Here is a 176,199-nt window from a genome sequence, read left to right as displayed (position 1 = left end):
GGTCGATTATCGTTTTCTAGTCTACATTAGAAGTCGACTCAAAGCTGCCTTCCGCCTTCTTGGCTGCCGAAAGAATTGCCGTCAATGCTGCGATATTTAGCTTTGTGCTAGCATCGCGACAGTCTGCTTTTGGCCGATAGCAGACCTTGATATGCAGTTTACTTCATCAAGGAAAAATAACGATCGAGGTCTTCGTTAGCGCTTGGTGCCGCACCGCCTGATGTCGTGTGGGTAACATTGAGTCTTCTACCTCGACCAGAGTGCTACTCGTGATAGCTCACACTCCCGCTACCCACCCGACTCGTGCTCCGCTCCCCCGGATTCCCATACACCTCGACATCTCCACTGCCACTGAGCGACACCTTCACCTTGCCGCGCGCCTGCACCGCGCTGTCGCCCGAGCCGCTTTGGCTCACTGTGACTTCCTCGGCGCGCAAGTGCTCGGCATCGAGGTGCCCCGAGCCGGTAGTGGTGGCGTCGAGCTCGCGCGCCGTGCCAACCACCGTGATGCGTCCCGATCCCATCAGGCGCGTCTCCACCCGGTCCATCGCGGCGCCGCCGTTCACGTCCAGGTCGCCGCTGCCGGTCAGGCTCGCCTTGGCGGTGCGGAAACGCCCGTTGAAGCGCACGCTGCCCGAGCCGTTGAGCTGGACGGCGATCTCGTCGCCCGAGAAGCCGTTGATGCTGCTGTCGCCGCTGCCGTCGATCCGCACCGAGCTCAGGGCCGGCAAGGTCAGGTCGACCACCAGCGGTTCGCGGTGGCGCAGAACCATGCCGCGGATGCCGATGCGCAGCACATTACCGTCGCCCTGGACTTCGACATTACCCAGCATGCGCTGTTCGCCGCTGACCTGCAGCGACGGTGTGGCGCCATAGCGCAGGTTCAGGTCGATCGGGCCGTCGAGCTCGACGACGTCGACGCCGGCCGGCACGGTGCGCCGGTCCTGCGCTACTTCGCGCCGCTCGGCGGCGGTGCTCACGCCCGTGGCGCGCAGCATGCTGTAGCTCAGCGCCACCAGCACCGCGGCCAGCAGCAGCAGGGCGAATCCGATTCTCATCAAGGCGCGCATGGTGTCCTCATCCCTTCAGCAGCGACAGGTTCATGTTCACGTAGCGGCGGATGCCCATCAGCGTGTATTTGGTGAGCACGATCGACAGCAAGAACAGTGCGATGCCGCCCAGGATCAGCGCGCAGCCGAAGGCCACCTGCGTGGTGCGCGAGCCGGGATCCAGCTCGGTCGTGATCTGGATCTTGCGTTCGGCAACTGCCTCGGCCCCGCGCATGAAGCGCGAGTTGCGGTCGTCGCGCTCGGTGCGGGCGTCGGGGTTATCTTCGTTGGCGCTCGGCGCCGGTTCGTCGAACACGTGAATGCCGTTGGCGCCGATCGTGACCCGGGTCTGCGACTCGACCGTTTCGCCGTCGTCGCTGATCACCATGCGGGTCAGCGGGGCGCTCAGGATCAACTCGTTCGAGCCGGCCAGCCCGCTCGCGGTCACGGCGATGCCCGAGACATAGACGCCGAAGGCGGACAGGTACAGCGACATCAGCAGCGATGCGAACACCGCGGCCGGGATCAGCATGAACAGATTGAAAATCAACAGGCCGATGCCCGAGACGATCGTACGCGCGATATTGCCTGACGGCTTCTTGTCCTTGTTGGTGTCCTTGAGGTCGGCCAGGTGGGCGCTGGTGCGCAGGGTCACCGCGACCTGGCGCGGATCGCCGAGCTCGGCGGCCACCTCGTGTTCCGGCCGGCCGGCGGTGCTGCCGTCGACGAAGCGCTGCTCGTACCAGGCCAGGGTCCTGGCCTGGGTTTCCGGCGGCAGGCCCATCAGGGCCCGCTTGAGCGCGTCGAGGTATTCCAGCTTGCCCATGTGCTTGCGGCTCTCCGTCTAGTGATGGCCGAGGGCCGGGATGGAGCCGATCGCCATGACGGTCGCATGCGCCGAGCCGCCGATCAGTTCGGGCTTGACCAGCACCAGGGTGCTCAGCGCCACGATGGCAAGAATGGCAACGGCGTGCAGGCCGAGACGGGGTTTCATAGTCAGTTCCATAAGACGGGTTTTGATGCTGCTACCTTACGGAATCGCCGGAAGCGGCGCCATCGGCGTGCGACAGGCTGCGCTTTTCGCGGGGCAGGGCGCCGTAGGCGCGGATGGCCGTCGCCGCCGCCTGGCCGCTGCGCACCGCCGTTTCCAGGGTGGCCGGGTAGTCGCTGGCCGTGTAGTCGCCGGCCAGCGCCAGACCGGGCAGGGTGGTGATGTTGCCGGGGCGCACTAATCCTGGTGTGCAGCTGAAGGTCGCGCGTTTCTCTGTGATCAGCTGGGTCCAGGCCGGCGTGGCCAGTTCGGGTCGTCTGAAATCCTCGGCCAGCTGGGACGCGATGGCGGCCGCCAGCTGTTCGCGTGGCAGGCTCGCGGCCTCGGCGGCGGCGCTCACCACCACCGCCAGCAGGCCCTCCTGGGCCGAGTCCAGCTGGGCGCGGTCGAACACGAACTGGCCCCAGCGGTTCGTCGCGGGGTCGTCCAGCAGGGCGTAGAACGGCAGCGCCAGGCGGGTGCCGGGCGCGTACTGCAGATAGCAGGTGGCGATCGGCTCGTGGGTGAAGGCGTCCAGCTGGCCGGCCACCTCCGCAGCTTCCGGTAAGCCCGCTAGCAGCGCGGCGCTCACCGGCGCCGGGGTGGCCAGCACCACCGCGTCGAAGCGTTCGGCCGGAGCATCGCCGCCGGAGTCCACCAGCCAGCCGTCGCCATCGCGCTTGATGCCCGCGACCTTGACGCCCAGGCGCACAGAATGACCTCGACCCTGGCGCTCGAGCCAGGCGCCGGCCGGTTCCGGGAACAGCGCCCCCATCGGCAGGCGTGGCAGCAGCATGTCGGAGGCGGCGCGCCGGCGGGCGCCCAGGCTGTCGCGCAGCACGGCCAGGAACACATTGGCCGAGGCCCGTTCAGGCGGCGTGTTCAGGGCCGCGATGCATAGCGGGCGCCACATCAGCCGTGCCAGGCGCTCGGTCTGGTCGAAGCGCTCCAGCAGCTCGAGCACCGTGCAGTCATTGTCCAGCTGCCAGCCCATCCAGCGCCCGGCGCTGTTGAAGCGGGCCAGCGCCAGCTTGTCGGCGCGGTCCAGGCCGTTCGCGCGCAGCAGGGCGAACGCCAGGTGCAGCGGCGCCGGCAGGCGCGGCGCGGCGAAGTCCATGCCGTCGCCGCCCTCGGGATAGCGCATCTGCACCGGCAGGCGCAGGAAGGCGGTTTTTTCGTCGACGCCCACCCGTTTCATGAGTCGCAGCGATTCGCGGTAGGCGCCCAGCAGGATGTGCTGGCCGTTGTCCAGGGCCAATCCGCGCACCTCGACGCCGCGCGCGCGGCCGCCCAGGCTGCGGGCGGCCTCGAACAGGGTCACCTGGCAGCCCTGGCGCGCCAGCTCCACCGCCGCCGCGCAGCCGGCCCAGCCGCCGCCGGCGACCGCGACCCGCAATTCAGGTGCGGACATAGGTCTTCCACGCCAGCCAGAGTTTGCGCAGCGGCGTGAGCGAGATACGCTGGTTGAGGACGTGGAAGCCGTCGCGCTGGATCTCGTCCAGCAGCGTGCGGTAGATGGCGGCCATCATCAGGCCGGGGCGCTGGGCGCGCCGGTCTTCCTTCGGCAGCAGGGCCAGGGCTTCGTCGTAGATGGCTTGCGCGCGCTCGGCCTGGAAGCGCATCAGCGCCTCGAACTTGTCGGTGTGCTGCAGCTTGAGCAGGTCGTTGGCGGTGACGCCGAACTGCTGCAGCTCGTTGACCGGCAGGTAGATGCGGCCCTTGCGCGCATCGTCGCCGACGTCGCGGATGATGTTCGTCAGCTGGAAGGCCAGGCCGAGCTTCTCGGCATAGGCCAGGGTCTGCGGATTGGTGTAGCCGAAGATGCTGGCCGACAGGATGCCGACCACGCCCGCCACGTGCCAGCAATAGCGCTGCAGGCCGGGGTAGTCGAGGTAGCGGCTCTGGTCGAGGTCCATCTCCATGCCGTCGACGATGGCCAGCAGGTGCTTTTCTTCCAGTTTATAGGTGGCGATGTGCGGCTGCAGCGCCACCATCACCGGGTGGGTCGGGGTGCCCGAGTACATCTTCGAGACCTCGGTGCGCCACCAGGCCAGTTTGATGCGCGCCACCGAACCGTCGGTGGCTTCGTCGACGGTGTCGTCGACTTCGCGGCAAAAGGCGTACAGCGCCGTGATCGCACGCCGGCGCTCGGGCGGAAGGAACAGGAAGCTGTAGTAGAAACTGGAGCCGCTTTGGACGGTCTTTTGCTGGCAGTATTCGTCTGGAGACATGAAATCGTCGTGAAATGCTGGTCGGGGCGCGACGGAGCCGCGCTGTCAATCCGCTATCTTAGCCGATGAGCGTGAAAACATGGTCAATCGAAGGGGTATTACATGCGCAAGGCGCCCCAGCCGACCATGATCCAGTCCGGCGCCGACAGTACCGGGCGGCGGCGGAACACGTCGTAGCCGGCGTGTTCGATGCGGTCGAGGATGCGCAGGCCGCCCTGCACGATCATGCGCAGCTCCCAGCCGATGCGGCCCGGCAGGCGCTTGGCCAGCGGGGCGCCCGACAGCATCAGCGCGCGGGTGCGCTCGACCTCGAAGCGCATCAGGGCCTGGAACGGGGCGTCGACCGTGCCGGCGCGCAGCGCCGCCTCGCTCACCTTGAAGCGGGCCAGGTCTTCCAAAGGAATATAAATGCGCCCCTTCTCCAGGTCGATCGCCACGTCCTGCAAGAAGTTCGTCAGCTGCAGCGCGCTGCAGATGGCGTCGGACTCGCGCACATTATCGGCGTCGTCGGCGCCGTACAGCGCCAGCATCAGGCGCCCGACCGGATCGGCCGAGCGGCGGCAGTAATCGAGCAGGCTGGCATAGTCGGCGTAGCGCTGGGTGACGACGTCCTGCTTGAAGGCCGACAGCAAGTCGCGCATCGGGTCCAGCCGCAGGCGATACTGGGCGACGACGCCGGCCAGGCGCGTAAACATCGGATCCGACGACGTTGCGCCGACATCGATCTGGTCCAATTCACGTTCGTAGGCTGCGAGGGCGGCCAGCCGCTCATCGGGCGTGGCATTGCCTTCGTCGGCCAGGTCGTCTGCGCTGCGTGCGAAGGCATAGATCGCCTCGACCGCGGGCACGAGGCGGCGCGGCAGCAGGATCGAGGCGACAGGAAAGTTTTCGTAGTGGTCTACGGCCATTTTGGACGGATGACTCTAAAGTCATCTGATTTATCTATTTGCATGATTATAATTGCTGGAATACAAACTGGCGCTAATGTGACGCTCACACGCAGCCAGCTCCGGCCCGAGACGCCGCCAGATCAGCCAAAGGATCGCCACTGTGTTTTCCCGAATTTCTTCTTCCGCCCTGCGCGCGGCCGTGCTGGCGCCGCTTGCCACCGCCGCCCTGGTCGCCTGTTCCAAGCCCGCCCCACCTGCCGAGGACGTGCGTCCGGTGCGCGTGATCACCCTCGCCGCCGACACGGCGGGCGAGCGCCTGGAGTTCTCGGGCGACGTGCGCCCGCGCTACGAATCGCAGCTGGGCTTCCGGGTCGGCGGCAAGATCGTCGAACGCAAGGTGGACGTCGGCGCCACGGTCAAGCGCGGCGACGTGCTGATGCGGCTCGACCCGCAAGACCTGCGCCTGGCCGAAAGCCAGGCCCGCGCCACCCTGCGCGCCGCCGAGACCGAGCGTGATTTGGCGAGGGCCGATCACAAGCGCCACGTCGACCTGCGCGCCCAGAATTTCGTCAGCCAGGCCGTGCTCGACGCCAAGCAAAGCGCCCTGAAGGCGGCCCAGGCCAATGTGGATGCCGCCCGCGCCGGCCTGCGCGGCCAGTCCAACCAGTCCAACTATACGAACCTGGCGGCCGACGCCGACGGCGTGGTGACCGCCATCGAGGCCGAGGTGGGGCAGGTGGTGCAGCCGGGCAGCCCGGTGGTGCGCGTGGCGAGAACCGTCGAGAAGGAAGTCGTGATCGGCATCCCCGAAGACAAGGTTGGGCAACTGCGCGCGGCGGGCGACGTCACCGTGCGCCTGTGGGCCAACGAGGCCGTGGCGATTCCCGGCAAGATCCGCGAAGTCTCGCCGATGGCCGATCCGGCCACCCGCACCTATACCGTGAAAGTGGCGATTCCCGAGAATGCCGAAGTCCGGCTGGGCATGACCGCGACCGTCGAACTGGCAGCAGGCGGCAATGGCGCGGCCGGCCTGCGCCTGCCGCTGACAGCGCTGGTGCAGCACAAGGGCGCGAGCTCGGTCTGGATCGTCGAGAACGGCGCCGTCAAGCTGGTGCCGGTGCAGGTGGTTGGCCAGGTGCGCAATGACGTGCTGGTCACGGGCCAGATCGCCGCCGGCCAGAACGTCGTCACCGCCGGCGTCAACCTGCTGAGGAATGGCCAGAAGGTGCGCATCCTCACCGCCGACGTCTCGCGTCGCGCCGACACTGAAACGATCGTGTCGGGCGAGGTCGGCAAATGAAGGGTTTTAATCTTTCGCGCTGGGCGCTGGAGCACATCCCGCTCACGCGCTTCCTGATCGCCGCCTGCATGCTGTTCGGGATCCTCAGTTACTTCGAGTTGGGCCAGGACGAGGATCCACCGTTCACCTTCCGCGCGATGGTGGTGCGCGCCGTGTGGCCCGGCGCCACCGCGCTGCAGATGGCCGAGCAGGTGACCGATCCGCTCGAGCGCAAGCTGCAAGAGACGCCCTACATCCACACCATCCGCAGCTTTTCCAAGCCCGGCGAGACCACCATCATCCTCGAGCTGCGCGAGTCGACGCCGCCATCCGAGACGCCCCAGGCCTGGTACCAGGTGCGCAAGAAGATCGGCGACATTGCGGGCACCCTGCCGCAGGGCGTGATCGGGCCTTTCTTCAACGACGAATTCGGCGACACCTACGGTTCCATCTTCGCGCTGTCGGGTGACGGCTTCACCTATGCCGAGATGCGCGACTACGCCGACTTCGTGCGCCAGCAACTGCTGCGCGTGCCGTTGGTGGCCAAGGTCGAGCAGTTCGGGGTGCAGAGCGAGAAAGTCTATATCGAGTTTTCGAGCAAGAAGTTCGCCCAGCTGGGCGTGCCATTCGAGCAGATCGTCAACCAGATCGCGACCCAGAACCAGGTGGAAGCGAGTGGGGTGCTGGTAACGGCGAGCGACAACCTGCAGGTGCGGGTCACGGGCGCCCTGCGCACGCTGGGCCAGATCGAAGACCTGCAACTGCGCGCCGGCGGCACCACTTTCCGGCTCGGCGACTTCGCCACCGTCAAGCGGGGCTACCAGGATCCGCCGGCCGAGAAGATGCGCTTCAATGGCAAGGAAGTCATCGGCCTGGGTGTGTCGATGCAAAAAGGCGGCAACATCATCACCATGGGTGAAGGCTTGAGCGAGACGGTGGACCGCATCCGTTCCCAGCTCCCGGTCGGCATCGAACTCGAACGGGTGGCCGACCAGCCGCAGGCGGTGACGGCCTCGGTGGGCGAATTCGTCAAGGTGCTGATCGAGGCGGTGGTGATCGTGCTGATCGTGTCCTTCCTGGCGCTGGGCCTGCACACCAAGCCGAAGTGGCGGGTGGATGTGTATCCGGGCCTGGTGGTGGCGCTGTCGATCCCGTTGGTGCTGGCGATTACCTTCCTGTTCATGCGCATGCTGGACATCTCGCTGCACAAGATTTCGCTCGGCGCCCTGATCATCGCCCTTGGCCTGCTGGTGGACGACGCCATCATCGCGGTCGAGATGATGGTGCGCAAGATGGAAGAGGGTTTATCTCGCTTCGAGGCGGCCACCTTCGCCTATACCTCGACCGCGATGCCGATGCTGACCGGGACCCTGATCACGGCGGCGGGCTTCCTGCCGATCGGCCTGGCCGAATCGGCGGCTGGCGAATACACGTTTACGATGTTTTCGGTGAACGGGCTGGCGCTGCTGATCTCGTGGGTGGTGGCGGTGACCTTTACGCCGTACATTGGTTTCCTGCTGTTGAAAGTAAAACCGCATGCCGCCGGGGAGGGCGGTCATCACGACGTCTTCGATTCGCCTGGTTACCAGCGCTTCCGCCGCCTGGTGACCCGCTGCGTCGAGTGGAGAAAGACCACGATCGCACTGAGTCTGGGCGTGTTTGCGCTGGGCGTGTTCGGCTTTAATTTCATCGAAAAGCAGTTCTTCCCGGATTCTAGCCGCCCCGAGCTGATGGTGGAGTTGTGGTCGCCCGAAGGCACCAGCTTCGCCGCCAACGAAGCCGTCGTGAAGCGCTTCGAGGCCTTCCTGGCCAAGCAGGAGGGCGTGCAGAGTGTGACCAGCTACGTCGGCACCGGCAGTCCGCGCTTCTACCTGCCGCTGGACCAGATCTTCCCGCAGTCGAACGTCTCGCAGCTGGTGGTGCTGCCGGTCGACACGGCCGCGCGCGAGCGCCTGCGCATGAAGATCATCGAGGTGTTCAAGACCGACTTCCCCGAGGTGCGTGGCCGCGTGAAACTGCTGCCGAACGGGCCGCCGGTGCCGTATCCGGTGCAGTTCCAGGTGCTGGGCCCGGACATCGGCGTGGTGCGCACCATCGCCGACCAGGTCAAGGAAGTCATGGCCGCCAACCCGAACACGCTGGGCGTGAACGACAACTGGAACGAATCGGTCAAGGTGCTGCGCCTGGACCTCGATCAGGACAAGCTGCGCGCGCTGGGCGTAACGTCGCAAGCCGTGCGGCGGGTGGTGCAGACCACCCTGACCGGCACCCCGATCGGCCAGTTCCGCGAATCGAACCGCCTGATCGACATGGTGGTGCGCCAGCCGCTCGAGGAGCGTTCGACCATCACGCGCTTGCAGGAGGCCCTGGTGCCAACCACCGGCGGACGCGCCGTCACCATCGGCCAGGTCGCGCGGGTGCAGTTCGTGTGGGAGCCAGGCGTGGTCTGGCGCGAAGGCCGCGAGTGGGCGATCATGGTGCAGTCCGACGTTGTGGAGGGGATCCAGGGGCCAACCGTGACCGACCAGGTCGATGCCAAGCTGGCCGACATCCGCGCCAAGCTGCCGGCCGGCTACCGCGTGACGGTGGAGGGCGCCGCCGCTGACAGTTCCGAGGCCGAGGCCTCGATCATGGCCAATGTGCCGCTGGTGCTGTTCATCACCTTTACCTTGCTGATGCTGCAGCTGCACAGCTTCTCGCGTTCGCTGCTGGTGTTCCTTACTGGTCCGCTGGGCGTGGCGGGAGCGGCGATGGCGCTGTTGATCCTGGATCGTCCGTTCGGCTTCGTTGCCAACCTGGGTGTGATCGCGCTGTTCGGGATGATCATCCGGAACTCGGTGATCCTGGTGGACCAGATCGAACATGACATCGCGAATGGCAGCCATCCGTGGGACGCGATCGTGGAATCGGCGGTGCGGCGTTGCCGCCCGATCCTGCTGACGGCGGCCGCGGCGGCGCTGGCCATGATCCCGCTTTCCCGGTCGACGTTCTGGGGGCCGATGGCGGTAGCGATCATGGGTGGCCTGATCGTGGCGACGGCGTTGACCTTGTTGTTCTTGCCGGCCTTGTATGCGCTGTGGTTCAAGGTCAAGAAGCCGGAGCAGAGTGATGTATCCGTGAATCGCTAGCCTCGACACGTCGTTCCCGCGCAGGCGGGAACCCAAGTTTTTGTGCACAGTGGTGCAATAAGTGTAGGCGGCAGCGCTGGCAAACTTGGGTTCCCACCTCCGCGGGAACGACGTGCTGGGTGCAACTAAGGAAGCTCAGCCTTGCGCCATACCCCGCACCGCTAAAAATGATGCCCAATAGTGTCAGAAATTCCAGTAAAATAATCGTTTGAAGTTGTAGCCCCTAAACATTGGAGTGCAGGGCGGCCGGTTTCACTGTCGGTCGTCCTTTGTTTTTGTGGCAATTATGCAATCCTGAGCGAGGATGGCGAAATTGGTAGACGCACCAGGTTTAGGTCCTGACGCCAGCAATGGTGTGGGGGTTCGAGTCCCCCTCCTCGCACCACGAATAATTATTTTTTTGGACGATTTTTACAATGGCAACTGCAGTCGAAACCCTGGGTAAACTCGAGCGTCGCTTGACGATCTCTTTTCCGGTCGCTGACGTCCGTACCGAAGTCGAAAAGCGCCTGAAACAGCAGGCCAAGACGGCCCGCGCGCCGGGCTTCCGTCCAGGCAAAGTGCCTCTGAAGATGGTCGCTGCCCAGTACGGCTACCAGATCGAAACCGACGTCCTGAACGACAAAGTCGGCCGCGCTTTCAACGAAGCCGCCGTCGAGAACGAACTGCGCGTTGCCGGTTTCCCGAAAATCGAGCCTAAGCAAGACTCCGAAGAAGGCACCCTGTCCTTCGACGCGACCTTCGAAGTGTATCCAGAAGTCGTGATCGGCGACCTGGCTGCCGTCGAAGTCGAAACCGTCAACACCGACGTCAGCGATGTCGAGATCGACAAGACCATCGACATCCTGCGCAAGCAGCGCGTGCACTACCACACCAAGGGTGAAGCAGGCGAGCACGGCACCGGCGGCGAAGCCGTGGCTGCCAATGGCGACCGCGTGACCGTCGACTTCGTCGGCACCCTGGACGGCGTCGAATTCGCTGGCGGCAAGGCGGAAGACTACGCCTTCGTGCTGGGCGAAGGTCGCATGCTGCCGGAATTCGAAGCCGCGACCATCGGCCTGAAAGTCGGCGAAGCCAAGACCTTCCCACTGGCTTTCCCAGAGGATTACCATGGCAAGGACGTGGCCGGTAAAACCGCCGAGTTCACCATCACCCTGAAGGCCCTGGAATGGGCGCACCTGCCGGAAGTCGACGCCGAATTCGCCCAATCGCTGGGCATCGAAGACGGTTCGATCGAGAAGATGCGCGAAGACATCAAGGTCAACCTGGAACGCGAAGTGCGTGCCCGTGTCAAAGCACGTAACAAGGAAGCCGTGATGGACGCCCTGGTCAAGTCGACCGAACTGGACGTGCCGCAAGTCATGATTGAGCAAGACTCGGAACGCCTGGCCGAAATGACCCGCCAGGACATGTCGCAGCGCGGCATGGACGTCTCCAAGCTGCCATTCCCGGCCGAGATGTTCAAGGACAAGGCAGAGCGTCGCGTGCGCCTGGGCCTGATCCTGTCGCAACTGGTCGCAGACAACAATCTGCAAGCTACCCAAGACCAGGTGAAAGCCCAGATCGAAGACTTCTCGCAAAGCTACGAAGATCCAAAAGAAGTGCTCAAGTACTACTTCAGCGACCGTCGTCGCCTGGGTGAAGTCGAAGCTCTTGTATTGGAAGAAAACGTCGTCAACTATGTACTCGGCAAGGCGAAAGTGTCGACCACGACCATCGCTTTCGATGAACTGATGGGCAGCGTCCCACAGGCCTAAGGAATCGAAATGCCGGCCTGCGTGGCCGGCATTTTTTTCCATGGCCTCTTTATAAGGAACGAGACAGGTATGATTCGTAATCCGGCATTGGATACACAAGCACTCGGCATGGTGCCGATGGTGATCGAACAGAGTGGCCGCGGCGAGCGCGCCTATGACATCTATTCGCGCCTCTTGAAAGAGCGCGTGATCTTCCTGGTCGGCCCTGTCAACGACCAGATGGCGAACCTGATCGTCGCCCAGATGCTGTTCCTGGAAAGTGAAAATCCTGACAAGGATATTTCGCTTTACATTAATTCCCCGGGCGGTTCCGTCTCGGCGGGCCTGGCGATCTTCGACACGATGAACTTCATCAAGCCGGACGTCTCGACGCTGTGCACGGGTCTGGCCGCCTCGATGGGCGCCTTCCTGCTGGCCGCTGGCGCCAAGGGCAAGCGCTTCTCGCTGCCAAATTCGCGCGTCATGATTCACCAGCCATCGGGCGGATCGCAGGGTATGGCTTCGGATATCGAAATCCAGGCCAAGGAAATCCTGTACCTGCGCGAGCGCCTGGCGCGCATCATGGCCGACAACACCGGCCAGAGCATCGAGCAGATCCACAAGGATACCGACCGCGACCGCTTCATGTCGGCGGACGAGTCCGTCGAATATGGCTTGATCGACAAGGTCCTGACCAGTCGCGGGTAGGTTTCAACCCCGTACCTCGAAAGAGGTGTTGGAAAAAAACGCCCGGACGCGATCACGTTCGGGCGTTTGTTTTTTATTTCGGGTAGCATGTTCGTAGGTGCACAGGTTGCGCTGCCTTCATGGCATGTCACATTGGCACTTGTTGCACACTCGTATAAGCGTTATATTCACAGCAATTCAATAGAGTCCTGCCCCCATGTCAGACAAAAAATCCTCCAGCGGCGAAAAACTTCTGTACTGCTCGTTCTGCGGAAAGAGCCAGCACGAAGTCAAGAAGCTGATCGCGGGACCGTCGGTGTTCATCTGCGATGAATGCATCGATCTGTGCAACGACATCATCCGCGATGAAACGTCGAACGTCGAAACGGTGGCGGGCGCCAAGTCCGACCTGCCGACGCCCCTCGAAATCACCGAACTGCTCGACCAGTACGTGATTGGCCAGCAAACGGCCAAGCGCATCCTGTCGGTCGCGGTGTACAACCACTACAAGCGCCTCAAGCACCTGGGCAAGAAAGACGAAGTCGAACTGGCCAAAAGTAATATCCTGCTGGTTGGACCAACCGGTTCGGGTAAAACCCTGCTGGCCCAGACCCTGGCGCGCATGCTCAACGTGCCGTTCGTGATCGCCGACGCGACCACCTTGACCGAAGCCGGCTATGTCGGTGAAGACGTCGAGAACATCATCCAGAAGCTGCTGCAGAGCTGCAACTATGAGGTGGAGAAGGCGCAGCGCGGCATCGTCTACATCGACGAGATCGACAAGATTTCGCGCAAGTCCGACAATCCATCGATCACCCGCGACGTATCGGGCGAAGGCGTGCAGCAGGCGCTGTTGAAACTGATCGAAGGCACGATGGCTTCGGTGCCGCCACAAGGTGGCCGCAAGCATCCGAACCAGGACTTCGTGCAGATCGACACGACCAACATCATGTTCATCTGCGGCGGCGCCTTCGACGGCCTGGCCAAGGTGATCCAGAACCGTTCGGTCAAGAGCGGCATCGGCTTCGGCGCCACGGTCAAGAGCCTGGACGACAGTTACAACGCCGAGATCCTGCTCGAAGCCGAGCCAGAAGACCTGATCAAGTTCGGTCTCATCCCCGAGCTGGTGGGCCGTCTGCCGGTCGTAGCCGCTCTCTCCGAGCTGACCGAGGAAGCGCTGATCCAGATCCTGGTCGAGCCGAAGAACGCCCTGATCAAGCAGTATTCGAAGCTGCTCGAGATGGAAGGCGCCGAGCTGGAGATTCGTCCTGCAGCCCTGCACGCGATCGCCAAGAAAGCGCTGGCGCGCAAGACCGGCGCGCGCGGCCTGCGTTCGATTCTCGAACACGCGCTGCTGGACGTGATGTATGAATTGCCAAGCCAGCAAAACGTCGTGAAAGTCGTCATCGATGAAAACACGATCACGAATGGTGCGAAACCTTTGCTGATTTATAGCGAAACCGCGAAGGCGTCTGGAGAGAACTGAAAAAAGCCCGCACGCACGCCACAAAAAGGCTTGCCGTGCGGACTCAACTAGGTACAATCAATCTCAATAAAAGACTCCCGGCTTCAATCGAAAAGCCACTCGCGGCGCGCCGCGCGGTGGCTTTTTCAATTTTGAAACGGCTTTTATTGGAACAGTTATATTCTTCGGCAAGTTGAAATTTTTTTACTTGTAGAAAATATTTTCGCTGGGTGGCCCTTGTGTTTTCACTGCCCAGCGCCCAAGTTCAGCAACACGCTTTCTATAAGGTATGCCATGACAACTTCGAAATTAACCGAGCAAACGACGCTGCCGCTTCTGCCGTTGCGCGATGTGGTTGTGTTCCCGCATATGGTGATACCTCTGTTCGTCGGCCGTCCAAAATCCATCAAGGCGCTCGAAGCCGCAATGGAGCAGGGCAAGAGCATCATGCTGGCTGCCCAAAAGGCCGCCGCCAAGGACGAACCTTCCGCCGCAGACATCTATGAGATCGGCTGCGTGGCAAATATTCTGCAAATGCTGAAACTCCCGGACGGCACCGTCAAGGTGCTGGTGGAAGGTTCCCAGCGCGCGCGCATCGACAATATTACCGATGGCGCCACCCATTTCGTGGCCGACCTCACGCCGCTCAATTCGGAAATCGGTGACGATTCCGAAGTCGAAGCCATGCGCCGTGCGATCGTGCAGCAGTTCGACCAGTACGTCAAACTCAATAAAAAGATTCCGCCCGAGATCCTGGCTTCGCTGGCCGGTATCGACGACGCCGGACGCCTGGCCGATACCGTTGCCGCCCACCTGCCGCTCAAGCTCGAGCAAAAGCAGGTGATCCTGGAGATCTTCAACGTCGCCAAGCGCCTCGAGCACCTGCTCGGCCAGCTGGAAGGCGAACTGGACATCCTGCAGGTCGAGAAACGCATCCGTGGTCGCGTTAAGCGCCAGATGGAAAAATCGCAGCGCGAGTACTACCTGAACGAACAGGTCAAGGCGATCCAGAAGGAACTGGGCGAAGGCGAAGAGGGCGCCGACATCGAGGAGCTCGAGAAGAAAGTCATCGCCGCCAAGATGCCGAAGGAAGCCATGGACAAAGCCCAGGCAGAGATTCGCAAGCTCAAGCTGATGTCTCCGATGTCGGCCGAAGCCACCGTGGTGCGCAACTACATCGACACCCTGGTGTCGCTGCCTTGGAAGAAAAAGTCGAAAGTGACCATTGACCTGCAGAACGCGGAAGCCGTGCTCGAGCAGGATCACTACGGCCTCGACAAGATCAAGGAACGCATCCTGGAATACCTCGCGGTGCAACAGCGCGTCGACAAGTTGAAGGCGCCGATCCTGTGCTTCGTCGGTCCTCCCGGTGTCGGTAAGACCTCGCTGGGCCAGTCGATCGCCCGCGCCACGAACCGCAAGTTCGTGCGCATGGCGCTGGGCGGCGTGCGCGACGAAGCCGAGATCCGCGGCCACCGCCGTACCTATATCGGCTCGATGCCGGGCAAGGTGCTGCAATCGCTGGCCAAGGTCGGCGTGCGCAATCCGCTGTTCCTGCTCGACGAGATCGACAAGATGGGCGCGGACTTCCGCGGCGACCCATCGTCGGCCCTGCTCGAGGTGCTGGATCCGGAACAGAACCACACTTTCTCGGACCACTACCTGGAGGTCGACTTCGACCTGTCGGACGTGATGTTCGTGGCGACCTCGAACTCGTTCAACATCCCGCCGGCGCTGCTGGACCGGATGGAAGTCATCCGCCTGTCGGGTTACACCGAAGACGAGAAGACCAGCATCGCGCAGCGCTACCTGCTGCCGAAGCAGTTGAAGAACAACGGGCTGAAGGAAGAGGAAATCAAGGTCGAAGAGACCGCGATCCGCGACATCATCCGTTACTACACCCGTGAAGCCGGTGTGCGTTCGCTCGAGCGCGAAGTGTCGAAGATCTGCCGCAAGGTGGTCAAGATGCTGCTGCTGAAAAAAGGTTCGACCGCGACCGAGAAGCGCGTGATCGTCAATGCCAAGAACCTGGATAAATTCCTGGGCGTGCGCCGCTACGACTTCGGCGTGGCCGAGAAGGACAACCAGATCGGCCAGGTGGTCGGCCTGGCCTGGACCGAGGTGGGCGGCGACCTGCTGACGATCGAGGCGGTCAACGTTCCGGGCAAGGGCGGCATCATCCGCACCGGTACGCTGGGCGACGTGATGAAGGAATCGATCGAGGCAGCTCGCACCGTGGTGCGTAGCCGCGCGCAGCGCTTCGGCATCAAGAACGAAGTGTTCGAGAAGACCGATATCCACATCCACGTGCCGGAAGGAGCGACGCCGAAGGACGGTCCGTCCGCCGGCATCGGCATGACGACCGCACTGGTCTCGGCCTTCACCGGCATCCCGGTGCGCGCCGACGTGGCGATGACGGGCGAGATCACGCTGCGCGGCGAAGTGCTGCCGATCGGCGGCCTGAAAGAGAAGCTGCTGGCGGCGCATCGCGGCGGCATCAAGACGGTGCTGATCCCCGAGCAGAACGTGAAGGACCTGGCCGAGATCCCGGACAACGTCAAGAACAAGCTCGAGATCGTGCCGGTGCGCTGGATCGAGAAGGTCCTTGAAATCGCGCTGGAGCGCCAGCCGGAAGCGCTGTCCGATGTGCCTGCAGTCGCCGTGGCGCCAGCCCCGAGCGAAGGGCAGAGCGAAGTGGTTAAACACTAATCGCTAAGCACTTCACGTAGTTCATGAATCAGGCGCCCATGCGGCGCCTGTTTTTTTGCCCGCTACTTTAGAACGTCGTACCCGCGAAGGCGGGTACCCAAGTGCGCACGCAAACCATCATCATCGAACGCAGCCGGCACGCAAACAACCTGGGTACCCGCCTGCGCGGGTACGACGTGTTAGCGCGCGGGCGTCGTGTTCGCGCGCGCGTCGTGCGATTCGGCGCCAGAGTGTCAATACTGACAGGCTGTCTGACCCGCCAACCGAAGTCTTCCTCGACCATGCTCGCTTGACATCCCTATGTTGCCCTTGTTTAATATACGCTTGCACTTTTGCAGCAATGGCGCGGTATGCGTCACGAACGGAAAACGAGGAAACGAGTGAACAAGACAGAACTGATCGAAGAAATCGCGAAGTCCGCGGACATTACGAAGGCCTCGGCGACGCGTGCACTCGATGCCATGATCGAAGCAGTCACCGAAAGCCTGAAGAAGAACGACAGCGTCACGCTGGTGGGCTTCGGCACCTTCACCGTGGGCGAGCGCGCAGCGCGTACCGGCCGCGATCCACGCACCAAGGAACCCATCAAGATCAAGGCTGCGAAGGTTCCGAAATTTAAGGCTGGTAAAGCGCTGAAAGATGCAGTAAACTAATGCCTTCTTCGCGGTGACAAGCGAAGAAAGCAGCAGGATAACGTTGTATCCATCCTGATGCTGAGTTGATTGTTTTTTGCTGGAGCGGTAGTTCAGTTGGTTAGAATACCGGCCTGTCACGCCGGGGGTCGCGGGTTCGAGCCCCGTCCGCTCCGCCAACAAAAAACATGAAACACAAGTCTGGAGCGGTAGTTCAGTTGGTTAGAATACCGGCCTGTCACGCCGGGGGTCGCGGGTTCGAGCCCCGTCCGCTCCGCCAGAATTCGAGTAGTATGGAGTGCCCGAAAGGGTAGCTCCGCAAGAAGGGGCGAACGCAAGTTCGCTTTTTTTTTTAACTGTGCTGTTAATGCATTCTCAACCTTGAATGGCTGACCATGTTTGAATTTATTCGGACCCACAAGCGCTGGATGTACGGGATCCTGCTGCTCTTGATCATTCCCTCGTTCGTGTTCGTCGGGATGGAGAGTTACCAGAGCAATGACGGCGGCGCCGGTGTCGCTACCGTCGATGGCCAGAAGATCACCCAGCAGGAATGGGAAGACGCGCAGCGCCGCCAGATCGACCAGGCGCGCCAGATGATGGGCGAGCAGTTCGACCAGAAGCTGTTCGAGACTTCGGAAGCCAAGCAGGCGATCCTGAATAACCTGGTTGCCGAGCGTGCCATCAATGCCGAGATCAACCGCGCGCACATGAGCGTGAGCGATGCGACCCTGCAGAAGACCATCATGGACATCCAGCAGTTCCGCCTGCCGGACGGTGGCTTCGACATGGAAGGCTACAAGGCCGCGCTGGCCGCGCAAGGCATGACGCCCGAGATGTTCGACCAGCGCCTGCGCCGCGACCTGGCCGTGCAGCAGCTGTCGGGTGCGATCCAGGCGACCGCATTCGCGCCGCGCAGCGTCGCTAACCGCCTGTCGGACATCAACGACCAGGAACGTGAAGTGCAGGAAGTCCTGTTCCCGCTGTCGACCTATCTGCCGCAGGTGAAAGTCACCGACGAGATGGTCAAGGCCTATTACGACAAGAACGCGCAGCTGTTCCAGATTCCGGAGCAGGTGAAGGCCGAATACGTCGTGTTCGACGCGTCGACCGTCGAAGGCCAGGTGCAGGTCACCGACGCCGAAGTCACCGACTACTACAATAAAAACCTCAAGAACTACACCACGCCCGAGCAGCGCAGCGCGAGCCACATCCTGATCACCGTGTCGCGCGACGCCAGCGCCGCCGACCAGGCTGCCGCCAAGAAGAAGGCCGAGGCCGTGCTGGCCGAGGTGCGCGCCAATCCGGACAACTTCGCGGCGATCGCCAAGGCCAACTCGCAAGACCCGGGCTCGGCCCAGTCGGGCGGCGACCTGGGCGTGGTCGAAAAAGGCCTGTTCGTGAAGTCGGTCGAGGACTCGATCTACGCGATGAAAGAGGGCGAGACGAGCGGCCTGGTGCAGTCGGAATTCGGCTGGCACATCATCAAGGTCACCGGCATCAAGCCGTCGACCCAGCGTTCGCTGGACGATGCGAAGGGCGATATCGCCGCGGACCTCAAGAAGCAGAAGATGTCGGCCAAGTACACCGAGCTGGCTGGCGTGTTCAGCGAGACCGCGTATGACCAGTCCGAAAGCCTGAAGCCGGTCGCCGACAAGCTCAAGCTGCAGATCCAGACCGCCGACAACCTGACCCGCACGCCGAACCCGGCGCTGGGCGACTCGCCGATCAATAACGCCAAGTTCCTGACCGCCCTGTTCGGCAACGACGCGATCAAGAACAAGCGCAATACCGAAGCCGTCGAAGTGGCGCCGAGCGTGCTGGTGTCGGGCCGCATGGTCGAGTTCCGTCCGGCCACCAAGCGTCCGCTGGCCGAAGTCGATGCCCAGATCCGTCAACGCGTGACCCTGGAAGAAGCGGGCCGCCTGGCGCGCGCCGCCGGCGAAGCCAAGCTGAAAGCTGCCAAGGCTTCGGGCGACGCCACCGGTTTCGGCGCGCCTGTCAGCGTGTCGCGTACCAAGGAGCCAGCGATCAACCCGACCGCCGCGATCGCCGTGCTGAAGGCCGACGTGACCAAGCTGCCAGCCTATGTCGGCGTCGAAGTGCCGGGCCAGGGTTACGGCGTCTACCGCGTCGGCAAGGTGTCGCAGCCGGCTCAGCCCGATACGGCGCGCCGCAAGCAGGAATCCGACCAGATCGGCAACCTGGTGGGCCAGCAGCAGATGTATGACTACGTCGAAGCGCTGAAGGCCAAGGCCAAGGTGAAGATCAATGTTCGCCCGAATGAACTTGGCGCGAACACCGACGAGCAATAAGCAAATCGGTAGATGATAAAAAGCCCGGCTGTGTGAGCAGCCGGGCTTTTTTGCATTGTGGCGCCATGCCACTTAAGTTGAGCTGCGCAGGAACTCTGTAAATACCGGAAGGTCGATAACAGGAGCGATTGCGCGAAGATCGCGAAACGGCAGGCCGAGGGGCTATCTGACGCTGAAAGGGGGTGCTTGAAAATGAGCGAATCGATCAAGCTGGCCAACGGGCAATGCAGCTCTATGGACGACGAGGACGAGGACCAGGTCGACCCGGGCTGGCAGCGCCTGTATGACGCCCTGGTCATCACCTGCAAGTGGTATGGCGACGAGAATGCTTTTGGCCGGGCCGACTTCTGGGTGGTCGACGACGACTATGGATGCCACAACCAGAAACTGTGTGTCAGCTCCTTGACGTTCCTCACCCCTGAGGTCGTCCAGGCGATCCAGCAGTGCATCCGGGATGCCGGAGCGCCCGGCGCGCAGGTGATGATCCAGCTCGAGCTCCAGGGCCATGTCGGCGAGCAGGTGCCCCCCGAGGGATTGATCGTGAAGGCGCACGACATCGCCGAGTACTGGAATCTCGAGCAGGTGAGGGCGATCGCTGGGGACGACTTCTACCGCAGCCGCGCACCCCGCTAGCTAGGCGGCGTGCAGCCTGCGCGCTGCCTGGAGAAAATCGTCCGGTGCGATATCGTCCAGCGCCAGCACGTCGGCCTGCGGGTAACGCACGAAGTTGCGATCAATCGAGCGCAGGTAGGCCGGATCGTAGTGCTGCTCCAGCAGCTGGTCGACGAGTTCCGCCATCTCGCCGCCATTGGCCATCGCGTGCCAGGCCTCGATCTGCGCGCGGCCGTGCAGCTGCACCAGGTGGTCCAGCTGCGTGTTCAATGCCGATGGATCGGCGCAGAAGTGCTCGTAGTCTTCCATCAGCAGCCGCACGCGGTTCGGGCGCGACAGGTTCACGGCGATGCAGGGCGAGGCGCGCATGCGTTCCATGACCACGCCTGGCACGCGCAGGTTGCCGACCTTCTTGCTCTCGGATTCGACGAACACGGGTTTGCTCGGGTCGAAGCGGCGCAGCTTGTTCCACACCAGGCTTTCGAACATCTTCTGGGTCGGTTGCGGTTCATTCGGCAGGTGGCCCAGCACCGAACCGCGGTGGGCCGCAAGTTTCTCGAGATCGAGTACCTGGGCGCCAATGCCGTCGAGCGTTTCCAGCAGGCGGCTCTTGCCGCTGCCGGTGGTGCCGCACACGACGCGGAAATCCAGCTCGGGAGGATTCTCCAGCGCCGCGCTCACGTGCGCGCGATAGGTCTTGTAGCCGCCTTCGAGCTGCACCACCGGCCAGCCGATGCGCGCCAGGATGTGCGCCATCGCGCCGCTGCGGTTGCCGCCGCGCCAGCAGTACACCAGCGGTCGCCATTCGCGCGGCTTGTCCGCCCACAGGGTCTCGATATGGCGCGCGATATTGCGCGCGATGATCGGCGCGCCGACCTTCTTGGCCTCGAAGGCGCCGGTCTGCTTGTACAGCGTGCCGACCAGGACGCGTTCCTCGTCGTTCAGGACGGGGCAGTTGATCGCGCCAGGAATGTGGTCGAGGGCGTACTCGGCCTCGCTGCGCGCATCGATGATCGCATCGAACGTCTCGAGCTGCGGCAGCAGGGCGTCGAACCCCAGGACTTCCGGATACTTCATGCTCATTGAAGCTTACTTTTTGATGAGGGCCGCGAACTGCGGCCAGATGTTATTGAGGATGATCGGATGCGCCTGGGCAGTCGGGTGCAAACGGTCTTGCTGGAACAGCGCCGGCTTGTCGGCCACGCCTTCGAGCATGAACGGCACCAGCGGCGACTTGGTGGATTTCGATACGGTCTCGAACATATTGAAGAAGCGTTCGGTGTATGCACGCCCATAATTCGGCGGCATGCGCATGCCGACCAGCAGCACGCGCGCCTTGGTGTCTTGCGCCATCGCGATCATGGCGCGCAGGTTTGCTTCGGCCGACGGCACCGGCAGGCCGCGCAGGCCGTCGTTGGCGCCCAGTTCGATGACGACGACGTCCGGACGATGCTGCTTGATCAGGGCCGGCATGCGGGCGCGGCCGCCGCTGGTGGTCTCGCCGCTGATGCTGGCGTTGACTACCTTCGCTGCGATTTTCTCGCGTTGCAGTTTCTGTTCCAGCAGTGCCACCCAGCCCGCGCCGCGCGCGATGCCGTATTCGGCCGACAGGCTGTCGCCCACCACGAGCACGGTTTTTGGTGCAGAATAGGCGCTCGCCGTCGCGGCCAAGGTGAAGAATGCGACGACAGTTAAATTTTTAAGAAAAGCTAGCATGCGTGATCATCCCGAGGCATTCAAAAACGGCGTCAGCGACGCCGGCGTACAAGCAGGCCGTCCGCCCGCGATCCAGGTAAGCGGTTTGTCGAAGAAGGTGGCCGACGCCAGTGGCGAGCTCACCATCCTGCAAAGCATCGATTTTACCGTGCAACCGGCCGAGACGCTCGCGCTGGTGGGCGCATCCGGCTCGGGCAAGTCGACCCTGCTTGGCCTGCTGGCGGGCCTCGACACGCCGTCCTCCGGCACCGTGCTGCTCGATGGCACCGACATCTTCGCCCTCGATGAAGACGGGCGCGCGGCCTTCCGCAAGGCCAAGCTGGGCTTCGTGTTCCAGTCGTTCCAGCTGCTGGCCCACCTGACCGCGCTCGAGAACGTGATGCTGCCGCTCGAACTGCGCGGCGACGCCGGGGCGCGCGAGAAGGCCACCGAGATGCTGGGCCGCGTTGGGCTGTCGAGCCGCTTGAAGCACTATCCGAAATTCCTGTCCGGCGGCGAGCAGCAGCGCGTCGCGCTGGCGCGCGCCTTCGTCACCGAGCCGCCGCTGCTGTTCGCCGACGAACCGACCGGCAGCCTGGATGCCGCCACCGGCGAATCCGTCATCCAGCTGATGTTCGAGCTCAATCGCGAACGCGGCTCGACCCTGGTGCTGGTGACCCACGACCCGGGCATGGCGGCGCGCTGCGGCCGCACGATCACGATCGCGGCCGGCCGCCTGGTCGAATAAATACATCAACGGCTGGCGGCATCCTTCACCAGCCGGTTCAATACCTTGCGCACGGCCGCCGGCAACTCGCCGGCGGTCATGCCGATCGGACCGACGCCTTCGTCCACCAGCGTATCGGCCGCCGCGCCATGGATCCAGGTGGCGGCAGCTGCCGCCTCCCATCCGGTCCATCCCTGCGCCAGCAGGGCGCCGCAAATCCCCGCCAGCACGTCGCCGCTGCCCGCTGTGGCCAGGCCGGCGTTGCCCGTGGGGTTGATCAGCACTTCACCATCGGGACGCGCGATGACCGTGCCCGAGCCCTTCAGGATCACCGTTGCATTGGTGCGCAGCGCCATTTCGCGCGCGGCTTCCAGGCGGTCGGACTGCACGACCGCCGCCGTCATCCCGAGCAGGCGCGCGCCTTCGAGCGGATGCGGCGTCAATACCGCCGGCGCGGTACGCTGCGCCAGTCGCGATTGCAGGTCGGGGCTGGCGCCGATCAGGTTCAATGCGTCGGCGTCGATCACCAGCGGGCTGTCGCTGTCGAGCGCCCTGGCCAGCAGGCGGATCGCACTGGCCGAGTCGCCCATGCCGGGGCCGATCACCAGCGTGCGGCCGAAGAAATCGAAGTCCTCGGCCGCGCGGAACATGATCTCGGGCTGGCTGCTGTCGTAGCCGGGCGGCGTGTTCAGCGCAGCGACGTAAACGCGGCCGGCGCCCGCGTACAGCGCACCGCGCGCGGACAGCACCGGCGCGCCGGCCATGCCATGGGCGCCGCCGATGATCGCGACGTCGCCGAAGCTGCCTTTATGTGTGTTGTGGCGCCGCGCCGTGAAGCGGCCGGCGAACAGCGGCAGGCCGCTCAGTTGCGCCGTCGCGCGCGGCAGCGCCTCGCTGCCGACGCCGAGCATGTCGACCCGCACCTGTCCGGCATGGTCGCGACCGTCGGCGGTGTGCAGGCCGGGTTTATCGCCAAGGAACGTGATCGTGTGCGTGGCGCGCACCGCGATGCCGTCCGGGCCGATCACAGCGCCGGTGTCGGCATCCAGGCCGCTCGGCACGTCGAGCGCCAGGATCGGGCAGCGGATCGTCTCCAGGCCAACCACGACTTCGCGATAGTCGCCGTCCACCGGCCGTTCCAGGCCGATGCCGAACAGGCCGTCGATCACCAGGCCCCATTCGGCGCCAGGCGGCAGCATGTCGATCCAGCCGACCGAGCCGGCGCGGGCGCGTTCATAGGCGGCGGCCGTTTCGGTGGAGGCGTCACGCCGGCCTGGCAGGTGCAGGACGGTGGCGTCCACGCCGGCGTCGGCCAGGTTGGCCGCGGCTTCGAGCGCGTCGCCGCCATTGTTGCCGGGACCGGCCAGCACCAGCACCGGCCGGTCGCGCCGGTCGCCCAGCAGTTCAAGGGCAAAGTCGCTGGCAGCCTTGCCGGCGCGCTGCATCAGGGTGCCCGGCGCCAGGCCGGCGTAGGCTGCTTGTTCGATGGCGCGCAGTTGCGCGACCGTGTAAAGATGTCGTTCCATGCTCGTTCATATCGTTGGGGGTATGGATTCATTGTCGTGCATTTCAGCCAACGTTGTCGCGCCGTCCGATCTACAATAGGCGCTTCACCCGTTACAGCAGGAGCAAGGCATGGATTGGCAGTTCTGGATCGACCGAGGCGGCACCTTCACCGACATCGTGGCGCGACGCCCGGATGGACAACTCGTCACGCACAAGCTGCTGTCGGAGAATCCCGAACAATACCGCGACGCGGCCGTGGCAGGCATCCGCCACCTGCTGGGCGTGGCTGCGGGCGAGCCGCTGCCTGCGGCAAGCGTCGAAGCTGTCAAGATGGGCACCACGGTGGCCACCAATGCGTTGCTAGAGCGCAAGGGCGAGCCGACGGCGCTGGCTATCACGCGGGGCTTCCGCGACGCGCTGCGCATCGCCTACCAGAACCGGCCGCGCCTGTTCGACCGCCACATCGTGCTCCCCGAACTGCTGTATGCACAGGTGATCGAGATCGACGAGCGCATGGGCGCTCACGGCGACGTCGTGCAGCCGCTGGACGAAGCGTCTGCACGCGCCGGCCTGCAGCAGGCGTATGACGGCGGCCTGCGCTCGCTGGCGATCGTGTTCATGCACGGCTACCGCCACACGGGCCACGAAGCCGCGGTGGCGCGCATCGCGCGCGAGATCGGTTTTACGCAGGTCTCGGTTTCGCACGAGGTGAGCCCGATGATGAAGCTGGTCGCGCGCGGTGACACCACCGTGGTCGACGCCTACCTGTCGCCGATCCTGCGCCGTTACGTCGACCAGGTGGCGGGCGAGCTGCCGGGCGTGAACCTGCAGTTCATGCAGTCCAACGGAGGGCTCACCGATGCGCGCGCTTTCCAGGGCAAGGACAGCATTCTCTCTGGACCGGCCGGCGGCATCGTCGGCATGGTGCGCGCCAGCCGGCTGGCCGGCTTTGAGCGCGTGATCGGCTTCGACATGGGCGGTACCTCGACCGACGTGTCTCACTTCTCGGGCGAGTTCGAGCGGGTGTTCGAGACCCAGGTTGCCGGCGTGCGCATGCGCGCGCCGATGATGAGCATCCATACGGTGGCCGCCGGCGGCGGCTCGATCCTGCACTTCGATGGCAGCCGCTATCGCGTGGGGCCGGACAGCGCCGGCGCCAATCCCGGCCCGGCCAGCTACCGCCGCGGCGGACCGCTTGCGGTCACCGACTGCAACGTTATGCTGGGTAAGGTGCAACCGAATTACTTCCCGCGCCTGTTCGGGCCTGGTGGCGACGAAGCGCTTGACGCGAGCGCGGTGCGGGCACGCTTCGAGGAGATGGCGGACCAGATCGGCGCTGCCACCGGCGAACGCCCGGCGCCGGAGGTCGTGGCCGAAGGCTTCATCCAGATCGCGGTGGGCAATATGGCCAATGCGATCAAGCAGATCTCGGTGCAGCGCGGCCACGACGTCACCGACTACGCGCTGACCAGCTTCGGCGGCGCGGGTGGCCAGCACGCCTGCCTGGTGGCCGACGCGCTGGGCATGAAGACGGTGTTCATCCATTCGCTGGCCGGCGTGTTGTCGGCCTATGGCATGGGCCTGGCCGACCAGACCGCGATGCGCGAGCAGGCGGTGGAAGAGAAGCTGTCGGATGCGGCGCTCGATTCGCTGGCCACGCGGCTGACGACCTTGGGCGAGGCGGCGCGTGGCCAACTGCTCAAGCAAGACGTGGAAGCCGAGCGCATCGCACTGGTCGAGCGCGTGCACCTGCGTTACGAAGGCACCGATTCGGCGCTGGTCGTGCAGTTCGACGATGTGGCGTCGATGCAGGCCCAGTTCGAGCAGGCGTATAAACGCCGTTACTCCTTCCTGATGCCGTCGCGGGCGCTGATCGTCGAAGCCGTGTCGGTGGAAGCGATCGGGCAGTCAGACGCGCCGCCCGAGCAGCCAGCGCACGAGACCACGCAGGAAGCTGCGCCAGCCCCGCAGGAAAGCGTGCGCATGTACAGCGGCGCGCAGTGGCATCAGACCGGCATTTACGCGCGCCGCACGCTGCAGCCAGGGCACGTGGTGCGTGGCCCTGCCATCATCGCCGAAGACAATGCGACCACGATCGTGGAGCCGGGCTGGCAGGCACAGGTCACAAGCTACAATCACCTGGTGCTGCAGCGCGTGGAAGCGCTGCCCGAACGGCGCGCGATCGGCACCACGGCCGATCCGGTGATGCTCGAAATCTTCAACAACCTGTTCATGTCGATCGCCGAGCAGATGGGCCTGCGGCTGCAGAACACGGCCTATTCCGTCAACATCAAGGAACGCCTGGACTTCAGCTGCGCCATCTTCGACCACGACGGCAACCTGGTCGCGAACGCGCCGCACATGCCGGTGCACCTGGGCTCGATGGGCGAGAGTATCAAGACCGTGATGCGCGAGAACGCCGGCCGCATGCGCTCGGGCGACGTCTATGTGCTCAACGACCCGTACAACGGCGGCACCCACTTGCCTGACGTGACGGTCATTTCGCCTGTGTTCGACGAAGCCGGCAACGAGATCCTGTTCTACGTGGGTTCACGCGGTCACCACGCCGATATCGGCGGCACCACGCCGGGCTCGATGCCGCCCGACTCGGATCACATCGAGCAGGAAGGCGTGTTGATCAATAATTTCAAGCTCGTCGACGGCGCGGACGGCATCCTGCGCGAGGCGGAAGCACGCGCCATGCTGCAAGGCGCGCGCTACCCGGCCCGCAATCCCGACCAGAACATGGCCGACCTGCGCGCGCAGGTGGCCGCGAACCAGAAGGGCGTCGAGGAGCTGCGCAAGATGGTGGCGCACTTCGGCCTGGACGTCGTGCGCGCATACATGGGCCATGTGCAGGACAACGCGGAAGAAGCCGTGCGGCGCGTGATTTCGGCGCTCAAGGACGGCAGCTTCCACTACGAGCTCGATAACGGCGCCCACATCGACGTCGCGATCCGGGTCGACCAGCAGACGCGCAGCGCGGAGGTCGATTTCACCGGCACGTCGGGCCAGCTGCCGAACAACTTCAACGCGCCGTCGAGCGTGTGCATGGCGGCGGTGCTGTACGTGTTCCGCACCCTCGTGGACGACGAGATTCCGCTGAACGCAGGCTGCCTGAAACCCTTGAAGGTCATCATCCCGCCCGGCTCGATGCTCAACCCGCATTATCCGGCCTCGGTGGTGTCGGGGAACGTCGAGACCTCGACCTGCATCACCAACGCCCTGTACGGCGCGCTGGGCGTGATGGCGGCGGCGCAGGGCACGATGAACAACTTCACCTTCGGCAATGCGCACTATCAGTATTACGAGACCATCTCGGGCGGCTCGGGCGCAGGCGAAGGCTTCGACGGTACCGACGTCGTGCAGACGAATATGACCAACTCGCGGCTGACCGATCCAGAGATCCTGGAATTCCGCTTCCCGGTGCGGCTGGAGAGTTACGAGATCCGGCAGGGATCGGGCGGGGCGGGGCGCTGGCATGGCGGCAATGGCGGCGTGCGCAAGGTACGCTTTCTGGAGCCGATGACGGCGGCGATCCTGTCCAACAACCGGATTCACGCGCCGTTCGGGATGGCCGGCGGACAAGAGGCTGAACGCGGTCGCAACCGTGTGGAGCGCGCCGACGGCCAGGTCGAGGAGCTGGGCCATATCGGCAAGACCGATATGGCGCCGGGCGACGTGTTCGTGATCGAGACGCCAGGCGGAGGCGGATACGGGGAGCCTGCCTGATCCGGTTTACTCGATGCGCTCAGCGGCGTGGATGACCCCGACCGTGTCCGTGGCCTCCGTGGTGGCGACCGCCATGTCCGCCATGGTGGCCACGCCATCCGTGGCTGCCATGATAGTGGCCGCTGCCGTGGTGATGGCCGTGTCCGTAGTGGCGCGGGCCGCGGTCGTAGTACGAGAATTCCAGGCCGAGCGTCACGGGTGGATAGGCGTAGGCAGGGCTGCCGTAGGGATAGGCGCCGTAATAGGGGTAGGCCGGATAGTTGGAGTAACCGTAAGCGGGCGCATATGCGCCATCATAGGCCGCATAAGGCGGTCCGTAGGCAACGCAGCCTCCGAGACCGCATGCCACTAGTAGCGAAAGGATCAGGCGTTTCGCCGCGCCTATGATCTGCGGGTTCATGGCAGACCCTCACCGGGGGGGACGATGACCAATTCTAGTACCGTGCCGGAACCGCGGTGACGGCGGATTTGTAAGGAATTGCTACGATGATAGGGGAGGAGGGCGCGAAAAGCGATGATTCGAACTCAGCCGCCGATCGATCCATCGCGCAATGCGGGGAGCGTCCAGGCGGGCGCGTGATTCCATCTTCAAGGAAAATGCATGTCGCATCGATCGGTTTCACGGCTCCCCGTCTTAGTGCTATGCGGCGCATTGGGTGCCTGCAGCAGCACGACAACCGAAACACGATCCACGGCGAGTGCCGCAGTCCTTGCGCCAGGCGCCGCAGCGCCTCTGGCCGTGGTCGGCACGGCCTGGGACAATTTCAAGCACCGCAGTACCGTCATGTGGGCTTGCCGCGACCTTGCCAGTGGCGAGATGGTCTCGTCAAGCATGTGCTACGCCCTGCCCAAGAACGACCGACAGTGGCCGGGAATGGCGGTGCCGCCCGGCTACCGCGGCATGCCTGATCCTTGACCTTGGCTAGGCGGCAGCGATACCGTACTTGCGCCGCGCCGCCTGATACTCATCGGTCAACGCCACCAGCCGCGGATGCTGCGCATCCTGCGCCCGAATCCCTTCCAGCAGCTGGGCCGCGGTGTCGCCCAGCGGATGATCCCATCCCAGCTCGTTCACCTGGCGCAGGATGCCGCCGGCAGTAGCCACCATCACCTGCAGATTGTTCGGCGCGATGTGCAGCGCCTCGAGCAGGGTCTGCACCGCGCCGCGCACGTCGCCCATATTGCGCTTCTCGTCGGCCACGCCGAGCAGAATCTGCGCTTGCGCCCGCAGTTGCTGGCCCATGCCCTCGACCATGTCGGTGCGGCCGGCGTTGACGAACACGTGCATCGCCTGGTCGACCGAGATACCGTTGTTGGCCTCGTTCATCACCGTCAGCATGACGTTCGAAGCCTGTTCGTCGAGCTGGTGATCCAGGCAAGCCTTGGCCAGGTCCATGCGCAGGCCGGGCGAGGTCGCGCCGCCTGCGCGCACCGCCGTCACCGCCGCCTGCAACTCGGCCACCGCCGCGCCGGCGTTGCCGCTCTTGTCGAGCACCAGCGAGTTGGCATAGGCGCGGCAGGCGTCGGCCGCCGGGTTGCCGCGCATCGAGCGCTCCAGGTCGCGCACCACGCCGGTGGCGCCGAGCAGGTCGTCGCGCGTCACCAGCGCCTTGACCAGGTTGACGTGGTCCTCGGGATTGCGAAATTCGGAATAGCGGGCCTTGGTCACCACCTGGCGGAACGATTTTTCGGCGCCCTCGACGTCGCCTGCCGCGAGCGCCACTTCGCCCAGCTTGCGCAGGCGCCGCACCACGTGCGGCGAGATCGCCACCGCGTCTTCCAGCACCTTCTTGGCCAGGTCCGGCTCGTTGCTCGCCTCCAGGCAGCGCGCCAGCAGGTCGTAGCCGGCCATCAGGCGCGGATTGGCGACCAGTAGTTCGTCGAGGATGGCGCGGGCGTCGTCGACCTGGTCGAGTGCAAAAAAGGCGCGCGCCATGCCCAGCGCGGCCCAGCCGAGGGGACGCTCGGTCAGCACTTCGCGATAGACCTCGGCGGCCTCCTGGTGCTCGTTCAAGGTCGTGTGCAGTTCGGCGCGGATGCGGGCGAAGTCGGCGGCGTAGCGCGCTTGCGCGGCGGCGCCGTCGCGGCAGGCGGCGATCGCCTCGCGCAGCTTGCCCTGGGCTGCCAGCTGCCAGGCCGGGAGCAGGGCGGCGCGGCGCTCCAGCGCGCGCTTGATGCGGCCGCTGAGCATCTCCACCGTGAACGGTTTGAGGACGTAGTCGGTCGGCGTCAGCTCGGCCGCGCTGACTACCTTGTCGTAGACGCCTTCGGAGGTGAGCATGATGAAGATCGTCGAGGCCGAGATCAGGCGGTGATGGCGCAGGTCTTCCAGCAGCTGCTGGCCATCTTGCCCTTCGCCGCTGCCGCTGGCCAGGTCGTACTCGCACAGGATGACGTCGTAGGCGCGCCGCTGCAGCTGGCGGATGGCCGTGTTGGCGTTGATCGCGTACTCGACCTTGCCGATGCCGGCCAGGTTCAGCATGTTCTGCAGGCTGGTGCGCATTCCCGGGTTCGGGTCGACCACCAGCACCGCCAGGTTTCCATTCTCTTGCATCGTCGCTCTCGTCCAGGTCATCCGGCGCCTCGGTGAGGGCGCGGTTCAAATATTGTCTACCGTAAAGATACCGGCAAGTTTCAATTCGATCAAGGAAACTGCAGTGTCATATTGTCAGTCGGCCGACGGCCCGACCATAGTGCAACACTGTATAATAGCGGGCTATCTTCCACCCTAGCAGCCACGCTGCATCAACGACTGTCCAAGCCATGTTGATTCTGCCGGGTTCCAATGCCCTGTCCGCCTTCCGTAGCCAACGCCTCCTGAGCCAACTGCAAGCTGTCGCCCCGTCGATCGCCGCCGTCCAGGGACGCTTCTACCACTTCATCGACACCAGCACGCCGCTCTCCACCGACGACACGCAACGTCTATCGGCCATGCTCACCTATGGCGAGCCGGCGGCTGAAACGCTGTACGAGGGCGTGACCGAGGAGTTCTTCGTCATTCCGCGCCTGGGCACGATTTCGCCCTGGGCCTCGAAGGCGACCGACATCGCCCACAACTGCGGCATGGCCCACGTGCACCGCATCGAGCGCGGCGTCGGCTACACCGTGGTGCTCAAGAGCGGCATCCTGGGCAGCAGCTTCGGCGCCGCCAAGAAGCTCAGCGGCGAGGAACTGGAAGCCGTCAGCGCACTGCTGCACGACCGCATGACCGAATCGGTGCTGCGCAGCGCCGACGACGCCCAGCACCTGTTCAACGAACTCGAAGGCAAGCAGCTGGAAAGCATCGATGTGCTGGGCGCCGGTCGCGACGCGCTGGTGCGCGCCAACACGGAACTCGGCCTGGCGATGTCGGAAGACGAAGTCGACTACCTGCACGAAGCCTTCACCAAGGCCCAGCGCAACCCGACCGACGTCGAGCTCATGATGTTCGCGCAGGCGAACAGCGAGCACTGCCGCCACAAGATCTTCAACGCCGACTGGATCATCGACGGCGTCAAGCAGGATAAGTCGCTGTTCGGCATGATCAAGAACACGCACCAGCTGAACCCGCGCGGCACCGTGGTCGCGTATAGCGACAACTCGTCGATCATCGAAGGCGCCACCGTCACCCGCTTCTTCCCGCGCGACGGCCAGGAATACGGTGCGTCGACCGAGTTGGTGCACACCCTGATGAAGGTCGAAACCCACAACCACCCGACCGCCATTTCCCCATTCCCGGGCGCCTCGACCGGCGCCGGCGGCGAGATCCGCGACGAGGGCGCGACCGGCCGCGGCGCCAAGCCGAAGGCCGGCCTGACCGGCTTCACGGTGTCGAACCTGCTGCTGCCGGACGCCCAGCGTCCTTGGGAAAACGCGTCGGACGTGACCAGGGCCGAGCGCAGCGACGCAGTCTATGGCAAGCCGGAGCGCATCGCCTCGCCGCTGCAGATCATGATCGACGGCCCGATCGGCGGCGCCGCCTTCAGCAATGAATTCGGCCGTCCGGTCCTGGGCGGTTACTTCCGCGCCTACGAGCAGAACGTCGGCGCCGCGAATGCGGTCTACGGCTACCACAAGCCGATCATGATCGCCGGCGGTATCGGCAGCATCTCGGCCCAGCACACCCACAAGGATGAGATCCCGGTCGGCAGCCTGCTGATCCAATTGGGTGGTCCGGGCATGCGCATCGGCATGGGCGGCAGCGCCGCTTCGTCGATGGCCACCGGCACCAATACCGCCGACCTGGACTTCGACTCGGTCCAGCGCGGCAATCCGGAGATGGAACGCCGCGCGCAGGAAGTCATCAACGGCTGCTGGCAGCTGGGCGAGAACAACCCGATCATCTCGATCCACGACGTCGGCGCCGGCGGCCTGTCGAACGCCTTCCCGGAAATCGTCAACGACGCCAAGCGCGGCGCGATTTTCGACCTGCGCAAGGTGCCGCTGGAAGAGAGCGGTCTGGCGCCAAAGGAAATTTGGTCGAATGAATCGCAAGAGCGATATGTGTTGGCGATTTCGCCAGAAAGCCTTGCAAAATTTGCATCGCTGTGCGAGCGCGAGCGCTGCCCGTTCGCCGTGGTCGGCACCGCCACCGAAGAGCGCCAGCTGAAACTGATCGACGATCAAGAAGGCAACGCGCCGGTCGACATGCCGATGGACGTTTTGCTCGGCAAACCGCCGAAGATGCTGCGCGACGTCGAACACGTCCAGCACGCTTTCCCGCCGGTGGACCTGACCGGCATCGAACTGCCGGAAGCGGCGCGCCGCGTGCTGCTCAACCCGGCTGTGGCCGATAAATCGTTCCTGATCACCATCGGCGACCGTAGCGTCGGCGCCACCAGCGTGCGCGACCAGATGGTCGGCCCGTGGCAGGTTCCGGTTGCCGACTGCGCCGTGACCGCAATGTCCTTCGAGGGCTTCCTGGGCGAGGCGATGGCGATGGGCGAGCGCACCCCGCTGGCCGTGATCGACGCCGCCGCATCGGGCCGCATGGCCGTGGGCGAGGCGATCACCAATATCGCGGCCGCCGCGATCGACGACATCTCGGACATCAAGCTGTCGGCCAACTGGATGGCGGCCTGCGGCCAGCCAGGCCAGGACGCTGCACTGTTCGACACCGTCAAGGCCGTCGGTATGGAACTGTGCCCGGCGCTGGGCGTGTCGATCCCGGTGGGTAAAGATTCGCTGTCGATGCGCACCACCTGGAACGACGAAGGCCAGAACAAGGCCGTCATTTCTCCGGTGTCGCTGATCGTGTCCTCGTTCGCGCCGGTCGTGGACGTGCGCCGTTCGCTGACTCCGCAACTGCGCACGGATAGTGGCGACAGTGCCCTGATCCTGGTCGACCTTGGTCGCGGCAAGAACCGCCTGGGCGCCTCGATCCTGGCGCAAGTGACGCAGCAGCTGGGCGACTCGGTGCCGGACGTCGATTCGCCGCAAGACCTGAAAGCCTTCTTCGTCGCGATCCAGCAGCTGAACAAGGACGGCAAGCTGCTGGCCTACCACGACCGCTCGGACGGCGGCCTGTTCGCAACGCTCACCGAGATGGCCTTCGCCGGCCGCACCGGTGTGTCGGTCAACCTCGACATCCTGACCATGGAAGGCGAGCACGCTTCTGACTGGGGCGACGCCAAGAACTGGGCCGGCCAGGTTGCCGAGCGCCGCAACGAGATGACCTTGCGCGCGCTGTTCAGCGAAGAGCTGGGCGCCGTGATCCAGGTGCGCGCAGACGACAAGAGCGCCGTGATGAATGTGCTGCGCGACCAGGGCCTGGGCGCCTGCAGCCACATCATCGGCAAACTGAACGACCGCGGCGCGATCGAGTTTACGCGCGATGCCAAGGTGATCTACAACGAGTCGCGCAGCAATCTGCACCGCCTGTGGAGCGAGACCAGCTGGCGCATCGCGCGCCTGCGCGACAACCCGGCCTGCGCCGACTCGGAATACGACCGCCTGCTGGACGAAACCGATCCGGGCATGCAGCCGAAGATCACCTTCGACCTGGCGGACAACGTCGCCGCGCCGTTCATCGCGACCGGCGTGCGTCCGCGCGTGGCGATCCTGCGCGAGCAGGGCGTCAACTCGCATATCGAGACCGCGTGGGTGATGCACCAAGCGGGCTTTGCCGCGATCGACGTCCACATGAGCGACCTGATCGCCGGCCGCGCCAAGCTGGATGATTTCCACGGCATCATCGCCGTCGGCGGCTTCTCGTACGGCGACGTGCTGGGCGCGGGCGAGGGCTGGGCCAAGACCATCCTGTTCAACCCGCTGCTGTCGGAACAGTTCGCGAAGTTCTTCCAGCGCCAGGACACCTTCGGCCTGGGCGTCTGCAACGGCTGCCAGATGATGAGCAACCTGAAGTCGATCATCCCGGGCGCGCAGGCGTGGCCGAAGTTCACCCGCAACAAATCGGAACAGTTCGAAGCGCGCTTCGGCATGGTCGAGGTGCTGGATTCGGCGTCGATCTTCTTCGCGGGCATGGCCGGCACGCAGGCGCCGATCGCGATCGCCCACGGCGAAGGCTTCGCCGATTTCTCGCTGACCGGCGACTTGAACGCGGTCAACCAGGCGATGCGTTTCGTCGACAACCGCGGCCAGGCGACCGAAGTGTATCCGTTCAATCCGAACGGCTCGCCGGGAGGCTTGACATCGGTGACCACCGATGACGGCCGCTTCACCGTGCTGATGCCGCATGCGGAGCGTGTGTTCCGCGCGGCGACGCATTCGTGGGCGCCGGAATCGTGGGGCGATGAGTCGCCGTGGATGCGCATGTTCCGCAATGCGCGCAAGTGGGTTGGCTGATCGGAGAAGAGCGGATCGACGCGGCACTGTCGAGGCAAGCTGTCACGGCTTGCCTCGGCGGCGCGAGTGACGCCAGCGTGTAGTTGATGGGCCCGGTCGATATTTCGCCCGGGCCTTTTTCTATCGCCGCGCGCTTTTGGTCAGATAGGGTTGCAAGGCTTGCGCCAGCTCGGGCGGTAGAGTATCCCGATCGATGCGTTGATTCGCGAACTCTGTCTCAAGACGGTCAGCACCTCCGAATGCGCGGACGAGCCGCGCCGTCACGTCGTGTGCCAGGAGTTTCAGAATTGGCTGGGGTAGCTCATCATCAAAAAGTCGGTCGTCAAAAACTTGCCTTGCCGAATCGATGATGGTGCACATCGAGCCTTCGATCGAAAAGACGATACCCAAGCCGTCGGTCTGGTATCGCTGGTGTGGAAAGGGCGCCGCTGTACGTATTTCGTATCCCCCAATGACGTAATAGGTTCTGTTCGACGAGTCACTGGCCTTGCCGAACACGTACCACACGGCCCTGCCGTTCTCGTCGTCCGATAAGGTCGGGCAACTGGCAATCGCACTTGGAGGAAGTCGTTCGAACCCGATCTTGGCCGATTCGTAGCGCAAGCCAAACACGGGCTCACGCAGTATGCGGGGTGGGGTATCCGTCGATGCCCATGACTCCACCATACTGCAGAGCAGTAAGGCGCACAGGGCGATTGTTCTAGTGGCGATAGAAGACATGGCTTGGCTTGTTGCGACGGTAACCCGCACCCGACCAGAAATCTCGCTGTTTGAAGTCGGAGATCCAGATCTGGCTTTCCATTTTACTCTCGAGAATTTCAGGCAGATATTTTCTGTCATGCCGATGCCTGGCCTGATTCCCAGCTTGACCATGCCGATCAAGACGTTTTCCAGTTCCATTTCAAAATATTTGACCGGGATACCGTCGCCATCCGCACGCATGAACTCGAATACCGCTTTTGGAATGGTCTTCCCCATTGCGCAGTACTGGAGCAGGATCGGCGTCGACATGTCCGTCAATTTAGATAAGAGCACGTCGTCGAGCTCGGCGCGTTCGGCGGTATGGCCACCTGCGGTCGATGCGGTCGCACTGCGCGGCTGATCTACGCCAAAGTTCACGGAGTAGCATTCGATCCATCCTCGGTGCTGCTCGTCCTGGGATTCGCCTTTGATGCCATCTATTCGCAAGTAAGCGTCGATTGCCATGTCGAGGATCGTTAGTGGTTGAATTGTCGTGAGGCGATACACAACGCATTGTCCATCGATGGCGGACAGAGCGGGTGTATGAAGATCAAGCCGCCTGTCATACCTCTCGAATTTGGAATTGGAGGGCCTTGCTGCCACCTGCAACGGGACGCGTGACGGTGCGTTGAAAGTCCCCGCAAGTGGGGTGGCTGAGCAATCATGCATCGATCATGAATGCATCTTCGTAGGCGTTTTTTTGTGCCGCCGCGATGTACACTGCGTCGAGCCCAACAACGATTGAAGACTATGAACCCGATCCTCGTCCGTCCGCTGTGCGCATTGATCATGACGCTTTCCACCGCCGCGAGCGTTGCGGCCGACGGCATGAAGGTCGACGCCGCGACCCGCTCCAGCATCGTCAGCGGGCTGGCACAGGCGATCGACGAGCAGTACGTTTTCCCCGACAAGGCGAAACTGGTCGTCAAGCGCCTGGAGGCGAAGGAGAAGAGCGGTGCGTATGCTGACATCTCGACGATGGAGGAGCTGGCCACCGCCCTGACCGCCGACCTGCACGAGCCAACCAGGGACTTGCATCTGAGGGTCAGGGTCAGCGCGCAGCCGCTTCCGGAGATTGCCCCCGAGCCAACGCCCGAGATGGAAAAAATGATGCTCGCGTACTATAAGGCCTCGAACTTCGGCGTCCGCAAGATCGAGACGCTGCCGGGAAATATCGGCTATATCGACCTGAGGATGTTCGCCTCGGTCGACGCCGCCAAGGACACCATCGGCGCCGCAATGCAGGTGGTCGCCGACACCGACGCCCTGATCGTCGACCTGCGCGCCAACGGCGGGGGCGATCCGCAGACGGTCGCCTTCATGTCGAGCTACCTGTTCGACAAGCGCACCCACCTCAACGACATGCTCTGGCGCCAGGACGGACGCCGCGAGTCGTTCTGGACCCAGGACGAGGTGCCGGGCAAGCGCTTCGGCGGCCAGAAGAAGATCTATGTCCTCACCAGCAAGAAGACCTTCTCGGGCGCGGAAGAATTCAGCTACAACATGCAACAGCTGAAGCGCGGAACGCTTGTCGGTGAGACGACCGGCGGCGGCGCCCACCCGGGCGGCATGCATCGCCTGCATCCTCATGTTTCCGTCTTCATCCCGACGGGCCGCGCAATCAATCCGATCAGCAAATCGAACTGGGAGGGCACGGGCGTGATTCCCGACGTGCCGGTGGCGGCGGACGACGCCCTGCGCACGGCGGAGCGCCTGGCATTGACGGCGCTTCTGCAGCAGCCGCGCGACGCCATGCATGCCGACCTGCTGCGCAAGCGCCTGGCCGAAGTCGGCAAGCAGGGCAAGGCCGGCTAGTCAGGGCACTGGGCGCGCCAGCGTGTAGCGCACGTCGGCGGCGCCGGCGTTGCCCCCGGTCCAGCCCTGACGCGCATAGAACAGGTCGGCCCGCGTGCCGGCGCCAGTATCGAGCGTTATCTCGGCGTAGCCCGATTCGAACAGCCATGCCGTCGCCAGTGCGAGCAAGGCTTTCGCCAGCCCCTTGCCCTCATGTGCGGGGTCGACGAACAGCGCCCAGATCGAGCCATCCAGGCTGTTGGCGTAGCTGAACGCCACAGTGGCCCCATCGACCTGGGCGATCCAGCCGCGTCCGTCGCGTTCCAGGAAATCCTCGTACATCTGCCGCGTGACTCGGCCCGGGTCGCGCAGGCGATTCTCATTGACGGCCAGTCGTATGCGCGACATCGCCGGTATGTCGTCGACAGTGGCCCGCCTGAAGATCGCGCCTGTCATGGCCATATCCTGTGCAGCTTGCCTCGTGCGGCGTGCTCGAGCAAGTCGTGCGCGCGCGGGTCGATGCGTGCCGCAGGAACATGCCGGAGCACATGAGCGGCAAATTCCGGAAGACCCATCTGCATCCCGGTGACCCGCACCATGACGCCAGATTCAAGCTCGAGCCGGTACCAGTTCATGCGCTTGTTGAAGGCGACACGCCGGACGTCGCTCCAGCGGAAGTATCCTCGTTTGCCCAGCGTGCGGCCGTATGCCATTCCGTCGTCATCGATCACATGACGCGCCAGGTAATAGTCGCTGATGAGATACAGGGAGAGCACCGTCATCGCGCAGCCGACCACGAACGGAATCGGACCGCCGGTTTCGGTGTACGAACCGTAGAGCATCCCGATGGACATCGCGAGGCAGACGATGCCGACGATGAGAAGTGGCGTCGGCTGCCTGAGCGTGCGTGCCTCGCTTGCAGGCCGGTCGCGCAGGCGACTGCGGGCGAACCAGCGCATCATGAACGTCATGGCGACAATCCAGAAGACGACCTGGAACAGAATGCCGAAGTAATCAAAATCCATTGAGGTATGCCAAGGAAAAACCGCAACGATAGCAGATAGGTCCACGCACGAAATGCACGGATATTCACATCGGGTAGGGCAGTGGCGATACGACGTGAGCGCAAGGTACACGACCATAAAAAAGCGCCCCCTCAGGAGCGCTCTTCGATGCCGCCAACCGGCGATTACTGCACCTTGGCCTTCTTGACCAGGCTCTCGCGGTAGGCAGCCAGCTGACGCTGCTGCAGGCCTTCCGCGACTTGCTGCTTGACTTCTTCCAGCGGCGGGACCTTGGTCGCGCGCACGTCTTCCAGCTTGATGACGTGGAAGCCGAACTGCGACTTCACCGGGGTCTCGGTGATGGCGCCTTTTTGCAGGGCGACCATGGCTTTCGAGAACTCAGGCACGTAGGTAGCCGGGCTTGCCCAGCCGAGGTCGCCGCCGTTCTGGGCGCTGCCATCTTTCGACTGCTTGGCCAGCTCTTCGAACTTGGCGCCGCCTTTCAGCTTGCCGATGATGTCCTTGGCGGTGGCTTCGGAATCGACCAGGATGTGGCGGGCGTGGTATTCCTTGTCGCCGATCATGGCCTTCTGCTTGTCGTACTCGGCCTTGATCTCGGCATCCTTGACCGGGTTCTTCTTGACGTAGTCGGCCAGCATCGCATTGATGATGATGCTCTGGCGGGCGTTGTCGATGGCCGACTTGACGTCGGCGCGGTTGCCGATGTTCTGCTTGTCGGCTTCCTGGATCAATACTTCACGGCTAATCAGGTCGTTCTTGATCGCGGTGCGCAGGTCAGGGGAATCGGTGGCGCGGCCCTGGGCGACGACTTGCTTGACCAGCTGGTCGACCCTCGCTTGCGGGATCGCCTTGCCATTGACGGTTGCAGCGTTTTGCGCGAGTGCAGGCAGGGCAGCCAATGCGGTCATGGCTAACAACAGGCGGGCTGGCTTCAAAATCATTGTTGAGATCCTATATAAACACGATAAGTATCGCCGCAGGCGACGAGAGCCGGCGCAAACTCAGCACCGGCGACAGCACATATTACTGCACCTTTGCCTTTTTGACCATTTGCTCCTGGTAGTCACGCAGCTTCTGCTGGGACAGATTCTCGGTCAGCTGTGGCTTGACTTCGTCCAGGCTCGGGAACTTGACCGGACGGGTGTCGTCCAGCTTGATCACGTGGAAGCCGGCGTTGGTCTTGACCGGCACGTCGGTGATCGCGCCTTTCTGCAGCTTGGTGAAGCCGGCCGAGAATTCCGGCGGCAGCGCGCCCGGGGTGACCCAGTCCAGGTCGCCGCCGTTGCCGGCGGTACCGGTGTCCTTCGAGGTCTTGGCCATTTCTTCGAACTTGGCGCCGCCTTTCAGCTTGCCGATGGCGGCCTTGGCTTCGTCTTCGGTCGTGAACAGGATGTGGCGCACATGGTATTCCTTGTCGCCGGTTTCGGCCTTGACCTTGTCGTACTCGGCCTTGATCTGGGCGTCGCTCACCGGATTCTTGGTGATGTATTCGCGGGCCAGGGCGTTGACGACGATCGACTGGCGGGCGTTATCCAGCGCTTCGCGCACTTCGGGCTTCTTGTCGTAGCCTTGCTTGACGGCTTCCTGCATCAGCACTTCGCGGGCGATCAGGTCGTTCTTGACGGCTTCGCGCAGTTCTGGCGAATCCTGGTTCTGGCCCTGGGCCACGACCTGCTTGATGACGGCTTCGGCGCGCGACGAAGGGATCGCCTTGCCATTCACCACTGCGAGGTTCTGGGCGAAAGCGGGAGCCGATGCAACGGCGACAAGGGCTAACAGCAGGCGAGCTGGCTTAAAGGTCATGTGTGTTCCTGTAGCGGGGATAGTTGCTGGACGAGATTAGATGTGTTCTTGTGACTAGCAGTGTAAATTGTCGGGCAAATTACTTAAAGCTGCCTGAAGCCGAGGCTCAGGACAGCTCGGAAGGCGCGACCGCATGGATGGCGAGCGCGTGGATTTCCGCCTTGTTGATCATATCGTGAACGGCATCATACACAAGACGATGGCGCATGACTAGCTTGAGGCCTTCAAAGCGGGAGGACACGATTTTGACCGTGTAATGGCTGCCGCCGGTGTTGCCGGCATGGCCGGCATGCAGGTGCGAGTCGTCGATGATCTCGAGCGACGCCGGGGCCAGTTCGGCCTCGAGGATGGTGCGCAGGCGTGCTTCGCGGTCTATGGTGGTCATGCTTCTTCCTCCTTGATGTATTTCGAAAGCATCATCATCTGGATCACGATGAATCCGAACATGATGCCGGTAAAGCCGAACAGCTTGAAGCTGACCCAGGCGCTGGTGTCGTTACGGAAGACCACGAAAGCCATCAACAAGTTCAGCAGGCCCATACCGGCGAAGAACAGGATCCAGCTGTAGCCGAGCCGGTTCCACACCAGGTCGGGCAGCTTGATATTGGCCTCCATCACGGAGCGCATCAGGTTCTTCTTGTAGAACACCTGCGCCACCAGCAGGGCAACGGCGAAGGCCCAGTACAGAATAGTCGGCTTCCATTTGATAAACAGGTCGTCATGGAAGTAGATCGTGGCGCCGCCGGCGACCAGGATCACGGCCATCGACAGCCACAGCATATTGTCGACCTTGCGGCCTCGCACCAGCAGGTAGCCGACCTGCAGCGCGGTGGCGACGATCGCCACTGCCGTGGCCAGCAGGATCGCCGACTGTGCGGGGGGCACGGCGCCGCCTGCGATCAGGCCACCCAGGTAGTCGACGGCCAGGCGGTGCGCCCACTCCTGGTTGCTGTCGCCGTACTTATAGACGCCAAAGAACAGAAGGACCGGGAACAGGTCGAACAGAAATTTCTTCACCGCGTCACCTTCAGATCGGTTCGAACCGCATCGAAGCGGAATTGATGCAATAGCGCAGGCGGGTCGGCGGCGGGCCGTCCGGGAACACGTGGCCCAGGTGGGCGTCGCACACGCCGCAGATGACTTCGGTGCGTACCATGCCGTGCGTGCGGTCGACCTTCTCGATCACATTCGCCGGGTCCAGGGCCTTGAAGTAGCTGGGCCAACCGCAGCCCGAGTCGAACTTGGTGTCCGATTCGAACAAAGGGGTATCGCAGCACACGCAGTGATAAATGCCGTGTTCGTGGTGGTCCCAGTACTTGCCGGTGAAGGCGCGCTCGGTGGCGGCGTGGCGGGTCACCTGGTATTCCATCGGGTCGAGCTGGTCGCGCCACTCGGCGTCGGTCTTGGTCACTTTGTCGGTCATGATTCTCTTTCGTGGTATCAGAGGCTGGGCCCGGATGCGGCCCAAGCGAGGCTCAGGACGAGCAGCTCACCTCGAGGTGGGCCGCCCAGTCCGGCGGCAGGGCCGCATAGGATTCATTCTCGGGCTGTTCGTCGAACGGGCGTTCCAGCACGGCCAGCAGCTTGTGCACGCCACTGAAATCGCCGTTCTGCGCCTGTTCGATGGCGATCTGCGCCAGGTAGTTGCGCAGGATGTATTTTGGATTGGCCGCGTGCATGGCCTCGCGCCTGGCCGGGTCGCTGCTGCCTTCCTGGCGCAGGCGGGCGCGGTATTCACCGGTCCAGGCGTCGAAGGCCGCGCGGTCGATGAAGAGGTCGCGCAGGGGTTCGTCAGCTGCCGGTTCGTCGACCTTCAGTTCGCCCAGGCGGCGGAAGAACAGCGTGAAATCGGCGTGGTTGTCCTGCAGCAGCGTGAACATATTGTCGAACAGCGCCGCATCGCCATCGCGCGTTTCCTTCAGTCCGAGCTTGGCGTGCAGCAGGGTGTCGAGCTGGCGGCCAAATTCTGGACGATAGACGTCGAGCGCCTCCTCGGCCGCCTCGGGCTCGCCGATCAGCGGCAGCAGGGCATTGGCCAGCGCATAGCAGTTCCAGTGGCCCACCGGCACCTGGTTGGCATAGGAATAGCGCCCGCCCTGGTCGGTGTGGTTGCAGATGTGCTTGGCGTCGAAGGCTTCCATGAAGCCGAACGGGCCGTAGTCCAGGGTCAGGCCCAGGATCGACATATTGTCGGTGTTCATCACGCCATGCATGAAGCCGACCGCCTGCCAGTGCGCGATCATGCGCGCGGTGCGGCGGGTGACTTCGGCCAGCAGTTCCTTGTACGGGTTGGCGGCGTCCTGGAATTGCGGGTAGAACTGGCGGATGACGTAGTCGGCGAGCGTCTTGAGCTCGGTCTCTTTCCCGCGCGACGCCCAGTGCTCGAAGGAGCCGAAGCGCACGAAGGTGGGCGCCATGCGCGTGACGACCGCGGTGCTTTCCATGGTTTCGCGCGCCACCTGCTGCGACGAACCGGTGACCATCAGCGCGCGCGTGGTCGGGATGCCGAGCGCGGCCATGGCTTCGGAGCACAGGAATTCGCGGATCGACGAGCGCAGCACGGCGCGGCCGTCGCCCATGCGCGAATACGGCGTGCGGCCGGCGCCTTTCAGTTGCAGCTCCATCGGACCGTTCGGCGTGGCGAGCTCGCCCAGCGTGATCGCGCGGCCGTCGCCCAGCTGGCCGGCCCAGACGCCGAACTGGTGGCCGGAATACACGGCGGACAGGGGCTGCGAACGCGCCGCGACCTTGTTGCCGGTAAACACGTCGACAAAGTCTGGGCGAGCGAGATCGGCCGCATCCAGCCCGATCAGGGCGGCGGCAGGGCCGCTCGCCGCCACGAAATGAGGTGAGGGCAGCGGCGTCGGCATGAGGCGCGTGTAGAACGCCGGTGGCAATTCGGCGAACGAATTGTTCAGTGGAAGTTCGTCGGCAGTGATGGCAGTGTCCGTGGCAAAGTGGTCAAGATTGGCGGATTTTACCGCACCAGGCCGATTCTATTCGCGCACCCGTGCGATATGGGCCGGCGTTACATCCGGTAACCGCTCATTGCCGATCTGGCTCAATGAGTTGATGCGGTGCATCATCGAATCCGATTGACGGGGGCACGCTTCGCGAACGACACTTTTCGTGTTGCCATTCTATTCACGGAGAGCCGATGCACTCGTACCCGATGAGTCCCCTGCAAGGCCAGATGATGGATGAACCGCTGCTCATCTCGGGCATCCTGGAGTTCGCGGCGCGCCATTACGGCGATACCGAGATCGTCTCGCGCCGGGTCGAGGGCGACCTGCACCGCTACACCTACCGCGATTGCGCGCGCCGCGCGCGCCAGTTGGCCAGTGCCCTTGGCGCGCTCGGCATCGGGATGGGCGAGCGCGTCGCGACCCTGGCCTGGAACGGCTACCGCCACCTGGAACTGTACTATGGCGTGTCCGGCTCGGGCGCGGTGCTGCATACGATTAATCCGCGCCTGCATCCTGACCAGGTGGCCTATATCGTCAACCACGCCGATGACCGCGTACTGTTCTTCGACCTGACCTTCCTGCCGGCCATCGAAGCCATGGCGCGCCAATGCAAGACGGTCAAGGCCTACGTCGCGCTGTGCGGGCGCAAGCACATGCCGCCGGCCGGCGCGATCCCCGGCCTGCTGTGCTATGAAGACCTGATCGAACGAGAGTCCAGCGACTACGACTGGCCGCAGTTCGACGAGCGGTCGGCGGCAGCCCTGTGCTACACCTCCGGCACGACCGGCAATCCGAAAGGCGCCCTGTACTCGCACCGTTCGACGGTGCTGCACGCCTATGCCTCTGCGATGCCGAACGCCCTGAGTGTCTCAAGTGCCGACGTGGTGCGGCCGGTGGTGCCGATGTTCCATGTGAATGCCTGGGGGCTGCCGTACTCCGCGCCGCTGGCCGGCGCCAAGCTGGTGTTCCCGGGGCCTGCGCTGGACGGCAAGTCGCTGTACGAGCTGTTCGAGGCCGAGGGCGTGACTTTTTCGGCCGGCGTGCCGACGGTCTGGCTCGGCCTGATCAACCACGTTCTTGCCAACGACTTGCGATTCTCGACCTTCCGCCGCACCGTGATCGGTGGTTCGGCCTGTCCGCCGGCCATGATGGATGCCCTGATCGACCGCCTGGGTGTGCAGGTGGTGCACGCCTGGGGCATGACCGAGATGTCGCCGCTCGGTACCGCCTGCAAGCTGCTGGCCAAACACAGGGAGTTGCCGCAGGAGGCGCAGCGCGCCGTGCTGCGCAAGCAAGTCCACGCGATCTACGGCGTCGACATGAAGATCGTCGACGACGACGGCACCGAACTGCCGTGGGACGGTGCGACCTATGGCCACCTGCTGGTCAAGGGGCCGTGGGTGGTGTCCGGGTACTTTCGGGGTGAGGGCGGCGACGTGCTGCAGGACGGTTGGTTCCCGACCGGCGACGTCGCCACGATCGATGCCGACGGCTACCTGGCGATCACCGACCGCAGCAAAGATGTAATCAAGTCGGGCGGCGAGTGGATCGGTACGATCGACCTCGAAAATGTCGCGATGTCGCACCCGGCAGTGCTGCAGGCGGCCTGCATCGGCGTGCAGCATCCGAAGTGGGCCGAACGGCCCTTGCTGGTGGTGGTGCGCCGGCCCGGCATGGAGGTCTCGCGCGAGGAGTTGATCGACTGGTTCGGCGGCAAGGTGGCCAAGTGGTGGACGCCGGACGACGTGGTGTTCGCCGAAAGCCTGCCGGTGGGCGGTACCGGCAAGATCCAGAAGAACAAGCTGCGTGAAACGTATGCGGGGCACAGGCTGCCGACGGCCTGATGCCATTCCAGGTCGGGGCGAGAAGCGGTGCGCCAGACACCAACGGGGCGCGGCGAAGAAGCACGGACAGGTAGACTGTTATCACTTTTGATAACTTTAGCTTACTGGATCTTCAATGCGCCTGCTCATCGCCCTCATCCTCCCCTGGCTCACCTTCTTCACCATCGGCCGCCCGATCGCCGGCATCATCTGCCTGATCCTGCAAATCACGCTGGTCGGCTGGCTGCCTGCAGCGATCTGGGCTGTCTACGCCCTGAGCCAGTACAAGACCGACCAGAAGATCGAGCGCGCACGCCAGCAACGGGAGTTTTGACCGGTGCCAGCTGTTGCCTGAATAGTACGTTCGTGCATTTTCTCCGGTATAGTGGGCGGTTCATCCAGCACCACCCACGAGGAGAAGCAGAGACATGAGCGCCGACTACCAGGTCCACGGCAGCGTTGCCGTCATCACCCTGAACAACCCGCCGGTCAATGGCCTCGGGCTCGCGACCCGCAGCGCCGCCGTGCAGGGCGTGCAGGCCGCCGAAAGCGATCCGGCGGTCAAGGCGATCGTGCTCACCGGCGCCGGCAAGGCCTACTCGGGCGGCGCCGACATCCGCGAATTCAATTCTCCGAAGGCGCTCACCGAACCGACCCTGCACTCGCTGATCCGGGTAGTCGAAAATTCCTCCAAGCCGGTCGTGGCGGCGATCCACAGCGTGGCCATGGGCGGCGGCCTGGAGCTGGCGCTGGGTTGCCACTACCGCGTGGCGCTGCCGGGCGCGCAGATCGCGCTGCCAGAAGTCAAATTGGGCCTGATCCCGGGCGCCGGCGGCACCCAGCGCCTGCCGCGCCTGCTCGGCCTGGAAAAAGCGCTCGGCATGATCGTTGGCGGCAGCCCGATCCTGTCCGAGAAGCTGGCCGGTTCGCTGCTGTTCGATGAAGTTTTCAGCGCCGGCACCGAGCTGCTGCCGGCCGCCATCGCCTTCGCCGAAAAAGTCGCCGATGCGCGTCCGCTGCCGAAGGTGCGCGATCGCGCCGTGAAACACCCCGATGCGGCCGGCTTCCTGGCGTCCGCGCGGGCGCAGGTGGATGGCGCCGCTGGCCCGTTCCCGGCGCCGCGCGCCTGCGTCGAAGCGGTGGCGGCCTCGGTGACGGCCGACTCGTTCGAGGATGGCCTGCGCTTCGAGCGCGAGCGCTTCATTCAACTCACCACCACGAGCGAGTCGAAGGCGCTGCGCCATGCCTTCTTCGCCGAACGTTCGGCCGGCAAGGTGCCCGACGTACCGGCCGACACTCCGCTGCGCATCATCGCGACGGCGGCCGTCGTCGGCGGCGGCACCATGGGTGCGGGAATCGCCATGAACTTCGCCAATGCCGGCATCCCGGTGACGATCCTCGAGATGAAGCAGGACGCCCTCGACAACGGGCTAGCCGCGATCCGCATGGTGTATGAGAGCGGCGTACGCAAGGGCAAGCTGGCGGCTGAGCAGCTCGAACAGCGCATGGCCATGATCAAGGGCACGCTGTCCTACGATGCCATCGCCCAGGCCGACATCGTGGTCGAAGCGGTGTTCGAGGACATGGGCGTCAAGGAGCTCGTGTTCCGCGAGCTGGACAAGGTCATGAAGCCGGATGCGATCCTGGCCACCAATACCTCGACGCTCGACGTCAACCGGATCGCCGCTTTCACGCGGCGCCCGCAGGACGTGATCGGGCTGCATTTCTTCAGCCCGGCTCACGTGATGAAGCTGCTCGAGATCGTGCGTGGCGCGCAGACCGGCAAGGACGTGCTGGCCACCGCGCTGGTGCTGTCGAAAAAACTGAAGAAGACGGGCGTGGTGTCGGGCGTATGTGATGGTTTCATCGGCAATCGCATGCTGGAGCAGTACCTGCGCCAGGCGGTGTTCCTGCTGGAAGAAGGTGCGCTGCCGGAGCAGGTCGACCGCGCCATCGAGGCCTTCGGCTTCGCGATGGGACCGTTCCGCATGAGCGATTTGGCCGGCAACGACATCGGCTGGCAGATCCGCAAGCGCCGCGCCATCGAGTCGCCGGGCTTCACTTATTCGAAGCTGCCGGACCTGCTGTGCGAACAGGGCCGTTTCGGGCAAAAGACCAAGGCTGGCTGGTACGACTACCGCGTGGGCGAGCGCAAGGCAGTGCCGTCGGATACGGTGAACGATATGGTGGTGCGCCATTCGGCTGACATCGGCGTGACGCGGCGCGCGGTTGCCGACGAGGAGATCGTCGAGCGTCTGGTGTATGCACTGGTGAACGAAGGCGCGAAGATCATCGAGGAAGGGATCGCGCTGCGCGCTTCCGACGTCGACATGGTCTACCTGAGCGGATATGGCTTCCCGCTGCATCGGGGCGGGCCGATGTTCTATGCAGACAGCGTCGGCTTGCCGCAGGTGCTGGCGGCGGTCGAGCGCTTTGCGCAGGGACGTCAGGGCGAGGCATGGCAGCCGGCGCCGTTGCTGGCGCGATTGGCGCCACTCGGCCAGGGTTTCAACGGTTAAGGATCGACGCCGGCTTGCGCCGGTTCGAAAAAAATGCCGCTGGCTAGCCAGCGGCATTTTTCGTTGGACACCCGCTATCTCAGTCGTTCGCGTAGATATTGTTGTCCTTGGTCTCCCGCACGAACAAGGCGCCGATCACGAATGTGATCAGTGCGATGACGATCGGATACCACAGCCCGTAATAGATGTCGCCCTTGAACGCCACCAGCGCAAAGGCGGTTGTCGGAAGCAGCCCGCCGAACCAGCCGTTACCGATGTGATACGGCAGCGACATCGAGGTGTAGCGGATCCGGGTCGGGAACATTTCGACCAGCATCGCCGCGATCGGGCCATACACCATGGTCACGTACAGCACCAGTATGAACAGCAGCAAGACCAGCATCGGCTTGTTGATCTGCGCCGGATCGGCCTTGTCCGGGTAACCGGCAGCCTTGAGGGCGCCGTTCACCTCTGCCTTGAGTGCTGCTTCGCTGGCCAGCGAGGGCTTGTCGAAGTTCAGGTTATCCGGCGTCATGACCGCGTTGAAGGAGCGGTATTCGGTTTCGCCAATCTTGATCGTCGCGACGGTGCCAGGCGGCGCATCGACGCGGTTGTAGCTCACCGAGGCCGCGGTCAGCATGCGGGTGGCGATGTCGCACGAGTTCGGGAATTTCTTGGTGCCGGTGGCGTCGATCTGGAAGCTGCAGGTATTCGGATCGGCCACGACGACGACCGGCGCGGTCTGCAGTGCGGTTTCAAGCGCGGGATTGCCGTAGTGGGTGATGGCCTTGAAGATCGGGAAGTAGGTGGCGGCGGCGATCACGCAACCGCCGAGGATGATCCACTTGCGGCCGATCTTGTCCGACAGCGCGCCGAACACGATGAAGAACGGGGTGGCCAGCAGCAGCGCGATGGCGATCAGGATGTTCGCGGTCGGGTCGGCGATCTTGAGCGTCTTGGTCAGGAAGAACAGGGCGTAGAACTGGCCGGTGTACCACACCACGGCCTGGCCCATCGTCAGGCCGAGCAGGGCCAGCAGCGCGACCTTGGCGTTCTTCGGCTTGAGGAAGGCTTCGGACAACGGCGCTTTCGAGGTCTTGCCCTCGGCCTTCATCTTGGCGAAGGCCGGCGACTCGTTCATCGACAGGCGGATCCAGACCGAGATGCCGAGCAGCACGACCGAGATCAGGAAGGGAATGCGCCAGCCCCAGGCCTGGAATTCCTCTTCGCCGGTCAGGGTGCGGGTGCCCAGGATGACCAGCAGCGACAGGAACAGGCCGATCGTGGCCGTGGTCTGGATGAAGGCCGTGAACAGGCCGCGCTTGCCGTGCGGCGCGTGCTCGGCCACATAGGTGGCGGCGCCGCCGTACTCTCCGCCCAGCGCCAGGCCTTGCAGGATGCGCAGGGTGACGAGGATGATCGGCGCCGCGATGCCGATCTGCTCGTAGCTCGGCAGGATGCCGACCAGGAAGGTCGAGGCGCCCATCAGCAGGATGGTCACCAGGAAGGTGTACTTACGGCCGATCATGTCGCCCAGGCGGCCGAACACCAGCGCGCCGAACGGGCGCACGATGAAGCCGGCGGCGAAGGCGAGCAGGGCGAAGATGAAGGTGGTATTCGGGTCGCCGATGAAGAACTGCTTGGCGATGATGGAAGCGAGCGAACCGTAGAGATAGAAGTCGTACCATTCGAAAACGGTGCCGAGGGAAGACGCGGCGATGACCTTGCGTTCTTCCTTGGTGAGTCCGGCGGAGGTGGGTGCAGCTTGTCCTCCGACAGTGTTGCCGGGTGTGATAGCCATGGGTGTCTCCGTAATTAATTTTGTGTAACCGGAAATGCTGATTGTTGGTCAGCTAACTTCACTGTGCGCCCGAAACCTTACGCGAATCTTGCATATGGCTTACAGCTAGCTTACAGGCGAGTTCCCTGATCTCGCGTATCCTTGTCGGACTACTCCCCGTTCATAGGAGAGATTCATCCTAGTTAGTCCCGGATATAAATTTGATATTTCTTCGCGAACGGTCGTGCTGTCGCTATGCTATGCTCGATCGGCTTCCCTCTCCGGCAACGGCAGTGAAGGCAATCACCCACCATGAATAGGACAGGAAACAGAATGATCAAGCACATCGTGATGTGGAAGCTGAAGGAACAGGCCGAAGGCGCGGACCGCGCCACCAATGCGCGTGAGATGAAGCGCCGGCTGGACGAGTGCGCGACCATCGTGCCGGGCATCCTGACTTTTGAAGTCACGCTGGCCCAGCCCGATCTCGAAGCGACCTATGACGTGGTGCTGTATTCGGAATTCGCCGACCGCGCCGCGCTCGAGGCTTACATCAAGCATCCGACCCACCAGGCGGTCGTGCCCTTCATCGGCGCCATCCGCGAAGGGCGCCAGTGCATGGACTACGAGGTCTGAGCCTTCCATCACAAAAATCAGGAGACCGCATGCGCACCACGCAGGAGCTGTTTTCACTGAAGGGCAAGACCGCCATCGTGACCGGTGGCTCGCGCGGGCTCGGCCTGCAGATGGCGCAGGCGCTCGGCGAGCAGGGCGCGCGCCTGGTGATCTCGTCGCGCAAGCAGGAGGAACTCGATGCCACCGTGGCCCAGCTGCACGCCCTCGGCATCGAGGCCAGCTGCTTCGCGGGCGACCTGTCCGACCCTGGCCAGGCGCAGGCGCTGGTGGAACAGGCGATCGCGCGCCTCGGGCACGTCGACATCCTGATCAACAATGCGGGCGCCACCTGGGGCGCGCCGGCCGAGGACTATCCGCTCGAGGCCTGGGACAAGGTGATGAACCTGAACGTGCGCTCGATCTTCCTGGTGTCGCAGGCGGTCGGCAAGCTGTCGATGATCCCGCGCCGCTATGGCCGCATCATCAATATCTCGTCGATCGCCGGCCTGGCCGGCAACCCGCCCGACGCGATGCAGACGCTGGCGTACAACACGTCCAAGGGCGCAGTGGTAAATTTCACCCGTACGCTGGCTGGCGAGTGGGGGCGCTACGGCATCACGGTCAACTCGATCGCGCCGGGCTTTTTCCCGTCGAAGATGACGAAGGGCGTGCTCGCCACCTATGGCGCCGATGGGCTGGCGGCCGCGGCCCCGCTCAAGCGCCTGGGCGACGACGAAGACCTGAAGGGCGCCGTGGTGCTGTTCGCTTCGGATGCGGGCAAGCACATCACCGGCCAGGTGCTGGCGGTGGATGGCGGGGTGACGGCGGTCTAGTTTAGGGAGGGGCAGGGATGGACGAGTTTCACGATAAGGTTGCGGTCATCACGGGCGCCGCCAGCGGCATGGGGCGCGAGTTCGCCAACCTGGCCGCCAGCCTGGGCATGAAGCTGGTGCTGGCCGACGTCCAGCCCAAGGCCCTCGAAAAGGCGGCCGATGAGCTGGCGAAGCAGACCGAGGTGCTGGCCATGGTGTGCGACGTGCGCAAGGGCGAGCACGTGCAGGAACTGGCCGATTCGGCGATGGCGCGTTTCGGCGCGGTGCACCTGGTGTTCAACAATGCCGGCGTGGGCGCCGGCGGCCTGGTGTGGGAGAACTCCGAGGAAGACTGGGAGTGGGTGCTGGGCGTGAACCTGTGGGGCGTGATCCATGGCGTGCGCGTGTTCACGCGCACGATGCTCGAATGCGCGGCGCAGGACCCGGGCTATCGCGGCTGGATCGTCAATACCGCCTCGATGGCCGGGCTGCTCAACTCGCCGGCGCTGGGCATCTATAACGTGTCCAAGCATGCGGTGGTGGCGCTCACCGAGACCTTGTACCACGACCTCAAGCTGGTCGATGCGCCGATCGGCACCTCGGTGCTGTGCCCGTACTTTATCCCGACCGCGATCGCGCAGTCGCACCGCCACCGGCCGGACGAATTGCGTACCGACGAAATCATGACCGCGAGCCAGATGGCCGCGCAGGCGCTCACCGAAAAGGCGGTCGGTTCCGGCAAGGTGTCAGCGGCGGACGTGGCTCGCCTTACCTTTGACGCGATCCGCGAAGAGCGCTTTTATGTGTTCTCGCACCCGCAGGCGCTGGGCGCGGTGGCCGAGCGCATGGATGCCTTGGTCCATGCGCGGCAGCCGGCGGATCCGTATGCGGCGACGCCGCATTTGAAGGAGATCCTCAAGGCCGGCATGAAAGGGCGACGGTAAATACTTGGGTTCCCGCCAAGGCGCCCGGCGAGGGCGGGAACGACGGTCTTCGGGCTAATGGCACCGTTGAGCATTATTGGTAACGCTAGCACGTCGTTCCCGCGAAGGCGGGAACCTAAGCTCGCTCGCATCACCGCAACGCCGAATCAAGCCGCAGCCACAACCCCCGGCTGCACCACCCGCTCATGTAGCTCCGGCGCCGCATCCCGATACAGCTTGACCACGGTCGAGGTGCGGGTGCCATATTCCGGCGACTCGATGCACACCGGCGACAGCATGCGTTCCATCTCGATCGGCACGCCGGTCTCCGGCAGCCGCACGTCCGGCGCGCGCGTGGTATCGGCCAGCATCTCGAAGTAGGCGTCCTCGGGCGCGCCCTGGCACAGCAGGCTCGCGAACTGGGCCTTGGTGCGCAGCACCTTGGGCCACGGCGTGTCGAGCAGGCCGTTGGAGATGCCGAAGATGCGGCCGCGTTCCAGTGGCTGCCCGTTGCGCGGATCGTCCTTGCCGCGGTTGGAGAACCAGTACAAGGTATCGCGGTCGCCCAACACCAGGTTATAGCCGTTGTACAGGTCGGGACGTGCCGCCAGTTCAGCCACATACGCCGCCGCATCGAGCTCGCCGCGCAAATAGTCGGCCACCAGCGCGCCGCGCGACGGCGCGTCGGTGCGGCGCTCTTGCGGGGCGCGGATATTGGTCAGCGCCGCGAAGCGCGGGCCGGTGGGGCCGGTGAGCGACACGCCCATCCAGCTGCCGCCGCCCTGCAGGTCGCGGCCCGCGATCACGTGCGGCGCCTGTGGCCAGGGGCCGGCGGGCGTCGCGGGGCGGTCATAGAATTCATCGCGGTTGGCGGCCGCGATGACGGGCACGCCGGGTACGACGTGCCAGGCGAAGACGATCAGGCACATGGCAACAAGTCCGTGAAAATTTCAAGGCGACGCGGCCCGGCGAGCAGGGCGTCGATGCCGGCGTCGGCCACCGCCTGCGCCAACACCGCATCGAAACCATCGGTCACGCCCGGATACACTTCCATCCAGGTCTGCAGCCCGTCCTTGTCTTCGGGACGGCGCTTGAGCTGCACCTGCACGCCCGCGTCCTGCTCCAGACTGCGAACCATGGCGTGCACCAATGGCGCCAGCCGGGCGGCGTCCGCGCTGCGTACCTTGTAGTAGACGTATAGGTCGACCATCGCTAGTCGTCGATCGCGTCGAGGCAATAGGGCATGGGCAGGAAGCGCAGCGGCGCGCCGGAGGCTGAGCCCAGGTGAACATCTTCACCGAGCGCAGCCAGCTTGATCTCGACCAGCGCATCGGCGCCACCACGGCCGTTCGGCGCAGCGTTGACCACCATGCCGCAGGGTTGATCCGGGTCCGCAGCCGAGAAGACTTCGTCGCCGGCGCGCGCGGCGGCATTCTCGATGCTGGCCAGCGCGGCGCGGCGCTTGATCTTGCCCAGGTACTTGGTGCGCGCGACGATTTCCTGGCCCGGGTAGCAGCCCTTCTTGAAATTGACGCCGCCCAGCAGCTCGAGGTTAATCATCTGCGGCACGAACTGCTCTTGCGTCGCGGCGCTCACTTGCGGCTCGCCGGCGTGGATGGTCGCCAGGCGCCAGGCCTGGTTGCCGCCCAGGGCCAGTTCTTGCTTCAACACCGGCAGGGCGGCGCTGGCTGCTTCGCATGACGCGATCCACAGATAGCGCGGCGCGCCGAAAGCGTCATGCAGGCGCAGCACGGTGCCGAACTCGCCGCTGGTCTTGCCCATCGGCGCGGCTGGCAGCGTATTGACGAAACGGCCAAGCGCTGCGTGCGCCTTTGCTCCGCCCAGGCCGAGCACGGCCATGAATGGTGCTTCGTCGGTGGCATCACGCAGCTTGGCTTTGCTGCGCAGCACAAACATCGACAGGCGTTTTTGCAGCGGCGGCTGGATCGCGCGCGGCAGTTGCAAATACACGGTATCGAGCCCGGCATCGAGGCCGCGCCACATCAGGAAGCTCGCTTGCAGGCGGCCTTTCGGCGTGCAGAAGCCGGCGAAGCGGGCTTCGGTTTGCTGCAGGTGCTCGACGTCGTTGGTGAGCTGCGCGTGCAGGAATTTCGCGGCTTCTTCGCCGGCCACGGCGATCAGGCCCTGGTCGGTCACGGTGGCGACAAAACCGGCCGCGAGCGCGTCGCCATCCAGGGGCGCGCCGAAGTCCTCGACCTGGGTGGCTTCGTCGAGATGAAAGCGTGCGCCATGCGTGGCAAGGTGATCAGTCCAGTTACTCATGAAATTCCGAAATATTTTGGCAATTAGGCTTTATCATTACGGCCTCATTATAGAGTTGTCGGGGAAATCGCGCCGGGAGCGCCGCAATCCGCATTGGCATCCGTGTTTGAACCCGCTCACACCACATGGCATTCATAAAAAAATTACTCGTTACCGGCGTCGTGGTCACGCTGGCAGCCGCAGGCGGATTCTCCTGGTGGACCAAGCACTCGCTGACCACGGGCGGTGAGCCGATCGAATTCACGATCAATCCCGGCAGCGGCGTCGCATCGAGCGCGCAGCAGATGGTGGCGGCCGGTGTGCCGATCAATCCGACCATGTTCGTGCTGCTGGCGCGCCTGACGGGCGACGCCGCCCGCATCAAGGCCGGCAGTTATGAACTCAAACGCGATACCAGCCCGCGCCGCCTGCTGACCCAGCTTGTGCGCGGCGAGTTCGCGCAAGAAGCGATCGTTATCATCGAGGGCTGGACCTTCCGCCAGATGCGCCAGGCCATCAGCTCGCACAATCGTCTCAAGCACGATACCGTCAAGCTCTCCGACCAGGAGTTGATGGCCAAGATATCGACCGAGTTCAAAGACCCAGAGGGCATGTTCTTCCCGGATACCTACCTGTTCGCCAAGGGCTCGTCGGAAATCGAGATCTACCGGCGCGCACACCAGGCGATGATCGACCACCTGAATGCGGCCTGGGAAAAGCGCAACAAGGAGCTGCCGTACAAGACGCCGTATGAGGCCCTGATCATGGCGTCGATCGTCGAAAAGGAAACGGGCCAGAAGAGCGAGCGCAATATGATCGCCGGCGTGTTCGTCAATCGACTGCGAACCGGCATGCTGCTGCAGACCGACCCGACCGTGATCTACGGCATGGGCCAAGCCTATGCGGGCCAGATCCGCAAGAAGGACCTGCTGACGGATACCCCTTACAATACCTATACGCGCGGCGGGCTGCCGCCGACGCCGATCGCGCTGCCGGGGTTGCAGTCGCTGAATGCGGCGCTTGCGCCGGCTGAGACGCCGGCGCTGTATTTCGTGGCGCGCGGCGACGGCACCAGCCACTTTTCGGACAACCTGCTGGACCACAACCGGGCGGTCAACCGATTCCAGCGCGGCATCACCAACGGTCCACTGACCGAATCCCACTAACACGAAGCAAGGCAGCACATGCAGGGCAAGTTCATTACATTCGAAGGCATCGACGGGGCCGGGAAATCGACACATATCGGGTTCGTCACCGATTTCCTCGAGTCGCACGGCAAGACCGTTGTCTCTTCACGCGAACCCGGCGGCACGCCGCTGGGCGAGAAGCTGCGTGACTTGCTACTGCACGAAAAGATGGACCTGGAAACCGAGGCGCTGCTGATGTTCGCAAGCCGACGTGAGCACATCGCGCAAGTGATTGCGCCCAACCTGGGTGAGGGCAAGTGGGTACTGTCGGACCGCTTCACCGACGCGAGCTTTGCTTATCAGAGCGGCGGCCGCGGCTTGGCACGTGCCAAGATGGAGGCGCTGGAATCTTGGGTTCATGCCGATCTGCAGCCCGACCTTACCCTCCTGTTTGACGTGCCGCTCGAGGTGGCGCGTCAGCGCCTGAATGCCACGCGCACGCTCGACAAATTCGAGCGCGAACAAGCCGATTTCTTCGCTCGCTGCCGGGCCGAATACCTGCGCCGCGCGGAACAATTCCCCGAGCGTTTCGTCGTGGTCGACTCGACCAGGAGCATTGCCGATATCCAGGCCAGTCTGGCCCAAGTTCTGGAGAAATTGTTGTGACGATGTACCCGTGGCAAGGGGCCGCCTGGTCCCAGCTGCAGCAGATGCGCGCGCGCTTGCCGCACGCGATCCTGTTCCATGGCCCGGCCGGCACCGGCAAGGCCGATTTTATCGAAGCCTTTGCCCAGGCCTTGCTGTGCGAGAGCCCGCAGCCTGGCGGGCATGCCTGCGGGACCTGCGCGTCCTGCGGCTGGTTTGTGCAGCACAACCATCCGGATTACCGCCGCGTGCGGCCGGAGGTGTTCGAAGACGATCTGCCGGCCGACGGCGAGGACGGCGAGGCGGGCACCAAGTCGAAGTCGACCAAGGCGCCGTCGAAAGAGATCAAGATCGAGCAGATCCGCAACCTGTCGGATTTCATGAATATCTCGACCCACCGCCAGGGCTTGCGGGTGGTGGTGCTGTACCCGGCCGAGGCGCTGAACATGCCGGCCTCGAATGCGCTGCTCAAGACGCTGGAAGAGCCGCCGCCTGGCACCGTGTTCCTGCTGTCTTCCAACAGTCTCGACCGCCTGCTGCCGACGATCCTGTCGCGTTGCCGCAAGTTCGCGCTGCCGACGCCGTCGCACGGCGAGGCCCTGGCCTGGCTCAAGGAGCAGGGCGTGCCGGACGCCGACAGCTGGCTGCGCGAGCAGGGCGGCGCGCCGCTGGCGGCCCTGGCCGAGTCGACCAACGGTAGCCGTGAGGACATGGAAGCGTTGCTGCATTTCCTGGCCCGGCCGGCGCCGGACGCTGCGTTGCGCACCGCCGAGAAGCTGGCCAAGGCCGAGCTGCCGGCCCTGGTGTCCTGGACCCAGCGCTGGTTGTACGATGTGTTTTCGTACAAGTTGTCAGGCAATATTCGCTATTACCCGCGCTACCAGAAGGAGTTGGCGGCGCTGGCCGGCCGCGTCCAGGCGCCGGGCCTGCTGCGCGTGATCAAGGCCGTGAACGAGCGGCGCGCTGTGGCGGATCATCCTTTGTCGGCAAAATTGTTTGTCGAAGATATGCTGCTTGAGTACACTGCTTGCTGCACATGAAAGGACCACGATGAGCGTCAGCCAGCCAGAGACAAATGCAGCCCAGGCCCCGCGGCCTTCGGTGCTGTCGCTGGCGATCAAGGAAAAGGCGGCGCTGTACGCGGCCTATATGCCGTTCCTGAAAAATGGCGGCATGTTCGTGCCGACCAACAAGCCTTATAAGATCGGCGACGAGATCTACCTGATCCTGGCGCTGATGGACGACCCGAACAAATATCCGATCGCCGGCACTGTCGCCTGGATTACCCCGAGCGGCGCCAATAACAACAAGGCGCAAGGCATCGGCGTGCATTTCCCGGCCGACGAGGCCGGACAGCGCGCCAAGGCCCGTATCGAAGAGATCCTCGGCGCGGCGCTGCGGTCTTCGCGCGCAACCCATACCCTGTAACTACCACCTTTCGTTTCATGCCATCCTACGTCCATCGCCTGGCTCGATTCGACGACCTGCCGGTCATCGTCGATATCTACAATTCCACCATCGCTTCGCGTGAAGTCACCGCCGACACCGCACCTATTACGGTCGAGTCGCGCGTGGGTTGGTTCAATGAACATACGCCTGATCGGCGTCCGTTGTGGGTGATCCACGATGCCGAGGACAAGAGCGAGCAGCCGGAAGTGCTGGGCTGGCTGTCGTACTCTAATTTCTATGGCCGTCCGGCGTATTCGGGCACGGCCGAGGTGTCGATCTATATCGCCGAAAGCGCGCGTGGAAAGGGACTGGGGCGCTATTGCCTGGAGCTGGCGATGGCGTTTGCGCCCGAGGTCAAGGTGCATACCTTGCTGGGCTTTATCTTCGGTCATAACCAACCGAGCCTGGCGTTGTTCCGCAAATACGGGTTCGAGACCTGGGCGAATTTCCCGCGCGTTGCTAATCTCGACGGGATCGAGCGCGACCTGATTATTCTGGGCAAGCGCGTCGCAGACTGATGTAGAAAGAGCGGGATAGATACCGCTCTTTTTTCTTTGGGCCGTTACAACGCTGTGTCAGCGCAGCCTGGCGCTGTTTCAGCAATCATTTCGGCTTGTAGGAAACGCGACCCGATAACGCAATCGTGCCGGCGCCGGTAGACAGGTCCTCGGTGCCGCTCAAATAGCCGCCGCCGGTTGCGCGAGCATAGGTGCCGGAGCCGCCGGTGATGGTGAAGGTGCCGCCGTTCATGACGTAGGCAGTGCCTGCGCCGGTGGGAAGGAACTGGCCACCGTAGTTGGCGAAGATCTGGTCGCCGTTCGGGAACAGCAGGACGAACTTGCCGTTGCTGAAGGTGAATGTCGTGCCAGATTGGGCGAAGCAATCTCCGCCGACGAACGCGACTGGCGTTCCGTCCGCCGTCTCACCATGGCCGGCAAGCTTGCCACCGAGGGTGGACGCACATTGCGGCGCGGGACCGACTTTTTCATTGAATACGCCTTTGACTTCAAGCGCCCGGGTCACGCTCGGGCCGGCCGATGCCGAGAACGAAGCGGCCATCAGGACGAGGCAGGGCAGGAGGCGGAGTGAGACAGTTTTCATCGCGATATTTCTTCGGTTGTTAAAAAATTGATATGACACATACTAAGATAAGTGAAGAATTTTGTTGCGCGCACGATTCGATCTTTTTACGTTGTTGCAAGTTATCCACGTTTGCCGCATTGACCACGGTTTCCCCGCATGGATTCTCGGCCCCGGACGGGCAGTAAGGCGACTGCCCGGTAGTAGCCCGCATGGCGCTCCCTGCCACCTGGCTTTACAATGCCAGGATGTACATCGATTCCCATTGCCACATCAATTTCCCGGAACTGGCAGCCCGCATGCCCGAAATCCTGGCCAAGATGGCCGAGAACAAGGTGACGCACGCCCTGTGCGTGTCGGTCGACCTGCCGGACTTCCCGCAAGTACTCGCCCTGGCCGAGCAGCATCCCCATATCTTCGCTTCGGTCGGCGTCCATCCCGACTATGAAGACACGCCTGAGCCGACCGTGCAGCAGCTGGTCGAGCTGGCCAACCATCCCAAGATCGTCGCCATCGGCGAAACCGGCCTGGACTACTACCGTCTCGAAGGCGACCTGGAATGGCAGCGCGAGCGATTCCGCGTGCACATCCGTGCTTCGCGCGAAACCCGCAAGCCCCTGATCATCCATACCCGCGCCGCCAGCGAAGACACGATCCGCCTGATGAAGGAAGAGGGCGCCGGCACGGATGCGGGAGGCGTGGCCGGCGTCATGCACTGCTTCACCGAATCGCTGGCCGTGGCCGAAGCCGCCATGGCCCAGGGTTTCTACATTTCGTTCTCGGGCATCGTCACCTTTAAAAGCGCCAAGGAATTGCAGGCGGTGGCGCAAGCTGTGCCGCTCGATCGCATGCTGATCGAGACCGATTCGCCGTATCTCGCGCCGGTGCCGTTCCGCGGCAGGATGAACGAGCCGGGCTATGTGGCCCACGTGGCCGAGTACATCGCCACGCTCAAGGGCGTCTCGCTGCGCGAGGTTGCCGACCGCACCAGCGAGAATTTCTTCAACTTGTTCCAGACCGCCAGGAGCTGACACGTGCCGATCCGCCGCTTGCTTGCCACCAGTTTGCTGTTTGCCGTAATCGCCGGCGCCCACGCCGTCGAGCCGCCAACACCCCAGCAGGTGAGTTCCTTCTTCCGCGCCGTGCAGATGGATGACGCCAGCACGGTGCGCAAGATGGTCGGTGCGGTCGTCAATGCCAATGAGCTCAATCCCCTGGGCGGCGAGCCGGCCCTGGTGCTGGCCATCCGCGAAGGCTCGCGCGAGGTGATCCTTGAACTGCTGCGCCATCCGGGCACCGACCTCGAGCGCAAGGCGGTCAACGGCAATACGGCGCTGATGATGGCCGCCTTCAAGCGCGACGAAGAGGTCGTCCGTGCCTTGCTGAAAAAAGGGGCCAAGGTCAACCAGCCGGGCTGGACCGCGCTGCACTACGCCGCCGCCAGCGGCGACGACAAGATCGCGCAATTGCTGATCGAACAAGGCGCCAAGCTCGACGCCGTGTCGCCACGTGCCAGCGGCGCCTTTACGCCATTGATGATGGCGGCGCGCGAGGGGAAGGATACGACGTCGAGGCTCCTCGTCGCCCGCGGCGCCAACACCGCGCTGAAGAATACGGAAGGCCATACCGCGGCCCAGATCGCCAAGCAGGCGGGACGCGACGAACTGGCCAGGGAACTGGGCGGCGCTACCCGCTGAACCTTCCCGCGTGACAATTCGATCCTGAATTGGACGGTAAAACGCGCTTAGCTCGACCAATTGCGCAAGGGCAATGGTATCCATAATGCTTCTACGGTCAAACGACCACCGATTACCAAGGATACCCATGCTCAACGAACGCGAAATCGAAAGCTGCTACCTGGGGCAGTTCATTCCAGTCCACTACCATCACAATATGCTGATGGACCAGAACCGGATGCACAGCTTCAAGAATGCCATCCACTATTCCGTGTTCCCCGGCGCGAAAGTGCTGGAACTGGGTGGTGGCACTGGTGTGCTTTCTTTCTTCGCGGCCCAGAGTGCCTCGAAAGTGTATTGCGTCGAGTTCAACCCGGACATGGTGCAGGAAGCGCGCCGCTTCCTGGCGATGAACCCCAACGGCCACAAGGTCGAGGTGGTGCACGCCGACGCCTTCGACTACCTGCCGCCGGAACCGGTCGACGTCGTGATCTGCGAGATGATCCATGTCGGCATGCTGCGCGAAAAACAGGTCGAGGTGATCGAATCGTTCAAGCGCCGCTACCTGGCCAAGTTCGGCGGTCCGCTGCCGCTGTTCATGCCGGAAGCCGTGATCATGGCGGTCCAGCCGGTCCAGCAAGCGTATGACTTCGACGGCTTCTACGCCCCGATCGTCCAGTTCCAGGAAACCGGCGTGGTCCAGCCAGGCACGGCCGAGCTGGCCCAGCCTGCCGTGTACAGCATCCTCGATTTCAGCCAGCCGGTCGACAGCCTGATCGCCTGGGAAGGCTCGATGGTGGTGGAGCAGGGCGGCACCCTGAACGCGATGCGTTTCGTGACCAAGAACGTGCTGGCCATCGTGCAGGAACAGGCGACCACGATCGACTGGCTCAACCACTACATGACCCTGCCGCTGTACCGTCCGGTCGAGGTCAAGGCTGGCGACCTGCTGCGCATGTCGTTCGCCTACCGCGCTGGCGGCTCGATCCCGTCGCTGCAGGCGTCGATCAAGGTCGAGGTCGTGACCGAGCAGGCGGCCACCGAGGCGCATGCGCCGGCGGTCGAGGAAGCGGCCACCTACGCCTGATCCTCGGCGCCGGCCGGTATAGTCGGCGCAGGCGTCTAGTTTCACGAAATTGTTGAGTTAGCGCTACCCGTCGCCCCCGCGAAGGCGGGGGCCTAAGTTCTGCACGCGTCATCGCTATGCTTGCAAACTTAGGCCCCCGCCTCCGCGGGGGCGACGTGCATGCGGCGGCTTGATCGGTCGTTGCTACCGTTCAGCCCACATTTCCTCCCGTTTATCGCACCCCGCTGGCCCCAGCACCTTTTTCGGCCTACATTCACCATGATGCTTCTTCATGGAGAAAGACGATGCTGAGTTTCCTGGTATGGTTGGTGCTGCTGTTCCTTTGCTGGCCAATCGCGCTGCTTGCCCTGCTGCTGTATCCTGTGGTGTGGCTGCTGTTGCTGCCGTTCCGCCTGCTTGGGATCGGCGTCGATGCCGTGTTCAACCTGCTACGCGCGATCGTCATGCTGCCTGCGCGCGTGCTCGGTCACAATCCGGCGCGCTGACGAGCCTGCTTAAGTCTTCGGCAGAATGTTCGGCAGATAACAGACTATGGCCACTTGATCTTCTACTGTGGAGCTGCGCGCTTTCATCCGGAAAGCGCGCATTGATTAGAGGAAAATGACTATGCGCCTGGATATTTACCGCAGAGCCGAACACGACGGCAAGTTCTCGTACCTGGCCGTACCCGAAGCCAAGAACATCCCCGAAGAAGCCACCAATACCGATTGGGAGATCGAAGCCCGTGCCTTCGAGGTCGACGACAACGCCGACCAGATCGAGGATTTCGACATCGATAACCTGAGCGGCCAGATCGCCGAAAAAGGGTATGCGATGACGTCGGTGCTGCACTGACATTTTCCTGGCGGTGTTGCCACCGCCAGCGCCGGCAGGCGGGCCTTTCAGCCCGTGCGCCGGCGCCATCCTCCCTCTCCAGGAAGTCGGCGGGGCTGCTACGGCCCAGTAGCCGTTGTGGTATCCTGCGTCCTTGATCAAGGGAGTCAGCCGCTTGGGTGGCTGCGATGGAGGATGTGATGAAGTGGGTCGTGGTAGGTTTCTATATTCTGTCTATCCTGCACATCCATTTCCGCGGGCGCGTGCGCCTGCCGTTCCGTCGCCAGATCTTCGATCACTCGTCGTTCATGGCGCCGATCAATATTTTCATGCACAAGTTCTCGAAGGTGCCGAACACGCCCTTCATCCCGGTGAGCGAGTTCCCCGAACTGGCGCGCCTGCAAGAGAACTGGCCGATCATCCGTGCCGAAGCCGAGAACCTGCTCGCGCTCAAGAAGATCAAGGCCGCCGAGCAGAACGACGATGCCGGCTTCAATTCCTTCTTCAAGAACGGTTGGAAGCGCTTCTACCTCAAATGGTATGACGCCAGCCATCCGTCGGCCGAGCGCCTGTGCCCGCAGACCTATGCATTGCTGCAATCGATCCCGTCCGTCAAGGCGGCGATGTTCGCCGAGCTGCCGCCGGGCGGCAAGCTCAATCCGCACCGCGATCCGTTCGCCGGCTCGATGCGCTACCACCTGGGCCTGGCCACGCCGAACGACGACCGCTGCTTCATCGACGTCGACGGCGAGCGCCACAGCTGGCGCGACGGCGAGGGCGTCGTGTTCGACGAAACTTTTATCCACTGGGCGATCAACGGCAGCGAGAGCGACCGCGTGATCCTGTTCTGCGACGTCGAGCGCCCGATGCGCTACCGCTGGATGCAGGCCTTCAACCGCTGGTTCGGCCGCACCGTGATGACCGCCGCCGCTTCGCCCAACGAGTCCGGCGACCAGGTCGGCCTGGTGAGCAAGCTGTTCCGCATTTCCTTCTATGCCGGCCAGTACCGCCGCCGCTTCAAGGCCTGGAACAAGACCGCCTACAACATCACCCGCGTGGCGCTGGTCATCGCGCTGGCTGCCTTCATCTACTGGATCTGATCCGACTTAAGGCCTAGTGCGCGCAGGCGGCCTCGCCTGCACAATCCCTGTGTTCCCGAAAACGGACATTCGGCCATTGTCGCTACAATGGCCGTCCTGAATCCCACACATGGAGGAAGTCGATGGCAAAAGTACTGGTTCTGTATTACTCGTCGTATGGCCACATCGAGACGATGGCAAATGCCGTCGCCGAAGGCGCGCGCAGTGCGGGCGCTACGGTCGACGTCAAGCGGGTTCCCGAAACCGTTCCTGAAGACGTCGCCAAGGGCGCCCACTTCAAGCTCGAGCAGGCCGCGCCAGTCGCCACCGTCGCCGAGCTGGAGCATTACGATGCCATCATCGTCGGTGCGCCGACCCGCTATGGCCGCATGCCGGGCCAGATGGCGGCCTTCCTCGATCAGACCGGCAGCCTGTGGGCGCGCGGCGCGCTGAACGGCAAGGTGGGTGGCGCCTTCACCTCCACCGCCACCCAGCACGGCGGCCAGGAAGCCACGCTGTTCTCGATCATCACCAACCTGCTGCACTTCGGCATGACCATCGTCGGCCTGCCGTACAGCTACCAGGAACAGATGACGCTGGATGAGATCGTCGGCGGCAGCCCCTACGGCGCCACCACCATCGCCGGCGGCCAGGGCCAGCGCCAGCCGAGCGAGAAAGACTTGGGCGGCGCCCGCCACCAGGGCGAACTGATCGCCAAGACCGCCAACAAGCTGTTCGGCTGATCCACGCGATCCGGCCCGCTGCCGCTTGGCGAGCAGCGGGCATATTGAATCTTTGGTATCTTGGCACTCTGCCGCCGCGGCGGTTTCTGAAGAGGCGCCAACGACATGACCACGCTTTCCGATTTTCCCATCACCAAGAAATGGCCGGCGGCGCATCCCGAGCGGCTGCAGCTGTACTCGATGCCGACCCCGAACGGCGTCAAGATTCCGATCATGCTGGAAGAAATCGGCCTGCCGTACGAGGTGCACAAGGTCGACTTCGCCAAGGATGAGCAGAACTCGCCGGCCTTCCTGTCGCTGAACCCGAACAACAAGATTCCCGCCATCCTCGATCCGGACGGTCCGGACGGACAGCCGCTGGCGCTGTTCGAATCGGGCGCGATCCTGCTCTACCTGGCCGAGAAAAGCGGCAAGCTCATTCCAAGCGACGTGGCGGGACGCTACCGCGTCATCCAGTGGGTGATGTTCCAGATCGGCGGGGTGGGGCCGATGTTCGGCCAGCTCGGCTTCTTCGTCAAGTTCGCCGGCAAGGACTACGAGGACAAGCGCCCGCGCGACCGTTATGTGGCCGAATCGCGCCGGCTGCTCGGCGTGATCGATGCGCAGCTGGCCCAGCATACCTGGATCGCGGGCAACGACTTCACCATTGCCGACATCGCGGTATTCCCCTGGATTAATGGTTTGCTGAACTTCTACGAGGCGGAGGATTTGATCGGCGCCGAAGATTTCGGCAATGTGAGGGACGCGCTGGACCGTTTCCTGGCGCGCCCCTCGGTCAAGAAGGGACTCAAGATCCCGTCCTGATGTCGCCGTGGATCAGTATGGGCTGGACGTCGGGCGCACGATCATCTCGCTGACGTCGACATCCGCCGGCTGCTCGATGGCGAAGGCGATGGCCCGCGCGATCGCTTCCGGCTTGATGGCGCCCTTGCGGAACTCGCGCATCGTGTCGCGCGCCAGCGGGTCCGAGATCGAATCGGCCAGTTCCGACTCCACCACGCCGGGCGAGACCAGGGTCACGCGGATGTCGCCGCCCACTTCCTGGCGCAGGCCCTCGGTGATGGCCGCCACCGCGAACTTGGTGGCGCAGTAGACGGCCGCCGTCGGGCTGACCGTATAGGCGCCGATCGAGGCGATGTTGATGAACTGGCCGCTGCGGCGCGCCTGCATCCCCGGCAGCACGGTGGCGATCCCGTGCAGCACGCCGCGGATATTCACGTCGATCATGCGGTTCCATTCGTCGATCTTGAGCGCATCGAGCTTCGACAGCGGCATCACGCCCGCATTGTTGATCAAGACGTCGACCTGGCCATGGCGCTCGATGGCGAAGTCGACAAACTCGCGCATGCTTTCCAGGCTCGTCACGTCGAGTTGGGCGACGTCGGCCTTGCCGCCGGCTTCGCGGATATCGGCCGCCAGCGCCACCAGGCGTTCGGTACGGCGCGCGCCCAGCACCACGCGGTGGCCGAGCGCGGCGAGATGGCGGGCGGTGGCTTCGCCGATGCCGCTGCTGGCGCCGGTGATCAGGACGACTTTGGACAGTTGGTCTTTCATGGTGGGCTCCGTGGTGTGGTTGGACAGTGGAGCCAGTATGGACGCGGACGACCGCGCCGCCCATGCCGAAAAATCGCGGCGGATTGCACAATAGTCCGGAAGTGAAAACGGTGCCCACCAGGCGAATGCAGTGAAGCTATGAACGGTCGCTACGTTGCAACCGAGCCGCCACCACGTCGTTCCCGCGCAGGCGGGAACCTAAGTCCTCGACGTAGTCGAAACGCTTGCAAAACTTAGGTTCCCGCCTGCGCGGGAACGACGTTTTTACGCTAACTTGGCGGCGCACATCGCCACATCCAGCATCGCCGCTTACGCCTTCGATCCCGCCGGGTCGCGCGGACGCTGGCGGTGGAAGGTCAACGGCGTATAGGCCACATTCGACGGCGGCGGCGATTTGAGGATGTTCGTCTTCATGGCGCCCACCACGTGCATCTCGCACGGCTTGCAATCGAAGCGCAGCGTGTACTTCTCGTCGCCGCTGACCAGCGTCATCGGCTCGGCCTTCACCTGGCCCTGCACGCCTTGCACGCCCTTGGCCTGTTTGGGGCACAGGTTGAACGAGAAGCGCAGGCAGTGCTTGGTAATCATCAGCGACACTTCGCCGGCTTCCTCGTGCGCTTCATACGCGGCGTCGATCAGCTGCACGCCGTGCTTGTGATAAAAGGCGCGTGCTTTCTCGTTGTAGACGTTGGCCAGGTAGCTGAGCTGGGTGTCCGGGTAGACGGGCGGCGGTTGCACCGACGCCTTGCGCTGCGGGCGCTCCCAGGCCGCCAGGCGCGCCGTTTCGTGCGCGGCGATGGCGTCGCGGCGCAGGGCGTTGATGGCGGCGCTCGGCACGAACCACGGCTGGCTCAGATGCAGGGCGACGTGGCCGGCTTCGAACATCGTGTTACCCAGCTTGGCCAGGCTGGCGCGCAGCCCGGCGTCGGCCTGGGCCGCCTGCTGGGCCGGCTGCAGTTCGAGCATGGCTTCGGCGCTCGATGCGATGCCGTCTTCGTCGACGATGTCCAGGCGCAGGCCGCCCGGCACTTCGCTCAGGATCAGGTCGACCGCCACCTTGCGCTCGGACGATTTTTTATTGAGCGTGGCTTCCCACTGGTGGTCGCGGTTGCGGTGGATCACGGTGCCCACCTTCAAGCCGGTCAGGGACTGCATCGGCTCGTTGGGGAACACGCGCCAGCGCTGGCCCTCGGCTTCCTCGCCCAGCTTCTCGGCGCGGTTAGCCTGGATGCCGCAGGTGTCGCGCTTGTTCATGTAGTTCAGGCCGTCGCCGTTGGCCATCGGCGCCGTGGTGACGATGTCGAAGCTGTCGCCGTTCAGGCGCGCCACGATGCCCAGTTCCACGCCGACGTACTTCGGCGAGTCGAAGGCGCCGATGTCCGTCAGGCGGCCCTGGGCGAAGTATTCGGTGTGGCCGCGATGGAAGTTCTTGTCGACGTCGGGCGTGAACATCACGCGGGTGCGGCCGCTGGCGGCGCGCGCGAACTCCGGACGGCGCTCGAGCAGCTCGTCTAGCAGCAGACGGTAGTTGGCCGTGATGTTCTTGACATAGCCCATGTCCTTGTAGCGGCCCTCGATCTTGAACGAGCGGATGCCGGCATCGACCAGCGCTTCCAGGTTGCGGCTCTGGTCGTTGTCCTTCATCGACAGCAGGTGCTTGTCGAAAGCGACCACGCGGCCCTGGCCGTCGGAAAGGGTGTAGGGCAGGCGGCAGGCTTGCGAGCAGTCGCCCCGGTTGGCCGAGCGGCCGGTGTCGGCGTGCGAGATATAGCACTGGCCCGAATAGGCCACGCACAGCGCGCCGTGCACGAAGTATTCGAGCGGCGTGTCGGTGGCGGCGTGGATCTTGCGGATCTGGTCGACCGTCAGCTCGCGCGCCAGCACCAGCTGGGAAAAGCCGACGTCGCCCAGGAATTTCGCCTTCTCGGCGCCGCGGATGTCGCACTGGGTGCTGGCGTGCAGCTGGATCGGCGGCAGGTCGAGTTCGAGCAGGCCCAGGTCCTGGATGATCAGCGCATCGACGCCAGCCTCGTACAGCTGCCAGATCTGCTTGCGCGCCAGCTCGAGTTCGCTGTCGTGCATGATCGTGTTCATGGTCACGAAGATGCGCGCACGGTAGCCGTGGGCGAACTTGACCAGCGCCGCGATGTCCTCCAGCGGATTGCTGGCGTTGTGGCGCGCCCCGAAGGCCGGTCCACCGATGTACACGGCGTCGGCGCCGTGGAGGATCGCTTCGCGGCCGATTTCGGCGGTCTTGGCGGGCGAAAGCAATTCAAGCTCGTGGGCAAGCAGGGACATGGTATTTCCTTTGGGGCGAAGGACGAGATTATAGCGAGATGAGGCCCGCGCGTCATGCCCGGTGTGGCGTCTTGTCACTATGAAACCATCTTGAGCGAACGCCGCCGGCTAGACGCGGTCCAACCCGCATCGACGCCGCTTGCGAAAGGATGGCCGATGGTGGATCAGCCACATCCCGGGGAGCCGGCCGGGCAGGACCACACGCGGCATGCGAGCTTCCTGCTGCTCGGCGGCGGCCTGGCCGCGGCCACGGCCGCCGAGACGCTGCGCCTGGAGGGTGCACAGGGCGCCATCGTGATGGTGGCGGACGAGCGCGACCCGCCTTATCACCGGCCGCAACTCTCGACGCGCTTCCTCGAGGGGGATGTCGCGCCGCCCCTGGCGACGGTGCTGCCGCCCGAGTATTTTCATGACAATGGCGTGACCCTGCTGTCCGGCGTACGCGCCACCGGCCTTGATGCCGAGGCCCAGCTGGTGCGCACCGATCACGCCGGCACGATCCGCTATGACCGGCTGCTGGTCGCTACCGGGGTGCGTCCCGTTCACCTCGACGTCCCGGGCGCCGGGCTGCCCGGCATTCACTACCTGCGCACGGCCGTCGATGCGCGCACGTTGCGTGGCGCGATGGAGGGCGCGGCGCGGGCCCTGGTGGTCGGCTCCGGTTTCATCGCCCTCGAGATGGCCGCGGCCTTCGCGCGCAAGGGTGCAAAGGTGACCGTGCTGGCGCGCCACGGCATCCTGTTCGACAAGCTGCACGACCACGGTATCAGCGACTACCTGCGCGCGCTGTACATTGGCCAGGGCGTGGAGGTGCTGGCCGACAGCGCCGCCGCCTTTCATGGCGATCACCGAGTGGAAATGGTCGTGACCGAAGGCGGGCGCCGGCTGCCGTGCGAGCTGGTCGGGGTGGGCATCGGCGTCGCGCCCGATCTCGGCTGGCTGCACGACAGCGGCCTGGCGCTGGACGACGGCGTGTGCGTCGACCAGTATTTGCAAGCCTCGCATCCGCTGGTGTGGGCAGCGGGCGACGTCGCCAATTTCATGGACCCCGTGTTCCGTCTGCGCCACCGCATCGAGCATTGGGACAACGCCGTCAAGCAGGGACGGCTGGCGGCGCGCAATATGCTTGGCATGCGGCTACGCTACGACGAGGTGCCGTATTTCTCCTGCGATCTGTTCGGGCAGGGCTTCCAGTTCCTGGGCCAGCCCGACGCCGGCCACCAGCATGCCCGGCTGGGCCGCCCCGAAACCCGCTCCTGGGCCTGCCTCTACCTCGACCACGAGGTGCCGCGCGCCCTGTTTTCCACGGGGCGGCCGGCGATCGAGACGCGCGCGATCGAATCCCTGATCCGCTACCGCACCAATATCGGCTGGGCCTGCAGGCGCCTGCACGAGCCGGATTTTTCCATCACCCGCATCCCCAGCCAGACCGCGCTGATCCTGCAGGGCGGCGGGGCGCTGGGCGCCTTCGAATGCGGCGTCGCCCGCGCGCTGGAGGACGCCGGGATCCAGCCCGATGTCATCGCTGGGGTGTCGATCGGGGCCTTCAACGGCGTCATCATGGCCGGCAATCCGGGTCATGCGGCCGAGGCGCTGGAGGATTTTTGGCGCAGGCTGTCGATCGACATGCCGGGGGCGGCGCACGCGCTGCTCGACGACCGTGCGCGGCGCCTGCTCGGTTCGTGGCAAACGCTCGCCTTCGGCGTACCGGCCTTCTTTCGGCCGCGCTGGAGCGGAATTTTCACTGGCATGGAGCCGCTCTCATGGACCAGCCTGTACGACCCGACGCCGGTCAAGGAGTTATTGAAACGCTACGTCGATTTCGGGTCGCTCAAATCCAGCCCGGTGCGGCTACTGGTCAGCGCGGTCAATGTCGAGACGGCGCGCCTGGAAATCTTCGATAGTTACGTCGACGACCTGAGCGCCGACCACATCCTGGCCAGCGGCAGCCTGCCGCCTGGATTTCCCTGGACCACGATCGACGGCAAGCACTACTGGGATGGCGGCATCATCAGCAATTCGCCACTTGAGCTGCTGCTGGAGCATTCGGGTACGGCGCGCAAGCGCATCTTCATCGTCGACCTGTATCCAGAAACCGGCTCGCTGCCCACCAGCCTGATGGAAGTGCTGGGCCGGCGCGACGAGATCGTGTTCGCCGAACGCATTCGGCGCGATAGTGCCGAGCAATCGCTGGTGCGCGACTTTCGCAAGTTGGTCGAGGGCATCCTGGCCTATGCAACTTCACCGGCCCATGCCGACCAGGTGCGCCAGTGGCCCACCTATATCCAGCTGATGGGCGACAAGGATGCCGGGCCCAGCATCACCCGGATCGTGCGCAAGGGCACGGAATGCGAGACGGCGGCGCGCGACTACGATTTTTCGGCGCTGTCGATCGCGCGCCATATGGAAGAGGGCCAGGCGGCCGGCCGCGAGGCACTCGCCGCGCAGCGCGGCTAGGGATATGATGACTGTGTGTCGCCTATGTTAGCGCAAACGCGCCAGGCGTTTTCTCGTTTCGCCCGGGAATCAAACCTTACCCGTAAAATCGGAAGCGGTCCCGATGGCAAAACCGTAATCATGCTAACATCGACCAACATTACTAACTTCTAAAGAAATTCACGCACATGAACAAAACCAGCATCGAGGCCGTCCGCGAATCGATGGAGCAGGGCAAACCCACCATGGTGGACGTTGCCAAGCTCGCCGGCGTGTCCGCGATGACCGTGTCGCGGGTCATGAACGGCAAGAGCCTGGTGCGTGAAAGCACGCGGCGCAAGGTGGCCGAAGCGGTCGCGGCGCTGAACTACACGCCCAACCAGGAAGCGCGCAACCTGGCCGGCTCCAAGCCGATCCGCGTCGGTTTCCTGTACAGCAATCCGAGCGCCGCCTACCTGAGCGAATTCCTCGTTGGCCTGCTCAACCAGTCGGGCCTGAACAACGTCCAGCTGTTCGTCGAGAAGTGCGAGGCCGGCAACCACGAGATCGAGCATACCCAGCGCCTGATCAATAACGGCCTGGATGGCGTGATCCTGCCGCCGCCGCTGTGCGATAGCGTGGCCGTGCTCGACTGCGTGGCCAAGGCAGGGATTCCGGCGGTGGTCGTGGCCTGCGGCTCGCCGGCGCCGAGCGTCGGGGCGGTCAGTATCGACGACTACGAAGCGGCCCGCTACATGGCCCGGCACCTGATCGCGCTGGGCCACCAGCGCATCGGCTTCATCGTCGGCCATCCGAACCAAACCGCCAGCGCGCGCCGCCTGGATGGCTACCGCAAGGCGATCGCCGAGAAGGGCGCCGACGCCTCGGACGAGCTGGTGGTGCAGGGCATGTTCACCTACCGTTCCGGCCTGGACGCGGCCGAGCAGCTGCTGGCGCTGCAGGACCGGCCGACGGCGATCTTTGCCAGCAACGACGACATGGCGGCCGCCACCGTGGCGGTCGCGCATCGCCTGGGCCTGGATGTGCCGGGCGACCTGACCGTCACCGGTTTCGACGATACGGCGCTCGCCACCACGATCTGGCCCGAACTGACCACCGTGCGCCAGCCGATCGCCGGCATGGCGCGCGAGGCGGTGCAGGCGCTGGTGCGCCGCGTGCGCGCACTGCGCGAAGACGAACCGGCCGAGCCGGAACAGACCCATATGGACTTCGAACTGGTGCGGCGCCAGTCCGATGCCGCTCCGCGCATCCGCCCGCCGGCACGCCTGCCGTCGGTGGCGAAAGCACGCTGACATCCGGCAAATCCAATCTCCGTGAAACCCTTTTCAGTAATTCGTTGACAACCGTCGGAAGCCCCGATTAGACTGAGATGATTGCGCTAACACTCCTGTTAAGGGAGTGTCCGGCGCATCCATAATACTCAGAATAATCTGGAGACGACCATGACGGCAGCTGCTGCCCCGACGCTGGGCTACGCGACCTATCCCGACCTGCGCGACAAGCGGGTCGTGATCACCGGGGGCGGCTCCGGGATCGGCAGTGAACTGGTGCGGGCGTTTGCGGGCCAGGGGGCGCGCGTCTGGTTCCTCGATATCGCGGATGCCGCCGGTCATGCGCTGGCCGCCGAGCTCCACGGCGCGCCACATGGACCACGTTTCCTGCACTGCGACCTGACCGACCTCGAAGCGCTCGCCGCGAGTTTCGCCGCCGTCGAGCAGGAGGCCTGCGGCATCGACATCCTTCTCAATAACGCCGCCAACGACGATCGTCACCAGATCGAGGCCGTGACGCCGGCCTATTGGGAAAACCGGATGGCGGTCAACCTGCGCCACCAGTTCTTCTGCGCCCAGGCTGCCGTAGGTTCGATGCGGCGCCAGCAGGGCGGCGTGATCCTCAACTTCGGCTCGATTTCCTGGCACCTGCCGCACACCGAGCTGGCGTTGTACATGACAGCGAAGGCCGCGATCGAGGGCCTGAGCCGCGCGCTGGCGCGCGACCTGGGGCCGGATCATATCCGCGTCAACACCGTGGTGCCGGGCGCCGTGCGCACCCCGCGCCAGCAAGCGTTGTGGCATACGCCAGAAGAAGAAAACCGCATCCTGGCTGGCCAGTGCTTGCCGGCGCGGGTCGAGATGCAGGACGTGGCCGCGCTGTCGCTGTTCCTCGCTTCGAACAATGCACGCCGCTGCAGCGGCCGCGAGTACTTCGTCGACGCCGGCTGGTACGGCGCGTGACTCGAATAGAATGTCAATACGGCGCGTCGCTTAAGCGCGCGCCGACAATAAAGGAGACAACGATGAAACAAGGCTTCACGAAGATGGGCGCCGCGATCGGACTCGGTTGCGCGCTGCTGTTCGCATCCGGCCCGAGCATGGCCGATGCCAAGAATCCGAAGATCGGCTTCTCGATCGACGACCTGCGGCTGGAGCGCTGGACGCGCGACCGCGACTACTTTATCGGCGCCGCCGAAAAGCTCGGCGCCAAGGTCTATGTGCAATCGGCCGACGCCAGCGAGCAGCGCCAGATCGCCCAGATCGAGAACCTGATCTCGCGCGGCGTCGACGTGCTGGTGATCGTGCCCTATAACGCCACGGTCCTGAACAATGCGATCCGCGAAGCCAAGAAGGCGAAAATCAAGGTGCTGTCGTACGACCGCCTGATCCTCAATGCCGACGTCGACGCCTACATCTCGTTCGACAACAAGGCGGTGGGCGAGCTGCAGGCGCAGTCCATCGTAGGCCTGAAACCAAAGGGTAACTACTATCTGCTGGGCGGGGCGCCGACCGACAACAACGCCAAGATCCTGCGCGAGGGGCAGATGAAAGTGCTGCAGCCGCTGATCGACAAGGGCGACATCAAGGTGGTTGGCCGCCAGTGGGTCAAGGACTGGAGCGCCTCCGAAGCGATGTCCATCGTCGAGAATGCGCTCACCGCCAACGGCAACAAGATCGACGCCGTGGTCGCGTCCAACGACGCCACCGCCGGCGGCGCGATCCAGGCGCTGGCCTCGCAGAAGCTGGCCGGCAAGGTGCCGGTATCCGGCCAGGACGCAGACCTGGCAGCGGTGCGGCGCGTGATCGCCGGTACCCAAGCCATGACCGTCTACAAGCCGCTCAAGACCATCGCCACCAGCGCCGCCACCCTGGCCGTGCAACTGGTGCGCAATGAAAAGCCGGCCTATAACTCACAGATCAACAATGGCTATAAGCAGGTGAGCACCGTGTTGCTCAAGCCGATCCTGCTGACCAAGTCGAACGTCGACATGCTGGTGAAGGACGGGTTCTATACCCAGGGCCAGCTGGCCGGCAAATAAGCCTTCTTCTCTCCTTTCCCCGTATCCGCCTTTGCGGTCCGGGGATTTTTTCACGCCTTGGAAGTCTTGCGATGTCGGGCTATCTGCTTGAAATGAAGGGAATCGCCAAGCGATTCGACGGGGTGCCCGCGCTGGATGGCATCGACCTGGCGATCCGGCCAGGCGAGTGCATCGGCCTGTGCGGCGAGAACGGGGCCGGCAAGTCGACCCTGATGAAAGTGCTGTCGGCGGTCTACCCGCACGGCAGCTGGGATGGCGAGATCGTGTGGGACGGCCAGCCGCTGCGCGCGCGCTCGGTGCGCGAGACCGAAGAAGCGGGGATCATTATCATCCACCAGGAGCTGATGCTGGTGCCAGAGCTGTCGGTGGCCGAGAACATCTTCCTGGGGAACGAGATCACCTTGCCCGGCGGTCGCCTCGACTATCCGGCGATGAACCGGCGCGCCGAGGAGATCCTGCGCGGCCTGCGCCTGCCGGACGTGAACGTGGTGCTGCCGGTGAAGCATTACGGTGGCGGCCACCAGCAGCTGATCGAGATCGGCAAGGCGCTGAACAAGAATGCTCGTCTGCTGATTCTCGACGAGCCATCGGCCTCGCTCAGCGCCTCCGAGATCGACGTGCTGCTCGGGACGGTGCGCGACCTGAAGGCGCGCGGCGTGGCCTGCGTCTACATCTCGCACAAGCTCGAAGAGGTGGCCGCCATCTGCGACACCATCGTCGTCATCCGCGACGGCAAGCACATTGCCACGACACCGATGCCGCAGATGAGCGTGGACCGGATCATCGCCCAGATGTGCGGACGCGAGATGAACCAGATGTATCCGACGCTGCCCCACGCGATCGGCGAGGTCGTGATGGAAGCGCGCCACATCACCTGCTACGACCCCGAGAACCCGCGCCGCAAGAAGGTGGACGACGTCTCGTTCCAGGTGCGGCGCGGCGAGATCCTCGGCATCGCCGGCATCGTCGGCGCCGGCCGCACCGAGCTGGTGACGGCGATCTTCGGCGCCTATCCGGGCCGCCACGAGGGCGAGGTCTGGCTCGAAGGACAACGGGTCGACACCTCCGATCCGCTCAAGGCGATCCGCGCCGGTTTTGCCCTGGTGCCCGAAGACCGCAAGCACCACGGCATCGTGCGTGACCTGTCGGTGGGCGAAAACATCACGCTGTCGGTGCTGCAGCGCTACGCGCACCTGACCCGCATCGACGACGGCGAGGAAACCAGTGCGGTCAAGGAGCAGATCGCGCGCCTGGCGCTCAAGACTGCCAGCCCGGCGCTGCCGATTACGGCGCTCTCGGGCGGCAACCAGCAGAAGGCGGTGCTGGCCCGGATGCTGCTGACCGGCCCGAAGGTGCTGATCCTCGACGAGCCCACGCGCGGTGTCGACGTCGGCGCCAAGTTCGAAATCTATCGCCTGATGCTGGAACTGGCGGCCCAGGGCATCGCCATCGTCATGGTCTCGTCCGAGCTGGCCGAGGTGCTGGGCGTGTCCGACCGCGTGCTGGTGCTGCAAGAGGGCCGGCTGCGCGGCGATTTTCTCAACGATGACCTGAGCCAGGAGACGGTGCTTGCCGCCGCCCTGGGCCAGTCCTGACAAGCTAACGACACCATGGATACATCGACTCTCAAGCGGCTGTTCACTCAATATAAAATCCTGGCGCTGCTGGTGGCGGTCGCCCTGATCTGGACCTTCTTCCACTGGATGACCGAGGGCGGCTTCACCTCGGCGCGCAACGTCTCGAACCTGATGCGCCAGATGTCGATCACCGGCATCCTGGCCTGCGGCATGGTGTTCGTCATCATCGCCGGCGAGATCGACCTGTCGATCGGTTCGCTCCTGGGCCTGCTGGGCGGGATGGCGGCGGTGCTCGACGTCACCCACGGCATGCCGTTGCCGCTGTCGATCGCGGTGGTGCTGGGCGCTGGCCTCTTGTGCGGCTTCCTCAACGGCTATCTGACGGCCTATGCGGGCATACCGTCCTTTATCGTCGGGCTCGGGGGCATGCTGGCCTACCGCGGCGTGGTGCTGGGCCTGACCGACGGCGCCACCGTGGCGCCGGTCTCGCCGGGCTTCGAGCAGATCGGGCAGGCCTATCTGCCGCCGGCGTGGGGGATCGGGCTGGGAGTGCTGCTGTTCGTGCTGGCCGGCGTGCTGGCCTGGCGCCAGCGGGTCAACCAGGCGCGTCATGGTCTGCCGGTGATCGCGCTGTGGCGTTCGGTGGCTCGCGTGGCGCTGGTCGGCGTGGCGCTGGCCGGCCTGATCTCCACGTTCAACAGCTATGAAGGCATTCCGCTGCCGGTGCTGATCCTCCTGACCCTGCTAGGGGTATTCAGTTATATCGCGCGCCAGACCGTGTTCGGCCGCCGCATCTATGCGGTGGGCAGCAATATGGAGGCGACGCGCCTGTCCGGCATCGACGTGCGCAAGGTGAAACTGTGGATCTTCGGCTTGATGGGCTTGATGTGTGCGCTGGCGGGCCTGATCAACACCGCGCGTCTGGCGGCCGGCTCGCCGTCGGCCGGCGTGTCGGCGGAGCTGGACGTGATCGCCGCCTGCTTCATCGGCGGCACTTCGATGCGCGGCGGCGCCGGCACCGTGCATGGCGCCCTGGTCGGCGCGCTGGTGATGGCCAGCCTGGACAACGGCATGTCGATGCTCGACGTCGACGCCTACTGGCAAATGATCGTCAAGGGCCTGATCCTGACCCTCGCTGTCTGGCTGGATGTGGCCACGCGCAGCAATACCCGCTGACGCGCGGCCGCGTGGTGGTGCTTACGCGAGCTTCACTTCACCATCCACCAGACGCACGATCCCGAGCGGGTTGCCGTCCTTGAGCGCTTCCGGCAGCAGGCCGGCCGGCACGTCCTGGTAGCACACCGGCCGCAGGAAGCGCTCGATCGCGGTCGCGCCGACCGAGGTGCTGCGCGCATCCGAGGTCGCCGGGAAGGGGCCACCGTGCACCATGGCGTACGACACCTCGACGCCGGTCGGGAAGCCGTTGAACAGGATGCGACCCACCTTGCGCTCCAGCAGCGGCAGCAGGGCGCCGGCCAGCGCATGGTCGGTCTCCACGGCGTGCACCGTGGCCGTCAGCTGGCCTTCCAGGTGGCGGGTAACTGCCAGAATCTCGTCCTCGTTGCGGCAAGCGATCAGCAGGGACACCGGTCCAAAGATCTCTTCTTCCAGCGCCGGGTTGGCGAGGAAGGTCGCCGCGTCGCACTGGTACAGGGCGGCACGTGCGGCGCAGCCGGGGCCTTCCTGGCTGCCGTTGGCCACCAGCTGCACGCCGCTTACGCCGGTGCGCTTTCCGATGGCGTTGTCATAGGCTTGATGGATGCCAGCCGTGAGCATGGTGCCGGCCGGCTTGAGTTGCAGCGCGGCGGCGGCAGCGTCGCGGAAGGCATCGAGCTGCGGGCCGGCCAGGCCGATCACCAGGCCTGGGTTGGTGCAGAACTGGCCGACGCCCATGGTCAGCGAATCGACGAAGGCGCCGGCCAGCTTGGCGCCGCCCGCTTCGAGCGCGCCCGGCAGCAGGTAGACCGGATTGATGCTGCTCATCTCGGCATACACGGGAATCGGTTCCTTGCGCTTGGCCGCGATCTGGGCCAGCGCCAGGCCACCGCCGCGCGAGCCGGTGAAGCCGACGGCGCGGATCGCCGGATGGCTCACCAGATCACCACCGATCTGGTTGCCTTCGCCGATCAGTAGCGAGAACACGCCTTCCGGCATGCCGCATTCGAGCGCCGCCTGCAGCACGGCCTTGCCGACCAGCTCCGAGGTGCCGAGGTGGGCGTTGTGGGCCTTGACCACAACCGGGCAACCGGCGGCCAGCGCCGAGGCGGTATCGCCGCCCGCCACCGAGAACGCGAGCGGGAAGTTACTGGCGCCGAAGACGGCGACCGCGCCGAGCGGAATCTTGCGCATGCGCAGGTCGGAGCGTGGCGGCGTGCGCTCGGGCAGCGCCGAATCCAGCGTCGCTCCCAGGAAGTGGCCGTCGCGGACCACCTTGGCGAACAGGCGCAGCTGGTTCACGGTGCGGCCACGTTCGCCCTCGAGGCGGGCCGCCGGCAAGCCGCTTTCCTGACCGGCGCGTTCGATCAGCAGCGGACCCAGGTCGAGAATGCGCTGGGCGATCGTCTCCAGGAAGCGTGCGCGGAATTCCAGGGGCAGGGCGCGATACGGCTCGACGGCGGCATCGGCCAGTTCGCAGGCGCGGGCCAGGTCGGCTGGCGTCGCCAGGCCGAAATCGGGCTCGAGGTCCTGCTTGCTGGCGGGATTGTAGGCGCGTGCGACGCCGGCGCTGCCGCGCAGGATCTGGTGGCCGATGATCATTTCGCCGCTGATATTCATGTTGGATCTCCTAGTTGGACTTGATGGGGAATGGCTTTGGGCCGTCGATGTAATACGCAATCAGGCGCTGTTGCAGGATCGTCGATAAAACATTCAGCCTGAATGATAACGTTTTCTGTTAGCGCGAACATTTTAGTTGCAAGCCCCTCCTGTATTGATTAGCATGGTTGCAAGCAAGCCAATAATAAATACAGGCAGGAGACAAGATGCGTACCACGATCGCCCGTCTACCCGGCATGGGTTGGCGCAGGGTCCTGGGCGTGGTTGCGGCCGTGTGCGTCGCCGCCGCGGCCACGGCCGCCCCCGTCGTTCCGAACGGCGCCAGCTATGTCTGGGACAGCGTCGCCATCGGCGGCGGTGGCTTCGTGACGGCGATCGTGTCCAGCCGCAGCGAACCGGGCGTGGCCTACGCCCGCACCGACGTTGGCGGCGCCTACCTGTGGCGTGCGAAAGAAGGCCGCTGGACGCCGCTGCTCGACTGGGTGGGCGAGGACCAGACTGGCTTCCTGGGCATTGACGCATTGGCGATCGACCCCGATAACGCCGGCAGGGTGTGGCTGCTGGCGGGCATCGCCTACCTGAACGGCGGCCGCACCGCCGTCCTGCGCTCGAACGATTACGGCAAGACTTTCGACGTGATCGACGTCAGCGGCCAGTTCAAGACCCACGGCAACGGCTTCGGACGCCAGGGCGGCGAACGGCTGGCCGTCGATCCGGGTTCTGGTAAGCGCCTCTACCTGGGCTCTCGCCGCGACGGCCTGTTCGAGAGCGCCGATGGCGGCAGTACCTGGCAGCGCAACACGGCGCTGGCGGTAACGACAACGCCGAACGACGTCGGCCTGAATATCGTGCTGCCTGATCCCGCCAGCGTCAGGCAGGGCCGCGCGCAGAGGCTGTTCATCGGGGTGTCGCGCTTCGGCAGCGTCGGTCCTAACCTGTACCGCAGCGACGACGCCAGCGCGAGCTTCGTGCCGGTGGCGGGAAGCCCGGCCGGGCTCATGCCGCAGCGCGCTGCCTTCGACGGCGCCGGTAAGCTTTATATCACCTATGCCAACGGCGCCGGCCCGCACCCGGACAAGAGCGGCAGCGAGCCGATCGACCGTGGGCAGGTGTGGCAATACGAGATCGCCAGCGGCGCCTGGCGCAACGTGACGCCGGTGGGATCGAACCGGCCGTTCGCCGGGATCAGTGTCGACCCGGGCAATCCCAGGCGGCTGGTGGTCTCCACCATCAATACCTTCATCGCCCAGGGCGATGCACGCGGCGACCGCATTTTCGTGTCGCACGATGCCGGCGCCAACTGGGTCGACGTGATCGCGCGCGGCTTCCAGCGCGATGCGGCGGGCGTGCCCTGGCTCGAAGGCCATGCGATCCACTGGGCCGGCTCGGTCGAATTCGATCCGCTGGACCCACGAGCGGTATGGGTCACGTCCGGCAACGGGGTGTTCCGCACGCCCGATATCGAGGCCACGCCGGCCACCTGGACGTTTACCGTGAAAGGCCTGGAAGAGACCGTGCCGCTCGGCCTGGTCAGTATGCAGGGCGCGCCGCTGGTCTCGGCCATCGGCGACTACGACGGCTTCGTGCACGACGATCCGGCGCGCCCGGGGCGCATCCATCGACCAGAAATCGGCACCACCACCGGGCTCGATGCCGCCGCCCGCCGCCCGGGCAGCATGGTGCGGGTGGGCGATGCGATGCTCATCACGCGCGACGGCGGCGTCACCTGGACGCAGACGGCGACGATGCAGGGCAAACGCGGGAGGATCGCGATGTCGAGCGATGGCGCGACCCTTGTCCATACGCCGCAGGGCTCGTCGACCCTGTACCGGTCGCATGACGAAGGCGCCAGCTGGGCGCAAGTGGCGGGCCTGGCGGGCCGCGACTTGCGCGCCGTCGCCGATCCAGTCAACCCGAAGGTGTTCTATGCCTATGACGGCAAGGCGCTGATGGCGAGCAGTGACGGAGGCGCCAGCTTCGCCCCGCGCGCCAGCCTGCCGCCGGGTGGCTCGACACTGATACGGGCGCTGCCGGGCCGCGAGGGAGATTTGTGGGTGGCGCTCAAGGACGGCGGCCTGGTGCGCTCGCTCGACGGCGGCGCCAGCTTCGCGCCGCTGGCCGGCGTCGCTTACTGCGGCGCGGTCGGTTTCGGCAAGGCCGCCCCGGGCAAGCTTGAACCGACCCTGTACATCTGGGGCAGCATCGAGGGCGTGCGCGGCATCCACCGCTCGCTCGACCTGGGGCGCAGCTGGCAGCGCATCAACGACGACGCCCACCAGTACGGCGGTCCTGGCGACGGCCACTTCATCGTCGGCGACATGAACCGGTTCGGGGTGGTCTATATGAGCACCGCCGGCCGCGGCATCGTCTATGGAAGGCCTGGCCCGATATGACGATCTTCTCCAGCCTGCGCCTGCTGCTCGGCGCCTGCGCCCTCGTGCTGGCGGCGAGCAGCAGCGCTGCGCCCGAGATGGTGCTGCGCTACGACCGGCCGGCCCAGGATAACGAGCAGGGCTGGGAAAAGGAGGCGCTCCCGATCGGCAATGGCCGCATCGGCGCCATGGTGTTCGGCCAGCCTGATCGCGAGCACCTGCAGTTCAACGACATCACGCTGTGGACCGGCGACGACCGGACCATGGGCGCCTTCCAACCCTTCGGCGACCTGCTGGTCGAACTGCCCGGCCACGAGAGCGACGTGACCGACTACCGCCGCACGCTCGACCTCGAGCGCGGCGTGCACACGGTGACTTACACGCATGGCGGCGTGCGCTACCGGCGCGAGGCCTGGGCGAGCTATCCGGCGCAGGTGATCGTGCTGCGCCTGACTGCCGACCGGCCCGGCCGCTATACCGGCGCCGTGGCCCTGACCGATCGCCATGGCGCTCACCTCGCGGTGGCGAACGGACGCCTGTATGCGTCGGGCACACTGGCCGGCTTCGCGCTGCCCGACCAGGCGCCGAGCGGTAATGTGATGTCTTACGCAAGCCAGGTGCAGGTGGTCAGCGATGGCGGCAAGCTGGTTGCCGACGGCGAGCGCATCGCTTTCGCGGGCGCCGATGGACTGACCCTGATCCTTGGCGCCGGCACCAGTTATGTGCTCGACGCCGCGCGCAACTTCGATGGCGGGCATCCGCTGGCGCGCGTGACCGCACAGGTCGATAAGGCCGCGGAGCGAGTGCCAGCGGCGCTCCTCAAGGAACACGTTGAGGATGTCGGGCGCCTGTTGAAACGTGTGGCGATCGACCTGGGCGAGACACCGGCCGCGCGCCGCGCGCTGCCAACCGATGCGCGCCTGCTGGCCTATACGAAGGACGGAGGCGATCCGGAGTTGGAGGCCCAGTACTTCCAGTACGGCCGCTACTTGCTGGCTTCCAGTTCGCGCGGCTCGCTGCCGGCTAATCTGCAGGGGCTGTGGAATAACAGCCTCACGCCGCCGTGGAATTCGGATTACCACACCAACATCAATATCCAGATGAATTACTGGCCGGCCGAGGTGACCAACCTGGGCGAGCTGGCGGTGCCGTTCTTCGATTTCGTGAACGGCGTGGCCCCGGTGTGGCGCCGCGCTACGGCCGAGGAGTTCCGCCGCGCCGACGGCCAGCCGGTGCGCGGCTGGACCCTGCGCACCGAGTCCAATCCCTTCGGCGCCATGGGCTACCTGTGGAACAAGACCGGCAACGCCTGGTATGCCCAGCACTTCTGGGAACACTATGCGTTCAGCCGCGATGAGCGCTTCCTGCGCGAGGTGGCCTATCCGATGATGAAGGAGGCCAGCGCCTTCTGGCAGGATTATCTGAAAGCGCTGCCGGACGGACGCCTGGTCGCACCGCAGGGCTGGTCGCCGGAACACGGCCCGGTCGAGGATGGCATCGCCTACGACCAGCAGATCGTGTGGGACCTGTTTAACAATACGGTGGAGGCGGCCGGCATCCTGCGGGTCGATCCGGAGCTGCGCGCGACGCTGACGGCCATGCGCGACCGCCTGGCCGGGCCGCGCATCGGCAGCTGGGGCCAACTGCTCGAATGGCTGGAAGAGAAGAAGGACCCCGTGCTCGACACGCCGCAGGACACCCACCGCCACGTGTCGCACCTGTTCGCGCTATTCCCCGGACGCCAGATCGATGCCGTGCGCACGCCGGAACTAGCGCGCGCTGCGCGGCGCACCCTCGAAGCACGCGGCGACGCCGGCACCGGCTGGTCGATGGCCTGGAAGATGGCGTTCTGGGCCAGGTTGCACGACGGCGACCGCGCCCACCGCATGCTGCGCGGCCTGCTGGCGGCGCCCGGTGCGCGTGCGGCCGAACAGGGCGGCATCTTCTCTGAGCATAACAATGCGGGCGGCACCTACCCGAACCTGCTCGACGCCCACCCGCCGTTCCAGATCGACGGCAATTTCGGCGCCACCGCGGCGATCGCCGAGATGCTGCTGCAATCGCAGGGCGGTGAACTGCACCTGTTGCCGGCGCTGCCGTCTACCTGGGCGCGTGGGTCAGTAAAGGGATTGCGTGCGCGTGGTGGATACGAAGTGGATCTGCATTGGGCTGGTGGCCGCCTGCTTGGCGCCACCGTGCGCGCAGTCGCGGGAACGGGCGGTCCCGTCAAGGTCCGCTACGGCACGAAACTCATCGAGGTCGAACTGGCGAAAGGCCAGAGCCGTAGCCTGGATGTAGCGCAGTTCCGATAACGACAAGAACGACAACCAAGGAGACAACCAGCATGACCATGACTCAGATCGCGCGCCGCTTGGCACCGACGCTCGCGCCGCTATGCCTGCTGCTGGCCAGCGCCGGCGCGGCCGCCGCCGACCCAGAGCTGCCGCGCCTCGTCGAAAAGGAAGGCCGGCACGCGCTGATGGTGGACGGCGCGCCGTTCCTGATGCTCGCGGGCCAGGCCCACAACTCTAGCAACTACCCTGGCGCCTTGCCCAAGGTCTGGGCGGCGCTGAAGGATGCTCGCGCCAATACCCTCGAGATGCCGATCGCCTGGGAACAGGTGGAGCCGAAAGAAGGAGAATTCGACTTCAGCTTTCTCGACGCCCTCGTTTCGCAAGCGCGTGAAAACGATATCAGGCTCGTCATCGTCTGGTTCGGCACCTGGAAGAACACCGGGCCGGGCTATCTGCCGGAGTGGGTCAAGTTCGACAATCAGCGTTTCCCGCGCATGAAGGACAAGGATGGCAAGACGGTCTACAGCCATTCGCCGTTCGGCGAGCAGACCCTGGCGCTCGATCGCCGCGCCTTCGTCAAAATGATGGAGCACATCAAGAAGATCGACAGCGGCCACCGCACCGTGATCATGGTGCAGGTCGAGAACGAAGTGGGCACCTATGGCGTCCCGCGTGACCATGGCGAACGCGCCGAGGCGGCCTTCCGCCAGCCAGTGCCGGCCGCGGTGCTGGCGCGCCAGAAGCCGAAGGTGGCTGGCGTGAGCCAGGGCAGCTGGCGCCAGGTGTATGGCGACTACGCCGACCAGTATTTCCATTCCTGGGCTATCGCCAGCTATATCGAGTCGATCGCCAAGGCTGGCCGTGCGGTGTACGACCTGCCGATGTTCGTCAACGCCGCCCTGCGCGAGCCTTCGCTCGACGGCAAGCCGGCGGCGCCGTGGAAATCCAATTTCGCCAGCGGCGGGCCGACCTGGGACGTGATCGACATCTACAAGGCCGCCGCGCCGCACATCGACCTGGCGGCGCCCGACATCTATATGCCGGAATCGAACAAGGTGACGGCGGTGCTGAAATCCTACCAGCGGCCCGACAACGCGCTGATGGTGCCAGAGATGGGCAATGCGGCGGGCTATGCGCGCTATGTGTACCAGATCCTCGGCATGGGGGCCCTGGGCGTGGCGCCGTTCGGACTTGACTACTTCGAGTACAGCAATTACCCGCTGGGCTCCAAGTACACCGACCGCCGCATGATCGAGCCCTTTGCAACCGTGTACGGCGTGTTCGCGCCGATGCAGCGCCAGTGGGCGCGCTGGGCCTTCGAGGGCCGCACCCACGGCGTGGCCGAGGGCGACGACCGCGCGCCGCAGACGGTGGAGCTGAAAGGCTGGAAGGCAACCGTGTCGTTCCGCGAATTCCAGTTCGGCGAGCGCCAGTACCTGAAGGACAAGAGCGAATACAAGGAAGGCACCGAGAAGCCGGGCGGCGGCGTGTCCATCGCCCAGGTCGGCGAGAGCGAGTTCGTGCTCGTCGGCCAGCAGGCGCGGGTGAAGTTCGCGGGCGATGGCCCGAATGCAGGCAAGCCCTCGCTGCTGGCGCGGGTGGAGGAGGGCCGTTTCGATGCCAATGGCCGCTGGGTCATGGAGCGCAACTGGAACGGCGACCAGACCGACTATGGCATCAACCTGCCGGCGACGCCGGTGGTGCTGAAGGTCAGGCTCGGTACGTACCAGGAATAACAACGATTATTACAGGAGATCGACAATGCGTATGCGTATGAGACAGACCCAGCTGGCAGCCGCGGTGCTGTTCCTCACCTCCGGGCTCCAGGCCCATGCGGGCACTTTCCAGCAGACCGCCACCGGCATCGAGGTCAGGCCAGACACCGGCGCCAAGGTGGTGCGCCTGAACCTCATGAGCGACAACATCATCCAGGTGGTGAAGCTCGCCCAGGACAACAAGACGCTCACGCCCTCGCTCATGACGGTAGCCACCCCGTGCGCCGACAAATGCGCGTTCACGGTTACGCCTACGACAGACAATGTCCAGCTCAAGGCGGGCAAGATCGCGGCCACCGTCTCCCTGAAAGACGGCCAGGTCCAATTCTTCGACGCCGCCGGCAAGCGCTTCCTGGCCCAGGCGTCCGAGTCGATGAAGCCGGTCGACGTCGGCGGCAAGCCCTTCCTGGCGATCAAGCAGGGCTTCAACCACGGTACGAAAGACGCCTATTACGGCCTGGGCCAGCACCAGAACAACCAGATGAACTACAACGGCGAAGACGTGCTGCTGGCGCAGCACAATATGATCGCCGCCGTGCCCTTCGTCGTATCGGACAAGGGCTATGGCCTCCTGTGGGACAACAACTCGATCTCGCGCTTCGGCGACGCCACGCCCTACGACCACATGTCGCGCGACCTGGTCTTGCGCAGCCCGGACGGCAAGCAGGCCGGCCTGACTGCGCGCTACTACGTCGACGGCAAGCTGGCGCTGACGCGCCAGGAAAAAGACATCGACTACCAGTACCTGAAGGACGTGGACGAGAACTGGCCGAAAGAACTCAAGCCGGCCAAGGACCTCAAGAACGTGCGCGTGGTGTGGGAAGGCACCATGAGCAGCGACAAGCCGGGCGTGCACAAGATGCAGCTGTACTCGTCGGACTACGCCAAGCTGACGGTGGACGGCAAGGAAGTGATGGACGTGTGGCGCATGGGCTGGAACCCGTGGTATCACAACTTCGAAGTCAAATTCGACAAGAACAAACCGGTCAAGCTGCATCTGGAGTGGAAGCCGTCGGGCGGCATGGTCGCCATCACCCACAACAACCCGCTGCCAAGCGCGGAGCGCCATTCGCTGACCATGTCGTCCGAGATCGCCGAGGCAATCAACTACCACGTGATCAGCGCCGACAGCATGGACGGCGCCATTGCCGGCTACCGCCACCTGACCGGCCAGGCGCCGATGATGCCGAAGTGGGCCTATGGCTTCTGGCAGTCGCGCCAACGCTACGAGACCCAGCAGCAGCTGCTCGACGCACTGGGCGAATACCGCAAGCGTGGCTGGCCGCTCGATAATATCGTGCAGGACTGGTTCTACTGGCCCGAGGATGGCTGGGGCTCGCACGACTTCGACAAGACCCGCTTCCCGGATCCGAAAGGCCTGGTCGACGCCGTCCACAAGCAGAACGCGCGCATCATGCTGTCGGTGTGGGGCAAGTTCTACGCCAATACCGACAACTACAAGGAGTTCGCAGCTAAGGGCCATATGTGGACCAAGAACGTCGAGAACGGCTCGCGCGACTGGGTCGGCAAGGGTTACCTCAACAGCCACTACGATCCGTACACCAAGGAAGCGCGCGACATCTATTACCGCCAGCTCAAGACCAAGCTGGTCGATCTGGGCTTCGACGCCTGGTGGATGGACAATACCGAGCCGGACGTGCTGTCCAACAGCCGCCTGGAAGACTTCAAGGAGCTGATCGGACCGACCGTCTACGGCGCCGGCGAAATCACCTTCAATCCCTACAGCCTGGTGAGCACGGGCGCCATGATCGATGGCCTCAAGCGCGACCAGCCCGACAAGCGCCAGTTCATCCTGTCGCGTTCGGGCTTCGCGGGCATCCAGAGGAATGCCGTGGCGGTGTGGAGCGGCGACACGGTCGGGCGCTGGAACAATCTGTATGACCAGATCGCGTCGGGCACCAATATGTCGATGTCGGGCGTTCCGAACTGGACCCACGACATCGGCGGCTATGCCCAGGAAGTGCGGTTCCAGACCGGCGACGTCGGCTCGGCCCAGGAAAACCGCGTCACCAGCCGCGCCAAGGCCAATCCGGAAGACATGGAAGAGTGGCGCGAGCTGAATCACCGCTGGTTCCAGTTCGGCGCCTTCACGCCGCTGTTCCGTTCGCACGGCGAAGTGGTCAAGCGCGAGATCTATAACATCGCCGCCGGCGACGACGCGATGCGCGACAATATGGTGTGGTGGCTGAAGCTGCGCTATCGCCTGATGCCGTATATTTACACCGTCGCCTCGGACACCCACTACCGCTCGGGCACCATGATGCGCGGCCTGGCGATGGACTTCCCCAACGACGACAAGGCCAAGAACGTCAAGGACCAGTATATGTTCGGCCCGTCGTTCCTGGTGGCGCCGGTGTACGAGTACAAGGCGCGCCAGCGCCAGGTCTACCTGCCGGCCGGCGCCGACTGGTACGACTTCCACACCGGCGAGCGCCACCAGGGCGGCGCGACCCGTACCATCCAGGCGCCGCGCGAGCGCATGCCGCTGTTCGTCAAGGCCGGCTCGGTGATCACGGCCGGCCCGGTCACCCAGTACGTCGACGAGAAGCCGGATGCGCCGGTGACGGTGTTCGTGTACGCTGGGGCGAATGGCGTGGCGACGCTGTACGAGGACGACGGCGTCTCGAACGGCTACCAGCGTGGTGAAGCCAGCCGCATCCCGATCAGCTACGATGACAAGGCCGGCGTGGTGCAGATCGGCGAGCGCGCCGGGCGCTATCAGGGCATGGTCGAGAAGCGCGAGTTCAAGGTGCGCCTGATCAAGCCGGGCGTGTCGACCGCGGCCGATATGGATGCGTCGGACAAGTCGGTGGTGTATGACGGCAAGCCGGTAAGCATCAAGCTGTAATTACCCGCCGGGCACGTGCGCGTGCCCGGCACTTTCGATTGAAACCCATGAACATCTTTCCCTTCGCCGCAGGCCTGGCCTTGGCCGGGTTGCTGGCGCTGACGCCTGCCCACGCGGTCGACACGGTGGCGCCGGACCACCAGCACCTGCAGTACACGGGCCGTATCGACTTCAGCGATCGGCGTGCCCCGGTGTTGAGTTGGCCCGGCACGTCGGTGGAGGCCATTTTCACCGGCACCTCGCTGGCCATCGTCCTCGACGACCAGCACGGCAAGAACTACTACAACGTCTTCCTCGACGGCGACACCGAACGGCCGATCATCCTGCAGCTCGACAAGGGCAAGAAGACCTACCTGGTGGCCAACGGTTTGAAGCCCGGCGCGCATCGTGTTTTGCTGACCAAGCGCACCGAAGGCGAGGAGGGCGCCACCGTCTTCCTCGGCCTGGAGCTGGACGATAAAGCGTCATTGCAGGCACCGACGGCCAGGCCGGGACGGCGCATCGAATTCTTCGGCGATTCCATCACCAGCGGCATGGGCAACGAAGCGCCTGACGATGGCGAAGACCACCACGGCAAGGACAAGAACAACTACCGCTCCTATGCCGCGATCGCCGCCCGCCAGCTCGGCGCCGAAGCGCATTTCACCTCGCAGGGCGGCATCGGCATCATGATCAGCTGGTTCCCGTTCACGATGCCTGACTTCTACGACCAGCTGAGCGCAGTCGGCGACAACGACAGCCGCTGGGATTTTTCGCGCTGGACGCCGGACGTGGTGGTGGTGAACCTGATGCAGAACGACAGCTGGCTGATCGGGCGCGACCACAAGCTGCAGCCCGAACCCGATGAGGCGCAGCGAATCGCGGCCTATCAGGACTTCGTCGCGCGCGTCCGGTCGCTGTATCCGAAGGCCTATATCGTGTGCGCGCTCGGCAGCATGGATGCGACCAAGGCCGGTTCGCCCTGGCCAGGGTATGTCAAGACTGCCGTCAAGAATCTGCGGACGGCGGGTGACACGCGCATCGACACGCTGTTCTTCCCGTTCACCGGCTACGGCAAGCACCCGCGGGTGGCGCAGCACCAGGCGAACGCGGACTTGCTGACCACATTCGTACGGCAAAAAATGGGGTGGTAGGCGAGTGCGGTATCATGCCGCCCTTAGTCAAGAAAGCCGCACATGCTCATCATCACCATCAAGCAGGGCAAGGAAAAGTCGATCCTTGCCGGCGATCCCTGGATCTACCAGTCCGCCATCGAAAGAGTCGAGGGCAAGCCGCACGAACGCAACAAGATCGGTGTCACCGCCGTCGTGCAGTCGTCGTCGCGCCAGTTCCTGGCGCGCGCCGCCTACAACGGCAAGTCGCAGATCGCGGCCCGCGTCTGGACCTTGCGCGAGGATGAAGCGATCGACCATGCGCTCATCAAGCGCCGCGTGCAAGCAGCCATCGAGCGTCGCGCCGATACCTGGCGTGCGATTGGCCCGGATGCGCTGATCCAGCTGATCGATGGGGAAAAGGATGGCTTGCCCGGCCTGGTGGTGCAGGGCTATGGCGGCCCGGACGGCTACCTGATCTGCCAGTTCAATGCCGGCGGCGTCGACCTGTGGAAGGTGCCGGTGGTGCAGGCGCTGCTGGCGGCCACCGGCTGCCCGAACGTCTACGAGCGTTGCGATGCGCTGGTGCGCAAGGCGGAAGGACTGCCGTTCACACCGGGCGCCCTGGCCGGCGACGAGCCGCCGCAGCGCCTGACGGTGCGCACGCGCGAGAAGCTGGCGCCGATGGATATCCGCACCGGCTTCACCTACCCGCGCTGAGCGGTTTTCAGGCCAGTGCTTCCTTCGCTGCCTCTTCAGGCGTGAGCGAATCGTAGAACTGGTCGGTGAACCACTCGATCTCTTCCTCGATGTGATCCTGGGCCTCCTTGACGGTGGCGCCGCCGGCGACCAGGAAACCTTCCACTTCGATGCACCACTGGATGAACGCCAATGTTTCTTCGTCCAGTTCTTCTTCCTTCTTTGCCATATCGTTTCCCGTATTGTTGCGTGACCAGTGAGCGCTGGATCGATGCGATCAGCGTTGCACGATTCTAACGTAGTCGGATGTCGAGGCCAATGCTTCACCACCACGATGTGCCAACCGGCGCTTGGCTTGTTATAGATATAAGGTGCCGCCCGCGCTGCGCGTCATGATGCTCCCTCTATCGACGCATATTCAGGGAGGTCGCGATGAAATTGCTCTTGGCGCGTATCGTGCTCGCCAGCTCGGTCCTTGGGCTGACAGGTTGCGCAGCATTCGATTGGTGGCCGCAGTCGACGGCCAAAGCGGACGTAAAGACGCCGCAGTCCGCGGATGAACCTGCCGCCAGTCCGGCGACATATCCGCGTACTCCCGATGCCGGGTCGACCGTGACTGCCAGCTCGACCGAAACCTCCGCCGCCGCCGTGGCGACGGCCTCGGCGCCGGACGTCGCCGCGCCAGTCGCCGCGGCCGGGCTCGATAGCGCGGCCATGGTCGACATGCTCGGCATGGCCTGGCAAGGCCTCCAGCGGCCGCAGCCTGTCGACCCGGCCATCTCAAAATACCTCGGCGGCTTCGGCGTCGTGATCGACATGCTGCAAAGAGGCTTCGATGCCCGGGCGGCGCGTGAGGCGTACGCGGGCGTCACGCGACTGCGCGACGCCATGGGGCCGGGAGAGACGAAGATCATCCATATCCGGCAGGGAGCGGACGGCCGGGTCCAGGTTATCGAAGTCCCAGGCCGCTTCGCGCCCATTGCGAAGAACCCGGGCGAGAAGGTTATCGAGTCAGAGATCGTCACGCCCGAGGTCGTCGTCCAGCGCGATGGCAGTCTGCTGCACATATTCACCTCGCGAGGTGTGCTCACGCAAAAGGCGAGGGCGAGCTATGACCAGGAATGGCCGGCGTTCTATAAACGTTCGGATGCGGCGATCGCCGCCATCCTGGCGCGAGGCTGACCCATCATTTTGCCGGGGCGAACTGGAGTAGATAGACGTCGTTCTCGCGCAGCGGCAGGCTGGTGGCCAGCCTTCCGTCAGCGCCGACGGTGACCGTCTTTTGTTGCGACGGCTTGCCGGTGGCCTGTGCCTTGAGCGTCGCGACCTGCTGCCGCGTCAGCTGTTTCGGCGAACCCATGCCGATATAGGCGGTGAAGGCGTCGTTCTGCTTGTAGCCGACCTGCGACACGGTCATCGCGTAGGCGCCCGGCTTCAGGCCCCGCAGCGCCACCGCGACCTGGCCCTTGGGCTTCGGCGGCAAGTCCTTGATGTAGAACTGCTGGTTGTTGACCTTGTCGGGCAGCGTGTGGGTCACGTCCCATAACAGGACCTGGGCATTGCCCTTGTCGTCGAGCGTCGCCCAGGAATCCTTGTCGGCGTTCTTCAACTCCGTGTGGCCGAGCTGGTTCAGGAACTGGTAGGCGAAATAGGCTGGTTTCTTGATGCCTTGCGTGTTCATCAGGCCGAAGCCGCCGTGGAAGGCCTCGAAGCGCGGACCGGGCTCTTCGAAGATATCGGTAAACACCCAGTACGACATCGACTGCACCGCGCCGCTGCTCTGCTTGAGCTTCTTGAGGATGTAGGCGGCCTGGTGGTAGCTGTCGTGGGTCGGATCGGCTGGGGTGTACGACGAACTCCACTCGGTATAGTGCAGCTCGAGTTTCGGCATGGTGGAAGCGGCGATTTCCTTGCGGTTCTTGAGCACGTCGCTGGCCACCGCCATGTCGTCGCGGCTCAGGATCGTCCCGGTGGTGCCGAATTCGTCCAGAAAGCCCTGGCTCACGCCGTAGGAGTGGGTGCTGACGAAGTCCAGCGGCACCTTGTTCTTGTCAGCATAAGTGATCATCTCGGGAATCCAGGCCGCGCCGGCGGTGGCCGGCCCGCCGACCCGGTAGGACGGATCGACGCGCTTGACCGCGCGGGCCGCATGCGCGTACAGCTTGAAGTACTCGTCCTGGGTGCCGGCCCAGAAGCCGTCCAGGTTCGGTTCGTTCCACACCTCGAAGTACCAGCTTGCCACCTCGTCGCGGCCGTAGCGTTCGGTCCAGTGCCGCGTGAGGGCCTCGATCAGGCGCTCCCACTGGCCATAATCGCGCGGCGGCGTGACGTTGCCGCGCCACCAGAAGATGGTCTTGGTGCCGCTGGCCATGGCATTGGGCATGAAACCCAGCTCCACGAGGGGCTTGATGCCGATCGAGAGTAGGTAGTCGAACAGCGAATCGATGTACTGGAAGTTGTACTGTTCCTTGCCCTGGGCGTCGATCTTGTACACGGCCATGTCGTCGGTCAGGAGGCCATGGAAGCGGATATAGCGAAAGCCCGCATCGCGCCGGATCTCGGCCAGTTGCTGTTGCCAGTCGGCGCGCAAGCCCTCGTTGGCGCGGCCCGCGCCGACCGACAGGTTGAACATGCGATCGAGCTTGCCCTGCACCTGGGTGACGTCGACGTCGATAGTGCGCTGCTGCGCCTGCGCGGCCAGGGGTAGGGCGAAGGGAAGGGCGCACAGCGCCGCGACGACGGCGTGCAGGAGGCGCTTCTGCTTCATGGGTCAACTCTCTGATGGTGAACAGGACGAAGTGCCAGCATACGTCGGGCTGGCTCTTGCGGCGTGGTCCATGCGGATAGTTGAAGCAATCGTGCCGGACGTTTCAGCTTGCTGGGCAGCATCGGGCGCGCCCGCAAGCGAAGCACGGAACGCCTTCGGCGTGCAGCCATACTCCTGCCGGAACAACTTGTTGAAGTAAGAGGCGTTGTTGTAGCCGACCGTGTACGCAATCTCGGAGACCGTGGCCGATCCCTTCTCGGCCAGCAGGCGCGCCGCCTCGGTAAGGCGCAGCTTGTTCAGGTAGCCGGTGAAGGTAAAACCCAATTCGGCCTTGAGGATCTCGTTGACCTTGTTGCGGTTGACGGCGGCGGCCTGCACCACGGCTTCCAGGTCCAGATCGGCCTCGGCATAGCGGCTCGCCATCGCCTGCAGGATGGCCGCCTTTTCGCGGTCACGGCGCGGCTCGAGCGGCAGTTCGAGCGAGAGCTGCTGGTAGGCCACGATTGGCAAGTCCTTCTGCAGCTTGTCCTGCAGTTCGCGGCGCAGAGCGCGCGCGTGGGCGCGGAACAGCCACAGGCCGAAGCCGGCCCAGGCCAGCAGCACAAGCGCCCCGGGGGCGAAGATCCAGCGCAGGTCGCGGCCGTGCAAGGTGAGGCTGCTGACATCGACCACCAGCGGCACGTCGCGCGGCGTCTGGAAGGTGCTGCCGATGGCGAGTTTGGGCACCTGGTCCAGGCGATAGGATTGGCGCGACAGCGGCAGCCCCGCATGGGCGAACCACCATTGCGGCGTCTCCATCCGCGTCAGGTCCAGTTCGACCCGGCTGCCTTGCTCACTGCAGGAAAAGAAGCTTGAGGGAGCGCGGTAGCTGGCCGGATCCCCGCGCCGGGACAGACCCTCCTCGAAGGTCGGCGCCACCAGCGACAGGGTATTCTGCGGCGCGCAGGTGGCGACGAAGGACACCGAGGCATACCGCGTCAGGTCGGCATGCACCGGTTCTCCATCCGGTCCCAGGAAGAACAGGTTGGCTTCGGCGTACGGATAGGCCGTGCCGCTGGCGACGTTCAGCGCCATGCGCAGGCGCCGGCCGTCGTCGAGCACCCGCACGCTGGAGGCGCCGCCGACCGAGGCATCGACACCCGGACGGACACGCCAGGCCGCCTGGCTGTCTCCCGGACTGCTCAAGAGAGCAACGTCGAGGAAGCTGCGCCGATAGCCGGCGAGGCCCATGAGGACGCTCGCGATGAGCAGCGCCACGAAGGCCAGCAGCGCCCGGCGTTGGAAGGCGTGCATGGCGTACCCTTAGCGTGCTCCGGCCGCGAACTCGCGCGCCGGAAGGCGCACGGTCACCGTCTGCACCGGCGCATCGGCAGCTGTCGCGAGCATCACGCGGTATTCGCCGGCCGCTGTCTTCCAGCGGTTCGACGCGGCATCGAACACCGCCAGCGTGCGCGGGTCGACGGCGACCTTGCTGGCGCGGCGCTCGCCGGCATTCAGGGCCAGCTTGTCCCAGCCGCCCAGGCGCTTGGGCGCTTCCCAGCCGGCGCCGTCCTTCGACACATACACTTGCGGTACCGCCTTGCCGGCGCGGGCGCCGCTGTTGACGGTGTCGAAGCTGACCTGGATACCGCCGTCCGCCGCCTCGGCCTTGAGATTGGTGTAGGTGAAGCTGGTGTACGACAGGCCGTGGCCGAAGGCGAACAGCGGTTTGATGCCCTTCAGGTCGAACCATTTGTAGCCCACCGCCGCGCCTTCGATGTCGTAGTCCACGTCGAAGCGGCTGTCCTTGGGCAAATCCAGGCCATCGAGTTTCGGGCGCGGCAGCTGGCTCTCGGACAGCGGGAAGGTCTGAGGCAGGCGTCCAGAGGCATCCACTTCGCCGCTCAGCACGCGTGCGATCGCTTCGCCGCCATTCGTACCCGGATACCAGGCCTGGACCACCCCGGCCACGGCGTCCACCCACGGCATCGTCACCGGAGTGCCGGTCTGCAGCACCACCACCGTGCTCGGATTGGCTTTCGCAACAGCGGCGATCAGCGCATCTTGTGCGTTCGGCAGCGAGAGATTCGGCACGTCGTTCGCCTCCGAGGTCCACTGGGTCGCGAACACCAGCACCACGTCGGCGCCGGCGGCGACCTTCGCGGCGCCTGCCGCATCCTTGCCGTCATGCCAGTCGAGCTTGGCCTTGCTGCGGCGGGCCAGGGCCTGCATCGGCGATCCTGGCAGATAGACCATCGGCCCCGGCCAGGCCGCCGGTCCCTCGTTCGGCACCGCCATGCCGCCGCGCGGATAGACCTGGGCCGAGCCGCCGCCGGACAGCACGCCCTTGTTGGCGTGGCCGCCGATGATGGCGATCCGTTTCAATCCCGGGGCCAAGGGCAGTACATTGCCCGTATTCTTGAGCAGGACGATGCCTTCCTCGGCGTCTTCCTGCGAGATGCGGCCGTGGGCGGCGTAATCGATGTCCTTGTCGCGGACCTTCACTGGATTATCCAGCACGCCGTGCGCGCCCATCGCCCACAGGATGCGCGCCACCATATCGTCCAGGCGCTGTTCCGGCACGTGGCCGTTCTGCACCGCCTCTTTCAGCGCGCCATCGAAGTAAGGCGATTTGTCGAATGGGTAGCCGGACTGCTGGTCCAGGCCTGCCAGCGCCGCCGGGATGGTCGAATGGACGGCGCCCCAGTCGGACATCACGTAGCCTTTATAGCCCCAGTCGCGCTTGAGCACCTTGTTCAGCAGGTGGTCGTTCTCGCAGCCGTACACGCCGCCGATGCGATTGTACGAGCACATGACCGAGCCCGGATTGCCGCGTTCGATGGCGATCTGGAAGGCCAGCAGGTCGGACATGCGGCCGGCCGCGTCGTCGATCTTGACGTTCAGGTGGTTGCGGCCCGTCTCCTGGTCGTTGTAGGCGTAGTGCTTGATGGTCGAGATCACGTGGTTCGACTGCACGCCGCGAATCTGTTCGCCGGCCATGATCCCGGCCAGCAACGGGTCTTCGCCGGTGTACTCGAAGTTGCGGCCGTTGCGCGGCTCGCGCGCCAGGTTGACGCTCCCGCCCAGCATCACGTTAAAGCCCGACAGGCGCGCTTCCTTTCCGATCATGGCCGCGCCCTTGAAGGCCAGCGCGGGGTTCCAGGTGGCGGCGGTGGCGATCCCCGCCGGCAGCGAGGTGCGCAGGCGCGTCTGCTTGCCCGGTTGCGAGGCGACGCCGATGCCGGCGTCGGTCAGCCACTGCGGGGTGATGCCCAGGCGTTCGATACCCTTGATATAGCCGGCCGACTGCACCAGCGCCTCGGCGGGCGGCTGCTTGCCCTGGAATTCGGTGCCGAACTGGCCGAACACCATGCCGATCTTTTCGTCGATGGTCATCTGGCTCACCAGTTTTGCCGCGCGTTGCTGGGCGTCGTCGGGGGCTGCTTGCGCGCACTGGACGGCGCAGGCGGCGGCGAGGGCAATGGCCCAGCGGGCGTTCGGCAAAGCTTGCTGCATATTGTTGTCTCCTTATCTTCTTGTTTGATGGCCGCGCCGCCCATGAAGGACGTGCGTGGCCGGCTCGCTCAACTTAGAACGACACGCCGAGACGCACGCTGTAGCGCGGACCCGTCACGAACCACGCGCGGCCCTTGTCGCCGATGTGGTGGGTCATGATCTGCTTGTACTTCGCATCGGTCAGGTTCTGCGCCTGGAAGTCGATGCGGTAGTTGTCGTTGAACTTGTAGCTGACGCCACCGTCGAGCTGGCCATAGTCGTCGGCCCAGATCGGCAAGCCCCAGGCGACCACGCTCTGTCCGAAGGTCGGGCTGTCCGGGTTGCTGTCGACACCGTTCGTGCCATTGGTGCCGTTGTTATTGTTGCCCAGCAGGCTCTTCGAACGCCAGCTCCAGGCCAGGCGCGCCGACCACGGACCGCGGTCGTACAGCAGCGCCAGGTTGTAGGAGTTGCGCGACATGTATTCCAGCGGCAGGTCGCCGAAGGTGCGGCCGTCGGTGTCGCAACCGTTGAGGTTCAGGTTCAGGTTGGCCGCGTTGTTGCCAGCCGTGCACCAGGGCGAGAACACCGGGTTGTACAGGTCGCGCTTGGTCTTGACGTGGGTGTAGTTGGCCTGCACCCCGAAGCCCGCCAGCCAGCCCGGCAGGCGGTCGAAGTACTGCTGGTAGGCGACTTCGACGCCGCGCGCGCTGCCGCGTGCGCCGTTCACCGGCGTGGAGACATTGAAATCGATTGCACGTCCGGCCGAGTCGGTCAGCTGGTAGAAGGAGCTCTGCTTGATGATGATGTCGCGCAGGCGCTTGTCGAACAGGCCGACCGTGAGCGAACCGGCCTTGGCGAAGTACCATTCCGCGGTCAGGTCGATGTTGCGCGAGGTGATAGGACGCAGCAGTGCATTGCCCTTTGCCTCGCCGACATGGCCGATCGAGGTCACGTTGGTGACTTGCCCGGCCCCGTTGCCGGTGGTGGTGCTGGTCACGTTCTGGCTTAGGGTGGTATAGGCCTGCAGCTGGTCGAAGTTCGGGCGCGACATGCCCTTGCCGATGGCGAAGCGGAACTGCAGCTCGTCGCTGGCCTTGAGCCGCAGGTTCAGGCTCGGCAGCCAGTTGTGGTAGCTGTTCCTGTAGTCGTCGCGGCCGGCGAACGGGGCGATCACTGGCACTGGCAGACCCGTGGTGCCGCCCGGCGGAACGACGAAGGTCGAGTTGTAGACGGTGTAGCCATACGAATCCGAATCGGTCTTCACGTAGCGCAGGCCGACGTTGCCGTCCACCGGGAAGCGCAGGTCGTCGAAGGCGAAGCGCAACTGGGCGTAGGCCGCCTTGGTCTTCTCGGACTGCTCGTTGTCGCCCGACGGGTTGGCTTCGCCGAAGGCGGCCGGCGTCCATGGCGTGCAGCTGTTGCCGGCTTCGGCGCACAGGATGTCGTGGAAGCTGTGCAGCTGGGAGTAGCTGGCGGGGAAGCCGGCGGTCACCGACGACGCAGGGAAGATGATCGCCGGAACGCTGGCGTCACCGTTGAAGAAGTTGTTGAACTGATTGACGGTGGTCGGGGCCTGGAAGCGCGGGTCGCTCAGATAAGCCAGATTATTGATCTGCCACGGCATCATCCAGCGCTGCGAGATGCCGACCCAGTGGTAGTCGGGATTCGAGACGATGGTCTTGGCGTCGCGGTCGGTGAGGCGCACGCCGATCCGCAGGTCGCGCAGCACCGGGTGGTCGAAGTCGTATTTGACGTCGCCTTTCCACGCCTTCTGCTCGGCCACGCTGCGGTCCAGGTGTTCCTGCGAGAACGCCCAGAAGAAGTTGTTGGGATCGCTCATCGCCGCCGCCTGCGCCGGGCTGAAGGTGATGCGCGGCAGCGAGCCCGTCACGTCCAGGTTCAGCTCCGGCATCAGCGTGCCGAGGGCCACTGTCGAATCGAAGCCTTCCGAACGCGCCTTCACGTGCTGGAAGTCCGAGGTGAAGGTCCAGTTGGTGGCCGGCTTCCATTCGACGTTCCAGGCGATGTCGGTGGTGACCGAGTCGCGGGTCGCGGTGCGGGCGTTATTGGCGTACTCGATGCTGCCGGCGGTCGGGTTGGTGATGGTGCCGCTCAGGAAGGCGCCATTGGCGTCGTACACGCCATTGCTCACGCGCAGATTAGTCGGCGTGCCTTCGGCCGAGAACAGCGCATTCTCGTCCCAGCGCATATCGTATTTGGAGCGGAACCAGGTCAGGTGGCTCTTGAGGGTATTGTCCTTCTTCCACTGCAGCGCGCCGTAGGTGCCCTGGCGCTTGCGGTCGAAGTCCAGCGTGCGCCACTGCGCGCCTTTCGGGATCCACACGGTGCGGCCAGGCTCGGCGCCGGCGACCGGATAATACGGTTCGACCTGGAAGGCGTCGGTGCGGGTCACGCTGCGCGAGCTGGCGAAGTTGACCAGGGCGCCGAACTCGCCGATGCCGGTCTGCCAGCGGTTCGAATACAGGAGCGAGCCGGCGGGGCGGGCCTTGCCTTTCTTGAGCTCGGAATACGTGCCTTCGATGCTGCCCGAGATGCGCTGGCCCTTGATGTCGAACGGCAGGGCGGTGCGCAGGTTGACCAGGCCCGAGATCCCGCCTTCGATTTGCTCGGCCGACGGGTTCTTGTAGACGTCGATGCCGGCCATCAGCTCGGGCGGCACGTCCTCGAAGTTCAGGGCCCGGCCGCCGGTGGACGAGAAGGAATCGCGGCCGTTCAGTTCCGAGCGTACCCAGGAGAGGCCGCGGATCGACACGCCCGAGCCTTCGACCGAGAAGTGCTCGGGATCGGCGCGCGACATGGTGCGGTCGATGGTCACGCCCGGTATGCGCTGCAGCACTTCGGTAATGGATTTGTCGGGCAGTTTGCCGATGTCCTCGGCGACGATCGAATCGACGACTTCGTCCGAGTTCTTCTTGAGTTGCTGGGCACTGTCGAGGGCGGCGCGCTGGCCGGTGACCGTGACTACCTGGGGAGCCGCTGGCGCGGGTTCCTGGGCGAAGGCTGCCGACAACCAGCACAGATGTGCGACGCCCACGGCAATGGCCGACTTGTTCAACTGTCTCATGTTGTGTCTCCGTCTTTGTTGTGAAGAACCCGTCTATGGGATTCTTTTCAGGTGCTACCGGGGTTGTCGGCAGTCCGCGGCCGCATAACCTGTCAGTAAATATAACACCTAATGTTTGGCGCAATCATTGGGTTTTTTGGGCTTCTTGTAAATATTTATTGATAACGTTGCGATTCTGATGAAATCGTTATCATTGCGACCGTTTTTCGATGTCTGCGCCGGACCGAGCGTGGAACTGTGCGGCGTACTAACTGCCTGAAAGCGACAGGCCGGCGTTTCCGGTGCCTGCGCTTCTCCCATGGGCGAATGCCTGCCTCGATTGTCGATTCGGACGAGGGAGGACATCATGCCTATCAAAAACATCGCCATCGCCTGCCAGGGCGGCGGCAGTAACGCGGCCTATGCCGCCGGCGCCTTGCCGGTGCTGTTGCCGCAGTTTCGCAACGCCGAGCTGGCGACCAGCCAGGGGCGGGCAACGCTGGCCGAGGAGCTGGGAGACGTGCTGCGCCTGACCGGCATCAGCGGCACCTCGGGCGGCGCCATCAGCGCCTTGCTGGCGTGGTACGGATTTTTGCTTGGCGGCCCGCAGGCAGCGAAGGCCGGGCTGGAGCGCTTCTGGGACGCAAACTGCGCCATCGCGCCTGGCGAACGCCTGCTGAACGACATTGGCCAGTGGGCCGGCAGCCTGGCCCAGGTCGATCTCAAGCTCAGTCCCTATCTATCGCCGCTGCGCGAGATCGAAACCTTCGCCACCGCGACCTGGCCGATGCTGACCGCCATGTGGCCGCCGCTAGGCGGATGGATCCGCGGGCCATACTTCCAGCTACGCGAGTCGATCGCGCCGCACGTCGACTTCGACCTGGTCGGCGCCATCGGCGACTTTTGCAGCATCTCGCAAGAGATCAAGCGCTGGCAGGCGATCGCCCTCGAGGCGCGCATGGCCGATACGCCGCCCGAGCGCGAACGGTTGCAGGCGCGCCAGGCCGCGATCGAGCACGACCTGCGGGCCCGGCTGGCCTCTGGCGGCTGGATCGCGGCCTGGTCGAAAGCGCATGAGCTGGCCCCGGGTTCGCTGTTGCGGACCACCTTCGACGCCCTGCAGCTGCCCGAGCTGCGCTTCGAGCCGGACGCCCTGGGGAGGCTGGCGCATGCGGTGCGCGATGCCGCCCGCGCGATCCCGCAACTGCTGATCGGCGCGGTCGACATCGACAGCGGCGCCTTCGTTGCCTTCAGCTCGGAACGGGCGCCGATCGACGCCGGGATCACCCTCGATGCGGTGGTGGCCTCGGCTTCGCTGCCCTGGGTCTTCATGGCGCAGTCGATCCAGGCGCTCGACCCCGAGACCCACGAGCCGCGCCGCATGGCGTGCTGGGACGGCCTGTTTTCGCAAAACCCGCCGATCAAGAATTTCATTTCCTCGGGCGTCGACCCGGCCAAGAAGCCGGACGGGCTCTGGATCCTGCAGATCAACCAGGACCGCTACGACTTCAGCGGCAAGGTCGCCGGCCCCGGCAATGCCCAGTCGGGCGACGAGCTGTGGCATCGCCGCGATACCCTGTCCGGCAACCTGTCGTTGAACCAGGAAGTAGCCTTCATCGAAGCCGTCAATGCCCGCCTCGACGATCCGGGCCAGCGCTTCCGTCCCCACGACAAGCCGATCGAAGTGGTGCGCATCGTGCTCGACGGCGAGGTGGTCGGCGGCGCGGTACGCAAGGAGCTGGGACTGTTCTCCAAGTTCGACCGCGACCCGCAACTGGCCCAGGCCCTGCTGGCGCACGGGCGTGAACAGGCCGGGCGCTACCTGGCGCTGCGCGCCCAATCCGGCGCCTTGTGGGAGACCCTGGCCGGGCAGGTGGGCATGATGGGGGCCAGGCCCAGCGACCGCCTGGCCCAGGCCATGCCGTATTTGCCGGGTCATGCGCGCATGGCCGGCGGCCTGGTGGCGCCGGACGTGATCACGATCGAGGGCGCCGGCCAGGCCAGCCTGCGCTGGCATGCGAGCGAAGCCGAGGTGGAGGGGCATCTGGTGCGAATGAAAGGGAGCACGCTGCTGCGCATGGGCGAGGACGGCTGGCGCCTGGCCGAGACCCGCCTGCTCGATGTCGAGGAAAGGGTGGCGCCGGCGGCCACTGCCGACCAGGGTGAAGCGGCGGCACCGTCCCCGGCGGCGCGGCGACGTGGCGGTGGGGCGCGCAAGGGCGATGGCGGCGAAACGTCTTTACATTAGCGGGAAGCTGGCGAGGTTAGCACGACAAGCGCGGTTCAATTCTCACCTAAAGTCACGCAGAAATTGTATAAATTGCGTAAAATACTTATTTGTAGCGTTCATCAATTCATATATATTTCTGATATATCTCAAAGTCAACGGATATTGCAATGCAACATAACTCATATATCAAGAATCGCATCCTGTTGAGCACCGGCGTGTTGGCCGCCGTGCTCGCCCTGTCGGCGTGCGGCAAGAAGGCCGACGTCGAGGCGTCGCCGGCGCCGACCGATCCGGCCTCGCCGGCCGCGGTCGCCACCCAGAATCCCGATCCGCACGCGGGTATCGTGGCCGAGCCGGCTACCACGCCGGACGCGGTCCCGGGCACCGGTCCGGGTGAAGGCGGCACCGCCATCGGCGGCGTGGTCGCCGGCCAGGATGCAGGCAAGCCCCGCGACAGCGGTGCTTCCGAACCGACCGGTGGCGATGGCGCCACCCAGGCAACGACGCCGCCGGCCAAGTAACACGACCGGCGACGTAGCAAGACGCGCACGCCACCTGACGGTGGCAGCGTCGCGATCGGATCAGCATGCCGGGGCGTTGACCCCGGCACATCCTTTTGCGGCGTGCGCAATCCATTACTAGTAGGAGAACCTAGATGGGCATGAATCGTAGGCAGTTCCTCCGCGTAAGCGGTGCGGGACTGGCCGCGTCCACCATCGTCGCGCTCGGCTTTTCGCCGCTGCCGGCAATGGCCGAGACCCGGCACTATAAACTGGCGAAGGCCAAGGAGACGCGCAACACGTGTCCGTACTGCTCGGTGGGCTGCGGCCTGCTGATGTACAGCATCGGCGACGGCGCAAAGAACGTCACCTCGGACATCATTCATATCGAAGGCGACCCGGATCACCCGGTGAACCGCGGCACCCTGTGCCCGAAAGGCGCTGGCCTGCTCGACTTCGTGCACTCCCCGAACCGCCTCAAATATCCTGAAGTCCGCGAGCCGGGCAGCAAGGAATGGAAGCGTATTTCGTGGGATCAGGCGATGTCGCGCATTGCCAAGTTCATGAAGGACGACCGCGACGCCAACTTCGTGGCGAACAACGCCGAAGGCAAACTCGTCAACCGCTGGACCAGCACCGGTATGCTGTGTGCGTCCGCGGCGAGCAACGAAACGGGCTACATCACGCACAAAGCGATGCGTTCGATGGGCATGCTCGTCTTCGATAACCAGGCTCGCGTTTGACACGGACCTACGGTGGCCGGTCTGGCCCCGACGTTCGGACGAGGAGCGATGACCAACCATTGGGTTGACATCAAGAATGCCGATGTAGTTCTGATTATGGGCGGCAATGCCGCCGAAGCTCACCCTTGCGGTTTCAAGTGGGTGATCGAAGCCAAGCATCACAATAAAGCCAAGCTGGTCGTGGTCGACCCGCGCTTCACGCGTTCGGCCGCCATGAGCGACTATTACGCGCCGATCCGCGCTGGCTCCGACATCGCCTTCCTGGGCGGCGTCATCAATTATCTGCTGAGTAACGACAAGATCCAGACCGAATACGTCCGGAGCTATACCAACGCGTCGTTCATCGTCGGTCCCGACTTCTCGTTCGAAGACGGTATCTTCTCCGGCTACGACGAAGCCAAGCGCCGCTACGACAACAAGTCGTGGGGCTATGCCATGGGTGAAGACGGTTTCGCCAAGGTCGATCCGACCATGCAAGACCCGAATTGCGTCCTGCAGGTGATGAAGCGCCATTACTCGCGCTACACCCCTGAGCAGGTCAGCAAGATCACCGGTACCCCGGTCAAGCAATTCCTGAAAGTCTGCGAGTACATCTCGTCGACCGCCGCGCCGGGCCGCGCCATGACGATCCTGTATGCACTGGGCTGGACGCAACACAGCCAGGGCAGCCAGATCATCCGTACCGGCGCCATCATGCAGCTGCTGCTGGGTAACGTCGGCGTCGCCGGCGGTGGCCTGAACGCACTGCGCGGCCACTCCAACATCCAGGGTCTGACCGACCTGGGCCTGCTGTCGAACTCGCTGCCGGGCTACCTGTCCCTGGCGACCGACAACGAGCAGGATCTGGAGACCTACTACAAGCCGCGCGCGCTCAAGCCGCTGCGCCCGAACCAGATGAGCTACTGGCAGAACTATCCCAAGTTCTTCGTCAGCCTGCAAAAAGCCTGGTGGGGCGATGCCGCGACCGCGGAAAACAACTGGGCCTTCGACTACCTGCCGAAGATCGACAAGCTGTACGACGTGCTGCAGGCCTTCGAGCTGATGGGTCAAGGCAAGTTGAACGGCTACATCTGCCAGGGCTTCAATCCGGTTGGCTCCTTCCCTAACAAGAAGAAGATCATCGCCGGCCTGTCGAAGCTGAAATTCCTGGTGACGATGGATCCGCTGAACACCGAGACTTCGGAATTCTGGCAGAACTTCGGCGAGTCGAACGACGTCAATCCGGCCGAGATCCAGACCACCGTGTTCCGCCTGCCGACCACCTGCTTCGCCGAGGAAGACGGTTCGCTGTCGAACTCGTCGCGCTGGCTGCAATGGCACTGGAAGGGCGGCGAAGCGCCGTACGAAGCCAAGCCGGACATCGAGATCATCGCCGACCTGTTCACCCGCATGAAGAATGCGTACATCAAGGATGGCGGCGCCTTCCCGGATGCGATGGTGAACCTGTCCTGGCCGTACAAGATTCCGCACAGCCCTTCGGCAGAAGAGCTGGCCAAGGAATTCAACGGCAAGGCGCTGGCCGACATCCCGGATGCCAAGGATCCGTCCAAGATCATCCTCAAGAAGGGTCAGCAGGTGCCGGGCTTCGGCGTGCTGCGCGATGACGGTACCACTGCAAGCGGCTGCTGGATCTATGCCGGTTCGTGGACCGAGGCCGGCAACCAGATGGCCAACCGCGACAATGCCGACCCGTATGGCATCGGCAATACGCTGGGCTGGGCCTGGGCATGGCCGGCCAACCGCCGTGTGCTGTACAACGCCGCGTCGGCCGATCCGACGACCGGCAAGCCGTGGAATGCGCACCGCAACCTGATCGCATGGAATGGCACCAGCTGGACCGGTTCCGACATTCCGGACATCCGTCCCGATGCGAATCCGGGCGACGAAGACCGCGTGCAGCCGTTCATCATGACGGCCGAAGGCGTGTCGCGCCTGTTCGCGCCGACCGGCATGGCCGAAGGTCCGCTGCCTGAGCACTACGAGCCGTTCGAGTCGCCGTTCCCGGTCAACCCGATGCACCCGAAGAACCCGATAGCCCGTGCCAACCCAGCGGCGCGCGTGTTCAAGGGCGATATGGAAGCATTCGGCACCGCGAAGGACTTCCCGTACGTCGCGACCAGCTACCGCCTGACCGAGCACTTCCACTACTGGACCAAGAACGTGTTGTCCAACGCGATCATCCAGCCGCAGCAGTTCGTGGAAATCGGCGAGGAACTGGCCAAGGCCAAGGGCATCAGCAATGGCGATATGGTCAAGGTGTCGTCGATGCGCGGCTACATCAAGGCCAAGTGCGTCGTCACCAAGCGCATTCCGCAGCTCGATTGCGATGGCATGAAGGTGGATACGGTGGGCTTGCCGAACCACTGGGGCTTCGTCGGTTTGACCAAGCCGGGCTTCCTGGTGAACACGCTGACCCCGTTCGTGGGCGATGCGAATACCCAAACGCCTGAGTTCAAGTCGTTCCTGGTCAATATCGAAAGGGTTTAAGTCATGTCTTCACTACAATCTCTCGATATTGCAGCGCGGTCGGCAACGACTGCGACGACGCCGGTGGCGCGTACCCATAAGCCGGAAGTCGCCAAGCTGATCGACGTCACGAGCTGCATCGGCTGCAAGGCATGCCAGGTGGCGTGCATGCAGTGGAACGATCTGCGCGACGACGTCGGCGACACCAATGGTACCTACGACAACCCGCGCGACCTGACGCCGCAGTCGTGGACGGTCATGAAGTACTCGGAAATCGTCACCAAGACGGAAGACGAGGGTGACCGCCTGGAGTGGCTGATCCGCAAGGACGGCTGCATGCACTGCGACGAACCGGGCTGCCTGAAGGCCTGCCCGGCGCCGGGTGCGATCGTCAAGTACACCAACGGCATCGTTGACTTCATCAGCGAGAACTGCATCGGCTGCGGCTACTGCGTCGCCGGCTGCCCGTTCGACGTGCCACGCATCAGCAAGGTGGACTCGAAGGCCTACAAGTGCTCGCTGTGCGCGGACCGCGTGGCAGTGAACATGGAACCGGCCTGCGTGAAGATCTGTCCTACCGGCGCCATCCGTTTCGGTACCAAAGAGGACATGATCGACTACGCAGCCGACCGTGTGGTCGACCTGAAGGAGCGCGGTTACCAGAACGCGGGCCTGTACAACCCGGCCGGCGTCGGCGGTACGCACGTGATGTACGTGCTGCAGCACGCCGACAAGCCGACCCTGTACGCCGGCCTGCCCGAGAACCCGACCATCAGCCCGACCGTGGCGCTGTGGAAGGGCGTGGCCAAGCCGCTGGGCGTGGCCGCGATGATCGGCGCCGCCGTGGCTGGTTTCTTCCACTACATGAAAGTGGGTCCGATCGAGACCCATGTGGACGAGCCGCCAGTGCAGCCGACGCCCGACGCAGATCAGCGCGAAGATACGCGCGTTTAAGGAGAAGAACATGTTTATCACTCGCTATCGCGACCGCACGCGGATGAACCACTGGGCCGTGGCCCTGCTGTTCATCTGCGCGGGTCTGACCGGGCTGGCATTGTTCCATCCTTCGATGTACTTCTTCAGCGTCTTCTTCGGCGGCGGCTACTGGACCCGTGTGCTGCACCCGTTCTTCGGGCTGCTCATGGTGCTGGGCTTCGTGTTCCTGTTCTTCGCAGTGGTGCGCGACAACTTCTGGACCCGTGCCGATACGGAATGGGTCAAGAAGGCGCCGAAGATGGTGACCACCGGCGACGAGCATCACATGCCGCCAGTGCACAAGTACAACGCCGGCCAGAAGGGCGTGTTCTGGGTGTTCGCCATCAGCCTCGTGCTGCTGCTGATCACCGGCTTCATGTTCTGGCAGCCATGGTTCGCGGACTTCTTCCCGATTCCGCTGCGCCGTGCCGCCATGCTGGTGCATGCGGTGGCGGCCCTGGCGCTGGTGCTCAGCGTGATCATCCACGTGTACGCCGCCATCTGGGTCAAGGGCTCGTTCCGCGCCATGACCCGTGGCACCGTGCATGAGGACTGGGCGAAGTCGCACCATCCGCTGTGGTATAAGGAAGTCACGCAAGATACGCGAGACAACGCCACGCGCACGAAACGTTAAGGACTTCACTGCTCTATGAGTGTTACCAAAGCAACACCGCTGCTCAGCCCGGAAGAAATCGCGGTCCGGTCCGGGCAGCAGATGCCCTACCTGCACCTCCCGGTGCGGGCAGAGCTCTTCGCCACCCGTGAAACCCGCCTGCGTCAGCTGGCGGCCGGGCATGCGATGCGCGACTTCATGCTGTTCGCCGCCGAACTGGCGCACGTCCAGCATGAAGTCCTGCAGGACTTCCCGACCGTTGCGCTGCCCAGCGACGACGACTTGCTGGCCGCCGGCCGCGCCGCCCAGGCGCCGCTGCCGGCGCCGCTATGGCCGCGTGACCCGGCCTGGCGCGGGGCCTTGCGCCGCATGCTGGAGCTGATGGTCCCGCGCCTTGCGGGCAGCCCGGCCCAGGCGGCCGTGCAGGCCTTGCTGGACGCCAGTGACGACCAACTCGAGGGACAAGCCGAACTGCTGCTGCAAGGCGCAGCCGGCCTGGACATGAGTGCGGCGCCACTGGTGGCGGCCGGCCTGCAGGTCTACTGGACCCATATGGTCCTGGAAATCCAGAAAGCCCACGGCGCGGCGCGCCAGGAACCGTTCGGGCGCACGCTCGACGTGACCTTGTGCCCGTGCTGCGGCAGCTTGCCGACCTCGTCGGTGACGCGCCTGGATGCCGGTGGCAGCCACTTCCGCTACCTCAATTGCGCACTGTGTTCGACGCAGTGGCATATGGTGCGGGTCAAGTGCAGCCACTGCCAGAGTACCAAGGGCATCCACTACCACTCGCTGCAGGCGGTGGCCACCGATGGCGCGCAGGAAGATACTGCGCAGGCATCGGTGCAAGCCGAAACCTGCGACGAGTGCGGCCACTACCTGAAGATCGTGCGCATGGAGAGAGATCTCCACGTCGATCCGGTGGCGGACGACGTGGCGACCCTGACACTGGACATCCTGGTGTCGGAGGCGGGCTTCCAGCCACATGGCGTCAACCTGCTGCTGCTCACGGGCGGCGAAGACGACGCTCCAGAAAACGATCAACCAGGGAGTCATTGACCATGTCGCTTGACGAGTCCGTGGTCCACGGCTCGAAGGCGACAGTCAAGGATCTGCCTTCGATCGATAAACTGCTGCGCCTGCCATCCGTGCAGGCGCAGGTTTCCGCTCACGGCCATACCCTGGTCGCGGCGCAAGCGCGCGCGCAAGTCGATAGCCTGCGCGCGCAGGCCCTGGCCGGCGTGCTCACCGCGAGCGCGCTGCTGCCGGAGGCGCTCGGCCAGATGCTGGCCGGGCGCATTGCCGAACGCCTGGCGCCGAAGATGCGCCGCGTGATCAACCTGACCGGTACGGTCATCCATACCAATCTCGGACGCGCCGTCCTGCCGCAAGCGGCAATCGACCACCTGGTCGCGATGATGGCCGGCCCGAACAACCTCGAATACGACCTCGCCAGCGGCTCGCGCGGCGATCGCGACAGCATCGTCGAAGGCCTGCTGTGCGAGATCACCGGCGCCGAAGCCGCGACCGTGGTCAACAATAATGCCGCCGCCGTGCTGCTGTCGCTGGCCGCCCTGGGCGGCGGACGCGAGGCGATCGTCTCGCGCGGCGAACTGGTGGAAATTGGCGGCGCCTTCCGCATGCCCGACGTGATGGCCAGCGCCGGCGCCCACATGGTCGAAGTCGGCACCACCAACCGCACCCACCTGGCGGACTACGAGCGCGCGATCAACGAACGCACCGCGCTGCTGATGAAGGTCCACACCAGCAATTACGCGGTGCAGGGCTTTACCAGTTCGGTGTCCGAAGCCGAGCTGGCGCCCTTGGCGCATGCCCGCGGCGTTGCCCTGGTCAGTGACCTGGGCAGCGGTTCGCTGATCGACATGGGCAAGTACGGCTTGCCGCAGGAACCGACGCCGCAGCAGATGCTGGCCGCCGGCTGCGACGTGGTGACTTTTTCGGGCGACAAGCTGCTGGGCGGGCCGCAGGCCGGCCTGATCGTCGGCTCGAAGGAATTCGTCACCCGCATCCGAAAATTCCCGATGAAGCGCGCGTTGCGCCTGTCGAAACTGCCGCTGGCGGCGCTGGAAGCGACCCTGCGGCTCTATCTGCAGCCCGAACTGCTGCTGCGCGAACTGCCGACCCTGCGCTGGCTGACCCGCACGCAAGAGCAGGTGGGCGCGACCGCGAACGCCATCCTGACGCCGCTGCGCGAGGCGCTGGCGCCGCGCTACACGGTGACGCTGGAGACGATGGTGAGCCAGATCGGTTCCGGTTCGCTGCCGATCGACCGCCTGCCGTCGAGCGGGCTGGCGATCGCACCGAACCTGGCCGGCAAGCGTGGCATGGGCACGGCGCTGGACGCCCTGGCCGAAGCGCTGCGCGAATTGCCGCTGCCGGTGATCGGCCGCATCGCCGACGACCGCCTGCTGCTCGACTGCCGCTGCATCGACGACCCGGCCGAGCTGCTTGGGCAACTGGGCGCGCTGCGCGCGGCGCTGGTCGAAGCATAAGAACGTAAAGGATTTCGCATGATCGTCGGCACTGCCGGACATATTGACCACGGCAAGACCGCGCTGGTGCGCGCGCTGACCGGCATCGACGCCGACCGCCTGCCGGAAGAGAAAAAGCGTGGCATCACGATCGAGCTGGGTTACGCCTGGATGCCGCTCGAGGATGGCGGCCGTATCGGTTTCGTTGACGTGCCGGGCCATGAAAAGCTCGTGCGCACCATGGTGGCGGGCGCCAGCGGCATCGATTTCGGCCTGCTGCTGATCGCGGCCGACGACGGCCCGATGCCGCAAACGATCGAGCATGCGACCATCCTGTCCCTGCTGGGCGTACGGCGCGGTGCGGCCGTGATCACCAAGATCGACCGCGTCGATGCCGATCGCTTGCGCGAGACCGAGGCGGCGGTCGCCAGCTTGCTGGCCAGCGCCGGCCTCGAAGATTACCCGGTGCTGCAGGTATCGAGCATCCGCGGCGACGGCATCGATGACTTGCGCGGGCTGCTGGTTGAGGCGCTGCGGGCGGCGCCTGGCGATGGCGTGCCCGGCGCGGGATTCCGCATGGGCCTGGACCGTGCGTTTACGCTCGATGGCGTGGGCACCGTGGTCGCCGGCAGCGTCTCGGCAGGCAAGGTCGCCATCGGCGACGGCTTGTCGCTGGCCGCCGCGCCGGACAAGGAATACCGGGTGCGCAGCCTCCAGGTGCACAGCCGGGCGGCGCAGGAAGCCCAGGCCGGACAGCGCTGCGCCGTCGGCCTGGCCGGCCTGGAACGCAGCGATGAGCTGCGCGGCCAGGTGCTGTGCGACCCGGCGATTGCGCTCACGACCCAGCGCATCGACGTCTGGCTGCAGGTGGCCGCCACCGAGGAACGCGCGCTGCGCTCGGGCACCCTGGTGCACCTGCACGCGGCGACCCAGGATTGCCTGGCGACCGTCGCCGTATTAGGCCAGCCATCGATCGCGCCGGGCGGCGCTGCGCCGGCGCAGCTGGTGCTGCACAAGCCCGCCAATGTCTGGCACGGCGACCGTTTTATTTTGCGCGACGCCTCGGCGATCCGCACCGTGGCCGGGGGATCGGTGCTCGATCCCTTGGGGCCGGTGCGCTACCGCCAGACGCCGGAACGCCTGGCCTATCTGGAAACCCAGCGCGCCGACGATCCAATGACCCGCCTGCTCGGTGCGCTGGCCCAGGCGCCGTATGGCGTCAACGGTGCGACCTGGCTCAGGAGCATTGGCCTGGCGCGCTGGCCGTTCGACCTGGAGCAGGTGCCGGACATCGTGGTCGGCGCCGGCGGCGAATGGATTGTTTCACGCGCGCGGCTGCAGGAGAACGAGGCCGGCCTGTTGCGCGTGCTGGGCGACTTCCATGCCAAATACCCGGACGAGATCGGCCCCGACCTGCTGCGCGCGCGCCGCCTGGCCGCGCCGCGCATGCCCGAAGCGCTGTGGCTGCAGCTGACCGAACACATGATCGCCGCCGGCGGCATCAATCGTCGCAACGGCTTCCTGCACCTGCCGGAGCACGGCGTGGCCTTGCGCGCGGCCGAGCAGGTGGTGGCAGAACACGCGCTGCCGAAACTGCTGGACGGCCGCTACGACCCACCGTGGGTGCGCGACATCGCCCAGACCGCGCGCCTGCCCGAAGTGCAGGTGCGCCAGGTGCTGGGCCGCATGGCGCGCGGCGGCGACGTCTATCAGATCGTGAAAGACCTGTTCTACCACCCGGCCGTGATGCAGGAGGCCGCCGACCTGGTGCGCCGCCTGGCACATGAGGATGCCCAGGGCCAGGTCACGGCGGCGCGTTTCCGCGACGAGACGGGACTCGGCCGCAAGCGCGCGATCCAGATCCTGGAGTTCTTCGACCGGATCGGCTTCTTGCGCCGGGTCGGCGACGTGCACCTGTTACGGCCGGGGACCTTGCTGTTTCCGCCGAAGGACTAGCAAGCCGCCTACGCCGGCCAGCAGCAGGGCCGGCACGCCCGGTTCCGGCACCTCTGCGGCATCGACGAAAGTGAAGTCGTCCATCGCGTAGGAGCCCTGGGCGCCGGTGCGCACGACCACCGAATCGATCGCGCCATCCCAGCCGGCGTCGAGGAAGGCCGACGCGGCCGACAGTTGCAGCGCGGCCGAGCTGGCGACCAGTTGGCCGCCAACGTAGAGGTCGAAGCGCACGCTGCTGTCCTCGTATCCCGAGAACCAGGCGCCGTTGAACACCGTCGGCGCCAGGAAGCGGATGGTGCTCGCGATCGGCCCGCCGTCGATCCAGTCCGTCGTCACCTGGCCCGGGCCCGAATGCGGCGTGAAGGGCGCGCCTTGCGCGGTGAACACGTTCAGGCCGGACGCCGACCAGTCCAGGCCACCGTAGTTGCCGGGAACGACGGCAAAACCGTCGGGGCCGACGATATCGTCGAAGTTCAGTACGGCGGCCGAGGCGAAGGGGGCGCACAGCGCGATGGCGGCGCCGACCGCGAAGTTGCGAATGATCGATTGCATGAGAATTCCTTTCAATAGTCTGTTCAGGCGCGGCCCAGCGCCGGGTCGCTGACCGTGTGGCGGCCGGTCTCGACGCGGCCGGCGAAGCGGCGCAGGTAGTCGGGCTGGCCGGATACCGTGGCGCTGAAGTCGTACCAGTAATCGTTGCCCGCCACGGGAATGCGCACGGTCAGTTCGGTGCGCGGCGCCAGCGTGTGCTGCTGCCGTAGCTGCGCATACGCGTTGGCGCCCAGGACGAAGGTACACGGCGCGGCGCCGGTGTTCACCAGGCGCAACACCAGTTCGCCGGTAGCGGCGTCGCAGCGCACCTGGACGTCGGGGCGCGGCTGGCCCGCCGCCACGGCGCGCAGCGCGCTGCCGCTGAAGTGGCGGTGGTAGCCGTTCGGCCCCAGCACCCACAGGTCGTAGGCGCCGCCGACGGCAGGTGTCCAGACATCCGCCAGCGACTTGCCCGCTTCGACCGTGTAGCGGCGCGGGATGGCGGCCAGGTTCTTGCGGTCGTAGACGTGGAACACGGCGCCCTGGCGGCCGCTGTTGATGAAGGTCAGCGCCACCCGCGAGGCGGCCATCGTGGTGCCGGGCTGTATTTCGCAGGTGGTCGCCAGCTCATACGGCAGCGCGCGCGAGGGGCGCGTCCCTGCGGCCTGGACGGGCATCTGCGGCGCGGCTGGCGCCGGGACCTGCGGCAGGCGTTGCTGCGCGGCGCGCAGGGCGTCGGCCTCGCCCTTGCTCTTGCGGCCCGAGAGCACCGGTAGCGCCTCGTCGTTGGGCGACACGAAGTTGAAGGCGCTGGTCAGGTCGCCGCACACGGCGCGGCGGAAGGGGCTGATATTCGGCTCCTTTACACCGAAGCGCGCTTCAAGGAAGCGCAGCACCGAGGTGTGGTCGAACACCTGCGAGTTGACCCAGCCGCCACGGCTCCAGGGCGAGATCACATACATCGGCACCCGCGGGCCAGGGCCGAATACCCGGCCGTCGGGCGCCGGCTGCTTGGTGCTGCCCGCCGGGCGCGGATGCGTGAAGTACTCGTGCGTCAGGTCGCCGGCCGCCAGCGTGGTCTTTCCGGCGTAGCCGCCCTTGCCGTCGGGCGAGGGCGCCGAGGGGGAGGGCACGTGGTCGAAGTAGCCGTCGTTTTCGTCGAAATTGACGATCAGGACCGTCTTGCTCCACACCTCGGGGTTGGCGGTCAGGGCGTCCAGCACCTCTTGCAGGAACCAGGAACCCTGCACCGGGCTCGATGGGCCGGGATGTTCGCAGTAGATCGACGGCGCGTTCATCCACGACACCGCCGGCAGCTTGCCCTCGCGGATGTCGCGCTTGAAGGCGTCCAGGTATTGCTCGGGCCGGGTGCCGGGCAGGGTGTTGGCGATGCCCTTGTAGAGCGGGTTGTTGGCGTTGTCGGTCGCCGCGTCATAGGCTTTGTAGGGCAGGGACTGGCCGGTATTGGTATAGGGCTGGCCAGGGGCGCCGCCGCTGGAAACGGGATAGCCTGACGCGATGTTGGCGCGCCTGAACTGGCGGAAGGCGCCGAGCATATTGTCGCCCCATTCGTCGGGCATGTTCTGGTAGCTGATCCAGCTGACTCCGGCCGCTTCGAGGCGTTCGGCATACGTGGTCCAGGTGTAGCCGATATTGACGCCGGCGGCGACGCCATCGATTGCATCCCACTCATTGGTGACGAAGGCGGTGGCGGTCGGCACCGCGCCATTGGTGCCGGTCAGGAAGAACGAGCGGTTGGCGTCGGTCCCGGTGTGCATGGAGCAATGGTAGGCATCGCACAAGGTAAAGGCATTGGCCAGCGCGAAGGCGAACGGGATTTCGCTGTCCTTGAAATAGCCCATCGAAATCGGGTTCTTGTAGCGCGGCCATTGGTCCATGCGGCCGTTGTCCCAGGCCAGCTGGCTGTCGAGCCAGTCGTGCGGCGTGCCGTTGGCGCGCTGGGCATTGCCCTTGCTGCCGTCGAGGTGGAACGGCATCATCAGGTTGCCGTTACCCATCCGCTGCTGCCATACGTTGCGACCTTCAGGCAGGGGGATCGGGAAGCGGTCGCCGAATCCGCGTACGCCGGCCAGTGTGCCGAAATAATGGTCGAAGGCGCGGTTCTCTTGCATCAGGATCACCACGTGCTCGACGTCGCGAATGGTGCCCGTGGCATTGTTGGAGGGGATGGCGAGCGCGCGCTGGATGGCGGGCGGGAAAGCTGCGTAGGTGGCGGCGGCGATGCCGGCGCGGGCACTGCTGCTCAGGAATTTGCGGCGTGAAGTCATGAGATCTATCCGGGAATAGGTGTTTGCGATTGGGTAACAACAATTGCCGCGTTATGTTGTTGTGCCGATATTGTTTGCAACTTCGCCAAGGTAAGCGATGTGCATGACGATGTAATGACAGACCGATGCGTGCAGCCCGTCGCCCCTGTCGAAACCCACGCCGCTCCGGTATCATGGCGGGATGAATCAGAATCCTTCGCAACCCTTTGTACCCTTTGTCATTGGCGTGGCCGGCGGCAGCGGCAGTGGCAAATCGACGGTGACGCAGCAAGTGCTGTCGTCGTTCGGCACCGATCTCGTTTCCGTCGTCATGCAGGACGACTACTATCGCGACCAGACCCATCTCACCATGGAAGAGCGGCGCGAACAGAACTACGATCACCCGCACGCCTTCGACTGGCCGCTGCTGGTCGAGCATGTGCGCGCCTTGCGCAACGGCGAATCGATCGCGATGCCGATCTATGACTTCACCGTGTCCAACCGTACCGGCCAGACCATTCCCGTCAAGCCGGCTCCGGTGATCGTGATCGAGGGCCTGTTCGCGCTGTACGACGCCGACCTGCGCGACATGATGTCGCTGAAGATCTTCGTCGACACCGCGCCCGACGTGCGCTTTATCCGCCGCTTGCAGCGCGACGTCGCCGAACGCGGCCGCTCGCTGGACAGCATCGTCGGCCAGTACATGGACACGGTGCGTCCGATGCACAAGCAATTCATCGAGCCGACCAGGCGCAGCGCCGACATGATCCTGCCGCACGGCGCGAACGGCCCGGCGATCGACGTCATCACCACCAAGGTGGCGAGCGTGCTCGGCAAACTGCAGATCCTCGAGCGTCGTTCCAGCCCGGCACTGGATTGAATTGCCCGCACGCGGTAAAATGCGGGCTCTTCGGAAGGAAATCGTCCCTGGTGGGGCGGCTGGGCTTCAAACCCAGTTGGTGGCGCCATGCGTCGCCGGGTGGGTTCGACTCCCGCATCCTTCCGCCATGACTTTATTCCCCTTACTACCATGATCATCCTCGGCTTCGATTATCCGGACGACTGCTATTTCGATCTGGAGAACGATATGTGGTGCCGCGACCTGGGCGAAGGCCGCATGCAGGTCGGCGTCAGCGCCTTCGGCGTCAAGATCAGCGGTAATTATTTCTATATGTGCCGGCCGAAGTCGGTCGGCAATGAGCTCGAGCAGGGCAAGACCATGGGTGTGGTCGAGCTGAGCAAGACGGTGGTGACGATCAAGACGCCGGTCTCCGGCACCGTGGTCGAGATCAACGAGGCGCTCGAAGACAAGCCCGAACTCATCAACCAGGACCCGTACGGCAAGGGCTGGATCTGTGTGATCCAGGCCAGCGACTGGGAGGGCGACCGCGCCCGGCTGGCGCATGGCGCCCTGCTTGCCGAACAGGCCGAGCGCCGCATGCGGCTCGAGCCGACCGACGACTGGATCAAGCCGTGAGCACGCAGGAGCGCGGGCTGGCCATCCTGGTCTGGTCCTGCGACCTGTCACGGCCAGAACTGCTCGCTACCCCCTTCATGACCGCGCAAGCCGCGGCTGCACTCGATATGCGGGTCAAGATGCTGTTCTCGAGCCAGTCGGTGCAATGGCTGCTGGCCGAGAATGCGGCGCGCCTGACCGGCTTCGGCGCGGAGCAGTGGCCGATCTCACGTCACCTGGAGGCGAGCGTCGATCTGGGCGTGGAGATACGCGCCTGCACCCAGGCGCTGCACGCCAGCGGCGCCGACCGTTCGGCGCTCGCGCCGCACTGCGCCGGCGTCGAAGGCATGGTGTCCTTCGTTGAGCAGGGCAGCGCGCCGGGTTGGCGCATGCTGGTGTTCTAGGCGGCGACCATCGCGCGTTCTTCGGGACGCAGGGTCAGCACCGCGACACCGCTGGCCGTGACGGCCACAGTGTGCTCGAACTGCGCCGACAAGGCCCCATCGCGCGTCACGACGGTCCAGCCATCGTCCTCGGTGCGCACGCTGCGCCCACCCCGGTTGAGCATGGGCTCGATGGTGAACACCATGCCCTCGCGCAGCTTGAGGCCCGCGCCTTTCGACCCGAAGTGCAGCACCTGCGGTTCCTCGTGCATCTCGCGGCCGATGCCATGGCCGCAATACTCGCGCACGACCGAACAGCCATTCCTCTTGGCGTGGCGCTCGATCGCGTGGCCGACGTCGCCCAGGGTGGCGCCGGGCCGCACCGCGCGGATGCCTTTCCACATCGCCTCGTAGGTGGTCTGCACCAGCCGGCGCGCGTCCAGGGCGACCGCGCCGACCAGGTAGGTCTTGCTGGAGTCGGCGATATAGCCGTTCTTCTCGAGCGTAATGTCGAAGTTCACGATGTCGCCGTCCTTGAGCACGTCGCCCGTCGACGGCACGCCGTGGCAGACCACGTGGTTGATCGACGAGTTGAGGACGAAGCCATAATCGTACTGGCCCTTGCTGGCCGGCCGTGCGACGAGCTCATCGATGATGAAGCGTTCGACGAGCGTGTCGACCTCGAGGGTCGTCATGCCGGCCAGGGACAGCTTGTCGAGCATCCCGAACACGGATGCCAGCAGGCGCCCGGATTCGGCCATCAGCGCCAGTTCATGCGGTTGCTTGGTCATGCCGCGCTCAGGGTGAGAGGCGGCGCCGACACGCCGGCGGCGGCCAGCTCGCGCTGAACGATTTCGTTGAAGCTGAGGGTGGGATTGGTCTCGCACAGCATGCCGATCTTGATCCAGAACGCGGCTTGCGCGTTGATCGAGCGGCACGAGACCTTGGTGGCGAGGCGGACCTGGTCGTGCAGGTCGTCTTCGATGTTGACGATGCCCATGGTAATACTCCGTATATGATTCGTATATTGATTGTATACGTTCCATATATCGCGTCAAGCCTGGCGTGGGAACGAAAAATGGCGCCGGGATCGCTCCCGGCGCCATTCACGCTAGCTGCACTACGCTTACAGCGAACGCAGGAACGCCATCAACTCGTCACGCTGGGCCTTGTTCAGCTTGGCGAAGCGGTTGCGGGCGGCGGCTGCTTCGCCGCCGTGCCACATGATCGCTTCGGTCAGGTTGCGCGCGCGGCCGTCATGCAGGTAGCCGACCTTGCCTTCCTTGTCCATGACCGCATCGGAGAGGCCGATACCCCACAGCGTCGGGGTGCGCCACATGCCGCCGCCGGCCTGGCCCTCGGTGTAGCCGTCGGCGAGTTCCGGACCCATATCGTGCAGCAGCAGGTCGGAGTACGGACGGATGGTCTGATCGCGCAGTTCCGCGAACAGGTGGTTCGAACCGGTCTTCATCGACGGCGTGTGGCAGGCCACGCAGCGCATCGCTTCGAACAGCTTGGAGCCGGCCGCCACCTTGACCGTGTCGACGTCCAGTTCCTTGATCGGCGCGACGCCTTTCGGGAAGCCGCTGGCCAGGCTGCGCTGCGCCGGCACTGCGAGCAGGGCCAGGTAGTGCGAGATCTTGGTCAGGTCGGTCTCCGAAATGCCGCGCTGTTTCGGCGCCGTGGCGCAACCGGCCGGGTTGTTGTCGCAGCTCAGGCTCGGGTAGACCGGCGAGGTCACCGACATGTCCTGCAGCAGTGCGCTGGCGGTCTGGTGACGCAGCGTCGCCTTCGATGCCTTCCAGCCGAAGCGGCCCAGCTGGACCGCGCCGGTTTCGGGGTTGAACACGAAGTTGGCGGTGCCCTTGACGCCATCCTGGTCCGGCGTGGTGCGCACGCGCGCCAGGATGTCGGCTTCAGGCACGGCTTCGAGCAGGCCGACGCCGATCATCGGCTGGGCCGAGCGCAGCGACACCACGCTCGGGGTCGGACCATCGAACTTGAGCTTGGGTTTGCTCAGGGTAACGACCGTGCCGTCGGCCAGCGCGACCGTCTTGGTCTCGAAGCCGTCGACCCGCACGCCGGTGCCCCAGTTCTGCGGGGTGCCGGCGTTGGACAGGGCGTTCATCTGCACCGTCGCGCCATACACCGGATGCGGCAGCTGGGCGCCGTCGGTGCCGATGGTCGCGACCCGCACGCTCATCGTGTCCAGGCGACGCTTGTCGACCGGGGCCGGGCTGCGGCCATTGTTCGCATGGCAGGCCACGCAGGTCTCCTGGCCGAAGGTCTTGCCTTGCAGTCCGACTACCGCCTGGTACTTCTCGTTGGTCGGCTCGTTATGCTCGCCCGTGCTGAAGCTCGTATGCAGCAGGCGACGACCTTCGACGAAGCGCTGCATATTCTGCATGCCGACGTTGTTGTACGGCTGCTGGAACATGAACTTGCCGTTGTCGCTGTAGTTGTACGAGACCGAGCCGATGCCGCCGGACAAGGTTTCGAACGGCAGCGGTGCGTTCATCAGGCGCGGCTGCACGCCATACCATGGCCGCAGGCCTTCGCCGACCACATACGTCCACTCGGTCGAGTAGTAGCGGATGTTGCCGGTGTCGCCGAGGGCCGACAGCGCCGCCTGGGTGGTGAAGTACGACGGCGAGACCTCGATCACGTCGCCCGCCACGAGACGCCGTGCTGGAACGTGGGTGCCATTCGGGAAACCATCCGAATTCAGGGCGGTATGGCCCGGATAGTCCCACAGCTGCAGGGTGCAGTCGCCGTTGGCCAGGTTCGGGTTGTACAAGGTGTTATTACGCGGATAAGGCGTCGTCGGGCAAACCTTGACCTGGTCGTTGACGAGCTGGCCCGGCGCCATCCAGCCGTAGCCGGTGGCGTCGCGGTTGTCGAACTGACGGAAGAACGCCACGCCGCCACTCAGGAAGGGCACCGTGGTGTACTGGTTGACGGTCAACACCGGCTTGGTGTTGTTCGCCACGCGGCTGCGGTCGATGATCTCGACGCCCCAGGTGCGGTTCTTGTAATACAGCGGCACGAAGGTCAGGTGATTGCCTGGCCCCTTGTCGACCGCCTGGCCGGTGGCCGGATCGACCGTCTGGTTCGGGTACGGCGAATTGATCTCGTTCCACTCCTCGCCGCGCTCGCGACCGTGGCGGGCCTTGCCGCGCGCACCGAAGCGCGTGACCAGGGTGCCGTCGGCGAGGGTGAACTGCAGCGATTCGAGCGCTTCGTTCGAACCGGGCAGCGGGGTCAAGCCATTGCCGTTGGCCGGGAAGGCCACGGCCGAGGTCGGCGCCTCGGGCACGGTATTGTCGCTACCTGGGGTCTTGAACTCGACTTCCCACAGCGAGTAACCGTAGTCGGTAGCGCGCCGCAGGCCCTGCAGGCGCACGTGCTTGGCGACCGCGTTCAGGTTGAAGAATTCTTCTTCCTTGCCCTTGCCGTCGCTGACGACGCGCAGCTCGGTCCAGGTCTTGCCGTCGTTCGAGGTCGACAGCGAGTATTCCTTGGCATACGAGTTTTCCCAGTGCAGCTTCATGTAGCCGATCGGGGTGGGCGAGGCGAAGTCGAACTGGATCCAGCCATTGTCTTCCTTCGGCTTGCTGGCCCAGCGCGTGTTGAGCTTGCCGTCGATCGCCATGCTGGCCGACAGGCCGCCGTTTTCCGGTTCCGACGATACCGCGCCGGCCGGCTTGACGATGACGCCAGGCTTGCTCAGGTCGATCGGGATCTCCGGGTCGGGCGTGGTCGGCGGCGTGCCCGGTTCGGCCGGGGTGCCGGTAAAGGCCTGGATTTCCAGGATCGAGTAGCCATACTGCCCGGCGCGCTTGAGTCCGTTGACTCGCAGGTACTTGCCCTGGCCGTTCAGGCCGGTCAGGTCCTCGACGCCGCCCTGACTATCGTTGACGGTCTTGATCGTGGTCCAGCTGTCGCCGTCCTCGGACACCTGCAGCTCGTAGTCGCGGGCGTGCGCGTTCTCCCAGTCGATGCGCACGCGGGTGATCACCGCGCTTTCGGCGAATTCGAGGGTGAAGTGCTGTTTATCGGTGAATTCGCTACCCCAGCGCGTATTGCGGTCGCCGTCGATGGCGTACTGGGCGTCGAGATCGCCGCGCTCGCGCGATGTCGCGGTCGCCTTGATCGGGGTAAGCGGGGCTTCGGGCTGCTCGGCCGCGCCGGAAAAGGCGCGGAACAGGCTCTTGCTGGCACTTTGCATGGAAGACATGGGCGAATCGCCATCTCCGCCACCGCCGCAACCGGCAAGCAACATCATGAGCGCGAGGGGCAGGCCGGGCATGCGGTTGCGGCCTGAAGACTGCCCGCGAGGCAGTAAATTCATTTGATACTCCTTGGTTATCAATTTTTGATTGGGATTCCTGCGCCGGCGGCAACCGCCGTCCGCACCGCGCAGGCCTTGCTATTTCCGCGTGCCTGTGGCCGAGTTCTCGTACCTCCCCCCTTGATACCAAGGGTGAATTGCTCTAAGGCAACTTTTAACGTTAAGATATCCGGCTCGTCAATACGTGTCAAGGGCATGCGTCATGATCTACACAATGGAAGAGCTTTTGGATGCAGCTTTTGGCGTTGACGGGAGTGGAGGTCATCACCAATAATCGAAGGTCATGCACATCCTGCGCACATCGTCGATGCTGGTCCGATTGGTCCTGGCCTGGTTCGTCCTCACCCTGGGCGCCGCCAGTGCCGCCCCCATGGTGCAGCCGGCCGCGATGGCGCTGGTGTGTTCCGAGGGCGGCGTCAAGGTCGTCCTCGTCGATCGCGACGGCGCCGCCGTGCACGCCAAGGGGCATACCCTCGATTGCCCGCTGTGCCTGCCCGCCGCCGTGCCGCCGCTGCCGACGGCCCCGTGCGTCCCACCGCCGCTACCGGCGACCGCGGCCGTGCTCGTGCCCGCCGCCTTCCACGTCGCCGCCACGGCCGGTGCACCGCTGCCGCCACGCGGGCCGCCCGCGCACTCCTGATGTCTTCGAGCCGGCACCAAGGCCGGTGTTGTCTTTACGCGCGCGGCGCGGCGTGGCCCTTGGGGTTTGCGTCCGCACGCCGTGCGCTCATCGGGAAGTATCCAGGAGTAGCAAGATGAATCAACGAGTTTCAAGCATCGCCTCGCGGCGCGCCTTCGTGCTGTCCGGCGCGGCCCTCGCATTGGGCGCCCTGGCCGGCTGCAGCATGGGCAGTTCGGTCAGTTTCAACGGCACCGATATCACCGGCGCCGATTTCGGCCGCGATTTCCGCCTCAAGGATCCGAGCGGCCAGGAACGCACGCTGGCCGACTTCAAGGACAAGGTCGTGCTGGTGTTCTTCGGCTTCACCCAATGCCCGGACGTGTGCCCGACGGCGCTGGCGCGCGCGGCCGAGGTCAAGACCCTGCTGGGGCCGGACGGCGACCGCCTGCAAGTGCTGTTCGTCAGCGTCGACCCGGAGCGCGATACGCCCGAGGTCCTGAATGCCTATACGGCCGCCTTCGATCCGACCTTCCTCGCCCTGTACGGTGACCAGGAGCGCCTGGCCGAGACCGCAAAGGAATTCAAGGTCATCTATCAGAAGGTGCCGACCGGCGATTCCTACACCATCGACCATACCTCGGTCACCTATGCCTTCGACACCAAGGGCAAGCTGCGCCTGAAACTTTCGCACAGCCAGTCGGCGATCGAGTACGCTGCCGACGTGCGCAAGCTGCTGCATGCCGCCTGATTTGCCCCTATTTACATCATTCAAGGAGAACACCATGAACCATTTCATCCGCACCGTCGCCGCCGCTGCCATGCTGGCTGCCGTCGCTAGTTCGGCCCAGGCCCAGGCCAATGTCAGCGTCAAGGACGCCTGGGTGCGCGCCACCGTTCCGCAACAAAAGGCGACCGGCGCCTTCATGCAGCTGCAAGCGGCCAAGGACAGCAAGTTCGTGTCGGCCAGCTCGCCGCTGACCCCGACGGTCGAAGTGCACGAGATGGCGATGCAGGGCGACGTCATGCGCATGCGCCAGGTGCAGTCGGTCGATCTGCCGGCCGGCAAGACGGTGGAACTCAAGCCGGGCGGCTATCACATCATGATGATGAATCTGAAAGCCCAGGTGAAGGAGGGCGATACCGTGCCGTTCACCCTGGTCTTCGAAGGCAAGGACGGCAAGCGCGAGCAGGTCGAGATCCAGGCGCCGGTGAAAGCCCTGAACAGCGTCGCCAAGCCGGCCCACGCCGGGCACTGAAACGGCAATTCCGCAGCACGATGGTTGACGTGAAAACAACAACCATTGGTAGGATTTTTCTGCGAACCAATCGTGCGCATGATCGCGCTTCGTACAATCGCGTGATTGCCGACAGGTTTCCCGGCAGGGGAACCGCGGCCTCATGCGATTGGAGCGGATATGCGACGAAGTCCTTCATGGTTGCCGGATGGCCGGGTCGAATGGATGCTGCTGGCGGCGCTGGCCGCCTGCTATCCGGCCAGCCTGGTGCTGCCCGCCGCCTGGGCGCGTGAGGGCGGCCCGCTGGAAAGCCTGCAGGTGCTGGTGCTGTGCGCCGGCTGCGTGCTGGCGCTGCTGATGTATGTGCGCGCCCGTCCGGCGCGCGTCGCCATGCTGGCGCTATGGCTCGCGCCGGTCTGGCTGCTGCTGGCGGGGCGTGAGCTCAGCTGGGGCAGGGCATGGCTGCCCGACCACTCCACCGCCGCCGACACCATGGCAGGGATGGCGCTATGGTTCCAGCCCCTGGTCCGGCCCGGCGCCGGGGTGCTGCTGGCGGCGCTCCTGGTTAGTGCCGTGTACCACCGGATCGACGGGCCGCTGAGGGCCGCGTTCACCCGCCGAGTACCCTGGGTAGTCCTGATCGTCATGCTGGCAGCCGCCATGGGATCGACCTGCGCCGAGGGCCATATGTCCTGTCATCTCGACCGGGTGATCCCCAGCGCCCAGGCGTTCGAGGAATTGTGCGAGCTGCTGGCCTATGTCGCGCTCTGCATGGCCCAGCATGTGGTTTTCATGCATCAAATGCCACCGAAGCGCATCCCCGGCATCGTGCGTGCGCCCGCGGTCACGCCCGAAGAAGCAGGTTAATTAGCCCAAATTCCATAGCATATACGGCAACTGGGACATTTTGCCCGTATGTCTGCACCGCGATTTCCTCTAGGATGTCGGGTTTTGGGTAAGGACCGCCATCTTCGCACGCGGTCGAGCGATCATGTCGAACGTTAAAGTTGTAGATTTAGAAACGGCGGGGCCGAGCGACGGCACTGCTGCCGGCCTGGCCCGCTATTGGTCCCAGTACTGGGCACTGACCAAACCGCGCGTCACGATGCTGACCGTGTTTTGCGCCGTCATCGGCAGTCTGCTGGCCAGCGACGGCTTCCCCGGCTGGGGCGTGCTGCTGTACAGCGGCGCCGGCATCTGGCTGCTGGCCGGCGCCGCCTTCGCAGTCAACTGCCTGCTCGAAGCGCGGATCGATGCCCGGATGGCACGCACCGCCCGCCGCGCGACCGCCAGCGGCAGCCTGGGCCCGCTGCAAACCGTCGTGTTCTCGCTGGTCCTGGGCGGCGCCGGCGCGGCGCTGCTGTATACCCGGGTCAATCCGCTGACGATGTGGCTGACGCTGGCGACTTTCGTCGGCTATGCCTTCATCTATACGCTGCTGCTCAAGCCGAACACCTCGCAAAACATTGTGATCGGCGGCTTCGCCGGCGCCATGCCGCCGGCGCTGGGCTGGGCCGCGGTCGCCAATGCCGTGCCGATGGAAGCCTGGCTGCTGGTCCTGATCATTTTCTTGTGGACGCCCCCGCACTTCTGGGCGCTTGCGATGTACCGCCGCGACGATTACGCGCGCTCGGGCCTGCCGATGCTGCCCGTCACCCATGGCATGGCGCATACCGGCCTGCAGGTGTGGCGCTACAGCCTGGCGCTGGCGGCCGGCACCGCGCTGCCGTGGGCGGTGGGCATGAGCGGGGTGCTGTACCTGGTGGCCGCCTGTGCGCTGAACGCGGTGTTCCTGCGCTACGGCTGGCTGGTGCACAAGCGCTACAGCGACCAGATCGCCCGCAAATCATTCGCCTGGTCGATCATGTACCTGGCGCTGCTGTTCGCGGCGCTGCTGCTGGACCACTACATTGCGCCTTGATAGTTGCCGCTAGATAAATTGTCAGTTTGAGTACGTTGGCGCACGGTGGGGCGAAACGTTAATATATTAAGCTGTTTGCATGACAGCGAGATACCAAACCCACCCCACCACGCGGGTGCGCGGCAATCCAGCGCATCTACCGACTCATCTTCCAGACGGACTACCCGTCGACCGCCGCCGCCACGAGCGCAACCTGCTCAGCCCGGCCGACGTGCGCGACAGCACCGACCTGGCCCGTCTGCTTGAACAACTGGGCTGCGGCGACGACCTGATCGTCGTCTCGAACCGCGCCCCCTGCATCCATTCCCATACGCCCGACGGCGTCATTGCCCAGCGCCCCGCCGGCGGCCTGGTCACGGCGCTCGAAGCCGTGCTGGCCAAGGAAGGCGGCTGCTGGATCGCCCACGGCAGCGGCGATGCCGACCGCGACACTTGCGACGAGCATGATCACGTGCGCAAGGAACATCTCGACGCACCGTACCGCCTGCGCCGCCTGTGGCTGGGCGAGGACGAAGTCGCCGGCTATTACGAGGGCCTGTCCAACGAGGGCCTGTGGCCGCTGTGCCACCGCACCGACGTCGAGCCCACCTTCCGCGACGCCGACTGGGAGCATTATGTGCGGGTCAACCGCCGCTTCGCCGAGGCCGTGGTGGCCGAAGCCGCGACTGCGCGTCCGGTGGTGCTGGTCCAGGATTACCACCTGGCGCTGGTGCCGCAGATGGTGCGCGAGCGCCTGCCGGATGCCGTCATCGTGCTGTTCTGGCACATCCCGTTCCCTGCACCGCAGCGGCTGGCGCGCCTGCCATGGCGCGAACAGGTGATGGCCGGCCTGCTTGCCAGCACCGTGGTCGGTCTCCAGACCCCGGCCGACCGGGATAACTTCAAGCTGGCGCGCGGCGCCTGCGCGCTTGGCGCCGGCGCTGCCCACGTCGATGCCTATCCGATCTCGATTGCCTGGCCCGGCCGCCAGGAGCTGCCCGCGCCCGGCCTGGGCGACGACGTCCGGCGCCGTTTCGGCATTGCGCCAGGAGTGCGTCTGCTGGTCGGCGTCGACCGCATGGATTACACCAAGGGCATTCCGGAGCGCTTGCAAGCCTTCGAGCTGCTGCTCGAACTGCGTCCAGAGCTGCTGGGCCAGGTGAGCTTGCTGCAGATCGGTGCGCCATGCCGCGGCGCCTTGCCGGCCTATCAGGAAATCTCGCGCCAGGTGAAGGCGATGACCGCGAGGATCAATGCCCGCTTCGGCACCGACACCTGGCAGCCGGTCGTGCTGCACGCGGCCAGCGCCAATGCGGCCACCGTCACCGACTGCTATCGCGCCAGCGACGTGTGCCTGGTCACGAGCCTGCACGACGGGATGAACCTGGTGGCCAAGGAATTCGTGGCGGCGCGCAACAACTTGCGCGGTGTGCTGGTGCTCAGCCGCCAGGCGGGCGCCGCGGCCGAGCTGGAGCAGGCCTTGCTGGTCGAGCCGCGCGACATCGGCGGCATCGCCCGCGCCATCGGACGCGCGCTGGACATGCCGCCGCAGGAGCAGACTGACCGCATGCGTGCAATGCGCGCCGTGGTGAGCCAGAACACGGTGTTCGGCTGGGCGGCACGCCTCTTGGGCGACGGCATGCGCATCGCGGCGGGCCGTACGGCGCGCCCGGAGCTGGCCCGTCTCGGTCAGTGGGCCGCCCAGGCTAGGGAGCGGCGTTGAAGGGCAGCATGCCGATGGCCAATGCCCGCAGCGTGTCGCCGAATCCGCCGCGCGCCCGTGCGTCGATGCGGGCGCTGGTGACGACCCTGGGCTGCGCGCTCCAGGCGAAACGGGCGCCGATGCTTTCCAGCGCCCGCACCAGCAGCACGTCTTCGTGGCAGCCGACACAGGCGAATCCGCCTGCTGCCAGATAGGCCTCGGCGCTCACGCCCAGGTTCGCCCCGTGGATGTGGCGATGGCCGTCGCGGTCCTGGTAGTCGCCCCTGAATCGTTCGCACAGCACGGACGACTGTTCGCCATGCGCCGACCAGTCCTCGACACCGACCGATCCGCACACCACATCGGCATCAAGCGCGATCTGCGCGGCCAGCCAGCCGGGCGCGACGCAGGTGTCGGCATCGGTGAACGCCAGCCAGCGCACGCCATGCTCCAGCAGGCGCCGTGCTCCGGCGGCGCGCGCGGCGCCGACCTGGCGCGCCGAGATCTCGCGCCACTCCAGGCGGCAACCTGCCGCGTCGAATAGCGCCTCATGGGTGGCGACGACGTCCAGCGAGCGGTCGCTGCAGGCATCGAGCACGACGCACACCCGTACTTCCTCTCCCGCCAGCGCCGGATGGCACGCCGCGCGCAGTAAAGCGTGCAGGCAGGCGTCGAGGTAGGCTTCCTCGTCGTGGGCGGGAATGGCGACGCCGATCATGGGTGGCCTCCATGCGCTGACCAGGTCTCCAGCACGAAATCCTGGTCATGATGAACCATGCGCCGGCGCAGGCCCGGAATATCGCCGGCGGCCCGGTGCAGCGCCTCCGTGCTGCAGGCGCGATCGTCGAAGTCGTGCAGGTAATGGCACATCACCAGCTCGCCGTCGGGCGCGAGGCCGGCGGCGGCGCGGGCCAGCAGCGCGGCGGCCTCAGGCAGCGGAAAGTAATAGGCCAGCTCGCTGATGACGATCAGATCGAAGGTCTCGCCATCGGGCCAGTCGTCCGGCAGCCGGCGCTGCTCGAAACGAACTGCGCCTGCCAGGGCCGGAGGCATATCCCTGCGCGCCGCATCCAGTGCGGCGGCCGCGCCGTCGCTGGCCAGCAGGCGCTCGCAGCGCGGCGCGAGCGCGGCGCTCAAGGCGCCATTGCCGCAACCGGGCTCGAAGGCATTGCGGTAGTGCGGCTTGGCCAGGCTGGCCAGGAGGATGGCGCGCTTGCGCCGTTCGTACCAGGCGCCATGCACGTTCCAGGGATCGTCGCTGGCGCTGTACAGCGCCTCGAAGTGGCGCAGGCGGGTGTCAGTCATGGCAGTCGAAGAACAGTTCGAAGGGGTGAAGTACGCGCTCCATGGCGAAAGCCGGCAGGATCGGGGCGGCGCCGGTGCTGGCGTCGCCCTCGACCTGGCTGGTGAAGCAGGCCAGCGCCGCGCGCTTGCGCTCGAGCGCATCGGCCGGCAGTGCGAGCTTGCGGGCGTGCGACCAGGGCATCGCCCCATCGCCCGGTGTGCTCCAGTGCCAGCCCCATACCGGCGCCTGGAGCAGGCGAGCTTCGTGCTCACGCGCCGCCGCAACGCAGGCGCGCGCCGTGGCCTCGTGATCCGGATGACCGTCGTGGTCCCAGGTGGTGATCAGCAGGTCGCCCGGCCGCAGCAGCGCGCCCAGGCGGGTGGCCAGCACCGGCTCGGCCGCCTCGACACCGCCATCGGGAATGCCGAGCCGCTCGATGCGCGGCTGCGCCATGCCCAGGCAGGCCAGCGCGGCCACGGTCTCGCGACTGCGCTGCGCGCGCAGGCGCGCCGGCGGCCAGTCGGGCGAGCCGGGATGGCTCGCTTCGCCATCGGTAACGGCCACCACCAGCGGCGCGTCGCCCCGCTGCGCGAGCAGGTACAGCAAGGCGCCGCAGGCGAGGATCTCGTCGTCCGGATGCGGCGCGACCACGACGACGCGCGTGCCGGGCGGCGCGAGACGATCGAGCGTCGTGAGCGGTGCGGTCGCCAGCTCCGGGGCGAGGCGCCAGGCCGCGGCCGTGGTGCCGGCGCCGGCGATATGGCGCGAGCGCGCTACAGTGTCCATGGCGCTGCTCCCGACTCGCTCACCAGGCGCCCGAGTGCTTCCAGGTCGCGTTCAGCGTGGCTCTGGCGCATGAAGACCGGCAGGTCGGCGTACAGACGCGCCAGCGCCGCGTCCTTGCATAGCGGCCCGGCGCCCAGCGCGCGTCCGGCCGCGGCCAGCACCAGGCCGGCGCTGGCCTCGACGCTCAGGCGCACCGAGAGCGCATCGCCCATGGCCTTGGTGTGCGGCGAGCGGTCGATCCGCGCCGCGGCTTCGCGCATCAGCGCGGCACTCCCCTGCAGCGCCACCGCCGCTTCGCCCAGTTGCGCGAGCCGGTGGGGATCGCCGCGTCCGGCGACGCGTTCGCGCAGGGCCTCGGCAAGACGGGTCGCGGCGCCGAACCAGCAGGCCGCGACGCCCGCGCCGCCATGCCAGAAACCGGCGCGTTCGACATAGAAGCCCGGGCCGCCCAGCACCCGGGCCTCGACGCCATCGAAGCGCACGTCGACGCTGCCGCTGGCCGCCATGCCGACGGCGTTCCAGCCATCATCGGTGACCGTGACGCCGGCCTGGCGCAGGTCGACCGCCGCCAGCATCGCGGCGCCGTCCGGACGCCAGCAGCTCACCACCGCGTGGGTGACGTCGCGCGCACCCGAACACCATGCCTTGCGCCCGTCCAGGCGCATTCCGCCATCGCTGCCGGTGTAAAGCGCCAGGCGCGCGTCCGGGGGCTCGGCGCACCAGGTGGCCCAGAGTGCGTCGTCGGCGCCGCCATGGGCGCCCGCCTCATGGAGGATGGCCAGGGCGTCGGTATGTCCTTCGAACAGCTTGGCGAGCGCCAGGTCGTGGGCGCCGACGGCGGCCAGCGCGCGCCAGCGATCGAGCGTGGCGCCGTGGCCGGGCAGGGGCAGGCGGTCCAGGCGAAGTGCGGCGAGCCGCTTCAATGCGGTCGCTGGCGCCGCATCCTGCAGGGAGGAGAGCGCGGTGCGCAGGAGCGCCACGAGGGGCTCCCGGGTGGAGGACATTTCGGAATGCATGGCAACTGTCTTGCAAAAATTTCATCGTATCATTTGCACAAGAGTTAGCTCGTCCGGCAGGTGCTCAAGCGTGCGCGGGAAAATGATATTCCTGGAGTTGTGATAACGATGGTTGGCATGCCTGCTCCGCCATAAGGAAGAGGCGAAGCGCGACCTCGCATGCTCTGCTGCTACACTTGCAGCATGTCTGTCCTGACGTCGTTCCCATGAACCTCCAGCTCAGCGATATCGGTGAAGCCATTCAGTTGGCAATCGCGCCGGTGTTCCTGCTGGCCGGGGTGGGCACGATGCTGATCGTGCTGACCAACCGCTTGGGCCGCCTGATCGACCGCAGCCGGGTGCTGGAAGACCGCCTGAAGGCGCAGCCGGAGAACGACTGCGTGGGCGAACTGTGCAGCCTGTACTACCGCGCCCGTCTCATCAACGTCGGCATCACCGCCAGCACCGCTTGCGGGCTGCTGATCTGCGTCGTGATCGCGATGCTGTTCCTGGGCGACACCACCGACCTGCCGCTCGACCAGTACATCGCCCTGTGCTTCGTGGGCGGCATGCTGGCGCTGATCGTTGCCTTCGTCTATTTCATGCGCGAGATCCTGATCTGTTGCAGCTTCATGCGCGCGCAGCAGTTGAAGGTGCTGGAAGGATGCGGGGCGACGGCGGGATAGGGGACGAGGTTGGCCGAGGCGAGATGCCGGCCGGCGAGAGATTGCGCGTCCGGTCGCTGATGCGCTTGACGCCGCCACCGGCAGATCCGGGTTTGACCGGAAACGACATCAACTTACTGAACGGGCATGGTGACTCCGGAGTCTCTTATCGTCATGAAATCCAATAACGCGATACTTGGTGCAGTCCCGAACGACGTCGAGCGCGAATATCTGTTCGTACCTATCCGCTCCTTGCCGGGGGCCATGGCATGAGCGCAACGCCGGTCTTTGCGCCGCTGCTCACCGCCAACCTCGAAAAGCGGCGCCACCAGATTCATCAGTGCTGGACGAAGACGACCTGCAGCACGTGCGCCAGTTCGGCACGCAGCAGCGCTACGGCGACGGCGCAGCCGTGTTCATACAGCCTGCACGATCCCGAGCACGACCCGGCCGCCGCGGCGCTGGCCGAAGGGTTGCGGCCGGGACCGGACGATTGGCCGCTGGTGTTCTGCCCCGGGACCGAGCCCAAGCGCAACCCCTCGCTGGCCGAGCTGGGCCGCTGCATCGGCCGTAGACTTACCTGGCCCCGCCCAGGTGGCGATCCAGGAAGGTGCGCATCGCCTGCGCGATCTCGGGGCCGTGGGTCTCGATCGCGAAGTGGCCGGTGTCCAGGAAGCGCACCTCCGCCTTCGGATTGTCGCGCTTGAAGGCCTCGGCGCCGGGCGGCAGGAAGAAGGGATCGTTCTTGCCCCAGATGGCAAGCGTCGGCGGCTGGTACTGGCGGAAGAATGCGTGCAGCTGGCCGTACTGCTTGATGTTCTGGCCGTAGTCCACCAGCAAGTCCATTTGCGGGTCGACGCCGATGCGCTCGATCGCCTCGTGAGCCAGCAGGTAGCCGTCGGGCGCCACCACCGTGGTGTCCTTCACGCCCTCGACGTATTGCCACTTGAGCATGTCCAGGGTATTGAACTTGCGCAGCGCTTCCCGGTTGGCCGGCGTCGGATCGGCCCAGGCGGCCCGCATCGGCGCCCAGCCGGGGCTCAGTCCTTCTTCGTAGGCATTACCGTTCTGGCTGACGATCGCCGTGTTCTTTTCGGGATGGCGCACCGCCAGGCGCCAGCCGACCGGCGCGCCATAGTCGAATACATAGATCGCATAGCGCTGCAGGCCCTTCGCGGTGGTGAAGGCGTCGATCACGTCGGCCAGGTTGTCGAAGGTGTACTTGAACGACTGGTCCGTACGCGTCAGGCCGAAGCCGGGCAGGTCGGGCGCGATCACGCGATAGCCGCTGGCCAGCTGCGGGATCAGGTCGCGGAACATGTGGGAGGAGGCGCCGAAGCCGTGCAGCAGCAGGACGGCGGGCGCGTCTTTCGGACCGGCTTCGCGGTAGAACACGTCGACGCCCTTGACCTGGACCGTGTAATAGCGCACGGCGGGCGCCTTTTGATTTACCTGAGCGGCTGCCTGGACGGCGCCGGCGCTGCCGATCGCGGCTGCCATGAGGATAGGTTTGAGAATGCTTTTCATGATGAAATCCCTGTATGAAGTATTGGCTTCTGAAGTAACCCGTAAACATCCCTGCAAGGGGTTATTCATCAAGTATGGCACGCTTTAGGTAACCGTTAAAGTATAATGTTGATGGTTATTGCGAAAGGAAGACCATGTCTGACAACACACAGCGAGCCGCCCTGACCGAGCCGCTGCTCGTGGGCGACCATCCGGCGCTCGACCTGCTCAATACCGAAGCCGGTAGTGGAGAGCAGTACGTCGATTTCTGGCGCAGCGGCGATGATGTCCTGCGCTGGCTAGCGCGCTGCGGCATCGACGCAGGCGAACCGGGCGACGAGGCGCCCAAGGATGCCCTGTTACACGATGCCAAGGAATTGAGGGCGATCGCACGCGAGCTGGTCGAGCGGCGCAAGCAGGGCGAGCGGGGCAATCCGGAGCGGATCAACCTCTATCTGGCGATGATGCAGTCGACGCCAGTACTTGAGTGGAACGAGGACGGCCCCCGGCTCGAGCGCCGGCTTCCCGCGCCGTCGCCGCAACAGGCGCTGGGCCAGGTGGCCGAGTCGGTGGCGGAGCTGCTTTCCAACGGGCAATTCGAGTACGTGCGCCAGTGCGAGCATCCCGAATGTGTGCTGTGGTTCTATGACCGCACCAAATCGCATCGCCGGCGTTGGTGCAGCATGGCCCTGTGCGGCAACCGGCATAAGGCGGCCGAGTTCCGTAAGCGGACCCGTTCTGCGGCCTGAACGATTCGACCACCCGAATTGGCCATCCGAATTGACCACCATTTACTGGCCTCAGCGGCCAGACCTTGCCATCGTCCACCGGAGCACCGACGACAACGAGGAGCAATCATGAGCCTGAAAGATAAGGTGCCAAGCAATCCGCTGGGTTTCGGCACGGCCCCGCTTGGCGATATGTTCCGCAAGATCCCCGAGCAGGAGGCGGCCGACACCATCGACGCCGCCTGGCGCGAAGGAACGCGCTATTTCGATACGGCGCCTTTCTACGGGGCCGGCCTGTCCGAGATCCGCCTGGGCGAGCTGCTGGCGAAGTACCCGCGCGACGAGTACGTGCTGAGCACCGGGTGGCGCGGCTGCAAGCGGTGGCCGAGCGCCATGGGGTGCGATCAAGGCGGCCGGGCTGCAGTTCGCCCTGGCCAATCCGGCGGTCGCGGCGGTGATCCCGGGCGCCAGCCGCCCAGAGCGGGTGGCCGAAGACCAGCTGGCGCCCGACGCGCCGTTGCCGATCGACGCCAAAGCTAGTTGACGCCAGGACGGCGACTACGGCCGCTGGTGGGTCTTGATCGCCTTGTCCGCCGGCCTTGCCTGCAGCGTCACCGAAGCCGGCGCCAGACCGGCGGCCGTGGCCCGCACCGTGATCGGACCGCTGGCGCCCGGCTTGGCGCGTACGATGGCGAGCACCATTCCATTGAAGGCGGCGCGTTCGGCCGACGGGAACGGTTCGAAGCTGGTCGGGTCGCCGTTGTCGGTGGCCACCAGTTCGCCCGGGCCCTCGACCGTGAAACGCACCCGCTGCATGCTGCGCGGCACGTCGACGCCCGCCTTGTCGGCGATGCGCACGGTGACGAAGGACAGGTCGCGGCCATCGCCATCGATCGTCGCGCGGTCGGCGCTGGCCTGCAGCGACGCCGCTTCGCCTGCCGTTTTCACCGAGGCACGGGCCCATTCCTTGCCGGCCTTGTAGCTGACCACGCGGACCTCACCCGGTTCGTATTTCACGTCGTCCCAGCGCAGGCGATAGGTCAACGGCGCCTTCTTCTTGCGGCCCTGCGATTTACCGTTGACGAACAGCTCGGCCTCGTCGCCCGAGGTGAACACGTGCACCGGCGTGACCTGGCCAACCCGATCCGGCCAGGTCCAGTGCGGCAGGATGTGGGCCATCTTGAAATCCGGACGCCAGCGCGACTGGTAGAGCCAGAAGCGGTCCTTCTTGAAGCCGGCCAGGTCGAGGATGCCGGTGTAGGAGCTGCGCGCGCCGTAGTACGGGGTCGGTTCGCCCAGGTAGTCGAAACCGGTCCAGACGAATTCGCCGGCCACATAGGGATGGCGATCGAGCGAGGCGAACACCTTGTCGGCCGACGAACCGAAATCGACGGCATACAGCTCGTACGAACTCACTTGCTGCAGCTTCGAGTCGCCGCCGCGGCCGTCGCGCACGATCGAGCTGTCGGTGGGGTGGACGGGGAAGAAATAGACGCCGCGGCTACTGAAGGCCGACGCCGATTCGCTGGTGAGGATCACCTTGTCCGGGAAGGCCTTATGGAAGCCTGGATACTGCGGCGGCGTGCGGATGCGGTCGGTGCCCTCGAACTCGGGATCCTGGCGGATGCCTTCGCCCTGGTAGTTCAGGCTGATGATGTCCACTTCGGCCGGCAGCGGCATGTGCGGCTTGGCGTAGTTCATGGACAGGGTGGTTGGCCGGGTCGGGTCTTCGTCGCGCGAGATGCCGTGCAGGCGGCGCGCGAGCGCAGCGCCTTCCTTGTCGGTGTACTGCTCGCCGACCTCGTTGCCGATGCTCCACATGATGATCGACGGGTGGTTGCGGTCGCGCCGGATCATCGAGCGCAGGTCTTGCTCGTGCCAGTCGTCGAAGATCAGGTGGAAGTCGAGCGGCGTCTTCTTGCGCTGCCAGGAGTCGAACACCTCGTTCACCACCAGGATGCCCATGCGGTCGGTCAGGGCCAGCAGCTGCGGATCGGGCGGGTTATGGGCCATGCGCAGGGCGTTGGTCCCCATCTCCTGCAGCAGTTCGAGCTGGCGTTCCGCCGCGCGCACATTGAAGGCGGCGCCGAGCGCGCCGAGGTCGTGGTGGTTGTTCACGCCGCGCAGCACGATCTTCTCGCCGTTGACGAACACACCCTCCTTGCCGTCGAAGCGCAGCGTGCGGATGCCGAACGGCGTCTCGACGCGGTCGACGACGCGGCCATCCTGGCGCACCGTGGTCACGGCCAGGTAGCGGTGGGGTTGCTGGGTGGGCAGCGGGCCCCACAGGCGCGGCTTGGCCAGCGTCGCCGTGCCGTCCACGCTGGCGCTGGCGCCCGGCGCGACGGTCGCGGCAGCAGACGTCACGCGCGCCACCGGCTTGCCGGTCGGCTTGCCCTGGGCGTCGAGCACGAGCAGTTCGGTGACGACGTCGGCCTTGACCGGCGCGGCGCCCTTGTTGTCCAGGTTCACGCGCCAGGCCACCTGGGCCGATTCCTTCGACACCTGCGGCGTCGTGACCTGCACGCCCCACTGGCCCACGTGCAGCGGCGCCGTCTTGGTGATCCAGACGTTGCGGTACAGGCCCGCGCCCGGATACCAGCGCGCCGATTCGGGCGTGTTGTCGAGGCGGATCGCCACCTGGTTGCTGGCGCCCGGCGTCACATAAGGGGTGAGGTCGATGCGGAAGGAGTTGTAGCCATAGGGCCAGCCGCCGGCCAGGCGGCCGTTGACCCAGACGCTGGCATAGGCCATGGCGCCGTCGACGTCGAGGTAGACCTGCTTGCCGCGGTCGGCCGCGCTCAGCTCGAGCGTCTTGCGGTACCACGCCGGGCCCCAGGTCTTGAGGCGGCCCATGCCGCCATACGGCCCGGTTTCCAGGAAGGGGCCGGCGATCGCCCAGTCGTGCGGCAGGCGCACCTGGGTCCAGGCGCTGTCGTCGAAGCCCAGGCGCGCGAATGGCGCATCGATGGATGGATCGGAGGCCGGTCGCGCATGGCGGCGCGCCGGATCCTTGATGAAGGCATTGCCGCTCGGGAGTATCCATGGCTTGAGCAGGGCCACGCCGCAACGCTCGACCTGTACCGCCTGGTCGGGCCTGGCGTCGGCGTCCTTGCCGTCGGCCGATTTCTTGACCTCGGGGCGCACGTCGTACAGGTAGGGCGTCGAGTCGCCGCCCGGGTCGCCCAGGGTGAAGCGCCAGCCGTCATTGAAGTCGATGCGCTGGCGGCCTTCGGATTGCGCTGCGGGTGCGGATGCTTGTGTCGCCTGCTGCGCGGCAGCCGGCGCCGTCGCCAGCGTTGCGCCGAGCGCAGCGGCCAGCAGGCAGGCGGTCATCAACGCGCGGGGCGCGGGACTGCCTGCCATGATTGTTGGCGGATGTTGTTCCAAGTCTCCTCCTGTCGATATTGTTATGCTTCAGACACGTTGTCCGGTAAGCCTACCATTGCTTAACTTAAAATGGTAGCGCATAACAAAATTTGTTAGGAATATCTTTGGCCACGCTTCAAGCCGCGGCCACGAGACCGCGACCTCGTCAATACAGGGAAGCCGCGCCCTTCGCGCTGGCGCGCCAGACGTAGGGGCCGATGATCGTGCCGGTGAATCCGCCGGCCTTGCTGGTCGACAGGAAGGTCGCATCGACCCCGGCACGCAGTTCGCGCCGCACGCCGCCGACAGTGTAGAAGAAGTCCATGCGGCCACCGTCGGCGTGGATCTCGAGGTCGATCGCTTCGCCGTCCAACGGTACGCTGGCCAGCACGCGGTCGGTGTCGGACTTGGCGCGCACCGTCAGGGCCAGCACGTCGCGCTGGCCGACCCGGGTCACTCCGTAGAACAGGTGCGACGCGTCACTCTGGTAGGCCACCAGGCCGGCGCGGTCGCCTTCGCGGGAAGGACGGAAGCGCAGGCTGGTGCTGACCGTGGCGACGTGGTGCTGCTGGCGGCGTGCGAGGAAGGCCGGCGTGGCGTCCAGGTCACCGAGCCGGCCGCGTGGCTCCAGCACCAGGCGGCCCGCCTCCAGCCGGTGGAATGGCGCCGCCGGCGTGCGCACGCCGATCCAGGCGTCGGACAGGCGCGCGCCGGTGAATTCGTCGACATAGGCGAAGTCACCGGAGAGCGGCAGGGCCGGGCGCGCCTGCGGCGGCAGCGCCGGCCGCGCGGCGACGAAGGGAATCGGCTTGCCGTCCTCGAGGACCATCGGCCAGTCATCTTTCCAGGTGACCGGCAGCAGGAAGGTTTCGCGGCCGATGTTGTACATGCCGTCGCGGTAGGGGCGGGTGGCCAGGAAGGTCGCCCACCATTGCCCATCCTGGGTCTGGACGAACTTGGCGTGGCCGGCCGAGGTCACCGGATTCGGGCGCGCCGGATCGAGCTTGCGCTGGCTGAGGATCGGATTGTTCGCATAGGGCGTGAACGGGCCGCGCACGCTGGTCGAGCGGAACACCACCTGCGAGTGGTTGTCGCCGGTGCCGCCCTCGGCCGCGATCAGGTAATAGTAGGCGCCGCGGCGGAAGATATGGGGGCCCTCGATCCAGCTCGGCTCGGCCGCGATGTCGACGCCGCCGTTGACCAGCAGGGTGCGTTCGCCCTTGACCGCCAGCGCGGCCGGGTCGAATTCCTGGACCCAGATGGCGCGGTGGCCGTCGTAGCGCGGCTTCTCGGCCGGCGCGTCGTTGCCGACCAGGTAGACCTTGCCGTCCGTATCCCAGAACAGCGAAGGATCGATGCCGCCGAAGGCCAGCTTGACGGGCTCGGACCATGGGCCTTCCGGCCTGGTCGCCGTCATGACCATATTGCCGCCGCAATCGACGCAGGTGGTGACCACGTAGAAGACGCCCTTGTGGTGCGAGATGTCGGGGGCATAGATTCCGCGCGACGAGCCCAGGCCCTGGAAGTTCGCCTGCGAGGGGCGGGTGATCACGTTGGCGATTTGCGTCCAGGTACTCAGGTCGCGCGAATGGAATAGCGGCAGGCCGGGGTAGTTCGTGAACGACGAGTTGATCAGGTAATAGTCGTCCTCCACGCGCAGCACGGAAGGGTCGGGGTAGTAGCCGGACAGAATCGGGTTGCGGTATTGGGTGGCGGTAGGCGTTGCGGTTTCCTGCGATCGTCCTTCGTAGCCGAAGCGCTCGAAGAGGGCGGGGCCTGCCGGTGCGCTGTCGACGCCGGTTTGGCTGTCAGGGGTCGAACAGGCTGCCAGTCCGGCTAACGATGCGATGCCTGCAAGGGTACGTAGAGAGATCATGAAAACCTTGAAAAAGTGAATCTGCGCGGTTGCGGCGAGTAGGGCGGGGAGCAGGATTACCATAAATTGATTGCGCAATCATTGTCGTTGAATAAATATCGAAGTGCAATAATCTTTGCGTGGGGACGACGACCAAGATGCTGCTGCGTCCGCTGTGGCACCTATCTCTTGCATTAAAAAGTAACTAACCAACTAGCGATGTCGAAGCAAAAAATATATTCGAAACCGCTGACTGCGGATGAAATAACAATATGCACAATAGCAACCAAGGGATGGTGGTCAACCATCGACGTGATTAGCGAAGAAGGGCATTGGCAGGCTATCAATAGTGCGCTCGAGATGGCGATGGCGCAGGCGGCGGGCGCCTTGCTGCGGGAGTTCCGTCAGTTGAAGCTGTCGGCTTTCATTCCACCGGAATCTGCTTGACAGGATCCGGGCAGTTCTCATGCCAGCCACTGCTGAATGGGTCGACCATCATGTGGTCAGAGAATCCCGCCCCTGGGGGCGGCATGTCTCGATAGGTAACTTTAGAAGCCGCACCAGTCCCGGCACTCATTGAACTCTTGCAGGCATTGAGCCGACTCCGCGGCGTTAGTGCTGAATTCCAGGCAGCGGGTCAGGACCTGGCCGCAGCCACGCACGCACGCGTCGACGTCCTGCCAGGCAAAGACCGAAGTGCTGGCGCCGAGTCCAACTGCAAACAGCAGGGTAGCCAATTTCTTGTTCATCCATCTCTCCCTATAAAGGTTGAAGCATTGACGGGGATTGCTGCAGAATGGCGCGCCGTCGGTCGCGGCCGTTCCGACACAACGACAGCGCTGCGTCCTGGGCCCTATCGGGCGTTCGGATGGCCGACCTTGGCGAGGGCGGCGTCAAGATGTTTTTTGTTAAAGCCCGTCAGAAGACGGTCGCCGACGAGGATGACGGGCACGACCCGCTTTCCGAGTACGGCGAAATCGCGCTGTCCCTGGTCCGAGTTGTCGACGTCCCGATCGATGAATGGAATGGCGCGTTCGCGCAGATAGGTGCGTGCCTGGATGCAATAGGGGCAGGTTTCAGTGCCGTAGACCACGACCCTGATGTTCGCGTCAGGGTAGTAGGCCGAATAGTCACCGGTGTGGTATGCGGGCTTAAAGGCTTTAAAGAGTTGTGGCGCGATCAGCCCTATTCCGAGGCCGGCCGCCAGTATCAGTGCATACGTCAAACCAGACTTGAACTTGTTCGCAAGCATGACCGTTTCCCGGTTAAGGTATTTATTGAAAATCTCATATACATCTGATGAGCGTCAATGCGCTGGGAATGGAATTGAGATGTGTGTGCGATTTCATGCGGCACGGATCGCTGAAACTTGCGGAACCGTACTGCTCGTCGGTGCAGGGCGCCTGGCAGTGGTGGGGGGGGGCAATGTTCACGTCGTCGTCGCTTAAATGATACTTCTCGAGTATCAATAAATTGCTCGACATTCCGAAACTTTCGGAGTTGCGGTATCCTTGGAGCGGGAGGATTATCGATGAGAGCGGATTTTCGACTGGCGCGCATGCTGCACGCGCTGGTCCATATACATGGACGCAAGGGCACGACCAGTTCCGAGGAATTGGCCGTAGCGCTCGACACAAATCCTGTGCTGGTACGACGCATGATGGGCGGGCTTCGGGAGGCCGGCTACGTACGTTCGACGGCTGGGCGAAATGGGGGATGGGTACTAGCCGTCGATCCCGACAGCATTACGGTGCTGGATGTGTACGAAGCACTCGAGGAGCCGGTGATCTTCGCTATCGGTGCGAATGTCGATCATCCTGGCTGTGCTCAGGAGCAGGCGATCAACGGTGCACTTGAGGTGGCCATGGCGCAGGCGGCGGGCGCCCTCTTGCGCGAGTTTAGCCAGGTGAAGCTGTCGGCTTTCATTCCACCCGCGATCGCTTGATATGTCTACTTGAGCCCGTACGTCAGATATTCGTCTCAAAACGCCACTGCTGGAGTATCAATTAACGCCATATCGCATCTCCAGGAGTGGCGGGAAGCAGCCTATCGCCACTCCTGGAGATGCGGAATCGCGAATCGGCGTGCGCGAGGAGGCATGGACCGTCGATTCCGAAACTCCAGGAGTGCTAGTTACTGGCTAGCACCCTATGCATATTTAGCGTACACACATCGCCGCCGACAAACTGGCGGTGGTGCTGCGGTAAAGGGTATGCGATTCCAAATCCAGCACATATTGCTCCGTCGGGGAGTACGGCGTGCTTGTCCAGGCGATCGGTTGGGCGCTGGTGGGCGGCGTGACGCCAGCCTTGAGCAAACCTTCCAGCTCGTCACGGGTAGGCAAGCGCCAGCCGGTCTGATCGTTCAGCGCCGTCGTGCTGCAATAGGCGAGGGCATTGGCGTAGTTCAATCTTGCCGCGCCAAGGGCCACTGGCGCCCAGGCGCGGTTGTTATGCCAGACGTAGCCACCAGGCAAATTTTTTGGCAAGCCCGGCACCACCTGCACCCGCACTGAAACCGCCGCGCCCTGGCCAAGGCTGTTGACTCCTTTCACCGTGTAGGTCGTGCTCTGCGTTGGACTCACCGTCACGGTGGCGTTCTGGTTAACTCCGGAGCCTTGGTGGCTCCAGATGTAGTCGCTGGCGGTGGGCGCGCAGCTTGCGTTGAGCTGGACATTGGCGGCGGGTGCGACCGTGCCGTAGTCTGCCGAGATCTGGCAGGTGGGTGCTTCCTGCTTGCGCCAGCTGCTGGCCTGGTTCATCGCATAGGTGGCGCGGCCACCCGTTGCCATCCAGAAGTTATGCAGCAGAAGTACGCCGTTGTGGCTCCAGCTACTATCCGCCACCGACGGCATCGTGAATTGGGTGATGCTGGAGGTGAGCTTGGTGGTCACGTCGCTGGTCAATTGGGTCTTGTCTGTCAGCACCACCACCAGGGCCCGGTAGTTGCGGATCGCCTTGGCGGGGTCGGGCTTGGCCAGGCCGGCTGCGGCCATCAGGTCGCCGTAGGCATTGGCCGAATAACTGGTAAAGCCGGTCGCTGAGAAGTTGCCTTTGGCGCGATCGACCCAGACGGGCGACTGGGCGATCTGGACATCGGGCACTTCCGACGCAGGAATCAGGCCCATGCTGTACAACTCCAGTGGTGCATAAGGCACGCTATTGCCGCCGGAGGTGTATTCGCTGAAGGCGTTGAGCATCGAATAGGTGTAGTCGATGGTGGCTTTTGGAGTGCCCGGTACAAAGACCAGAGGCGCTGCCGCGTGGTACTGGTTATCCCCAAGTGCCTGGAAACGGCTGGCATCCCAGCCTCCCAGCTGACCACCGACCGAGGAGAAGCCCCAGTGGGAGGTGTCAGTGCTGGGGAGAACCTTGTTGGCGTAGCGGTGCAGGATCTCGTGCAGCAGCGGGCTGTCACGCAAGGCATCGTTCCAGAACGGAATGGTCATCGTGCCTTGTAATCTCGGGCAAGGCGTCCGCGTGCATTGACCTGTTGGCTGGTAGTATCCGTAGGGCGCGTTGGCCGGCTTGGTCTCCAGGTCCCAGATATAAAAAATGGTGTCGAAGTTGTCCTTGAATTGCGCTTTGACATGCGCCGTCACAGCGTGTTCGATGGCATTAACCTTGCTGTAGGCGGCACTACTGCCGTCGTAGTCAGCCAGGGATTTCATCTCAGCGGCGGAGAGCTGGTAGCTGACCAGACAGTCGCCCGCATAGGTCTGGAAAGGCCCGATCGTGGCGGCAGCCGGGGTGCCTGCGCAACTGAAATCGTTCTTCAGCATGACAGTGAGGGTGGCGCCGACGGTGCCCCGGAAGGCGTCCAGGTCCGAACGATCGGAGACGTTGCTCATCAGCTGGCGCACTACGGCTGTTATCTTTTCATTGCTGTAGCTGGTGCCCTGGCTGTCTTTGGCAAGTGCGTCGGTAAGGATCTGGGCCGCGATGGCCTTTTGGCTGAGGGCTTCAACGTCCGAGCCTCGAGCGCTGGACATGAGGGCCAGCGCAGCGCTCGCGCGGGTGAGCAGCTTGCGATCCAGCAGGTCGGTCCAATAGATGGCGCCTGCCGTATCCGCAGTGCGATTGAAGATATTACGGTAGATCGCGGCGATGAAGGTGGCATTATCCCCAGGATAGAGCGCGGCTGACTCGGCACTGGTACCAAAACTGTCCACCAGGGCGCGTATCTGCGAACTGCTGCCATAGGCCTCGTTCATGCCGACCACGGTAGTCGGCGCGCCGGCGTCGCGGTAAAGCTTAGCATAGTAAGCTAGGCCTCCCGGATCGGCGGCGCGGCCGAAATAGCCCACGTATAAGCGCTGTACCACGTCGTCATGGTTGGACGGCGCCTCCGCTCGGCTCGTAGTACGCATTTCTTGATGCTGTAATGGGGCGGTGACGGGGTTAGTATCGCCGCCGCAAGCGCTGAGCAGGCTGGCACTGACGAGCAGGGCAGGAATGGCGTTGTTTACTTTCCGCATATTGTTATTTGTGAAAGTTGGTCAAGTCCCCATATTAATGCTCGTAGGAAATAATTTCCATATATAAATTTCTTTGCTAAGAAAATCTCTTCGCGTTAACGATGAGCAGTTGCGGACAAGGGCACGTCACTAGGGCCTTCGAGGAATATACTCATAGTGCATAACATTATGAGCAAGCCTGCCATCGAGGCATTTGGCATCGACGCGCAGCAAGGCCGCCGCCTAACTCGGCAATAAAACACGCTAAAGCGAGCAATTGCGACCTGCCGGAAATCCAAGCCCGAACGCTTATTGCCGAAGATGAAACGACGTCGGCAAGGCTTCAGCGCATTTTTTGGCGAGTATAGTTCGAGGATTATTCCAAGTACAAATGAACCCTGTTCGGAGATGCGAACCAGGAGTCGGAGAAAATTGGCGAGACTGGCGGCGCCGGGTGCCTGCTTAAGTGAAATGCGCAATGCATAAGCCAGTGGGCTTGATGTTCTTGACTGATGGTTTCTTGATGGATTCGTTCGAAAGAACTAAAACAAGTTGTCCAAGATCTCATGACAACCAGGCGCTGGCATGACATCGGAAGTCATACGAATGTAATCCTATTGAAATACCCCGAGCAACAAAAAGCCTTTTATAAAATGCCGCCCATCCGGGCGGCATGTCGTCGTTGGCGACTTCAGAGGCCGCACCGGTCGTTGCACGACCGCAAATCCTCCCAGCACTTAGCGGATTCCGCGGCATTCGTGCTCGCTCGCTGGCAGGCATCCAGGATCTGACCGCAGCCGGCGAGGCACTGGTTGTCCTGCCATGCGAATACCGAAGTGCTGGCGCCAAGGCCGATTGCAAACAGCAGGGTAAGCAATTTCTTGTTCATCAAGTTCTCCTCATAAGGTTGAAGCATTGACGGAATACTGCTGCGGGATAGCGCGCCGCCGGTCGCGGCGATCCCGACACAACAACAGCGCTGCGTCCTAGGCCCTATCGGGCGACTGGATGGCCAACCTGGTCAAGGGCGGCATCGAGATGTTTCTTGTTGAAGCCTGTCAGGAGACGGTCACCGACGAGGATGACGGGTACGGCCTGCTTTCCGAGTGAGGCGAAGTCACGCCGCCCCTGGTCAGAACTGTCGACGTCACGATCGATGAAGGGAATCGCGCGTTTGCGGAGATAGGCGCGTGCCTGGATACAGTAAGGGCAGGTCACTGTGCCGTAGAGCACGACTCTGGTGTTCGCGTCGGGATAGTAGGCCGAATAGTCACCGGTGCTGTATGCGGGCTTGAAAGCCTCGAAGAGTTGTGGCGCGGCCAGCCCGATCCCGAGGCCGGCCACGAGTATCAGCGCATACGTCAAACTCGACTTGAACTTGTTCGCAAGCATGACGTCCTCCCACTTAAGGTATTTATTGAAAATCTCATATACGTGTGAGGAGCGTCAATGCGCTTGGGATGGAATTGAGGTCTGCGTACGATTTCATGCCGGACGAGTGGCCGAACTTGTGCGTCACAATGCTGTCGGGCAGAACGGCTGGGTCTGGTGACGAGGGGGGGGATATTCACTTCGTCGGTTAAATGATACTTCTCGAGTGCCAATAAAGTGTGGACATTCCGAAACTCTTGGAGTTGCGGTATCCTGGTATCAGGAGGATTATCTATTAAGTGCGGATTTTCGACTGGCGCGCATGCTGCACGCGTTGGTCCGTATACATGGAAGGGCGCATCGATTATGCATTGAGGTTTTCACAAACAATGCAGGCGAGCTCGAACGTGATTAATTCAGAAGGTGCCTGGGCGAGCAAACAATGCACGGTAACGCCACTCCTGGAGGTGCGATTTATGTATCACCACGGATGATCAGGGCATCGTCGGCCTGTCCATTGGCGACATCCTGCATGAAACCACGCACCGAGCCAGGAGAATGGATTCTTCTTGTTTTGCTTGTTTTGCTTGTATTGCTTGTGTTGCTTGTGTTGCTTGTGTTGCCGGCAGCTGTGGGATGGGTGCGTACTGAGCTTTTGTCGAACAGAAAGGCGACCTAGTAGCGGTTTTGGGCCGTGTTTCAGGCTCCGTTGGTCCAACCTGGTTTGGCTAACGACGGTTGAATAGCGCGTAGCCGAAATGACGAAGGCCCCTAAGTGACAAGCAGGCCAGGCTGTATTGAAAGCGAATGATTCAGGTCGACCCGAGTGGGCATTTGACAGATTTACTGCCGAAGATCTGAAATTTCTACCGCCGAGAGTACTCGTACCTAAATCAGGTGACGTAATTTTCGACTAAGTGACTGAATTGTTTGGGATTCGTGCAAGAGTCATCTATTTTGAGTACTTCGGCATTTCTCTCGTCGGCAACATTGTACCTAAATATGGTGACTTAGTTGATGGGATCGAATTCAAACCTATAGATGTAGACTTAGCGCACATCCCCGCATTTTCCTTGACCTGCTAGTTAGCAAGACGTTGGCAGCACTGGGCAAATTGAAACCAGCTCAGCTTTCAAATATCCTCGCAATAGTCACCCTCCGTACGAAGTTCAAGCTTCATGGATTTAGCAAAACATCGAGCATCAATCGCATTCAATTTTCCTTATCGAAATACCAATTTCCAGGAGTAATCATAATGCTCCGTGGTAGAGCTGCCGACTCGGCTACGCCGATTTGATCCATAGTTAGTTATTGATGTCGGAAAAAGTTACTTTTCAGGTGCTTGGCGCGGAGGATCGCTACGGGACCGACCCACTGTCCTCGTAGGCATGGCAAAACCGAACCCTAGGCCAAGCAGCGTCGCCTTAAAAGTTAGTTTTGAGCGATTCGTCTAGACGTTATCTAGATAATCCGTAGTTGGTTGTTGACGTCGCAAAAAGTTACTTTTCAGGTTTGCGCGCGAAGGCGCTTTGCCACACAGATGCTCTGTCCTCGTAGAGATGGAGAAACGGCACCCTCGGGCCAAGCAACGGCGCCCTAAAAAGTTAGTTTTTGGCGAATCGACCAGGCGTTATCTAGACATCTGCCCTTACGAGCACCGCGTTCTTGTCTCGCAACTGAATATACGTGGTGCAGCCTTTGGAACACCAACGCAGATATTATCTGGGGCGGTCGTCGTAGCAGAGAAAGCAGTATCGCCAGCATTATCTAAACCCAGGGAATATTTTGCTTGCGGAATACCGAAAGCAGTTGTATAAACTGCATTCGCACTCAAAATCAGCTTCCGCCTTAAAACATGCGAGCAGCCGAAACTAACTTTGGCAGTGAATTGTATGCCCTAAGAATTCGCACAGGCGTGACGCAAGCAGACGTTGCCTCTCGTGCCGGATTGGGTAGAGGCTACTACTCGCAGCTGGAGAATTCAAGAAAGGGGCCGCCTTCGACGCTCCTCTTGTGCCGCATCGTCGAGGCGCTGGAACTGAGCGACGCTGAGTCGCACCGTTTGTTCGCTGTCGCGGTTGCAGATCGGTGCGCCGCGACTTGTCACAGTTCTGTGGCCTCGACCTCTATAGCACCACTCGTGAAGTCATTGATTCAATCGGCGCCCAGGATTACACACGAGCAAGCGGCGCGTATCGCAGCGATCCTTAAGGAGGAATAAATGTAGAAAACGACGAACCCCCTACAACTGAGATCCGCCGCTTTCTGGCCGAGATAGTATCTTCGAACGTGGAAATTCTAAGATATCGCTCTCCGGCCGGACGGTCAACTGTTGTTTTCAAAAAAGCTGCATCCGTCTATTAACTGGAGGGTAGAGCAATGGTGAAAGCAGTCTTAGAACGCGTTTCCTCAAGTGCACATGCGCGGGAAACTTTTACGCCTTTGTCCGTGATACGCAAACGCGCGGCCAAGGTATCGAATCTCTGGATCTTCGATTCCCCCAAGAACAATCGCCGCCTTACCGTGTCCGGTGACGTGCCCTTCATGCACTTGATGCTACTTGAAGGTGATACGGGCGTTGCTGGTTACGAACTCGTCGATGATCCTTTTAAAGTTGCTTCAAACAGTGATGCCGGCTATGTCAGGGTACGCAGCCGCGACGGCGCTGAGCATTGGATCGTCATAGCTCGTTCTGGGCGCTCTTCATCAGGCAAGGAAAGTGATCCCTCGATTCCGGAGGGTCTGCGAGAGAAGGCATCATCGGCCGGTGTAGAAGTTCATGCGCGCAGCGAACTTGAACTGCTTGGGAAAGAAGTCTTCCTGGACAACTGGCTCATGCTCTGCGCAATCATGACCCGTGTCAAAGCTTATCCCACGTATCGCGAAACCGAGCTGTTCTTGGCATTAATGTCTCGACATGGCGCGTTGCGCGTACAGGATGTCTTGGCCGACGCCCGGGCCGATCGGAGCATCATGCTTGCCGTGGTGGCCAGGGCGCTCCAGGAAGGCACGGTGCATACCGATCTGACTCGCCGCCTATTCGGAACTCACTCGCAACTCGACCGGGTGCGGTCATGAGTGTCCCACGTAGCCGGACCCTTATTCCTGCTGCCTTTGCGAACTTGTCGCAGTGGCCAGCACCTGATGAGGAAGTCCTGAACGAAGAAATCCTGCGTATTTACCGACCTCGTAAGCTGGCTGTCGCAATGTACGCGGACGGAGTAGCGCACGAACAGATCACAGCTGCTACGGCGATACCGCGCCAGAAGATTTTCTACCTGGTTGGCCGATGCATGGCTGGTGGTGAGGACGGCACGATCGCCGGCTTTCGTGCGCTGGTGCCTTGGAAGCGTTTGCGCGGCTACGAGCGACGTGCTCCAGTTGTCCATGAGCTAGGTGAAGGATCGGGTGGGTGTGCAGGTGCTCTATCGCAGCTGTTCGCGCGATTTCCCGAAGTGGAGCTACACATTCGGAACCGCTTTCTTGGCACTGGAGAGCGTTCGGTTCGAGTAGTTCGGATCAGCTACGCCGAGCTTCATGGTGAATTTCTTGACCAGCTACGCTCACTGGGTTTTACGTCGGAGGACTGGCCATTCAGTACGAAGAATTGCGGATACAAGTCTCTTCGGCAATTTTGTATCGGTTTGCTGAGCGAGAACGCAACGCGCTGGTTCTCGGCTCGCTCTGGAGAGGAAGCGGCGCGTCGACATGGGGTCGGTTCTGGGAGGCGCAGCCTTTTTCCGCAGCTTCGCGGCTATGGCGCCTGCCAATTAGATTTCCATAAAGTCGACGCAGCTTCAGTTCTGATCCTGGAGACCGAAGATGGCGGACGCTTGCCAGTACCGCTTGCTCGCTGGCACATCGGCTTTCTTATTGAGGAGCGATGGAATCTTGTGCTGGGCGCGTTTGTAGCGCTCGAGGGGAACCCGAGCGGGGACAGTGTGCTAGAGGTGGTCGAGTCCGCGATACGTCCACCGGCCGAAGAAAGCGATGCGGCTACTTGCCCATTAACTGTTGACGGCAAGGTTTTCCCCATACAAATCATGCCCGAGATAGCGTTCCAGGGCTTCGGCGTCCTCAAAATGGATAACGCATGGTCGAATGCGGCGACCGAAGTCGTCGATAACATAATCCGTACACTCGGTTGTGCGATCAATTTCGGTCCGGTCAAGGCGTGGTGGCGTAGGCATCCAGTTGAAAGGATTTTTGGCAAACTGAGCGAGCGTGGTTTAAAAAGACTGCCTTCCACATTCGGGTCTGGGCCAAAAGACACGCGCCGCAATAAGCCCGTCGAGCAGGCCGTGAAGTTCGAGATCACCATACGTGACCTCATTGATGTCATTTATGCCTGCATCAGAGAGCACAACGAGGAAGGGAATGAGGGTAACAATTTCTCTTCGCCGATAGGAGCGCTCCAGCATGGCTTGAATCGCTCCGATTCGGGAGTGTTTCTGCAGCCTTTACCCATTCCGGCGCAGCAAGACTTGAAGCTTCTTTCTCATGTCGAAGTTGTTAAGGTTTGCGGCAGCCGCAAGAATAACATCCGGCCTCATGTGACTCTCGGGCGATGGAAATATACAAACGCCGCTCTTGCGAACGCCTACGACCTCATCGACCGGCAACTCATCGTCTACTGCGATCGACGCGATGTCCAGGTCGCGAATGCGACCGTACTCGAGACGGGCGAACAGCTCGGCGCTCTGCAGGGCCCGGCGAACAAGCGAGGAGACCATATTTCGTGGCGCAACCGTGCACTTATGAACCAGGCAGGTCTGTCGCAACGCCTGCATGAGAATTCGACGTCAGTAGCGGCACGCTGGTGCGATGGGAAGGCCGACGAGCTGCGCGAACGCAGCAAGCGTGCTCGAAACGCCAAGCGCGCTTCTAAGGAAGCGCTCTCCCTTTCCAAGGTCCAGGCCGATCAAAAGCGCATCGGTGATAAAGCGGCAGTAGGGGACTCACTGATACCTTCGCCGCCTTCAATCTCGCCCAAGACCGGTAGCTTCTTCGATTTCGAAGCTCCCAAGACTGGTCCTACTTACTTAGGAGATTAAATTGACTGCCTTCGCTGACCTACTGACGATCGACCATCCGGCATTTAATCGAAATACTGTCCTATTGACGGAACCAATCAAGGAACTCTACCAAATCGTCCGCCACATCCTGCTCGTGCGCGAAAGCGGTTGCTGTTTCACTGCGCAAAGCGGTGTAGGAAAGACTCGCGCGCTCGTACTACTTGAACATTTACTGCGTGACCGCATGCCCGAATTGGTGGTGATCCGGCATAACAGTTGGAACCAGCAAGTTTCATCGATCCGCGCATTCTTCAAGCATTTTCTTACTGCGGTAGGTCACCCGGAACTTCGTGGCGAGACCTTCGACCTGCGCCACCGACTTGTGCGACGCCTCATTGATCTGGCTCGAGTATATCAGTCACCGTTTGTCGTGCTCCTTATCGATGAAGCAAATGCCATGCGTCTCGAAGATTTCCTCTTCCTGAAAGATATCTATAACGAGCTGGACCGTGAAGGCGTCCAGTTGGTAACGATCATGATGGGACAGGACCCAGATTTTTCCGACGTTATTGGCCACCTTCGGGAGATGGGCAAGTCTGACCTCATCTCTAGATTTGCACGGCGCCGTCAATCGTTTCGAGCATTCTCGTATAAGGAAGATGTGGCGTCAATTTTTGCTCAGTATGATAGTTCCGTCTGGCCCGCTGAAACTTCCCAGACCTGGACCCAGTTCTTTATGCCGACTGCCTGGGACGCTGGATTTCGGCTGGAAAACGAAACCACAAGGTTTTTCGACGCTGTGAAAAAATGTTCCCCGCATTCGGTCCACAAAGTGGGTTTTCCAGCCCGACAATTCTTCACGGCACTACGGCGCTATCTCACGGTCCAGCACCATCGCGACGCACCGGGGGTTTTTCCAAGCTCGGAAGCTTGGGACGACGCTGTTGACTTTGCACTTTTGGCGGACTCAATTGCCGAAATGAAAGGTGAGGCCAAGCGGGCACAAGGGAGACCGCGATGAAGATTTACGATAACGCCGTTAGAGAGTTTCCTTCCAACGCCGCGCTCGATTTGGTTCCCTTGCCGGAAGAATCGATGGTCTCCTCAATATGGCGATTCGGATGGCGTAACGGCCTCGGAGTAAAAGAACTGCTTACCCATTGCACGCACGGTGCGGGCTATCAGAAAGAGCATGCCACTTTTTCCTATAAGCGTGGTTTCGACCCGGACGTGTTCAGCCACAGCAGCTGGTGGATTGATGAGCCGAGTGAAAAAGAGGTATTCGGATCATCATCTGAAAAACATAGGTCTATATGGTGGAATACTGCGTTTCGCTATTGTCCCCTATGTCTAGGGCATCTTTATCATAGCTTCTGGCATCAATCGAAGTTCCTCTCCCACTGCCCGCTAGATGGAGCAGCACTGCGCGATACTTGTTACTCGTGCGGCAAGCATTTGCCCACTTATGGATTTCATCAAGAGATCCTAAGCAGGCCATACGTCTGCCCGCACTGCAACGGTCCCATCTCAGGCGTTGGATTGAGCGTGGATGCTCGGTTGGAGATACAGCAAAGCAAAAGGGAATACGCGCGAGCTTTTGAAAGTCTTGATCATTGGTGGGAGGAGTCGACAGCAGTACGCAATCAGCTGGAATCATTTTTGTCTTCACGGGCATATCATTTCTCGCCGTGGTTGAGGCCTGAAACTACATGGCTACAGTGGGTTATTCACCAAGTCCCCCCGCCGGCAACGCTACCTTTCACGACACGCGAAGTTCCCCAACTCGTGGTCTTGACTTGGAAAATCGCTCTTGAACGATGCGACCCTATGAAAAGCGTCCTTTTTCCGAAGCGTTGGAAAACTGAAAAACTTAGTCTTGCAATAAAGGTTTATCGTGCAACGCTACGACGGTTACTTCGCGTAATCGCAGAATCGGAACCGTTCGACGATGAGGACTATGTTCGTCATCGAGCCGAATCCATCAGAGACCTTCTGAATTCTCCGAGCGGCTGCAACGTGAAATTATTAGCCTTCATCATGCTCAGAAATAGCTACGAGACCTATTTTAGTGTGATGCATGCATCGCCAGACCAAGCAGATTTCCAGGACTGGAATGTGGGATTCCCTTATGGGAACGAGTTTGCACAGCGGGTAAGGATATGTTGGCGGGCGCAGTTTATCGCTGAGTATGCAGCGTTCTATTGGTGGCTAGTCGCTGTGCGGGATGGGAGGAAAAGAGTTGGCGACTTCAGAAGAGAAACCGCGACAATGAGTCATGTTGATGTGAAGTTCGACGGAAGTAATGGTGACTATATTATTGGTAAGGTCGCCTTCCCAGCTGTTGATGGACTTCGGCTTAGTCTGTCTCCCTGATGCCATAGGTGGGTGAAACCGGATAATAAAGTAGCTTCCATGACCGGTGGTGGCAGCTCGCCACCTACCGGTCAGCCATTCATGCAACAAAAACGCTTTACCGCTACCTCAGTTTAAGGATCCGGCGCGCACCAGTGAGCACGATGACGGCGATGATGGTGCCCACAACAAGATCGGGGTAAGGCGAACCAGTCCAGGTAACCAACACTCCAGCAGCGATCACGCCGAGATTGGCGATAACGTCGTTGGCGGAAAATATATAACTTGCCTTCATATGCGCACCCCGATCACGTTTCTTGGCGATCAAAATCAGGCAGGCAGCGTTAGCAATGAGGGCTACGGTTCCGACACTCATCATCAAAACAGATTCGGGTTCACTGCCAAAGAAGAAACGTCGAACCACTTCACTCAGCGCACCTAGTGCGAGCACGAGTTGAAGCCACCCAGCCACGTGGGCCGCACGAGTTTTTAGCGCAGCCGCGCGCCCAACAGCGTATAACGCTAAACCATAGACTGCTGCATCGGCGAACATGTCGAGCGAATCGGCTACTAATCCTGCGGATTCTGCGATTAACCCCCATGTGAGTTCGACCACGAACATCACAGCATTTATAGCCAGCAGCAGCCGCAACGTCTTCGCCTCTGACGCGTCTCCAGCTTTATCGGAGCCGCTAGTCGATTGGGACAGGTCTGGACGGGAACTGATCAGGTGGGCGCCCAAGTCTAATCGTGTCAGCTTCGACAATATAGGATCGATGTTTCCCGAGTGTGCTACGTGGAGCTGCCTTGCCGAGAGATCGAAGTTGAGCGAATGTATGCTTTCGACATCAGCTACCGCCATGCGGATCATGTTCTCCTCAGACGGGCAGTCCATCTTCGGTATTGCGAGCGTGCTGATCGTGCGTTGTACGGTAGAGCGTGGCTCAGCCGGACGTGAGCTGCGAAGCTCCACCCCCAGTCGCAATGGTTGAAGGACGTCGAAAAGGATATCTGCGCTCCCACGGTGGAGCACTCTGACGGTTCGGGTATTTAGGTCGAAGGCGATATGATCGATGCCGTCGACTTTGTCCAAAGCCATCCGAATCAAGTTTTCTTCAGACGGACAGTCCATTTTGGAGACGAACAGCTCGGTTTCAAAGCCGCTTGAAGGCGTGGTCTGATTTTGTGTCATGAAAGTGAGTTTTTTGGTGGCTGGTTATTGGAGGGTAAACCTTCAACCAGCTTCAAGGTCAAGTGTGCTCAGGACCTGTGATTGGCACCACGCTGAGTGAGCTACCCGGCTTGTCCCGCCGGCGCGAGGGCATCAATGATCCCGCAATCGGCAAATCGGCCGCCCCGGCATGAAATCAGCAGACGGGAAAGGTGTTCTTTCAATAAGTTGAGGTCTCTGATCTTTTGTTCGACCTCGGCAAGGTGTTGTTCTGTCAGCGCTGTCACGGCGCAGCAGTCGCCGTCTCGCTGGTCGGAGAAGGCCAACAGGCTTCGAACCTGGTCGACCGTGAACCCGATCTCCCGTGCACGGCGAACAAAGCTCAGGCGTGCTACATCCTCGCTCCCGTACAGCCGGTAGTTGCTGCCAGAGCGGGATGGAGAGTCGAGCAACCCGATTTTCTCGTAATAGCGAATTGTCGCTGGGGGCATCTGCGCCGCAGCGGACAGCTGTCCTATCGTAAATGTGCGTGACATCTTCTCGACATTAAAGTGGCTTTAAGGTTTATAAATCTCATTTATTAATTCGTCAAGCGAATCCAATCAGGCGCATTGAGATCAACGCTTCCGTCGCCATGGCCCTAGTGGCCATGTGTATGGCCGCAGGCTCTGCCATTGCTGAGAGCACCCCATTGACACTTGCCGAAGCCGTCGCCCGAGCCGGTAGCCAGGCACCGCAGTTGAAGGGCGCCGAAGCGGCCTTGCACGTGGCCGATGCCATTGTGCGCCAGTCTGGACTTCGATCGAACCCGACCCTTTCCCTTGAGGCCGAAAATGTCATGGGATCGCGACGTTACTCCGGTTTCGGTGGAGGAGAAAAGGCGGTCCGGCTATCGATGCCTCTAGAGCTCGGAGGTAAGCGGAGCGCCAGGATGCGCGTGGCACAGTCGCAGCGGGCCGCTGCCGGCATTGGGGCGCGCTCTGCTGAAGCGGAGCTGACAGTTCGGATTACCGAAGCGTTCGTTACCCTTGCTGCCAGCGAGCGCTATGTTGCAATCGCTAATGCTGGTCATGAGCTGGCAGCGCGTGCTCACCATGCAGCACGTGAAAGGGTACCGGACATCACCAATACGCAGGTGCAGATCAACGTCGTCGCACCAGCGCTCGCGCCGGCCGACGTCGAACGGCAGGTCACCTATCCGATCGAAACGGCGTTTGCCGGCATTCCCGGACTGGAATCCACGCGCTCGCTGAAGCGCGTGAATGCATCAATGCCGACGCGCGGCCGCCGGCCGGTGCATGGATTACCTGGGGCGGACAGGTTGAAAACCTCGAGCGTGCGCGGATGCGCCTGGCGGTCGTAGTACCGGCCTGCTTCGCACTCATCTTGGTGCTGTTTTATTCTGCCGTCGGTTCCTAGCGCGCTGCCGCGGTCGTGTTCACGGGCGTGCCTCTCGCCGGGATCAGGCGTATCGCCGCACTCTGATCGCGTGGCCTGCCATTTTCGATTTCGGCGGCCGTCGGATTCATCGCATTGTCCGGTGTTGCCGTCCTCAATGGGCTGGTGATGGCGGGTTTGATCGACGACCTGGCGAAACAGCTTCCGTGGGCCGAAGCGGTGCCCGAAGGTGCGCTGCGACGCCTGCGCCCCGTCTCAATGACGGCATTGGTCGCGTCGCTGGGCTTCGTGCCGATGGCATTGGCAACCGGCGCCGGCGCCGAGGTGCATCGGCCGTTGGCCACCGTCGTGATCAGTGGCTTGATCTCCGCCATGATCCTGACGCCGTTCGTGCTGCCAACGCTTTACCAGCGCTTCGCCCGTCCGCCCGAGAACGTGGCGGAGGGAATTTAATCAATCCGGCAGAGTGAACGCAACGACTCGGGCATTGGGAGGAATCACGTGAAAGCGTAGTACGACCTGTTCATCGTCGGCGCGGGTTCAGGCGATTACATCGCCGCAATCCGCGCCGGACAGCTCGGCTTGTCCGTGGCCTGCATCGAATCGAATCCTTACGCCGCACCCGACGGCCAGGCGCCCCGGCGGAACCTGCCTAAACGTGGGAAGCATCCCGAGGATCCCCCAAGCACGGCCAAGGCGGCGCTTACAAAATAGATTGGAATCTGATTCGGTCCAAGCTTTCGCGGTTCAAGCTGTTTAGCTCCCGGCGAAAACGTCATGGTTGCATGCGTCGAGCCAGGTGAGGCTCAAGCTGAAGATTGCTCCGGCTAGCATCGGTCGCGATGCCAGCTGCGAGCGTCCGCTTACTATTTGCGGACCTTCATCAGATTGAAGCCGAAGCCAAGACCAGCCGCCAGGAGCAGGGCCAGTTGCGCCGCATAAGTCTCTATCGTCGGGTAGAGGCCGAGAACTGGCATCCGCGGTCCCGTGACCGGTGTGGCCGTCAGCCATCCGGCTTCCTGCAGCCCTGCGATTCCTTTTCCGACCAGGACAACTGCCAGGGCGGCCACCAGCACGGAGCTGAACGAGAAGAATTTACCGATCGGCATGCGTGCACTGGTACGCAGGAAAATTACGGCGATCACCGACAGCAGGACCAGGCCTGTAACGAATCCTGCCAGCAGGGCGGTGCCGTTGCCGTCAGCGGCGAGCGCCGAGTAGAACAGGACCGTTTCGAAGACTTCACGGTACACCGCGATGAACGCCAGGGCAAACAAGGCCCATGCGGAGCGTTTTTCCATCGCTGCCGTCAAATGCTGCTTGAGGTAGGCTTGCCACTGTCCGGCCTGGCCTTTCTGGTGCATCCATAGTCCGACCGACAGCAGCACCGCGGCAGCGAATAGCGACGAGAGGCCCTCGGTCACTTCACGGCTTGCGCCACTGATGCTGACCACATAGGTGGCCACCACCCATGTCAAGGCGCCTGCCGCCAGCGCCGAGATCCAGCCTGCGTGCACGTAGTGCAAGGCTTGTGGACGCTCCGCTTTGCGCAGGAACGCGACCATCGCGATCACAATCAACAAGGCTTCGACACCTTCGCGCAGGAGAATGGTCAACGCGCCCACGAACACCGTCGTCGCATCGGTCTTGTTCGCGCCGGTAAGCTCCTCGACACGCACGAAATACGCGTCGAGTTGCGCGGCGTATTCGGTCGCACGCAACACGTTGCCTTGTGCAACCGCGCCCCGGTACAGCTGCATGGTTCGCTCAACGTCGACCAGCAACTGGCGGTCAGTCGCATCGAGCCTCGCCTCGAGCGGCTCGAAACCGTCCAGGTAGGCCGATAAAGCAAGCTCGGTAGCCTTCGACCGCTGGTTATTTTTCAAGGTATCCAGACTGTCTTGCAGCAGCTTGCGCGCAAGAACGATGCCCTTGCGTTCTTGCTGCTCCAGTACCACCCCGGGGTGGGTACGTGCATAGGCCAGAACCGACCGCGCGGTCGACGATGAGCTTGCCTTCGCCAGTTCTTCTTCGGTTGCCGTCACGAGCGTGTTCATGTCGGGAATCGTGGCAGACGCGGAGCTGCTCTGGGCGAATGCAGACTCTCCGGCTGCGATGTCCGTGTCCTTGAACGCCAGGCGGCCGACATAGAACGCCAGAGACCAGCGGTCATGCTCGGACAAGCCTGCAAAGGCCGGCATCGATGTGCCCTCGACACCCTGGCTGATGACCTGATACAGGGCCATGAGAGAGCGCGAGCGGGCTCTTTCCTCATCGGTAAATGCGATCGGTTTGGGTTCGAGCTTGGCCGCGAGTGCCCCATCGCCGGCGCCGGCCGCTCCATGGCATGAAGCGCATTGCGCCTGGTACAGCGCCGCACCGCGGGCCAGATCGGGCAGGGCGCGCGGCGCAACAGGGAAGGGGTAGGCCTGCAGCAGCAAACGGTTTGCCTCGCGCGCAAGCTGGGCAACCTGTTGCGGCGATTCCTTGCGCTCGACCGCCTGCTTTAGTTTTATGGTGGCAGCTGCCAGTTCTGCATGCAGGGGATGCGGAGGCAATGCCTTCACCTGGTTCTGCGCGCGCGTCGAGAACTCCTGCATTTCGCCGTATTCGAGTTCGCTGACAATCGCTCCGTTCTGGACCGCGCCTGCGTAATCGACGGCGACATAATCGAGCAACTGCCAGAGCTGTCGGACTTCCGCTTCCGATGATGTGGGATTAGCGTGTGTCGTACCGATCACGCAGCAGCAGAACATTACGAAGGCGATTAGCCGACGCCAAACGGGGTACGTCATATCGGGATACTTGTCTTCAGGTTCGAGAACCTGATATTAAACACCTTCTAGCTACTTGAAGGTCAAGCGCATTGTTGCGGCTGTTCGCTGATTCGGCAATGCAGTGATGGCGCGGAAAGTCCAGGGCTGGTCAATGGCGCCCAAGCCTTGCTGGCTCGTCGCAAGCGTCGGCAGTGCCGAGCGCCTGCAGGATTTCACATGGGTTTGTGCTGTCGGTGGCGACGCAACGGCTCCTGAGGTCTCTGAGCTGCGCTTCCAGTACTGACAGGTTTGCTATACGGTCGACGATGTGCCCGATGTGCTTGTCGAGTAGCGCGTTGACGCTCTCGCAATTTTTTCCGGGCGCCTCGCGAAAATCGAGCAGCGTCCGGATCTCATCGAGTGTCATGTCCAAGGCGCGGCAATGGCGAATGAACAGCAAGCGCTCAGCGTGAAGCTCGTTATAGGCTCGATAATTGTTTGCCGACCTCTCAGGCGGAGCGAGCAATCCGATGCGCTCATAGTAGCGGATGGTTTCAACCAAGCAGCCTGACCGGTCTGCCAATTCGCCAATTTTCAAGAAAAATCCCGCTACTTTAACTTAGTGCTTGACCCCGTACCCGCTACAGGGTGTTCAATGTGAACTATACACAGTTCTCGAGGAGTCGTCATGTCGGAATGCCAGACCAAATCATGTTGCGAAAAATCTGCATCGATCGAGACCGCGGGTGCCTCGTCTTCAACCCTGGACCGTTCCCTTCTCATTCGCATCGACCAAATGGACTGCCCGACTGAAGAGGGGCTGCTGCGGCAGGCGCTTGGGCGCGTCGCAGGCGTCGGAAAGCTCGAGTTCAATCTTGTCCAGCGCCGCTTGCGGGTGGAGCACAGCCTCGGCGATCCACAGGCGATCCTTGCAGCAGTACGGGCGGTCGGCATGGACCCGGTGATTGAACAGACCGAGGAGCAAAGCGGGTCAGCAGCCGGCACTGTTTTCCGCATCGAGAACATGGATTGCCCAACCGAGGAGACGCTCATCCGTAACAAGCTGTCCGGCATGCCGCAGGTCCAACAGCTCGACTTCAATCTCGTCCAGCGTCGCTTGGTCGTCAGGCATAGTGGGCCGGCAATGGCGATCCTGGATGCACTGACGTCCATCGGTATGCAGGCGGTGCTCGTTGCAGCTGGGCAAGGACGAGCCGAGGCGGTCCCACCCGTCTCCCGAAAGCGGCAGTATGCAGTCCTTGCCCTGGGCTTGGCCGCAGCAGTCGGTGCCGAGGTGGTCGCATGGACGACGGGCGATGAAAACTGGTGGCCAGTCATCCTGCTATCGCTGCTTGCGATCGCGACGACGGGCTTGGGGGTGTACAAGAAAGGCTGGATCGCGCTCAAGAACCGCAACCTGAATATCAATGCCCTGATGTCAATCGCCGTGACCGGGGCGGTACTGATCGGGCAGTGGCCCGAAGCGGCGATGGTCATGGTCCTTTTCGCGCTTGCCGAGATAATCGAGGCCCGATCGCTTGACCGTGCGAGAAACGCCATCCAGGGCCTGATGGCACTGACACCCGAGCGGGTAAGCGTGCGCCTTGACGACGGCAGCTGGAGTGAACAGGACGCCACCACGGTCGCGATCGGCGCCCTGGCCCGTGTCGCACCCGGCGAGCGGATCGCTTTGGATGGGGAAGTGACCACCGGCCAGTCGTCCGTCAACCAGGCGCCGATCACGGGCGAGAGCATGCCGGTACCAAAGACGGTCGGCGACAAGGTGTTTGCCGGCACGATCAATGAAACGGGCTCTTTCGAATACCGTGTCACCGCCGGCCACAGCAACTCGACCCTGTCGCGCATCATCCGCGCGGTCGAGGACGCGCAGGGCAGCCGCGCGCCCACGCAGCGTTTCGTCGACCGCTTCTCCAGCATCTACACGCCCATCGTGTTCGCCATTGCGCTCGCCGTCGCTCTGGTGCCGCCGCTCATGCTGGGCGCCGAATGGATGCCATGGATCTACAAGTCACTCGTTCTGCTGGTGATCGCGTGCCCCTGCGCCCTGGTGATCTCGACCCCGGTCACCGTCGTCAGCGGCCTGGCTGCGGCGGCGAGAGCCGGTATCCTCATCAAAGGCGGCGTCTACCTGGAGCAGGGCGGCAAGCTGCGCTCGCTCGCACTGGACAAGACCGGCACGATCACCCAAGGTAAACCCGAAGTGACGGACGTGTTGCCCCTGCAAGGCGATGCACAGACTCATCTGCAGCTCGCGGCCGCGCTCGCGGACCGTTCCGACCATCCGGTATCGACCGCGGTGAGCCGCCACTGGCAAAACTTGGGCCTGGACCTGCTCCTCGCATCCGTGACCGAGTTCGAGGCCTTGACCGGCCGTGGCACGAAAGGGCGGATCGACGGGAAGTGGTACTACCTCGGCAATCACCGCCTGGTCGAGGAGCTCGGCATCTGCAATACCGCGACGGAAAGCGTCCTGTCGACACTGGAGGGTGAAGGAAAGACCGCGGTTGTCCTCTGCGATGAGACGTCGCCACTGCTGGTGATCGGCGTGGCCGATACCATTCGTGAAACCAGTCGCGAAGCGGTGGCCCAGCTTCATAGGTTGGGGATCCGGACGGTCATGCTCACCGGCGACAACGCGGTGACGGCCAAAGCGATCGCACGGCAGGTTGGCATCGATGACGCCCGCGGGAACATGCTGCCCGAGGATAAGCTCTCTGCCATCAATGACGAGGTGGCGCAATTCGGTACCGTCGGCATGGTAGGGGATGGCATCAACGATGCCCCGGCGCTGGCCAAGGCCGATATCGGGTTTGCGATGGGCGCAGCGGGCACCGACACGGCCATTGAAACAGCCGACGTCGCGCTGATGGATGATGATTTGCGCAAGATCCCGCAGTTCATTCGCCTGAGCAGGCAGGCAGCCGCCATCCTCAAGCAGAACATCGTTGCAGCCTTGCTGATCAAGGCCGTGTTCCTGGTGCTCGCTATCGCAGGATCGGCCACCTTGTGGATGGCCGTGTTCGCGGACATGGGCGCCAGCCTGCTGGTTATCTTTAATGGTATGCGTCTGCTTCGCGTGCGTCTGCATGGCAGCAACGATTAACCGCACCGATGCTATACTCGCGACCATGATGCGCCGTTTTCTCACTTGCATGCTGATGATGCTCGCGTTCCAGTTCACCTGGAGTGCGATCAGCGCCTATTGCATGCATGAGACTGGACGAGCCGCACAGCACCTTGGACATCATCAGCATAAGACCGACGCTCACGATCAGGTGGCGGCGGCCGATGACGGTAAGCCTGCGTCGACGAAGAAGATCGCGCAGCACTCGCATTGTTCTTCGTGCGCGCACGCAGTGCTCGCTCCCGCAGCCGTTCAAACCGCCCCCTACCTGACGATGGCGCACTCCGCGCCGGTTGGTCCAAACGTCAGTTACGCGTCAGTCACTCAAGTCCCACCCGAGCGCCCCCAGTGGCCCGCCGCCGTGTAATTCCGGCGGCTATACCTTCTTTTACCAGGTAATTCCCGAGCTTCCGACCGTGTGCCCGCGCACTCGGCCGGTGTGCTCGCTGTCGCCGGATAGCTTTCGATCCATTCATTTCGGAGTTATCTATGCAATCCAGATCTATGATCATGGGGGCGCTAATACTGCTCGCGCAGTCGGCTCACCTCTACGCGCAGCCAAAATTCGTGCGCGATTCCACCAGCACCTCGCTCGCTGGCAATGCGTCGCTACTGCCCCTAACCCTGCAGCAGGCGTTGCAGGCTGCGTACGCAGGCAACCCAGGCTTGCGAGCCGCATCACAGGCGATCGGCATCGCCGAGGGTGGGAGGCTTCAGGCAGGCGTCATACCCAATCCTGAGCTGGCTCTATCCACCGAAGGAACCGACCGTCGGTCCAGGGTCGAGACCGCCCAGATTACCCAGCTCATCGAGCTCGGCGGCAAACGAAGCGCCCGCATCGCGTTCGCCGAACAAGAGCGTCTACTCGCCGTCCAAGCAGTGAACGTGCGACGAGCGATGTTGCGTGCCGACGTTATGGCCGCCTATCTGGAGGCCTTGACAGCGCAAGAGCGGGTCGGTTTGGCCGAGGCGGCCATTGAGGTCGCAAGCCGTGCGACGAATGCCGCGAGTCGGCGCGTCGCTGCCGGCAAGATATCGCCAGTCGAACAAACCCGTGCGAGTGTTGCAGAGTCGGCCGTGCGTCTTGACCTCACCCAAGCAACAGCCGACCTGAAGTCAGCCAAACGCAAGTTGGCGGTACTGATGGGCAGCTCGCGAGCGATTGCCCAGCCACTCCAGATGCCAGCCGTCGAGTTCGCTGCCGTACCAACGATGAACGAGCTCGAGCAGCGGCTAACCATGTCGCCGCAACTTCGGCAGGCCGAAGCGCAGGTCAAACGGCAGGATGCTCTGGTTGGCATGGAACGTTCGGCGCGGGCGCCAGACGTGACGGTGACCGTGGGTAGCCAGCGGGATCGTGAACGCAGCGGGAGCGAAGCCATATTTGGTATCTCCGTACCCCTGCCACTTTTCAATCGCAACCAGGGGAACATGCTCTCAGCACTAAGACGAGCCGACCAGGCTCGCGACGAATTAGGCGTCGAGCAGCTTCGGGTGTATGAGGAAATCGCGGACGCTCACCAGCGTGCAGAGGTCGCTCAGCTCCAGATCGACAGCCTCAAGTCCGAGATGCTGCCAGCGGCGCAGCAAGCCTATGACGCTGCCGTTACCGGTTTTGAACTCGGCAAATTCGGGTTTCTCGACGTTCTTGACACCCAGCGCGCATTAATTCAGGCACGCAGCTTGTATCTGCGCGCTCTGTCCGATCGGTATCGTGCAGCAACTGATATCGAACGAATCGCACCGGCTACTAGCGCCGAGAGCACCACCATCTTCAAGGAACACCTGCAATGACACCCCTACAAAATCATCGTAAGAAAAATCTGCCAATCATTGCCGCAATCGTGGCCGTCGGTGTCGTGCTGGCCCTGGCCATCCTGTTCTGGAACAAGGGAAGCGCTGAAGGTAGCGCCGGCGACGATGCCCATGGTCATGCCGAGAGCGGTCAGAAGGAGGGCGCAAAAGAAGCCGGTGGAGCAGGCGAGGAAAGCTCCGAGGATGAGCACCAGGACGAAGGAGTGGTCAAGCTGCCGGTCATGCAGGCGGAAAAGGCCGGGATCACGACCGCCGTTGCCGGTGCGGCCACGATCGAGAACATTGTCAAACTGCCTGGCGAAGTCCGTGTCAACGACGATCTGACCGCTCACGTAGTGCCGCGCCTGGGCGGCGTTGCCGAATCAGTGCCGGCGCAGCTGGGGCAAACGGTCAAGAAGGGGCAGGTGCTAGCCATCATTTCAAGCCCGGAGCTGGCTGACCTGCGTAGCGCCGCGAGCGCGGCACAGGTAAGGCTCGGCCTGGCCAAAACCATCTATGAGCGGGAAAAGAAGCTGTGGGAGGACCGTATCTCTGCCCAGCAGGACTTTCAGCAGGCCGAACAGGCACTGCGCGAGGCCGAGCTTACTTTGCAGGCAGCGCGCTCGAAATTGGCAGCTCTTGAAGTAGGTGCCGGAGGCGGCGCGTTGAACCGGTACGCGTTGCGCGCGCCGTTCGACGCTGTCGTCGTTGAAAAGCACATCACGCGGGGCGAAGCTGTGCAGGAAAACACCAATGTGTTCGTACTGACCGACCTGTCGCGCGTCTGGGTCGATGTCGCAGTCACGCCGAAAGACCTGGCAAGCGTGCGCAGCGGCGCAACGGCGGTTGTCAGTGCCACCGGCTCTGATATGAAAGCCGTCGGGAAAGTAAGTTATGTCGGCGCACTAGTCGGGGCGCAGTCCCGCGCCGCCACAGCGCGCGTCGTGATCGACAACCCAGGCGGCGCGTGGCGCCCTGGCCTGTTCGTGGACGTCGCGCTGGTGCAAGGGACTAAACAGGCTGCTGTAGCGATTCCGGCCGATGCTATCCAGACGGTGGAAGACAAGCCAGTAGTGTTTGTAGTGACGGAAGGGGGCTTTCGCACGCAGCCGATCGTGGCCGGCATTAATGACGGCAAAGGGGTGGAAATCCTGGAGGGCCTGGCAGCAGGAACGCGCTACGTTAATCGCGGCAGCTTTGTGCTCAAGGCCGAACTCGGCAAGGGCAGCGCCGAGCACGGCCATTAATAGGGGATTTCCATGTTTGAACGCATCATACGTTTCGCCATCGACAGCCGATGGCTGATCATGGGTCTGGTCCTGGCCATGGCGGCAATTGGCGTCTACAACTATCAGCGTCTGCCGATCGACGCTGTGCCAGATATTACCAACGTGCAGGTTCAGATCAACACCTCGGCACCAGGCTATTCGCCGCTCGAGGTCGAGCAGCGCATAACCTATCCGGTCGAGACCGTGATGGCGGGCCTGCCTGGACTGCAGCAGACTCGCTCATTATCGCGTTACGGGCTGTCGCAGGTCACAGTCGTTTTCCAGGATGGTACTGACATCTACTTCGCGCGCCAGCTGGTCAACCAGCGACTGCAGGAGGCCCGTGAAGGGCTGCCGGAGGGCGCAACGCCCATGATGGGGCCAATTTCCACTGGCTTGGGCGAGATCTACCTCTGGACGGTCGAAACAGAAGCAGGCGCGAAGAAGCCTGATGGGACAGCCTATACGCCAACTGACTTGCGCGAAGTGCAGGACTGGATCATCAAGCCGCAGTTGCGTCAGGTCCCGGGCGTGACCGAAATCAATTCAATCGGTGGCTTCGCTAAGGAATACCACATCACGCCGGATCCGAACCGGCTCAGTTCCTATGGTCTGACCCTGGCCGACGTCGTCACCGCGGTCGAGCGCAATAACGATAACACCGGGGCAGGCTACATCGAGCGCTCGGGCGAACAGCTTCTCATCCGCGCGCCGGGGCAGGTGCGAACCATCGAAGACATCCAAAATACCGTCCTGAAAAATACCGATGGCGTCGCGGTTCGGATTCGTGATGTCGCGGACGTCGCCGTCGGCCGCGAACTGCGCACGGGCGCCGCGACAGACAACGGTGCCGAAGTTGTGCTCGGTACCGTATTCATGCTCATCGGCGAAAACAGCCGGCAGGTCTCGCAGCTCGTTGCAGAGAAGATGGTCGAGATCAACAAGACTTTGCCTGCTGGCGTCAAGGCCGTCCCCGTGTATGACCGCACGGTGCTGGTCGACAAGGCGATTTCCACGGTACGCAAGAACTTGCTCGAAGGAGCGATCCTGGTGATCGTGATCTTGTTCCTATTCCTGGGCAATATCCGCGCAGCGATTATCACCGCGATGGTCATTCCACTGTCGATGTTATTCACCTTCACTGGCATGGTGACCTACAAGGTGAGTGCCAACTTGATGAGCTTGGGTGCTCTCGACTTCGGCATCATCATCGATGGCGCGGTCGTGATCGTGGAGAACTGCGTACGGCGCCTGGCGCACGCGCAAGAGCAGACCAAACGTGACCTGACCTTGGAAGAGCGCTTCCGTGAAGTGTTTGCGGCCGCAAAGGAAGCGCGCCGGCCACTGCTGTTCGGGCAGTTGATCATTATGGTGGTGTACCTGCCCATTTTCGCTTTGAGCGGGGTCGAAGGCAAAATGTTCCACCCGATGGCGTTCGCTGTCGTCATAGCTTTGCTTGGCGCGATGATTCTGTCGATGACGTTCGTGCCCGCGGCCGTTGCCCTGTTCATCGGCAAGCGCGTGGCCGAAAAGGAGAACCGCTTGATGACAATGGCGCGTAATGCCTATGCTCCTGCATTGCGCGCTGTCCTGCGTAACGGACCGATCGTGCTGACGGCATCAATAGTCACCGTGGTCCTGTCCGGACTGCTGGCGACACGACTCGGGAGCGAATTCATTCCCAATTTAAATGAAGGCGACATTGCGATCCAGGCGCTACGCATTCCGGCGACCAGCCTCACCCAATCAGTCGATATGCAGAAGAAGCTGGAGATCGGCCTCAAAGCAAAGTTCCCCGAGATCGAACGGATATTTGCCCGCACCGGCACTGCCGAGATTGCATCCGACCCGATGCCGCAAAACATCTCGGACGGCTACATCATGCTCAAGCCGGAGGCAGACTGGCCGAAACCGAAACGCAGCCACGCCGAACTTGTGGAAGCTATCCAAGAGGAGGCGGAAAAATACACCGGCAATGCCTATGAGTTCTCGCAGCCTATTCAACTGCGTTTCAACGAGCTAATCTCCGGTGTGCGCAGCGATGTCGCAGTCAAGCTGTATGGCGACGACATGGAAGTGCTGGCATCGACCGGGGCTCAGATCGCCGCTGTGCTACAACGCGTGCCGGGCGCAGCTGAAGTTAAGGTAGAGCAGACTACTGGTTTGCCGATGCTGACAGTCAATATTGACCGGGACAAGGCAGCGCGCTACGGGCTGAACATCACTGATGTGCAGGCCACGATCTCTGCGGCCACAGGTGGGCGCGAGGCCGGCACCATGTTCGAAGGCGATCGCCGCTTCGCCATCGTGGTACGGCTGCCAGAGGTTCAACGCGCAGACCTGGATGCACTTCGTCGCCTGCCGATTGCAGTGCCACCACGCTCAGGCACCAGCGCTGGAGACAATGAGGGCAGTCCGGCCTTCATCCCCTTAGGCGAACTGGCCACGCTCGATCTGGCACCGGGTCCGAACCAGATCAGCCGCGAAGACGGCAAGCGCCGTATCGTGGTCAGTGCCAACGTGCGCGGCCGCGATATCGGCAGCTTCGTGCCGGAAGCGGAGGAGGCTCTGGCCAAGAGCGTGAAGATCCCTGCAGGCTATTGGACCACTTGGGGCGGGACATTCGAACAGCTTCAGTCGGCTACCCAGCGCTTGCAGATCGTTGTGCCGCTGGCGTTGTTCCTGGTGTTCATGTTGCTATTCATGATGTTCCGAAACGTCAAAGACGGACTGTTGGTGTTCACCGGCATCCCGTTTGCCTTGACCGGCGGGATTGCGGCCTTGGCTTTACGAGGCATTCCGCTGTCGATCACCGCTGCGGTCGGCTTTATCGCCTTGTCGGGGGTGGCCGTGCTGAACGGGCTGGTAATGATTTCGTTCATCCGGTCACTGCGAGAAGACGGCATGTCGCTCGACGAAGCGATCACCCATGGAGCGCTAACGCGTCTGCGGCCGGTCCTTATGACGGCACTGGTCGCGTCCTTGGGATTTGTGCCAATGGCGATTGCCACCGGCACCGGCGCCGAGGTACAGCGCCCGCTGGCGACGGTGGTGATCGGCGGCATCCTGTCGTCTACGGCGCTAACGTTGCTGGTACTGCCTCTTCTATATCGACTGGCTCATCGTAAGGATCCAGATGGCCCCCTGCGTGAGACACGCGTGGTTACCCCCGTCTAAAACCCGCGTAAAGCTGTGTACCCGGCGGTGTGAACAGCACACCGCCTTTCGAGGGGCGAGTCAGCGGTATGTGCCGGCCTCTACAGATGCACTCATGTTTGGCTCGCCCATGCACTCCGCTCGGCCCATCAGGGAGAGGTCGATTATGCGTTTGACACCAAGTGGGATCGAGGTGGTTTTGCCGCATCTTGTGCGGGGAACGAGTGTCCTGTCACTGGCGTGGACCGCTTACGGCGCCATATTTTGGGAGAGCTTTGCGCTCGCTGCGAGTGCCCTGTATCAAATTGCCGTCATCATGCTTTGCGACAATAAATGCCGGTGCGCAGTTGGCAAAGAAGAGGAGGCAGGTCGGGACGGAAACATACGACTTGTCGTTGTCGTCGTTTTGCTAATTCCAAGTCCGTTTCTTGCAGGAGGGGCCATACATGCTTTTAATCATGTCTCGAACCTCCTGCCAAGCGATTTGATGCCACTCGCAATATGCGCGTTCACGGCCGGCGCATTGCGCGCGCTGTACGGTTGTTTATTGTGCGAACAGCGCGGTGCGATGTTCGTGGTCAAGGCGGCGGTCGCTTTATTACCCTTTGTCGCCCCACTGGTGGTGGTAGGTTTGATTACGGCAGGGTTCGACAATGTAGATGCGGTAACTGGCATTGCTCTGTTGCTGATCCTGCTCCTGGGCGTGCTTGCGCCGCAAGTAGTTCACATCAGCCGGCTTTTCAACTGAGGTAAGGATCGGCCTGTACGCAAATAATTGCGCGCCGCTGCGCGATGCGATGCAAAGACCGGCGGTCGGTCCAGTGTCAACTTAAAAATGTAAGATATTGAGGAGATATCATGGGTTCAGGGCATTCACATTCGCACGCCATTTCACCTACACAGAACGCTCGTCCTCTGTGGATAGCACTAGGGCTGACATCGTCGTTTCTGGTCGCTGAGCTCATTGCCGGGATCATGACGAATAGCCTCGCCTTGATTTCCGATGCTGCGCATATGTTCACAGATGCCGCCGCACTGGCGATATCGCTGGCCGCAATTCACATCGGGCGACGTCAGGCCGACGCAAAGCGTAGCTTTGGGTACTATCGTTTCGAGATCCTGGCCGCAGCCCTCAACGCGATTCTGTTGTTCATGGTGGCCATTTACATCCTTGTTGAAGCCTGGAAGCGGCTGCAGGATCCGCCCGAGATAGCCTCTGGCGCCATGCTAATCGTGGCGGTGCTCGGCCTGGTGATCAACTTGATCAGTATGCGGCTCCTTTCTGCCGGTAAGGATGCTAGCCTGAACGTGAAAGGCGCTTATCTGGAAGTATGGAGCGACATGCTCGGATCGATTGGCGTGATCGTCGGTGCGCTTGTGATTCGCTGGACCGGCGCCACCTGGGTCGATTCGCTGATCGCTGTGGCCATTGGACTGTGGGTGTTGCCGCGCACTTGGATTCTGCTCAAAGCAAGTTTGAACGTCTTGCTCGAAGGTGTACCTGAAGGCATCGATTTAGCTGATGTGAAAACCAAGATTCTCGCAGTGCCAGGCGTTGCAAGCGTCCATGACCTGCACGTGTGGGCCATCACAAGCGGCAAAGTGAGCTTGAGCGTGCACATCGTTTGCGATCCGGGGCATGTGGATCTTGAAGCGTTACTGATCTCGGTCCGTCATGAAATCGCAGACGAATTTCACATCCACCATTCGACAGTGCAAGTCGAGCGCACGCCCTGCGAGCAGGCCACCGAGGTCCATGGCTTCGAGCCATCGCCAAGTCACTGATTTTATAAAGAAGAGCATATGATTGAACATATCAAGAATGGACTGACCGAAGCGCGGCACGCCCTGGACTTGTTCGTGAACGACGCAACCAAGCTGCAAACCGTGGCTGACGCCGCACAGGTGCTGGTGACATCGTTCGGCAAGGGAGGAAGGGCATTTTCTTGCGGGAATGGCGGTTCAATGTGCGACGCCATGCATTTCGCGGAAGAACTGACAGGACGCTTCCGTCGTGATCGGCCCGGGATCGCCGCAACCGCAATTAGCGACCCAACTCATATCACCTGCGTTGCAAACGACTATGGATACGATCAGGTGTTCGCCCGTTACATCGAGTCCCATGGTCGTCCGGGCGATGTACTGCTCGCGATCAGTACGAGCGGGAAAAGCCCTTCCATCCTGGTCGCGGCCCAGATAGCGCAAAAGCTTGGTATGCTCGTGATTGCTTTGACAGGGACTGCTGGCTCGCCATTAGAGGACTTCTCAGACGTCTGCATCAGCTGCCCGGGCGGCAATTTTGCTGACCGTACTCAAGAGCTACACATCAAGATCATCCATATAATGATCGAGTTGGTCGAGCGCGAACTGTACCCCGCAAATTATTAGCCCCGTATCGGACGAGTACGAAGGCCAAGTCGACATTGCGCTTGCATTGGCCAGATACAAGGGATTAGCATCGTCGATGCCAGAAACGACATAGGCTGTTGCCCTAACGCGAATCTTGAGCTGCCAGTGCTCAGAGCCCTAGATTCGCTCGATCTGACGATCGATAGCCTTCATCGCTCGCTCGTTCCGTTCACTGTACCGGTTCGTCAGATAATCTGTATGTCCACGCATCAAAATTGTGATCTTGAACAATTCTTCCATGACGTCGACGACGCGATCATAGTATGCCGACGGGCGCATACGACCGCCTTCATCGAATTCTTTGTACGCCATTGGCACAGAGGATTGATTCGGTATAGTGAACATTCGCATCCAACGGCCGAGAAGTCGTAGGGTGTTCACAACGTTGAACGACTGCGATCCGCCGCACACTTGCATGACGGCCAAAGTTCGGCCTTGGCTAGGGCGGACGCCCCCTTGTTCCAATGGAATCCAGTCAATTTGGTTCTTCAACACCGCCGATACTGTCCCGTGCCGCTCAGGGCTGCACCAAACATGTGCCTCCGACCAAAGGCAGAGCTCGCGCAGTTCGACTACCTTCGGATGATCTTCCGTAACGCTGCCGACCATTGGAAGTTCTCTAGGGTCAAAAATCCTGACATCTCCGCCGAAGTGCCGCAGAATCCGAGCTGCTTCTTCGGTCAAGAAACGGCTAAATGAGTGTTCGCGCAGTGAGCCATATAGCAAAAGGAACCGTGGCGGGTGGTCCATGTCAGGAGCTGATGCGAGCTTTTGCAGGGTTGGGACCTCGAGATGGTCGCCTTGAATATTGGGAAGGGTTGCGATTTTACTCATGATGAATTTGTCCATTGACGTCTATTACGTGCTGACCGTCCTCTTTCGTAAACGCTCCTTGCTGTGGTTCGCCAAGAATGTCGAGCACCAGTTCAGACGGCCGGCACAGCTTAACGCCCGCAGCGGCAACTACGAAAGGACGGTTGATCAAGATGGGATGGGCCAGCATGGCTTCCAACAACTGGTGGTCGCTTAATTGCGGATTGTCCAGTTCGAGCTCGAGATATGGAGTTCCTTTCTGGCGGATGGCTTCGCGTACGGTTAGACCAGCATTGGAAATCAATCTTCCAAGAGTGGCGCGGTCAGGAGGGTCCCTCAAATAATCGACCAACGTCGGCTCAATGCCGGCGTTGCGGATCAGGCCAAGGGTGTTGCGCGACGTTTCGCAAGCAGGATTATGGTAAATAATGACACTCATGATCGATCCTTATGCTAGGCGTATCGCTAAAGCGGCTAACGTGAGCAGCAACACGGGTAGCGTAAGAACGATGCCAACACGGAAGTAGTAGCCCCAGGAGATGTGAATGTTTTTACTGTCGAGCACGTGTAGCCATAGCAGAGTCGCTAGGCTTCCGATCGGCGTGATCTTGGGGCCAAGGTCGCTACCGATGACGTTGGCATAGATCATTGCCTCTCGCACGACTCCTTCAGTGGCCGTAGCATCGATCGACAGTGCACCGATCAGCACGGTAGGCATATTGTTCATGATGGAGGAGAGGCCTGCTGTAATGAAGCCCGTACCCAGGGCTGCGCCCCACACGCCGTAACTCGCGCAACGCTCGAGCAACGCCGTGAGATAGTCGGTGAGACCCGCGTTACGCAACCCATAGACGACCAAGTACATACCGAGCGAAAACACCACGACCTGCCACGGCGCGTCGCGCAGCACTTCGCGCGTGGAGATGCGATGACCGCGCGCTGCAACTGCCAACAGCATCACTGCGCCTACTGCAGCTACTGCACTGATCGGCACGCCGATCGATTCAAGCCAGAAGAAACCGATCAATAGCAGTGCGAGGACCCACCAGCCAGTAATAAAAGTTGCCCGGTCATGAATTGCCTCATGTGGGCGTTTCAACTGCGCCAGGTCGTAGTTGGCCGGAATATCTCGTCGGAAGAACAGTAGTAGAGCGGCCAACGTTGCGATGACCGATACCACATTGACTGGCACCATCACGGCCGCATATCGCGCGAAGCTGATGCCGAAATAATCGGCCGAGACGATATTGACCAGGTTAGAAACCACAAGCGGCAAGCTGGCTGTGTCGGCGATGAAGCCCGCGGCCATTACGAACGCAAGCGTCGAGCGTGCATTAAAGCGCAGCGCACGGAGCATGGCGATCACGATTGGCGTGATGATCAGTGCTGCCCCATCATTGGCAAAGAGCGCTGCGACGGCAGCCCCAAGTAGGACCAGCATCACGAACAGTCGCTTGCCGTTCCCGCCACCCCACCGCGCGACATGTAAGGCCGCCCATTCGAAGAACCCGGCCTTGTCGAGCAGCAGGCTGATGATGATGACTGCTACAAAGGTGCCGGTCGCATTCCAAACAATATTCCAGACTACTGGGATGTCGGCGAGGTGAATGACACCCGCCAGAAGCGCAACTAAGGCGCCAATCGATGCGCTCCAGCCGATTCCAAGACCACGAGGCTGCCAGATGACAAAGATGAGAGTAACGAGAAAAATCAGGAATGCGATCAGCACGGGTGATCCCGGAAAAGGTAATGGTCGGGTTGATGGTTGCGCGGCAGGCCAGGGCAAACTGCCACAGCCGGCCTGCGGTTACTAATCGGTCAGGTGCCGATGGTGCCAATGCGGTCCAGTTCTTCTTTGAACCGAACCCGGTCATCTTTCAGCTCTTCCAGCGGAAGCGACAAGAATGCCTTGATGCGTGCATTAATGATGTCGTAGGTGTGCTCGAACGCTGACTCGATCTCTTCCTCTGTTCCGACCACGTGGCCGGGATCGTCCAGTCCCCAGTGCGTTCGGATCACCTGTCCCAAGTAAGCCGGGCAGGTTTCGCCAGCAGCATTGCTGCACACGGTCACGACAACATCAGGAGTGACCGGCAGATCATCCCAAGACTTGCTGTAATAGCCTTCTGTCGAGATGCCCTTGTTATGGAGTAACGCCACTGCGCGCGGATGAAGCTGCCCGGCAGGCTGACTGCCTGCGCTGATGGCCTTTAGGCCAGCCGGTGCGAGATGGTTGAAAACGCCTTCGCTCAAGATCGAGCGGCATGAGTTGCCAGTGCAAAGAAATAGGATGTTCATGTGAGAATGGTCGTTGGGTCAAAAAAAAGGGTCAAACTGGTGTAGAGCCAATGCCGCTGACCTGCGCCTGGATTGCATTTTTCTCGAGCATATTGAGCGGCAGACTCGTGAACAGATTCATCCTGGTCAGGATCTGCCTGTACACCTTGTTAAATGCGGCTCGCTTTTGCTCATCAGTACCTGTGACAGCGGCGGGATCTTCGAAACCCCAATGTGCCGAGATGGGATGACCAGGCCAGATTGGGCAAACTTCTCCTGCCGCGTTGTCGCACACCGTAAAGACAAAATCCATATGCGGCGCGTCGGCCTGGCTGAACTCATCCCAGCTTTTGCTACGCATTTGAGTCACGGCGTAACCGGTACCGCGTATTTGCTCGAGAGCGATTGGGTTGACGGCGCCGGTCGGGTGACTGCCAGCCGAGTACCCGCGAAAACGCCCCTTGCCCATGGTATTGAGCAGTGCCTCTGCCATGATGCTGCGAGATGAATTGCCCGTGCACAGAAACAGCACGTTGTAGATCTTGTCTTCCATGATTTCTCCAGGTCGATTAACTGCTTGCATGAGCGAAGCTGAGGTAGCCGCGCTATTTGTCCAAAGAGCGGCGCCTACTGGTCCGCAGGGAATGCCCTTGCAGCAATCTTCGCTGAGGTACTCAACCAAGCCACCCATCGTGTCCAGGTTTGCCGTGTAGATAATTGAACGACCCGCCTGACGAGGACTGACGAGACAGGCGTGCGTGAGTTCCTTCAAGTGAAACGAGAGCGCCGGAGGCGTAATGCCGAGGTGATCGGCGATCTTGCGTGCGGCAAGACCTTCTGGGCCGACCTGAACCAGCAGGCGAAAGACGTCGAGCCTGCTCTCTTGGGCGAGCGCAGCCAGCGCGCCGAGTGCGGATTTTTTCTGCATGCCTAGGCAACCTTCAAATGTTCAACAACTTTTTAATTATTGCATGTTTTTTGGGGAAGATTCAACGTATATTGAACTATTCTTGTGCAAATCCAGCATGTGCGGCGGAAGGCTGGGAACGGCCTGGCTCTCGGCAGAGCGGAGCACTGGTCGATCACGTGATCATCCTGAAACTGGCGATGTTGTAAGAAAATGGGCACATGAAGCTGGTCGTGACAGACACGCTCTGACACCTGACAGCAGCTTGCGGTGTAGGCAAAGCTATGGAGAAATCGTGACAGCGCAATGGCGTATGATCGGCATCCTTGCATGCACGCAAATTATCTCGTGGGGCTCGATGTTCTACGGATTCAGCGTCATCGCGCCCGAGATCGAGCGAGAGACCGGGTGGAGCAGTGCGCTTGTGTTCGGGGCTTATTCCTGGAGCTTGCTCGCAGCTGGCGTTGCCGCGACACCTGTGGGCATGTTGCTCGACCGATACGGTGGCCGCTCAATCATGAGCATTGGCTCGGTTGTTTCCGCCATCGGTTTGTTCGCACTTGGCATGAGTAAGACGCCTGCCACTTATATCGTTGCATGGACGATCATTGGCTTGGCGATGAGCTTGACGCTGTATGAGGCGGCTTTTGCCACAATTAATCGTCGTTTTGCCCTGCAAGGTCGCAAAGCGATATCGATGCTCACACTGTTTGCTGGCTTCGCGAGCACGGTGTTCTGGCCGCTCACTCAGGTGCTTGATACGTCGCTCGGGTGGCGCGATACCTATCTGCTTTACGGGGCCTTTCACCTGGTGATTTGCCTGCCACTTCACATGCTACTCGGTAAGGAGCAGGTAAGGCAGATTTCGCGCCAGAACGCACACCGTGGACATACGCTTTTTGAAGCAATACGCCATCCGGCGTTCTGGAAGCTCGCGATTGCTTTCGCTGCCAATGTGCTCGTGTTTTCGGCCCTGTCGGTGCATCTGTTGCCCCTGTTGCAGGAGCTCGGGCATAGCGCCGAACTGGCCGTTATGATGGCCATGTTGATTGGGCCCATGCAAGTCGCCGGCCGGGTACTGGAGCGGACGGTCGGGCGTAATTGCATTCCTCAAGCGGTGGGTATCTTTTGCTTTGCGACACTCCCTGCCGCACTAACAGTTATCGTGCTTTTTGGTGAGCAAGCGTGGGCCGTTGCGGCTTTCTGTGTCATTTACGGACTGAGTAATGGGATAATTACGATCGTGCGTGGCACGTTGCCTCAAGCGCTCTTCGGCAGTGAGAATTATGGTTCCATCGCAGGTGCCATGGCGGCGCCGGCGTTGCTGGCCAAAGCGGCCGGCCCCGTCGTAGCAGCTCTGATCATGGGCAGGCAGTCAGACCCTTCGATCATATTGTCGATCCTGCTGGGCGTGGCGGTACTGTCCCTTGTGGTCTATTTACTGGCGATCAGGGAACCGGTCGAACTCAAGCTAGGTATCGCTTCCTTACCGACGCCCGGGGCAACTTCGCCGGTAGCATCGAAAGAACATGAGTCCGGCCTATAAGCTTGTGGGAATCAGAGGCAGCCTGGCTGACTATCCTTGGTCCTTACCAGTTTGCCCGGTGCTTGTCTTGCGTATCGTTGTGTCGGTTGTCATCGGGCGCGTGTAGATACCCACTGGTAGTGCTGATCGAAGCATGACCGAGATTGTCCCTGACGTGCCGCAAGTCTACGGAATTATTGGCCATATGTGAACCCGCCGTATGCCGCAGCCAATGCGCAGATGCCTGGCTGATTCGATGAGCAACATGCGCAAACTCTGGTCCCTTGAGCTTGATGCGCTCGGACGTCATCGCGAAGACTGACTTGACGATGTCGTGGATCCCGCCGCGGCTCATCGCTTTGGGCTTGCCACCGATGGGCAGCAGCAGCGGCGTTGACTCGCCAGATACAGGCAGAGCAGGGTAGTTCAGTTCACGCCGGTATCGCCCGAGCTCAATCATTAACTCATGGGTCGCCGGGACTAATCGTACCTTGCTACCTTTGCCGAGTATTTCAAGCCACCACCGTTCGGCGCCGTCGCGGTCACGCCTGCAGAAGAAGTTGCCCATGTTGTTCTCGGCAATCTCCGAGATACGTAGGCCGCAAACATAGAACAAGGTGAGCAGCCATCTCAACCGAAGATACCGTTCACGCTCCCTTGGCGTCTCACGCGGCATGGCGTCGATCGTGGCTTTGACCTCCAGCCACAATTCATCGTCAAGATAGCGTTCAATGCGCGGCGCCCGCGCACGGCCACGTTGGCGGGAAAGTGAAAGCGGGTTGCCTGCCAGGTACCCCGCACTGACGAGCCAGGAGAACATCGATGCGAGGATGATGCCTGCCTGTCTTTGACTTGACACCGACAGCGGCCCTGCAAACGGGCGCCAGCGCGGATCATTGCGGGAATGTCGCCGATTCTGCGCACTCACCCACATATCCCGTGGGATAGGATTGCCCAGGAATGTCTGGTAGGCCAACCAATCCTCGTGTGCCAGAGAAGACAAGGGCTTACCACGCTCAAGCACACACCAGAACAGTAGCCGCTCAGCCTCCTTTCGGTAGGCATCGAACGTTGTTTGCTTGTGGGTGAAATTCGCGAGCCAGGCCAGCACCGCAGCAACGTCGGTGTTTGCGCCAATTTGCCTCGGCACATTCCACTCGCGGTTGGTGCCAAGTGATCCATCCAGATCGCGTGACACCGACATCACCTCCATGGGAGAAACGGGAAATGCTTCGAGGACGGTGGCGATCTGTTCGGACATCAAAAATTTACTCTGACACAGGAATTAGCTAGATCGAGGTTTGCCGGTGCCGCTCTGAAGACGCACCTCTTGACGAATCTCGACAGGTTGCAGCGTCTGGTAGCGCTGTCGAATATTATTGTAGACGCCAGGCGTGTCTTCAGCGGCGACTGTTACAACCATTGCGTACGGTAGTGGCGGCAGCGAGGCGTTGTCGACGCTTTGTCCGTCCTCCCGAGCGCCGTACGTGATGTCAAAAAGCGGATCGTCTAGCGTGTCGACGTTAAAGCGATGTTCATGCTTGAGCGTCGTCTCCCATTTTTGCTCGTCGGTGCGCGCCTCTAGTTCGGTCGTGTACATCTTCGACGACGAGAAAAACGGCATCGTCTTCTTCGATGTCTTCTTCGGACGCAGCAACACCGTCAGTCCGGCGCGGGTGTAATTCACCGCATGTTCTGGATCGGTGTGACTTGCGAAGCATAGCGTGGCGCGAAGAGTTACCTTCCCATTTAGCGGAAGGGAAGGGAACGGGATGAGCGCCCGCGGGTTTTGACCAGCCTGCAGGGTACCTTGGTAAATAACCCTGACTTCGTTGTCCTCGCACGTCAGGACCTCATCGACACTCTGGGGAAACCGGCCATGCCCGACATGGCTCATCAACATCTGTTTAGGTCGGCTGGCGTGGTGCGACATCAACGCACGAACAGCCAGAACGCTCAGTGGTGAGTTCAGCGACACTTTCACGCCGATCGCCGTTCGCAGGGTCGCTGGAGAACTGAAACTCGTGCCTGTCGTGTGAGCGTATTGCCCGCTGAGAGCATTGTAGACAGTGAAGGGCTCTTCTTCCGAGCCACCAAAGGCGACGCCATCAGGTTTGATCATGCCCGGGCTGCGGCCGGGGCCGTGTGAACTATAGGGCGCACGCGCCCAAGACGACGATGTCACGTCGCTCGCGCCCACGGCCAGCGCGTTGACCATATCGGACGGGGGCTGTACCCGGCACTCGGGCCATTCCTTCTCGCCATCATTACCAACCGCGATAGCTGCTAATGTGTTGCCCGAGGCAAGGTGACTGTCTATCAGTGCTGTCCACGGGTGAACTTCATCATCGTCCATCGGCATATATGGCCCGATGCTGAAGTTCAGGAAGTCATATTTCTCGGTCTTCAGAACATGGTCGATATTCTTGAGTACGTCGTAGAGATCGACGTCGGGCACATTATCCGAGAGCTGCAACGATGGACTGATGCAGCGGTAATGATGCACGTTTGCATAAGGACGCGGGAACTGCTCACTCTCTTCGTCAAGTGGTCCGAACAGCAGAGCGCTTGTCACACCGTTGCCGTGATTGAGATAGGCTGCCGAGGTCGTCTCTGCACCTGGCAAGATTGTCTCTTGTACCCACCGGCCCAGGTCGGTGTGACCGATGCCGCCGTCGAACACTGCGACCTTCAGCTTGGTGTCAATCGCAGGTTGCTCAGTTAAAGCGGGCGCGACGACGCTCGAGCTACGCATGTCCCTGCCGCCGATACGTAATGACGGCATCACCCGCACCGCCCGCACAAATTGGAACGCTGCCAGATCCTGCGCTTGCGCGGCCGCCAGGCGCACTGGAATGAATGTCAGGGCAGATACGCACAGTGCACGTGATACTTCAGCTGCTCCCCCTAGCGAGGCGACGTAGGATGCGAACGCTTTGATGATGTCGGCATCCTCGACAGCGGCGTGCAGGACAACCTCAAGCGAGGCCAGTGCTCGATCCGAATTCCTGGCAAAGTTTTTGTCCGCGGCACTGAACTCTTCCATGAGTTCGAATCGACAAAATGCCTTCTGCTGCGTTTCAGACATTTCTTCCGAAAAAAGCATTTTCTTCAATTTGCTGAATGCCACTTCGGTACCTGCGACATACAGCGCTGCGGTGAAGGTCTCTTCACCCGCACGCTGGCGGCTGCTCGCGACGTCACGCGGCACTACGCGGGCTGACCGGCTTCCTACGCAACGCAAGCCGCTTGCCTTGAGCAGGTTATTGGGGTGATGTGTTTTAGCGAGGAAGGCGGGATGTAACGTGAACCTGGCAACGGACTCGCCGCGAGGCTTGAGAGCCGGCGGCTGTGCATGATAGTTGTTTAGCAAGAGGTCAAGTTGCTTGCCAAGGCATTCTCGCTGCTGCGCGATGTTATACGGGTACTTTTTAAGTCCCGATCCGCGCTTGAGCGTGAAAGGCTGCGTGAGCGTCTCGCCGTATCCCAAAATGATGTTCGTTGCCGCCATTCTTGATTACTCCCCGAGGTAACGTTTGATGACACTGCTCACTGTAGGATGGGTTTTCCCCAGCCGAGATGCGATTTCCCGTCGCGATAGGCCTTCCAGATGCAGCAGAAGCATCTCGCCTTCATGCGGTTTAACCATGTCGCCTTTCCTCATCCTGAGCTGCAAGGCATTCTTGACCAGAATCGGTACGAGCGCCGATTGCTCGAGGAGGGCGCTTTTACGAGACGAATGGATGAGGTGGCCAATCGAGCTGAACGATTCCCCGTGCAGCAGCGCAGCCAGATTCCGGCGGATGTTCTCGCCCATCGGCAGATCCTGCAAATACTCCACGATCAACTCGGGTGAAGGGGGCTCGAACTGGACGACGTGATCGAACCGGCGCCACACTGCAGGGTCGAGGAGTTCACCGTGATTCGTTGCCGCAATTAACAGCGAGTTCGCCGGCCAGTCGTCGAGGGCCTGCAACAGCACGTTGACCAAGCGCTTGAGTTCGCCAACATCGCTGTCGTCGTCGCGCCGCTTTGCGATCGCATCGAACTCATCGAGTAGCAAGACGCATGGTCGAGAGATGGCATGATCGAAGACAGCGCGTACATTGTTGCCAGTTTTCCCGAGATAGCTGCTCATGACCGTCGCCAGATTCAACGTCAGCAAAGGCAGCTTGAGTTCTTGTGCCAGCCAGTGTGCAGCGAGCGTCTTGCCAACGCCAGGCTTGCCACAAAATAGCAACATCCTTGCCGGCGCCAGGCCTTCCTGCATTAGCAGATCAAGGCTGCGCCATTCTTTCATTACGCCTGACAGCACGCTGTCAACCGTATTGCTAAAGACAGGCCGTTTTGGCAAAACCACTGGGAAAATGGTTTCTACAAGCTCCATTCGGGAGTCAGCATCTACTGGCGTTGGGACGAAGTCGCCGGTGCCGCGCATGACATTGTCGACTGAGAGGAACTGGGCGAGCTCTTGGGCTAGCGCCAAGTCGGTCTGTTTGAGTTTCGAAGCAAACCTACCAACGGCGAGTGCGAACGCGCTACGCGAACCGGTCATTCCCGACTGAACAACCTTTACCAACTCTTTTCTCGGGAAACTTTCCACAACAATCCTTATTTATCAACTAGTTACATCATGTGGTAAATATCTATGCGTTGATTTTATCCTATCCTTTCCACCAAAGCCATGCTTTTATCGTCGACCAAGACGCAAAAGAGCTGGCGGGCTAACGAGTGCCGCGCCCATGACGAAAACACTCGACATAATGGTAATAATGTCTAAAACCACATCCACTGATGAAATCGGTTAATGTGAGTCTGTCGTGGCGATTCACGAGGGTTCACCTGACTCTTGCCATCAGTTGTCATTGAGACTATGGCGACTTTTGCAATCGTACCGGATTCGCGAACCAAACGACATGCGCATCGCGCCAATCGGTATCGCTTGTCATATCGTCGACAAGATGATGCGGCCCTCGTTCAGCGAAGGCTTGCGCCTCAACGTTAGTCGCGAGAAGCTTCCGGATTGGATTTGCGATGCACTCAAGCATGAGGTGCCGCTCTGGTCGTCGTGCTCTCACGTCGAGGTTTTCCCAAGACGTGAAAGTCACATCCAAATTAAATGAACCGCTGATTAGGCAATTCGTCGACTTTCTGCATTTAAGGAGGGCGCACGAATCCGTGCCAGATGGGTGCAAAACCTGATCTTTATCTACAGTTATACGGTCGACGTGAGCGCTGCGCCGTCCTGTTGTCCATATTTATCCCGGTGCATATGCGTTGCAACTGAACTCAAGGGGGCGTACAGGGCTGTGCGATGCAGATCGGTACTTGCGTCTGCTTACCACCACGCCGCTTTGAGCGCCCATCCGAGCAATCGGGATGAATCGCCCCGGCTTTCGTGGAGGCCGGTTAGTGTGAGTCAGGCCGGGATGGCTTGACCGCTCAGTTGCTTGTAATAGTTTGCCTCAGC

Annotated in this window: 143 protein-coding genes, 4 tRNA genes and 4 pseudogenes; 88 read left to right on the top strand and 63 right to left on the bottom strand. The window is 63.1% G+C overall.

What is annotated here, in order from left to right:
- Positions 1 to 263: 263 nt before the first annotated feature.
- The 6 genes from FVD38_RS08175 to hpnC all read right to left on the bottom strand — a co-directional run bounded on the left by FVD38_RS08175 (position 264) and on the right by hpnC (position 5,218).
- Positions 264 to 1,058 carry a head GIN domain-containing protein gene (locus FVD38_RS08175; protein WP_229493503.1) on the bottom strand — a complete coding sequence of 265 codons (795 nt, stop codon included), beginning with the start codon at positions 1,056 to 1,058 and terminating at the stop codon, positions 264 to 266.
- Between the two features lie 19 nt (positions 1,059 to 1,077).
- Entirely contained in the window at positions 1,078 to 1,875 is a 798-nt protein-coding gene (locus FVD38_RS08170) for a DUF1700 domain-containing protein (RefSeq protein ID WP_147934352.1), read from the bottom strand.
- Between the two features lie 18 nt (positions 1,876 to 1,893).
- Positions 1,894 to 2,043 carry a hypothetical protein gene (locus FVD38_RS26430; RefSeq protein ID WP_183407322.1) on the bottom strand — a complete coding sequence of 50 codons (150 nt, stop codon included), beginning with the start codon at positions 2,041 to 2,043 and terminating at the stop codon, positions 1,894 to 1,896.
- Positions 2,044 to 2,074: 31 nt separating this feature from the next.
- Positions 2,075 to 3,490 (bottom strand): hydroxysqualene dehydroxylase HpnE, encoded by a 1,416-nt coding sequence (gene hpnE, locus FVD38_RS08165; RefSeq protein ID WP_147934351.1) that lies wholly within the window; start codon positions 3,488 to 3,490, stop codon positions 2,075 to 2,077.
- Positions 3,477 to 4,310 carry a presqualene diphosphate synthase HpnD gene (hpnD, locus tag FVD38_RS08160; RefSeq protein WP_147934350.1) on the bottom strand — a complete coding sequence of 278 codons (834 nt, stop codon included), beginning with the start codon at positions 4,308 to 4,310 and terminating at the stop codon, positions 3,477 to 3,479. Before hpnD ends, hpnE begins: the two co-directional genes overlap by 14 nt.
- 98 nt (positions 4,311 to 4,408) lie before the next feature.
- Positions 4,409 to 5,218 carry a squalene synthase HpnC gene (gene hpnC / locus FVD38_RS08155; RefSeq protein ID WP_147934349.1) on the bottom strand — a complete coding sequence of 270 codons (810 nt, stop codon included), beginning with the start codon at positions 5,216 to 5,218 and terminating at the stop codon, positions 4,409 to 4,411.
- Between the two features lie 142 nt (positions 5,219 to 5,360).
- On the opposite strand from hpnC, the gene FVD38_RS08150 reads away from it, so the two are divergent.
- The 12 genes from FVD38_RS08150 (at position 5,361) to FVD38_RS08095 (ending at position 19,784) form a co-directional block, all read left to right on the top strand.
- Entirely contained in the window at positions 5,361 to 6,500 is a 1,140-nt protein-coding gene (locus FVD38_RS08150) for an efflux RND transporter periplasmic adaptor subunit (RefSeq protein ID WP_147934348.1), read from the top strand.
- On the top strand, positions 6,497 to 9,607 hold the full coding sequence (locus tag FVD38_RS08145) for an efflux RND transporter permease subunit (protein WP_147934347.1): 3,111 nt from the start codon (positions 6,497 to 6,499) through the stop codon (positions 9,605 to 9,607). The genes FVD38_RS08150 and FVD38_RS08145 overlap by 4 nt, the downstream gene beginning before the upstream one ends.
- 298 nt (positions 9,608 to 9,905) lie before the next feature.
- A tRNA-Leu gene (locus FVD38_RS08140) sits at positions 9,906 to 9,992 on the top strand.
- Positions 9,993 to 10,023: 31 nt separating this feature from the next.
- Entirely contained in the window at positions 10,024 to 11,364 is a 1,341-nt protein-coding gene (tig, locus tag FVD38_RS08135) for a trigger factor (protein ID WP_123072089.1), read from the top strand.
- Positions 11,365 to 11,433: 69 nt separating this feature from the next.
- Positions 11,434 to 12,051 carry an ATP-dependent Clp endopeptidase proteolytic subunit ClpP gene (gene clpP / locus FVD38_RS08130; RefSeq protein ID WP_123072090.1) on the top strand — a complete coding sequence of 206 codons (618 nt, stop codon included), beginning with the start codon at positions 11,434 to 11,436 and terminating at the stop codon, positions 12,049 to 12,051.
- Positions 12,052 to 12,247: 196 nt separating this feature from the next.
- Positions 12,248 to 13,516: an ATP-dependent Clp protease ATP-binding subunit ClpX gene (gene clpX, locus FVD38_RS08125; RefSeq protein ID WP_123072091.1), complete on the top strand. Its 1,269-nt coding sequence runs from the start codon at positions 12,248 to 12,250 to the stop codon at positions 13,514 to 13,516.
- A 273-nt stretch (positions 13,517 to 13,789) separates the two neighbouring features.
- A complete protein-coding gene (gene lon / locus FVD38_RS08120; RefSeq protein ID WP_147934346.1) occupies positions 13,790 to 16,204 on the top strand; it encodes an endopeptidase La in 2,415 nt (804 codons plus the stop codon).
- Positions 16,205 to 16,584: 380 nt separating this feature from the next.
- Positions 16,585 to 16,857, top strand: a complete 273-nt coding sequence (gene hbs, locus FVD38_RS08115; RefSeq protein WP_005671138.1) for a non-specific DNA-binding protein Hbs — start codon at positions 16,585 to 16,587, stop codon at positions 16,855 to 16,857.
- An 81-nt stretch (positions 16,858 to 16,938) separates the two neighbouring features.
- Positions 16,939 to 17,015: transfer RNA gene (locus FVD38_RS08110), tRNA-Asp, on the top strand.
- A 24-nt stretch (positions 17,016 to 17,039) separates the two neighbouring features.
- Positions 17,040 to 17,116, top strand: a tRNA-Asp gene (locus FVD38_RS08105).
- Between the two features lie 115 nt (positions 17,117 to 17,231).
- Positions 17,232 to 19,151: a SurA N-terminal domain-containing protein gene (locus tag FVD38_RS08100; RefSeq protein ID WP_147934345.1), complete on the top strand. Its 1,920-nt coding sequence runs from the start codon at positions 17,232 to 17,234 to the stop codon at positions 19,149 to 19,151.
- 192 nt (positions 19,152 to 19,343) lie between these two features.
- Positions 19,344 to 19,784, top strand: coding sequence for a hypothetical protein (locus FVD38_RS08095; protein WP_147934344.1), 441 nt, complete (start codon positions 19,344 to 19,346; stop codon positions 19,782 to 19,784).
- Here the strand turns inward: FVD38_RS08095 and mnmH are convergent, their stop codons facing one another.
- Together mnmH and FVD38_RS08085 are read right to left on the bottom strand one after the other, a co-directional pair.
- Entirely contained in the window at positions 19,785 to 20,840 is a 1,056-nt protein-coding gene (mnmH, locus tag FVD38_RS08090) for a tRNA 2-selenouridine(34) synthase MnmH (protein ID WP_147934360.1), read from the bottom strand.
- Between the two features lie 12 nt (positions 20,841 to 20,852).
- Positions 20,853 to 21,479, bottom strand: a complete 627-nt coding sequence (locus FVD38_RS08085; protein ID WP_147934343.1) for an arylesterase — start codon at positions 21,477 to 21,479, stop codon at positions 20,853 to 20,855.
- Here FVD38_RS08085 and FVD38_RS08080 point away from each other — a divergent pair.
- The gene (locus FVD38_RS08080; protein ID WP_147934342.1) at positions 21,478 to 22,206 is read left to right on the top strand and encodes an ABC transporter ATP-binding protein; all 729 of its coding nucleotides are present in this window, start codon (positions 21,478 to 21,480) and stop codon (positions 22,204 to 22,206) included. The genes FVD38_RS08085 and FVD38_RS08080 overlap by 2 nt on opposite strands.
- Positions 22,207 to 22,211: 5 nt before the next feature.
- Here FVD38_RS08080 and FVD38_RS08075 read toward each other — a convergent pair whose 3' ends face one another.
- Positions 22,212 to 23,711, bottom strand: coding sequence for an NAD(P)H-hydrate dehydratase (locus tag FVD38_RS08075; RefSeq protein ID WP_147934341.1), 1,500 nt, complete (start codon positions 23,709 to 23,711; stop codon positions 22,212 to 22,214).
- 109 nt (positions 23,712 to 23,820) lie between these two features.
- Between FVD38_RS08075 and FVD38_RS08070 the strand changes: the two genes are divergently transcribed.
- Positions 23,821 to 27,423 carry a hydantoinase B/oxoprolinase family protein gene (locus tag FVD38_RS08070; RefSeq protein WP_147934340.1) on the top strand — a complete coding sequence of 1,201 codons (3,603 nt, stop codon included), beginning with the start codon at positions 23,821 to 23,823 and terminating at the stop codon, positions 27,421 to 27,423.
- A gap of 922 nt (positions 27,424 to 28,345) precedes the next feature.
- On the opposite strand, the gene FVD38_RS08060 is transcribed toward FVD38_RS08070, so the two are convergent.
- Positions 28,346 to 29,977 carry a response regulator gene (locus tag FVD38_RS08060; protein ID WP_147934338.1) on the bottom strand — a complete coding sequence of 544 codons (1,632 nt, stop codon included), beginning with the start codon at positions 29,975 to 29,977 and terminating at the stop codon, positions 28,346 to 28,348.
- Positions 29,978 to 30,186: 209 nt separating this feature from the next.
- On the opposite strand from FVD38_RS08060, the gene purL reads away from it, so the two are divergent.
- Entirely contained in the window at positions 30,187 to 34,206 is a 4,020-nt protein-coding gene (gene purL, locus FVD38_RS08055; RefSeq protein WP_147934337.1) for a phosphoribosylformylglycinamidine synthase, read from the top strand.
- Positions 34,207 to 35,001: 795 nt separating this feature from the next.
- Here purL and FVD38_RS26795 read toward each other — a convergent pair.
- Positions 35,002 to 35,412 (bottom strand): annotated as a pseudogene (locus FVD38_RS26795) (Hcp family type VI secretion system effector); the annotation flags it as partial.
- 285 nt (positions 35,413 to 35,697) lie between these two features.
- Here FVD38_RS26795 and FVD38_RS08045 point away from each other — a divergent pair.
- Complete coding sequence (locus tag FVD38_RS08045) at positions 35,698 to 36,762, top strand: S41 family peptidase (protein WP_187271512.1); 1,065 nt, start codon at positions 35,698 to 35,700, stop codon at positions 36,760 to 36,762.
- On the opposite strand, the gene FVD38_RS08040 is transcribed toward FVD38_RS08045, so the two are convergent.
- From FVD38_RS08040 to FVD38_RS08005, 8 genes are all read right to left on the bottom strand, one after another.
- Entirely contained in the window at positions 36,763 to 37,197 is a 435-nt protein-coding gene (locus FVD38_RS08040) for a GNAT family N-acetyltransferase (RefSeq protein WP_229493501.1), read from the bottom strand.
- Positions 37,194 to 37,766: a PH domain-containing protein gene (locus FVD38_RS08035; protein WP_187271511.1), complete on the bottom strand. Its 573-nt coding sequence runs from the start codon at positions 37,764 to 37,766 to the stop codon at positions 37,194 to 37,196. The genes FVD38_RS08040 and FVD38_RS08035 overlap by 4 nt, the downstream gene beginning before the upstream one ends.
- 164 nt (positions 37,767 to 37,930) lie before the next feature.
- Positions 37,931 to 38,707 carry a peptidylprolyl isomerase gene (locus FVD38_RS08030; protein ID WP_147934333.1) on the bottom strand — a complete coding sequence of 259 codons (777 nt, stop codon included), beginning with the start codon at positions 38,705 to 38,707 and terminating at the stop codon, positions 37,931 to 37,933.
- An 82-nt stretch (positions 38,708 to 38,789) separates the two neighbouring features.
- Positions 38,790 to 39,569 (bottom strand): peptidylprolyl isomerase, encoded by a 780-nt coding sequence (locus FVD38_RS08025; RefSeq protein WP_147934332.1) that lies wholly within the window; start codon positions 39,567 to 39,569, stop codon positions 38,790 to 38,792.
- Between the two features lie 106 nt (positions 39,570 to 39,675).
- Positions 39,676 to 39,954 (bottom strand): BolA family protein, encoded by a 279-nt coding sequence (locus FVD38_RS08020; protein WP_147934331.1) that lies wholly within the window; start codon positions 39,952 to 39,954, stop codon positions 39,676 to 39,678.
- Positions 39,951 to 40,586, bottom strand: coding sequence for a septation protein A (locus FVD38_RS08015; protein ID WP_123069775.1), 636 nt, complete (start codon positions 40,584 to 40,586; stop codon positions 39,951 to 39,953). The genes FVD38_RS08020 and FVD38_RS08015 overlap by 4 nt, the downstream gene beginning before the upstream one ends.
- Positions 40,587 to 40,596: 10 nt before the next feature.
- The gene (gene msrB / locus FVD38_RS08010) at positions 40,597 to 40,992 is read right to left on the bottom strand and encodes a peptide-methionine (R)-S-oxide reductase MsrB (RefSeq protein WP_147934330.1); all 396 of its coding nucleotides are present in this window, start codon (positions 40,990 to 40,992) and stop codon (positions 40,597 to 40,599) included.
- Positions 40,993 to 41,044: 52 nt separating this feature from the next.
- A complete protein-coding gene (locus tag FVD38_RS08005; protein WP_441294924.1) occupies positions 41,045 to 42,508 on the bottom strand; it encodes a protein adenylyltransferase SelO in 1,464 nt (487 codons plus the stop codon).
- Between the two features lie 218 nt (positions 42,509 to 42,726).
- Here FVD38_RS08005 and FVD38_RS08000 point away from each other — a divergent pair, with 218 nt between their 5' ends.
- From FVD38_RS08000 to FVD38_RS07990, 3 genes are all read left to right on the top strand, one after another.
- The gene (locus FVD38_RS08000) at positions 42,727 to 44,379 is read left to right on the top strand and encodes a 3-(methylthio)propionyl-CoA ligase (RefSeq protein WP_147934328.1); all 1,653 of its coding nucleotides are present in this window, start codon (positions 42,727 to 42,729) and stop codon (positions 44,377 to 44,379) included.
- 115 nt (positions 44,380 to 44,494) lie between these two features.
- Positions 44,495 to 44,692: a YqaE/Pmp3 family membrane protein gene (locus FVD38_RS07995; RefSeq protein ID WP_109343581.1), complete on the top strand. Its 198-nt coding sequence runs from the start codon at positions 44,495 to 44,497 to the stop codon at positions 44,690 to 44,692.
- A 94-nt stretch (positions 44,693 to 44,786) separates the two neighbouring features.
- The gene (locus tag FVD38_RS07990; protein WP_147934327.1) at positions 44,787 to 46,877 is read left to right on the top strand and encodes a 3-hydroxyacyl-CoA dehydrogenase NAD-binding domain-containing protein; all 2,091 of its coding nucleotides are present in this window, start codon (positions 44,787 to 44,789) and stop codon (positions 46,875 to 46,877) included.
- A gap of 79 nt (positions 46,878 to 46,956) precedes the next feature.
- Here the strand turns inward: FVD38_RS07990 and FVD38_RS07985 are convergent, their stop codons facing one another.
- Positions 46,957 to 48,657, bottom strand: coding sequence for an MFS transporter (locus tag FVD38_RS07985; protein ID WP_147934326.1), 1,701 nt, complete (start codon positions 48,655 to 48,657; stop codon positions 46,957 to 46,959).
- 312 nt (positions 48,658 to 48,969) lie between these two features.
- Between FVD38_RS07985 and FVD38_RS07980 the strand changes: the two genes are divergently transcribed.
- From FVD38_RS07980 to FVD38_RS07970, 3 genes are read left to right on the top strand one after another with little or no spacing between them, the layout of a single operon-like run.
- Positions 48,970 to 49,272, top strand: coding sequence for a Dabb family protein (locus tag FVD38_RS07980; RefSeq protein WP_147934325.1), 303 nt, complete (start codon positions 48,970 to 48,972; stop codon positions 49,270 to 49,272).
- 29 nt (positions 49,273 to 49,301) lie between these two features.
- A complete protein-coding gene (locus FVD38_RS07975) occupies positions 49,302 to 50,084 on the top strand; it encodes an SDR family oxidoreductase (protein ID WP_147934324.1) in 783 nt (260 codons plus the stop codon).
- Positions 50,085 to 50,101: 17 nt separating this feature from the next.
- Entirely contained in the window at positions 50,102 to 51,007 is a 906-nt protein-coding gene (locus FVD38_RS07970) for an SDR family oxidoreductase (protein WP_147934323.1), read from the top strand.
- Positions 51,008 to 51,153: 146 nt separating this feature from the next.
- Here the strand turns inward: FVD38_RS07970 and FVD38_RS07965 are convergent, their stop codons facing one another.
- Genes FVD38_RS07965 through ygfZ form a run of 3 tightly spaced genes read right to left on the bottom strand, consistent with a single transcriptional unit; the run spans position 51,154 to position 53,269 of the window.
- Entirely contained in the window at positions 51,154 to 51,915 is a 762-nt protein-coding gene (locus FVD38_RS07965; RefSeq protein ID WP_147934322.1) for an NRDE family protein, read from the bottom strand.
- Complete coding sequence (locus FVD38_RS07960) at positions 51,906 to 52,196, bottom strand: DUF4936 family protein (protein WP_147934321.1); 291 nt, start codon at positions 52,194 to 52,196, stop codon at positions 51,906 to 51,908. Before FVD38_RS07960 ends, FVD38_RS07965 begins: the two co-directional genes overlap by 10 nt.
- Before the next feature lie 2 nt (positions 52,197 to 52,198).
- The gene (gene ygfZ / locus FVD38_RS07955) at positions 52,199 to 53,269 is read right to left on the bottom strand and encodes a CAF17-like 4Fe-4S cluster assembly/insertion protein YgfZ (RefSeq protein ID WP_147934320.1); all 1,071 of its coding nucleotides are present in this window, start codon (positions 53,267 to 53,269) and stop codon (positions 52,199 to 52,201) included.
- 125 nt (positions 53,270 to 53,394) lie between these two features.
- On the opposite strand from ygfZ, the gene mltG reads away from it, so the two are divergent.
- The 5 genes from mltG to FVD38_RS07930 are packed head-to-tail and all read left to right on the top strand — an operon-like array spanning position 53,395 to position 56,987.
- Positions 53,395 to 54,414, top strand: coding sequence for an endolytic transglycosylase MltG (gene mltG / locus FVD38_RS07950; protein WP_187271510.1), 1,020 nt, complete (start codon positions 53,395 to 53,397; stop codon positions 54,412 to 54,414).
- Between the two features lie 18 nt (positions 54,415 to 54,432).
- Positions 54,433 to 55,041 carry a dTMP kinase gene (gene tmk / locus FVD38_RS07945; RefSeq protein ID WP_147934319.1) on the top strand — a complete coding sequence of 203 codons (609 nt, stop codon included), beginning with the start codon at positions 54,433 to 54,435 and terminating at the stop codon, positions 55,039 to 55,041.
- 2 nt (positions 55,042 to 55,043) lie between these two features.
- The gene (locus FVD38_RS07940; protein WP_370660630.1) at positions 55,044 to 56,060 is read left to right on the top strand and encodes a DNA polymerase III subunit delta'; all 1,017 of its coding nucleotides are present in this window, start codon (positions 55,044 to 55,046) and stop codon (positions 56,058 to 56,060) included.
- A gap of 10 nt (positions 56,061 to 56,070) precedes the next feature.
- Positions 56,071 to 56,448 carry a PilZ domain-containing protein gene (locus FVD38_RS07935; protein WP_147934317.1) on the top strand — a complete coding sequence of 126 codons (378 nt, stop codon included), beginning with the start codon at positions 56,071 to 56,073 and terminating at the stop codon, positions 56,446 to 56,448.
- Positions 56,449 to 56,465: 17 nt separating this feature from the next.
- Positions 56,466 to 56,987, top strand: coding sequence for a GNAT family N-acetyltransferase (locus tag FVD38_RS07930; protein WP_147934316.1), 522 nt, complete (start codon positions 56,466 to 56,468; stop codon positions 56,985 to 56,987).
- Positions 56,988 to 57,072: 85 nt separating this feature from the next.
- Here the strand turns inward: FVD38_RS07930 and FVD38_RS07925 are convergent, their stop codons facing one another.
- Positions 57,073 to 57,570 (bottom strand): hypothetical protein, encoded by a 498-nt coding sequence (locus FVD38_RS07925; protein WP_147934315.1) that lies wholly within the window; start codon positions 57,568 to 57,570, stop codon positions 57,073 to 57,075.
- A gap of 227 nt (positions 57,571 to 57,797) precedes the next feature.
- Between FVD38_RS07925 and FVD38_RS07920 the strand changes: the two genes are divergently transcribed.
- From FVD38_RS07920 to FVD38_RS07885, 8 genes are all read left to right on the top strand, one after another.
- Complete coding sequence (locus FVD38_RS07920; RefSeq protein ID WP_147934357.1) at positions 57,798 to 58,580, top strand: TatD family hydrolase; 783 nt, start codon at positions 57,798 to 57,800, stop codon at positions 58,578 to 58,580.
- A gap of 3 nt (positions 58,581 to 58,583) precedes the next feature.
- Positions 58,584 to 59,246: an ankyrin repeat domain-containing protein gene (locus FVD38_RS07915; RefSeq protein WP_147934314.1), complete on the top strand. Its 663-nt coding sequence runs from the start codon at positions 58,584 to 58,586 to the stop codon at positions 59,244 to 59,246.
- Positions 59,247 to 59,373: 127 nt separating this feature from the next.
- Positions 59,374 to 60,312, top strand: a complete 939-nt coding sequence (locus tag FVD38_RS07910) for a class I SAM-dependent methyltransferase (RefSeq protein WP_147934313.1) — start codon at positions 59,374 to 59,376, stop codon at positions 60,310 to 60,312.
- Positions 60,313 to 60,596: 284 nt separating this feature from the next.
- Complete coding sequence (locus FVD38_RS07905) at positions 60,597 to 60,797, top strand: hypothetical protein (protein WP_147934312.1); 201 nt, start codon at positions 60,597 to 60,599, stop codon at positions 60,795 to 60,797.
- Between the two features lie 121 nt (positions 60,798 to 60,918).
- Positions 60,919 to 61,146 carry a DUF6139 family protein gene (locus tag FVD38_RS07900; protein ID WP_123070333.1) on the top strand — a complete coding sequence of 76 codons (228 nt, stop codon included), beginning with the start codon at positions 60,919 to 60,921 and terminating at the stop codon, positions 61,144 to 61,146.
- Between the two features lie 179 nt (positions 61,147 to 61,325).
- Positions 61,326 to 62,225, top strand: a complete 900-nt coding sequence (gene lpxO / locus FVD38_RS07895) for a lipid A hydroxylase LpxO (RefSeq protein WP_147934311.1) — start codon at positions 61,326 to 61,328, stop codon at positions 62,223 to 62,225.
- Positions 62,226 to 62,347: 122 nt separating this feature from the next.
- Complete coding sequence (wrbA, locus tag FVD38_RS07890) at positions 62,348 to 62,947, top strand: NAD(P)H:quinone oxidoreductase (protein ID WP_147934310.1); 600 nt, start codon at positions 62,348 to 62,350, stop codon at positions 62,945 to 62,947.
- A gap of 105 nt (positions 62,948 to 63,052) precedes the next feature.
- Positions 63,053 to 63,751, top strand: coding sequence for a glutathione S-transferase N-terminal domain-containing protein (locus tag FVD38_RS07885; RefSeq protein ID WP_147934309.1), 699 nt, complete (start codon positions 63,053 to 63,055; stop codon positions 63,749 to 63,751).
- A 12-nt stretch (positions 63,752 to 63,763) separates the two neighbouring features.
- Here FVD38_RS07885 and FVD38_RS07880 read toward each other — a convergent pair whose 3' ends face one another.
- Positions 63,764 to 64,501 carry an SDR family oxidoreductase gene (locus FVD38_RS07880; protein ID WP_147934308.1) on the bottom strand — a complete coding sequence of 246 codons (738 nt, stop codon included), beginning with the start codon at positions 64,499 to 64,501 and terminating at the stop codon, positions 63,764 to 63,766.
- 309 nt (positions 64,502 to 64,810) lie between these two features.
- Complete coding sequence (locus FVD38_RS07875) at positions 64,811 to 66,799, bottom strand: peptidase U32 family protein (protein WP_147934307.1); 1,989 nt, start codon at positions 66,797 to 66,799, stop codon at positions 64,811 to 64,813.
- Positions 66,800 to 66,955: 156 nt separating this feature from the next.
- On the opposite strand from FVD38_RS07875, the gene FVD38_RS07870 reads away from it, so the two are divergent.
- The 6 genes from FVD38_RS07870 to FVD38_RS07845 all read left to right on the top strand — a co-directional run bounded on the left by FVD38_RS07870 (position 66,956) and on the right by FVD38_RS07845 (position 75,301).
- Complete coding sequence (locus FVD38_RS07870) at positions 66,956 to 69,256, top strand: FAD-dependent oxidoreductase (protein WP_147934306.1); 2,301 nt, start codon at positions 66,956 to 66,958, stop codon at positions 69,254 to 69,256.
- A 167-nt stretch (positions 69,257 to 69,423) separates the two neighbouring features.
- A complete protein-coding gene (locus tag FVD38_RS07865; RefSeq protein WP_147934305.1) occupies positions 69,424 to 70,527 on the top strand; it encodes a LacI family DNA-binding transcriptional regulator in 1,104 nt (367 codons plus the stop codon).
- Positions 70,528 to 70,677: 150 nt separating this feature from the next.
- On the top strand, positions 70,678 to 71,469 hold the full coding sequence (gene xylB / locus FVD38_RS07860) for a D-xylose 1-dehydrogenase (protein ID WP_147934304.1): 792 nt from the start codon (positions 70,678 to 70,680) through the stop codon (positions 71,467 to 71,469).
- 83 nt (positions 71,470 to 71,552) lie between these two features.
- Entirely contained in the window at positions 71,553 to 72,548 is a 996-nt protein-coding gene (gene xylF, locus FVD38_RS07855) for a D-xylose ABC transporter substrate-binding protein (protein WP_147934356.1), read from the top strand.
- Between the two features lie 71 nt (positions 72,549 to 72,619).
- Complete coding sequence (xylG, locus tag FVD38_RS07850) at positions 72,620 to 74,143, top strand: D-xylose ABC transporter ATP-binding protein (RefSeq protein WP_147934303.1); 1,524 nt, start codon at positions 72,620 to 72,622, stop codon at positions 74,141 to 74,143.
- 15 nt (positions 74,144 to 74,158) lie between these two features.
- The gene (locus FVD38_RS07845; RefSeq protein ID WP_147934302.1) at positions 74,159 to 75,301 is read left to right on the top strand and encodes a sugar ABC transporter permease; all 1,143 of its coding nucleotides are present in this window, start codon (positions 74,159 to 74,161) and stop codon (positions 75,299 to 75,301) included.
- A 21-nt stretch (positions 75,302 to 75,322) separates the two neighbouring features.
- On the opposite strand, the gene FVD38_RS07840 is transcribed toward FVD38_RS07845, so the two are convergent.
- A complete protein-coding gene (locus FVD38_RS07840; RefSeq protein WP_147934301.1) occupies positions 75,323 to 76,900 on the bottom strand; it encodes an aldehyde dehydrogenase (NADP(+)) in 1,578 nt (525 codons plus the stop codon).
- 206 nt (positions 76,901 to 77,106) lie between these two features.
- Between FVD38_RS07840 and FVD38_RS07835 the strand changes: the two genes are divergently transcribed.
- From FVD38_RS07835 to FVD38_RS07810, 6 genes are read left to right on the top strand one after another with little or no spacing between them, the layout of a single operon-like run.
- Entirely contained in the window at positions 77,107 to 79,293 is a 2,187-nt protein-coding gene (locus FVD38_RS07835; protein WP_147934300.1) for a WD40/YVTN/BNR-like repeat-containing protein, read from the top strand.
- A complete protein-coding gene (locus FVD38_RS07830; RefSeq protein ID WP_147934299.1) occupies positions 79,290 to 81,584 on the top strand; it encodes a glycoside hydrolase family 95 protein in 2,295 nt (764 codons plus the stop codon). The genes FVD38_RS07835 and FVD38_RS07830 overlap by 4 nt, the downstream gene beginning before the upstream one ends.
- Before the next feature lie 32 nt (positions 81,585 to 81,616).
- Positions 81,617 to 83,302, top strand: a complete 1,686-nt coding sequence (locus FVD38_RS07825; RefSeq protein ID WP_147934298.1) for a GH35 family beta-galactosidase — start codon at positions 81,617 to 81,619, stop codon at positions 83,300 to 83,302.
- A gap of 31 nt (positions 83,303 to 83,333) precedes the next feature.
- On the top strand, positions 83,334 to 86,210 hold the full coding sequence (locus FVD38_RS07820) for a glycoside hydrolase family 31 protein (RefSeq protein ID WP_229493497.1): 2,877 nt from the start codon (positions 83,334 to 83,336) through the stop codon (positions 86,208 to 86,210).
- Positions 86,211 to 86,257: 47 nt separating this feature from the next.
- Positions 86,258 to 87,343, top strand: a complete 1,086-nt coding sequence (locus FVD38_RS07815; RefSeq protein WP_147934297.1) for an SGNH/GDSL hydrolase family protein — start codon at positions 86,258 to 86,260, stop codon at positions 87,341 to 87,343.
- 42 nt (positions 87,344 to 87,385) lie between these two features.
- The gene (locus tag FVD38_RS07810) at positions 87,386 to 88,021 is read left to right on the top strand and encodes a class I SAM-dependent rRNA methyltransferase (RefSeq protein WP_147934296.1); all 636 of its coding nucleotides are present in this window, start codon (positions 87,386 to 87,388) and stop codon (positions 88,019 to 88,021) included.
- 7 nt (positions 88,022 to 88,028) lie between these two features.
- Here FVD38_RS07810 and FVD38_RS07805 read toward each other — a convergent pair whose 3' ends face one another.
- Complete coding sequence (locus tag FVD38_RS07805) at positions 88,029 to 88,229, bottom strand: hypothetical protein (protein ID WP_123072150.1); 201 nt, start codon at positions 88,227 to 88,229, stop codon at positions 88,029 to 88,031.
- A gap of 203 nt (positions 88,230 to 88,432) precedes the next feature.
- On the opposite strand from FVD38_RS07805, the gene FVD38_RS07800 reads away from it, so the two are divergent.
- A complete protein-coding gene (locus FVD38_RS07800; protein WP_147934295.1) occupies positions 88,433 to 89,182 on the top strand; it encodes a hypothetical protein in 750 nt (249 codons plus the stop codon).
- A 4-nt stretch (positions 89,183 to 89,186) separates the two neighbouring features.
- On the opposite strand, the gene FVD38_RS07795 is transcribed toward FVD38_RS07800, so the two are convergent.
- From FVD38_RS07795 to FVD38_RS07780, 4 genes are all read right to left on the bottom strand, one after another.
- Complete coding sequence (locus FVD38_RS07795; RefSeq protein ID WP_147934294.1) at positions 89,187 to 90,767, bottom strand: GH39 family glycosyl hydrolase; 1,581 nt, start codon at positions 90,765 to 90,767, stop codon at positions 89,187 to 89,189.
- 3 nt (positions 90,768 to 90,770) lie between these two features.
- Positions 90,771 to 92,060, bottom strand: coding sequence for a helix-turn-helix domain-containing protein (locus tag FVD38_RS07790; protein WP_147934293.1), 1,290 nt, complete (start codon positions 92,058 to 92,060; stop codon positions 90,771 to 90,773).
- A 9-nt stretch (positions 92,061 to 92,069) separates the two neighbouring features.
- Positions 92,070 to 94,262: a beta-glucosidase family protein gene (locus FVD38_RS07785; RefSeq protein ID WP_147934292.1), complete on the bottom strand. Its 2,193-nt coding sequence runs from the start codon at positions 94,260 to 94,262 to the stop codon at positions 92,070 to 92,072.
- Positions 94,263 to 94,335: 73 nt separating this feature from the next.
- Positions 94,336 to 97,329, bottom strand: coding sequence for a TonB-dependent receptor (locus FVD38_RS07780; RefSeq protein WP_147934291.1), 2,994 nt, complete (start codon positions 97,327 to 97,329; stop codon positions 94,336 to 94,338).
- A 346-nt stretch (positions 97,330 to 97,675) separates the two neighbouring features.
- Here FVD38_RS07780 and FVD38_RS26635 point away from each other — a divergent pair, with 346 nt between their 5' ends.
- From FVD38_RS26635 to selB, 8 genes are all read left to right on the top strand, one after another.
- Positions 97,676 to 99,556: a patatin-like phospholipase family protein gene (locus FVD38_RS26635; RefSeq protein WP_222706904.1), complete on the top strand. Its 1,881-nt coding sequence runs from the start codon at positions 97,676 to 97,678 to the stop codon at positions 99,554 to 99,556.
- A gap of 149 nt (positions 99,557 to 99,705) precedes the next feature.
- Positions 99,706 to 100,059: a hypothetical protein gene (locus tag FVD38_RS07770; RefSeq protein ID WP_147934290.1), complete on the top strand. Its 354-nt coding sequence runs from the start codon at positions 99,706 to 99,708 to the stop codon at positions 100,057 to 100,059.
- Positions 100,060 to 100,193: 134 nt separating this feature from the next.
- The gene (gene fdnG, locus FVD38_RS07765; RefSeq protein WP_147934289.1) at positions 100,194 to 103,268 is read left to right on the top strand and encodes a formate dehydrogenase-N subunit alpha; all 3,075 of its coding nucleotides are present in this window, start codon (positions 100,194 to 100,196) and stop codon (positions 103,266 to 103,268) included.
- Between the two features lie 3 nt (positions 103,269 to 103,271).
- Positions 103,272 to 104,201, top strand: coding sequence for a formate dehydrogenase subunit beta (gene fdxH, locus FVD38_RS07760; RefSeq protein WP_147934288.1), 930 nt, complete (start codon positions 103,272 to 103,274; stop codon positions 104,199 to 104,201).
- A 10-nt stretch (positions 104,202 to 104,211) separates the two neighbouring features.
- Complete coding sequence (locus FVD38_RS07755) at positions 104,212 to 104,856, top strand: formate dehydrogenase subunit gamma (RefSeq protein ID WP_147934287.1); 645 nt, start codon at positions 104,212 to 104,214, stop codon at positions 104,854 to 104,856.
- Between the two features lie 15 nt (positions 104,857 to 104,871).
- Complete coding sequence (gene fdhE / locus FVD38_RS07750) at positions 104,872 to 105,891, top strand: formate dehydrogenase accessory protein FdhE (protein ID WP_147934286.1); 1,020 nt, start codon at positions 104,872 to 104,874, stop codon at positions 105,889 to 105,891.
- Between the two features lie 2 nt (positions 105,892 to 105,893).
- Positions 105,894 to 107,345, top strand: coding sequence for an L-seryl-tRNA(Sec) selenium transferase (selA, locus tag FVD38_RS07745; protein WP_147934285.1), 1,452 nt, complete (start codon positions 105,894 to 105,896; stop codon positions 107,343 to 107,345).
- Positions 107,346 to 107,363: 18 nt separating this feature from the next.
- Entirely contained in the window at positions 107,364 to 109,280 is a 1,917-nt protein-coding gene (selB, locus tag FVD38_RS07740) for a selenocysteine-specific translation elongation factor (RefSeq protein ID WP_147934284.1), read from the top strand.
- On the opposite strand, the gene FVD38_RS07735 is transcribed toward selB, so the two are convergent.
- Both FVD38_RS07735 and FVD38_RS07730 read right to left on the bottom strand, forming a co-directional pair.
- Complete coding sequence (locus FVD38_RS07735) at positions 109,242 to 109,832, bottom strand: PEP-CTERM sorting domain-containing protein (RefSeq protein ID WP_147934283.1); 591 nt, start codon at positions 109,830 to 109,832, stop codon at positions 109,242 to 109,244. The two genes, selB and FVD38_RS07735, sit on opposite strands and share 39 nt — an antisense overlap.
- A 23-nt stretch (positions 109,833 to 109,855) precedes the next feature.
- Positions 109,856 to 112,099, bottom strand: coding sequence for a phosphocholine-specific phospholipase C (locus tag FVD38_RS07730; RefSeq protein WP_147934282.1), 2,244 nt, complete (start codon positions 112,097 to 112,099; stop codon positions 109,856 to 109,858).
- 181 nt (positions 112,100 to 112,280) lie between these two features.
- Between FVD38_RS07730 and udk the strand changes: the two genes are divergently transcribed.
- From udk to FVD38_RS07710, 4 genes are all read left to right on the top strand, one after another.
- Positions 112,281 to 112,958, top strand: coding sequence for a uridine kinase (gene udk, locus FVD38_RS07725; protein ID WP_147934281.1), 678 nt, complete (start codon positions 112,281 to 112,283; stop codon positions 112,956 to 112,958).
- Positions 112,959 to 112,990: 32 nt separating this feature from the next.
- A tRNA-Sec gene (locus FVD38_RS07720) sits at positions 112,991 to 113,086 on the top strand.
- Positions 113,046 to 113,555: a glycine cleavage system protein H gene (locus tag FVD38_RS07715; RefSeq protein WP_147934280.1), complete on the top strand. Its 510-nt coding sequence runs from the start codon at positions 113,046 to 113,048 to the stop codon at positions 113,553 to 113,555. Before FVD38_RS07720 ends, FVD38_RS07715 begins: the two co-directional genes overlap by 41 nt.
- Positions 113,552 to 113,938 (top strand): DsrE family protein, encoded by a 387-nt coding sequence (locus FVD38_RS07710; RefSeq protein WP_147934279.1) that lies wholly within the window; start codon positions 113,552 to 113,554, stop codon positions 113,936 to 113,938. The genes FVD38_RS07715 and FVD38_RS07710 overlap by 4 nt, the downstream gene beginning before the upstream one ends.
- Here FVD38_RS07710 and map read toward each other — a convergent pair.
- From map to FVD38_RS07695, 3 genes are all read right to left on the bottom strand, one after another.
- Positions 113,935 to 114,708: a type I methionyl aminopeptidase gene (gene map, locus FVD38_RS07705; RefSeq protein WP_147934278.1), complete on the bottom strand. Its 774-nt coding sequence runs from the start codon at positions 114,706 to 114,708 to the stop codon at positions 113,935 to 113,937. The two genes, FVD38_RS07710 and map, sit on opposite strands and share 4 nt — an antisense overlap.
- Entirely contained in the window at positions 114,705 to 114,917 is a 213-nt protein-coding gene (locus tag FVD38_RS07700) for a ParD-like family protein (RefSeq protein ID WP_123068662.1), read from the bottom strand. Before FVD38_RS07700 ends, map begins: the two co-directional genes overlap by 4 nt.
- Before the next feature lie 126 nt (positions 114,918 to 115,043).
- On the bottom strand, positions 115,044 to 118,268 hold the full coding sequence (locus FVD38_RS07695; protein ID WP_147934277.1) for a di-heme oxidoredictase family protein: 3,225 nt from the start codon (positions 118,266 to 118,268) through the stop codon (positions 115,044 to 115,046).
- A gap of 283 nt (positions 118,269 to 118,551) precedes the next feature.
- Here FVD38_RS07695 and FVD38_RS07690 point away from each other — a divergent pair, with 283 nt between their 5' ends.
- From FVD38_RS07690 to FVD38_RS07665, 6 genes are all read left to right on the top strand, one after another.
- A complete protein-coding gene (locus tag FVD38_RS07690; protein ID WP_147934276.1) occupies positions 118,552 to 118,908 on the top strand; it encodes a DUF2946 family protein in 357 nt (118 codons plus the stop codon).
- A 115-nt stretch (positions 118,909 to 119,023) separates the two neighbouring features.
- Positions 119,024 to 119,638, top strand: a complete 615-nt coding sequence (locus FVD38_RS07685) for an SCO family protein (protein ID WP_147934275.1) — start codon at positions 119,024 to 119,026, stop codon at positions 119,636 to 119,638.
- A 34-nt stretch (positions 119,639 to 119,672) separates the two neighbouring features.
- Positions 119,673 to 120,146: a copper chaperone PCu(A)C gene (locus FVD38_RS07680; protein ID WP_147934274.1), complete on the top strand. Its 474-nt coding sequence runs from the start codon at positions 119,673 to 119,675 to the stop codon at positions 120,144 to 120,146.
- Positions 120,147 to 120,305: 159 nt separating this feature from the next.
- Entirely contained in the window at positions 120,306 to 120,992 is a 687-nt protein-coding gene (locus FVD38_RS07675) for a hypothetical protein (RefSeq protein WP_147934273.1), read from the top strand.
- Positions 120,993 to 121,116: 124 nt separating this feature from the next.
- The gene (gene cyoE / locus FVD38_RS07670) at positions 121,117 to 122,046 is read left to right on the top strand and encodes a heme o synthase (protein WP_147934272.1); all 930 of its coding nucleotides are present in this window, start codon (positions 121,117 to 121,119) and stop codon (positions 122,044 to 122,046) included.
- A gap of 79 nt (positions 122,047 to 122,125) precedes the next feature.
- Positions 122,126 to 123,748 carry an alpha,alpha-trehalose-phosphate synthase (UDP-forming) gene (locus tag FVD38_RS07665; protein WP_147934271.1) on the top strand — a complete coding sequence of 541 codons (1,623 nt, stop codon included), beginning with the start codon at positions 122,126 to 122,128 and terminating at the stop codon, positions 123,746 to 123,748.
- On the opposite strand, the gene FVD38_RS07660 is transcribed toward FVD38_RS07665, so the two are convergent.
- From FVD38_RS07660 to FVD38_RS07645, 4 genes are read right to left on the bottom strand one after another with little or no spacing between them, the layout of a single operon-like run.
- Positions 123,732 to 124,445, bottom strand: a complete 714-nt coding sequence (locus tag FVD38_RS07660) for a glycosyltransferase family 2 protein (RefSeq protein ID WP_147934270.1) — start codon at positions 124,443 to 124,445, stop codon at positions 123,732 to 123,734. The genes FVD38_RS07665 and FVD38_RS07660 overlap by 17 nt on opposite strands.
- On the bottom strand, positions 124,442 to 125,032 hold the full coding sequence (locus tag FVD38_RS07655) for a methyltransferase domain-containing protein (RefSeq protein ID WP_147934269.1): 591 nt from the start codon (positions 125,030 to 125,032) through the stop codon (positions 124,442 to 124,444). Before FVD38_RS07655 ends, FVD38_RS07660 begins: the two co-directional genes overlap by 4 nt.
- Positions 125,025 to 125,798 carry a PIG-L deacetylase family protein gene (locus FVD38_RS07650; protein WP_147934268.1) on the bottom strand — a complete coding sequence of 258 codons (774 nt, stop codon included), beginning with the start codon at positions 125,796 to 125,798 and terminating at the stop codon, positions 125,025 to 125,027. Before FVD38_RS07650 ends, FVD38_RS07655 begins: the two co-directional genes overlap by 8 nt.
- Positions 125,786 to 126,802 (bottom strand): acyl-CoA dehydrogenase family protein, encoded by a 1,017-nt coding sequence (locus FVD38_RS07645; RefSeq protein ID WP_222706903.1) that lies wholly within the window; start codon positions 126,800 to 126,802, stop codon positions 125,786 to 125,788. The genes FVD38_RS07650 and FVD38_RS07645 overlap by 13 nt, the downstream gene beginning before the upstream one ends.
- Before the next feature lie 218 nt (positions 126,803 to 127,020).
- Between FVD38_RS07645 and FVD38_RS07640 the strand changes: the two genes are divergently transcribed.
- A complete protein-coding gene (locus FVD38_RS07640) occupies positions 127,021 to 127,479 on the top strand; it encodes a DUF2721 domain-containing protein (protein WP_147934266.1) in 459 nt (152 codons plus the stop codon).
- 316 nt (positions 127,480 to 127,795) lie between these two features.
- On the opposite strand, the gene FVD38_RS07635 is transcribed toward FVD38_RS07640, so the two are convergent.
- Entirely contained in the window at positions 127,796 to 128,023 is a 228-nt protein-coding gene (locus FVD38_RS07635; RefSeq protein ID WP_147934265.1) for a hypothetical protein, read from the bottom strand.
- 11 nt (positions 128,024 to 128,034) lie between these two features.
- Positions 128,035 to 128,985, bottom strand: coding sequence for an alpha/beta fold hydrolase (locus FVD38_RS07630; protein ID WP_147934264.1), 951 nt, complete (start codon positions 128,983 to 128,985; stop codon positions 128,035 to 128,037).
- 134 nt (positions 128,986 to 129,119) lie between these two features.
- Between FVD38_RS07630 and FVD38_RS07625 the strand changes: the two genes are divergently transcribed.
- Both FVD38_RS07625 and FVD38_RS27275 read left to right on the top strand, forming a co-directional pair.
- Positions 129,120 to 129,713, top strand: a complete 594-nt coding sequence (locus FVD38_RS07625) for a CGNR zinc finger domain-containing protein (protein WP_147934263.1) — start codon at positions 129,120 to 129,122, stop codon at positions 129,711 to 129,713.
- Between the two features lie 108 nt (positions 129,714 to 129,821).
- Positions 129,822 to 130,052 (top strand): annotated as a pseudogene (locus tag FVD38_RS27275) (aldo/keto reductase); the annotation flags it as partial.
- Between the two features lie 198 nt (positions 130,053 to 130,250).
- Here the strand turns inward: FVD38_RS27275 and galB are convergent.
- Together galB and FVD38_RS07610 are read right to left on the bottom strand one after the other, a co-directional pair.
- Positions 130,251 to 133,058, bottom strand: coding sequence for a beta-galactosidase GalB (galB, locus tag FVD38_RS07615; RefSeq protein ID WP_229493495.1), 2,808 nt, complete (start codon positions 133,056 to 133,058; stop codon positions 130,251 to 130,253).
- Positions 133,059 to 133,227: 169 nt separating this feature from the next.
- Complete coding sequence (locus tag FVD38_RS07610; protein ID WP_222706902.1) at positions 133,228 to 134,937, bottom strand: glycoside hydrolase family 43 protein; 1,710 nt, start codon at positions 134,935 to 134,937, stop codon at positions 133,228 to 133,230.
- Positions 134,938 to 135,135: 198 nt separating this feature from the next.
- Here FVD38_RS07610 and FVD38_RS26425 point away from each other — a divergent pair, with 198 nt between their 5' ends.
- Positions 135,136 to 135,363, top strand: a complete 228-nt coding sequence (locus tag FVD38_RS26425) for a hypothetical protein (RefSeq protein WP_187271508.1) — start codon at positions 135,136 to 135,138, stop codon at positions 135,361 to 135,363.
- Between the two features lie 101 nt (positions 135,364 to 135,464).
- On the opposite strand, the gene FVD38_RS07600 is transcribed toward FVD38_RS26425, so the two are convergent.
- Positions 135,465 to 135,665 (bottom strand): hypothetical protein, encoded by a 201-nt coding sequence (locus FVD38_RS07600; RefSeq protein WP_147934260.1) that lies wholly within the window; start codon positions 135,663 to 135,665, stop codon positions 135,465 to 135,467.
- 104 nt (positions 135,666 to 135,769) lie between these two features.
- Positions 135,770 to 136,168 carry a glutaredoxin family protein gene (locus FVD38_RS07595; protein ID WP_147934259.1) on the bottom strand — a complete coding sequence of 133 codons (399 nt, stop codon included), beginning with the start codon at positions 136,166 to 136,168 and terminating at the stop codon, positions 135,770 to 135,772.
- A gap of 279 nt (positions 136,169 to 136,447) precedes the next feature.
- Between FVD38_RS07595 and FVD38_RS07590 the strand changes: the two genes are divergently transcribed.
- A complete protein-coding gene (locus FVD38_RS07590) occupies positions 136,448 to 136,861 on the top strand; it encodes an Rrf2 family transcriptional regulator (protein ID WP_147934258.1) in 414 nt (137 codons plus the stop codon).
- Between the two features lie 213 nt (positions 136,862 to 137,074).
- On the opposite strand, the gene FVD38_RS07585 is transcribed toward FVD38_RS07590, so the two are convergent.
- The 3 genes from FVD38_RS07585 to FVD38_RS07575 form a co-directional block, all read right to left on the bottom strand.
- Positions 137,075 to 139,393 carry a DUF4214 domain-containing protein gene (locus FVD38_RS07585; protein WP_147934257.1) on the bottom strand — a complete coding sequence of 773 codons (2,319 nt, stop codon included), beginning with the start codon at positions 139,391 to 139,393 and terminating at the stop codon, positions 137,075 to 137,077.
- Between the two features lie 670 nt (positions 139,394 to 140,063).
- Complete coding sequence (locus tag FVD38_RS07580; protein ID WP_147934256.1) at positions 140,064 to 140,261, bottom strand: hypothetical protein; 198 nt, start codon at positions 140,259 to 140,261, stop codon at positions 140,064 to 140,066.
- A 104-nt stretch (positions 140,262 to 140,365) separates the two neighbouring features.
- A complete protein-coding gene (locus tag FVD38_RS07575; protein WP_147934255.1) occupies positions 140,366 to 140,764 on the bottom strand; it encodes a glutaredoxin family protein in 399 nt (132 codons plus the stop codon).
- Between the two features lie 1,834 nt (positions 140,765 to 142,598).
- Between FVD38_RS07575 and FVD38_RS27180 the strand changes: the two genes are divergently transcribed.
- The 5 genes from FVD38_RS27180 to FVD38_RS07550 all read left to right on the top strand — a co-directional run bounded on the left by FVD38_RS27180 (position 142,599) and on the right by FVD38_RS07550 (position 148,131).
- Positions 142,599 to 142,964, top strand: coding sequence for a helix-turn-helix domain-containing protein (locus tag FVD38_RS27180; protein ID WP_109343494.1), 366 nt, complete (start codon positions 142,599 to 142,601; stop codon positions 142,962 to 142,964).
- A gap of 158 nt (positions 142,965 to 143,122) precedes the next feature.
- Positions 143,123 to 143,821: a hypothetical protein gene (locus tag FVD38_RS07565; protein ID WP_147934254.1), complete on the top strand. Its 699-nt coding sequence runs from the start codon at positions 143,123 to 143,125 to the stop codon at positions 143,819 to 143,821.
- Complete coding sequence (locus tag FVD38_RS07560) at positions 143,818 to 145,797, top strand: hypothetical protein (protein WP_147934253.1); 1,980 nt, start codon at positions 143,818 to 143,820, stop codon at positions 145,795 to 145,797. Before FVD38_RS07565 ends, FVD38_RS07560 begins: the two co-directional genes overlap by 4 nt.
- 1 nt (position 145,798) lies before the next feature.
- Positions 145,799 to 146,779: an ATP-binding protein gene (locus tag FVD38_RS07555; protein ID WP_187271507.1), complete on the top strand. Its 981-nt coding sequence runs from the start codon at positions 145,799 to 145,801 to the stop codon at positions 146,777 to 146,779.
- On the top strand, positions 146,776 to 148,131 hold the full coding sequence (locus FVD38_RS07550; RefSeq protein WP_147934251.1) for a TniQ family protein: 1,356 nt from the start codon (positions 146,776 to 146,778) through the stop codon (positions 148,129 to 148,131). Before FVD38_RS07555 ends, FVD38_RS07550 begins: the two co-directional genes overlap by 4 nt.
- 103 nt (positions 148,132 to 148,234) lie before the next feature.
- On the opposite strand, the gene FVD38_RS07545 is transcribed toward FVD38_RS07550, so the two are convergent.
- The gene (locus tag FVD38_RS07545; RefSeq protein WP_147934250.1) at positions 148,235 to 149,302 is read right to left on the bottom strand and encodes a cation efflux transmembrane domain-containing protein; all 1,068 of its coding nucleotides are present in this window, start codon (positions 149,300 to 149,302) and stop codon (positions 148,235 to 148,237) included.
- 101 nt (positions 149,303 to 149,403) lie between these two features.
- Positions 149,404 to 149,817 carry a MerR family transcriptional regulator gene (locus tag FVD38_RS07540; RefSeq protein WP_040778152.1) on the bottom strand — a complete coding sequence of 138 codons (414 nt, stop codon included), beginning with the start codon at positions 149,815 to 149,817 and terminating at the stop codon, positions 149,404 to 149,406.
- 119 nt (positions 149,818 to 149,936) lie between these two features.
- Between FVD38_RS07540 and FVD38_RS07535 the strand changes: the two genes are divergently transcribed.
- From FVD38_RS07535 to FVD38_RS26785, 3 genes and pseudogenes are all read left to right on the top strand, one after another.
- Positions 149,937 to 150,644 carry a TolC family protein gene (locus FVD38_RS07535; RefSeq protein WP_157225735.1) on the top strand — a complete coding sequence of 236 codons (708 nt, stop codon included), beginning with the start codon at positions 149,937 to 149,939 and terminating at the stop codon, positions 150,642 to 150,644.
- A 131-nt stretch (positions 150,645 to 150,775) separates the two neighbouring features.
- Positions 150,776 to 151,132 carry an efflux RND transporter permease subunit gene (locus FVD38_RS27130; protein WP_307161710.1) on the top strand — a complete coding sequence of 119 codons (357 nt, stop codon included), beginning with the start codon at positions 150,776 to 150,778 and terminating at the stop codon, positions 151,130 to 151,132.
- Between the two features lie 66 nt (positions 151,133 to 151,198).
- A pseudogene (locus tag FVD38_RS26785) lies at positions 151,199 to 151,352 on the top strand (dihydrolipoyl dehydrogenase); the annotation flags it as partial.
- A 193-nt stretch (positions 151,353 to 151,545) separates the two neighbouring features.
- On the opposite strand, the gene FVD38_RS07525 reads toward FVD38_RS26785, so the two are convergent.
- Positions 151,546 to 153,474, bottom strand: coding sequence for a cytochrome c/FTR1 family iron permease (locus tag FVD38_RS07525; RefSeq protein ID WP_147934249.1), 1,929 nt, complete (start codon positions 153,472 to 153,474; stop codon positions 151,546 to 151,548).
- A 130-nt stretch (positions 153,475 to 153,604) separates the two neighbouring features.
- Positions 153,605 to 154,033 (bottom strand): Cd(II)/Pb(II)-responsive transcriptional regulator, encoded by a 429-nt coding sequence (cadR, locus tag FVD38_RS07520; RefSeq protein ID WP_005670935.1) that lies wholly within the window; start codon positions 154,031 to 154,033, stop codon positions 153,605 to 153,607.
- Between the two features lie 90 nt (positions 154,034 to 154,123).
- Between cadR and FVD38_RS07515 the strand changes: the two genes are divergently transcribed.
- From FVD38_RS07515 to FVD38_RS07480, 8 genes are all read left to right on the top strand, one after another.
- Entirely contained in the window at positions 154,124 to 156,559 is a 2,436-nt protein-coding gene (locus FVD38_RS07515; RefSeq protein WP_005670933.1) for a heavy metal translocating P-type ATPase, read from the top strand.
- Positions 156,543 to 156,947, top strand: coding sequence for a hypothetical protein (locus FVD38_RS07510; protein WP_147934248.1), 405 nt, complete (start codon positions 156,543 to 156,545; stop codon positions 156,945 to 156,947). Before FVD38_RS07515 ends, FVD38_RS07510 begins: the two co-directional genes overlap by 17 nt.
- Before the next feature lie 122 nt (positions 156,948 to 157,069).
- Positions 157,070 to 158,374, top strand: a complete 1,305-nt coding sequence (locus tag FVD38_RS07505; protein ID WP_147934247.1) for a TolC family protein — start codon at positions 157,070 to 157,072, stop codon at positions 158,372 to 158,374.
- Positions 158,371 to 159,621, top strand: a complete 1,251-nt coding sequence (locus tag FVD38_RS07500; protein ID WP_147934246.1) for an efflux RND transporter periplasmic adaptor subunit — start codon at positions 158,371 to 158,373, stop codon at positions 159,619 to 159,621. The genes FVD38_RS07505 and FVD38_RS07500 overlap by 4 nt, the downstream gene beginning before the upstream one ends.
- A gap of 12 nt (positions 159,622 to 159,633) precedes the next feature.
- Positions 159,634 to 162,819 (top strand): efflux RND transporter permease subunit, encoded by a 3,186-nt coding sequence (locus FVD38_RS07495; RefSeq protein WP_147934245.1) that lies wholly within the window; start codon positions 159,634 to 159,636, stop codon positions 162,817 to 162,819.
- 145 nt (positions 162,820 to 162,964) lie between these two features.
- Positions 162,965 to 163,546 carry a hypothetical protein gene (locus FVD38_RS07490; RefSeq protein WP_147934244.1) on the top strand — a complete coding sequence of 194 codons (582 nt, stop codon included), beginning with the start codon at positions 162,965 to 162,967 and terminating at the stop codon, positions 163,544 to 163,546.
- Positions 163,547 to 163,656: 110 nt separating this feature from the next.
- Positions 163,657 to 164,583: a cation diffusion facilitator family transporter gene (locus tag FVD38_RS07485; RefSeq protein WP_147934243.1), complete on the top strand. Its 927-nt coding sequence runs from the start codon at positions 163,657 to 163,659 to the stop codon at positions 164,581 to 164,583.
- 18 nt (positions 164,584 to 164,601) lie between these two features.
- Entirely contained in the window at positions 164,602 to 165,186 is a 585-nt protein-coding gene (locus tag FVD38_RS07480; RefSeq protein ID WP_147934242.1) for an SIS domain-containing protein, read from the top strand.
- 138 nt (positions 165,187 to 165,324) lie between these two features.
- On the opposite strand, the gene arsH is transcribed toward FVD38_RS07480, so the two are convergent.
- The 6 genes and pseudogenes from arsH to FVD38_RS26775 form a co-directional block, all read right to left on the bottom strand.
- Positions 165,325 to 166,041, bottom strand: coding sequence for an arsenical resistance protein ArsH (gene arsH, locus FVD38_RS07475; protein ID WP_147934241.1), 717 nt, complete (start codon positions 166,039 to 166,041; stop codon positions 165,325 to 165,327).
- A complete protein-coding gene (arsC, locus tag FVD38_RS07470; protein WP_147934240.1) occupies positions 166,034 to 166,459 on the bottom strand; it encodes an arsenate reductase (glutaredoxin) in 426 nt (141 codons plus the stop codon). Before arsC ends, arsH begins: the two co-directional genes overlap by 8 nt.
- Before the next feature lie 9 nt (positions 166,460 to 166,468).
- A complete protein-coding gene (locus tag FVD38_RS07465; protein WP_147934239.1) occupies positions 166,469 to 167,749 on the bottom strand; it encodes an arsenic transporter in 1,281 nt (426 codons plus the stop codon).
- Between the two features lie 89 nt (positions 167,750 to 167,838).
- On the bottom strand, positions 167,839 to 168,318 hold the full coding sequence (locus FVD38_RS07460) for an arsenate reductase ArsC (RefSeq protein WP_147934238.1): 480 nt from the start codon (positions 168,316 to 168,318) through the stop codon (positions 167,839 to 167,841).
- A gap of 31 nt (positions 168,319 to 168,349) precedes the next feature.
- The gene (locus tag FVD38_RS26780; RefSeq protein WP_229493505.1) at positions 168,350 to 168,850 is read right to left on the bottom strand and encodes an arsenate reductase ArsC; all 501 of its coding nucleotides are present in this window, start codon (positions 168,848 to 168,850) and stop codon (positions 168,350 to 168,352) included.
- A gap of 201 nt (positions 168,851 to 169,051) precedes the next feature.
- Positions 169,052 to 169,225: pseudogene (locus FVD38_RS26775) on the bottom strand (helix-turn-helix domain-containing protein); the annotation flags it as partial.
- Positions 169,226 to 169,499: 274 nt separating this feature from the next.
- Between FVD38_RS26775 and FVD38_RS07450 the strand changes: the two are divergent.
- Positions 169,500 to 170,750 carry an MFS transporter gene (locus tag FVD38_RS07450; RefSeq protein ID WP_147934236.1) on the top strand — a complete coding sequence of 417 codons (1,251 nt, stop codon included), beginning with the start codon at positions 169,500 to 169,502 and terminating at the stop codon, positions 170,748 to 170,750.
- Between the two features lie 43 nt (positions 170,751 to 170,793).
- Here the strand turns inward: FVD38_RS07450 and FVD38_RS07445 are convergent, their stop codons facing one another.
- The 3 genes from FVD38_RS07445 to FVD38_RS07435 are packed head-to-tail and all read right to left on the bottom strand — an operon-like array spanning position 170,794 to position 175,332.
- Positions 170,794 to 171,990 (bottom strand): tyrosine-type recombinase/integrase, encoded by a 1,197-nt coding sequence (locus tag FVD38_RS07445; RefSeq protein ID WP_147934235.1) that lies wholly within the window; start codon positions 171,988 to 171,990, stop codon positions 170,794 to 170,796.
- Between the two features lie 24 nt (positions 171,991 to 172,014).
- Positions 172,015 to 174,240: a S8 family peptidase gene (locus FVD38_RS07440; RefSeq protein ID WP_147934234.1), complete on the bottom strand. Its 2,226-nt coding sequence runs from the start codon at positions 174,238 to 174,240 to the stop codon at positions 172,015 to 172,017.
- 6 nt (positions 174,241 to 174,246) lie between these two features.
- Positions 174,247 to 175,332, bottom strand: a complete 1,086-nt coding sequence (locus FVD38_RS07435) for an AAA family ATPase (RefSeq protein ID WP_147934233.1) — start codon at positions 175,330 to 175,332, stop codon at positions 174,247 to 174,249.
- Between the last annotated feature and the right edge of the window lie 867 nt (positions 175,333 to 176,199).

The sequence above is a fragment of the Massilia arenae genome (genome assembly GCF_008014745.1).
Taxonomy (GTDB): domain Bacteria; phylum Pseudomonadota; class Gammaproteobacteria; order Burkholderiales; family Burkholderiaceae_D; genus Telluria; species Telluria arenae.
Note: the sequence above shows the minus strand (reverse complement) of the source record. Positions and strands in the feature narration are given on the sequence as shown.

Excerpts from the sequence above, each read along its gene's own strand:
- FVD38_RS07445 (WP_147934235.1), bottom strand. The coding sequence starts at position 171,990 with ATGTCCGAACAGATCGCCACCGTCCTCGAAGCATTTCCCGTTTCTCCC.
- FVD38_RS07835 (WP_147934300.1), top strand. The coding sequence starts at position 77,107 with ATGCGTACCACGATCGCCCGTCTACCCGGCATGGGTTGGCGCAGGGTC.
- FVD38_RS07960 (WP_147934321.1), bottom strand. The coding sequence starts at position 52,196 with ATGGTCGACCTATACGTCTACTACAAGGTACGCAGCGCGGACGCCGCC.
- FVD38_RS08000 (WP_147934328.1), top strand. The coding sequence starts at position 42,727 with ATGCACTCGTACCCGATGAGTCCCCTGCAAGGCCAGATGATGGATGAA.
- FVD38_RS07525 (WP_147934249.1), bottom strand. The coding sequence starts at position 153,474 with ATGACGTACCCCGTTTGGCGTCGGCTAATCGCCTTCGTAATGTTCTGC.
- xylG (WP_147934303.1), top strand. The coding sequence starts at position 72,620 with ATGTCGGGCTATCTGCTTGAAATGAAGGGAATCGCCAAGCGATTCGAC.
- FVD38_RS07880 (WP_147934308.1), bottom strand. The coding sequence starts at position 64,501 with ATGAAAGACCAACTGTCCAAAGTCGTCCTGATCACCGGCGCCAGCAGC.
- FVD38_RS07535 (WP_157225735.1), top strand. The coding sequence starts at position 149,937 with ATGGCCGCAGGCTCTGCCATTGCTGAGAGCACCCCATTGACACTTGCC.
- clpP (WP_123072090.1), top strand. The coding sequence starts at position 11,434 with ATGATTCGTAATCCGGCATTGGATACACAAGCACTCGGCATGGTGCCG.
- FVD38_RS07610 (WP_222706902.1), bottom strand. The coding sequence starts at position 134,937 with ATGATCTCTCTACGTACCCTTGCAGGCATCGCATCGTTAGCCGGACTG.
- msrB (WP_147934330.1), bottom strand. The coding sequence starts at position 40,992 with ATGACCGACAAAGTGACCAAGACCGACGCCGAGTGGCGCGACCAGCTC.
- selB (WP_147934284.1), top strand. The coding sequence starts at position 107,364 with ATGATCGTCGGCACTGCCGGACATATTGACCACGGCAAGACCGCGCTG.
- FVD38_RS07785 (WP_147934292.1), bottom strand. The coding sequence starts at position 94,262 with ATGCAGCAAGCTTTGCCGAACGCCCGCTGGGCCATTGCCCTCGCCGCC.
- FVD38_RS08020 (WP_147934331.1), bottom strand. The coding sequence starts at position 39,954 with ATGACCACCATAGACCGCGAAGCACGCCTGCGCACCATCCTCGAGGCC.
- xylB (WP_147934304.1), top strand. The coding sequence starts at position 70,678 with ATGACGGCAGCTGCTGCCCCGACGCTGGGCTACGCGACCTATCCCGAC.
- FVD38_RS07560 (WP_147934253.1), top strand. The coding sequence starts at position 143,818 with ATGAGTGTCCCACGTAGCCGGACCCTTATTCCTGCTGCCTTTGCGAAC.
- FVD38_RS08060 (WP_147934338.1), bottom strand. The coding sequence starts at position 29,977 with ATGCAAGAGAATGGAAACCTGGCGGTGCTGGTGGTCGACCCGAACCCG.
- FVD38_RS07595 (WP_147934259.1), bottom strand. The coding sequence starts at position 136,168 with ATGCTTGCGAACAAGTTCAAGTCTGGTTTGACGTATGCACTGATACTG.
- FVD38_RS08070 (WP_147934340.1), top strand. The coding sequence starts at position 23,821 with ATGGATTGGCAGTTCTGGATCGACCGAGGCGGCACCTTCACCGACATC.
- FVD38_RS07790 (WP_147934293.1), bottom strand. The coding sequence starts at position 92,060 with ATGCACGCCTTCCAACGCCGGGCGCTGCTGGCCTTCGTGGCGCTGCTC.
- FVD38_RS07805 (WP_123072150.1), bottom strand. The coding sequence starts at position 88,229 with ATGGCAAAGAAGGAAGAAGAACTGGACGAAGAAACATTGGCGTTCATC.
- FVD38_RS07935 (WP_147934317.1), top strand. The coding sequence starts at position 56,071 with ATGAGCGTCAGCCAGCCAGAGACAAATGCAGCCCAGGCCCCGCGGCCT.
- FVD38_RS07930 (WP_147934316.1), top strand. The coding sequence starts at position 56,466 with ATGCCATCCTACGTCCATCGCCTGGCTCGATTCGACGACCTGCCGGTC.
- FVD38_RS07490 (WP_147934244.1), top strand. The coding sequence starts at position 162,965 with ATGCGTTTGACACCAAGTGGGATCGAGGTGGTTTTGCCGCATCTTGTG.
- FVD38_RS07650 (WP_147934268.1), bottom strand. The coding sequence starts at position 125,798 with ATGGACACTGTAGCGCGCTCGCGCCATATCGCCGGCGCCGGCACCACG.
- galB (WP_229493495.1), bottom strand. The coding sequence starts at position 133,058 with ATGGCAGGCAGTCCCGCGCCCCGCGCGTTGATGACCGCCTGCCTGCTG.
- FVD38_RS07975 (WP_147934324.1), top strand. The coding sequence starts at position 49,302 with ATGCGCACCACGCAGGAGCTGTTTTCACTGAAGGGCAAGACCGCCATC.
- FVD38_RS07685 (WP_147934275.1), top strand. The coding sequence starts at position 119,024 with ATGAATCAACGAGTTTCAAGCATCGCCTCGCGGCGCGCCTTCGTGCTG.
- FVD38_RS07660 (WP_147934270.1), bottom strand. The coding sequence starts at position 124,445 with ATGATCGGCGTCGCCATTCCCGCCCACGACGAGGAAGCCTACCTCGAC.
- FVD38_RS08085 (WP_147934343.1), bottom strand. The coding sequence starts at position 21,479 with ATGCTAGCTTTTCTTAAAAATTTAACTGTCGTCGCATTCTTCACCTTG.
- FVD38_RS07920 (WP_147934357.1), top strand. The coding sequence starts at position 57,798 with ATGTACATCGATTCCCATTGCCACATCAATTTCCCGGAACTGGCAGCC.
- FVD38_RS07580 (WP_147934256.1), bottom strand. The coding sequence starts at position 140,261 with ATGAACAAGAAATTGCTTACCCTGCTGTTTGCAATCGGCCTTGGCGCC.
- fdhE (WP_147934286.1), top strand. The coding sequence starts at position 104,872 with ATGAGTGTTACCAAAGCAACACCGCTGCTCAGCCCGGAAGAAATCGCG.
- xylF (WP_147934356.1), top strand. The coding sequence starts at position 71,553 with ATGGGCGCCGCGATCGGACTCGGTTGCGCGCTGCTGTTCGCATCCGGC.
- hpnE (WP_147934351.1), bottom strand. The coding sequence starts at position 3,490 with ATGTCCGCACCTGAATTGCGGGTCGCGGTCGCCGGCGGCGGCTGGGCC.
- FVD38_RS26780 (WP_229493505.1), bottom strand. The coding sequence starts at position 168,850 with ATGGAAGACAAGATCTACAACGTGCTGTTTCTGTGCACGGGCAATTCA.
- FVD38_RS07910 (WP_147934313.1), top strand. The coding sequence starts at position 59,374 with ATGCTCAACGAACGCGAAATCGAAAGCTGCTACCTGGGGCAGTTCATT.
- FVD38_RS08025 (WP_147934332.1), bottom strand. The coding sequence starts at position 39,569 with ATGACCTTTAAGCCAGCTCGCCTGCTGTTAGCCCTTGTCGCCGTTGCA.
- tmk (WP_147934319.1), top strand. The coding sequence starts at position 54,433 with ATGCAGGGCAAGTTCATTACATTCGAAGGCATCGACGGGGCCGGGAAA.
- FVD38_RS26635 (WP_222706904.1), top strand. The coding sequence starts at position 97,676 with ATGCCTATCAAAAACATCGCCATCGCCTGCCAGGGCGGCGGCAGTAAC.
- lon (WP_147934346.1), top strand. The coding sequence starts at position 13,790 with ATGACAACTTCGAAATTAACCGAGCAAACGACGCTGCCGCTTCTGCCG.
- FVD38_RS07885 (WP_147934309.1), top strand. The coding sequence starts at position 63,053 with ATGACCACGCTTTCCGATTTTCCCATCACCAAGAAATGGCCGGCGGCG.
- FVD38_RS08145 (WP_147934347.1), top strand. The coding sequence starts at position 6,497 with ATGAAGGGTTTTAATCTTTCGCGCTGGGCGCTGGAGCACATCCCGCTC.
- FVD38_RS07965 (WP_147934322.1), bottom strand. The coding sequence starts at position 51,915 with ATGTGCCTGATCGTCTTCGCCTGGCACGTCGTACCCGGCGTGCCCGTC.
- FVD38_RS08035 (WP_187271511.1), bottom strand. The coding sequence starts at position 37,766 with ATGGATTTTGATTACTTCGGCATTCTGTTCCAGGTCGTCTTCTGGATT.
- FVD38_RS07500 (WP_147934246.1), top strand. The coding sequence starts at position 158,371 with ATGACACCCCTACAAAATCATCGTAAGAAAAATCTGCCAATCATTGCC.
- FVD38_RS07575 (WP_147934255.1), bottom strand. The coding sequence starts at position 140,764 with ATGCTTGCGAACAAGTTCAAGTCGAGTTTGACGTATGCGCTGATACTC.
- FVD38_RS08100 (WP_147934345.1), top strand. The coding sequence starts at position 17,232 with ATGTTTGAATTTATTCGGACCCACAAGCGCTGGATGTACGGGATCCTG.
- FVD38_RS07635 (WP_147934265.1), bottom strand. The coding sequence starts at position 128,023 with ATGCAGCGGCCCAGCTCGGCCAGCGAGGGGTTGCGCTTGGGCTCGGTC.
- FVD38_RS07665 (WP_147934271.1), top strand. The coding sequence starts at position 122,126 with ATGACAGCGAGATACCAAACCCACCCCACCACGCGGGTGCGCGGCAAT.
- FVD38_RS07600 (WP_147934260.1), bottom strand. The coding sequence starts at position 135,665 with ATGAACAAGAAATTGGCTACCCTGCTGTTTGCAGTTGGACTCGGCGCC.
- FVD38_RS07690 (WP_147934276.1), top strand. The coding sequence starts at position 118,552 with ATGCACATCCTGCGCACATCGTCGATGCTGGTCCGATTGGTCCTGGCC.
- FVD38_RS07810 (WP_147934296.1), top strand. The coding sequence starts at position 87,386 with ATGCTCATCATCACCATCAAGCAGGGCAAGGAAAAGTCGATCCTTGCC.
- FVD38_RS07625 (WP_147934263.1), top strand. The coding sequence starts at position 129,120 with ATGTCTGACAACACACAGCGAGCCGCCCTGACCGAGCCGCTGCTCGTG.
- FVD38_RS07460 (WP_147934238.1), bottom strand. The coding sequence starts at position 168,318 with ATGAACATCCTATTTCTTTGCACTGGCAACTCATGCCGCTCGATCTTG.
- FVD38_RS07735 (WP_147934283.1), bottom strand. The coding sequence starts at position 109,832 with ATGCAATCGATCATTCGCAACTTCGCGGTCGGCGCCGCCATCGCGCTG.
- FVD38_RS07545 (WP_147934250.1), bottom strand. The coding sequence starts at position 149,302 with ATGACACAAAATCAGACCACGCCTTCAAGCGGCTTTGAAACCGAGCTG.
- FVD38_RS07865 (WP_147934305.1), top strand. The coding sequence starts at position 69,424 with ATGAACAAAACCAGCATCGAGGCCGTCCGCGAATCGATGGAGCAGGGC.
- FVD38_RS27180 (WP_109343494.1), top strand. The coding sequence starts at position 142,599 with ATGCGAGCAGCCGAAACTAACTTTGGCAGTGAATTGTATGCCCTAAGA.
- mnmH (WP_147934360.1), bottom strand. The coding sequence starts at position 20,840 with ATGAAGTATCCGGAAGTCCTGGGGTTCGACGCCCTGCTGCCGCAGCTC.
- arsC (WP_147934240.1), bottom strand. The coding sequence starts at position 166,459 with ATGAGTGTCATTATTTACCATAATCCTGCTTGCGAAACGTCGCGCAAC.
- FVD38_RS08095 (WP_147934344.1), top strand. The coding sequence starts at position 19,344 with ATGAGCGAATCGATCAAGCTGGCCAACGGGCAATGCAGCTCTATGGAC.
- FVD38_RS07820 (WP_229493497.1), top strand. The coding sequence starts at position 83,334 with ATGCGTATGAGACAGACCCAGCTGGCAGCCGCGGTGCTGTTCCTCACC.
- arsH (WP_147934241.1), bottom strand. The coding sequence starts at position 166,041 with ATGAGTAAAATCGCAACCCTTCCCAATATTCAAGGCGACCATCTCGAG.
- FVD38_RS07680 (WP_147934274.1), top strand. The coding sequence starts at position 119,673 with ATGAACCATTTCATCCGCACCGTCGCCGCCGCTGCCATGCTGGCTGCC.
- FVD38_RS07990 (WP_147934327.1), top strand. The coding sequence starts at position 44,787 with ATGAGCGCCGACTACCAGGTCCACGGCAGCGTTGCCGTCATCACCCTG.
- FVD38_RS07550 (WP_147934251.1), top strand. The coding sequence starts at position 146,776 with ATGAAGATTTACGATAACGCCGTTAGAGAGTTTCCTTCCAACGCCGCG.
- FVD38_RS07480 (WP_147934242.1), top strand. The coding sequence starts at position 164,602 with ATGATTGAACATATCAAGAATGGACTGACCGAAGCGCGGCACGCCCTG.
- FVD38_RS07970 (WP_147934323.1), top strand. The coding sequence starts at position 50,102 with ATGGACGAGTTTCACGATAAGGTTGCGGTCATCACGGGCGCCGCCAGC.
- ygfZ (WP_147934320.1), bottom strand. The coding sequence starts at position 53,269 with ATGAGTAACTGGACTGATCACCTTGCCACGCATGGCGCACGCTTTCAT.
- FVD38_RS07980 (WP_147934325.1), top strand. The coding sequence starts at position 48,970 with ATGATCAAGCACATCGTGATGTGGAAGCTGAAGGAACAGGCCGAAGGC.
- FVD38_RS07585 (WP_147934257.1), bottom strand. The coding sequence starts at position 139,393 with ATGCGGAAAGTAAACAACGCCATTCCTGCCCTGCTCGTCAGTGCCAGC.
- selA (WP_147934285.1), top strand. The coding sequence starts at position 105,894 with ATGTCGCTTGACGAGTCCGTGGTCCACGGCTCGAAGGCGACAGTCAAG.
- purL (WP_147934337.1), top strand. The coding sequence starts at position 30,187 with ATGTTGATTCTGCCGGGTTCCAATGCCCTGTCCGCCTTCCGTAGCCAA.
- FVD38_RS08030 (WP_147934333.1), bottom strand. The coding sequence starts at position 38,707 with ATGATTTTGAAGCCAGCCCGCCTGTTGTTAGCCATGACCGCATTGGCT.
- mltG (WP_187271510.1), top strand. The coding sequence starts at position 53,395 with ATGGCATTCATAAAAAAATTACTCGTTACCGGCGTCGTGGTCACGCTG.
- hpnD (WP_147934350.1), bottom strand. The coding sequence starts at position 4,310 with ATGTCTCCAGACGAATACTGCCAGCAAAAGACCGTCCAAAGCGGCTCC.
- FVD38_RS07795 (WP_147934294.1), bottom strand. The coding sequence starts at position 90,767 with ATGAAGCAGAAGCGCCTCCTGCACGCCGTCGTCGCGGCGCTGTGCGCC.
- map (WP_147934278.1), bottom strand. The coding sequence starts at position 114,708 with ATGACCAAGCAACCGCATGAACTGGCGCTGATGGCCGAATCCGGGCGC.
- FVD38_RS08175 (WP_229493503.1), bottom strand. The coding sequence starts at position 1,058 with ATGAGAATCGGATTCGCCCTGCTGCTGCTGGCCGCGGTGCTGGTGGCG.
- wrbA (WP_147934310.1), top strand. The coding sequence starts at position 62,348 with ATGGCAAAAGTACTGGTTCTGTATTACTCGTCGTATGGCCACATCGAG.
- FVD38_RS07730 (WP_147934282.1), bottom strand. The coding sequence starts at position 112,099 with ATGACTTCACGCCGCAAATTCCTGAGCAGCAGTGCCCGCGCCGGCATC.
- FVD38_RS07440 (WP_147934234.1), bottom strand. The coding sequence starts at position 174,240 with ATGGCGGCAACGAACATCATTTTGGGATACGGCGAGACGCTCACGCAG.
- FVD38_RS07800 (WP_147934295.1), top strand. The coding sequence starts at position 88,433 with ATGAAATTGCTCTTGGCGCGTATCGTGCTCGCCAGCTCGGTCCTTGGG.
- FVD38_RS26425 (WP_187271508.1), top strand. The coding sequence starts at position 135,136 with ATGTCGAAGCAAAAAATATATTCGAAACCGCTGACTGCGGATGAAATA.
- FVD38_RS07505 (WP_147934247.1), top strand. The coding sequence starts at position 157,070 with ATGCAATCCAGATCTATGATCATGGGGGCGCTAATACTGCTCGCGCAG.
- FVD38_RS07715 (WP_147934280.1), top strand. The coding sequence starts at position 113,046 with ATGCGTCGCCGGGTGGGTTCGACTCCCGCATCCTTCCGCCATGACTTT.
- udk (WP_147934281.1), top strand. The coding sequence starts at position 112,281 with ATGAATCAGAATCCTTCGCAACCCTTTGTACCCTTTGTCATTGGCGTG.
- FVD38_RS07770 (WP_147934290.1), top strand. The coding sequence starts at position 99,706 with ATGCAACATAACTCATATATCAAGAATCGCATCCTGTTGAGCACCGGC.
- FVD38_RS07540 (WP_040778152.1), bottom strand. The coding sequence starts at position 149,817 with ATGTCACGCACATTTACGATAGGACAGCTGTCCGCTGCGGCGCAGATG.
- FVD38_RS07825 (WP_147934298.1), top strand. The coding sequence starts at position 81,617 with ATGACCATGACTCAGATCGCGCGCCGCTTGGCACCGACGCTCGCGCCG.
- FVD38_RS07985 (WP_147934326.1), bottom strand. The coding sequence starts at position 48,657 with ATGGCTATCACACCCGGCAACACTGTCGGAGGACAAGCTGCACCCACC.
- FVD38_RS07510 (WP_147934248.1), top strand. The coding sequence starts at position 156,543 with ATGGCAGCAACGATTAACCGCACCGATGCTATACTCGCGACCATGATG.
- FVD38_RS07590 (WP_147934258.1), top strand. The coding sequence starts at position 136,448 with ATGAGAGCGGATTTTCGACTGGCGCGCATGCTGCACGCGCTGGTCCAT.
- FVD38_RS07815 (WP_147934297.1), top strand. The coding sequence starts at position 86,258 with ATGAACATCTTTCCCTTCGCCGCAGGCCTGGCCTTGGCCGGGTTGCTG.
- FVD38_RS07630 (WP_147934264.1), bottom strand. The coding sequence starts at position 128,985 with ATGAAAAGCATTCTCAAACCTATCCTCATGGCAGCCGCGATCGGCAGC.
- FVD38_RS07755 (WP_147934287.1), top strand. The coding sequence starts at position 104,212 with ATGTTTATCACTCGCTATCGCGACCGCACGCGGATGAACCACTGGGCC.
- FVD38_RS07900 (WP_123070333.1), top strand. The coding sequence starts at position 60,919 with ATGCGCCTGGATATTTACCGCAGAGCCGAACACGACGGCAAGTTCTCG.
- tig (WP_123072089.1), top strand. The coding sequence starts at position 10,024 with ATGGCAACTGCAGTCGAAACCCTGGGTAAACTCGAGCGTCGCTTGACG.
- clpX (WP_123072091.1), top strand. The coding sequence starts at position 12,248 with ATGTCAGACAAAAAATCCTCCAGCGGCGAAAAACTTCTGTACTGCTCG.
- FVD38_RS07695 (WP_147934277.1), bottom strand. The coding sequence starts at position 118,268 with ATGAATTTACTGCCTCGCGGGCAGTCTTCAGGCCGCAACCGCATGCCC.
- FVD38_RS08075 (WP_147934341.1), bottom strand. The coding sequence starts at position 23,711 with ATGGAACGACATCTTTACACGGTCGCGCAACTGCGCGCCATCGAACAA.
- FVD38_RS07830 (WP_147934299.1), top strand. The coding sequence starts at position 79,290 with ATGACGATCTTCTCCAGCCTGCGCCTGCTGCTCGGCGCCTGCGCCCTC.
- FVD38_RS08045 (WP_187271512.1), top strand. The coding sequence starts at position 35,698 with ATGAACCCGATCCTCGTCCGTCCGCTGTGCGCATTGATCATGACGCTT.
- hpnC (WP_147934349.1), bottom strand. The coding sequence starts at position 5,218 with ATGGCCGTAGACCACTACGAAAACTTTCCTGTCGCCTCGATCCTGCTG.
- FVD38_RS07675 (WP_147934273.1), top strand. The coding sequence starts at position 120,306 with ATGCGACGAAGTCCTTCATGGTTGCCGGATGGCCGGGTCGAATGGATG.
- FVD38_RS08170 (WP_147934352.1), bottom strand. The coding sequence starts at position 1,875 with ATGGGCAAGCTGGAATACCTCGACGCGCTCAAGCGGGCCCTGATGGGC.
- FVD38_RS07655 (WP_147934269.1), bottom strand. The coding sequence starts at position 125,032 with ATGACTGACACCCGCCTGCGCCACTTCGAGGCGCTGTACAGCGCCAGC.
- cyoE (WP_147934272.1), top strand. The coding sequence starts at position 121,117 with ATGTCGAACGTTAAAGTTGTAGATTTAGAAACGGCGGGGCCGAGCGAC.
- FVD38_RS07870 (WP_147934306.1), top strand. The coding sequence starts at position 66,956 with ATGGTGGATCAGCCACATCCCGGGGAGCCGGCCGGGCAGGACCACACG.
- FVD38_RS07515 (WP_005670933.1), top strand. The coding sequence starts at position 154,124 with ATGTCGGAATGCCAGACCAAATCATGTTGCGAAAAATCTGCATCGATC.
- FVD38_RS07495 (WP_147934245.1), top strand. The coding sequence starts at position 159,634 with ATGTTTGAACGCATCATACGTTTCGCCATCGACAGCCGATGGCTGATC.
- FVD38_RS07940 (WP_370660630.1), top strand. The coding sequence starts at position 55,044 with ATGTACCCGTGGCAAGGGGCCGCCTGGTCCCAGCTGCAGCAGATGCGC.
- FVD38_RS07640 (WP_147934266.1), top strand. The coding sequence starts at position 127,021 with ATGAACCTCCAGCTCAGCGATATCGGTGAAGCCATTCAGTTGGCAATC.
- FVD38_RS08080 (WP_147934342.1), top strand. The coding sequence starts at position 21,478 with ATGCGTGATCATCCCGAGGCATTCAAAAACGGCGTCAGCGACGCCGGC.
- FVD38_RS07905 (WP_147934312.1), top strand. The coding sequence starts at position 60,597 with ATGCTGAGTTTCCTGGTATGGTTGGTGCTGCTGTTCCTTTGCTGGCCA.
- FVD38_RS07840 (WP_147934301.1), bottom strand. The coding sequence starts at position 76,900 with ATGAATATCAGCGGCGAAATGATCATCGGCCACCAGATCCTGCGCGGC.
- lpxO (WP_147934311.1), top strand. The coding sequence starts at position 61,326 with ATGAAGTGGGTCGTGGTAGGTTTCTATATTCTGTCTATCCTGCACATC.
- FVD38_RS08040 (WP_229493501.1), bottom strand. The coding sequence starts at position 37,197 with ATGACAGGCGCGATCTTCAGGCGGGCCACTGTCGACGACATACCGGCG.
- FVD38_RS26430 (WP_183407322.1), bottom strand. The coding sequence starts at position 2,043 with ATGAAACCCCGTCTCGGCCTGCACGCCGTTGCCATTCTTGCCATCGTG.
- FVD38_RS07485 (WP_147934243.1), top strand. The coding sequence starts at position 163,657 with ATGGGTTCAGGGCATTCACATTCGCACGCCATTTCACCTACACAGAAC.
- FVD38_RS07645 (WP_222706903.1), bottom strand. The coding sequence starts at position 126,802 with ATGTCCTCCACCCGGGAGCCCCTCGTGGCGCTCCTGCGCACCGCGCTC.
- FVD38_RS07875 (WP_147934307.1), bottom strand. The coding sequence starts at position 66,799 with ATGTCCCTGCTTGCCCACGAGCTTGAATTGCTTTCGCCCGCCAAGACC.
- FVD38_RS07700 (WP_123068662.1), bottom strand. The coding sequence starts at position 114,917 with ATGGGCATCGTCAACATCGAAGACGACCTGCACGACCAGGTCCGCCTC.
- FVD38_RS07845 (WP_147934302.1), top strand. The coding sequence starts at position 74,159 with ATGGATACATCGACTCTCAAGCGGCTGTTCACTCAATATAAAATCCTG.
- fdxH (WP_147934288.1), top strand. The coding sequence starts at position 103,272 with ATGTCTTCACTACAATCTCTCGATATTGCAGCGCGGTCGGCAACGACT.
- FVD38_RS07925 (WP_147934315.1), bottom strand. The coding sequence starts at position 57,570 with ATGAAAACTGTCTCACTCCGCCTCCTGCCCTGCCTCGTCCTGATGGCC.
- FVD38_RS07995 (WP_109343581.1), top strand. The coding sequence starts at position 44,495 with ATGCGCCTGCTCATCGCCCTCATCCTCCCCTGGCTCACCTTCTTCACC.
- FVD38_RS07780 (WP_147934291.1), bottom strand. The coding sequence starts at position 97,329 with ATGAGACAGTTGAACAAGTCGGCCATTGCCGTGGGCGTCGCACATCTG.
- FVD38_RS07565 (WP_147934254.1), top strand. The coding sequence starts at position 143,123 with ATGGTGAAAGCAGTCTTAGAACGCGTTTCCTCAAGTGCACATGCGCGG.